Here is a 222,097-nt window from a genome sequence, read left to right on the forward strand (position 1 = left end):
TAGGCCTGGAATTTTTGGGCTCGCGAGCGTTATCCCCCGGTGTTGAAGTACTGACCTGATGCCAGCCTGCTCCTCAGGTTCGCCCATCTCAACAGCTACGATGCAACTGAAGCTCCTCTCTCCCTGTGGAATACTCTCGAGGATCCACTCCACCACTTTTTGTGGAGCACAGCCGGGCATCGAATCATAGTCAGAGTAGTCAGTCGCATCGCACCCCCTCCGAAACGCCTGCGACCCGATCAAGGTGAGAATGAGATCAGTATCCTCCTTCTTCTTCTCTACACCGGCATCAGCAAGGTCCGACAGACGATTCCGGGCAGTTTCCGAAAATCGCCGAGTGAACCCTTCCAAGAGCAGTAAGCGGCTCAAATCACCGACCTCGGCGGTGCTCTTGGACGTGGAGATCTCACAAACAACATTGCACTCCTGAGCCGTCAGCAGGCTCTTCTCCACACCTCCATAGAGCCGACCAGAGATCTCCTGCTGAACGGCACACAGATGTTTTTTCCATCGGTCGTCTCGATTAGACAAGGACGCGACCTCAACGGCTTCCTCAATGAGGCAAGGAATCGTCAAGAGCTGGGGCTGGAAGGTATCTGGGGTGTATTGGTCGAAGAGTTCGTGCCACCGCATCGCCAGAAACGTGCTCCCCTTGTCGTGCAATCGAAGATCCTCTGCCGCGGCCATCCACATGAGCAACAAAATGGCGTGCCCCATAAGGACACGCCATTCTGAAATTTTGGGCCGCGGGTTGGATTTTCTCTGGCTCTCGCCTTTGATGACCAACCGGCTGGCCCGATAGGCCGTGGCTCGGGGATTACTCCTCCGTTGAATGCCGGAGAGATTCTCACCCAATGCTCCGACATTTTCAAGCCAAATTTCCTTCCATGCAGGAAGATCGAAGGATGGCTGAGGTAAAAAAGAGGGCCAAGAACCGCCATAATACTATGAAGCTGCGGGGCCTAGATCTCAGCGGCTCAATCTGAATCCCAAATCACGGGAAAATGGCCCGACCAAGCCACCACTCCCCCATGATTCGGCGTAATCTCGTGGGCCTGCTCTACCATGAGGCCAAGGCTAGGCATCCCCATGACCAAGCTCGTGGACGACCTCCTCCGTCCGGCTCTCGAGGCCGTCGAGACCACCCGACTCCGGGAAGCACCCTGTCGAAGGGGTCCCGAAATCCAAAGGTTCGTTCCCGCGGTGGCGGGCCAACGGTCCTGATTTGAGGACACAGCCTGAATGCCCCGCGATGGCGTAGGGTGACGGCGGGATGGTGGATGGGTAGAGTGAGGGATGCCTTTGGGAGTTGCTCTGGGGAGCTTGCTGGTGCTGACGGCACTGGTAGCGGTGTTGGTCGGAACCAAGCGGATGCTGTCGGCCGAGCGGGCCAAGAGTCGGTCGCCGTTCACCGAGAAGATGTTGAGGCCGCCGGGCGAGAGCTTGAGACTGAGGCTGGATGATCTTCGACTCGACCTGATCGAGGCGATGATGGCTGCGGGTATCTTTGGATTGGCTCCGGGCGTGGTAGCCATGCCAATGGATCTGTCGAGAATCGGAGTTCTGGTCGGGTGGGTGGTGCCGACGGCGGCATCGTATGCCGCGGCTGCGTTCTACTGGCGCAAAGTCCGTCGCTTGCGGGAATCCGTCAGAAATTGCCGGCTGGGCTTCGAGGGCGAACGCTACATGGGAGCCGAACTGAACAGGCTGATGAGCCAGGGCTACCGAGTGTTCCACGATTTCCTTATCGACTGGGATCCGGGCGAAGCCTCGAACCGGAACATCGATCATGTGGTGGTCGGCCCGGCCGGGGTTTTCGCGATCGAAACGAAGGCACGGAGAAAGTCGCTGACCCTGGACGACGGCAAGAATGCCTATCGAGTGGAGTTCACCGGCGAAGCGCTGCAGTTTCCCGAGGGCGACGATTGCAAGATGCTTCGGCAGGCGGCCCGGAATGCTGCCGATCTCTCAAAGTGGCTCACCGGATCGGCGAGTCGGAAGGTGGTGGTCACGCCGGTGTTGGTGCTGCCGGGGTGGTTTGTGGAGCGGCGGGGTCAGGGTGAAGTGTTCGTCTGGAGCGGAAAGGAAGTGGTGCCGAACCTTCCGGGAGTCCGGGGCCGTGAAGGGCTGAACGCGGAGCAGATCCAGCAGATCGGTGATCGGATCGAGGCACATTGCCGGAATGTGGATCTTTGAGGAGCCGGGTCGGAGTAATCCGCCGCCCCGCAAAGCAGGTTGTATGGCGTTGTCGTCGTTTCCAATGACAGGGTGAACGCCGAATGGGAGGGAGAGCCTCAGGCGGCGATGAACCTCTTCCGATGCTTCGCCAGAAATCCCGCATCCGGCGGGATCGCATCGTCGGGCAGGTCGAGGGCTAGGCCTTCGTATTCGGCGAAGGAGGCCTTCAGCGCCTTGTGGGGCAGGGCGTCGCGGAGGCGTTTGGAAAGGAGGAGGCGCAGATTGTCATCGAAGGCGATCAGGGCCTGATCGAAGGCGGCGTCGTGGAGGCGGTTGAGGGCGATGCCATTGCGGACGTTGAGGCGCTCGGTTTCGTGGCCGGCCCACGGAAGGATGTGGGAGGCGATGAGGAGTTCGCGGACGGGCAGGCCGGTGAGGGCGCAGCGGTTGTCGTAGTTGTTGAGCACGGCATCGCGGAAGTAGCCTTGGCCGCGCCGTTGTTTGGTCGGGCGGATGGCTTCGGTGTCGCCCGTGGGTGGCTTGGCTGCGGGGCGGATGCCGGTGCCGGGGATGACTTCGGTGGTTTCCGTCTCGGGATCGACGAACAGGGCGTCGAAGTTTTGCTGGCTGAGCGGCACCAGCTCCGCTGGGTCCGCGTGGAATTCCTCCCAGACCTCGCGGTCGAGGTTGCTCGCTCCTTCCAGCCCCCGGATCCCGCGCAGCCTAAGGGCAGGATCGAGCGAGGCGAGGTTGCTGAGTTTCATGGCCACCGCGCTCGGAGTGCGGCCAAGTCTTCCGGCGAGGGCGATAATGACCGGCTGGCGTTGGTCGAACTGCCCGAAGCGGAGCTTGTGGTAGAGATTGAGGACGATGAGGAGTTCATCGCGGGTCCAGCGGGTGCGGGTGGCCATGCGAAGATGAAAGCGGAAATGCGCGGCCGGGGAATGCTGGAATCCGAAAATCGGGTTGTCATCCACCGTGCACCTGGCCAGGTGTTTCTGCCGTGAAGAGTTCCGAAACGGCATTCACGTCTCGCAAGGGCTACGCGATCTTCATCGACACCGTCTGCGATGGCTCAACGCCCGTCCTCCGCAGCGGCGACGGGGAGATCGTGATTTTCGAGACCGAGATCGAGGCGCAGCGGGAGGTGGCGGATCACCAGATGACCCGGCTGCAGGAATTCCTCGATGGCGAGCGGGAGTTCGACGACGCGATGAGCGTGGATGAGTACGTGCTTCCGGTGATGGTCCGTCCGGGCGGGGTCTGATGGCTCCGGATTCCGGGTTGCCGGTGGGAGTGGAGGGATCGCGGATGAGAGGCCGTCCGAGGGCCGCAGGCGAGGATTTGCGGTGGTGCTAAGGATTATATGCCAGGCCGAGAAGAGGCGACTGGCGCGTTGATTCGCACCGCCCCGGAAGTCCGGCACGGCTGCGATCCCTGCCGGGATCGATACCCTTTTTTCACCTCCATCCCGGGGTGCATCCGCCGGGCGGATGACCCCGGGCCAATGGCTTCGATCCCTCCGGGATCCAAGGCAGGCGAGGTGGACGAGGTGGACGTCGTATTTCACCCAGCCATCCGGGATGTCGCCGGACTCGATGAAGTCGATGACCGTCAGCAGCATCAGCGGCTTGTGCGGCGCGATGCCGCGGGCCGCGGTGCGGGCGGCGTTGAGGTTGGCCGGCCTGTTGAGCCAGTCGGTGCGGGTCATCGCGGGTCTGGGGGCCGGATTCGGGCATTACGTTGATCGAACCGCTACACCTCGGTGGCCTTCGGGTCACGCGGACGAAAGTAAGCGATGATGCTCCTCTTGGGATCTCGAACGCACCATTGGACGTGACACTTGTCCATCAGCTTCGAGCCCGGAAACAGAGAGTCGCCTTCGATGAACGGAGCCCGAACCGTGTCGAAGGGAGGCTGTTTTTTCGTCTCTCTGAATTCGTGGAGGAAGTTCACCACCGCGCAATCCAGATGGCGTTTGACGAGATCGGCGTCGCCTTTGAAGCCTGCCTCATTCTCAGGAAGTGAGATGTCAAGGCTCCCATAGAAATCATCCAACACGTCATAGGCAGCCCTCAGCAGCTCCAGGCTCGATTCCTCGGCCAGGTCAAGGCAGTTGCCCGGATTCAGAACCGCCCCGACGACCGCAGGGCTCTTGATCTGTTTCGGGCCTGATCGATGGTTTTCCGCGAGCATCTTTGCCCACGAAAGGGCTCGGGAGGGATTGTTCTCCCAGAAGTAGGCCCCGGAACCCAGCCAATCGAAAGAGTTCCTGCTCTCCCTGACCTCGGTCTTGCCTCCGAGAATCTTTTCCGCCACTTCCCGGTCGCAGCCGTGGTAGCCGAGTACCAACCCGGGGATCCTCATCCTCCGTATCGCTTGGGCAATCGCCCGGTCGGCGTCAGAAATCCATGTTCTACCAGGAACTCCCTGGCCTTCCCTTCCTCGATCAGGCGGGCCGCAAAGAGGCGGATCGCCTCGGCCTCGGCCTTGCGATCATTCTCAGGACGCTTCCGTTCCTTGTTCTCGGCCACCGACGAAATACAGCACGGCTGCGCTTCCGTCGCGAGTAAAAACCCAAGCGATGAGGCACCGGCTCCCCGAGGGTCCATCGCCCGCGGAGGCCGCGCCTGCCATCTGCGATCTCCCATCCCCAAGGCACTCGGCGTGAATTTCCGGGAGGCGGCGGCTTGCCGCCGGGGAACGAACGTTCATGATGACATCATCCGGCAGGTGGAGGGCTTGAGGCGGCCCAGGCAGCCCGCCGCGCGCCGGGTCCGGCCTTTTGACGGGCGGAAAGGCGGCGACTGGATCGTTGATTCGCATCGCCCCGGAAGTTCGGTACGGCTGCGATCCCTGCCGGGATCGATGCCCATTTTTCCCCTCCATCCCGGGGTGCATCCGCCGGGCGGATGACCCCGGGCCAATGGCTCCGATCCCTCCGGGATCCAAGGTGGACGAGGCGGACGAGGCGGACGTCGGATTTCGTGGTGTGCATCCCATGGATCCAATCCATCTTGGTCCGACGCTTCCCCGGCTTGATCACCCTGGCCGGATCAGCGGATCCGGTTGCCGGAGGCGGGATCGATGACGATGGGCCAGCCGGGGTAGGGTTGGTTGTCGGGCGCCGCTTTTTCCGGGGCCGCCCAGTAGGGCCAGTTCTCCAAGGTCACCTGACCGGAGGAAGGCTCGAAGGTGATCACCGCGTAGCCCACGGCCCGGTCGAAGAGGCGGCCGGGTTCGCGGTCGATGTCGTGGGGGTTGGCGACCGCGTGGAGGGTGAAGGCGTTGCCGAAGCCGTCCTTGAAGTCTCCGAGCCACTTCGGGTCGCCACTGCGGCGGTTCTTGCCCTCTTCCCGGGGCATCCAGCGGCGGGGCCAGACGTTGGCGATGGCGGGGGTGGAGATCCACCACGGGCCGTCTTTCCAGGTCTTGGTGCCGTATTGGCCGGTGGTTCCGAGATGCTGGTCGCCGGTGATGTGGAGAGCTCCGGCCTCGGCGAGCAGCTCGAGGGCCAGGTTGCGCTTCGCGCGCGGCCAGCCATTGGTGTCGAAGTCGGCCTTGGGTTCGTCGTCCGGAGCGTATTCGCCGGGCTTGTACACCGGCAGCGAGGGGACGTGCTTGTCGTGATGGATGTCCTTGGGAAGCGTCTGCGGCGCGCACCACGGCGACTGCGAGACCGCGACCCGGAAGCGGGCGCCCTTGGCCGGGTTGCGGGCCCAGCGGCGGAGGAAGGCTTCCTGCCGCGGGCCGAGAAGTTCGGCTTCGGGATGGTCGGAGGACTCGACCGGATCCCAGCGAAGATTGGCGGGCCATCCGTTTTCGATCTCGGCTTCCGGCAGCAGGTCGCGCGGGGCGGACTTGAACTGGCGGTCGGCCAGCACCGCGATGTCGAGGGGCCCGAACTCGTAGGTGGTGAAGTAAACACTCATGCCGCTGCGGCAGGGCGCCGGGTCGGCGGGCTCGGGCAGGTTTCCGGTCTGGCTCCGGTGGACGACGTTGACGAACTCGGTGGACATCTTGTAGCCGCCGGAGTCCTGCGAGGGATTGCCGAAGCCTTGGGTGGTGTCGGAAGGCTCGCCGCCTTCGCCCCAGAGGTTTCCGTGGAACACGTCGTGGTCGTCCGGAATCGTGATCGACGGACGGTCGCGCAGCAGTTCGCGCCAGGTCCAACCGTGCATGGCGTATTTCCGGAGGTAGGAAATCAGAGAGCGGTCATTCGGTTTCTGGTCGTAGATCAGCCCGTAGCCACCGATGCCCTCGTAGATCTGGTCGCCGTGGAACGTGAGCAGATCGGGTTCATGCGCGGCGACGTTGGCGACGAGTTCGGGGTGGGGGAAGCCGGTCGCGTCGTTGCAGGAGAGCGCCGCCACCTTGATCGGCCCGGACTTCGGGAGGGCCCGGATGGTGCCTTCCCAGGTGTCGCCGGCCAGCAACACCTTGAAGGGGGTATCGGCATTTGTCGGCACGCTGCGGACGCGGAAAAGAGCCGTGCGGGAATTGCCATCGAGGTCGGCCAGGATGGGCTCGCGTCCGGGAAGTTCGAGGGTCGCCTGCATGTCGGCCCTGCGGTCGAAGGGAGCGGCCTGAACCAGCAGTCGCAGCACGCCGGCATTGTCGAGCGTGTAGGTGCTCCAGAGAATGGGTCCGAAGGCGCGCTCGGGATGGGCATCGACCCGGCCGCCACTGATGTCGACGGAGGAAAAGGCGAAACGTCCTTCATCGCCGCGCTTCTGCGCGATCGGCTTCTGGCGAGGGGGGCGCGGCTTGGCGGCGTCCATGTTTGCGGGAAGCTGGGTGGTCGCCATCAGGGCGACCAGCCCGCGCAGGCGGGTTTCGTGAACGCTGCGCGAGAATTTCGCGAGCAGTCGGCCGGTGCCATCCGAGGCGCGCAGGGTGCATTGAAACAAACCGCCCTCGATCGGCTCGGCCTTGAACTCGAGCCGGATGTTGCGCAGGGGCATCTCGACGGTCTCGTCGCTATCGGCGTCCGAGCCGATGATGAGCCGACCATCGAAGCGGATCCCGACGGGCAGGCCCGCGCCGTTGACGGCCGCGTCGCGGTAGTCATCGACGAGGCCCTGCCGGCCCAGTTCGAATCCCACGTAGCCTTCGCCCCGGGTTTCAAAGGAGATCTGGTCGATGGTGGTCCGGACGTTGAAGGCCTCCCGGGCATCTCCCAGCTCGGCGGTCAGGATGACGACATTCCGCCCGCCGCCCGAAAAGCGGTTTTCAAGGCGTCCGTTGTTGAGTTCCCAGTCCTCGGCGGGATTGGCCCAGAAGTCGGCGCCCGGCCAGGGCCGCTCGATCTGGGGCGGGATCGCCGGCACCACTGAATCGGCAAGGATGGCGGCACTCGTGAACAGCAGGAGAAGAAGGGGTCTCACAACGGGAGCTTGAAAGCGACAACCGGGCTTGGCAACCCCACGGATCCATCACCCGGGCATTGTTGGTAATCTGTGAATGCAAATATTTAAGACATCAAAAGTATCTAAATATCAGCGATTTACGACTTGCCATGATATGTGGATAAGTTCTTAATCAACGCCGTTCACCTAACACCCGCATGGCAACCGTGCCCGTACCCCCCAGGGAGCGCGCCGGACGGGAGTCGAGGTTCTCACCCAACCCCAACTTCCCAGAACCATGAGCCGAGAGGCTGTCAAGAAAGTTGCCTTCCTCGGGAAGGCCCCCAGCAACCGCACCGACCTGCACCGGATTCTCCAGCTGGCCGGTCGCCTGATCGATCACCGGCCCGGCGAATCCCGGCTGATGCCTTCGAACGTGATTCCCTTTCCAGGGACTCATCGACCCGGAAAGAAATATTCTTGGGAATAGCATGCGGCCGGAGCATCTCCGACCGTGTGCAGATGAGTGAGTTCCAGGATCTGGTCGACGCGCACTACGAGGCGCTCTACCGCTTTGCGCTCTCGTTGTCGAAGAATCGCGAGACCGCCGCGGATCTGGTGCAGCAGACCTTCTGCATCTGGGCCCGCAAGGGTGGCCAGCTCCGCGACCGATCCAAGGCCAAGACCTGGCTCTTCACCACGCTGCACCGGGAATTTCTGGCCCACGCCCGCAAGGCCCGGCGGTTCTCGGACGAGGAACTGACCGAGGCGGTCGCGGGACGGGTCGAGGCGACCGAGGACGAGTCGGATCGCCATCTCGACGGCCAGCGGGCGCTCGAACTGCTCGGGGAACTCGACGAGACCTTCCGCGCCCCCATCGTCCTTTTTTACCTCCAGCAGCACAGCTACAAGGAGATCGCCGAGATCCTCGACGTGCCGATCGGCACCGTGATGTCGAGGATATCCCGTGCCAAAGCGATGCTGCGGCGCCGGATGACCAGCGAGCCGTCGAGCGCGCCGAAAAACATCCTGCGCCTGCAGCGCGAAGCCTGACCCTCCACCATGGACAGAGACCAAGCCAAGTTCATCCTGAGCAGTTTCCGCCCCGACGGTGCGGATGCGGACGCGCCGGAATTCGCCGAAGCCCTGCATCTCGCGATTGCCGATCGTGAACTGGGCGACTGGCTGGCGAAGGAACGTGCCGATGATGCCCTTTTCGCGGGCGCCCTGGCGAAGCTGAATCTGCCGGAGGATCTCAGGGACGGCATTCTTGCCGCCATGGCGGCGGAGCGCGGCCTCGAACCGCCCCGCGACGACCAGGACCTCGCTTTCGCCGAGGCCTTGGCGGCGGTCCGGCCTCCCGCCGGGCTGCGCGAGGAGGTGTTGATCGCCATGAAGCAATCGGCGCCCCGCAAGTCCGGCTGGCGATGGGCCGTGCCGCTGGCGGCTGCGGCGGGGATCATGCTGGCGCTGAAACTAACCTCGGACGAATCCTCGTTGCCGGATGCTCCGGTGGTGTCGGGCGCGGTTCCGGTTTCGCACGTCGAGGCGGCGGCGATCGAAGCCCTGACGTCGCCCGGATTCTCGCTGGAGCAGAAGTCCGCCGATCACGAAGAGCTCTTTCGCTTCATCCGGGCCAGCAACCGGGCGTGTCCGGCCGGCTGCATTCCAAAGGGGCTGCAAAAGGTGCCCGGCCTCGGATGCCGGACCATCGAGGTCGATGGCAAACCCGGCGCGATCGTCTGCTTCCTTCGGGGCGAGAATGACGTCGTGCATCTCGTGGTCTTCCGCATCGAGGACGTCGAGGTTTCCAGCGGCGATGGCGCCGGGCCGGAACTGGAACAGCATGGCGAATGGGCGGTCGCCAAGTGGGCCGAGAAGGGACGGGCCTTCCTGTTGCTGGGGCATTCGGATGTCGAGGAACTCGGCGAGCTTTTCTGACCCGCGCCGCCCGCCCGTGCCAGACCCGCGTTGACCGTGCCACACGAGCTCGGGATTGACCCTGCGGGGGAAATCTGGCGTTATTGCTTAAGCAGGCTTAAGCATATGGCGATTCCCGAAAGAATTCTCATGGGTCCGGGTCCGAGTACGGTGCCGGACCGGGTGCGGCGGGCGATGGCGGCACCGACGATCGGTCACCTCGATCCGCGTTTCATTGAGATCCTCGAGGAGACCAGCGGCATGCTGCGCGAACTCTTCGGCACGGAGAATCCCCTGACCTTTCCGGTCTCGGCGACCGGCATGGGCGGGATGGAGTGCGTCGTGGCCAATCTGCTGGAGCCCGGCGACCAGGCCATCGTCTGCGTCAACGGCCTCTTCGGCGAGCGCATGGTCGACCTGATGGAACGCTACGGCGTCAGGGTGCACCGGCTCGACAAGGAATGGGGCGGGGTTTTCAGCGTCGAGGAAATCGAGGCGGAAGTGCACCGGCACCCGAAGGCGAAGGCCCTGGGGATCGTTCACGCCGAAACGTCGACCGGGGCGCATCAGCCGCTCGAAGGCGTCGCCAGGATGCTCCACGAGGAGGGCATGCTTCTCATCGCCGACGTCGTGACCTCGCTCGGAGGTCATGAGGTGAAGATCGACGAGTGGCATGTGGACGCCGCCTACTCGGCAACCCAGAAATGCCTTTCCTGCCCTCCGGGCTTGTCTCCGGTGACCTTTTCCCCGGCCGCGGTGGAGGTGATGGAACGCCGCAAGACCCGCCCGGTTAGCTGGTATTTCGATGTCGCGATGCTTCGCGAATACTACGAAGGCAGTAGCCGGAGGGCGTATCACCACACTCCCCCGGTGAATCTCATCTACGCCCTGCGCGAGGCGCTCGCGATCATCCTCGAGGAGGGGCTCGACGCGCGGATCGCGCGCCACGCCGCCGCCCACCGCCGGCTGCGGGCGGGCCTGGAGGAGATCGGGCTCGACTACCTCCCGGAGCATTCGCTGCACACGCTCAATTGCGTCCGGATTCCGGAAGGGGCCGACGATGCCGGCGTGCGGGCGGCGATGCTCGACAGCTATGGCATCGAAATCGGTGGCGGGCTCGGCCCGCTGTCCGGCAAGGTCTGGCGCATCGGCTTGATGGGCCACTCGGCGACCCAGGCCAACGTCGATCTGGTCCTGGCGGCGCTGGTGGATTGCCTCGAGTAAGCCACTCAACCCCGGCCCGGGATCGCCGCAGGCTCCTCCAGCAGGCCCTTGGCCCGGTTCCAGGCTCCGAGCGCTTCGACGACGATCCAGGCTTCCAGCCCGAGGGTCGCGATGCCGAAGGCTCCGAGCAGGAAATTCGGGTTCTCTCCGGTGAGCCACGCGCCGTTGCCGACGAAGAGCTGCATCACCATCGCGATCGCGGGCAGGGCCAGCATGAAGAACGCGGGCAGGGCGACGAACCACAGCGGCAGGTTCCGCCGGTGGAGCCAGAAGAGGATGACGAGGAAGGCCAGCCCGCCGAGCAGTTGGTTGGTGGCTCCGAAAAGCGGCCACAGGATCATGCCGCCCTTGCCGAGGTTCTGCAGTTCCCAGGCGGCGCCGGGGGCGGGCAGGGCGGCGAGCGCGCCGGCGATCACGACTGCGAAGAGGGTGGCGGCGTGCTTTCCGCGCAGCGGGCGAACGCCGGTGGCCGCGGCAAGCTCCTGCGTCACGTAGCGCTGCAGGCGGCAGGCGGAGTCGAGCGTGGTGGCGGCGAAGGAGGCGACGAAAACCCCCATCAGGGCGACGGCGAACTCCGGTTTCAGGTTCAGGGCCTTGAGGAAGTTCGCACTGCCGTCGACAAAGGCCCCGACCTTCGCGGCAAGGCCTCCGGCCGACTGCCAGGTCGCGTAGCGGGCGTGATAGGCGGCTTCGCCGGTGAGGATGGCCCCGGTCTTTTCGCCATCGATGATCTCCGGGATGCCGAGACCCAGCCCGGCGACGCAGGCGAGGATGACGAGCACCGCGAGAAAGCCCTCGGTGAGCATCGAGCCGTAGCCGACGAACTGGGCGTCGGTCTCCGACTTGAGTTGCTTGGAGGAGGTGCCGGAGGAAACCAGGCAGTGGAAGCCGGAGATCGCGCCGCAGGCGATGGTGATGAAGAGGAAGGGAAACATCAGCGGGGCGCCCGGTGGCGCGTCCGTGCCGGTGCGGATCGGCTCGGCCACGATCTCGAGGGCCAGGTGGTCCGGTCCGAAGCCGAACAGCGCGGCGACCACCAAGCCCACCATCACCAGGCCGAGGGCCGAGAGGAGTTGCAGCGAGTTGATGTAGTCGCGCGGCTGGAGCAGCACCCAGACCGGCAGCACCGATGCCACGTAGGAGTAGGCCAGCAGGATGCCGACCCAGGCGATGACCGGCAGCTCCGACAGCGCTTCGTTGAAAGCGTGCAGGGGACCCCAGTCGCCAAACCAGACCGTGAGGTACATCACCCCCAGGGCGAGCAGCGAGGGGACGAAGAGGGAGAAGCCCTTGCGGTGGAGCCAGAGGCCGATGGCGACCGCGATCGGGATCTGGATGAGGCAGGGGAAGATCGACGACGGGAACATCCGGAACACCGCCGCGATCACCAGGCCGAAGATCGCCAGCACGATGGTCAGCGCGAGGAAGAGGATCGAGAGGAACAGGATCCGGGCCCTCGGTGCGAGCATCCGGCCGGAGATGTCGCCGACGGTCTGCCCGCGGTTGCGCATCGAGACGACCAGCGAGCCGAAATCGTGGACGGCCCCGATCAGGATCGAGCCGAAGAGCACCCACAGCAGCGCCGGGACCCAGCCCCAGATGACCGCCAGGGCCGGACCGACGATGGGGCCGGTGCCGGCGATGGAAGTGAAATGGTGGCCGAAGACCACGCCCTTGGAGGTCGGCACGTAGTCGGTGCCGTCCTCGTGCTCGATCGAGGGCGGCACGCGGTCGGGATCGAGCTTGAAGATCCGGCGGGCGAGCCAGCGGCCGTAGGTGTGGTAGGCGATCAGGTAGAGCACCAGCGCACCGATCGCAATGACGAGCGTCTGCATGAGTGGATCGAGAAGTGCCCCACCACGGCGGCCGTGTCACGCCCGGAGTCGGCGGTCGGGGTCAGGAGTTCCTCACGGCGTCGCGCGGGCCTCGACGCCGACATCCTCGGAACGTTCGGCGCTCTGGATGATGTTCAGGGCATGGTTGCCGATGGCTTCGAGATGGTTGTTGAACTCGGTGTAGAGCATCTCGGTCTGGACGACGGAGCCCGACTGCATCCGGCGGACCGCTCCCTTGTTGTGGACCTTGCGCAGCTTGTCGATGCGGTTTTCGATCCGGGTGGCATTCTCGAGCAGCTCGCCGCTGACCCCCGAGATCGAGTTGGCGCAGAGATCGAGGCTGGCCCGGACCTGGGAGCAGATCGCGGTCAGTTCACGGTGTTGCTCCTCGGTGAAGGTCCGCCCCTTCTCATACTTCCGCTGGACCAGCTTCACCAGCCGGTAGATCCGGTCGGAGGCCTCCTCGTACTCGGACACGATCCGCAGAATCGAGGAGATCCGGGTGGCGTTTTCCGAGCCGATCTCGTGGGACGAGCAGTGGATGAGGTAGGTGGTGATGTCGTGCAGCATCTCGTCGCACTGGTCCTCCATCTTCTTCAGTTCGGCGACTTCCGCGGAGAGATCCTTGGAGGGGTTGTTGAGCACCCGGACGAAGCCGTCGTACATGTTGGAGGTCAGGTCGTTCATGCGGCGCGTGGCGGTCTCGGCCTCGGCGAGGTTGAGTTCGCCCATGTCGACGAGTCCCTGGGAGATGTAGCGGAGCCGGTTGCTGTTCGGATCGGGCCGGGTCTCGCGGACCCACCATTTCACCAGGCGGTTGATCTGCGGGACGAACCAGACGAGAAGGAGGATGTTCGCCAGGTTGAAGGCGGAGTGGAAGATGGCCGTCGCGAAGGCGATCTCGGAGGTCTGGAAGTCCGACTTCGCCGAGCGCATGCTGTCCGGCAGGGCTTGCGTCAGGTTCCACGCCAGGTGGGTGAAGGGAACGAAGACGACGAGCATCCAGACCACCCCGATGACGTTGAAGGTGAAGTGCGCCCGGGCCGCCCGCTTGGCGTTCACGTTGGCTCCGAGGGAGGCGAGCCACGCGGTGACGGTGGTGCCGATGTTCTCGCCGAGCACGATGGCGGCGGAGTTCCGGAACACCAGCATCGGGTCGGAGACATCACCCAGCCAGCCATTCAGGGCGCAGGTGATGGTGATGGCCATCGCGGCCGACGACGACTGCACCATCAGGGTGAGGATGATCCCGCCGATCAGGTAGAGGAGCGTCGAGGCGAAGCCGCGGCCCCCCATCCAGGTGACGATCTCGCGGATGGTGTCGGCGGTTCCCGGATCGGTCTTGATCAGCTCCCGCAGGTCGGGGACGGAATCCTTGAGCAGTCCGAGCCCGAAGAAGACGAGGCCGAACCCGAGCAGCGTCTCACCCCAGCTCTTGCCCTTGTCCTTGCCGATGAAGACGAAAGGCAGGCCGATCCCGATCAGGGGCAGGGCGACGGTCGAGACGCTGAATTTTCCGATGAGGGCGACGATCCAGGCGGTGATGGTGGTTCCGAGGTTGGCCCCCATGATCACACCGATCGACTGAACGAGGGTGAGCAGGCCGGCATTGACGAAGGAAACGACCAGCACCGTGGTGGCGGAGGACGACTGGACCAGCGTCGTGGTGAAGAAACCGGTGAGGATGCCGCTGACCCGGTTGCTCGTGACGCCGGCGAGGGCCTGGCGCATCCGCTTGCCCGCCACCCGCTGCACGGCCTCGGACATGATTTTCATGCCGAAAAGGAAAACCCCAAGGGCTCCGAGGACCTCAAGCAGACCGAAAATGACCGAGGACGGGGAGATCGTGGACAGGAGCGCCATGGATTGTGACGAATCCGTCACAATCGCCCGCAAACTGCGAGGAAAAACGTAGGTTCTTCGGGTTTCGCGGGCTTTTCGACCCGTAACCCGGCGATCCTTGCAGAATGGGGCGGATCGCGGTCGGGCTCGAGGCCATCCGTGACCGGTTGGCCGCTTGTCATCCGGAACCGCAACTCACTCCCCGAGCTTCTCCTCCAGCGCGTCGAAAACCGGCGGCGGGACGTAGCGGTGGACGGTGTCCCGCCAGCCTTCGGGGCCGATGAGGTTCTTGACCATGCTCGAGGAGACCTCGGCGATGTCGCGGGGCGGCATCAGGAACACCGTGGTGATGTCCGGTGCCATGTCGTAGTTCACATGCCGCATCATGCGCTCGTATTCGTAGTCCGCCTGGCTGCGGATGCCGCGGAGGATGAAGCGGGCGTCGTGCTCGACCGCGTAGTCGACCAGATAGCGGTTGTCGAAGTGGGTGACGGTCAGCCGCTCGCAGGCAGGAAAGGAGCGCTTCAAGAGGTCGAGACGCTCGGGAATCGAGAAGGTGTAGCTCTTGTTCGGGTTGTCGCCGATGGCGACCACCAGGCGGTCGAACATTTCGAGGCCGCGTTCGACCATCCACAGATGGCCATTGGTCGGGGGGTCGAAGGAACCGGCATAGACCGCGGTGCGCATGGCGCAGCCTACGGCTGCGAAGTTCCAAGTGAGAAGTTCCAAGTTCCGGAAGCTCCACTCGGAGGAACGGGCTCGCTGCCTATCGGGTAATCGGAGGATGATGTGATCGGCACTGGTGATGCCGCCCGCATAAGGGCTCTCGTGATCGTCGGCGCGTTGGAGGTTTCATCCCCAAGGTTCGAAGCCTGCCTCCCGGCTTGGCGAGGATCTCGAGGTTCCGCAGGAGGGCGGCTTTCGCTCAGCAGTTCCATCGCAAGATCCGCTGGAACGATGGGATGATCTGCAAGGGTTTCCGTCGTGACAGGAGTCCCAGGAAATTCTACGTAGGGAGGGAGATGCATGCGTCTCACGATGATCGCTCGAAGACGTCCGGCAGCGTTCGCCGTCGGCCGAGGCTGCCAGTGCCAACTCCAACCGCAGGAAGGAGAAATGGCCTTCGGAGGGTGATTCGGTTCAAGGCAGCTTTGCTGCTGCTCCTCGGAGCAGGGCTTTCAGCAGGATGCGGAGATGACCCTGCACTTATGCGAAAGAAGGAGGAGCAGAAGGCGGAGATCCGGAACCTTGAAGGAGAGCTTGTGTTGCTCAGGGAACGAACCGACCGAGCCCCGAAGGATCGGAGCTCCGAGCTCAAGGAGGTTCGGGCGGAGATTGTGCGAGAAGAAGCTGAGATCGGGAGGCTGGAGGTTGAGCTAAGCAATTCTGCCATAGAGCATCGGAAGATCGAGGAGGAATTCGACCGATACAAACGGGACTATCCGATTCGCTGAAAAGTCATGTCTGGAACCGATCTTTTCACCAGTGTTCGAGGCCCCGGCCTCATCGGAACGCTCTTGGCCCTTATTGTCGTTGGAGGGTTCAGCTTGCTTGCTGTGCTTGTATTCGACGAGAGCTTGCAGGGGGGCGGGCAGGAGATTGAATCGGTTATCGAAGCCGATGCGAAGCACATTGAGGAGTTGGAAGGCCGAGTTGCTGTGATGCGCGAAGAGGTCGAACGCACGACAAAGTTCAGAGAGATCGAGGCTAGTATCGCGTCGGAAGGGATCCGCAGAGATTTACTGGTCAGGCGCCGGGAACAGCTCGAGGAAGAAGTTGCAGCAGCAAGGGGCAGACTTTGTGACCTTGAGGATTCGTTCTCAGACTACAGGCAATCTTATCGTGAGTCAGCGCGGGCATCGATGGTTGGTCGAAAAATGGACCAGCTGACGACGTCAGACGGAAAGACCTACACGCACGTCGAAATCACTAAAGTTGACCCAGTGAGGATGCAGATTCGCCACGAGGATGGCATTACCGGGGTGCCACTAGAGTTGCTTTCGGACGATTTCAGGGATTACCTCCAGCTTGATGGGGCGGAAAAAGAAGAAAGGCTTGCCCGGGAGGCCGATGCCCGTGCTGCTCGATCACAGCGAGCAGACCAGAGGGACGCTCTGAAGCGAATCAAGGATCTCAAGGATGGCCTAGCTCAGCTCAAGCGGGATCGGGATGAGGCTCGACGGGTGGCAGCGAGGGCCGAGGATGCCATCCCACAGCTCCAGTTGGCGATTCGAGAGAAGAAGCAAGAACTGGCTGCGGAGGAAGCTAAGAAAAAGACAGGAGGCATTAGCAACGCGCCCCAAGTCCGCTCGCAGCTTCAGCAACTCGAGGAAAAGCTCCGCCTTGCCGGGCTACGGGGCCCTGAATATCACCAAAAGATCGCTGAGCTGGAGAAGCAAATCGGAGCCCTTGAATTGCAACTTCAATCCGAAGAGGATGCAGCACGCGAGAAGGAGTTCGAAGGATGAGTGAAAGAGAAGCGAGCAACGAAAATCCGATGGATTCACAAGAAAAACGAAAAATTCTCCGGGGTTTTAGAGCGCTTCTTTTGGCCGTGTGGAGCATCACTTTGTGCAATGGTGACGAGATATCGCGCCTAAGTGATGTCTTTGATGAGAAATTAGCGGAGTGCCAATCGGAGGAAGAAGTTGTCACCTTGGCAAACCAATTTGGGCGGCATTTGGTCAAGCTTGATGAGTCTGCCGAGCGAGACGCTCTCCTGGAAAAGGCAAAGGGAGCCGTCAAGAGTCCTGCTGACTACCTGCCAAAGCCGGAGCCAAAGGAGCTTCAACTCCGGTTCGGGTGGGACAAATACGATGGTTCCCAAGAGGCTCTTGACGAGTTCTCGGCCCAGCTTGGATATGGTTCTTCGGAGGTGGATAAGAGTCGTCATGACAATATTAGGTTTCCTACTGGTGGGCACTACCTGATGTCCCGAATGGAGATGGTTCCACTTATTGGTGGCTTGGCGTCGGCACAGAATACGCGGTCTGCCACCAAGGATGTTCGCCATCCGGGATGGCCCTGCCGCGCGTTCACGTCGACCACCTATGTGGGCAAGTTCAGGTATGGAGGATACCAGTTTAACTCTCTTCAACTCGTGATGGATCAGGCAACTCAGGTTGTTGCGGTTCAGGTCAAGAACGACGGTGGAGTGAAGGCAGTAAGCCTCGGTGGCAGGGTTGTCCCTGGTTACTACAATTTTGTGTCGTCTCGGAGGAAAGGGAATCCTGATTGCAGGGTGCTGGCCCGATGTGAGTCAGATGGCAAACTTCGTAAAATTTACACAACGCTGTATTCCGATGGAGGGGAGGTGCTTGAGACATGCATCCTGTTCATTCCCGAGCCCGTTGCCGCCATCTGCCGAAAGATCTGCAACCAATCGTGAGTCGATGACCGATTCTTTCTCCGGAGCCCCGTGCTATGGTGAGGTCTTCATAAAGTAAGGAATGAAGGCCTCGCTTTGTGTCATTTGGGCTTTTCTGATTGTAGCGGGTTTTGTGAGCCCTGTTTGTCATGGCCAAGGCGTCTGTCTTTAGTCAAAGTCGCCGGGTGCCCGCGCTCGGTGCCCAGTTCGGCCGGGTAGCTGGTTGAGTGACATACCTTCCGCATCCAGGTGTCATTTGAAGCTTGAGAGGCTTCTGCCGAGTTCATGATGTTTGTCGAACGCACCGGCGAGCTCTCGAAAGTCGGCGACGGACTCTTCGTAGAGAGGGCGCAAATCCGCGAGTTTTTTTCGGTGGAAGGAGGAGACCAGCGTCTTGTCCGCTTCAGAAAACTGGTCTTCGGCAAGATCTGCGCAAAATCTGAAGAAGCGTAGGAACGAACGGACTCCTTCCAGCTCTGACTCGCCGGAGGAGAGAGCTGTCAGCACGGAGCCATTGGTTTCAAATAGCCCCTTCACCATCGGATGATCTTCCGCCTCGGCAAAGACTTGGTCGAGCAGCATTCGCCCATCGATGGTGACATCGTCAGACCAACTGAGGCCGTCGTCGTCCGGGGTGACGTGGCTAATGGCAATGAGGACCAAGTGACTTTCCCAGAGGCCTTCGATGGTAGCGGGTTCGCGGGCAAGCTTATCGAGCTCGACGGGAACCCATTCCAAGTTGTCGGCGGGAATCCACGCGAAGCGGCGGACCTCATGTTGAGTGTTCTTGGCCCAGATTGAAGAGTTGGAGGTTGCGTAAGAGACTACGCCCACGACTTTCGCCTCTTTGGTGACAATCGGGCCGCCGCTGTTTCCCGGGATGAACTCGCAATCGACTTCGATCTTGTGCGGGCCAACGCCTTGAATGCGTCCAGGCAGCGTAGACAGGATGTCTTCTGCGCCACTGTCGCCCAAGGCGAAGACTTCCGGCTTCTCTTCAATCTTCTCCCGCGATGCGAACTCGAGAAAGGTTTGAGCCGAATCCCTGAAGGGAAACCGGATTAAATCATGTCCCGCCTCCCCGGTAACCACTTCCGGATTTGAGTGAACCGGCAGCTCGTCGCCCCGAAAAGAGAGAAGCGAAAAATCGGTGGATGTGATCGAATGAGCCGCGGTGTAGATGTAGGTCCGGCCTGCCGAGCGGCCTAGAAATGCTGTTGAGCGGCTGTCACCGGAGTTGAGCATCAGGACTGCACGCTCCGCTTCTGCTGTCGTGGTCGCGATTCGGACGTCTCCGTCAGGCGGTCTTACCGGGATGGGCTCCGGAGATGGTGGAGCGGGTGTGCTGGGTGTGCTGGGTGCGAATGGATCGGTAACAGGCGCCTCCGTAGAGGCGGTCTCCGTGGCGTCGTCCGGCTTGAGAAGCGCCACGGCCACTAGCAGGCCGACGACCAGCACCGGCACCCCGATCAAGGCCGGCAGCTTGGATGGTGGCTTGCTTTCTTTGCTGGGCCCGGTTGGAGGCACTCCCTGAATCGGGGAGTTGGCCGGAGCCGGATTTATCTGGAGTATGGGCGGGGCTTCAGGATTGGCCGCAAGGACTTCCGAGAGGGGTCTGTAACCGGGGAACCGTGGGGAACTAACCGGCGTGTCAGGAGAGAGTGAACCGGTGCGATGGGCGGCTCTCAGCGCGAAAATCGAGTAAGGGCCTTCCTCGCGACCCTCCCTGAAGACGAAAAAATCTGCGCCCTTCGACACGGTCTAGAGTCCTAACAATCGAGAGGTTGCGATGCAAGACGAATAGTCGGATTGACAAGTTGCTGGCGTCTTCTGAGTATTGAAAGCGATGGCTGAGAGTCTCTGGATCGTTGACTGCGTCGGAGGTGCTTCACAGGAGGTGAATGGGGGTCCGTTTCTCATCGGATCCTCGCCCGCGTGCGACCTCAGAGTCGCCGGCGGCTCGACAGGGCTTGGCACTGCGAGGATCCAAAAACGAGGGGATCGTTACGTGATTGAAGATGCCCAGTCAGCCGGCACCGTGATTCTCGATGGCCAGAAAGTCGCTGCCGAGGCTCTGGATGGAGCTGGCGAACACAGCCTCGTTGTCGATGGACACCCATTCGCTCTTCTGGTGGCAGGGGTGAATGGGAGGCAGTGGCTCGGTGGCGTGAATCCCAAGGAGTGGTGGATTTATCGTCAGGAGGAACAGGCTTGGGATGGGCCGGTGCAGCCGTGGGAGGTCAGCATGATCATCGGCGGCACTACGGGAATCATCACCATGTGCAGCGGCATGTCCGCCATGGGGTTCTACGCCGAGCATATCGTTGGGAAGTTGGGTGACGTCGGTGCCGGCGATGGACCTCCGCCGCTGAAGCCCGACGATGTGGTGACCGAGCCTGAAGTCAGTGAAATCGACACCGAATACGGTGAGTTCACCTGTCCGGTTTGCTGGCTCAAGTTTGATCGGGGCGATTTGATGAACATCGCAGTCCATGCCTCTCTTCGAGGAGATCCAGTGCTTGGCGAGGAGCACATGCAGCGATTCCTCGCGAGTCGTTTCAACGACCGAGGACAGGCAATCGATGCAATGGGCGTGGCGGCTCCCGAAAACGCTTGTCCGCACTGTCGCAGGAAGCTGCCCCAAGGTTTCATCGATGAGCCACATTACATTTTTTCCATTGTTGGCGCACCCACTTCGGGGAAGTCCTACTACCTCAGCGTCTTGATCAAGATGATGCAGAACCGTCTGTTTCAGGATTTTAACGTACGCTTCCGGGATTCTTCGCCGTCGGAAAACGCGGTTTTGAACGACATGAAGCGCCACCTTTTCGGCTCGTCGAGTCCCCAAGACGCTTATCTGGCGAAGACCGATCTCGAAGGTGCTCTCTACGAACGGCTTCCACGGCAGGGAAGGCAGGTCATGCTGCCAAAGCCATTCGTCTTCCGGGTGTCCGACGACGACCGCCCCGAGAACGGCTTCTCCCTCGTCTTCTACGACAATGCCGGGGAGCATTTCGAACCGGGCAGGAACAGCGCTGACTCCCCGGGGGCCCAGCATATCGCGGTTGCCTCGGGCGTGATCTTCCTCTTTGACCCGCTTTTCAATAGCGAATTCCGGGACCGACTGGCCGGAGTCGAGGACCCCCAGCTCAAGAAGCAGCAGGCGGATCAGCAGGATGTCATCCTGTCGGAGGCGGAGGTGCGGATCAAGGAACTGCTCGGCATGGCCTCGCATGAGAAAATCTCCACGCCCATTTCGGTCATCGTCGGCAAGAGTGATGCCTGGAAGCACTTGCTGGGAGATGAACCGCTCGAGGAAGTGGTGGTGGATGGAGGCGATACGAAGGCGCTCGATTCCGATGCCCTCAACCGCAATTCGCTACGGATCCGGAAGCTGCTGGTCGAGGTTTGCCCAGCAATCGTTTCCAATGTGGAGGCGATCTCAAACGAAGTGCGCTTCTTTGCCGTGTCTTCCCTCGGACATGCGCCGGTGCAGTTTGTCGATCCGGATGGGGCGGAACGCATCGGTCCCGATCCGACCCGACTGAAGCCCGAACGGGTTGAGGATCCGATCCTGTGGATGCTGTCGAAATTGACGCCGGAGACCATTCCCTCGAAGACCTGATCCCCCATGGCCCAGCAACTTGTTTACACTAGCGCGCCCAAACTCCTTGACGCCGGGCGTTCAGGATTTGGTGTCATCGCCCGGTCGCGGAGCCTGCCGCCCCTCGCAGCCAATGCGATTGAGCGCTTTTCGAAGTTTGAGAACCTTCGTGGCACCAATCGAGCACGCGTGATCATGGCGCACCGCAAGGTCATGATCGGCAGCGCCAGATTGCATGTGCTCAGCCGGATCAAGGATTCGGGTTCGGACCACACCGGAAGGACGAACCACATCGCGCACCACCTGATCTTCGCGCAAATGGAGGTGAGGGAACTGGAGCGCAATGGTGTGACTCCGGCAGACGTGTTTGCCCAGTATCAGTGGCTGGACGCGTGGCAGGGAGCACCCCGGACATTTGAGTCGAGCGACGACGTGCCTCCTCGGACCTTTCAGCCGAATTTTGGGCAGCATGGAGGGAGGACCTGGGAAGCGGTTACCGGCGATGGACGGCGGAGCCGCCTGATTGCATGGGAGGAGACCCCGCGCACGGGTGCCTGGATCGTTCCTGACCAAGCCAATTTGCTCGGTCTGATCGGCGAAGCACTCGCCGAATGCGAGCACGCCTGGGGGCCCACCTTCACGACTTTCCTCGAAGGCACCGATGAGCTGTCCGAGCTCGATTGGATTGTTTTGCGTGCTTCCGAGTCCGCCGTGTTGGGTCGCGTCTCGTCTCGGAAGGTGTTTGATCTGACCAAACCGGAGACCCTCCCGGTGCCGTCTCCGAAGCGTGTGGCCCAGCCCGCACAAACGGTTGAGGTGGAACCTGCCTATCAGCACCCTGTTCAAGCCGTTGAGGCGCAAGCCCCGGCACATAGCACTGTAGCTCAACCAAGCCATGATCGGACGGTTGAGCGGGCACAGGATGCGGCCAAACATCGTGCACCCAGTCGGGCGAGCAGGCCGAAGCCATCGCGTGCAGGGCGTCTGTGGCTGTATGTCGCAGTGCCGTTGGGCGCGATGTTGGTTGTCCTCGGGATCGGTGCATTATTTGTAGGTGGTCGCGGTGGTGGTGGAGGAGGAGAAGGCGGAAGCGCTGCCCAGCCGCAGAAAGATTCGGGAGAAGAAACAGATAACAAACAAGATTTGGTTGATAGCCTCATCAGGGCTGGTGAGGGTCGTGGGGAGGCACAAGAGATTGCCGGCCTCGACTTCGATGGAGACGGACTGAACGATCTCTCGACTCAAATCGGCACTACGATCAGTGAATTTCAAAAGCTATCTGATCTTTGGAAAGGAGAAGTAAAAGTAGGTGACTTGCGAAATGCTTGCAAAAATCTTGCAAAGAATAATGGCCTTGTTCCTCATTTGGAGAAGATTCTTCCAGAAAGCAGTCTTAGTATGAAACTCGCATCCGCTGTTTCTGCTTTCAAGGTGGTGCAGAAGCGTCACGGTTCTGAGGTCAAAAGAGGTGAGGATCCACTCGAATTAATCGAGGAATTCAGGTCGGCGATTGAAGAAGTTTCTCCAGAAAGAATCAGTGAAGCCCAAGTCGAGGATCTCTTAAAGATTTTCTGGTCCATTGAACTTGAACGTCTGACCAGAGGTTTGGGTGCAAAATCAATACCGGAAGATATCGGCGATGTAAGCCGTTTCATAGAGTCGCGGGAAAAATTTGGACTTTCTGATGATGATGTCAGGGAAATTTACCCGATGATGGGAGACACGAACACCGCCCGTCGATTGAAGCGTTTTGTCGAAGAGCGTGGGCAGCCTGTATTGGTTCAAAAATGGCTTCTTGAAAATCCAAAAGATGATGTCGTCATAGCTAGAGAGGATGGGTCGGAAGCCAATGATCAGAGTGAAAGCCCCGGTCCGAAGCTGCCAATTACTAAAGAAAAACCGCTGCGTAGCGAAGAGTGGTGTGTCATGGATCCATTCCAAGCAGGCAAGTTGAGTCTTGGGATTCCGTATTCGGAATCTGATCTCTTTAAGGCGATGAAGGAGAGATCTTCCAAGCAAGAGATTGAGTGGTCTTTGGACGGAGAGTATTGGAAGACATTAAACAGCTCTTTTGGTATCGGGACGCTGCTTTTGGATGAGAATGGATTGTCCTCAGAAGATAAGGCAACGCAACTTCTGGACCGTCAATTTATCAAGCTTCGCTTACAGGGTTCTCAGGAGTCGGTGCTCACTATTTTCTTTTCTAAATGGCCGAAGATTCCGCCCCTGCCTAAGCAAGTTGAAGGGAGGTTGGAAACCGATTCATCACAGTTAGGGACATACCGTATGCTTATTGAAGGAGAGTTTATCCATGCCTTAGAAAGGCTGGCAGAACATACGGTCGGTGGCGTTTCGACAAAATGGATTGTCGTTGGTGATGGTTGGGTTAGTGAGGGCAAAGTGTTAGAGAATGGGAATGTAGATTTTCGGGACATTCCCAGTGGAGAAGGTTTTGTTAGCCCGCCTGGTGATAAGGTTGTGAATTTTCTTCGTTCTGTTGCGGATTCGATCCGAGAGCAGTCGGAGTTGAAGCTGAAGGAAGAGCAGAAGAAGGAGTTGGAGAAATTGATTCGAAGTTTCGAGCGGAAGCATGAGAAGAAGCCGGGGAAAGACGAGCTAGGGGGTCTGAAGAACAAGGCTGAAAAAAAGATGCCTGAGATTTCGAGCCTTGGTCGAGCAGAGCTCAAGAAAATTTGGCATGATTTCGGATACCTTGCAATCAAGTCCAATGCGGAAGCAGTAGATTGGCTTAAAGAGCGCCTTGTTGTTTTAGATAAAGGATGGAGTTTGAATGATCCGATCGCACTTTTGTCCGGAGAAGACGAAGGATTAGAGTCCGAATTGTGGGAGATTCTTAAAGATCCTAAAGGTGTTGATTCGAAGCCGGAAGATCTGAGGTTGATTTTCAGGATTATGAATGGAGATCATCCAGTCCACGAAGGGCTGGCTGATATCAAAGTGGCCTCAAAGTAGATTCTGCGATGGGCGTCTCAGATACGATTGATCAGATTGTGAACCTGCTCTCCGGCCGTTCTGCCGGGGTTCCTGCGGAGGTTGTTGCCGAGCGCTATGCTAGTGCGTGTGAGGCGGCCAACAATCGACTTTCCCGTGTGGAGGCCATGCTTGAGAATGGTAGCGAGATCGAAGCCTTGCAAGTGGCAGAGGAGCCACCTCGGTTGATGCCACAGATCGAGTTGCTATCCTTCGGGGATGAGGTCGAGTGGCAGCGGTTCTGCGAGGAACGGGGGAACGTGGTCGCTCCCCTGGTCGACTTCCGTCGGGTCGAGACCTTGGCGGCCCTCTACGAGAAGGGCCTGTCGCCCAATCATCCCATGTATCGGGAGTATCGGTCAGCCGTGCTTTCGCGGGATGACGACAAAGCTTTCGAATTGATCCAGATCATTGCCCGCCTGAATCCCTCCGACGTCAACGCCGGCAAGGAGAAGCATCGCCTGGGTCGTAAGGCCGCCATGAAGGGCCTGGAGAGGGTGAGCGAATTGCTTGAGCGGGGGGAGGACGATGAGCTGGTGAGATGCATGGATGCCATCGAAGCCAGCGCGCCGGATGAGGACTTCAAGGCAAGGCCGGTGTGGGGTGAGGCGTGTGTGCGGCGAGATGCCTTCCTTCGTCGGCAGGCTCGGGATCGGGCCGGCGAGTTGCTGGAAGCGGCGGAAGAGAGCCTCGCCAGCGGTAATTGGCGGGAAGCTGCGGCAGCGGATGCCGAGATCGAGAGCATCCAACTCCGATACGGATCTTCTGAAGTCGAGAGGTTTGAAGAGCGTCTGTCACGAGTGCGGGAGGAAAACGCCCGGCACCGGGCCGAGGCGGAAAGGCAGGGGTCCATTGCGGAACTGAGGCGCAATCTGGCCGGAGTTGCCGAAGATGTGGAGGCACTGGGGCTGACCCCGGAGGGCATCGGACCGATCCAGGCGTCGTCGAAGCTGGAAATGATGCGCCGTTTTGAGCGCGAGCTGCAACGCCTTGATCCCGCTGCGGTCGAGTCGCTGGATCCACGCATCGTATCGGCCCGCAAGCGGCTGCAACAAGTCATTGACCGGTCGCGTTCAGGGAAGCGGCTTCGTCACACCCTGATTGGGGCCGTAGGCGCGGTGCTGCTCGTGGTCGGCGGTGGCTTCGGGTATTTTTTCCTCAGTGCGGCCTCGTTCACGGGGGATCTGAACGACGCGATGAGGGATGGCTCCTTCACTCGCACCCAGTCGATTGTCAGCGGTGCCGACCGATCATCGTGGATTTTCAGGTTTCCTTCAGCGTCCTCCAGCATGGCTGGTGCCGAGCAGTGGCTTTCGAATCGTCGAGATGAAGAGAAGGTCGCTGAGCGGATGCTGAGAACGCTGGAAGAAAAGCGGGCCGAAGGCTTCGCGGGGATGGCTGCCTCCGAACTCCAGAATGAATTGGAACGGTGCCAGGTCGTCATCGAGGAGGTTGCTCAAGATCTCCGGGTGCCGCTGGAGGGAAGATTGACCGAGATCAGGAACGCCGCGGAACAGCGACTGTTTGCCCTACAGGGGGAAGCCGGCGTGAAGGCCGTCGAACTCGCACAGGAATGTGAGCGAATGGTGGACTCGGTGGACTACAGTGGATTCGCCGAGGACGCGGCCACCCTCATCGAGCCTTTGAGGAAGCGTCTGGTTGCGCTGAAGCCGATGCTAGAGGAGGAGGATCCTGCGCTGGGTCTGCCTGCCGAGGCGGCGGCACAACTCGTGGCGGCGACGAAGTCGCTTGAGGGGTTGGAGGCGAAGATCGAGGAGGTTCGAGCCGCAGGAAGGGCGCTGGCGGATACCGAAGATCTCATCGATTTCAAGAGGAGCTTGGAGCAGCTCGCGCAGACTCGGTTTGCTGAAGCCGGGATGGCTCGTGCCGTGATTGAAACCATTCCGGGCGAGGAGAAGCTGAAAGCCATGCTTTTAACCGACGGCAATATCCTCAATCTACGCCTCGCCGCGGAGCGAATCGGGGAAGATCTTTGGGCACCGGAGCAGGCCAGCGAGGAGGCTCGCTCTTGGGTGAGCGAACTCCGTGATCATCCCTGTTTTGCAGATGTTTACTTGGTGATTCTCGGGTCTGAGAAGGGATTCAGCTTTGGAGAGCCGGACGGGAAGGAGTTGGAGTTCGCGGAGCGCCCGAAAGAACGGGAGGAGCCGCCGGAATTCCGAAAGGCCGAAGTCGAATCAAGAAAGGTCCAAGCCAAAGAATCGCCGGCTTCCAAGCTACTGGGTTCACTAGGGCTATTCAGCTTCCTTGACGACACCGGGACGGAATACGAGCGCTCTGCATTGGAATTGGTCGATAAGATCATGGATGCGGACAACTGTCCGGCCCTTGCGCGTGCCTATCTTCTTGGGGAGGTCTTCGAGCTGATTCGTGGGCATGAGGTCGATTGGGGCGCTTCTTTCTCGCCTTCGTTGCTTAAGAATATCGAGGACTTCAGGCAGGTAGAGGGAGCGGTCGGAATTTACGCCTCGGACTGGATGCTCGCCGACGGAGCTGAGAACGCAGAAAAGGCATGGGAAGACTATTTTGCAAAGCGTTCGCCCAAATCTTCCGTCAACGAGTTCAAGAAGAACGTCAGGCTATTCAGGCCCGTAGTCCGGGCTGAGCTTTCGGTTTGCGGGAGAGTCGATGCCTCGGGAGAACCCGTGTTCAGACCGGGAGTCCGTGGTGGTGTCGTTCTTGGAGTCTCCGCCAATCGTGACGGAGGGACGTCAATGTGCGTGTTGGGTGAAATCGGTCCCGGAAAGGAATTGGACCCCGGTATTCCACTCGCCAGGAACAGCCCGTTGATTCTGTTGCCAGTAGGAGGTGAAGCCGCCGAATTCATCCTGGCAAAGAACCCACCCGGTGAGCCCTTGGGTGACGAATCCTGAAGCACCCCGATGGACGAGCGATACTACCTGAGTTGGCAAGGCAAGATGCAGGGGCCTCATACGGTCGAGGAGATCCGTGATCTCCTGCGCGACCGCAAGATTCACTCGCTCTTTAAGGTTCAAAGGGAGGGACGGGAACTCCTGGTTCGGGATTTTCTGTCGGAGGTCAGTTCAGCGGCGAAGGAAGCAGAGAAGTCGGCAAAGCTGCCATCTCCTGGTCCAGTTGCGGCGGCGCAGGTCATCCCGAGAGCCATTCCAGTGCCGGAGGAGGAGCTGGCGTCTTCACCGCCTGCGCTCCCTGTCACCGACGAGGGATATGGCGGCACCGCACAACTTCAAGGAGGTGATCGATTCGGCTTCGCGGTGACCTCATTTGTCCTTTCGATGCTCTTCGCCGTCCCCTTCGTGAACCTGATGGCCTGGGTGCTGTCTTTGATCTTCGGGCATCTGTTTCTCGCTTCAACGCGGGATCAGCAAGATGTGAGGGGGCGAATGCTCGCGTGGTGTGGCGTGTGGTTCAGCTACATCTTCGGCGGATTTTCCCTAGTAGCCGTGATCATGGCCGCCATCTGGGGGGATCGGGTCCCTTCCTATCTGGCCGATGATCTTTTCTGGGAGCTGGTATTGATCATGCACGGATCAATGATCGTTGGGGCGATCAATGGGATCATCATCGCGGGCCTGCTCGTCGCGGGTGTGAAGATGTTCACCCAGCGAACACCCAAATTTCCGGTGGCATTGGTGGCCGGAACTCTCGCCGCCATGAGCGACATGGTGCTGAGGATGACCGTATTCACCGCCTTCCCCTCTGCCATGGAGGGTGGCAATTCTACTCTTGTCGTCGGATTGTGCATTACCATTGCCGTATTTGCGATCCAGGCGCTGGTGTGGGCCGACCTCGTCCATTTGCGAAGCGGCGAAAGACTGGGTTTTGCGGGTGCGGCACTTGTGGGTCTCTTCTGTAGTGTTTGCCTTCTCTTCATCAGCTTCGCCCTGCTCGGGCTCGTCAACGCTTACACCTAATCGCCGAAGCCTCATCATGACCGAAGAAGTCAACAAGTCCGCTACCGAGGGTTCCGAAGACCGGATCATCCTCGATTGGCACCGCAACGACCCGGAGCAACGCCTGGGCTTCAATGGTGGTCGTTACACGAACCCGCACAAGGGTCTTTGCTTTGGTATCGCGTTGCTCCTCACGCTGCTTTTTTTCGCCGTATTGATTTTCACAGCGCCGAGGCTTTCCTGGCTGGAAGGATTCGCTGATATTTTCGTCAATCGAGGTCCTACCCAGTATTTTGCGGTGCTGTTTTTCTTTTGGGTCCTGGCGATGCTGGCGATGAAGAAGCGCAAGCTTGGGTTCCAGATGAAGGCCTTCGAGCTACCGGTTTTCCCCGCCGATGCTCACTTTGTCCTGACACCGGATACCGCGCAGGATGTGACTCGGAGGATGCACGACATGGTGGATTCGCCGGCGCACTTTGCTGTTCTGAGTCGGGTCGAACGTGCGCTTTCGAATCTTGAGAATATCGGACACACCGCCGACGTGACCGCAATTTTGAAAGATCAGTCCGAGAACGATGAATCCCAGGTAGCTGCGAGCTATGTTCTGGTGAACGGGCTCATGTGGGCGGTGCCGGTCCTCGGTTTTATCGGGACGGTTCTCGGCTTGAGCACCGCCATCGGCGAATTTGGCAACACCCTGAAGCAGGAGGGGGATTTCTCGGGGATTAAGGAGTCACTAACCGGTGTTACCGGGGGGCTTGCGACGGCCTTCGACACAACACTCGTTGCACTCGTCTTGGCATTGGTCCTGCAACTGGTGATCTCGTTCGTCCAGAGTCGGGAATCCGCGTGGCTTGATGCTTGCAACGAATATTGCAGTCGGCAGTTGGCCAGTCGGTTGCGTTTGCGTCAAATTGATTGAGCATGCGTTCCATTCGGGCAGCTCTGGGGAGTCGACCGGCATCCGCTTTCCTCTCGTTCCAAGACATCATCATGTCGGTGACGGGGGTTGTCATCGTGATCGCTCTTCTACTCGCCATTGAGATCGACCGCCTTCCGGAACGTGCCTCGCCACCAGGGGAAATTTCTACTGACTCGGACGTGGTCGAGGTCACCCAAGAAATGCTCACCAAGGTGCTCGACGAATTGGTGAAGGCGGAAACCCGACTCCAAGCGCTTCTCCTCGCTCGCAGTGAGTCGGAAAGTGCCGATGAGATTCAGGCAGAAATCGAACGGTTGGAGCGGGAGATCGAAAGGCTCGCCGGAGAAGAAGTAGTCGGAGCGCCCGATGAAGACGTGGACAAGTTGGCTCTTCGCTCAAAAGGTGTCGAGATCCTCAGGTTGCGAAATGAAATGGAGGATTGCCGTCGTCGGCTTCGCGAGGCACAGGAGCAAATCACCGCACAAGGGCCGGATCTCAGGACCCTTGAGGAACAGGTGAAGGCGGCGGAAGCTGCCGTGGCGGCGGCAAGGTTGAAGGGAAGCAGAATTCGTCTGATGCCTGCCAAGTCGGACACGACCAAGGAGCCTGTGATTGTCGTTTTGTCCCGCACAGAGGTGGTGCTGATGCGATTCGATCATCCTGAGCCCATTCGCGTTCAAAGCCTTACTGGCCTCAATCGGATCCTGGCAGACATGCGTTCGACCGAACAGTACTTCGTCCTTTTTGTGAAACCGTCTGGTACTGGTCGGTTCGAGCAGGTGCGACAAGCGGTGATCGGACTTGGTTTCGAGGTGGGATACGATGCCGTTGACGAGGATGTTGAGATTGTTCTGGAAAGGGGGGAGGAGTGAAGCGCCGCCTCCATCTGAAGGGCAACGAATCTCTCGATCTGATGCTCGACACACTGTCGAACGTATTCGGGGGGATTATCCTGATTGCGTGCCTGCTGGCCCTCATTCCGCGGCACGACAGCCTGACGCCCATTTTGGAGATTCAGCAAACCAAGGGGGAGATGCTGGAGCGACGCCTTGCCGCGGCGAAGGGTCAGCTCGAGAAAGTGCTGAAGATGATCGCCGATCAGGAGGACGCAGAGGGACTGGAAAATCCGGAGCTCGCCATGCGGCGGCAGCAACTGAGGGAACTCGCCGAGCAGCTTCGGGAAGAGAAGAAGATCCGTGAAGACGCCGAGTATTCGGATGCCGAATTCGAGTTGTTGGCGAGATCTGGTGATCCGGAAGAGATGGAGCGCGAGGTTCAGCGGCTCAAGCGACTGGTCGCCGAGGCGGAGGGCAAAGCCAAGTCCATCGAGGAGAAATCAGAATTCCTCACCGCGAGACTGGAGGCTCTGAAGTCTGAGGTCGAAGACCTAAAGGACGGCATTCGGGAGGAGTTGCGCTTCCCGCGAGAGCGTCGAACGGCCAAAGGCCCGTTCCCGGTGATTGTCTGGAGTAATTCGATTTACCCGCTGCACACTGGGGCCGACTTTGCCGCCAATCCTGCAGTAAGGCGACTGGAGCTTCCGGAGTCAGAGGGGTTTCTGGCACGGCCCATTATGGGTTCGGGCATCGAAGAACCGTCAGATTCGGGGCCATTTATGGCAGCACTGCGGAAGGCGAAGGAAGAAAACCTCTACGTGACGATCTACCTTTACCCCGATTCCCACAAAATCTTCAGGAAGCTGAAATCGGCGCTGTTTGAAGCGGGGATTGCCTACGGGATCGAGTTCGTCGAGCGAGACCAAAACTTGGCGTTTGGTCCGGATGGCACGAAACCTCCGGAGCTATAGCGGGGAAGCTTCGATTCAGGTCGGAGGCTCAGGCGCGACTGGTCCGCCTGAACCACCCTGCGGCCTGCAAGCGTTCCTGCCTGAAATTTCGCTTGGCCGGTGGGCCAGGGTGGGGAGATTGCCGGCGTGGATTTGATCACACAGGCCGCCCTCGGGGCGACGGTGGGAGCCGCGGTGCTGGGGCCGAAGCTCGGACGCCCGGCGATCGGCTGGGGGGCGATGCTGGGGCTCGTGCCGGATCTCGACGGCTTGCTGATGCCCTTCATCGATACCGCATGGGACCTCTGGATCCACCGGGGCTTCAGCCATTCGATGCTGCTCGTCATCGTCGCCAGCGTCGGCCTGGCCAAGCCCCTGTCAAAGCGCTGGAAGCGCCAGAAGGTCACGCCCCAGCGGGCGGGCTGGTTCGTTTTCCTCGTCCTTGCAACGCACGTGCTGATCGATTGCTTCACGGTCTACGGAACCCAGGTGTTGTGGCCCTTTTCCAGCCGGCCGGTCGCGTTCAACAACCTCTTCATCATCGACCCGCTGTTCACCCTGCCGCTGCTGGTCGCGATCGTCGGGGGCCTGCGCATCGATGGCAAACGCTGGAAGAAGGGCGTCGGCCTGCGGATGACGGCGGTGTGTCTGGCGGTCAGCAGCGCCTATGTCGGGCTCAGCTACTGGGCGAAGCATGCCGCCTCGACCGCGGTGGCGGAAGATCTGGAACGCCGGGGGATCGACTGGCAGAGGCGGATGGAGTCGCCGGCGCCGTTCTCGATTCTGTTGTGGCGGGCGGTGATCGAGCGCGACGAGGAGTTCTGGGTCGGGTACCGCTCGATTTTCGACGGCGACTCGCCGGTGGTGTGGACGATCTATCCGAAGCAGGCGGGGGTGCCGGCGGACTTGGCGGATGATTTCGAAGTGCGGGCGGTGAGGCGTTTCTCGGACGAGTGGTGGCTGGCGCGGAAAACCAAGCGTGGGGTGTGGCTGGTGGACATGCGGTTCGGCACCTACCGCGAGTGGGACAAGCGGGGTCTGGCGCTGCGCCCGATCTTCGCCTGGGAGTATCAGGTCGATGGCCGGGGCGACCCCTTGAAGAGGACGCTCAAGGAGGACCGGGAGATGGGCCCGATGCTGAGCCGCTTGTGGGAACGCATGCTCGGCTTCGAGGAGGGCTTCGACACCGCGCCCCGGCTGATCGGCAATCCGGCCACCACCAGCGAGGCGCTGCCGACGGTGAGGTGACCGGCCTTCCGGGTTGGCGATTGCGCGGCGACCCGGCAGGAGTCAAGTCGAGCCGCTCGCAAAGCGGAGCTTTGCGCCACAAGGTGTCAAATCATCCCGAGCTTCATCTTGCCCTCCTCGGAGATCATGTCCTGATTCCAGGCCGGGTCCCAGACGAGTTCCACCTTGGCGTCGTCGACCCCCTCGATGGTCATGATCTTCGACTGGGCGTCGGCGGCGATGACCGGGCCCATGCCGCAGCCAGGGGCGGTGAGGGTCATTTTCACCCCGACCACCGTCTGGCCATCCTCCTCCTCGACCGAGCAGTCGTAGACCAGGCCGAGGTTGACGATGTCGACAGGGATTTCCGGGTCGAAGACCTGCTTGAGCTGGCCCCACACCTGTTCCTCGATCGGAGCATCCTTGAGGGCGTCGGCCTCGGCGGATTTTTCCTTTTCGGCATCGAGGTCGATGTTCAGGGCATCGGCGTCGCTGGAGGAGATCCGGGCGAGGCCGGCGGACGTGGCGACGGTGAAGGTGCCGCCTAGTCGCTGGGTGATGAAGACCGACGTTCCGGCGGGCAGGTTGATGGCATCGCCACTGGGGATCTGGACGGCATCGACGTCGCGGCTGAGTTGGATTTCCTCTTGCATGGGCGGGAGTGTAGGCGGGGCGGGGGCGGGTGCAAGCGGCTTGCGGCTGGGGGGAATCGGCGGCATGCTGACCGGGATGAGTCGCAGAGCGAGACGTCGCCGGGGCAAGCGTGTGGGCCGCGGCTCCTGGTGGATCCGGGGGCTGGTGGGCCTGATGGTGCTCGTGGCCGTCTTGATGGGTGGTGGCTACCTGTGGCTGAAATCGTGGCTCCACAGCGAGGACTTCCGCCGGATGCTCTCCGCCGAGGTGGGCGAAGCACTGGGAGCGAAGGCCGAGTTCGGCACCTTTCGGTGGGACGGGACGGTGGTCGACTGCCAATCGGTGACGGCCTCGGGTGGCCGCGTGGTGGGGTCCATCGACGCGCGGGGGCTGTCGATGGACATCGGGCTCGGCCAGTTGAGCGAGCAGGTCGTGCTGCTGCGCGACGCGAGGATCAACCAGATCGAGGCCCGTTTCGATCTCACGGGAGGAGGAAAAACGGACGTCGAACCCACGCCTCCGGCACCCGACCCCGACCCGGTGGCGAAACGGGCGTGGTATGAGCGGTGGATCCCGAACGACTTTCGCCTCGTCCAACTTGAGGTGCCCCACTCGTCGGTGAGCCTCGGTCTCAAGGACGGGGACATCGCGTTCGACGACACCCGCTGGACGGTGACGCCTGGCCAGGCGCGGGGCAGCTACGAAGCGGTCGGCCGGGGCGGGCAGATCAATTTCCCGTGGCCGATTGTTCCGGAACTGCGGCTGGGTGAGGCGAAGATGCGCTACCAGGATGGCGCGATGTTCCTGATCCATTCGGACTTCCGTCTCTACGAACGCGGTTACGCCAACCTGACCGGCGAGGCTTCCTCCTCAGGCTATTCCTTCGACGGCCGCATCATCGACGTCCGTGCCAACGAAATCCTTCCCGAAGACTGGCGGCAGCGGGTCGAGGGCGGGGTCGAAACGGACTTCTCGGTGATCGAAGGCCGCGACGGGCCGTCGGTGAGCGGCACGCTGCAGCTCAAGGACGGGGTGCTGACCGGACTCCCGGTGCTCGATGCGCTCGGAGCCTACGGGGGGAATCCGCGATTCCGCCGGCTTGCCTTGAGCGAGGCCTCGACGGACTTCCGCTGGGAGGCGGGGGCGACGACCCTGTCGAACCTCCGCATCGGCAGCGAGGGATTGATGAGGGTCGAGGGACGGTTGCGGGTGGAGGCGGACGACCGCATCGACGGACGGTTTCGCATCGGACTGACGCCCGGGACGCTGGCCCGCATTCCGGGGGCCGAGACGAAGGTCTTCCTGCCCGGGGAGCGGGGGCTCTTGTGGACGTCGCTGCACGTCACGGGAACCCTCGACGACCCGAAGGAGGACCTGACCGAGAGGCTGATCATGGCGGCCGGCATGAGGATGTTCGAAGTGCTGCCGGAGACCGGGGAGCGGGTCCTGAAATTCACTCAGCGTGCGGTCGATCCCGATGTGATCGAGCAGCTGACCGGCGAGAACGGTCTCATCGACCAGGGTCGCGGACTGATCGACTCCGGCCGGGCGCTGATCGATGGCGAGGGCAGTGTGATCGACAATGCCACCGAGACCCTGCGCAGGGGCGAGGAGGTGGTGCGGGGCGTCGAGGGAATCTTCGGCTTTTTCGACGACGACGACAAGGACGCCCCGGAGCCGGTGCCCGCACCCGAGCCGCGCCAGCCGCAGTAAGCGGGTTACTGGATGGTGATCTTGCGTCCCTTGCCGCTTTCCCACGCCTTGCGCAGGCTGTTGTAGAGGGCATCGAGGTCGCGGATGTCGAGGATGCGGTACTCGATGGTGCCGGCGTGGGTGGTCTCGGGGTATTTCTTTTGGGCCATGTTGTGGACGTCGGATCCGACCCGCTGGCCGGCCCGTTCCAGAAGCTGGCGTCCCTTGTCCACGACGCGGGTGACTTCGTTGCCGCCCATCGTGTCGGTGACCGGCTGGATGTAGTAGAACCGGGCGAGGGCGCGGCCGGTGGTGTCGATCGTGACCTCGTTGACCACGAGGGAGCCATCGAGCACATATTCGTGCATGCTGATGTTGGAGATCCGGTCGAGGGCGACCATGTAGTGTCCGCCGGCCAGGCTGGCTTCCCAGAAGCGCCGGTTGTCGTTGGTGGCGTCGCGGACGTTCTCGTTTTCGTCCTGGTTGTTGCCGTTGTTGTTGCCCTGCTGGGCGAGACCGGCCGGTGCGAGAAGCAGGGTGAGGCAAATGATCCCGGGAAGCATTTTCATGACGTCCCAATGGACACCCGATGCCCTCAAAATGCCAGTCCGGGTTTTTGCTTAGGAAAACTTAAGGATTGTCGGAATCGGTGTCCCGGGTGATCATTCGCCGCGTGGTTCGTTTCCGACCCAATGTGGCGGCGTTGATGACGCGCCGCGACGGCTCGCTGTTGATCTGCGAGCGTTGGCAGGTGCCCGGCGCGTGGCAGTTTCCGCAGGGCGGGGTGGACCCCGGCGAGAGCGAGACCGAGGCCCTTTACCGGGAGGTGCGCGAGGAGATCGGACTGCGTCCCAGGGACTACGAGGTGATCGAGTCGAAGTCGGGCTACCGCTACCTCTATCCCGAGGAGGTGCGGCGGAAGAAGGTCCGCAAGCACGGATGCCAGGGGCAGGAACAGGTTTATTTCCTCTGCAAGCTGCGCAAGAAGGCGGCGGAGATTGATACCAACCAGCGTCCCCGGGAATTTGCGGCGCATCGCTGGATCCAGCCCGGGGAGTTCGACTTGAAATGGCTGCCGTCCTTCAAGCGCGAGGTGTACCGGCAGGTGATGCGCGACTTCTTCCGGGTGAAGCTTTGAGACTTCCGGGGCGGCGGACTTGTGCCGGACGTGCCGGGCCGTTAGGACAGTGCGGCATGGATGCCATCTGGAAGCTCCGCCGCGAGGCACTGGCGGTGGTCGGCATCGTCTGGCTGGCGGGCTTTCATTTCTTCTACGACGGTTTCTATCACATGGCGGCATTCTGGCTGGTGTTGGCGCCGCTGGCGCTTGCCAACATCGACCTGCTCGGGGGGCGGGAAGGACTGCGCTGGAAACAGTTGCTGGCACTGCTTTTGGCGTGGCAGCTCGGCTGCGGAGTGATCCGGGCGGGTGCCGGGGTTCCCGTGGCGGGAGGGTTTCGGGACTTGCTGGCGGTCGTGCTGCTGGTGGTGGCGGTGCTGGCGGTGGCTCGCGTTTCCTGGGGATGGAAGGCCTGTCGGGCGGCGATCTTCGTCTCGGCGGTCGCCACTTCCGCCTGGGCGCTCGTGGAGTTCTACCTGCTCTCGGATCTCGGCCTCGACGAAGGCCGGCTGCGGAACGTGCTGATCTACCCGATCGGCCTGAACGCGGTGTTGACCGGGTTGCTGGCCGGCTTCTCGATGGTGGCGGGCTTCGATCTCGTGCGGGATGGCTCCCGCTGGCGGTGGTGGATCCGTGGGGGGCTGGCTCTGCTCGCCTTTGCCCTGATGGCGACCCAGTCGAGGGGCGCGATGCTGGCCACCCTCGCCGGACTGGGGGTGATGATCGTCGTGCGGCGGCGGCAGGTGCTGCCCGAGGTGGTTGCGGCGCTGGCCGGAGTCGCCGCATTTCTCGTGACCTTCGTCCTCGGAAGCGGGGGTGGCACGGGTCCCGATCTGGTGGAGCGGGGAGCGACGGGGCGTTTCGAGATCTGGCGGGTGTATCTCGACGGGCTCGAGGCAGCGGATTGGTGGATCGGCACGGGCAGGGTTCCGGCGCTGGAGGAATCGGTGCTCGGCTGGTTCGTCCATCACCCGCATGCCGGATGGGTCAGCCAGATCGTCTGGTGCGGCATTCCCGGGTTGCTGCTGCTGGGGGCGTTTCTCGGCCTCGCCGGGGCATCGGGATGGAAGCGAGCGAACCTCGATGCCACCCCACTCGCCTTGCTGGCGTTCGGAGTGGTCGGGCTGACTTTCGACGGGGGCCAGATCGTGTCCCTGGCCTCGTCGCCCCGCATCGAACCGCTGCTGGTGCTGGTGCCGGCCGTGGTGGCCCTCGTCTTGGGTGGGCGGCGGGAGACCGCTTCAGATGAGGTGGGCGCCTTGTGAGGGCCGCGAGGCAAAAATCTCCGGGACGATGCCCGTCGCCTTCTCGTACTCGCCGGCAAGGGTGGAGGCGATCGCCTCGGCCTGGCTGCTTTCACACAGCGTGACGGTCGATCCGCCGAATCCACCGCCGGTCATCCGTGCTCCGATGACGCCGCCCGACCGTCCGATCGCCCGGGCGATCCCGACCATGATGTCGAGTTCCTTGCAGGAGACCTCGAAATCGTCGCGAAGGGAGTCGTGGCTCGCCGACATGAGCGGTCCGAGGGCCTCGAAGTCGTTGCCCTCAAGGGCCTTTGCGGCTGCCACGGTGCGGGCGATTTCCCCGACCACGTGGCGGGAACGGCGGTTCACCGGGTCGCCGAGGCGGTCCCACGCCTGCTCGACATCCGCCAGAGTGACGTCGCGCCACGAGTCCTTGCCGAGCATCGCCAGCCCGTCTTCGGTCGCCTTGCGCCGCGCCGCGTAGCCGCCGTCGGACAACTCGTGGTGGACCTTGGTGTTGGCGATCAGCACGGTGAGATCCGGGTTTTCAAAAGGAACGAGGTCCGGCTCGCCCGACTGGCAGTCGATGAGGACCAGCTTGTTGGTTTGGCCGAAGGCGGAGGCGAACTGGTCCATGATCCCGCACGGGACACCGGCGAAGTCGTGCTCCGCCTTCTGGCACAGGAGCGCCTTTTCCCGGGTGTCGAGGACGGTGTCGAGCAGTCCCTCGAGCAGGGTGGCGATGGCGCACTCCAGCGCGGCCGACGAGGAAAGCCCGGCACCGAGGGGTACCGAGGAAACCACCGTGGCGTCGAAGCCCGGGATGGTGTGACCCCGGTCCTGGAAGCCGCGGATCACACCGCGGAAATAGTTCGCCCACTTCGGCTCCCCCGGTGTCGCCGGTTCGCGGAGCGGGATGCTCACGGGCGGCTCGTCGCCGGAGCTGACCCGCGCCACGGAGAGGTCGTTGGTGGTCGCGGCGATCACGATGTAGCGATCGATCGCGAAGGGCATCACGAAGCCGTCGCAGTAGTCGATGTGCTCGCCGATCAGGTTGACCCGTCCCGGCGCGGCGGCCGTGACGGTCGCGTCCTGGTCGAAGGTCGACTTCAGCGCCGCCACGGCGTCGTCGGCGAGATCGGCGAGCGGAGGATTGATCTGAAGGGGCATGTCGAGGCGTCGGGCGTCGGGGTTCGGGTCACCAGAATGCGATGTAGAGTCCGATGGTGGCAATCACGATGGCCACGCCCACGATCTTGGCGCCGGGGGAGGTGGTCAGTTCCATCTGCTCGTTGACCGGCAGTTCGACCGGCTTGTGCATCGGCTTGGCGAGGGTAATGACGAGGCCGGTGAGCAGGACGATGAAGAAGCAGATCGCCATGCGGTCGAGGAAGGCCATCTCGGGCGAATACCAGAGACCGCTGCTGGTGAGCCACGGGCCGACGAGCCACTTGAGTCCGGCGTAGCAGATGATGTTGGTGACGATGCCGACGACGCCGAACCAGCGCGGGGTGCGCGGCGAGAAGAAGCCGAAGATGAAGACCGCGAGGATGCCGGGCGAGATGAAGCCCTGGAATTCCTGGATGTATTTGAAGATGCTCTCGAAGTTGTCGAGCTTGGGCGCGACCAGCGCGGCGAGCAGGACGAAGAGCACGACGAAGAAGCGCCCGACCTTGACCAGCAGGGCCTGGTCGGTGGTGTGGGTGAACTTGGCGAAGAGGTCCATGGTGGCAATGGTCGAGGCCGAGTTGAGCATCGAGGCCAGCGAGCTGATGACCGCACCGCAGAGCGCGGCGAGCACGAACCAGGAGATCCAGGGCAGGGGCTTGATCAGGTTGCGCACCAGCACCGGGAAGGCGGCGTCGTAGTCATGGCCGACGAGACTGCCGGCCGACTTGCCACCGGCATCGATGACCTTGGCCGCGAGTTCGTTGATGCGGGCGGTAAGCGCCCCCGGGCCTTCCGGACTGCCGGCCTCGGTCCCGGCCGCGCCGGCGTTGTGGGCCAGCACCTTGAGGGCGAGGTCGGGGTTGTTTTCGGCGAAGGTTTCGTTGACCTGGAGGACCTGTCCGGCCTCGGCCTTCTCGAAGATCACGAGGTTCTTGTCACTCGCGCTGGACTGGAGGTCGTCGGAGAACAGGTTGAAGGCGAGGATGCCGGGGATGACGACGACGAAGGGGACGATGAGCTTGAGGAAGGCGGCGAAGACGATGCCCTTCTGGCCCTCGGCGAGGGATTTCGATCCGAGCGTGCGCTGGACGATGTACTGGTTGAGGCCCCAGTAGAAGAAGTTGGGGATCCACAGGCCGATGAGCAGCGCGGTCCACGGGATGTCGGAGTCCTCCTTGGGGCGGACCATGTGCATCTTGCCGCCCGAGCCGTTGGGGCCGTTGACGGCGACGGCCTCGCCGTCGACGCCGTCATTGAGAAGCTTGAGGCGCTCCCAAGCGCCGGCCTTCTCGAGGTCGGCCACGGTGGCGTCGGAGTTGGCGACCTTGGTCTGGATCAGCTCCTCGGCGGGTGTTTCGGCGAGGGTGCTCATGGCGAAGAAAAGGACCACGGCGCCGCCGAGGATGAGCGCGGAACCCCAGACCAGGTCGGTCCACGCGCAGGCCTTGAGACCGCCGACGAAGACGTAGATGGCGGCGACGGCGGCGATGAGCCAGCACATCGCGGTGAGGTTGTTGATGACCGGGACGTCGTTGTAGTATTCCGAGACGAACTTGGCGCCGGAGAAGATGACCGAGGAGGTGGTGACGAAGACCAGCGTGACGATCGCCGGGATGGCCATCGCGAGGCGGGCGACGCCGTCGAAGCGGTACTGGAGGAACTCGGGAATCGTGTAGAGGCCGGCCTTGAGGAAGCGCGGCAGGAACCAGAAGGCAACGAAGACGAGGGTGACGGCGGCCATCCATTCGTAGGAGGCGATGGCCATGCCGAGCCAGTTGGCCGACGACCCGGACATCCCGACGAACTGCTCGGTCGAAATGTTGGCGGCGATGAGAGAGAAGCCGACCAGCCACCAGGTCAGGCCACGGCCGGCGAGGAAGTATCCGGTGGCGCCGGCTTCCTCGGCGTGGACCTCGTCGCGGCTTTTCCAGATGCCGAGACCGACGACGCCGACGACGGCGACAATGAAGAGGATGACTTCGATGCTGTTCATGGGTTGGGAATGAGTTCCGGGCGGGAGGATCTAATGAAGCCGCCCGAGTTCCGGCAAGGTCCGAGTGTGCCCCATCGGCTGACCGGGCCGGGGGCGGATTTCTGCTTTGCCAGCGCGCCCGGGCGAATCGAGACTGCGGCCATGAGCGCAGAGATCGGTTCGGAGGAATGGTTGGGAAGCGTGATGGCGGAGTTCGGTTGCCAGACCGGCACGATTCACCGGTCGGCGGATGGCGAGTGGCTGGAGCTTCAGGCTTCGATCGGGGTGCCCGAGGCCCTGATGCCGGTGATTTCCCGGATCCCCTTCGGCAAAGGGATTGCCGGCGCCGCGGCGGCCAGTCGGGAGCCGGTGGAGCTTTGCAACCTGCAGCAGGATCTCGGCGGGGTGGCCAAGGAGGGCGCCCGCCAGACCAAGGTCTCGGGATCGCTTGCCGTGCCGGTGTTTTCGGCCGACGGCGGCCGGGTGCTGGGGACCCTCGGGATCGGGAAAGTGGAGCCCTACGAATTCAGCGGCGCGGAAAAGGGCGTTTTGGCGAGCCATGCGGTCGAACTGGGGTCTCATTGGGAGTCCGGCCATTGACCCGGGCGGAGCGACTGTTAGCGTGTGGCCATGAAAGCGGAGGAAGCGGCGAAGAAGATCCTCGACACCATGCTCGGGCATCTCGATTTCCCGGTGAAGATCGAGATCCAGGAAACCGACGACGGTCCGTGCCTGCAGATCCTCACCAGCGAGAGCCGGCACCTGATCGGCAAGGACGGGGAGCGGCTCGACGATCTGCAATACCTGGTGAACCGGATCCTGAAGAAGCATTTCCCGAAGGCCAGGCGGGTGAGGATCGACTGCGAACACTACCGGGCGATCCAGGAGGACCACCTGATCGAGGAGGTCCGGGGGCTGGCGGAAAGGGTCAAGGCCTCGGGCAAGCCCTTCCGTGTCCGGCCGCTCAATGCCTACTACCGGCGCATCGTCCACAATGCGCTGGTCGACGTTGAGGAGGTTCACAGCGTCTCGCCGGCGGGTGATGACCGGCTCAAGCGGATCACGATCAAACCCGGCAAGAAGACATGAAGAAATTCCTTTTCGACTGTGGAACGCGCGACTCGGTGGCGTCGGCGGGCCTGTTGTTCCTGAGGCTGGGCTTCGGCCTGATGATGGCGATCGGGCACGGCTGGCCGAAGGTCGTGGCCTTCGAAAAGCTCAAGGACGACTGGGCCGTGCCGGCCGTGTGGCCGCTTTCCTACATGTCGAGTCCGGTGAGCCTGATCGCGACGATCGGCGCCGAGTTGGGCTGCGCCGCCCTGTTGGTGCTGGGTTTGGCGACCCGTCCGGCGGCCTTCATCCTCGGCTTTGCGATGGTGGTGGCGGCGTTCCAGGTGCTGGGTGACAATCCGCTCTTCCTGCCGGCGCAGGGGGCGAAGGAACCGGCCTTGCTGTATCTTTTCGCCTGCGTGGCACTGATTGTGGCCGGTGCCGGAAAGGCCTCGCTCGATGCGAGGGTCTACAAGGAGAAGAGGCGCAAGTTTTTCTGAAATGGAGACGCAACGCCTGGTCCTGCCCGAGGATCTGAACCACCTCGGATTCCTTTTCGGCGGACGGCTGCTGGCCTGGGTCGACGAGGCCAGCTGGATCGCGGCCTCGCTGGATTATCCGCACTGCCAGTTCGTCACCGTGGGCATGGACAAGGTCGAGTTCCACCACTCGGTGCGGCAGGGGACGATCCTTTCGATCCGCTGCGAGCGGGAGCGGGAGGGAACCACATCCGTCAGCTACCGGGTCGAGGTGTTCGATCGTCGCAACCCCGGTGCCTCGCCGATCTTCGGCACGCTGGTCAGCTACGTCAGCGTGGACGACACGGGCCGGAAGCGGGCGCTGCGCTGAGGCGGGCCGCCCGGGGTCAGCGCGGCCCCGCGGTTTCGACGGTGAAATCCCGGATCGCCTCGACCACTTCCGGTCCGGCTTCCTGGAACAGGGTGTTGTGACCGGCTCCGAAGATCTCGATGAAGTTCTTGGTTTCGGCAGCGCTGGCATCGACCAGAGCCCGGCCGTGGGAGGTGGGAATCACGCCGTCGAACTTGCCGTGGATGACCAGCAGCGGCGTCTGCGAATCCTTGAGGCGTTTCTTGTTGGGGAAGCGGTCTCCGGGAAAGATCAAATGGGCCGGAGCCATCACGGCAAAGGCGGACTTGAAGGGCGAGAGAAGCACCAAGGCCCTGGGCTCGGTGCGGGCGTCGAGCCAGACGGAGGGACCGCTGCCGACCGAGCGGCCGACGATCACGACGTCTCTTGGCTGGACGCCGAGGTCCGAGGTGAGGTGATTCCAGGCCGCTTCGATCGCCCGCTCGCAGGCGGCCTCGCCGGGACGTCCTTCCGAGTGGCCGTAGCCGGGGTAGTCGTAGGCGAACACCCCCAGGCCCGCCTGCTCGAAGGCCCGGTAGATGGGCAGCGAATGGCCGATGTCCTCGGCGTTGCCGTGCGAGTAGAGCAGGGTGGGGCGCCCGTGCGGGGCGGGGAAATGGAGGGCGGCAATCGATTCCCCGGCGCTGGTTTCGAACCGGATCAGGGCGTCGGCATCGGCGGCGTAGCTGGGCGGCGGTGGCTGGAAGATCACGTGATCCGCCACCGTGCAGGCAAAGAGGCTCATGGCTCCGTAGAGGATGACCGGCACCTTGATCCAGCGCCAGAGCTTGCGGATGCCCGATGATGAAGGGTGGCTGGCCATGGTTCGGGGCGGGAGATCATTCGACCACGATGGAGGCGTCGGCCGGTCGCTGGTCGAGGAAGGATTTGCGGCAGAGCTCGGCGTATTTCCCCTCCCGGGCGAGGAGATCGTCGTGGGTGCCTTGTTCGATCACGCGGCCGTGTTCCAGCACGTAGATGCGGTCGGCGTTCTGGATGGTCGAGAGGCGGTGGGCGATGACGAAGGCGGTGCGGTTGGCCATCAGGGCATCGAGGGCGTCTTGGATCTGGCGTTCGGTCTCGGAATCAACCGAGGCAGTGGCCTCGTCGAGCAGCAGGATGGGCGCGTTCTTGAGCAAGGCGCGGGCGATGGAGAGCCGCTGTTTTTCTCCTCCGGAGAGCTTCACCCCGCGCTCGCCGACATTGGTGTCGAGCTGCTTGGGAAGATTCCGCACGAACTCGGCCGCATGGGCCGCCTCGAGTGCCCGCCACATGTCGTCCTCGCTCGCCCCACGCCGGGCCAGGTGCAGGTTTTCGCGCACCGTGCCGTTGAAGAGGAAGGGCTCCTGGGTGACGTAGCCCAGCTTCTCCCTCAGCGAGCCCTTGGAGAGCGTGGCGATGTCGGTGCCGTCGATGGTGATCCTTCCGCCGTCGACCTCGTAGAAGCGGTTGAGCAGGGAGAGCACCGTGGACTTGCCGGCACCGGTCGAGCCGACCAGGGCGATGGTCTTGCCCGGCGACGCGTCGATGTCCACCTCGTGGAGGGTCGGCTGGTCGCCGTAGGAAAAGCTCACTTTTTCGAAGCGGACGTGCGCCTCGATTTGGTCGGGAAGGCGTTCGCCGGAGGACGCGTTGGGTTCGTCCGGCGAGTCCATGATCTCGAAGACGCGGTCGCCGGCGGCGCGCGACGAGAAGATCATCTGGTTGAGCTGGCGGAGCTTGGTGACGGGTTCGTAGAAGAGCCCGAGGAGGAGGAAGAAGGTCACCAGTTCGCCGGCCTCCATCCGGCCGTCGATGACCGCCTTGCCGCCGAATCCGAGGACCAGCGCATAGCCGAGCATGCTCGCGAATGACATGCTCGGGTTGTAGATCGCCCACCACTTCATGAGGTGGAGGGTGGCCTTGCGGACCTTGTCGGAGAGGCGGTTGAAGTTCGCGTGCTCCTCGCCCTCCGCGGCGTAGGACTTGATCTGCCGGATGCCGGCGATGTTGTCGTGGAGCAGCGAGTTGAGAGCCGAAGTTGCGTTGCGCTCGGCCTTGTGGCGGTGGCGCGCGTCCTTCGAGTAAACCCAGGCCCCGGTGATCAGGATGGGGATGGGCAGCGTCGCCCAGAGCGCGACCTCCCAATCCGTCAGATACATCACCAGTCCCACGGCAAGCAGCTGGATGCCCGCGACGAGACCCAGCTCGATGCCGTCGATGAGCACCCGCTCCATCGCGGTCACGTCCTCGACGACCCGGGTCATGATGTCGCCGGTGCGGCGGGAGTCGAACCACGGCAGCGGCAGGCGCTGGATCTTGCGGTAGAGGTCCGAGCGGATGTCGTAGATGACGTTCTGCTCGAAGTGGTTGTTGATGAAGATCCGGGCGCAGTTCAGCCCGTCCTTGAGGAAGAAGCTGCCGAGGCCGACCAGCACCCAGAACATCAGCTCCGCGTGGCGGGCCGGATCGGGGATGATCTTGTCGATGACGAAGCCCGTGACCGACGGGAAAACGATGACCGACACCGCCATCAGGGTGGCGCAGAAAAACTGGGCCGTCGCCAGCCCGGGGTAGCGGCGAAGGTAGGAGAAAACGCGGAGGACGGAGTTCATCGGCCGGCGCACCGATGGGGCGGTGTCCATTCTTTGTAAAGTCAGGGTTTGTGATGATTCATTTAAGGGTTGCCCGGGCGGGGCTGAAATTCCTAGTTTTCCTCAACCGAAGGAGCAAATCCCTCAGAAAAACCTCATGGCCAATATTTTCGCTGCCATCACCGCCGTCCTGCTGCTGGCTTCCGCCTACGTCGCCTTCAAGAACCAGCAGGCTTACGAGAAAGAAATCGAGGACAGCCAGACTGCCCAGAAAGATCTCGACGTGAGCCGCGACCGCCTCGCGCAACTCCGCAAGGATCGCGACAACACCAAACAAGAGCGCATCGGCGTCGAGGAGGACACCGTGGCCAAGCAGGAGGTCGAGTCCGAGCGCAAGTCGGGCAATGAGAAGCTCCAGGGCGACATCACAGCCAAGCGTCAGGATGCTGCCGACAAAGCAGAGAGGATTGCGGAAATTGAAGATCAAACCAAGGAACTCGGCCCGATCAGGGAGCTTGAACCCAAGATTCGCCGGATGCGGACGGAGATCACGGGGCTCGAAGATGACAAGGCCGGCAAGGAGGCGAAGCTCGCCAACCTGATTTCCAACAAGAACTCGACGGAGTCGACCATCGAGAGCTACCGCAAGCAGAACGACGCCTTCGCCAACCAGCGCTCCTTTTTCGACAGCGCACGAATCAGCGCGATCTACGGTCCCTGGGGTTTCGTAACCCTGAGTGCGGGCAACAACTCCGGCGTGGTGACCAACTCGACGCTCGATGTGGTCCGTGGCGGGGAGGTGATCGCCAAGCTTCGGGTCCGCTCGGTCGAGTCGAGCCGCTCCTCGGCGGACATCATTCCGGATTCGATGGCGGACGACGTCACGCTGATGGCAGGCGACCGGGTCGTGCCGGCCGCTGTTGAGGAGGAAAAGGCACCGGATCCCGCGGCCGCGGAGCCGCCGGACCAGCCCCTTCTCGATCCCGATCCCGCGCCGGCGGCCCCTGATGCCGGGGAACCGGACTCCCCCCTCGAGGAAGACCTCGATTTCGATTTCTGAAGCGTCTGCCGATCTATTTTTTAGTCTAAGCTAATGAAAATCCTTTTTTACATTCTGTCGCTGATCGTGATCGTGACTGCTGCTGTTTTCTCAGTCCAAAATCGCGGAAAACTTGAGGACCAGGTGGCCTTCAAGAAGGACCGGATTGAGAAAAACCGTTCCGTCAACGCTCAGATCAGCAAGACGGAGAAGGAACTGAGTGACGAGGAGGACCGGTTGACCGAGGCTCAAAAGGCCCGGGCCGAAGTCGAGCAGAGCATCGCCAGCCTCGAATCCAAGGAGCGCGAGCTTCGACGCGAACTGAGCGAAATCGAGGCGGATCTTGAGGTGAAGGACGAGAAGATCAAGCAGACCGAAGCGGCGCTGGCGGAGTTGAAAAAGGTGTTTGTGGAGCTGGGCTTCGACGGGGATGTCGATATGGATTCGATTGAGCGGAACATGAAGACTCTCGAAGACCGGAAGAAGGTGCTGACCGCCGAGATTGCGGAGCTTGAGACCAATATCGAGGGCGCCGAGAGCACCATCGCCAAGAACCGTGCGGAGATCGCCCGCCTCGGCGAGCGCAAGGCGGAGCGTGACGCGCGGATCCGCAGCAATGCCCGCGAGTCGGTGATCACCGCCGTCGATTCCGACTGGGGCTTCGTCGTGATCGGTGCCGGTCGCAGCACCGGTTTCGAGCCCCAGACCAACCTGATCGTCAAGCGTGCCGGCCGGGTGATTGCCGAGGTCAAGCCTTCCAGCATCGAGCAAAGCCAGACGATCGCCGAAATCGATTTCGACACGGTGGCACCCGGAGTCGTGCTCCAGCCCGGCGACCGCGTGATGCTGGTCAAGCCGCTGGCGAACTGAGGATCGCGACGAGCGAATATTTTTGGCCTCCGTGCGCTTGATTGCCGCGGAGGTCTTTCTATGTTTCCTCCATGCGTTTACTCGTCGCCCTCGCCATCGCCTCGCTCGGCATGCCCTTCGTTTCGTGCACGACGGATCCGGATCTCGATCCCCAGCCGACGAAGCCGCCGTCCGCTTCCAGCCAGTTGCCCCACAATCGTCCGGTTGCCGGACAGGGTGCCGGACAGTTCGGTGCCTTGCCGAACCAGCAGCTGCGGCGCTAGGAGGCGGGACGCCCTCGTCCCGCATTGGAGCGGGTCGGATGGGCACAAGGTATCGTTTCCGATCCGGCGACGCTCGGGGAGTTGTGGCGCGCCAGCTCCAATGTCATCGATGATACGGTTCGCCGCGTCTGAAGCTAGCGACCCGGTAGAGTTGCTCAAGCAGCACGACCAGGGCGAGCTCGTGCTGCAGGGTCAGCCGGGAGAGCTGCCAGACGGCGTCCGCCTCTTGGCGGAGGCCTTCCGTGTGACCGTCGGCCGCGCCGATGAGGAATGAGACCCGCTTGATCTCGCCCCGCATCTCAAGCGCTTCAAGGCGCTCACTCCATTGTCGGGTGGTCAGGGCTTCGCCGCGTTCGTCGAGCGCGATCCGGAGATCCCCTTCGGACCGGGCGAGAAGGGCCTTGGAAACGCTCTCGGAATCGCCGGCCTTCAGCTCGACCAACTCGCAGCCGCCATAGCGCTTGAGACGCTTGAGATACTCGGCGATGCCGGCGGCGGCATAGGAAAGCGCGGGCTTTCCAGCCGCAAGGATTCGGAGGCGCATGCCCGGAATCCAAGCCGAACCCTGCCGGGCGACCAAGGTCCGATTGAGGGCAGGGCGATCAAGCTAGGAATGGAGTCGAAAATTGAGGGGAGAAATCAGGACCATGATGAATGGGATGGATATGATTTTGGGCCTCTGAACCAAGAAAGCCACTTTGAGAGTGCATCCATTCGAATGGGAAAGGACTTTTCATGAAGTTATCCTATTGATCCGATCCATCCTGGTCCCCAAACAGCGTCATGGTCCTGATCTTCTCCCTAGCTTGATCGCCCTCCGATTGAGGGCGTGTTTCGGAGCTTGTCCGCAGACGCTCCGGCGGCAATACTTCAGCAAGATGAAGTATCTGCTGACCCTGCTTCCGCTGATGGCAGCCTGCGCCGGACCCGATCCCAATTCGGAGGTGGCGCAGAATCGCAAAGTGATGGCGCTTCAGGAGAAGTTCGACCGCTTCGACTACAATGCCGACGGCAAGCTCACCAAGGAGGAGATCAGCCAGGGCATTCGGGAATCCGGGATCGGCGGAATCGACGAGGCGGAAATCGATGCCGCGATCAAGGCGTATGATGTCAATGGAGACGGGGCCATTTCCCGCTGGGAGTCCCAGCGAGCCATCGACACGCCACTCCCGGAGCATTTCCGCGGCTCCGACGAAGGTTGAGCGGTGAAGCTCAGCGAATCCGTTCGAGTAGCCACGCCAGCAGTCCATCGATGGGCAGGCGTTCCTGCTCCATCGAGTCGCGGTGGCGAACGGTCACGGTGCCCTCGAGATCCGGGCCATTCTCACCGATCGTGTCGAAGTCGACCGTGATGCAGAACGGCGTCCCGACCTCGTCCTGGCGGCGGTAGCGGCGACCGACGGCTCCGCCGTCGTCGTAGTAGACCGTCATCCACGGCTGGAGGGTCTTCTGGATCTCTCGGCAGAGGCGGACCTGGTCGTCGTTCTTCTTGAGCAGGGGGAAGATGCCGACCTTGATCGGTGCCATCCGGGGAGCGAAACGCATCACCGTGCGGGTCTCGGTCTTGCCCTTCTCATTGGTGATCTCCTCCTCGTCGAAGGCCTCGCAGATCATCGCCAGCACGGTCCGGTCGCAGCCGGCGGACGGCTCGACCACGTGGGGCAGGAATTTCTCCTTCGATTCCTCGTCGAAGTATTCGAGTGGGCGGCCGGAACCCTTCTGGTGGACGCCGAGATCGTAGTCGGTGCGGTAGGCGACGCCTTCCAGCTCCTGGATGCCGAAGGGGAACTCGTATTCGATGTCGTAGGTCTTCTCCGAGTAGAACGCACGCTCGCCATCCGGAACGTCGAGGATGTGGAGCTTCTCGCGGGGGATCCCGATCTCCTCGTAGAAGGTGAGGCGGGCTTCGAGCCACTCGTCGGTGAGACGCAGGCCGTCCTCGGGGCGGCAGAAATACTCGATCTCCATCTGCTCGAACTCGCGGCTGCGGAAGGTGTAGTTGCGCGGGTTGATCTCGTTGCGGAAGGACTTGCCGACCTGGGCGATGCCGAAGGGCAGCTTCACGCGGTTGGAGTCGAGGATGTTCTTGTACTGGACGAAGATCGACTGCGCGGTTTCCGGGCGGAGGTAGGCGGTCGCGTTGGGGTCGTTCTCGTCGGCCGAGGCCCCCATGGTCGTCTTGAACATCAGGTTGAAGTCGCGGGGCTCGGTGAGAAGCGAGCCGTTCTCCGGGTTGAAGGAGGTGCTGCCGGTCACTTCCTCGCGGCGGTCCTCGGTGATCTCGAGTTCCTTGGGCGATACCTTCTTGTCGGGCATGAATTGCGCGTAGAACTGGCGGGCCACCTTTTTCGCGGAGGCGGGATCCTTGTCGGGAGCGACCAGAACGGCGAAGGGACGGTCGATGGTGAGATCGGCCGATTCGAGACGGGCACCGGAGAACCAGACCACGGTGCCGTCCTGGGCGGGAATCTGGTCGGCGCGCAGGCGCGACTTGGAGAGCAGGCAGTCGCACATCGGGTCGTTGAAGCCGTCGAGGTGGCCGGACGATTTCAGGACCTGCTGCATGGTCAGGATAGAGCCGTCCATGCCGACGACGTCATCGCGCTCCTGAACCGTTTTCCGCCACCAGTAGTCCTTGAGGTTGCGCTTGAGTTCGGTGCCCAGCGGGCCGTAGTCCCAGCAGCCGTTGAGGCCGCCGTAGAGTTCGCCGGATTGGAAGATGAAGCTGCGGCGTTTGCACAGGGAGACGATCTTCTCCATGCGCTCGGGGTCGGTGTGGTCCTTGTTGGCCATGATTTTCTCGGGCAAAGCCGGGCCGGAGAAAACCAGCGCGCACCCTGCGGGGCAAGGCGCGAATGCAGCCACTTCGAGGTGACCGCGACGGACCCCTCCCGTCAGGGCTCCGGGAATTCCTGGATGAAGAACATCCGGGGGTTCGCGACCGGATCGAGCAGCAGTTCCAGGGTGACCACGACCCGGCCCCCGGCGGTTTGGCTGGAGATGATGTCGTAGTCGATCCCGGGCTGCATGGTGGTCCATCCGCCGAGCGTGGAGGACTTCTTGTAGACCGGATCCACGTCTTCCGCGTCGGCCCGGTGGCCGAAGGTCAGGGTGCCGGGAACGATCGAGGGCATGACATCTGGATCATGCGGGGCGGTTGGATTGGCTCCGAGAGCGTAGTCGAGGAAGTTGGACAGTCCGTTGTGGTTGTCGTCGTCGGCCGGGTCGAGATTCGGGAAGAGGCTGACGAAGGTGGTTCCGGTCGGTTCTTCGAAGGTTTCGTAGGCTCCGATGTCCACCGCGCTGCCCGAGAGTCGCGGCTGCCCGGCGAGGTCTTCGGCGACCGTGGCGATGGTGTCGCTGCCACCGCCGGCACCGTCCAGATCGGCGGTGTCGAGACCCGCGTTGATCGCGGGGCTGGCGGCGCCCAAAGTGAAATCGCCCGCCGTGGACGGCGCGGTGAGCGGGTCGAGTGGAGTGGTGAAGCCGGGGTCGAGATCAAGGTTCCCGCCGCCGTTGCTCCCGGTATTGGGGTTCCAGATGAGGCTGCCTCCGGAGTGCTGGACGATGCAGTGCGAAAACGAGGGACTGCCCCCGCCTTTGGCAATCGAGGCGACCAGCGGCGTGGGGGAGCCGGCTGAGTTGTTCCAAATGATGCAGTTGGTGAACGACGGCGCCGCAGCACTGAGGCCCATGCAGACCCCGCCGCCCAGGTCCGAGGCGTGGTTGCCCGAGATGGTGACGTTGGTCAGGACCGGACTGGAGGTCAGGATGTAGAGTGCTCCGCCGACGACGGCGCGGTTTCCGGAGAACTCGCAATTGTGGATGATGTGGATCTCCGAACCCCGGATGTGCAGGGCTCCGCCGTTGCCGCTGGCAAAAAAGTCGACCGGAATCACCCGGTTGCCCCGGAACGAGCAATGCGAGAACACGTTCGTCGAGTCCGCGCTGTTCACAGCCCCGCCGAGTGAACCGGAGAGGTTGCCCTCGAAAATGCAGCCGACGAAGCGGGAATCGGAGGTGTCCGCATCGACAGCTCCTCCGTCGGAGCCGGCCTCGTTGTCGATGAACTGGCAATCGACGAATGCCGCCGCGCTGCCCGGGAGCAGGGCCACGGCTCCTCCCCGGTTTCCGGCCCGGTTGTCGTGGAAACGGCAACCTGTGACGGTGGGGGAGCCATTGCCCCCGAAGCCTCCCCCCGAGGCAGGGGCTTCGCCTCCCCGAATCGTGAAGCCATCGAGAATGGCGGTGGTGTCGACCGCCGTGCCATCGACGACACGGGCGCTGTTGTCGCTCCGGTTGGCGAAGTTTGCTCCGTCATCGCCTTGGAGGTCGCCGCTGAGCACGGTTCCGTTGGTGGCCGGGTCGGGATTGCGATCGCCGAGGGTCGACTCTGTTCCGGCAAATCCTCCGTAGATCGCGACGCCGCTGGCGAGTTGGAACTTCTTGCCTTGGTCGGTCCCGCCGGGGTCCGGGGTGTAGGTTCCGGCGGCAACCCAGATTTCATCGTCACCGGCGGAGGACGCCAAAAAAGCGTGACCGTTCATGACGGTCACGCTTGGGAAACAGAGGGTCGGCTTGGATCAGCCGATGAAGGGTGCGATCACCAGGGCGACCACGGACATCAGCTTGAGCAGGATGTTCAGTGAGGGGCCGGAGGTGTCCTTGAAGGGGTCGCCGACGGTGTCGCCGACCACGGCGGCCTTGTGCGGATCCGATCCCTTGCCGTAGTCCTTGCCGTCGATGGTGACGCCTTCCTCGATCATCTTCTTGGCATTGTCCCAGGCGCCGCCGGCATTGGATTGGAACAGGGCCATGAGCACGCCGCAGACGGTGACACCTGCGAGCAGGCCGCCGAGCATGGCGGCACCGCCGACGAAGCCGACGGCGACCGGCGCAAGCACCGCGAGCAGGCCGGGCCGGACCATCTGCTTGATCGCGGAGGTGGTCGAGATCTCGACGCACTTGGCATACTCGGCCTTGCCGTCGGCGGCTTCGAAGACCTTCTGGTCCTCGGAGCTCCATTCCTTCACTTCCTTGCCGTCGTTGCGCTTCATCGCTTCAAGCGCGGCCCCGAGTTCGGGGATGGTGCGGAACTGGCGGCGGACCTCCTGGATCATCGCCATGGCGGCGCGGCCCACGGCACCCATCGAGAGGGCGGAGAAGAGGAAGGGCAGCATGCCGCCGACCAGCAGCGCGGCCATGACCTTGGGGTCGGTGATCTCGATCAGCAGCTTGGCGTTCTCGCCGGTGACGGCGTCCTTGTTGGCGACCTCCCAGGTGGTCTTGAAGGCGGCGAAGAGCGCGAGCGCGGTGAGCGCGGCGGAGCCGATCGCGAAGCCCTTGCCGATCGCGGCGGTGGTGTTGCCGACGGCGTCGAGTTTGTCGGTGCGCTCTCGGACCTCCTTGGGCAACTCGCCCATTTCGGCGATGCCGCCGGCGTTGTCGGAGATCGGCCCGTAGGCGTCGACTGCGAGCTGGATGCCGGTGTTGGAAAGCATGCCGACGGCGGCGATGGCGATCCCGTAGAGTCCGGCGAAGTGATAGGCGCCGAGGATGCCGGCGGCCAGCACGAGGATGGGCAGGGCGGTCGAGACCATGCCGACCCCGAGTCCGGCAATGATGTTGGTGGCCGAGCCGGTGACCGACTGGTCGACGATTGAGCGGACCGGCTTGGTGCCGGTGCCGGTGTAGTGCTCGGTGATCTTGCCGATCGCCAGACCGGCAACCAGACCGAAGATGATCGCGAAGAAGGTGCCGTTGGCGGTGTAGGTCATTTCGCCGACCGTCCAGCTGTCAGGCAGCATCGCCTGGATCACGAACCAGGTGATGATGACCATGGCAATGGACGAACCGAACTCGCCGATGTTGAGGGCGGTTTGCGGACTGCCACCTTCCCGCACCTTGACGAAGAAGGTGCCGGCGATCGAGGTGATGATGCCCAGTCCGGCGAGGACCAGGGGCAGCAGGACCGGGGCGAGGCCGCCGAAGCTGTCGGCCATTTCCGGCACACCGATGAAGACCGCGCCGAGCACCATGGTGCCGATGATCGACCCGACGTAGGACTCGAAAAGGTCGGCTCCCATGCCGGCGACGTCGCCAACGTTGTCACCAACGTTGTCGGCGATGGTGGCGGGATTGAGCGGGTGGTCCTCGGGAATGCCGGCCTCGACCTTGCCGACCAGGTCGGCGCCGACGTCGGCGGCCTTGGTGTAGATGCCGCCGCCGACACGGGCGAAGAGGGCGATGGAGGAGGCGCCGAAGGAGAAGCCGGTGACGATGGTCATCACCTGGGTGACGTTGTCAGCGGTGTCGGTGCCGAAGACCGACGAGAAGATGGCGAACAGCCCGCCGAGGCCGAGCACGCCAAGACCGACGACGCCGAGGCCCATGACCGCGCCTCCCGAGAAGGCGATCTCCAGTGCCGGGCCGAGCCCGGTGCGGGCGGCGTGGGTGGTGCGGACGTTGGCTTTGGTGGCCACCTTCATGCCGATGAAGCCGGCGAGTGCCGAACAGAAGGCCCCGACCACGAAGGAGAGAGCGACCAGCGGATGCGACTGCTCGCTGCGGAAGCCGCCGATCATCAGCAGGATGGCGACACAGATCACGAAGATCGCCAGCACCTTGTATTCGGCCCGGAGGAAGGCCATGGCACCCTCCTGCACTGCGGCGGCGATTTTTTTCATCCGGTCGGTGCCGGCGTCTTGTTTTCCAACCCAGGAGGACTTCCAGAACGTGAAGGCGAGGGCGAGGACGCCGAACACGGGAACCGAATAGATCAATGCTTCTTTGGTCATGGGGTAGGTGCTTGAATCAACCCTTACAGAGGCAGGATCGGCGTATTTTGCAAAGCGGGAAATCCGTTAGGATGCGCATTCCTTGATAGGCGGAAAATTCCCCGCGAACGATGCTCGTGAATCGCGGAGATTTTGGCTCGTGAAATTCTTTGGATTTGTTAAGGAATGCCAAGCGATGGCTTCCCGACCACATCCAGCCTCCTCCAAGATTTCCCGTCTGCGTGCGCAGACAAAGGCGATTCATGGGCTCAACGGGCTGGTCTTGTGCCTGTTCGGCCTGTCGGTGGGCGCGCTGGCGGTGGCCTCGGCCCTGCCGCAGAAGCGGCAGCTCGATGAAAAGCGCCTGGAACTCGCCCGCATCGAGGAGAGGGAACGCGCTGTCATTGCCGTGAAGGAGGATGCGCAGGCAAGCTACGAGGCGCTCCGGGATGATCCCGAGTATCTTGAACTCCACGCCCGCGACCGCTTGAACCTCCACGATCCGCGCGAGAAGATCTATCGCATCGAAAGGGAACGTTGATGGAGGCGGATGTCGAGCGGGTGCTGATCGCCGAGGACGTGATTGAGAAGCGCCTGGATGCGATGGCGAAGGAAGTGCGCCAGGATTTCCCGGGCGAGGTCATCGTGGTGATCGTGCTGCTCAAGGGGGCGCTGGTGTTCGCGGCCGACCTGCTCCGGAGGCTGCCCCGGATGCTGGAGATCGAGTGCCTGAACGTGGCGAGCTATCACGGTGGCACCGAGAGTGCCGGCAAGGTGGATTTTCTCGATCGCAAGCTGCCCGAGGTGAAGGGACGCCGGGTGCTCGTGCTCGACGACATCCTCGACACCGGCCGCACGCTGCGCGCGGTGGCCGACAAGTTGACCGAAGCGGGCGCGGCGGAAGTGAAGACCGGCGTGCTGCTTGCCAAGGACCGCGAGAGGGCGGTGGATGTGGAGGCGGACTACGTCGGCTTCGAGATCGGCGACGAGTTCGTGATCGGCTACGGGCTCGACTACCAGGGCCGCTACCGGAACCTGCCCTACGTCGGCACGCTCAAGCGCGAGGCGATGTAGGATTTCATCAGGCGCGGCGTAGCGGGAAGACCGAAACGTCGACCGGTTCGGCAACCAGGGCGGAGTCGGGTGGGGCCTCCGGAGACTTGAGGCCGTCCCAGCGGGCGGGGGCCGCGGACCACTCCGGGCAGTCGGCGGTGGTCAGCCGGTAGGGAGTGTGGTGGACCCGGCCGTGGTGGATGCCACCCTCGCGATCCGCTGAGTAGAGGAGGTAGCGCTCCGCCAGGAAGAAGTCGAGGATGGGCATGGGAGTGGCTCCTTGCAGGAGCCATGGCGGGGCGGGGCGGCTTTCAGCCGCAGGGTGAAGCAGGGCTCCCCGAGAAACCTGCGGCAGGCCTTCGATCCTGCAAGCGTCCATCCGCGGGAGGACCGCCTGCAGATGCGATCGGGAGATCGCCGCGCCCCGTAATGGCGCTTGTCAAGCGCCACTCCACAGCGCCTCGAAGCGCTTGCCGTATTCGACGTAGGAGTCGTAGCACTGCTGCCAGTCGACGGCGGCGGGGTCGGGGGCGTGGAAGACGGTGGCGACGTGCGGTTCGATGGCGATCCAGCCGTCGTAGCCGCGCGACTTGGCGTCGGCGAGGATTTCGCGGAGCTTGGCCTGTCCGTCACCGGGCATGGTGTACTCCGGTTCGACGTCGTCGGAGACCGGGTTGTGGCAGTCCTTGATGTGAATGTGGACGACGTGGTCGCGGACCTTTTCCCAGAACTCGAAGGTATCCTGCCACGGGAAGGGTTCGGGCTTCGAGCGGTCGCGCTGGAAGACCGGGTTGCCGGTGTCGAAGACGAGCTTGAGGCCGGGGACCTCCTCGACCAGGCGCAGCGTGTGCTCGGCGGAGAAGCCGCCCCAGTTCATGCAGTTCTCGTGGATCGCCGTCAGGCCGGCGTCGGAGAAGCGGGCGACGATCTCGCGCAGGCGGCGGAAGCGCTCCTGCTCCTGCTGGTCCTCGCCCCAGGGGTTCTGGGCGTAGGACATGATGCGCACCAACTGAGTGCCGAGACGCTTCATCCGCGGGATGGCACGCTCGACCTCGGCGAGGGTGATGTCGAAGTCCGAATCGATCTTCTTGGCCCAGTTTCCGATCAGCGAGCCGAACTCGGGGATCTGGATGCCCGCGGCGTCGAGTTGGTCGGCGGCGGCCTCGAAGTCCGCCTCGGGCATCTCGTGGATGTTGTGGTCCCCGATCATGCGGGCGGAAATCGCACTCCAGCCGATCTCCTGGGTGGCGGCGATTTGTTTCGAAAGATCGCGGGAGGCTTCGTCGGCGAATCCGGTGAGTTTGGGAGCTTGGAGCATGGAGCGAAGAGCTTGGAGTTCGATAGGGAAGGGGCGGCTGGAAGCCGCAGCGACCTTAGAGTTCGACTTTTTCGCCGCCGTTCTGGGCGGACTTGTAGATAGCCTGGATGAGTTCGACGGGCTTGCGGGCCTCGGCGGCGGAGGTGCTGGGTTCGCGGCCCTCGGCGATGGCATTGACCACCTCCTCGAAGTTGCGCTGGTGCTGGTAGAAGTTGATCGCCTTCGGGTCGTTGGCGCCGAGGCCGGCTTCCTGGCCCTTCATCAGGGTGCTGCGGATCTCGGCGTCCTCGGGCTTCTCGTTCATGAAGTCCCAGATCTCGAAGGATTCGTCGGCGAGGAAAACCGAGCCTTCGGTGCCGCTGAGCTGGACCCGGGCCGGGTGGCCGTCCTTCGACCAGGTGCAGGTCGAGCATTCGATCACGCCCCGTGCGCCGTTGTGGAACTCGACGATGGCGACGACGATGTCCTCGACCTCGATGCGTTCGTGGGCGAGGCAGGCGGTGTTGGCCTGGACCGATTTCACGGGCCCGGCGAGGTAGAGCAGGGCATCGACCGTGTGGATCGACTGGTTCATCAGCGCCCCGCCGCCGTCGAGCGCCCAGGTGCCGCGCCAGCCGGCCGAGTCGTAGTAGGCCTGGTCGCGATACCATTTCACGTAGCACGAGGCATTGGTGAGGATGCCGAAGCGGCCCTCGTCGGCGGCCTTCTTGAACGCATCCATGCCGGGGTGGAAGCGGCGGTTGAGCACCGCGGCGAGCGTCTTGCCGTTTTTCGCGGCCGCGTCCATCAACTGGTCGATGCGCTCGGTGGTAACCTCGAGAGGCTTCTCGCAGATCACGTGCTTGCCGGCATTAAGGGCGGCCAGCGAGGGCTCGAGGTGGGCGCCGCTGGGGGTGCCGACCGTGACGATCTCCAGCTCGGGATCGGCGTAGAAGGCCTCCATGTCCGAGTAGGCCCTGATGCCATACTCGGCGGCCAGTTTCTCGGCCGCCTCGGCGCGCAGGTCGAAGACCGAGTGGAGTTCGCCGCCGGTCATGGCGGTGATGGCCTTGGCGTGGAACTGGCCGATCATGCCGGCTCCGATGATTCCGAATTTCATGGGGAGTGGTATGGATGGACGGGTTTGACGGTGGCGGTCGGAGGGGTCAGTTGATCACCGGGGCCGGGGCCGGCGTGACCTTCTTGCGGGTGGTGATCACCACCACGATGAAGAGGGCGAACAAGACCAGTCCGATCCAGCCCAGCTTCGACCACAGCGACCAGAGACTGCCGATGGCGGCAAAGGTGCAGGCGCCGGCCATGAGCACGTTCCAGACGATGCGCTTGCGACCGCCGGGCATGTCTTTGCCGAGAATGGTCTTGTTGTTCATCATCAGCGCGAAGACGACGTAGGCGATGGGCAGCAGGACCATGGCGAAGACCGAGGTCGGCACGGCCAGCCACATCTGGGCATCCCCCTTCCAGAAGAAGGGCCCGAGCACGCCGACGCAGACCATCAACGAGCCGAATCGCTGGGTCCAGCCCTTGGGCGCACGGTTGCGCAGTTCGCAGAAGCAGAGACCGTTGATGAGCATCAGCATGGTGGCGGCGTTGAGTGCCATGCCGAGCACACCGAAGCCGAAGACGTAGTTGGCAACCTTCTTGCCGACCAGCGGCTCAAGGGTCTGAGCGAGGTTGAAGGCGTCGCGCTTGACCAGCATCGCGGCCATGGTGCGCTCTTCGAGGGGCAGGGCTTCAGTGCCCGTTTCCCCCATTTCCTTGAGTTTGGCCTTCTGGTCGTCCTTCGACAGCTCCTCGAAGGCCGCGCGATCCGCGGAATCCATATTGGCCAGCATCCGCTTGGCGAGGAGCCCCTTGTAGGGGCCGACCAGATTGGCGGCGGGTTCGACCTTTTCGCCCTGTGCGTTGAATTCGCTGACGAGGCCGGGGGCGGGCTGGGCATGGAACTGGGAGGCGGCGGAAATGACCACGCAACCGGTGGCCAGCATGAAGGGGATGAACAGGCCGGTGGAGAGGTCGAAGATCGCCATGCCGCGGAAGTCGCGGTTCCAGCCCTTCCGGAGCATGGAATAGGGCAGCAGGAAGGTCATGTTGATGCCGACCGCGGTCGCCGCCGCGCCGATCATCACGTCGCGCTGCTGGCCGACGATCAGGTCCGACCAGAACTGGCGCCCGCCCTCGCTGAGCTGATCGAGGTAGGGGGCGAAGGTCGGGGCCGGAGTGAACAGGCTCTCGAAGCTGGGAATGAGCCCGGCGCCGATGGCGCCCCAGTCGATCTGGCCGGCGACCGAGAGCTGGATGACGACGCCGAAGAAGCAGATCACGATCGTTCCGACCATGACCTTCATGATGATCTCGAAGACCTTGGTGCCCTTGCCGCCGGAGATGTAGATCATCACGTTGGTGATCACCAGGGCGAGGACGATCACCGCGGCGATCAGCATCCCCGAGAACTCGGAGAGTCCCGATTCGGCTCCGAGCACCCCGGGCAGCAGGTTCTGGCGCAGCGCCGCCACGGCGAGCGCGAACTGCGGAAGCGACCAGACGATGTTGGCCATCATCGAGGCGGCGAGCCAGCCCCAGCCCAGGATGGGGCTGATGTGCTGATTGATCGAGCGCAGCGGGCGCTTGCCGGTGGAAAGCGTGATGTAGGCGATGGCGCTCATCATCACGATGCCGAACATCATCGCCATGGGCTGCAGCCACATGAAGGCGACGCCGCCGAGGACGCCGAGGTAGAGCGCGTTGGCGAGCGAGCCGCCGCCGAGAGTGATCGCACTTTGCAACCAGCCGGGACCCGAGAGACGGGCGTAGGCCAGGAATTTGCTGGCTCCCCCCTTGGCTTCGCCATCCAGAATGATCTGGCGGTGTTCCTCGATCTGCGAGTTCACCGACATGTCGGCGGGTTCTTTGGAAGTGGGGTCGCTCATGCAGCTGTGGGTTGGGAGATGGGATTGGTGGCGGACTGAAAGATCGGTAGCGTGGACCCCTCACCGGCTGGAAACCGTGGGGAGGGTGATGGGAAGGGGTGGATTTGTCGGACAGGTTTCTGACCGGAGGCCATACGGCATGCAAGCTTCAAGCTTTCAGCGCCGGGTCGGATAGCGGGCCGGTCCGGGGGCGGAGCGAGTCACGCACCAAAGAAGCGGCGGAGGTTCTCCCGGCTGGTGCGCGCGATGTGTTCCGGCGACGGATCGTATTTGAAGACCTCGACCGAGACCCAGCCGTCGTAGCGGGTTTCCTCGAGCGCCTCGACGATGGGAGGGTAGTCGACCTCGCCCATGCCGGGGCCGTAGAGGTTCGGGTCGTTGGCATGAAAGTGGACGGTCCAGTCCCTCGAGGCGCGGATCACGTCGGCAATCGCCTCGTCCTCGTAGCTCATCGCCTTGACGTCGAGGTGAAGCTTGCAGGCCGGGTGATCGACGAGCTGGCAGAGCCGGATGGTCTCCGCCGCCGTGGTGAGAAAGTTCGTTTCCACCGCGCCGAGGGGCTCCATGGCGAGGGTCACCCCGAGCTGGCCGCAATGCTCGGCCGCGGAGCGCAGCAGGTCGGCCGCACGCTGGAAGGCATCGTCGTAAGGCCAATCCGCCTCGAGGCTCCGTTGTTGGGGGCTGCCCCAGACCATGATCGAGCCGCCGAGTCCGTGGCACAGGTCGGCCAGACGGCGCGCGTGGTCGAGCGTGGCCCGCGCGACGCCAGCATCGGGGTGGGTCAGGTGGAAGCCCTCGGTCCTGGCCAGCAGCCAGTGGAGGCCGACGACCTCAAGGCCGGCGTCGCGGACCTGATCGCCGAGCGAGGTGGTCGTCCCGGCTGAAAGCGAGGCAATGTCGGAGGCCAGCGTGAAGGGGGCGATCTCCAGCCCGGTGTAGCCATGTTCCGCCGCGAGGCGGGCCGATTCGGCAAGCGGGACTTCGCCGTAGGTCTCGTTGCAGATTGCGAAGCGCATGGACGTCATCCAAGGGGGCGGCTTCGGGTCCGGCAAGCGGGAACGGGAATGTTGCAGTCGGTCAGGCCGGTTCCGGAGCGAAGCGGATATCGCGATCCTGGGGAAGTGGGGGCAGGATGAATGAGATCGGGAAGGATGGATGGGATGACGGGGGAAGATGGGCGAGCCATTCCGGGTATTCGATCATTCCACTCATCCCACTCTCATGCTGGACATCCTGCTCGTCGTCCTCCGACGATGCTTTGCCTACAGCCGAGGGATCGTGAGGCCGCCGTCGACCATGATCACCTGGCCGGTGGAGTAGGGGAATCGTCCGCCGGCGAGCACGGCCACCGCCTGGCCGATGTCGTCGGGCGTGCCCCAGCGTTTGGTGACGCAGAGGCCTTCGTCGATCAGGCGGTCGTATTTCTCGGTAACTCCCGCCGTCATGTCGGTGCGGGTGACTCCGGGGCGGACCTCGTAAACCGGGATCCCGAATTCGCCGAGCCGCGCGGCGAAGAGCTGGGTCACCATGGCGAGGCCGGCCTTTGAGACGCAGTACTCGCCGCGGTTGGTCGAGACGACGGTCGCCGAGATCGAGTTGATGTTGATGATCGAGGCTTCGAATGCCGGATCCACTTCCTTCGACGTGACCATCTGGTTGGCGATGGCCTGCGAGAGGAAGAACGGTCCCTCGAGGTTGATGCGCATCAGGCGCTCGTAGGACTCGGGCGTGGTGTCGAGCAGGTCGAGTCGTTCGAGGGGCGCGACACCGGCGTTGTTCACGAGAACGTTGAGGCGGGGGAAACGACCACGAAGGCCGGCAAGGATGCCCTCCCGTCCTTCCGCGCTGCCGACGTCTCCCTGGCAGTAGAGCACTTCCGGGGCGCCGGCTTCGGTGATTTCGTCGAGGGCTTCGGTGACTTGTTCCATCGGGCGAACGCCGTTGATGGCGATGGCGAAGCCCTCCTTGGCGAGGTGTTTGGCGCAGCCGAGGCCGATGCCCCGGGAGCCTCCGGTGATGAGCGCGGTTTTCATGGTTGGATGGAATGATCAACACCCAGCAAGGAATCTCCAATGTCCAAGGCGCAGATCCAGGTGCTGCCGCTGGTTATTGGGTGTTTCTTGTTGGCTATTGGGAGTTGCTGTTGTCGGTCCAGAAGGTCAGGTAGGGTTTGTCCTCGATCAGGCGCTGGAGATAGACGGCGAGTTCCATGGCATGGTAGTCGCCCCACATGCTGGATTCACCGTAGGCCGCCTTGCCGGGGTCGGGCTGGTGGTCCCAGCCGTTCGGCTGGTGGTAGATCGAGTGGAGGATGAGCCCGTGGTGCCCCGGGTCGGTCGAGAGGTAGGGCTCGGAGTAGATCGAGCGGGCGGTCACGAGGCCGGCCTTCTCGTAGCGCTGGGCCGCGTCGCTGTCGCCCTTGGCGCGCAGGTATCGGCCGAGCCGCAGCAGGCCCTGGGCGGTGATCGCCGAGGCGGAGCTGTCGACCGGCTCGTGGGCGTTGAAGGGGTCGGCCGGGCGGTCGAGGTAGTCGCCGAGCAGGTGCAGCTTCGGACCACCCTGGTCCCAGTAGGAAATGCCGTCGGTCGGCGTGTTCTCGATGAAGTTGTCGGCCACGGCGGTGGCACCCCTGAGCATGATCGCCTCCCATTTCGCCTTGCCGCCGAAGTCCGCGAAGTCGGCCTCGTCCATGGCCTCGAGCAGCTCGAGTTCCTCGGCGAAACCGAGACAGGCCCAGGCCTGACCGCGGGTCCAGGTCGTGAAGCCGGTGTAGCCCTGCTGCGAGTTCGGGCAGCGGTAGGCGCCATCGGTGGTGTTGAAGACGCATTCGTGGGCGGTGCGTCCGCGGACGTCGTAGCGGTCGCGACCCTCGCCGTAGAAGACCGAGTAGCGCGCGGTCGATTCGATGTGCCGCAGGGCGCGTTCCAGCAGGGAGATGGGCTTGTCGCCCTCGGCCATCAGCACGTGACCGAGGCGGTGGGCCTCCATCAGGATCCGGCACGAGCGGATCGTATCGACGAAGAGCGAGTGGGGTCCGTTGAAGGAGTGGATGAAGCCGCCTTGCTGGTGGGTGGTCCAGCGCGACGCCTGGACGGCGCCGGAAACCTTGATGGCGAGTTCGTAGAAATGCCGCTGCCACTCGTCGGCCGGCAGGCGTCCTTCCAGCATCAGCCGGCGCAGGTTGCCGTAGGTCGAGAGGTTGTTGAATCCGTGGTCGTGAACACCGATGTGCGAGACGTGCGAGGCCATTTTGCCGACGGTCCGCGAGCGGCCGCTCTCGAGCGAGGCCTCGTCGCCCGTCGCATCGAAGTGAAGGATGGCGATGCCGTAGCGGAAGCCCTCGGTCCACTCGGTCCAGCCGCGGGTGGTGTACTTCCCCTCGACGGTGAAGACCGGACTGCCCTTCGACTCGTCATATTCGGAGTCGAGGTTGGCGATCTTGTCCTTGGTCAGCTCGAAGAACCGATCGAGGGCGGGTTTGAGGTCGGCGGTGGACGGGGCGTTCCGGGTGTCGATCATGGCTGGTATTGTCGGGGTCTGGAAACGGTGGGTTGGGAGATGGCCTCTTCAACGTCGTGAGGATCTCGGAGGAGCGCTATTTGACTTGCAAGAAAAACCGCTCGTGATGGTGTGGCGGTGCCGTCCGGAGGGCGGCGCAAACCCGATTGCGACACGACGATGCTTGAAAAACGACTGCTGCCGATAGTGGTTCTCGACGATGAGGAACATGCGGAACCTCTTGCGGAAGCCCTGCTGGCCGCCGGTCTCGATGTGATCGAACTGACCCTGCGCACCCCGGCCGCGATGGGCGGCATCCGCCGGATCCGTGAGAAGTTTCCGCAGATGCATGTGGGTGCCGGCACGGTGCTCGATCCGGAGGTGGTTCCGCAGCTCGCCGATCTCGGCGTCGAGTTCGCCGTGGCACCCGGGCTGAATGCCGCCGTGATCCAGGCGGCCCAGCGGGTCGGCATGCAGATTTTCCCCGGGGTGACGAGTCCGACCGAGATCGAGATGGCGCGGGCCCTCGGCGTCGAGACGCTCAAGTTTTTTCCGGCCGAGCCGCTCGGGGGCGTGACGATGCTCAAGGCCCTGATCGGCCCGTATGGCCACACCGGGATCCGCTTCGTGCCGACCGGTGGCATCGATGCCGAAAAGGCCTCGGAGTATGCCAAGCTCGATGCGGTGGCGGCAATCGGGGGATCGTGGTTCGTCAAGGGTTCGCTGATGAAGGAGGGGCGTTTCGACACGATCACGGAGATGACCCGCGAGGCCATCGCGCGCATTGCCACCGCCTGACGGCATGAAGTATCCCGAACTGGCGCTGCACACCTTCACCAACCGGCCATGGTCGATGGGTGAGTGCATCGAGCACTACGCGCGCCGGGGCATCGGCGGCATCTCGGTGTGGCGGGAAACGATCGAGGGTCTGGATCTCGCCAAGGTGAAGCGCCAGATGGACGACGCCGGTCTGAAGCCGGTCGCCCACGTGCGCGGCGGGTTCTTCACGGGCAGGACCACGGAGGACCGGGCCAGGGCGATGGAGACCAACCGTGAGTGCGTGAGGGAGGCCGAGGCGCTCGGGCTGCCGATGATCGTACTGGTTTGCGGGGCGACGCCCGGGCAGACGCCGCGGGAAAACTACGAGCAGATCCGCGACGGCATTGCCGAGATGGCGGGTTGGGCTGCGGAGGCTGGCAGCACGCTCGCGATCGAGCCGCTGCACCCGGTGTATGCCGGCGATCGCTCGGCGATCAACACGATGAAGACGGCCAACGACCTCTGCGACGAGATCGGAGCGGCCAATGTGGGCGTGGCGCTCGACGTTTACCACACCTGGTGGGACCAGGACCTCGAAACCGAGACGCGTCGCTGCGCGGATGCCGGCCGCCTGCTTGGCTATCACATCTGCGACTACAAGCCGGACCAGGTCGACATGCTCTTCGACCGCGGCGTCATGGGCGAGGGCTGCGCGCCGCTGCGAGAAATCGACGCACTGGTGAAGGACACGGGCTTCAGCGGCTTCACCGAGATCGAAATTTTCTCCCGCAAGTGGTGGTCGGAGAACCAACACGACTACCTCGACTTCATTCTCAAGCAGTACGACGCGATCTACCGCGACCAACCCTCAGACTTATGAGCGACAAGACCATCGGCATCATCATGAACGGCGTCACCGGACGCATGGGAACCAACCAGCACCTGGTGCGCTCGATCCTCGCGATCCGCGAGCAGGGCGGCGTGGTGCTCTCGGATGGCAGCCGGCTCATCCCCGAACCGGTCCTGACCGGTCGCAACGCGGACAAGGTCCGTCGCCTGGCGGAGGCTCACGGGGTCGCGAAGCACACCACCGACCTCGATGCGGTGCTGGCGGACCCGGCTTACCCGATCTTCTTCGACGCCTCCGGCACGCCCTATCGCAAGGCCTTCCTCGAGCGGGCCATCGCGGCCGGCAAGCATGTTTACTGCGAGAAGCCGACCGCCACCGTGGTCGCCGACGCCCTTTCGATCGCCGAAACCGCCGAGGCCGCGGGCGTCAAGAACGGCACCGTGCAGGACAAGCTGTGGCTGCCGGGGATCCGCAAGTTTCAGTTGCTCAAGGAGCAGGGCTTTTTCGGTCGGATCCTCAGCGTGCGGGGCGAGTTCGGCTACTGGGTCTTCACCGGCGAATACGACGGCCAGCCGATCCAGCGTCCGAGCTGGAACTACCGCAAGGAGGACGGCGGCGGGCTGGTGGTCGACATGCACTGCCACTGGCGCTACGTGATCGACAACTGCTTCGGCAACGTGACCCGCGTCTTCTGCAAGGCCGCCAGGCACATCCCCGAGCGGCGCGACGAAGCGGGCAACATGTATCCCTGCACGACGGATGACTCGGCCTACGCGGTCTTCGAGACCGACAGCGGGGTGGTCTGCCAGTTCAACTCGTCATGGAACGTTCGCGTGCGGCGCGATGATCTCTTCACCATGCAGGTCGACGGCACCAAGGGCTCGGCCATCGTCGGTCTGCGCAAGTGCTGGGTGCAGCACGAGTCGATGACTCCCCGGCCGGTGTGGAACCCCGACATCGACAGTCCGATCGACTACTACGCCGACTGGAACGAGGTGCCGGACCAGCTTCCCTTCGACAATGCCTTCAAGGTCCAGTGGGAGATGTTCCTCAAGCACGTCGCCGAGGACGCCCCGTTCCCGTGGACCCTCAGAGAAGGTGCCAAGGGAGTGCAACTCGCCGAGCTCAGCCTGCAGTCCGACGCCGAGGGGCGCTGGATCGACGTGCCGGCGCTGGGGTGAGTCGATGGGGAGCGCGGCTTTTCAAGCCGCTTCACCGGTCGAGGAAGATGCGAGCGGCTTGCAAAGCCGCGCTCCCGATCAGCGGGGGGATTCGAGGGCCCAGCGGAGGAGTTTTTCGGAGTCGTCCCAGATGTAACGTGGGGTGCTGTTCAGGACCACGGCAATGACCGAGCGCCCGTTGTGGGTGCCGGTGGCCACGAGGCAGCGCCCGGCGCGGTCGGTGGTGCCTGTCTTCATGCCGTCGCAGTAGGGCACCGAGTCGAGGAGCTGGTTGGTGTTCTCCAGCACCTTGGTGCGGCCGCTGGCATACTGGAAGGGGTAGCTCCGGGTGCTGCTCCAGGAGCGGATGGTGTCGCTGCGGTAGGCGTGGCGGGCGGCGATGGCGATGTCGCGGGCGGTCGAATACTGGCCGGGTGCCGGGAGGCCGTTGGAATTGACGAAGCGGGAGTTGCGCATGCCGAGCGAGGCGGCCTTGCGGTTCATCAGGGCGGAGAATCTTTCCCGGGAGCCGCCGATGTCGCGGGCGAGCGCGCGGGCGGCGTCGTTGCCGCTCCGGACGATCAGGGCCTTGGCCAGGGTTCCCCGCGTGTAGACCTCGCCCGGCATCAGATCGAGCCGGGTGGGCTCGCAGTCCGTGTCGCTTTCCTCGATCGTCACCTGCTTCTCCAGCAGATCGGAGTCGAGAGCGACGAGGGCGGTGACGATCTTCTGGGTCGAGGCGACCGGGCGGGTCGAGTCGGCATTTTTGGCGTAGAGGACCTCGCCGCTTCCGGCATCGATCACGATGGCGTTTTCCGCGTAGATTTGCGGCGGGGCGTTGAGGATGGCAAGCGACGCGGCGAGCAGCAGAGAGAACGCCGCGGCGCTCCACGCGATCACACGACCCCGGTTGCTTCGGTTCCTGGTCATGGAGTGGTGCGCCCTTCAGGGGCCCGGATGAAGCCCATGCCAGGCCGTGCTCCTCATCGCCTTCAGGAATCCAGTTCCTTGATCCGCAGGTTGCGCCAGCGGACGTTGCAAGATTTGCCGCCGTGGACCTGCAGGCCGAAGAATCCTTCCGGGGTGAACTCCTTGCCTTCGTCGGTGAAGTCGACCCGTTGCTCGCCGTTGAGCCAGATTTGGATCCGCTTGCCTTCGCAGAGGATGCGGATGTCGTTCCAGTCGTCCCACTTGATCAGCTTCTTGCCCTGCTCGGTGAAGGCCGCGCATTGTTCCTTGTTGCCCTTGTTCGGGAACAGCCAGCCGCGGCGGGCCTCGTCGAAGATGCCGGCGGTCCAGGCGCGCTCGGGGCGGTTGCCGTGTTCGCACTGGTAGCCGAAGACGCGGCCGTTCTCGCCGGGCTTCTGCTCGGCGCGGAACATCATGCCCGAGTTGCCGGAGAGGTCGTCCATCTTCATCTCGAAGCGGAAGTCGAAGTCGCCGTAGGTCTTCTCGGTGATGAGGAAGGTGTTGCCCTTGATGTTCTTGCCGAAGCCGACAATGCAGCCGTCCTCGACCTTGTATTCGCCGGTGCCGTTGACCTTCTTCCAACCCGACAGGTCCTTGCCGTTGAAGATCGGGGTGAAGCCTTCCTCGAGCGCGAAGGCGGGAACGATGAGGGCGAGGGAGAGAAGGATGGTTTTCATGGAATGGAGTGACGGAGTGATTCCAGCGCTACCCGGGGCGGTGCTGCAAGCTTTCAGCGAAAGCGGGAGAGTAGTCGGGCGAGTCCCTCCACGGCGTGGGTCGGGTGGGCGGCGGAAACGGAAATCCGAAGTCTCGCGCTTCCACGCGGGACGGTGGGATAGCGGATGGCGGGCACCATGAAGCCATGGTCCGCCAGGAGCTCGGAATCGGACAAGGCCGCTTCATTGTCGCCTGCGATCCGGGCGATGATGGGGGTCGGCGGCCCATCGGGGCGGAGGATTGCGACCTTCTCGGCGAGCTTCGTCCGCAATGCCCCACCTTCATCCGACCGAATCAGGGTCACCGCGGCCGAGGCGGCGTGGGCGAGCGCCGGCGGCGGGGCGGTCGAGTAGATGAAGGAGCGGGCACGGTTGACGAGGAGGTCGCGCCAGATGGTGGAGGTCGCCAGGTAGGCGCCGGAGAGTCCGGCGGCCTTGCTCAGGGTGCCCATGTGGAAATCGATGCGATCCTGGACCCCGAGTTGCTCGGCCAGGCCCATGCCGGTCGGTCCGAGGACGCCGAAGCCGTGGGCCTCGTCGAGGAGCAGGAGCGCGTCGTGGCGTTCCTTGAGGTCGAGGATTCCCTCGAGCGGGGAAAGATCGCCGTCCATCGAGAAGACCGACTCGGTGAGGATCAGGACCCGTGCTTCGGCGTTCTTGCTCCGGATGCCCTGGAGAAGACTCTCGAGCTTCCCGAGGTCGTTGTGGGGGAACACCCGGAGCGTCGCGCCGGACAGCCGGGCGCCATCGATCAGGCAGGCGTGGCAGAGCTTGTCGAGGATGACGAAGTCGCCTTTTCCCACGAGGGCGGGAACGACTCCGACGGCGGTGGCGAAGCCGGAGGAGAAGAGGAGTGCGGCCTCCGTTCCCTTGGCCTCGGCGAGTTGCTCTTCGAAACGGATGTGCGGCGGCTGGCTGCCGGTGATCAGCCGGGAGGCGGCGGCACCGTGGCCGAAGCGGTCGAGGCCCTCGTGGAAGGCGTCGCGGATCAGCGGGTGGGCGGCGAGGCCGAGGTAGTCGTTGCTGGCGAAGTTCCAGAAACCGTATCCGTCCCGGCCGACGTAAGTCCCTCCAAGAGGCGTTGTTTCGCGCAGCTGGCGCAGCAGACCCGCCTCGGCGAGGTCGGCCAGCTCTCGCTCGGGATGGGCGGGGCGCATGGTGATGGGAAACGGTCCGGAGGTCGCCCGGCAGGATGCCCGACGGTGCCGGCAGGACGCCGGCGCTCCCCCTCAGCGGCGGGGCGACTCGAGAGCCCAGCGGAGGAGCTTTTCGGAATCGTCCCAGACGTGACGGGAGTTGCTCTTGAGAACGACGGTGATCGCGGAGCGTCCGTTGTAGGTGCCGGTGGCGACCAGACAGCGTCCGGCGCGGTTGGTGGTGCCGGTCTTCATGCCGTCGCAGTAGGGCACGGACTTGAGGAGCTTGTTGGTGTTTTCCAGCACCTTGGTGCGGCCGCTGGCATATTGGAACGTGTATTTCTGGGTGTTGGTCCAGGAGCGGATGGTGCCGCTCCGGTAGGCGTGGCGGGCGGCGATGGCGATGTCGCGGGCGGTGGAGTACTGGCCGGGTGCCGGGAGGCCGTTGGGATTGATGAAGTTCGAATTGCGCATGCCGAGAGACGCCGCCTTGCGGTTCATCAGCGCCGAAAAGCCCTCCTGGGAACCCCCGATGTCACGGGCGAGCGCACGGGCGACGTCGTTGCCGCTCTTGACCATCAGCGCCTTGGTCAGCGCACCGCGGGTGTAAACCTCGCCGGGCCTCAAGTAGAGCTTGGTGGGCTCGCAGGCGGTGTCGCTGTTCTCGATGGTGATCCTCTTGTCCAGCGATCCGGCGTCGAGAACCACCAGAGCGGTGATGATTTTCTGGGTCGAGGCGACCGGGCGGATCGAGTCGGCGTTCTTGGCGTAGAACACCTTGCCGCTGCGGGCGTCGATCACGATCGCGCTTTCGCCGTAGATCTGGGGTGGCGCGATCGCCGGAACGCCGTCGCTGGCCGGCGGGGCGGGCTGGGTGGGGTAGTTCTGGACGTGGTGGCGGGTCTGCGGCTCTCCGCCGCATGAGCCGAGGGCTGCGAGCGCGAGAAGGGCGAGCGGGCGGAAGCGCCGGAACATGGCGGGGGATGAAAGCGGCATCCGAGCGGGTTCTCAAGGGGGAATACGTCCGGAGAAAAGTTGCGGGGAGTGGGAAAAATTGCTGGATTTGGCTTGCAATGGCGGGGTGATGGGCTATCTCCCGCGCCCCGAATTATGGCTAAGAAGAGCTGGACAGCCCGCAACGAACGCAAGAAGCGCACCGTCGCCAAGTATGCCGACCTCCGTCACAAGCTGAAGGCCGAGAAGGACTACATTGGTCTCTCGATGCTGCCGCGTGACGCCAGCCCGACCCGTGTGGTCAACCGCTGCGAGCACTCCGGTCGCCGCCGCGCCTTCATTCGCCGCTTCCGGCTTTCCCGGATCAGCTTCCGGGAACTTGCGTCGCACGGGATGATTCCCGGCGTGACGAAGTCGAGCTGGTAGGGCAGTCTCTCCTGCCTTCGACGGGAGGCGGAAACTGCTCGTCCTCCCGTCCAGCAATGCCGATTTACGAATACGTTTCCGAGCACCCCGACGATCCCGAGCGATCTTGTCGGATCTGCCGCGAGGGCTTCGACCTGCGTCGCCCCGTCGATCGCGCCCCCTTGGAGAAATGCCTCGCCTGCCGGAACCCGGTGAGGAAGGTCATCTCGAAGGTCAACACGCCCCGGATCACCAAGCCGCTCTCGGTGAGCGACGCCAAGAAGGCGGGCTTCACCATTCTCGAGAAGCGCGACCAGGGGACCTACGAAAAATTGTGAGACGGTGATCGAGGCCTTGTCAGACATGCCGTCGCTGCTCGCGGCCGCCGGGGGAGAGATTTCCAAGGACTTCCCGAGCTTTCCACGGACCCTGCTGTATCTGGCGGGGATCGCGTTTTTCCTGCTCCTCAACGCCTTCTTCGTCGCTTCGGAGTTTGCGATCGTCAAGGTGCGGCCGAGCCAGCTCGAAACGGTCGAGAAGGAGAAGCCGGGCAGCACCGAGACGGCGATGCGGGTGGTCGGCAAGCTCGACGGCTACCTTTCCGCAAACCAGTTGGGAATCACGATCGCCTCGCTGGCGCTCGGTTTCCTCGGTGAGCCGTTTGTCGAGGCGTTCGTGTCGCCGGCGTTGTGGAAGCTCGGCATGCCCGAGGAAGTCGCGCTCTTCAGTCTTTCGATTCCGATCATCCACTGGCTGTCCTTCGGGCTCGCGATCATTTCCTTCACCTTCCTGCACGTCGTCATCGGCGAGTTGCTGCCGAAGTCGATCGCCATCCGCAAGGCGCTGGCGACGACGCTCCGGCTGGCGAAGCCGCTGCATGTCTTCTACAAGTCCTTCCACTGGGCGATCCGGGTGCTCAACGGCACGGCGAACCTGTTGCTGAAGAATGTCTTCCGCATCGACCCGATCTCGGAGGGCGAACACATCCACTCCGCCGAGGAGCTGGCGCTGCTGGTCACCCAGAGTGGCGCGGCGATGGAGGTCACCGACACCGAAAGGGAGATCGCGGTGAACGCGCTGGAACTCAATGAACTCTGGGTGCGCGACGTGATGACGCCGCGGCAGGATGTGGTGGTGCTGGATGCCGACCAGCCTTTCGAAGAAGCGCTGGAGGTGGCGCGCCGGACCAAGCACACGCGCTTTCCCTTGGTGAAGGGCGGTCACCTCGACAACCACATCGGGCTGATCCACATCAAGGACGTGCTCAAGCTGGTGGGCGGACCCGATCCGGACCTCATGCGCATCCGGCGGGACCTGAAGGTCGTGCCGGACACGATGCCGCTGGACATCCTGCTGAAGTTCTTTCTCAAGGAGCGGGCGCACCTGGCGCTGGTGGTCGATGAGTTCGGCACACCCGTGGGGATCGTCTTCCTCGACAACGTGATCGAGGAGATCGTCGGCGACATCCAGGACGAGTTCGACAACGAGCGTCCGGAATTCGTGAGGGTCAATGATGACGAGTTCGTCGTCGATGGCACCCTGACCCTCAACGACCTCTCCGACATCGAGGAGGGACTGGAACTCGAGAGCGGCGAGGTGACCACCGTCGGTGGCTACATCACCCAGAGACTCGGTCGTTTCCCGGAAGTGGGGGAAAGCATGGAGATCCTCGGTTGGGAGGCCCGGGTCACCAGCACCGATGGCCGACGTGTCGGCCAGGTGCATCTGCGCCGGCTCGAACCGGCGGTCGAGGAAGCGGTGGCCGAAGCGGGTGCCGACGAGTCGGAGTAGCCCGGATTTCAGATTTCAGATCTCGGACTTCAGATTTTGAATCTTCCGGATCAAGGGTGGACGCGGGGTCGTGCGACGACCGTGATGATCTGGGCGTCCTCGGTGACGGGGATCGTTTCGTCGAAGTCGGCAAGGGCCCGGTCGATCCCGAAACCGGCGTCATCCAGCATCCGCGCGAGTTGCTTTGGCTCGAACCAGCGGATGGTTTGTTCGCTATGGTGTTCACGGACCTCGCCATCCTGCTCGACGCGATAGTGATGTCGGCGGTGGAGGATCCGGCCTTGGCGGTCGATTTGATGGAGGGTTCTCAGCGAGGCATTTCCACCCCCGGGCAGTTCCGTCTGGTGATCGTCATACCACTCATTCTCGGGCAGTTCGCCGTCGAGTTCGGCGAAGGGGCGGAAGACGGTGAGGTAAAGGATGCCGTCGGCGGTGAGTCGATCCCGCAGGCGCTTGAGGTCGTCGGCGGGCTGCGGGGAGAGCTGGAGGGTGAAGGCCGGAATGAGGATCGAGCGATAGAGTTTGTCGCTACTGAAAGTCGTCATGTCACCGGAGTGGAGCACGGGGTTGAGTTCCGCCGATCGTTCGCGGCAGAGCTTGAGCATCGCTGCCGAGGGTTCGAGCCCTTCGATTGGATGGCCCTTTCGGAGCAGGGGCAGGAGCAGGCGTCCCGAACCGCATCCCACCTCCAGCGAGGGGCCGGGGAATTCCCGAAGCAGGGCGTCGAGCCACTCGAGTTCCGGCGTGTCCTCGCCTTCCCAGAACAGGTCGTGGAGCTCGGCTTCGAGGGAGGTGTAGGAAGATGTCATCGCCGGAGACGAAGCTGGCCTGTCCGCCGTAGCCTTGGCGTAGGAGGGAGCATCGTCCGCCTCGCGCAAAGCATTGCTTTGCGCCAACTCAGCTCTGGGTCACGCTGCTCTTGAAGAAGTTCTCCATGCGGCGGTGGAGGTCCTCGTAGAAGCTGGCCTTCATCTTTTCGAGCATGGCGAGCTTCTCCGGCCCCGAGTGCTCGTGGGCTTCCTGCTCGAGCCGCATCTGCTCGGCGAAGGAGCGTTCCATCGCGATCATCGAGTCGAGAAATTCGCGCGCCGCCCGGGAATGCTCGACGCCATCGACCAGCGCGTGCTCGAGCCGTTTGTTGCGGGTGACGGCAATCAGGTTGCCGTCGGCGAGCTTCTCCATGTAGCGGCCGTGGCTGGTCTTGAAGGCCTCGTGCTCGGAGTCGAAGGAGATTTCGTCACGGTCGAGGAGGGTGTCGTAGGGGCCCGGCTTGGTGAAGAACTTCACGACCAGCGGAATCGTGTCCACCAGCATGAACAGGGCGGTGAGGATGAAATACGTGTAGAGCGCGAACTTGCCGCCCTCGGAACCCTGCTGGAAGAGGTTATGCAGGGCCAGCGTCTGGGTGAGGATGTCGCGGCGGGGCTCGGCCTGGATCGCGGCGATGCGGTTTCTCTCCTCGGTGCCGACCGCGGCCAGCTCTTGTTTGGCGAGTTCCTGCTCGGCAAGCAGCGAGTCGATCTGCTGCTTGATGGTGTCGCGGAGGGAGTTCTGCTGGGTGACGAAGGCCTGTGCCTGGTCTTCCTCGACCTGGCGCTTGAGCGCGGCGACACGCTGCTCCTCGGCGCGGTTGGCGGCCTCGATTTCGGCGAGGCGCCCCTCGAAGGCGGCGATGGCACCCGCTTCGGCGGTGCGGATCTGCGTCTGCAGCATCGCCTTTTCGGCGCTGAGGTGTTCCAGCAGTCCGGCGATGCGCTGGGATTCGGCGCGGCGGGGTTCGAGCTGGTCGGCCTTGATGGATTTGGCCCGCGGACCTTCGCCCACCAGGCCGGAGCGCTGGCCGTTCAACTCGCGTTCATACTCGGTCTGCCAATAGGAAAGCTCGGTCTGCAGCTTGGTGTAGAGGGGCGTCAGTTCGTCGTGCTGGGCCTGGACCGTTTCGAGGCGTTCGCTGAAGGGGGCCACGGCCTCGGCGACGGCGGCGTCGAGTTCCTTCTGCTGGTTCTGCGTGAGCCCCGGAATGGCGTCCTCGGCGGAATCCCGGTCCTGGATGATGAAGCGGGCCTGGAAGCTCTCGGTCCACTTCTCGCGCTGCTGGCCGACCGCGTCGTCGAGGCGGGCGATCTCGGCCCGCACGCCGGCCTTCGTTTCCGCGAACTCGCCGCGGACCTCTTCGATTTCGGCGGCGCGTTCCTCCTCGACGACCGAGGTGATGGTGTCGCGGAAAAGCAGCAGGACCAGCGGGTGGGCGATGGTGATGCCCATGAGGATGGCGACGCCGAGGCGCAGCGAGAACTGCGAGAGCTTGCGCCGCCAGGAGAGGAACGGCCGGTATCCGGCCAGCAGGGCGCGGTCGATCGTGAGAATGATGAAGGCCCAGACTGCGGCGACGGGGTAGATGACCGCCGCCCTGTCGGTGATGGTCGAAAGCGCGTAGGAGCAGGCGATGAAGGCGAAGGCGCAGGGCACCAGCACGGTGGCGCCGAAGGCGACGTACTTCCGCTGCTCCCAGTTCGGGCACTGCTCGAGGGTTTCGGAGCCGGCGCCGGAGAGCCAGAAGAAGATGTGTTTGAAGGTGTGCATCATGATGACGACAGTCTGGGTTTCAGCACTTACTGGCCCTCCGAAGTCGGTTTATCACCGGGTGTCTCCTGTTTTGGCAGCAGCACGTAAAGCGTCGTCCCGCGGGAGACTCGTTCAAGTTCGACCGGGGCCGGCCGAAGTCCCTTGGATTCGTCCGAAAGGAACAGGATGTGGTAGGGCTGCCCCTCGTAGGTGAGGGCGAAATCCTCGAAGGTGAAGATGTCCGTGATCTGCGATTTCTTCACGACTCCGCCCTTGTCGACGAATTCCTGAAGGTCGGCATGTTCGGGGGCGCGGGTGAAGCAGACCTGCGAGCGGACGTCCGAGGCGGCGGAGGTGCGATTGCGGGTCTCGTGGTCGTGCGGCGCGATCTGCCAGACGCCGGCACGGCCGAATTGGTGGATGAACCTCTGGGTGGCCATCGAGTTGACCTCGTCGTTCGGCGTTCCGGCGATCAGCGAGCCGAGACCGTTGAAGTCGAGTTCCTCCTCGGCGAACTCGGAGAGGATGTTGGCGCGGTGGGCCTCCAAGCCGAGCATCCTGGCGGCGGACACGTTGCTGAAGTTGGTGTCGAGCAGCATCACCTGGTGGCCGTCGTCGGCCAGGGCCTTTGCGGCCACCCGCGCCCACTCGTCGGCACCGGCGAAGAGAATGCCGGTCGGATTCCTGGAAGACAGGCCGAGCATCCGTGCCAGCGGGGAGGCCCCCAGGCCGTAGACGGCGACGGTGCCGATGATGATGAGGAAGATCAGGGCTGAGATTTCGGCGGACTGGGTGGCGATGAGGGAGGCCCGGTCGTCGAACATCCCGTTGTTTGCCGCGATCTCGAACTCGAGCGCGAAGATCGAGGCAACGGCGGCGGCGACGATCCCGCGCGGCGCGAGGAAGGCGAGGAAGATCCGCTCGTTGCGGGTGGTCTTGGGAGATCCCATCAGGGACCCGAAGACCGAGAGAGGGCGTCCGATCAGGATGAGGAAGAGAAGCAGCGCCACGCCCTTCCACAAGGTCCCCGTGAGGTCGTCGACGGCGATCCGGCCCGACAGCACGATGAAGAGCGACGAGATGATCAGCGTGCGGAGGTTCTCCTTGAACTCGAGGATGTGCTTCACCGAGACGGACCGCTGGTTGGCCAGCACGATGCCGAGCACAGTGACGGTCAGGAGTCCGGCCTCCTTCTCGAACTGGTTGGAAGCCGTGAAGGCCACCGCGACCACCGCCAGCAGGAAGACCGGTTGGAGATAGTCGGGAATGAGGTGCTTGCGCAGCAGGACCTCGACGAGCTTGCCGAGGGCGTAGCCGCCGATGACGCCGATGCCGAGCAGCTTGCCCATCGAAACCAATACCGCCAGCCATGCGGAATCCGCATCCGAGGCCAGGGCCGCCTTGAACACGAGGACCGCGAGGATGGCGCCGATCGGATCGACCACGATGCCTTCCCACTTGAAGATCGAGCCCATCTTGCGCGTCGGATTCACGTGGCGCAGCAGCGGGGCGATCACGGTGGGGCCGGTCACCGTGAGGATGGCACCGGTCAGCAGTGCCAGCCACAGGTCGTAGCCGAGACCCTGCCACATGAAGAGGGCGGTCGCCGCCATCGAGATCACCACGGCGATGGTGCACAGCCGCAGCACGGGCAATCCGGACTCGCGCAGTTCGCTGAATTTCAGCGTCAGCCCTCCCTCGAAGAGGATGATCGCCACAAACAGCCCAACGGCTGATAGCAGCGGGTTGAACTGGGCGTCGGCCGTCGCCAGGTAGTCGTCGATCTTGACCCCGGTCCATTGCCCGAGCGCGAAGCCGAAGGCCAGGAGCAGCAGGATCGAGGGCAGCTTGAAACGCCACGCCAGCCACTGCGCGAGCACGCCGATCGCCAGAACCAACGTCAGGTAAACGAGAGGAGACATGCCGTCTCCGGAAGCGAGCGCAAGTAGGCCGGGCATCTGCGGTTGATGTCAGCGGATTGCGGACCAAACGACGAATGAAAAAGCGGCAGGGCTCGGTCGGAATGCAAGACCGGCACGGCTCCGGGGCAGCCGATGGAGCGAGAGCAAAGCGTCGAATTTCAAGCAGGATCCCATGGGCGCGGGACAAGTTCTCCGCATTTTATGCGCTTACGCGATTACGGAGTTCAGAATCCCACATATTCAGGATACCTAAAACGTCATGCCTTCCCAACAACCATTCCTGACCCAGTCGGATCGCATCAAAGCACTGTGCGATGAAGCCATCAAGAAGCCGGACATCACGGCGACCGAGAAGACCTTGGAGACGACCTCCAGGCGTCCTGCCAGCGAGACCTCCCGCTTGAAGGTCTCGGCCATGCAGGCCGCCGTCGAAGCCGCCGAGCAGGCGGTGGATGCCCCGTCCGGGCAAGCAGCTGCTGCTGAACAGCCGAAACCCGTCGGGGCGGCACCCAAGGAGGAAGCCAGGGTCGAGCAGCACCACACCGAGCAGGATCAGGAACTCGCGGCGATGCTCGAGGAGCGCGACGCGCGCCTGACGAAGAAGAAGGGACGCGTGAAGTTGATCGCGAACGTGGCGCTGCTGGCGCTTTTCGTGACTCCCGTGACCGCGGTCGCCGTCAACCCGAACCTGCGTGCCAAGTTCGAAAAGACGATCCATCACCTGGGTGAGGGCGTGAACGACGTGAAGACCATGGCCAATACCAAGGAGAGCTTTGACGAAGCCCTCGGGGAGGTGGCGGTTCGCGGCGATCACATCAATGCCGCGACCGAGATGCTCGGCGTCGATCCCGACAGCGTGTCGGAGGACGATGACCTCAACATGACCGCCGAGCTGCGCCAGATGATGGGCGACGAGGCCGATGGCTTCGCGGTCCGCAAGGGCAAGCTGGCGGCCATGGGTACCGTGGCCAAGGGCCTGAGCGGCATGGAAGAGACCACCCTTCAGGATATCCAGGCTGCCAAGGCCGCGGTGGGACAGCAGTGATTTCCCTCCGGACGGTTTTCCTTTGCCCGCCGGGACGCCGGCGGGCTAAGGACGGCCCATGCGGAATCGATTCTATGGAGCCTTCGATCTCGAGCGGCGCTCGGGGCGCGACGACGGAGGCGACTTTCGAACGGCCTTCCAGATCGATCGCGACCGGGTGCTGCACACGCCGGCCTTCCGGCGCTTGCAGAACAAGACGCAGGTATTCTGGAGCGGCGAGTATGACTTCTACCGCACGCGGCTGACCCACTCCCTGGAGGTGGCGCAGATCGGGCGCTCGATCTGCCACTGGTTGAAATCCCGGGGAGCGCCGCTGGAGGAGGATTTCTTCATCGACCCCGATCTGGTAGAGGCGGCGTGCCTGTCGCACGATCTCGGGCATCCGCCCTTCGGCCACGCGGGTGAGCGGACGCTCAACCACCTGATGGCGGGCTGGGGCGGGTTCGAGGGCAACGCCCAGACGCTGCGGCTTTTGTGCGAGCGGATCTTTTCGGCCAAGCGCACCGGGATGGATCCGAGCCGCGCCTTCGTCGATGCGGTCCTGAAATACAAGTCGCTGTGGAGCGAGCGGAAGTATCTGGAAAAAGAGGTGCCGGAGAACCATTTCCTCTACGATTTCCAGCAAGACGAGGTCGACCGCGTGCTCGGCGGCAATGACTTCCCTGCGGAGCTGCCGCCGGGTGCGGTGCGCGACGGCTTCAAGTCCATCGAGTGCCAGGTCATGGACTGGGCCGACGACACCGCCTACTCGCTGAACGACCTTTCCGACAGCGTCCGCGCGGGCTTTCTCAATCTCGAGCGGATCGAGCGCTGGGCCGAACGGGTGGGCGAGCCCAGAGGGGAAGGGACGCCGCTCGGTGAGCTGATGACCGCGATCCGGCGCGGCCGGGTGGATCCCTTCGTCGGCAAGCGGATCGGCCGCTACATCCGGGCGACCTCGCTGGAAGAGGATGTCAATTTCATGAGCGGCACGACCAACCGCTACCGCTTCCGCCTGGTGATCGACCCCGGCGTGAAGGCGGAATCGGAGGTCTTCAAGAAGCTCGCCTTCGAGGTGGTGTTCCTTTCCCCACAGCTCAAGCAACTCGAGCACAAGGGCAGCCACATGCTGCGCCAGTTGTGGGAGTTGCTCGAGACGCGCTACGTGAAGGACCAGCCGATCGACGGCCAGAAGTTCCAGCTTCTGCCGGAGGACGCCGCCGGGGAGATCGCCGCCGCCGGCAGCGAGTGGGAACGGGCGCGGCTGGTGTGCGACTTCCTGGCAGGGATGACCGATGGCTACGCCGCGCGGATGTACCAGCGGCTGTTCACCCCGGACTTCGGCTCGATCGGGGATCTGGTGGGGTGATCAGTCGCCGATCTGGTCGTAAAGCTCGGCCAACGGGAGTTCGGCCTCGATTTCCGGCAGCGGGACGACGGCGTCGAGGCCGGAGTGGACCTCCGAACCGAAACCTCCCTCCGCCCGGCGGCGATGGATGACCACGCGGGGCGAGTCGGGCTCGACGAAGATCAGCGCCTTGAGCGAGGGCATCGTCAGGTAGGCCTCGCGCTTTTCCTCCAGATCGGTGCGGCGCGTCGAGTCGCTGAGGACCTCGACGACGACCACCGGACTTTCCTGGAAATGGTCGCCCGCGGGATTCGAGCGGCAGACAACCATCGCGTCCGGATAGTAGAAGCGGGTGTGATCGGGAAAATCGATGCGCACCTTGGTGTCGCTGTTGAACGGCCGGCAGGACTTGCCGCGAAGCTGCGCCCCGAGCGAGACCATCGCATTGACGGCGATCGCGTTGTGGCGGTTGGTCGCGCCCGCCATGGCGTGGACAGAGCCGCCGACGTACTCGTGCTTCACCTCGGCGAGTTCCTCGCCGGCGAGGTATTCGGCGATCGAGATGGCTTCCGGCTTTTCCAAGGCGGTCATGGGAGAGACTTAGCAGAAGTTTCCGGGGCTGGCAACGTGGAGGGAATTGTTGGAAGGCGGTGCAAAATGGGAAGGATTCGGAATGGCCATTGATCCCGGATCGGGCAATGTCGGGTTGACCGCACGGCGGTGAAAGTATTCACTTGAACAGCTTTCGAATGTCCGGGATTTCCCAGAAAACACTGATCCAGCAACCACTTGAGGCGCTCAAGCGGCACTTCGGGCATGAGGGGTTTCTGGATGGCCAGGACCGCGTGATTTCCGAGATCGTGGCGGGCAAGGATGGGCTGGTGGTGATGCCAACCGGGGGCGGCAAGTCGCTCTGCTACCAGCTTCCGGCGCTGTGTTTCGAGGGCGTGACGCTGGTGGTGTCGCCGCTGATCGCGCTGATGAAGGATCAGGTGGACGCGCTGGTGGCCAAGGGCATCCCCGCGACCCTGATCAATTCGACCGTGCCGTGGGACGAGCAGCGGCGGCGGCTCGACGGGATGCGCACGGGCGGGTTCAAGCTCGTCTATGTGGCTCCCGAACGCTTCCGCGCCGAGTCCTTCGTGCGGGCGCTCGACGGGGTGGAGGTCTCGCTTTTCGCCGTCGACGAGGCGCACTGCCTGAGCCAGTGGGGGCACGATTTCCGCCCCGACTACATGAAGCTCGGCCGGGCGCTGAAAAGGATCGGCCAGCCGCAGTGCGTGGCGCTCACCGCGACGGCGACGCCGATGGTGCGCGAGGACATCCTGAAGGTGCTCGGGCTGCGCGAGCCCTTCGAGGTGGTCAGCGGCTTCTCGCGGCCGAACCTTTCACTGGGCATCACCGCGGTGGACAAGAAGGCCCAGAAGCTCGCGCGGCTGCGCGAGGTGGTGACGGCGAACAAGACCGGCATCGTCTACTGCGCGACGCGGAAAAAGGTCGATGAGGTGAGTGAGACCCTGGCCTCATGGGGGATGAAGGTCATCGCCTACCATGGCGGGATGAACGACAAGGAGCGCGAGCAGGCGCAGGAGGTGTTTCTGAAGCGGCAGGCCGACGTGGCGGTGGCGACCAACGCCTTCGGGATGGGCATCGACCGGGCCGACGTGCGCTTCGTGATCCACTACGAGGTGCCGGGCAGCATCGAGGCCTACTACCAGGAGGCGGGCCGGGCGGGTCGTGATGGCGAGGCGGCGGTGTGCGAGCTGCTCTTCAACTACGCCGACACCCGTACCCAGGAATTCTTCATCGAGGGCGCGAATCCGGGCGCGCAGGCGATCCGCGACATCTACCGCTACCTGCTCGACGCGTCGGACGGCGATCACGAGGTGCATCGGAGCATCGAGGACATCACCGACGGGGCCGGCCTGAAGAACGGGATGGCGGTGAGCAGTGCGCTGGCCGCTTTGGCCCGCGCGGGCTACATCGAGCGCTTCGATATTCCCGGCAAGCGGATGCGGGGGACGAGGCTCAAGCGCCCGGATGTCTTTCCCGAGGCCCTCGAACTCGACGAGCGGGCCCTCGAGGAAAAGGAGCGGCGGGATCGCGACAAGCTCAAGGCGATGGTCGAGATGTGCTACGCCCGGGCCTGCCGCCAGCAGTGGATCCTCGAGTACTTCGGCGAGGAGGATGCGGAGACCTGCGGGACCTGCGACATTTGCCGCGACGACGGCGGGGATGAGCGCGAGCCGACCGATGAGGAGCACGTGATCGTCCGCAAGGCGCTCAGCGGCGTGGCGCGGATGTCGCGCAAGGGGCCGGCGGGCTGGGAGGGGCGCTACGGGCGCGGCAAGATCGTGCTCATGCTCACCGGCAGCCGCTCGCAGGAGGTGGTGGCGGCGGGCCTCGACCGCTTGTCGACCTACGGCATTCTCAAGGAGCAGGGGAGCGGGTATCTGAACGCGCTGTTCCGGGCGATGACGGATGCCGGACTGGTCCGGGTCGAAGCCGGCGAGTATCCGCTGCTGACCTTGAGCGAGCGGGGCGAGCGGGTGATGAAGGGCAGTGGGAATTTCCGCCTGGCGTGGCCACCGCAGGGACGGGGCGGCGAGAGCGCCGTCGAGCTGGAGGACAGGGGCTTTGATCCTGGCCTCTACAGCGCGCTGCGGGACCTGCGGATGAGACTGTCGAAGGCACAGGGTGTGCCGCCTTACGTGATTTTCGGCAATCGCACGCTGGAGGCGCTGGCCCGCTATCAGCCGGGCAATCTGGAAGAAGGGCTGGCGGTGCCGGGGGTCGGCGAGGTGAAGGCCCAGCGCTACCTGCGCGGATTCCTCGACGTGATCCGCGACTGGAAGGCAGTGCGGTAGTGGCGCAAAGCTCCGCTTTGCGAGCGGTCGACGAAGCTCCTGCTTCGGTGTGGTCGGGCACGGTGATCGGTCGGGAACGGCACCGGGCCGCAGGGCGGTACGCCCCACGCCGGAGGCGGTGTGGATCGTCTCGCAAAGCGGGAGCTTCGCGCCACTTGACCGCCATGCCCTCCGTACTCAGGGTGGCCGCCATGGCAGAAAAGAAGTCAGTCCTTTTCGTCTGCACGGGCAACACATGCCGCAGTCCGATGGCGGAGGGATTGTTCCGGGCGGCAGTGGCCGGGCGGGACGATTTCGAGGTGGCCTCCGCCGGGGTCTCGGCGGGTCCCGGCGGGCGGATCAGCCCCGACACCGATGCCATCCTTCGCGCCCGCGGTGCCGGCATCGATGGCTTCGCCAGCCAGGCCGTGAGCGAGGAGCTGATCAAGAAAGCGTCCCACGTCTTCGCCATGACCGGCCAGCACCTCGCGGTGCTCCACCGGATGTTCCCCGAGCACGAGGACAAGTTCTACCTGACCTGCGAGTTCGTCGACCTGCCGGGCCGCGGCGTCGGCTGCGACGTGCCGGACCCGATCGGCAGCGGACCCGCCGCCTACCGGGAGGTCGCCGAGACGCTCGATCAGGCCATCCCGACGCTGATCGCCTTCATCGATCAGACTTCCGGCTGAGTCCGGGGTTGCATTTCGGCAGGCCGCGGGTCATTTCCCTGCGGCGGCCAAGCCCGACCCCATTCATGAGCGAGAAGACCCTGCGAATTGCGATCGGCGCCGATCACGGCGGAGTGGAATTGAAGGATGCCATTGCGGCGCACCTGAAGGCCGCCGGCCATGAGGTGACGGACTTCGGGACCCATGGAACGGAGTCGGTGGACTATTCCGACTATGCGAATCTGGTGGCGATCAACGTCGGCGACAGCACCCACGACTTCGGCATCCTCTGCTGCACCTCGGGCGTGGGGGTGTGCCTCGCGGCGAACCGCCACCGCCACGTGCGGGCGGCGAACATCCGCACGGTGGAAGAGGCGGTGCTCACGCGTGACCACAACGACGCGAACGTCCTTTGCCTCGGAGGCAGGAATGTCGACACCGAGACCGGCCTAGCGATGGTTGATGCCTTCCTTGCGACCGAGTTCCAGGGCGGTCGCCACGAGCGGCGACTGGGCAAGGCCTCGGGTTCGCGCATCCAAGTCACCGACCCCGATGTGTATGCCGCCATCGTCGAGGAAGAGCACCGTCAGCGTTTCAACATCGAGCTGATCGCCTCGGAAAACTTCGCCTCGCCAGCGGTCATGGAGGCCCAGGGCTCGGTGCTGACGAACAAGTACGCGGAAGGCTACCCCGGACGCCGCTGGTATGGCGGCTGTGAGAATGTGGATGTCGTCGAGACGCTGGCGATCGAGCGGGCGAAGGAGCTTTTCGGGGCCGAGCACGCGAACGTCCAGCCCCACTCCGGCTCGCAGGCGAACACGGCGGTGTATTTCTCCGTGCTCAAGCCGGGTGACAAGATCCTGACCATGGACCTCGCCCACGGCGGTCACCTGACGCACGGCCACAAGGCGAATTTCTCCGGCAAGTTCTACGAGGTCACCCACTACGGCGTGAGCGAGGAGGATGAGCGGATCGACTACGATCATCTTGCCGAGCTCGCCCGCGAGACGAAGCCCGCCCTGATCACCTGCGGCGCCAGCGCCTACTCGCGGGTGATCGATTTCGAACGCATGGCCGGGATCGCCCGTGAGGTGGGGGCCTATCTTTTCGTCGACATGGCGCATATCGCCGGCCTCGTCGCCGCCGGGGTTCATCCGAGCCCGGTGCCGCATGCCGACTTCGTGACCTCGACCACCCACAAGTCGCTGCGCGGTCCGCGGGGCGGGATCATCCTGTGCAAGGAGGAGTTCGCGAAGAAGATCGACTCGCAGGTCTTTCCCGGCATCCAGGGGGGACCGCTGATGCACGTGATCGCCGCCAAGGCGATCTGCTTCGGCGAGGCCCTGAAGCCTGATTTCAAGTCCTATCAGGAGCAGGTGGTCCGCAATGCCCAAACCATGGCCTCGCGCCTCACCGGGCACGGCTACCGGGTCGTTTCCGGGGGCACTGACAACCACGTGCTGATGGTCGACCTCCGCGGCAAGAAACTGAACGGAGCCGAGGCGTCCACCGCCCTCGACGAGGCGGCGATCACGGTGAACAAGAACTCGATTCCCTTCGACACCGGCACCCCGATGAAGCCCAGCGGCATCCGCATCGGCACCCCGGCCGTGACGACCCGCGGGATGAAGGAGAAGGACATCGAGCAGGTCGCCGACTTCATCGCCGAAGCCCTGTCGAACATCGGCGACGAGACGGCCCTCCACGCCATCCGCGACCGCGTGCATGAGTTCATGCGGGCGTTCCCGATGCCTTGGTGATTGCGGCTCGCACCGCCCGGGATTGCGGGGGGTACTGAAAGTGGTGGGCAGAGCGGTTGGGGTGACCGCGATGCCGCGGTCCGCGGCCGGACTTTTCAGGCTCGGATGACGAGCCGCCGGGAAATCTAGACTGCGGCGATTCATCGCCGCTTTGATGGAGGCGATTCATCGCCGATGGCCCGGCTCGCATTGCAATGCTTCGCCAAAGCGGCGATGAATCGCCGCAGTCTAGAGGGGGATCCCTGCCTGCCGAAGTCGGCCCGGGAGAAAACCACGCCGTAAGAGCGGATTGACGTCCTCATATGGCTTCGCTGGCGAATCCGATATCCTGGCGCCGGGAAGGGTGTCTGGCCGACAAGTCCCGGCCATGGCCACCACTTTCAGTGACACCCGGATTGGGGATTGTGACGAGGCGTGGACTCTGGCAGGATCCGCGCCCCATGAGATTCATCCGTCCGTTTGCCGTGGTCCTCGGGGCTGCCGGCCTGCTCGCGTCCTGCGGGACGGGGGGCGATGCGGAGGCGGGTGCCGATCCGGCCCCTCAGGAGGGCTTCGAGATGAAGAGCGGCGAGCTTTTCAACGATGACTCGCAGAAGATCATCGACCGCTTCGGGGCGACCAACCCGAACTTCGACAAGTCCGGCCAGCGCAAGGGGGCGGCGGAGAATTCGATGGTGAGCCGGCACTTCGACAAGGGCTACGCCGCCAACGCCTATCAGGGCAATCTCGACCGTTACGAGAAGCGATCCTTCTGGGGGCGCAAGGATTACACCGGCAAGGTTTACGACGGTGCCACCGACGGTGACCGCTTCCTGCAGAGCGCGCGCGAAGGTTCGAAGGGGGCGAGTGAGGGGACCCGGGTGAGTCGCGAGAACTCGAAGGTTCTCAATCCCGGTTCGGTGGATCGATCCGCCGCCCGCGAGAGCGGCCGGGCCTCGCTGGCGAGACCCTCGGATGCGGAGACGGATTTTCGCAGGAGGGTCTATCAGGAACCCGAGGTGAAGGACTGGCGCGCCCAGCGGGCGCTCAATGTCGAGGACACCCGGGCCATGCTCGGCCGCTGAGATTTCAGCGGAGGTCGGCGAGCGAATCGATCACCGCCTTCTTGACCGAGGTCCACGGCAGGGGCTTGCCTTCGAGGAAGCTCGATTGAATCGCGACGAGCTTGAGTGAGAACACTCCGGGGTGGCGTTCGCGGAGCCAAGCGGCCAGGCCCCGGGTCGGCGAGGCGTCGACCCGGATCGAGATTTCGGGAAGCCTCGACTTGAGGGCGGCCTCGACCTTCCGGGCGAAGTCGGCTTCCTCGGAAAGCCGGGGATCGCACTCGATGACGATCGAGGCCCCGCCGAGGTCGCGGCGGGTGTCGAAGGAGACGTGGACCGGTTGGTTCTGCTGGCGGATCGCCCCGGTGATGCGGTTCTCGATCGCGTCGAGGAAGTTCTTCTGGTCGCGTTCGTCGAGCTTGCGGCGCTGATCGTCGGTGAGTGACATCGAGCGGTCGCTCCAGCGTGCGGGATCGTCCGGCGCGCAGGCCAGGTCGATGAGCAGGCGGCTCACCGCATTGTGGATGAGTTGTTCGTGGACCTTGCTGGCGACTCCCTGGGCGAGGTTGAGCGCGCCCGGCGACCAGCCCTCGGCGGAAGTCACGCGGTCCTCGCAGTCCTTGAAGGCGGCGCGATGCCATTCGGGAAGGGTGGAGACGGCGGTTTCACAAGTGGGGATGATGCGGTTCATGGGGCGGGGTCAGAATGCGGTGCCGATGGCGAAATGCCAAGTTCCGCTCGGGTCGCGGCCATCCTGGGTCAGGTTGTGGCCATACTCGAGCCGGACCGGGCCGATCGGAAGATCCAGCCGCAGACCGAGACCGGCGGCGACCTCGGGATCGTTCATGCCGAGATCCTCCCAGTCTCTCGACAGCCCGCCGGCGTCGACAAAGGCGACCGCCTTCAGCGGGCCCGCGATCGAGCGGATGTATTCGACGTTGGCGACCCAGTAGGCCTGACCGCCGACGGGGTTGCCGGTGCGCGACCACGGGCCGAGTTCCCTCTCCCGGAAGCTCCGGACGCTGCGCGGTCCGCCATTGAAGTAACGGAGGTCGATCGGCAGCCGCGTGCTGTCGCCGGGAATCAGAACCCCCCCGCGGGCGCCGAAAGAAAGCTGCGACTGTTTGTTCAGGGAGTAATGGTAGGAGCCCCCGATGCCACCCTTGAAGTAGGGGGTGCTGCCACCTCCGATCGCCGCGCCGATTTCCAATGGCATCTCAAGATGCCAGCCCGAGGTGGGCAGGACCGGGTTGTCGCGGTAGTCGAGTCGTTGGGTCACCCGGATGAACGGGTTCTGGTAGTCCTGCGTGCCGAGCGCGGCAAGCGGCAGCCCGTCGGGATTGGTGACAACGTAACTCAGGCTCAGCAGCGCATCGATGCTGTAGTGCTCGGTGACCGGCCAGACGGCGCTGGCTTCGAGTCCGCTACGCCAGACATCGTAGCCCTCGTAGTCCCTCGTCACCGAGAAGAGCCGGAGTTTCCCGGAGATGTCGGAGCCAGCGATCCACGGGTCGGTGAGTGCGACCTCGCCGAGGAGTGATCGCTGGGTCAGCTCGAAGCCGGCGGTCAGATTGCGGACCTGCCCGAGGAAGTTCCGGTCGTAGTAGCCGCCCCCAATGATCCCGCCTTCGAAGGAGTCGAAGCCGAGCGTTCCCGAAAGGCCGCGCGCGTCGGCCTCGGTGACCCTGAGCGTGACGTCCACCTCCTCGCCCCGGACCGGAGTGATGTCGGTCTGGATGTTCGAAAACGCGCCGGTGGCCACCATCTGCCGGATGCGCCTGGAGGACTCTTCGCCGTCGAGGTAGGTGCCCTTCAGTCCATTCAGGCGCGTCCGGATCCGCTCGGGATCGGTCTTCTCCAGACCGGTGATGTCGATGTTGCGCAGCTTGAACCGCTGGCCGCGCTCGATGGTGAAAACGGGCGTCATGCCGAGGCCTTCGCGCTGGATGGTCATCCGGATCCTGGCGCGCAGGAAGCCGGCCTCCTCGTAGGCCCCGACCACCCGCGACCGCATCGCGTTGAGGTTCTCGGTGTTGGCGATGCGGCCGACGAAGGGGGTCATCTGATCCCGGATGCCGGGCAGGGTCTCGCCCTCGAAGACCGGCATCGCGATTTTCGAGACCTTGCCCCGGTCGAGTTTCAGGACGAAATCCACCTTGCCGGTTTCGGGGTTGTCGCGGCGTTTCTCGAGGGTGACGACCGCATCGTGCCAACCGGCCGACTTCATCTGGTCCTCCATCAGCCGCATGCCGTCCTCCACCGCGCTGTCCTCGAATGGCAGCCCCTGGATTCCACGCGCAGCCTTGGAAGGCCCGAGCTTGAAGAGCTCGACCAGTCCCTTTTCGAGCTTCGGATTTGAAACTCCCTCGACCACGACCTCGCCGAGCAGGTCGCGCTTGCCCTCGTCGACCCGCAGCTGGATGGCGCGGGGGTTCACGATCTTCCAGTAAACGGTGACCTGGTTGAATCCGGCATCCTCGAAGATGCTCTCGACCATGAAGGCCGCGTCGGCCGCGCGGGCGCGACTCGCCGGACGCATTCGGATGTGATCCAGCCGGCCGCCGATCGCGGTCAGCAGTTCCTGCTCGGAGATCGAGCTGGAGCCGATGATGCGGATCTCGGTCTGTGCCCCGGCGACGGCCGGCAGCAGGGCGAGAACGAAGGCGATGAGGAGGGGAAGGCGCATCACCGGAATCGGAAAAGGTAGGTGACCTTGGTGCGGGTGTTTCCCTGCTCACTGATTCCCGCGGTGAGCACCCAGTTGTCATCGATGTCGAAGCTGACCGAGTTGAACTTCTTGCTGGAGTAGGGGTCCGCCTCGCCAACCTGGAATTCGACCTTGTCGAGCACGCGGAAGACGGGTCGCAGCACCTTCACCGCCCCGATGCGGCCGCGCCGCGCCTCCTCGATGAGCAACTGGGTGGCGCGCGCGGTGGCGGCGCCCGGGTCTTCCAGGCCCTCGGTCGTGGTTCCCGTCGCGATCAGGGTCATGATCTCGGTTTCCGGCAGGGGTGGGCTCGAGGTCGGCTGGATTCTGGGATCCGAGATCGGCCCGGAAATGTAGACGGTGATGTCGTAGGGCCGGATGCGCGAAGTGCCACGGATGTCGAGGACGGGATTGAACGGCTTGTCGGGCCGGAGGATCACCTTGCCCTCCTTGATCTCCAGCTTGCTGAAGGGCAGCTGAGCGACGATTTCCCGCAGCTTCGCCTCGCCGGTCGGGCGGGGTTTGCCGACCGTGCCACGGACGCGGGCGTCGAGGTAGACTTCCCCGTTGGCCAGATTTCCCCGGATCAGGAAGGGGGATCTGGTCTTGAGGGTGACATCGAGCGGCCAGTTGACGAAGGGCTCCGGCACCCGGGCGCTCAGTTTTTCCGGAGGTGGGGCGTCGATGGCCGGCAGCTTCGGCTCGGCCACGTTGGTCATCGGCTTGCCGATGGGCAGCAGCTCGATGTCCTTGAAGAACAGGCTGTCAACCACCTCGACCGTGCCGGAGAGACCGGCGGTTTCCCAGGGTCCCTTGAGCGCCAGATCGGCATCGAGGCGGACAATCATCGACTCGTTGCGGATCGCGGGGGCCGAGTCGGCTTTGAGCGTGAGATCGAGAACGCCCGGCTTCCATTGCTCCAGTCCCACCGTGCCGCTCAGGGAGACGGTGCCGGCGGAAACTTCGGCGGAAATCGTGTCGATGGTGACCTCCTCGGGGGTCGCGGAAACCTTCACCGTGCCCTTCCCGATCCGTGGGACTTCGGGGTCCTGCATTCGCAGGGTGCCGCCCTCGAGGGTCACGGTTGCCCGGGGTTCGGGCGTTCCGACGGTGCCGCCCACCTGCAACTCGGCGTCGAGGCTGCCATCGAGCTGCCTCGCTTTCGGGAGAAGCACCGCAAGCGAGGACAGATTGAGGTCGGCGATGGCCAGGTCGCCGTCGAGTTTCGCGGCTTTCACCGTTTCCGGATCCTCGGCCCACAGCGCGGGATCCCAGTTGGTCACCAGGCTGATCTTGGCGGGCGGGTAGTCGGCGGTGATGACAGCCCCATCCACCTTCAGGTCATGGCCCTTTCCGACAGCATCGAGTTCGAGGGATGCCGGAGGAACCTTGGGCTGGGAAACGAGTCCCAGGGACTTGGCCTGCACCTTGGCGACGAGTTCCGGGGCGGCGGGGGTGCCCGTCAGGTCGATCTCGACCTTGGCGCGGCTGGCTTCCGGAAAACGGACGTCCTTCGGCAGGAAGGGATGGAGCTTGGAGAGCGGGAGTTCGGGAGTCTGGAAGTCGACGGTGATCGGCCGCGTTTCGCGCAGCAGGGCCTTCCAGTCTACAAGGTCTTCCGGCACGGGGATGCTGGCGGTTCCGCTGGCGAGGGTGTCGCCGCCGTCGTTCCACTCGAGTTCCTCAAGGGCGAGCACGCGGTCCGCCAGTTTGAGGCGGGATCGGATCGTCTGCGTGTCCTGACGCACCGTCAGCGAGTCGAGCGCGACCGATCGGGGCCAGTCGTAGCTTCCTTCCGCCATCGCCACCAACGGGCTGGTTTCTTCCTCCCGCTCCCAGGTGACTTCTGCGATCTTGAAATCACCCTCGTGGCTCGCCTCCTTGATGCCGCCTCCGCCCTTCCAGGTCAGGGTGGCGGCAATGCCATCCGGGATCGCGATGCCCCAAGGAGCGAGCCAGGGCCTGAGAGAAGCCGGGGAGAATGCCTCGAGCGTGGTGTCTCCGTGGTAGGTGAGCGCCTGCGGGGAGAAGTCGCCTGAAAGCCGGAGTCCCCGGGTGGTCAATTCATCGACAATGATCAGCGCTTCCTTCCAGCGGGCCTTGAGTTGGAGGGGAGGGGTGCCCTCTCCACCCGGGAGGTCGAGGGTGGCGCGGGCGATGGCCGGCACTCCATCCGTGAAGGTGGACTCGGCGGTGAGTTCGAGTGACGACGCCGGCGGGGGCGGCGCGTTCTCGTCCGCGGCGAAACGATCGCGAAGGTAGGTGTGCGCCGGCTGGAAATCCGGGCTGGTCAGTGTCGCGTCCGCACGGGTGGGAAGCAGGGATGCGGAACGGTCGAGGGCGGCATTCAACTCGAGCTTCACAAGCGAACCGAGGACCTTGCCATCAAGGGTGGCGGTGGCATCGGAATCCGCCGCGAGGCCCGCGCTCAGGGTGAGCGATTCGGAAGACCATCCGTCGAAGTCGACGCCCTCCAGCCCCAGGGAGAGATCGGCAATCAGGGTATCGAGTCCGCCGTCGATCTTGTCCGCCCGAAGGTCCAGCGAGCGGAGACTGGCTTCGAGCGGCAGGTCCAACTTGCCGACCCGGGCGACATCGGCGGCGGAGAGACTGCCTTCCACGAGCTGGAGCCGGGCTTCGACCAGATCCGTGTCGATCTTGAAGCGGGCATCCGCGACTTCGATAAAGGTCCCGAACCGGAACGGATCGCCCAATTCGGCCTCGAGCGACGCGATGGCGACCTCCTCCAGCGGCTCGAGCCGGTCGAGGACGAGCCGCTCGCTCTCCCAGTCGAGCCGGGTGCGCTGCGCGGCTACGCTGCGCTCACCGGGGAGGCTCATGGCACCCAGGTCGAGTTCAAACACCCCGCTACCGGGTTCGTGCAGGATCGACGTCGGTTCGATCGAGAAAACCAGCTCGTCGCCGCTCCGGATCGTCGTGCTCACGTCGCGGAGCTGCAGATTCATCGGCACCAGTCGCTGGCGCAGGTCCGTCAGCAACCGGACCGGGTCGAGCGGCTCTTTCTCTTTGGCCTCTTCCGGTTCATCCGGCTTCGGTGGGACGGCGGCGAGATCGACCTCGACGTGGAGCCCGTCGAGCTCGAGGGACTTGACCTCGCCTCGGACGACGCGGGAAAGGGCATACCGCAACTGCAAGCGGTCGAGTCCCGCCACCTGCACAACGGCGTCGCTGCCGAGGCGGACATTGGTCAGCCGGATGCTTCCCGAACTCAGTCGGCCTTCGAGTTCGAACTCCACCTCGTATCCGAGATCGGGGAGGTAGTGGTCGGCCGCGGTCCGGGCGATCCACCTCCATCCGGGGCCGTCGAGCCAGACCAGGCCGGCGGTGAGCACGGCGAGCAACCACCAGCGCTTCTTCCTCCAGAAGCGACGGCGTGGCTTCTTGGAGCTGTCGGATCCGGAGTCGCTCATCGGGGATAGAGTGAACCCCCTTCGGGGTATCGGCAACCATCGCCTTGGGACGCGGGGGCTTGCCGGGGAGGGAGGGGCTTGTCAGCGTGGGCGCATGACGGAGGAGTTGGGCGTCAGGGAACGTTGGCGGAGGATCATCTTCGAGGCGGAGACCCCCTGGGGGCGACGCTTCGACGTGGCCTTGCTGGTGATCATCGTGCTCAGCGTCGTGGCGGTGATGGTGGAGAGCATTCCCGGGATCGGGAAGACCCTGCGCATGGAGCTCTACGTCGCCGAGTGGATCTTCACCGGAATCTTCACGATCGAGTACGGCCTCCGGCTGTGGACGTCGCAGGCGGCGCTGCGGTATGCCCGCAGCTTCTTCGGGGTGGTCGACCTGCTTTCCATCCTGCCGAGTTTCATCGGCCTGCTGATTCCTGGCGGGCAGGCACTGATGGTGATCCGTGTCCTGCGGCTGCTCCGGGTCTTCCGGGTGCTGAAAATGGTCCGCCATGTCCGGGGTGCCGTTCAGTTGAAGCGGGCGCTGCAGGCGAGCGGGGCGAAGGTGACCGTCTTTTTCCTCACCCTGGCGACGATCGCCCTGATCGCCGGTTCACTGATGTATCTCATCGAGGGCGAGGCGGGCGGCTACACGAGCATCCCGGTGGGGGTTTACTGGGCGGTGGTCACCATCACCACGCTGGGATTCGGCGACATCACGCCGACGACGCCGATGGGTCAGCTCCTGACTTCATTGCTGGCATTGACCGGCTACGCGATCATCGCGGTCCCCACGGGGATCGTCTCCGCCGAAATTTACCGCCAGGAGGAGAACCACACCACCGAGGCGTGCCCGTCGTGCGGGGTGCACGGACACCTTCCGGATGCCCGGTTTTGCCGCCGCTGCGGCGCCCGGATGATCGAAAAGGCGGAGCGCCCGGGCGCGGAAGCCGGGGGCGTGGAGGCAGGGCGCTGACTCATTGACCCGCCGACTTGTTTGACAAGGGGCAAGCGGGTCGGCCAAGCTCCCCCAAGGTTGATTGAGCGGGAAGAAAATCCCGGGAGATCGAATCGAGCCGGACCAACTAGAGAATCGTGTTTTCCAACGAAGATTACCTCGCCGACCTTCTGGTTGAGGCGGGCGCCGTGACTGCGGAACAGGTCGAGCAGGCCCGTGGGGCCGGCGACTCGGTGGTGGCCGCACTCCTCGATCAGACCGCGCTGACCGAAACCACCATCTCCCAGGTGCTGGCGTCCAATGCGGGAATCGACCCCATCGACCTCAAGGAGACTTCCGTCGGTCCCGAGGTCGCCGACGCGATTCCGGACGACATCGCGCGGCGCTATCGCGTGGTCCCGGTTTCCGACGACGGCGTCTATCTCACCGTCGCGGTGGCCGATCCCTTCAACTTCGAGGCGATGGACAGCCTGCCCACGGTCCTGGGCAGGGAGCTGATCTTCGTCTGCGCGACCCATTCCGCGATCAGCGAGTTCCTGCAGCAGTTCTTCGGCGCCGACGATTCGCTGGAAGGGGGCATCGGTGTCACGGGAGGTGCCGAGGGCGCCGAGACCGAAGAAAGCGACGCCCCGATCATCAAGCTCGTCCAGCACATGCTCGCCGAGGCGATGAAGCAGGGTGTTTCGGACATCCACATCGAGCCCCTCGAGACTTCGGTGAGGATCCGCTACCGCATCGACGGGCGTCTGATGGAGGTGGACAACCATCCGAAGAAGCTGCTGCCCGCGATCATCGCCCGCCTCAAGGTGATGAGCGGCTCCATGTCGATCGCCGAGAAGCGGTTGCCGCAGGACGGCCGCATCCAGCTCAAGGCCGGCGACAAGGAGGTCGACCTGCGGGTTTCATCGGTGCCCTCCAACCACGGCGAATCGATCGTGATGCGGATTCTGGACAAGTCCGCGCTGGTGCTCGGCCTGCCGGAACTCGGTTTCTTTTCGGACGACCAGACCACCTTCGAGGAACTCATCGGCCTGCCCGACGGCATCATCCTGGTCACCGGGCCGACCGGTTCGGGAAAGACGACCACCCTTTACGCCTGCCTCAACGTCATCAACCGGCCCGACCGCAAGATCATCACGGTCGAGGACCCGGTGGAATACGAGCTGCCGGGGATCAACCAGGTGATGGTGAAGTCCGACGTCGGGATGACCTTCGCCGCGGCCCTGCGCTCGATGCTCCGCCAGGCGCCCAACATCATCATGATCGGTGAGATTCGTGACGCGGAGACCGCCAACATCGCGATCAACGCCGCGCTCACCGGCCACCTCGTGCTTTCCACGCTCCACACCAACGACGCCCCGTCCGCGGTGGCGCGCCTTGCGGATATCGGGATCAAGCGCTTCCTCATCGCCTCGGCGGTGCGCGCCATCCTGGCCCAGCGGCTGGTCCGCAAGCTGTGCCCGATCTGCAAGGAGCCGGCGACGCTCACCGAAAAACAGATCCGTTCGCTCAACATCGACGAGGCGACCCTCGCCGACGACAACATCATGGGTCCGGTCGGCTGCGAGAAGTGCCGTGAAACCGGCTTCAAGGGCCGGATGGGGATCTTCGAGCTTTTCCGCATCGATGACGAGGTGCGGCACATGGTGAACGAGAATTTGACCACTTCGCAGCTCCGCCGGCGCGCCCGGGAGCTCGGGATGCGATCGATGCGGGAGGACGGGATCCGCAAGGTGCAGGCGGGTCTGACCTCGGCCGAAGAGGTGCTTCACGTCACCATGTCCGACCTCGATTGACCTCCGAAACGCCCACGATTTCCATGGACAGCAATCAACTGCTCGAACTTTTCATCAGCCGCGGCCTCATCGACCGCTCGCTGGCGCAGGAAGTGCTCAACGAGGTCGAGAACAGCGGCAAGGAGGCCAGCGAGGTGCTGACCGACTTCCAGGTCATCCACAGCAAGGAGGATGTCTGGCCCATCGTCGCTTCCGAGATGGGGGCGGAGCAATTCGATCTCCGCGACTGGACCCCGCCCGATGAGTTGCTGGCGCTGATCCCGAGTGGCACGGCCCGGCTCCATGGAGCCTTGCCGGTGAACCTCACCGACGAGGGCCTGCACGTGGTGCTGGTGGACCCGATGAATCCACAGACGCTCGAGGACCTGCGCTTCGCCCTCGGTCGCGAGTTGGTCCTCGCGATCGCGCCCGATCATCAGGTCGAGGAAAAGATCAGCGAGTGCTACGGCGGCGAGGGCGAGGGGATGGAGGCGATCCTCGAGCAGCTCGAGTTCGGCGGTCCGGACGGCGACCTCAACCCGGCCGACCTCGAGAACGAGGCGAACTCGGCCCCGATCATCCGCTACGTCGACCTGGTGCTCTATCAGGCGATCAAGGAGCGCGCGTCGGACATCCACTTCGAGCCTTTCGAAAAGGACTTCAAGATCCGCTACCGGGTCGATGGTGCACTCTATGAAATGGCGCCGCCGCCGGTGCACCTCGCGTTGCCGATCATTTCGCGGGTGAAGGTGATGGCGAACATGAACATCGCCGAGCGCCGGATTCCGCAGGACGGCCGGATCGTCAAGCAGGTCGGTGACCGCCAGGTGGACATGCGGGTTTCCTCCCTGCCGACCTACCATGGCGAGTCGGTGGTGCTGAGGGTGCTCGACCGTTCGTCGGTGAATCTTTCCCTCGAAGCCCTCGGGCTGCCCGATCCCATCTTCGAATACATCGGCGAGACCATCGAGAAACCCAACGGCATCTTCATCGTCACCGGTCCGACCGGTGCGGGCAAGACGACCACCCTCTACGCCGCACTGCGCCGGATCAATACGATCGACAGCAAGCTGCTGACCGCCGAGGACCCGGTCGAGTACGACATCGACGGCATCATCCAGATTCCGATCAACGATGGCATCGGCCTGACCTTCCCGCGGGTGTTGCGGGCCTTCCTGCGACAGGACCCGGACCGGATCATGGTCGGGGAGATGCGCGACCTCGATACCGCGCAGATCGCCATTCAGGCGTCCCTCACCGGGCACCTGGTCCTTTCCACGCTCCACACCAACGATGCGCCCGGCGCCGTCACCCGTCTGATCGACATGGGGGCCGAGCCCTTCCTCGTGGCGGCCTCGCTCGAGGGCATTCTCGCCCAGCGACTGGTGCGGACGATCTGTGCCGAGTGCAAGACGACCTACGAGCCGAGCGAGGCGATCCTCAACCAGCTCGGCGTTTCGCCGACGGAACTGGGCGACAAGGACTTCTACACCGGCAAGGGCTGCGACGTCTGCGGCCAGACCGGCTACCGGGGTCGTGCCGGCCTCTACGAGTTGCTCGACATCTCGGATCCGATCCGCGACCTGATCACCGAGAGGGCACCGACCGTGGTCATCAAGCAGAAGGCCATGGAACAGGGGATGAACACCCTCCGTGAGGACGGCCTCCGCAACATCTACCTCGGCAAGACCACGATCGAGGAAGTGCTTAAGTACACCTAACCAACCTTCTTCATTTTCGGATCGTCATCCGCCCCTCGGGATTGTCCAATACCTCTCAACGAATCAGCAACGAAAACTCATGCCGAATTTCCAGTTCACCGCCGCCGATGCAAAGGGCGAGCAGCTCTCGGGTTCCGTGGAAGCCAATTCCGAGTCCGAGGCTCTCGAGCAAATCAAGGCCCAAGGCTACTATCCTCTCCAGATCGTCGAGGATGGCAAGGGAACGCTGAAGACGGCATCCAAGAAGAAGGCGGCCCGCAAGAAGGGCAAGGCCGCCGGTCCGAAGGGCGCGGCCCGCACGGGAGGAAGGATCAAGCCGAAGCAGTTGATGATCTTCACCCGCCAGCTGGCGACGCTGATCGACTCGGGCCTGCCGCTGTTGCGGGGCCTCACGGTGCTGGCCAAGCAGGAGCCGAATCCGGTGCTGCGCGGCACACTCAACGCACTCGCCGATTCCGTGCAGTCGGGATCGACCTTCTCCGAGGGCCTCGCCCAGCACCCGAAGATCTTCAACAAGCTCTACGTCAACATGGTCAAGGCGGGTGAGCTCGGCGGTGTGCTCGAAGTCGTGCTGCTGCGCCTGGCCGAGTACCAGGAAAAGGCCCAGAAGCTGAAGAACAAGATCGTTTCGGCGATGGTCTATCCGATCATCGTCATGTTCATCGCGGTCGCCATCCTGATCTTCCTGATGCTCGTCATCGTGCCGAAGTTCGAGGCGATGTTCGCCGAGATGGACAACACCGATCTGCCGATGATCTCGCAGATCGTTTTCGGGACCTCGGCCTTCTTCCTCAGCACGAGTGTCTGGATCATTCCGAACATCGTGTGGTTCATCCTGGTGGTGGTGCTCATCGGCATCGGGATCCAGGCGTGGGGCCGGACCAAGGGAGGGCGGCAGGTGATTGACCGGGCCAAGCTCAAGGCCCCGATCCTCGGCGACATCCAGCGGAAGAGCGCCGTGGCCCGTTTCTCACGAACCCTCGGCACGCTGGTCACCTCGGGTGTTCCCATTCTGCAGGCGCTCAACATCACCCGCGATACCGCCGGGAACGTGGTGATCTCGAATGCGATCGAGAAGGTGCACGGGGCGGTCAAGGAGGGTGAGTCCATCGTCACCCCGCTGCAGGCCTCCGGAGTCTTCCCCGGAATGGTGATCTCGATGGTCGACGTGGGTGAGGAGACCGGCCAGCTGCCGGAGATGCTGCTCAAGGTCGCGGACGTTTATGACGACGAGGTCGACAATGCCGTCACGGCGCTGACGTCCATTCTCGAGCCGATCATGATCGTCATTCTCGCGCTGGTCGTGGGCGCGGTCGTGTTTGCATTGTTCCTGCCGCTGATTAAAGTGATTCAGGAGGTGGGAGAGTAATCCGCCCCGGAAACCCAAGCCAGGCACCATGAAAAGACCCGTTCGCACGCTCCGCTCCGGCTTCACCCTGATGGAGATGCTGGTCGTCATCAGCATCATCGTGATCCTTGCCGGCCTCAGTTTCGGCGGCTTCAACTACGTCAAGGCCAAGCAGGCCCGGGAGCAGGCCAAGCTCCAGGTGAAGCTGCTTTCGCTGGCGCTCGAGGATTACAAGGCGGACAATGGGGTGTTTCCCGAACACGGGGTCACCGACGGAAGCGGAGGCACCGAGAAGATCTACGAGGAGCTGTATCCTCAAAATTCCAATGCCAAGGTTTACCTGCCGGAGCTGAATCCGGAGAACGACCCCCAGGGCTGGCTGGCAGGCGCGACGGGAGCGGGTCCGCACAAGATCTATGATCCCTGGGGCAACGAGTATCGATACCGGACGAATCGCAGCGGAAACCCCCGAATCTTTGCGTCGAACCCGGACTTTGACCTGTGGTCCGTCGGTCCGGACGGCGAGACGCAGGCCAGCGCCAATGGGGGTTACGATCCGACCGATCCCAAGAACCAGGACGACATCGGCTGGTAAGCCGGTCGGGCCCGTCGGCCTGCACGTCATGCCACCCGTTTTCGGAGCATGAGCAAGGTGCCTGAGGTCCCGGAGGAAGTGGGTCCGCCCCGTTCTCGATGGGCGGACGTTAAGGTGCTTCTGATCTGCCTCGCGATTCTGTTTCTGCTCCTGGCTCTCACTTTTGGCGGATTCAATTACGTCAAGGCCAAGCAGGCTCGTGAACAGGCAGCGCTGCAGGTATCGCTGCTGAAGAACGCCCTGGTGGTCTACAAGGCGGCCACTGGAGGAGTGCCCGTGCATGCCGTGACGGATGGCCGGGCGGGCACGGAGAAGATCCATGCCGCCCTTCACCCGGCGCCGGGTGGAGGGAGGGTGTTTCTGCCCGATCTTGATCCGGCGAGGGATCCGCAGGGCTGGCTTGCGGGGGCGACGGGACCGGGGCCGCACAAGATCTACGACCCCTGGGGAAGGGAGTTCCACTACCGGAGCAATCGACCCGGAAGGTCGGCGGTGTTTGCGAAAAACCCCGACTTCGATCTCTGGTCGGCCGGGCCCGACGGGCTGACGACGGCCTCTTCCGGGGGAGTGTATGATCCGACGGCGCCCGAGAATCGGGATGACATCGGCTTCTAGGATTTGCCCCGATGAAAACCCGCGCCAGCGCGGGGAATCCGCTCGACGCCGGGCGGTGGAAGCCTCTTGCTTTCGCCGATGAGTGACGAGAGCACTGAAAAGGATTTCAAGGAAGCGGAACCCGCGAAAAAAGGCGCCCGCAAGCGTCCGAGCGGCAAGAAAACCGCGAAAGAGACGAAGAAGGTGAAGCCGGAGGCGGAGCGCAAGCAGCCGGCTCCGGCGGATGCCGGCCCGCCCGAGAGTGAGCCGCAGGAGCCTGCCGGGCCGCCCGACAACACCTCTGCCAAGCCGGAGGCGAAGGAGCCGTCACCGAGACGGGAAGAGGAGTCGCCGCCGGTGATCCGCGAGCCCCCGGGCGGAGAGGAGCCTTCGTCCGGGAAGCGCCGCCGTCGGCGGCGCCGGAAGTCGGGTGGCGACGAGGGAGAGGGCGGCGAATCCCCCGGAAGACAGGTGTCGCTCGACGCGAAGGCGGTGGCTTCCAAGGCATGGAAAATCTACAAGGCCGAGGTCGCGGAAGAAGGACTCGCACTGATCGACGACAAGGACGCCCGCGAGCTGAGTCGTCGCAGTTTCCGTCTCGCGGAAATCTTCCTCGAGGAAGCGTCGCGGCGTCAGTGACCGGCCAGCCGGTCGCGAAGCTCGTTGGCTTTTGCCGTCTCGCCGCTGGCTTCGGCGAGGCGCAGCCTGAGCTGCAGGACGTCCGGTTCCGCCAGCTGCTCGGGGCCCAACTCGGCGAGCAGGCGGCCCGCGTGGTCGAGATCGCCGATCGCCAGGGCGCCCTCGATCGCGACGCAGATGTCGGGATCCTCCGGGTCCAGGGGCTTGTCCGGGTAGACCGCCCAGCGGGCGGATCGGGGCAGGCTCTCGGCCTCGGGGCCGGTGACCTGCTCCAGATAGACAAACTCGTCTCCTTCGCGGCGTTGACGCCAGGAATTCAGCCCGAGCACGATCATGAAGCCGAGCACCACGAAGCTCGCCTCCATCAGAAAAGGGGTGCTGACGATGCCGGCGACGATGCCGAACCACTCGCCGAAAATCCCGGGCATCGCGCGCCCGAGCCACAGAAAGACGGCGAGCAGACCGACACCACCGATGAGCAGCGCGCCGCCGATCAATTGGCGGCGACGGGAGTCGGGCGGGGAGTGGCGCTCAGCCATGCCTCAAGTCAATCACGGCCCGGAGTTCCCGCCAACGAACTTCAAAACTTTTTAAATAAACTTGATTATTTGTAAAAACTTAGCCTTAGTGGGTCCGTGTCCTGGTTTCAACGACTTGGCCTTGCGGGAGTTTTTGCACTCGCGGTGGCTCTGACTTTTCTGGCCTTCCGGCGCGGGTCCACCGCGGTCGGTTCCGGTCGGGAGGCGGTGGCGGCTCCCATTGCCTTGAGCGTGCCCGTTGAGATCATTCGCGACGGAGAAGCTCCCGCCCTGCGCGAGGTCGAGGTGCGCCCTTGAGGGCATGCGGTGGTTGATTCCCGGCGGCGGGGCCGTTAGTAGAAGGCCAATGCGGCTGCACGACACCCTTGAGCGCGGACTTCGCGACCTCCGCCCGATCGACGGCTCCACGCTGCGTTTCTACTGCTGCGGCCCCACGGTTTACGGCCCGGCGCACATCGGCAACTTCCGGACCTTCGTGATGCAGGATGTCTTCCGGCGGACGCTGGAGACGGGCGGGATGCGGACCTTTCACGTGCGCAACGTGACCGATGTCGACGACAAGACGATCCGCGACTCGCAGGCGGCCGGGGTGCCGCTGGGCGAGTTCACGGCCGGTTGGCTGGAGCGCTTTCACCGCGATTGCCAGGCGCTCAACTGCCTTCCGCCCCATGTCGAGCCGGGGGCGGTGGAGCACCTCCCGCAGCAGATCGCGATGATCGAGGCATTGGTCGAGAAGGGCCATGCCTATGCCGCCGAGGACGGGTCGGTGTACTTCAGGATCGAGTCGTTTCCCGAATACGGAAGCCTGAGTCATCTCGACACCCGGGAGTTGTCGCTGGGGAAAACCCAGCAATCCCGGGCCAACGCCGACGAGTATGAGAAGGACAGCCTTGCCGATTTCGTGCTGTGGAAGGCGCGGCGTCCGGAGGACGGTCCGAATTTCTGGAAGTCGCCATGGGGCGAGGGCCGGCCCGGGTGGCACCTCGAGTGTTCGGCGATGATCCAGGAATACCTGGGCAGCGACTTCGACCTGCACTCGGGCGGGGTGGATCTCGTCTTTCCTCACCACGAGAACGAGATCGCGCAGAGCCGTTGCGCCTGCGGCGGGAATTTCGCGCGGCACTGGTTCCACATCACCCACCTGCTCGTCGATGGCGGCAAGATGTCGAAGTCGGTCGGCAACCTCTACACGCTCGATGATCTGGCAGAGAAGGGTTTCACCGCGCTGGAGGTGCGCTACGTGCTGATCGGCGCGCACTACCGCAAGCCCCTGAACTTCACCCTCGAGTCGCTTTCCGGTGCTCGCGAAGCCTTGGCGAAGCTTGCCAAGGGGGCGAGATCTCTGGCCGAGCGGGCCGGCGAGGGGACGATGCTCGACTCGGTGGAGTTCGGTCCGTTCGAGTCCGCCTGGGAGGCGCTCAATGACGACCTGAACACGCCCGGAGCCCTCGGTGGAATCTTTACCGGCCTGCGCGAGGCGTCGAAGCTGGAAGGTGTCGATGCCGCCAGGGCGCTCGCCGGACTGAACCGCATCCTGCGCGCGCTGGGGATCGAGCTGCCGGAAGAGGAAGCGGCTGCCGACGTTCCGGCGGAGATCCGGGCGCTCGCGGACGAGCGCTGGCAGGCCCGTCTCGGGAAAGACTGGGCCAGGTCGGATGAGATGCGCGACCAACTCGCGGAAATGGGTTGGGCGGTGAAGGATTCCAAGGAAGGATACGAACTCAACCCGATCTGATTCCATGCACCTCCGTCCCCGCCGCAACCGCCGCACGCCTGCGATCCGCGCGCTGGTGCGCGAAACCACGCTCACGCCCGCCGATTTCATCCAGCCGCTCTTTCTCCATGAGGGGGCGGAAGACGTGGCGATCGAGTCGATGCCCGGCTGCACCCGCTGGTCGCTGGAAGGGCTGGTGAAGGAAGCGGGGGAAGTTCATGCGCTGGGCGTTCCGGCGGTGGTCTTGTTTCCGGCAATCGCCGACTCACTCAAGACCTCCGGCGCCGAGGAGGCGTGGAATCCGGAGGGCTTGGTTCCGCGGGCCATCCGCGCCTTGAAGGAGGCGCATCCGGGCCTGTGCGTGATCACCGACATCGCGCTCGATCCCTACAATGCCGACGGCCACGACGGCCTGGTCGAGCGGGAACCGGATGGTTCGCTGGTGATCCTCAATGACGAGACCGTCGAATGCCTGTGCCGGCAGGCGCTGTGCCATGCGGAGGCCGGGGCCGACATCGTGGCTCCGAGCGACATGATGGACGGCCGCGTGGCACTGATCCGTCACTCGCTCGATTCCGAAAGCTTCGAGGATGTCGGAATCCTGAGTTACTCGGCGAAGTATGCTTCAGCCTTCTACGGACCGTTCCGCGGGGCGCTCGATTCGGCACCGAAGGAAGGTGACAAGAAGACTTACCAGATGGACCCCGGCAACGCGCGCGAGGCGATCCGCGAGGCCTCGCTCGACGAGGCCGAGGGGGCCGACATGATCATGGTCAAGCCGGCGGGTCCGTATCTTGACATCATCGCCCGCATCCGCGAAAGTACGGTGCTTCCCGTAGCTGCCTACCAGGTGAGCGGCGAGTACCTGATGATCGAGTCGGCAGCGGCCTCCGGCTGGATCGACGGCAGGGCCGTGGCGCTGGAGTCGCTCATCGGCATCAAGCGTGCCGGAGCCGACATGATCCTGACCTACTACGCGAAGCGGGCGGCGGAGTGGCTGCGCGCCTGACGGCGCGAAGTGCCAAGTTCGAAGTGCAAGAGCCAATGGGAGGCTCCGGGCAGGGACCGGGTTGGTGGGCGGACGGACCGCGAGCTTCAGCTCGCCTCCATTCGAAAGGAGAATGCGAACCGAAGTTCGCGGTCCATCCGGGGTCGGCGCGCCCCGTGTCGGCGGGCATTTCGAACTTGCCTGCCCTCCATAGCCTTGGCGACGGAGGGGCCCTTCGAACTTGCCTGCCCGCCATAGCCCGGAGGGCGACGGCGGGGAACTTACGTCACTCCACGTTCTGCACCTGCTTCCCGTAAATCACCGGTCATCAATGCGCACGATGCCCCGCTGCATGGCGATGGTGGCGGCATGGGTGCGGTCCTTGGCGTCGAGCTTCGCGAAGACCCGCTCGAGGTGGTGCTTGACGGTCGAGGGCGCCATGTTCAGTGCGTCGGCGATCTCCTTGTTGCTGCTGCCGGAGATGAGCTGCCTGAGGACGTCGAGTTCACGTGGGGAGAGCCCGTCGCGGGCCCGCCGATCGGCAAGTTTCCCCTCAAGCCCGTCGGAGAAAAACGGCTCTCCTCGGGCCACGGCGCGAATCCCGTCGATCATCTCGTCGATCTCCGCCGCCTTTGATACGCAGCCAAGCGCGCCGGCTTCCGTGGCGCGGTAGAGACTCTCCTCGGTTTCAAAAATCGATAGCAGCAGGATGCGGGCATCGGGGAATTCGCCGATGATTTTCGCGATCACCTCGTCGCCTTCATGGTCAGGCAGCTTGTAGTCCATGGTGGCGACATCCGGACGGAGTTCGCGGTAAAGCTCGACGGCCCTGGCGCCGTTCTCGGCCTCGCCGACAAGTTCCATGTCGTCTTGTTGCTCGATCGCCCCGGCAAGCGCGAGGCGCACCATGGCGTGGTCGTCGACAATGAGAACGCGGGTAGAGGATGCGGGGTTCATGAGCGTCTGCGGGGGTGGACGACCGGAGAGGTCCAGGGAAGATGAACACGGATGCGGGTGCTCTTTCCGGGAGAGCTCTCGATCGCGAAGTCAGCGTGAATTTTGTCGGCGCGCTCGCGCATCCCAGTCAGCCCGAAATGGCCGGCGGGTGCTGGTCGCGTGGCATCGAAGCCTTTTCCGTCGTCCTTGACCTCGAGCGTCACGCCTTCCGAATCGTACGACAATCGCACCCCGATGTGGCGAGGTTGCGAGTGCCGCGCGGCATTGTTCACCGCCTCGCGGGCGATGCGGAGCAGGTGGTTCTGGGTCGTGGCGCGCAGCGGACGAGGTTTCCCGTCCACTTCAAAGCGGAGGGCCGCTTCTCCGGCAACGACAGGCAGCGATTCGCGCATCGCTTCGGGCAGGCTCCGTTTCAGCAGGTGGGGATTGCGCAGGTCGCCCACCGAAGCGCGTGCCTCGGCCCGACAGTGCTGGAGCATCCGGCGCGCGAGCGACAGCCGCTGGTGTGCGAGTTCCGGGTCGCCGTCGAGCGCGGGAGCGAGGTTGCCGAGCTGCATCGAGAGCCCCGTCAGGTCCTGCTCGAGCGTGTCGTGCAACTCCCGTGCGATCCGGTCGCGCTCGTCTTTGATCGTAGCCTTCTCGATCTGCTCGGTGATGATAACGGCCTGCGCGGCGATCCTCCGGCGCAGAAGCCAGACCCAGACGAGTGCGACGATCAGGACCGCCAGGGCCAGACCGAAGGCCAGCAACACCCGTTCCGGCGTCCACCACGGCGCAGGCCGGAGGACTTCCACCGCGCCCGGCCCGGCGAGATGGATCCGCATGCCGTCCGCCCACTCGATGCGTGGCATCGGCCGCGTGGTCGTGACCTCGAAGATCCCGGTGAGACGGACCTGGTCGCCGGTCTTGAGCGTGCGGCCATGGCGGTTCGGACCCGGCAGCCAAGCCTCGAAGTACCGATCCCCGTCACGACATTGCAGGGCGGTTTCCTTCAGGCCCTCGCGTCGGGCGAGGAAGATGCAGTCGACCACCACGCGTTCGTCGTGCAGGCTCACGTTGATCCCGTTGGCCGGCTGGAATCGGATCGGATCCGGCAATCCGACCTCGCCCAGTGACTCGATTCGGACGGCGCGCAGGACGGGGCGAAAGGGGGCCACCGTCGCGAATCCCTCGACCTCCACCTCGCTGCCAGGTGGATGCTGCTGTCCCTCGGCGGCCTGCACGAAGGTGCTGCCGGTCTCGTCTCGGAGAAACAGGCCGCCGCCTTCCAACTGGGTGACGACCCCTTTGACCCGCACCATTTCATCCGGCCCGTGATCACTGCGCAGCAGCGTGCCGATGGTTCGCAGCGTAGCGATCCTCTGCCGGGAGATTGAATCGATGGGGACAATCTGGTCGAAGGACGGAACGAAAAAGTGCCGGTCCGTCATTTGCAGGGCGTTGTTGGAAATGGTCCCGACAACGCCTCGCAGCCTGACGCGGCGCTGCATGAGTGACGCCACCCGCTGCTCGGCATCCGCCACTTCCGGGATCTCCGCCTTGAAGGTTCGGCCATCGATCTCGACCACCACCGTGAAGGCGAGGCCTCCCGGTTCCAGCCCGACCAACACCGCTTCAACTTCCACCCACTCGGCGTCGATCCAGCGGGTGAACATGTCGCCACCGGTGATCCGTCGAGGCTCGGGAAGATCACCCTGTCCGAGGACTTCCATCTCGGCCCCCATGATGTTGGGGAAATAGGATCGCGGATTGGTGACGCCCTTGACCCGGATTCTCGTTCCCGGTCGGATCTTCTCCCGGTTGGCGAACTGGAGGGGAGACGAGGCATAGCAACCGGCGGTTCCGTCGTGGAGGATCAGGCCTTCGGGATCGCCGATGTTCTCCACCTTGCGGTCGAAGTAGGTCACGATCCCTTCAACTTCCACCGGCAGCTTCTCGGCAGCCTTCTCGCTCGAGAGTGCCCGAACTTCCGCCAAGGTCTTGAGCGGCGTTTCCTGGGCTATCGCGAGCGGCGCATGAATCAGCAGGAGTGCAGCGATGCGGGTCAGCACGCATCGGAGATACCACATCAGGCCATCCCCGAAAAAGGGCCATTTGGCCGGGGTGACAGGCATTGGATGCTGTTGCATCTTCCGATTGCTGAATGCTTCGGAAACCCACCTGCCCACCGGTCCTTCAGCCTCCCATCCGACCAATCAAGCCCATGAAATCCATGATTTTTCGCAAGAAACCCGTCATTGCCGCCCTCCTGGGAATCCTGCCATTCTCCACGATCCGAGCCGATGTTCTCGGCGAATGGACCTTCAACTCGGGCGGCACGAGCTCAGAAGCCCGACGGGCTTCCAGCAACGTGGCACTTGGGGCCTTTGTCTCAGGATTGTTCTTCAACGACTCCTTCGACGATGTCGGAGGAGAAGCCGTGCCCAACTCCGTCCACGACGGCATCGGCTTCGGTGGTAACTCCGGCGACCAGGTTCTCTTCCTCCACCGGGCGAACTACTTCGACGGCTCGGCGGTTCCCGATCCACGGCCAACGGTCAATGACTACACCGCCTGGGGAAACGGAAACAGTCAAGGAACCGGAGCCGACCTCACCATGGACGGCAATGCGCCCATCGCCTTCACGGTTTCGGCGGATGCGATTTCGACCGTCACGGTGGACAGCATCACCATCGACCGCACCGGAGGTACTGACATCATCTTCCAGTTTCAGGAAGCGGGAGCCGCCGCCGGGTCGACGGTGACCATGAATGAGCCCAACCCGAATGTGACGGCCCTGTTGGCAGCCCCGGTGGTCGTCTCCTCGGGTGAAACGAGGACCTTCACCATCAACCTCAACAGCGGGGCCCTGAACTCAGAGCACCTCCTCGACAGCATCACGCTCAACGGCTCCGTGGTGCGCGATACTACGGTTCCCTCGGTCGCTGACTGGACCTTTGACAACCAGTCCAGCGTGGCCACTGCGCTTGAGTCATCCGGCGTGGCCACCGGCCTCACCATCTCGTCGCTCGTCGTGAACGCTTCGCACACTTCCTTCGGGGTGGGCGCGGTGCCGAGTGGCGACGACGATGGATACGGCTTTGGCGGCAATGACGGCGAACTCGTCATGTTCATCCATCGTGCCAACTACTTCAACGGTCAGGGACTGGGGACGACCACGTGGGGGAATCCGAACGCTTCGAGCGGGATCGACACCACGGTGGCCAACTCGTCGCTCTCGTTTTCCGTGACGACCGATGGTAGCACGGCGCTCACCCTGGCCGGTCTTACGGTCGACCGCACACCAAGTGCCCCGACCCTTTACTACTTTCAAGAGGCGGGCACTCCGGCCGGAGTGTCTCCCGCGGCCAACCTGGATCCTTCCTTCCCGGCCCTCAATTCCCCGGTCGTCTTCGGCCCGGGCGAAACCAGGACCTTCACGATCAATCTCAACAGCGGCAACCTCGATACCGCGCACATCCTCAACCAGATTTCACTCAATGGAACCGTCGAGACCATCAGCGCCGATCCCTACCAGGACTGGGCGACGGGCAACGGTCTGACGGCAGGGGTGAACGACGGCTTCGACCAGAATCCCGATCTTGATCCCTTCGAAAACGGCCTTGAGTGGATTCTCGGGGGGACGACACCGCTGGGCTTTGACCAGGTCGGCATCGGAACCACCGGTGAACTGCTCAACATGGAGGTCGATGGCAGCAGGAACCTCATCTTCACCTTCCAACGAATTGATGATTCGGAAGGCGAAGCGACGCTCAAGGTGCAGTTCAGCAACGACCTGTTCGTCGCCGACAACCACGAGGTGATGATCGGGGCGAGCGGTCCGGAAGGTGTGCCACCCTCCGGCGTGACGGTGGATGTCGTCGAGAACGCCGACGCCCCGGATGATGTCACGGTGACCATCCCCGCCTCCTACGGCGATCCGGACGGCAGGCTCTTCGGCCGTCTGGAGGCGACCCAGCCGTAGAGCCCTCCATTTTGAACTGATCGAGCAATTTGAAAGCAGACATGCTGTCAGCAAGCCAAGCCCGGAGTTCAGCGAAAAACGGCTTCACCCTCGTGGAGTTGTTGGTCGTGATCACCATTGTGGTGGTGCTTGCAGCTCTGATCTTCGCGGTGGGGGTGCGTGCCCGTGACACGGCCCAGAACGCGCAATGCGTGTCGAGTCTTCGCCGGTTGGCCATCGCCGGACAGAGCTACGCCGCCACGCACGGATCCTACCCGAATCAGGGACGCCAGCCCGACGGTGGCAGTGCGTTCTGGTTCAAGGCGATGGAAGAGGAACTCGGATTCGAGCCAGGCACAAACGCTGCCGTCATTGAGCGGGCCGAGACGATGCCGACCTGCAAGAAGTGCCTGAATACGCATGGTCCGGGAACGAATCCCAACAATCGCTTCATCCGGACCTACTCGATGAATCACGGCCTGCTCAATCCGACCCAGAACAGCGAAGGTCAGTTCACCTTCCCGGGCCTGCGCGCGATCCGTGTGAAGTATCCGTCCAGAACCGCCTTTTTCATGGACGGCACTCTGGCGCAGGATGGCCCCTACTGGCACTATCTCGCGAGGAGGGGTGAATGGCTCAACCCCAAGAACTTCATCCACGGCGACAAGGCCAATGTCGTCTTCATCGATGGTCACGTGGAGGCCTTCCGGCTGGGAGAAGTCCCGACTGACGGGGATAATCCGTTCTGGAATCCGCTGGCGGACTGAGACGACACCCCGGCCAAATGGCCGGGTTGACGGATGGTGGTCCTCATCGTGACAATTGACGTCGAAAACCTCCTGAATCCGAACACTCTCTCCGAAAGAACACCCATGAAATTTGCGCTTTCTCTATCACTGGCAGGCTTGGGCCTGTCGGCTGGTTTTCCGATCCAAGCCGCTGTGATTGCGGAGTGGACGTTCACGGATCGTTCCAGCGAGGCAACGGCCATGGCCTCCGAGAACAACGCCACGGGCGTCACCGTTTCCCGGCTGTTCATCAACGATTCATTCCGCTTTGCAGGCCTCAACAATCTGCCGCCGACGCCCCACGATGGCTACGGCTTCGGGAACTCCACCAACGACATCTTCATTGATCGGGCAAGCTACTTCGATGGCTCCACGGTTCCCAGCCCAAGGCCAATCGCAAGCGACTACACCTCTTTCGGCACCCCACCCAATCAGGGAACGGGCGATGATATGTCTTCCGATGACAATGCTCCCTTTTCTTTCACGGTCGCTGCGGGTGCGCTGTACAACGTCACGATTGAAAGCCTGACCGTGGATCGAAATGGCGGTATTGGCTCGAACGTTCTCTTCTTCCAAGAGGCGGGCGCATCCAACCCGGACACGGTCGGCACGGGTGTCAACACCAACGGGGAGGTCACCGTGCCCCTGTTTGATGGCCCGCTCCTGATCAACGCAGGCGAAACCAAATCGTTCACCATCAATATCAACAGCTCGGCGCTCGATACGCGTTTGACCCTGGACGACATCATCCTCAACGGTTCGGTTGTCGCGGTCCCCGAGCCGGATGCGATCGCGCTGTTCGGTCTTGCCGCTTTGACGGTTGCCCTGCGTCGTCGCAGGTAGCGGCATTTTCGTGATCTCGCGGGCCCGAGCCAGCGATCGCCCATAAAATTCAGGCCTGCCCTTGCCGCCTCGCCGCAAGGGCTACCTGACGATGGTGATCAAGAATCGCCGTCACCAGTCTGTCCCATGGCTTCGCGCCACAGCTCCCATCTTCCCGGCCTGCTGGCACCGTTCGCGGCGTGATCCGCTCTTGGAAGTGCATAGCGTTTTAATCCCTGTTCCCGAAACCCACCATGAACCTAAGGATTGCTTCTCTGATCTGCTGGCTTGCCGCATTGGCGGTGGTGCCTCTCCAGGCCGACGTCATCGCCGAATGGACGTTTAATGCGGGCACCACTTCCGCTGCGCGTCTCGCTTCCAGCAACGTTTCATCGGGTGCCTCGGTCACGGGACTTGCGTTCAACGGCTCATTCACCGATTTCGGACCAGGGGCGGTGCCGAATGATGTCCATGACGGCTTCGGCTTTGGCGGGGCCACCGAAGGTGGAGCAAGCGAGCAGGTGATTTTCCTTCATCGAGCGAACTATTTCGACGGATCATCCGTGCCCAGTCCTCGTCCGACGTCTGCCGATTACACTTCGTGGGGGCCCGCATCGAGTGCGGGCACGGGAGCGGATCCCAGCTCAAACGGCAATGCTCCGATCTCGTTCACAGTGACGGCAGACGCCCTGTCGAGCATCACGGTGGACAGCCTCACGGTGGATTTCTTCGACCAGGCTGCGATGATCTTCTTCTTTCAGGAGGCAGGTGCCACGGCGGGATCTCCGGTCACTGTCAATACGGCCCTGACCTCGATCGATGTGCCGCTGGACGATCCCGTGGTGATAGGGCCGGGGCAAACCCGGAGCTTCACCATCAACCTCAACAGCGGCGCGCTCGATTCGAGGCACAACCTCGACGGCCTCGCCCTCAACGGCAAGGTGCAGACCGTCATTGTCGACGACAGCTTCGCCAAGGGGAACGGTAGCTTTGAATTTGATGCGGCAGGCGCAGAGCTGGCTGCCGACAACGCAACCCCGGGCAAGTGGACCACTGGAACAGGTGTCGGGACTTTTCCCATCGACCAACTCCTGAGCCGTAACAATACCCCAGTCTCCGATGGCTCCCACGCGCTGGCCATTGGGGCGAACGGCGGCAATACCACCATCCAGGGAGGGCTGCTCAACACGGGCTACATCGTGCAGGCCGACGACAGATTTACTCTGAGCTTCGACTGGGGCACCTTCGCTGGCTGGGTCGCGGGAGACACCCTGGAGGTTCACCTTTTCACGACCAGTGATGACACGCTGTCCGGGTCGAAGACGGTCATTTATTCCGGTGCTGTGACCGGCGATCCCGGAGCCAACTATATAAGCGAGTCGTTTGTATCAATCGGCACAGTTGCCCCCGCCAGCGAAGGCCGGCAGCTGTGGCTGGAATTCAACACGGATGATGTCGGCCAATTCGCCCGGGTGGATCAGGTCATGCTGCAGACAGCAGTCGCGCCGCCTTTCTTCACCGACTGGAGTGACGGCACCCCGATCGTCATGCCGGACAGTGGTGAGTTCGAGGTTCTCGGCGACTGGTCGGCGTGGGACGGGTTGCCCGAGCGGCGCTGGCTCGGCCCCGATCACTGGGCGAACCGGATGCAGGACTGGTCGGTCCGTGACGGTGCTCTGGTTTGCGACAATTCGAAGTTCGTCCAGACCAAGACGGTGCATCAGCTTGGCAACCAGCTTGGGATCGGCACCGAGGACTTTTCACTCAAGACCCGCCTGTCCTTCACCAATGCCGGCACGGCCGGATTTGGCGGATTCCTGATCGGCGGCGGCCAGGGCCACCTGAACTACAAAGGTGCTTCCCTGATCTGCGGCACACCCGGCAAGGGTGCGGGCATCATCGCGGCCGTCGATTACAACGGTGGCAACACCCTGTCTTTCCGTGACATGAATGACTTCGCGCCGATCGTTCATCCCGTCGCCCTATCTGGAGCGGAAACCCGATTCACCATGACGCCGCTCGCTACTGCTGCGGATCTCGTCTTGCTGCTGGAAGGCATCCATGTGGCACCCAGCTCCGACTACACACTGCGCCTGAGTGCCTGGTCTGCGGATGAGTCGACCCTGCTTGGAGCGGTCGAGCTGACCGGTGTCGATCCCCACCTGCTCATCGGCAATATCGCGCTCGCTTCCCAGGGTGGGGCATCCAGCGGGGATGTAACGTTCCAGCGGTGGTACAAGCGTGGCAGCAAATGGTCGGTCGCAAGCGGCCGTGGTTTCGGCCCGGTCGCAGGCACGCTCTACAGCACGGCAGCCGGCAAGCTCAAGGTGGGCGTGCAGGCCATCCCGCTGAGCGTCTATGGCAGCGGCGTCCCCGCCAACGTCACCCTGCGCATCGAGAAGCAGCAACCTGATACCACTTGGCTGGCGCTGACGGCGGACGAAGCCATCACCAGCGAAAGCTACCACCACCTGTTCGAGTTTCCGGGGTGGGATACCACCCAGGGTCATGAAATGCGTGCCGTGCTCTCGGATGCCGACGGCCAGACCTACCTCTACCCCTTCACCGTGAAAGCCGAACCGGCTCCAGGCGACACCGTCGACGCCGCGACCTTTTCCTGCACCGGAACAATGGGCCGGAATGCCAACACCCCCAATGCCGTCCCCCAAGCTGGCGAGGTGCCGATCCCAAAATGGCTACCCGCCAACTGCTGGTTCCCCTTTGACTTCCAGGTCAGCCAGGCCGGGTCGAAGGACATCGACATCCTCTTCTTCACCGGCGACCAAATCTACGAAACCCGTCCGACCCAGACCGATTTCTCCGCGACCCCGGCCGAGGACTACCTCTACAAATTCCTCCTCTGGCACTGGGCCTTCCAGCCGCTCACCTCGCAATACCCGAGCATCCTGCAAACCGACGACCACGACGTCTACCAGCCGGATCTCTTCGGCCAGGACCGGCTCGGCAACACCGAGGGACCGGCCAACGGAGGCTTTCAGCGGTCCTTCGATTTCCTCGAGAACTTCGTCCAGAGAACGATGACCGCGCACAACCCGGACACCCTTGAGCCAACCCCCAGCGCACGCACCGGACTGAGCAACTACTACACCGCCTTCGACTACGGGGATGTCAGCTTCTTCATCCTCGAAGACCGGAAGTTCAAGCGCGGCACCAACACCACCGAGACCGACTACCCGGAAACCTTCCTCGGCGAAATCCAGCTCGAGCACCTGCGCGACTGGGCCTGCACTCCCATGCCCGGCAAACGCAAGTGCGTGGTCGCGCAGACGATCTACTCCTCCATGTCCCTCACCGGAGCCGGCACCTTCAACTACGACATCGACCCCAACGCGATCTACACCGACGAACGCAACGACATCATTCGCATGCTCGGCGCCAACGGCGCGGTGATCCTCTCCGGCGACCAGCACCTTTGCACCTTCTCGCGGCTCGGCTGGACCTACGACTCGAACACGGGCCAGGCGATCCCCGACGGGCACTACCACAACGGCCCCTACCAGTTCTGCGCACCGCCCGGTGGCAACGTCTTCTGGCGCTGGTTCATCCCCGGCAACGGCGTTCGCCAGCTCGCTCCGGCTGATGGCAGCGCGCCGGGCCACGTCGGCGGCTTTCGCGACTTCTTCGGGAACCCCTTCACCATGCTCGCGGTCGCCAATCCCGGAGACGAAGCCTTCTCCACGATCCCCACGCGGATCCGATACGTGCTCACCGATGCCGAGGTCGCCGCCGGAGCGGAGCTGGAGCAGATCGGACAGGGCGACGGTTTCGGCATCCTCCGCTTCAACGGAACAGCCCAGCAACTCACGGCCGAGGCTTGGAAAGTCAGCGAGGACGCGCAGTACGATGGTTTCCCGCAGGTTGTGTCCTACGCGACGCTGGACGACACCACCGCTGCACCGGTTCCGCTGGTCGCGCAGAATCCCGATGCGGATGGAGACGGCATCGCCGATAGCGTCGAGGGCAGCGGCGACCTTGATGGAGACGGCATCCCGAACTTCCTCGACCCGGACTCGGACGGCGACGGCGTGAGCGACGCCGATGAGTCGATCTTCGGGTTCGATCCTTACTCGTCTGCCGACGCGTCGTCCGATCAGGATGGCGACGGCGTCACGGACATCCTCGAAGCCGTCGCGGGCACATCGGCGACCGACCGCTTGGATCTCCCTTTCCTCTCGTTGATCGAGATTGCCGGTCCCTCCGGGAACCGCCTGCAATTCGAGGCCAAGCGGGGCCGGAAATACACCGTCCAACGTTCGGACAACTTGCTCACCTGGCCGGATCCGGTCGTCATCGACCATAAGGCTGCGGACCAGTCGCTCGACTACGATGACGACACTCCGGGCTTCGACGGGCCCCGCGTGTTCTATCGACTTGGCTACGAGTATGCAGGCTACTGATCCACCCGGCCTCTGCGCTCCGTAGTTCATGAAGCTGGCGCTTCTGCCGGTGGCAGGTGCTGTATTCCGTCACTTCCACTTCCCGACCTGTTTACTCATGATTCGACTTCTGTGGTTAGCCATCGCGTCTGGCATCTTCCTGACACCAGCCACCGCCACCTCGTTCCGGAAGGCGATGCCCCATTGGCCAGATACCGGCGGCGACGATTTGAACCGAAGGATCGGCTTCCGGGTGGTGTTGGATGAGGTTCCCGCAGATGCTGTCCTGCGCGTCGCCACCTCAGGACTCTACCGGGCCACCGTCGATGGCAAGTTTCTCGGCCACGGACCGGCCCGCGCCGGGCACGGGCATTTCCGAATCGACGAGTGGCCGATCAAGCCGCTGTCGGAAGGCGGACCGACCGTCATCGGCATCGAGGTGGGGGCCAGCGTTGCTCGCAGCTACTACATGGTCAAACAGCCGCCCTTCCTGCAGGCGGAGGTGGTGAGCGGTGGCAAGGTGCTGGCGACCACCAGGGCGTTCCAAGCCATCGACCTTCACCCTGCGGTGGTGCGCAAGGTGCCGCGCTACAGCTATCAGCGGACCTTCATCGAAGTGTTCCGGCCGGCCCCAGGCTGGCAGGCATGGCGCACGAAGAGGAAGTGGGACAGCGGGGTTCTGGCGCTCAAGGAAACGCCGGTCGTTCCGCTTACCGCACGCGGCGTCCCGTATCCCGAGTTCAAGGTGATCGATTCGAAGGTGGTTGCCGGCGGCCGCTTCGAGCTGCTCGGCAAGGCGCCCAAACGCCGATACTACGGATTCCATCCGTCGGGTTTCGGCGACTTTCCGGACGCCGAGTTGGAGGCCCGGCCCGACCATCTGATGAGTTCGCTGAAGACCACGGAACTGAAGGAGGAAACACCGGACACGGCGATCGAGGCGGGCGGGTTCCATCTGCACGATTTCGGGGTGAACCTGAGCGGGTTCATCGGGCTCCGGCTGCGGGTGGAGAAGCCGACGCGTCTCTTGGCCACCTTCGACGAATTGCGGAGTGGGCCCCTGAAGGACGTCGACCCGCACCGAATGCAGTGTGTGAATGCCGTGCAGATCGACCTTTCCGTCGGTACCCATGAAATCGAGACCTTCGAGCCGTACACGCTTCGATACCTCCAACTGCACGCGCTGGACGCCGCCGTCACCGTCGAGCGCAGCTATCTGCGGGAACTGAGCCATCCGCACGCCGACCGCGCGACCTTCGCCTCTTCCGACCCGCGCTTCGATGCCATCTTCGAGGCCGCCCGCGAGACCTTCCGGCAGAACGCCACCGACATCTACATGGACTGCCCGAGTCGCGAGCGAGCCGGCTGGTTGTGCGACTCGTTTTTCACCGGGCGTGTCGAGGCCGACCTGACCGGGGCATCCGCCGTGGAACGGAACTTCCTCGAGAACTACGCCCAACCGGAGACCTTTCCCGGACTGGTCCCCGGCATGCTGCCGATGTGCTATCCGTCCGACCCCTACCAGGGAAACTACATCCCGAACTGGTCGCTGTGGTTTCTTCTCGAGCTGGAGGAATACCTCGCCCGGACCGGTGATCGTGAGCTGATCGACCTTTTGCGCCCGAAGGTCGATGCGCTGCTGAAGTTCTTCGCCGGCTACGAAAACTCCGATGGCCTGTTGGAGAAACTCGACGAGTGGGTCTTCGTCGAGTGGTCGAAGGCCAACGAACTGGTTCAGGACGTGAACTACCCGACGAACATGCTCTACGCCGCCGCGCTGAATGCGGCATCGCGGGTCTACCGGAACGAGACATGGGCCACCAAGGCGGCTTCGCTCCGCGAAAAGATCAACGAGCAGTCCTTCGACGGCACCTTCTACCGGGACCACGCCAAACGGCTCCCGGACGGCAGCCTCGAAGTTCGGCCGGAACGGACCGAGGTCTGCCAGTACTACGCGTTCTTCTTCGATACCACCACGCCAGAGGCGCGCCCGGAGCTCTGGAAGACCCTGGTCGATGAGTTCGGCCCGTCGCGTCGCGAGTCCAAGGCGCATCCCGAGATCTTTCCCTGCAACCAGCTTCCCGGGAACGTGCTGCGGATCGAGATCCTGTCCCGTTACGGCGAAGCCGCCCGCATCCATGACGAGGCCATCGGCTACTGGCTCATGATGGCGGAGACCACCGGCACCCTGTGGGAGCACGACAAGCCCCAGGCCTCGTGCAACCACGGCTTCGCGTCCCACGCGGCGGTCGTCCTCCGGCGGGACATCCTCGGTCTGCGCCAGATCGACCACCGGGCGAAGACGGTTGCATTCATGATACCGGAGCATCCTCTCGAGAGGTGCCGCGGCTCGTTCCCGACGGCGGATGGCGACATCGTGGTGGAGTGGACGCGGGGGGGCGGGTCGAAACTTTCGCTTCCGAAAGGCTGGAAGGCCGTGGATGTTCCGGTCGCGGCGGCGGACGAACGCTGATTAGCCCGGAGCCTCCCGAGCCTGCCCGGAAACCAACGTGGCAGGCCACTTCATGCCCATGCGCGCATCATCTCTATTCTCCCTGCAAACGATCACGACCTGCCGAGTGTTCCGGTGGGCGGTCGTGCTGGTCGCTTTCCACATCATTTCGGCGAATGCCGCCGAGTTCAAGGTCGCGGACTTCGGCGCGGTTGGCGACGGCAAGACGGATGACGCGCCTGCGGCACGCCGGGCGCTGGCGGCTGCGATCGAGGCCGGGCCAGGATCGAGGGTGGTGTTCGAGAAGAAGAGCTATCGCTTCGCCCGGCAGTCCGGCGACGCGATCCTGGCCCTCGCCGGGGTCTCCGGCATCGCGCTCGAGGGCAACGGCGCGGAGATCATCGGCAACCCGTGGAACGGCTTTCTCCGGATCAGCGATTGCGCCGGCATCACCATGCGCGGCTTCATTCTCGACTGTGATCCGTTGAGTTTCACCCAGGGCGACATCATTGAGGTCGCGCCTGAAGAGGGAACCTTCGTGCTGCGCATTCACGACGGCTACGCCAACCCGGTCGAGCTAAGTGAGCAGCTTGAAAAAAGGGCATGGCAGAAGGTCGGATTCACGCTCGAGGCGGACGCGCGGCGAATCAAGCCGGGACCGATCGATCACATCGAGAACATCGGCGAGATGGATCGCTCCAAGCGGCTGCTTCGGGTCGACCTCCGGGCGGAGAGTTTCACGCATATCGCCCCAGGCGACCACTTCGTCTTCGGTCTGCACCATGGCGGACACGGGGCGCTAATCAAGGTGGAGCGGAGCACCGACATCCGGCTCGTGGATTACACGATCCACGGCGGCAAGTTCGGGATGAACCATTCTTTTTCCGACAACCACGGTCGGGTTCATGTGAAGGGAGCGAAGATCGGCCTCCGCCCCGGCACGACCCATCTGGTGACCAGCATCAAGGACGGCTTCCACGTGAAGCACAACCGGGTCGGCCCGATCATTGAGGACTGCACGCTGGAGGGCATGATGGACGATTCGATCAACATCTCCGTCTGCCCCTACTGGGTGAAGGAGGATCTCGGGGACAACCGCTATCTGATCGCCGAAGTCGCCTTTTCGCCGAGAGTCGGCGACCGCTTGATGGCCTACACGCCGGTTCCCGGCACGGTCGTCCGGGGGCTGAAGGTGCTGTCGGTGGAACCCAGCGGGAAACATGCGAACCGCACGGAGAAGTGGAACATCATCACGCTGGACCGCCCGATCCCCGGTCTCTCCCTGCACCAGGGCGGGAATCTCTTTCCTGGCGGTCCCGACAAGCTGCGTTTCACCGGCCTCTACAATCTCGATGCCTGCGGCCAGGGCTACATCGTCCGCAACAACCGCTTCCTCGCCCAGCGGCGGCACGCCCTGCTGGCGCGGAGCCCTGGCGGCCTGTTCGAGGGAAACACGATCGACGGCGTCGGCGGCTCCGGCGTCTGGCTCGGCAACGAGATCGGCTCCTTCTACGAGGGTCCGTTTCCCGCCAACACCGTGATCCGCAACAACACTTTCCGCGACACCGGCCAGAACCCGATCCGCGTCCGCATCAACGGCCGGAATGCGTGGGCCAGGAACATCCGGATCGAAGGCAACACCTTCAGCGGATGGCCCGCCGCCGCGATGGATCTCTCCGGGATTCAAGGAGGCGTGATCCGCGGCAACTCGATCGAGGCGGGCCGGGAGGACGGGACGGAAGCCGTGCCGGTGGTGATCCGATCCAGCGAGGAACTCCGAATTTCGGGGAACGAGATCCGCGACGAGCGTTCCGGCCTGACCGCCGTCTTCGACCTGTCTGATGAGGTCGATGCCGCCTCTTTGGTGATGTCCGACAATCGGATGACGCTTGCCCCCGATTTCCCGAAGCTGATGCGGATCCTTCCACCGCTCGCGATCCAGATGCGGGGACAGGACATTCGACCGCTGTGGGCGGAGGAGGACACCGGGGCCTTCCTGAGGGCGGGTTCCGGGCAGCCTGAAGAAGGGGAGAAGTCTCGCGTCTGGACCCTCCACCCGGTGTGGAAGAACGGTCTCAGGGGTTCCCTGCTGTTCGAACTGCCGGCGGATCTCACGGGCGCCGACGGCATCAGCTTCTCCACCCGCAGCGCGACCGGGCTCGGCGACGGGGTTGCTCTGACGGTCGAATGGAAGCCGGTTGGTGCGCCCGACGGCGACTACCGTGGCTGCCATGAGGCCACCATCCGCAGCAAGAAGTGGACGGGCCACCAGGTCAGGATCCCGTCCGGCGACGGACCGGTGCTGCTGCGCTTCCGCTTCGACTGCGGACCCGCCGACAATGCCGGCTACGACACCGTTCAGATCGCAGGAATCGATGTCTTCATGGAAGACAAGCCTTGAAGGGAAACTGCGTTTCGGAATCCATCATCGGCAAGCAATGAGGAGGTCCTTCATGATTGGTTTCTTTCTGGCAGCGCTGGCGCACCTGGCTGCCGGTGAGGAGAAGATCGAGTCCCTGGGAGAGTTGAATGAAGCGGCGAGCAAGAGCGGGCAGTCCATCAAGTTGTCCCCGGGGAAATACGACATCGGTGATTTGCCCGCAAAAGCGCGTCGGATTGTGATCGCCGGATCGAACAACAGGATCGATCTCACGGATGTGCACATCAATGCCACCGTCGGCGAGGTCAATGAGAGCTACATCGTCGTGACGGGAGATGGGAACCGGATCATCGGCGGTGAAGTGGAAGACACCTACAGAAATGGCCTTCAGGAAGTCACCGATTTCAGCGCCTACAACCAGGACAGGGAAAACCTGGCGAACGGATTGAGGGCTCCGGTGATGCGTATTGAGGGGGACCACAACAGCTTGGAGGGGCTCAAGATGACGACACGGGGTTCATTTCCCTACGGATATGGCAGCTACTATGGCATTGGTCGGGATGCGATTTTCGGATTGGACAAGCGCTCAGGGATCCTGATTACCGGGAATCACAACATTCTCGACAAGATCGAGTTACAGATGCGCTCGTTTGGTCATGGCATCGTGCTTCAGCAAACGGCTGACCACAACGTGATCAAGAACACTCGAATCGAGGGCCGGGTCCGGAGAACGACCGAGCTCTACGAGGAGAAGGCAGACCACGACCTGCCCAAGCGCACCGACTACAAGATCCCCCGCTGGGGCAACATCCCACTCCCAAGGAATGGCGTTCACTCGCTCTCCGAAGATGGGATTCGCATGTATGCGCCTGCCAAGAGTGTCACCGTGGAAAACTGCATGGTGACCAAGATGCGTGGAGGCATCAGGCTCTATCTGGGGAAGGATGCGATCGTAAGGAATTGCAGGGTCCAGTATTGTGAGTGGGTCGGCTACAATCTTCCAGACGGCGGGCAACTTTCCAACTGCGCGGGGGACTTTTCCTTCGGTCCTCTTACCGACTATCGCCTCAATCGATCGGGCACGAAGGCCGAGTGGACGATCTTGCCATCACCACATGCTACCGGGGATCACAACATTATGGAGATTGGTGGTCGCGATCATCACATCACCCTGAATCGCCACCCGGGCCCGCTTGATACGGGGGAGGAACGCACGATTCTCGTCACGGCAAAGAACTCCACAATCATCAATCATACCGAGTACTCGATCACCTTGGCCAAGGGAACAACGGGTAATGTTGTCTCCAGTTTTGGGGAGGTGCGGGGAGACACCACCAACAATACGGTCACGGGGCTTTCGGGTCAGAGGTAGGTGCTCTCCGATGCCTGTGCCGTGACGGTATTCCGCTGACGGCACGAAGTGCCAAGTGGGAACTTCCAAGTTTCATCCCCGGGGCACCGTGGGGAAGGAATCAGGTCTGCGACCTGATCTGAAAAGTGCGGCTGGCGCCGGTGGTCTGGAGGCCCGGAGCTTCACCCCGGGCTGGTATCTGTCGCCCCGTTGGGGCTGTGATTGGGCGGTGGGTGACGGATCGCAACAAAGCATTGGAACTTGGCTCTTCGAACTTGCCTGCCCGCCATAGCCCGGAGGGCGACGGCGGGGAACTTTGGGCTACTCCACGTTCTGCACCTGCTCGCGGATCTTCTCGAGCTCCGTCTTGGCGGCGACGACATGCTGCGCGATCGCGGAGTCGGAGGCCTTCGAGCCGATGGTGTTGAACTCGCGGTGGATCTCCTGGCAGAGGAAATCGAGGGGGCGGCCGGCAGGCTCCTCGGAGGCGGCATACTCCCGGAAACGCTTGAAGTGGGCGTCGAGCCGGGTGGTTTCCTCGCTGATGTCGCAGCGGTCGGCGAAGAGCGCGATCTCGCGCAGGACGCGGTCGTCGTCGAGGTTGATCTCGAGGCCGCTGTCGGCGAGTCGCTTGAGCAGAACCTCGCGATAGCGTTCGGGGCGCCGGGGGGCGAGAACCGCGATCTCGTCGCGCAGGCTTTCGAGTCGTGACAGCCGGTCGAGGAGGTCGGCGGCGAGGTCGGCCCCCTCGGCTCGGCGCATCTCGAGAAGCTGGGCGATGGCCTCGTCGAGCGCGGGACCGATCAGTTCCCAGGCCACGGCGGCCTCGGGGGCGCTTTCCTCGAAGCGGACCAGGCCGGGGATCTTGATCAGGTCCGCCGGAGTGACCTCCAGCGGGCGGCCCAGCCTGGCGGAGAGTTCCGTGAAGGCCTGCTCCACCTGTTCGGCGAGCGCGGAGTTGATGTCGATGGCTCCTGCGGCGCCCTCGGGGCGTTCGAGCGTCACGACGACCTGAAGCCGCCCGCGTGAGACTTTGGAAAGGACCGTCTTGCGGACCCGGTTCTCCAGTTCGTCGCGGACGCCTTGGACGACGACCTCCGCCTGCTTCCGGTTCACGCCGGAAATCTCGATCGTGGCGCCGAGTTGGTCGTTGCTGGCCGAGCCGCGGCCGAATCCGGTCATCGAGTTCATCAGGGTGCCGAGTGGGAGTGGAGGATGCTAGCGGGAATCCCGGTCCGGCGGATCGTCATCGTAGGGATCGTGATCGTCGATTTCGTCCGGATCATACGGGTCGTAGGGATCGCGGTCGAGGAGGTCGTCCTCGGCACGGTCGTGGTCGTGGTCGCCGTAGAGTGATTCGTCGGAGAGATCGTCACCGGTGTCCTCTTCCTCGCCCGCCTCGGTTTCCTCCATGTCCGGTTCCTTGAGAAGCCGCTCAAGGCGTTCCTTTTCCTCCTCCGCTTCGGCGCGCTTCTCCTTGCGGCGGTCGAGCCAGGCGAGGAGGATGCAGATTTCGTAAAGGATGTACATCGGCACCGCCATCAGCGAGAGCGTGATGAGGTCGCCGGTGGGCGTGATCACGGCGGCGAGCACGACCACGGTCAGCACCGCGTAGGACCGGGTGCGGCTCATCATCTCGTAGCTAAGCAGTCCGATCTTCACCAGGGCCATGATCACCACCGGGAGTTCGAAGGAGAGGCCGAAGAGCAGGGTGAACTGGGTCGCGAACCCGATGTACCAGCCGATCCGCCAGTCGGAGGCCACGTTCAGCCCCTGGTCCCATTCAAAGAAGAAGGCCAGTGCCCGGGGAAGGACGACGTAGTACGCGAACAGCACTCCCAACAGGAACAGCCCGAAGCCGATGAGCATGGAGGGCCACAGGATCTTGCGTTCGTGGGTGTGCAGGCCCGGGAGCACGAACTGCAGGATGAAAAACAGAAGAAAGGGGAAGGAAACGACGATGCCGGCGAAGAACGCGAGTTTCATCGACAGCATGAAGGTCTCGGTCGGCTTGAGGGCCGACATCATGGAAAGGCGTTGTTCACCGACCGGATCGGTGCCGAGTTCGATGAGCTCGTCGATGGTCTTGCGGAGATCCGGGTCCCTGGCAGCGAGGTGATCGAGGTAGCCGCCGCGTCTTTCCTCGGGCAGCTTGCTGGCCGCCCTCAGGTGGGCCATGGCGGGGACGAGCTTGCGGACCGGCTCGTCGAAGTTGGCGAGGTAGGCCTCGCGCTCACCTTCGGGGAGCCCGAGCGCGCCATTGAGCGCATCCTTCGCCGTCTCCCAGTCTTCGACCTGGATGGTTTCCGGCAGGGTTGTCTGGACGTGGGTCGCCCAGACGTCCTCGACCGGCTTGCGCAGGATGTCCATGACCCGCTCCTGGAGCACGAAGCAGCCGATGGTGGCGATGAGCAGCGTCAGGACGACGCGGGTGATCATGGCCCGCAGATCCTCGAGGTGTTCGAGGAATGGCTTTTCCATGTCGGGATTCGACTTGTCCCGGAGTTGGAAGACCTTCTTCAGCAAATACATGGAGCGCGGGCGAATCCTTGAGGCCCGGAAGGGCCGGCGCAAGCGTCAAACCGCGGGAGCCGTGGGCGGTGTTTCAGTCCTCGCCGGTCACAATTTCAAAGAATTACGCCAAGAATTTTCATGCTGATGTGTCGTTTCCTTAGAAGAGAGATGATTTCATTCCGTAATGAATCCTGCACCGGCAGCCGCTGAACCCAGCGCGGTGCTTTCCTTCGGCCCCATGAAGACGGAGAAAACCAGCCTCCGCGAAGTCTTCGAGGCCGAAGAGAGTCCGCTGCTGCGTTTTGCCCACGGCATCCTCGGGCGCCGCGAGGTGGCCGAGGACATCGTGCAGGAGGCATTTTTGCGGCTGCACTCCCACTGGGAAGAGGTGGCGAATCCGCGGGCTTGGCTTTTCCGGACGGTGCGCAATCTCGCGCTCAACCACCTGCGTGACCACAAGCGCGAGGTTTCCAGCGAAGAATCGCCCGAGTGGGCGATCGAGGCCGGACCGACCGACCAGCTGGCGCGGATGGAGGCGGCGGGAGCGGTGCGGATGCTGATCGCCGAGTTGTCGACCGACGACCGCACGCTGCTGCTTCTGAAATACGGCGAGGACCTGAAATACGAGCAGATCAGCAAGCAGACCGGCCTCTCGGTCGGCAACGTCGGCTACAAGCTCCATCACCTGCTCAAGGGGTTGGGGGCGTCGCTGCGGCGCATGGGAGTGGAAGGCCCCGAGGGATGAAGGACGAATTTCGATTGAGAGAATGACGAGCGAAGATTCCAACAAGCCACTGCGGGCGGTGGGCGACGAGGCGCTGGAGGCTCGGATCGTCGCGTGGGTGCTGGGCGAGGCCTCGGCCTTCGAGGCGTCGGAACTCGAGCAGCTTTGCGCCAAGGATCCCGAGGTGGCCCTCTTTGCGAGGCGGATGAGGATGCTGGATGGCTTGATCCGCGAGAAGCCCGACGAGCCGTGGCAGTTGCCGGATGAGAAGCGGGCGAAGGTGCTGGAGGTGCTGGGTGATGAGGAAGAGGAGTGCGTGAGGCTGGACGCGCCCGAGGGTCGGCGGAAGAAGCGCGACCGGGGTCGCGCGGTCCGCCGCAGGCTCCTCGCCATCGCCGCGGTGCTGGTGCTGCTGGTGGTGCTCGGCGGCCTGAGCGCCCCGATGGTGCTGCGGCAGCAGAAGTCGATGGCGCGGATGGAATCGGCGGTCGTGTCCTATTCCGCCCCGAGCGGCGAAATGATCGACCTGATGGAGGTGGCGGAAGCCGAAGCCGAGTCACGCGGCCGGGAGGTGCTGCCAAAGGAGTTGATCGAGGGAACCCCGAAGCCGATCCGGTTGCCGCAGGCTGCTTCCACTCCGCCTCCGGTGAATGAACCGTCGAATCTCCTGACCGGAGGTCTGCGGTCCGGCGATCAGGCGGTCACCCGGGATTCGATCGATGCCATCCTGAACCGTCCCGAACCGACACTCGAGCCCGCCAAGCCGGCCGCGCCTTCATCGAGCGTGTCGAAAGCCATCGCGGCGAATACCGTTTCACCGGGTGCGATTCCGGTGCCGGACGAGGCGAAGGATGCGGTGACGTTTTTTTCTGAAGCAGACGAGGATTTCGGCGCCGGCTGGGGCGGCGGTGGCGGCGGTGGATCGCCGCAAGCGGGAGATGTTCCGATGTTGGGCCGGCTGTTCGACCAGCGGGAAGCCGGGGCGCCGGTTTCCGGCGAGGGTTCCGGCCCTGTGACGGACATGGAGGGTTTCGTGAACCACGGCTCGCCGATTCTCGGGGATGTGAAGGGGGATGCGCTGCCGGTCGATCCTTTCGCCCCGGCGGAGGACTCGCTCCTCGGTCTGAAGAAGCGCGAGGCGGGATGGGTGGATGAGGCGGCGAAAGGGTTGGCGGCGAAAAGCGGGGCGGCAGCAGGCGGGTTCGAGGGAGAGATCCACGCGGGTGACGACAACATGTATGAGTTCCGCTTCAAGGATTTCGATTCCGATGGTGGAGATCGCGGGGAAGCGGGCGCTGCCGATCAGCCGGTCCGGGCGAATCCGGCGCTGGCCGGCGGGCAAGCGGAGAGGGTCGATGAGGTCCGGCGGAAGCTCTACGAAGGCGGGGGGAATTACGAACTCGGGAAATTCGACGAGGCGAAGCAGGCCTACGAGGATGTGCTCAGGGTCGATCCCTACAACAAGGCCGCACGCCGGGGCATGGAGAAGGTCGACGCGGCGAAGAGCGACTACTACAAGGCGGCCTACGACAGCACCCGTGCCGAGCTTCTGGCGCAGGTCGATGCGGCGTGGGAGGAGGCGGCGCCGGCGGATTCGGAGCGAAGTTCCGGAGTTTCCCGAGGTGCCGGAGGATACACGGAGGAACGTCAGGCTCTGGCTGCGGCTGAGAAGTATGCGGAGCTGGAGTCCGAGAAGATCAAGCTCGAGAGCCAGATCGATACGCTGTTGCGCTACGATGGGGATGAGCTCACGACCTATGCGGCGGGTCTCAATTTGCCCGAGAACGTCATCAAGGAGACCCATCCGAAGCTCCTGGAAGCCAAGAGAAAGCTTGAAGCAGCCAGGTTGGAGGGCTTGGCGGCAGGTCATCCCGAGATGCAGGAGCGGAAGGTCGAGGTCGAGCGTCTGGAAGCACAGACACAAGAGGGTGTCGTCGCCCTCCGTGAGAAGCTGCGAAGCCAACTTGAGCTGGTGAAAGAGCAGTCCGAACGGTTGAGGATCAAGAAGGACAAGGAAATGGACGAGGCCGTGACCCATGGGATCGCTCGTTACTCGTTTGAGGATGCAAAGTCGGATTTCGAGTCCGCCCAAAGTCTTCTGGAAAAACTGAAAGTGAAGCTCATCGCCGAAGAGATGCAGCGTCGGGTTTCGGAGAATCCGGTGGTCGTCCACGAGGAGGCCAAGGTCGAAGGCCCCGGCTTCCTGTCGCTTGATCGGCGCCACCGCGGCAGGAGCGTGGTGCAGGTGCGCCCCAAGGCGCCCGGGGTTGAAGTCCTGCCCGGCTATGTCACGAAAGACGCGGCAGCCGGATCTCCCACCTTTTTCCCTACGGAGTTCGAGGTGATGAAGTCGCAGAAGACGCTGCGGAAGGCCATCGAACTCGGCGGCCTGCGCGAACTGACCGGAAAAAGCGAGGCGGACCTGATCCGTGAGTTGGAGAAGAATCTGGACGTGGAGAACGTAAAGGGCACGGATTTGATCGAGATCGAATATCGCGATCACGATGAGCGACTGGCAAGGAAGGTGGTGGATGCGGTGGGTGATGCGTATCGTCAGCGGCGGGCCGAACTGGAAAGTCAAAGGCAGGAGCGGGCGATGCAGGAACTGCGCGAAGCGGTTCGCAGCCAGGAAGATTTGGTCGAGGAGAAGCGGAAGGTCCTGACGCAACTTATTCGCAACGAGGGCGTCGTTTATTCCCGCGGCAACGAAGCAATCGAGGAGGCTCCTGAAGCTCTTCCGAAACCCGACCTTTCGAAAACCCTCGACCTGATGGCCGAGGTGGCGGCTTCCGAGGATCCGTTTTCGACCTTTTCGCTGCATGTGAGCGATGCCTCCTTCAAGCTCGCGGAGGCGGCGCTGGAGCGGGGCGAGCGGCCCGATCCTGAAGGGGTCCGTCCGGAGGAATTCTACAATGCCTTCGACTACGGGGACCCGGCACCCTCGGATGGTGAGCCGGTGGCCTGCGCGATGGAGCAGGCGGCGCATCCGGCCTTTCCGCAGCGCAACCTGCTGCGCATCGCGGTGCGGGCCGGTGCCTCGGGGCGGGCGCAGTCGGTGCCGCTGAACCTCACGCTGCTGCTCGACAACTCGGGCTCGATGGAACGCGAAGACCGCGCCGAGGGCGTGGCCCGGGCGGTGGATCAACTGTCCTCGCTGCTGAAGCCCGGCGACAAGGTGACGGTCGCCGGATTTTCGCGGACGCCGCGGCTGCTGGCGGACCGCTTGGACGGGGCGCAGGCCGCGCAGTTGAACGAGATCGTGCGTCAGGTTCCGGCCGAAGGTGGCACCAACCTCGAGCAGGCCCTGGTTCTCGGTGAGGAACTGGCGACGCGTCAGTTCGTGCCCGGGGCGCAGAACCGGATGGTGCTCTTCACCGACGGTGCGGCGAATCTCGGCGACGCCGATCCCGAGTCGTTGAACACGCGGGTCGAGACCATGCGGCAGAACGGCATCGCCTTCGACGCCGCCGGCTTCGGTGCGGATGGACTGAATGACCGGCTGCTGGAGCGGCTGACCCGCAATGGCAACGGCCGCTACTACGTGGTCGATCACCCGTCGGAGGCCGACGAGGGTTTCGCGAACAAGCTGGCGGGGGCCTTCCGTCCGGCAGCCGAGAACGTGAAGGTCCAGGTGGTCTTCAACCCGGATCGGGTGGGGAACTACAAGTTGATCGGCTTCGAGGAGCATCGCCTGAAGAAGGAGGACTTCCGCGACGACACGGTGGATGCCGCCGAGATGGCCGCCGAGGAGGCCGGGGTGGCGCTCTATCAGATGGAAGTCCTGCCGCAGGGCCGCGGCGAGATCGGCGAGGTGCGGGTGCGCTTCCGCGATGCGGCGGGCGGCGGAATGGTCGAGCGGAGTTGGACGATCCCCTACGAGTCCGATGCGCCGGCCTTCGATCAGGCTCCGGAAAGCCTGCAGCTCGCCACTCTGGCCGCCCTGGCGGCGGAGAAGCTGCGCGATGCGCCAATGGCGAGAGCGGTGGATTTCGGCGAACTCGCGCCGGTCATCGGCCGGGTGGCCACCAGGTATGACGGCAGCGAGCGGGTGGCCGAGCTCCGTCGGATGATCGAGACGCTGAGATGATTTACGCGAGTTTTACCAAGAAGATGCCGCTTTGCGGCCGACCACATGTTAGGAAGACCCATGGAACCATGAAAAAGATCGTGATGAATCTCATTCTGCTGGTGGCGACCCAGCTTGCCCCGGCACCCGCCCAGACCATCGGCGAGGGAATGGCGGTGGTGCCGGTCGACAAGGTCCGTCAGGAGGCCCCGCTCTTCTACTCGGTGGAGACCGAGACGACGGTTTCCGCCGGGGACCATCAGGTCCTGTCGCAGATGCAGGTCAAGGTGAAGGTCCACCAGGGACGTCCGGAGAAGCTGACCCTGGAGTTGACGGGTGAGGGCGAGGTCGAGGCCGTGGAGGGTGGGCCCTTGAAGTCCTGGTCGGTGCGTTCGGAGTCCGACGGTCGGCGCTTTCTCGACATCTTTCCGGCGCTGCCCGCTCCGCAACCGCAGCCATGGCAGCCGCGCTTCGATCTCAATCCCTGGGGAGTGCCCGGCGAGCACCGTCCCTTCGTGGCGCCGCCGCTGGTCGATGGACCGAAAGAGTTCGTTTTCGAGGTTCGGGGAAGCCATGAGTTTGAAGGCCGGGCACCATTTGGTGCGATGATTCCGGGGCCGGGGGAGGCGGTCGGGTTCTCTTCATCGGTCAAGCTGCAGGAGCAGGCGGGATTCCGGGTCAAGGTGGTGGAGGTGCGCTCGCTGGCCCTCGATGACGACACGCCCGAGGGGGTGAAGTCGCGCTACCTCGGTCGCGGTTTGGAAACGCCCGCCTTGCGACTTCAGGTCGTGCCGTCGGGCAGCGTCGGCGATCCGCTCGAACTGCTGGACCCGCAACTCGTGGGCAAGCTGTCGAAGGATGGCGGTAGCATTGCTTTCACCCTCACGGCATCGGTGCGGGTCCGTGAGGAGGGGGCGTCGATCGGATTGCTGGACGGCGGCGCGCTGACCTCCGGGATCTCCGGAGCGGGCTGGCATGTGAAGCTCGCACAGCGGGGCGACCGCTGGGTTTACGAGCTGGTTGGAAACGGCGTGACCGAAGCGCCGGTGCCGTTGCGCTTGCGCTTCGATGTCGCCGTGAACGAGTCGAATGACTGGCGCTCGACCGGATTCCGTCTGCCGGCCGGCGTGGTGGTGCCGGTGCGCCTGGAGGGCGTCGGTGAAAAGGTGATCTTCGATGCCGCCCAGCCGGTGCGTCCGGAGTGGAGCGATGGCGCGTGGCTCGGGTTTCTGAATGCCGCGGGTGAGGGTGCGATGCGGTGGAAGGCCGGGGCGCGCGAGGATGAAGGCGCGCTGTTCTTTTCCTCCAACGAGACGGCCGAGGTGCGGGTCGGTGCCGGCTTGCTGCGCCAGCACTCGCGGATCGATTTCCGGGTGCTTCAGGGCAAGCTCGAATCGCTGCGGTTCGCGATCGAGGGGGACGGCGAGGTGCTCGCGGTGAATGGCGACCCGGTTCTCGGGTGGAGCGTGAGCGAGGAGGGCGGCGGGCGTTTTCTCGACGTGCGGCTGAGCCGACCGATCGAGGGCGAGGAGGGATTGGTCCTGCGGACGCAGTCGGCGCTCGGGGCCTTCCCGGTGAAGGCCTCGCCGATGCGCCTCCGCCCGGTCGATTCGCTGCGTCACAGTGGTCACGTGCGCATCGCCAACGAGGGGGCGGTGCGGCTCGAGGTGGTCGAGACCAAGGGGATGATGCAGCTTGCGCCGGCGCAGTTTCCCGGCGGTGCGGCCCCCGAGGGGCTGCGCCAGATCTTCGTCTATCGCTTTCCCGCCGGCGACTACCGCTACGTGGTGGCGGCGGACCAGGTGCTGCCGGAGGTCGGTGTGGCGGAGGTGACCATTCATGAAATGGGCGAGACCGACCGGCGCATCCTTTCCGACCTCGAACTCGACATCCGCGAAGCCCCGATCCGCGAGTGGACCGTGGGAATCCCCGAGGGATTCGCCGTGGCGGAAGTTTCCGGTGCGAGTGTCGCCGACTACAGCCTGGCGAGCGAGGCGAAGGACGGCATCCGCGAACTCAAGATCCTCTTCAGCGATGCGGTCTCCGGCCGGCAACTGGTCAGCCTGCGGCTTGAACGCAACGAAGGTGCAGCCACGGGCGACTGGGTCCTCCAGCGCCTGCGCCACGATGAGGCGAAGTCGACCCGGGGCTACCTCGGGGTGGCCGCGGCCCCGGGTTACCGGGTCGTGGCGGGTGAGATGTCCGGCCTGGTCGAGACGCCGGTGGACTACTTCCCGAAAAAGATGGCCCGGCTGCAGCAGGCCTTCCGCATCCGCGAAGGCGAGTGGGCGGCGACCATGGGCGTGGAGGCGCTCGGCCAGAGCGTGCAGGCCGATGTCTTCCATCTCTACACCCTGCGGGAGGGCGTCGCCTACGGCAGCGTCGTGCTGAACTACTTCGTGGTCGGGGCGCCGGCCTCCGAGTGGCGGATCAAGGTGCCCGAGGGCATCGGCAACATCGTGGTGACCGGCCAGGGCGTGGGCCGCGACTGGCGGCAGGAAGGCGGGGAGCTGATCGTGCCCCTGGCGCGTCCCGCGCTGGGCGGCTCGACCCTGCTGGTGACCTTCGAGCAGCCGATGAGCGCCCGGGGCGGCGTGCTGCGTCCGGGCGAACTGCGCCCGCTCGGGGTGCAGGGGGAAAGGGGCTACGTGCAGGTGACCAGTCCGCTGCAGGTGGACTACGAGATTTCCAGTAGCAAGGGGTCGGTCCTGAGGATCGATGCCAGCGAGCTGCCGACCGAATACCGGCTGCTGACCGGCGCACCGACGCTTGAGGCCTGGCAGTACACGGCCGGCGATCTGGACCTCGAGATGAATGTGAAGTGGTATGAGAACGGCGAGGCGGTCGGCGAGGTGATCGACTTCGCCTCGCTGGAGAGCCACGTGTCGCGGGACAACCAGGTGGTGACGACCGCGAAGCTTTTCGCCCGGTCGAAGGGCGCGGCCACGCTCGAGATCGAGTTGCCGCCGGACGCCAAGTTGTGGGAAACGAGGGTGGCCGGCGAGCGGGTCAATGCGCGCAAGGCGGGAGACCGGATCCTCGTGCCGCTGCCGCGCCGGCTGGACCCGGAATCGGCCGTGGAGGTGGAACTGCGCTACGGCCGGAATCCGGGCGAGGGCGGGATCCGCCTGGTCGCGCCGAAAGTGGGAACGGCGACCGCGGTGGCCAAGTGGACGATCCGCGGGGACGAGGGACGCCAGCTCGTTCCCGACGAGGACGCGAAAAGCGGTGCGCAGCTGGTGCGTCCGGTCCTGACCGAGACCGGCGCGGAATGGATTTCGACCCGCGGCCGGATGGGTGCGGCCGGCGTGCTGGTGCTGGCCGCCTTGGGGCTGGTCATCCGCCGGATTCCCAAGTTGCGCTGGCTCGGCGTGGCGATCCTCGTCGGGGCCGCCGTCGCGAGTTTCGGGATGGCGGGCATCGCCAACGGCGAGCGACGGGTGATGCTGGGCGTTCTCGAGTATTCCGCGCCCGCGGTTCTCGCCGGAGAGGAACTCTTCGTCGAGTTGTCGAATGTCGCCGGCTGGGAAGCGATCTTCAGCGGATGGGGGGCGTTTGTGGCCGTCGTCGGAGTCGCCCTGCTGATCTGGGCGCTGCTGCGGGCGGTCGGCCGGGAATCGCATGTCACCACGCTGGTCGTTATCGGTTTCGCCGCCATCGCCTGGGGCGTGCTGGCGCAGCACGGGGGCGCCATCGCCTTCTTTGCCCTGTTCGGCCTGGCGCTGCTGGTGCTGGCCGTCGTCCCGTTCCTGCGGCGATCCGGAGGGCCGGGGGCGGCCCCGCCGAAAGCTGCCGCCGCCGCGGCATCGATGATCGCGCTGTTTGCGATGATGCCGGCACCGGCCGACGCGGCCGAGGCGCTCGAGCGGATCGAGCAGAAGTGGAGCCTGTCCGATGGCGTGCTCGATGCCGGCTTCGAGGTGCGGGTGCGCGCAACCGAGCCGGGCGAGCGTTTCCTGTTGCTCGCCGCACCGGCGACCTTGACCGGCTTCGACGGTGCCGGGCTGTCGGTGGTCAAGGAAGGCCGGCAGTACTTTCTCGTGTCCGACGGCGCCGGCGTGGGCACCGGTCGGGGAAGCTACGAGATGCGGATCGCGGACGCGGCCGAGGGCTGGAAAATGCCGACCGGCCCGGCGGCGGTTCAGACCGTCTTCGCGCGCCACGACCGCGAAGGCTGGGAATTTCAGGCCACCGGTGCGGCCCGGCTGCAGCCGGGGCGTGAGGTGGAGGGCGAGGAGGGCCACTGGACGGAAATCCGGCTGACCCCGGGCACGGGCCACACCTTCCGGGTGCGTCCCGAACAGCGCGATGCGAGCCAGGAGGAGACGCGGTTCTTCACCGAGGTTTCGGACCTGTTCCTGCCCGGACCGGGGGTGGTCAACGGCATCCATGGTGTCGAGGTCAGGCCCGCCCAGGGATTGGTGCGCGAGCTGTCGCTCATGGTCCCGGAAGGCTTCACCGTCGGCGATGTGGTCGATGGCCCGGTCGGCCGCTGGAGATTCAATCCGGACACGCGGCGCCTGCGGGTTTCGATCGAGCCGGCCCAGCAGGCGCCCTTCGCCTTCCGGGTGGCCACCCAGCGGGCGACGGGAGTGCTGCCGGTGGACCTGTCGCTGGCCCCCCTGCGGGTCGAGGGGGGTGCCGGTTCGGTCGGCATGATCGGACTCGCCTTTGGCGACGACGCCCAGCCCGAGGCCGTGCAGCCGGCCGGACTGGGTGCGGTGAACCTCGACGACTTTCCGGGAGTGCTTCTGCCCAAGGATGGCGAGGGACGTCCGCTGGCGCTCCTGCAGCGTGCCTTCCGCTACGGGGCGGACGAGGCGAGCGTGTCGCTCAAGGTGGCGCCGGTGGCCCCTGAACTGCGGGTCGAGACCAAGCAGACGCTTTCGATCGGCGACGACCGGATGGTGCTGGCGGTTGATCTGACCGCGCGGATCACCCGGGCAGGGATCTTCCGCCTCACGGCCGATTTCCCGGAAGGCCTGGAGGTGGAATCCGCGACCGGAGCGGCCCTCAGCCACTGGACGGTCAATGATGTGGAAGGGGGACGGGTGCTGACCTTGAACCTCAATGGCAGGACCCTCGGCGAGCAGACCTTCGCGATCAGCCTGGCGGGAGCCTCGCCGGGCACCCGGGAGTCGTGGTCGGTGCCTCGGCTCACGGTGCGCGAGGCCGCCCGCCAGCGCGGCACGCTGACGGTGGTGCCGGATCGCGGCCTGCAGGTGCGCTCGGTTTCCCGCGAGCAGGTTTCGCAGCTCGATCCGGGCGAGATGGGCGTGCCAAGACCCGGCGCGCTCGCGTTCCGCCTGTTGCAGGCCGACTGGGCGCTGGCGCTGGCGGTGCGCGAACTCGATCCGTGGGTCACGGCGAAAGTCATGCACGAGGTGACCCTGCGCGAGGGTCAGGCCCTGACCCGGGCCAGGCTGGTTTACCGGATCGAGAACGCCGCGCGCAAGGCGCTGCGGGTCAGGCTCCCCGGACTGGACGAGAGGGCGGCCGCGACGGTGCGCGCCAGCGGTCCGGCCGTCGGCGACTTCGTGCCCATCGAGGGCGAGGAGGATTTGTGGGAGATCCGTTTCCAGCGCGGCGTCGCGGGTGAGACGACGGTCGATGTCGAGTTCCAGCGCCAGTCGGGCGATGAGGCGGCGGTGGTCGAGGCGATCGAGCTTCTCGAAGTACGGCAGGTTTCGTATTTCGCGGGAATCAAGGCCGGGGGTCGCCTCGATGCGGCGCTCGAGGGCGCGGTGACCGGCTGGCAGAAGATCGACTGGACCGGGGTCCCGCCGGAACTCCGGGAGGGCTCGGGAAGCGAGATCCCGGACTTCGTCTTCCGCGTTGCCGAACCGGAGGGTGCCCTCCGGCTCCGTGTCGACCGCCACGATCTCGCCGGCTCCCAGCCGCTGCGGGTGCGCAGCGGGAAGTTCGTGACGCTCGTGTCGCCGACGGGATCGGCGATGACCGGGGTGACGCTGAAGATCGATGTGAGCGAGAAATCGACCCTCCGTCTGAAGCTCCCGCAGGATGTTTCCCCCTTCAACCTGCTCGTGAACGGCGAGGGTGTGCCGTTGGTCAGGGATGGCGACGTGTGGCTGTTCTACATCACCCCCTCGCCACTGGGTGAAGGTCCCGCCGAGCTAGCCTTCACCTACGCGACCGAGGACGAGCGTCCCGGGACCCTGTTGGCACCCAAGTTCGACATTCCTCTGGAGAACCTGGTGTGGGAGGTGTTCGTGCCGGAAGGCTGGGAGATCGGTGGCAGCGATGGATCGTTTGAACTGGTGCAGTCCGAGCAGCTGGGAGACCTGGGTCTCGAAAGCTACCTGAAGGCCTCAAGCCTGCGCAGCCGGGAGGGTCGCGAGCAGGCGCAGCAGGAGTCCCGCGAGGGCTTTGCCCAGCTTGCCTCCGGCAACCAGGAGAAGGCGGTGCAGTTGCTCGGCAAGGCGGCCCGCAACGACTTCCTCGACGAGGCCTCCAAGGAGGACGCGCGGGTGCAGTACCGCAATCTCAAGATGCAGCAGGCCGTGCTCGGCTTGAACACCCGGCGCCAGCGGAACTACCTCGACAACGGAGGCGCTGCCGACATCGCGCCGAACCGCCAGCTCGAGCAGGCCGCCGAAGAGAATCCGATCCTCCAGGGCCAGTTCAACTTCGACCCGCAGCAGTTCGACCGCCTGATGGTCGGCAATACGGTCGAGGAAACCACGGCCCTCAAGGAGATCGCGAGTGCCATCGTCGGCCAGCAGCTCGAGGTGATGCCGGCGCCGCAGTCGCTGGAGGTCGAGCTGATCGGCCAGGGGCGCATGTTCCGCTTCGAGCGGAGCCTGCAGCTGGTGGACGACGAGGCGATGACCCTGGAACTGGAGCTGCGTCGGCAGCGGGCGGAAGGATGGGGTTTTGCCGGAATCGTCGGACTTTTGGCCGGGGCCGTGCTTGTCGTCGGTCTGAAGCGCCGGGAGGAATAGTCGAATTTGCCTCTCTTCATGGGTTGAATCATCCCGCCCGGCGTGGATACTCCGACCGTAGTCCACACAACCGATCCATGAACTTCCTTCCTCGCATCCTCGCCCTTTCGGCCCTTGCTGCCGCCGCCATTGGTCTCAGCTCCTGCGGAAACATGAGCACCGGCACCTCTGGTACCTCGTTTTCCTACAAGCCAAAGGTCACCCAACCCACCAACCGTTCGGCGGTGAAGGTCAAGATCAGCACCAGCGCCGGACGGCTTTATGTGGTTGAGGGCGACAAGGTCCTGTTGGCGACCCCCTGCGGCGTCGGCAAGGCCGGCTCACCCACGCCCGCCGGGAATCACCGCATCACCAGCAAGACCAAGGAACGCCGGCGCCAGAGCCAGCCGGGCCGCGGCTATCCGATGACCTACTGGATGTCCTTCTACAGCCCGGCCTACGGGATGCACTGGGGGTTCGTGAAGCCCTACCCTTCGACGATGGGCTGCGTGAGACTGCCGCTGAATTCGGCGCGCGAGATCTTCAACATGGTGCGGGTCGGCACGCCGGTGAACGTGTCGTCGACCCAGCCGTGGGACTCGACCATCGGCGCGAGCCTGCCGGTGCTCGACGACTCGCCGCTGCCGAATCCCCCGATGTCCTACATGCTCAGCCCGCAGGTCTTCAAGGACGCCGAACAGGGCAAGATGTGGCAGTTCTGAGCTGGGGAGCGCGGGTTTGAAACCCGCTTCCCACTGCGGCTTGAAAAGCCGCTCTCCCCACGCGCTCCCTATTTCCTTCGTTCGATCTCGGCGCGGACGTTGTCGATCGAGGGGGCGCCGGGGTTGGTGCGGGCGGCAAGGGCCGTCTCGACCGAGAACACGCCGGAAGCCTCGGCCGTGAAGGCGGGGTCGATCGTCGTCAGGTCGAGTTGATCCAGCGGGGTGCCGGTCTTCACCGACTCGGCGACGGCCTTGCCGACGAGTTCGTGGGCCTGCCGGAAGGGGACGCCCTGCCGGACCAGCCAGTCGGCGAGGTCGGTGGCGAGCAGCATCGGGTCGGAGGCGGCGGCGAGGCACTTGTCTTCGCGGATCTCCATCGCGGCGATCATCTCGGCATTCACGGCGAGCGTGAGCTTGAGGGTGTCGACCGAGTCAAAGAGCGGCTCCTTGTCCTCCTGCAAGTCGCGGTTGTAGGTGAGTGGCAGGCCCTTCACCGCGGTCAGCAGGCTGACCAGGTTTCCAAGCAGGCGCCCGGTCTTGCCGCGGGTGATTTCGCAGACGTCGGGGTTCTTCTTCTGCGGCATCAGGGAAGAGCCGGTGGTGTGGGCGTCGGAAAGCGTGACGAAGCCGAACTCGGCCGAGCACCACAGGATGAGGTCCTCGGAAAGCCGGGACAGGTGGACGCCGCACAGCGCCATCGCGAAGAGGAACTCCGCGATGTAGTCACGGTCGGCGACGGCATCCATCGAGTTGCGCGTCACGCCGTCGAAGCCGAGCTCGGCGGCGATGGCCTCGCGGTCGAGATTGATGGTCGAGCCGGCCAGCGCGCCGGAGCCGAGCGGCGAGATGTTGAGGCGCTTGCGGCAGTCGGCGAGCCGGCCGAGATCGCGGTCGAGCATCTCGACGTAGGCGAGCAGGTGGTGGCCGACGGTGACCGGCTGGCCCCGCTGCAGGTGGGTGTAGGCGGGCAGGACGGTGTCGGCGTATTTCTCCGCGCGGTCGAGGAGGGCCTGCTGGAGGTCGGAGATGCCGGCCGAGAGCACGTCGATCTCCGCCCGGCAGTAGAGCCGGGTGTCGGTGGCGACCTGGTCGTTGCGCGAGCGGGCGGTGTGGAGCTTGGCGCCGGCGGGGCCGATCCGCTCGGTGAGCGCGGCCTCGACGTTCATGTGGATGTCCTCAAGCGAGGTCTTGAACTCGAACTTGCCGGCATCGATGTCGGCCTCGACCGAGCGCAGGCCGGACTCGATCTGCCCGAACTCGTCGGCGGTCAGCAGCCCGGCCTTCATCTGCGCCCGGGCGTGCGCGATCGAGCCGGCAATGTCGTGCTTGTAGAGTCGCCAGTCGTAGCTGATCGACTCCCCGAATTGCTGGACGAGTTCCGCGGTTTCCCGGGCGAAGCGGCCTTTCCACATGGCCGGAGCCTACGGCTTCGAAGTTCCAAGTGAGAAGTTCCAAGTTCCAAAGGTGCGCGGGACGGGACCGGGGGCGGGGGAGTGGCTGCTGCGGCCCGCAGCAGGCCGTGGTTGCGGCGGCCCCCCGCTCCTTCAGTTCCGTCAGGGAGCGCCGCCGACCGCGATTCCCCAGTGCCCCCGAGGATGTCCCACCCGGCCTGCTGCATTGACCTTGCCCCGCCCTTGCAAGCATCCTGCACGCGGTTCCGAGCCTTCACGCCGAGATGCACCCAGTCGCCGAATACTTTAACGCTCTCCATGCCTCGCTGGGCGCCGGCACGCCGGAAACCTCAGGCTATCCGGCACTCGCCAACCTCCTCAACGCCGTCGGCGAGACCCTCAAACCGAAGATCTCCGCCGTCATCCACCCGGCAAATACCGGCTCCGGCATCCCGGATGGCGGCCTTTTCTCGACCAAGGATCTCAAGAAGCATGGTGCCGACGCGCCCTCGCTGTTCGATAAACTCAAGCCCGAGCGCGGTGTCATCGAAGTCAAGCCGCTTGACAAGGACCTCTCTGCCTTCGAGTCCGGCGAGCAGGTCCGCAACTACCTGGAAGCCTACGGACAAATCCTCCTCACGAACTACCGCTCTTTTGCATTGTGGTCGCTGAAGGGTGGAAAGCCCGAGCGGGGCGAATACTACCACTTCGCCCCGAGCGAAAACGAGTTCTGGACCAAGGCACACGCCCTGCGTGCCGATCCCAAGCACCCGGAATACGAGCGCTTCTGGCAGTTCCTCCGCCGCGCCCTGCTTAGCAACGCCCGCATCGCCAACCCGCAGGACCTCGCCGCGTTCCTCGCCAGCTACGCCCGCGAGGCCCGGGCTCGCGTCGAGATCGCTCCGATGGGCACGCTCGAACCGGTCAAGAAGGCCCTTACCGAGGCTCTCGGCGTCCGCTTCGAGGGTGAGAAGGGCAGCCACTTCTTCCAATCGACCCTCATCCAGACGCTTTTCTACGGCATCTTCTCGGCCTGGGTGCTGTGGCACGAATCCCATCCCAAGCCCGCCGACCGCTTCCAGTGGCGACTCTCCGCCCAGCACCTCGGGCTGCCGATCCTGCGGACGCTCTTTGTCCAACTCGCCGGGGACCCGAAAAAGGTCCGCGCGCTCAACATCGAGGAGGTGCTCGACTGGACCGAGGAATGCCTCGCCCGAGTTGATCGCGCCTCCTTCTTCGCCCGCTACGACATGGGCGAGGCCGTCCAGTACTTCTACGAGCCTTTCCTTGCCGAGTTCGACCCTGAGCTGCGCAAGGACTTCGGCGTCTGGTACACGCCGCCGGAGATTGTCCGTTACATGGTTGGCAGCGTCGATGCCGTCCTGCGGGAAAACTTCGATCTCTCCGACGGTCTCGCCGATCCCTCGGTGATCGTCCTCGATCCCTGCTGCGGCACGGGCGCCTACCTGGTGGAAACCCTACGCCTCATCTACGACCGCCTCGTCGAGGGCTACGGCAAGGCGCAAGCCGCGCTGAAGATTCGCGAGGTTGCCAAGCAGCGGCTATACGGCTTCGAACTGCTGCCCGCGCCGTATGTCGTCGCCCATCTCCAGATCGACCTCCTGCTCACCCGCTGGGGCGCGGAGCTGAACCACGACCAGGACGAGCGTGCCGGGGTCTTCCTCACCAACGCGCTGACCGGCTGGGTGCCGGTGAAGCACCCCAAGGACGAAATTCTCTTCTCCGAGTTCGCCGACGAGCGCGATCAGGCCGACCAGGTGAAGCAGAAGGAGCAGATCCTCGTGATCCTCGGCAATCCGCCCTACGACGGTTACGCCGGCGTCGCGATCGAGGAGGAACGCGCCCTTTCGCAGGCCTACCGCACCACCAAGGAGGCACCGGCCCCGCAGGGCCAGGGACTTAACGACCTCTACATCCGTTTCTTCCGCATGGCCGAGCGCCGCATCGCCGAGGGCGTGCCGGAGCACGACGACCCCAAGCCTGGGCCGCCGCGCGACGACGCCCGCGGCATCGTCTGCTTCATCTCCAACTACTCGTGGCTCGACGGCCTCTCGCATCCCGGCATGCGCGAGCGCTTCATGGAGGTCTTCGATTCGATCAAGATCGACTGCCTCAACGGCGACAAATACAAGACCGGCAAGAAGACCCCCGACGGCAAGCCGGACCCAAGCATCTTCTCCACCGAGAAAACCGCCGTTGGCATCCAAGTTGGCACCGCCATCGCCTTGCTGGAGCGACGCCCGGAAGGGAGCCCAACGCCGTCACCGTTCGACGAGTCAGTTTATCAGCCCCGGGCCGAACTCCAGTTCCGGCACTGGTGGGGAAAGAACAAGCGCGCGGAGATTGTCGAGGCACTTGAGAAGCAGGTGGAGTGGCGTTCGCTCAAACCGTCACTCAAGTTTGGACTGGCAATGCTTCCGGTGGGCGTTCGGGAAGACTACACCGATTGGCCACAGCTGGTTCAGCTGCTCCCGCGATCGTTCCCCGGCGTGAAGACCAGTCGGGATGATGCTGTGGTGAGCATCAGCCGCGAAGCCCTCGAAAGTAGATTTGCGGCCTATCAAGATTCTTCGATTTCCGATCAGGAAGTTGGCAGACGGTTCGCACCTCTCTTCCAATCGACCAAAACCTTCAATCCTTCCGACGCTAGAAAGAAGCTACTCGAAATGGTTCCCGATGGGGCGATAGAAATTCTTCCATATGCATATCGGCCATTCGACGTGCGATCAGTTGCGTGGGAGGGAGGCGCGATCCTTCTGGACCGTCCGCGGCCGGACTACAGGAAGCAGCTCAGTCCCAGCAATCTTTGGCTCAGTGCCACCCAGCGCAACCGCAAGGAGGATTTCTACTGTCCCCAGGTCACCCGGTGTCTTGCGGACCACCACATTGTGGAATCCAACGTAGGGATGTTTCCTCTTTACCTTTGTCCTGATGAGGAAGGGGCAGAGACTTCAGCCCACCTCGACCTATTCGAGCCCACCGGCCCCCAACCCAACCTCACCGACTTCGCCAAGGACTACCTCGTCGGCTTGAAGTGCGAGCCGGAGGATCTGTTCTTCCACATCGTCGGCATCCTCCACGCGCCGGCTTACCGCGAGGAGAACGGCGGGGCGCTGCGCCAGGATTGGCCGCGCATCCCGCTGCCCGCCGACGCCGCCACGCTCAAGTCCGGCGCCGCCCTCGGCCGCCAGCTCGCCGCTCTGCTCGATCCCGAGATCCCGGTGCCGGGCGTCACCGACCTCAAGATCCGCGACGACCTCAAGGGCCTCGGCGAACTCACCGTCAGCGGTTCCGCCAAGTCGCCCGACCTCGCCATCAACGCCCGCTGGGGATACGCCGGCCAGAACGGTGTCACCATGCCCGGCCCCGGCAAGGTTGCCTCAGGCACTCGCGGCGAGGGTTTCCTCGACATTCACCTCAACGCCACCACCCGCTGGAAGGATGTTCCCGAGGGAGTCTGGACTTACACCCTCGGCGGCTATCAGGTGCTCAAGAAGTGGCTCAGCTACCGCGAGCTAGCCCTCCTCGGCCGCCCGCTCACCACCGACGAGGCCCAGCAATTCACCCACCACGTCCGCCGCATCGCCAGCATCCTCGCCCTCCATCCCTCACTCGACGCCCACTACCGGGGGACGACCGGGAATTCGAACTCTTCCTCCGCGTCATCACCGTCAGCCTCGAAGCCATGAAGATTGTCAACGGCTTGCCGAAGCTGGAGATTGATTGAATCCCCGCTCGCGTGCTGCGCCGGTAGCGACCAGATTTGTCCCATGACGCCCGACGAACTCAAGACCCTGATCCAATCCGGTGAAGCGGATCGCGTTGAAGTGACCCGTGCGACGACGGACACGAACAAGTTTCGCGAGGCGATCTGCTCGTTTTCGAACGACATGGGCGGCCGTGGTTTGCCAGGGTATCTGATCATTGGAATCGACGAGAATAATGCCGACTTTCGTCTCCCTATTACCGATGATCTGATGCAGCAATTCGCTTCGTATCGCTCGGATGGCCAGGTGATGCCGCTGCCTGTGCTGCACGTGGAGAAAGTGGAGCACCCGGATGGAAGGGGTGAGGTGTTGGTGGTCGAGGTGAAGCCCCACGACATGCCGCCGGTGCGGTTCAAAGGGCGAGTCCACGTTCGCGTGGGTCCGCGGAAGGATACCGCGAGCGAAACGGAGGAACGGGTGTTGATGGAACGGCGGGCAGCTAATTTTCCGACCTTTGACGCGACACCCTGTCCTGAGGGTGAACTCGAACGGCTCGACCTCGAAACGTTTCGGCAGACCTACCGTCCGGCTGCGGTAGCGGACGAGGTGATTGCGGAGAACCACCGCGATTTGAAGGAGCAGCTTGCAGCTCTGCGGTTCTACAATCTCAGGCGGGACTGCCCGACGAACGCCGGGATGCTGGTATTGGCCTATGATCCGCTGGACCTTTTCCCGGGAGCCAAGGTGCAGTTCGTTCAGTTCGACGGACCTGGGTTGGACGACACGCCGCTCGCTGAGAAGACCTTTGCAGGCAATTTGATCACGCTTCTGGCGGAGTTGGAGACCTTCCTGAAAGGGCGCTTCACGCAGCGGTATGTTCCGGTTTCCGAGCTGCGGGAGGTTGCCGCGTATGACTATCCGCCGGATGCGGTCAGAGAATTGTTGATGAACGCGATTCTCCACCGCGACTACCAGTCCACAAGTCCGGTCCGCTTGTATCAGTTCAGCGACAGGTTGGAGATCCAGAATCCGGGAGGCCTCTACGGAGAAGCTTCGCAGGAGAATTTTCCCAGAGTAAACAGCTACCGTAATCCGATCATCGGGGAAGCGATGCACGTCCTCGGGTACGTAAACCGTTTCGGCCGGGGCGTGGCCCGGGCGAGACGCGCCATTGAGGAGAATGGAAGTCCGGAGCTGCGGTTTGAGTTTGAAACGCACCACTTTCTGGCGGTCATTCCGAAACATCCTGCCTTATGAAGACACTGGCCTTTTTCAACAACAAGGGTGGCGTGGGAAAGACCACGCTCGTCTATCACCTGGCGTGGATGCTGTGGGACATGGGGAAGCGGGTGCTGGTGGCGGACCTTGACCCGCAGGCCAACGTCACGTCGATGTTTCTCTCGGAGTCTGATTTGGAAACGCTTTGGGATCCTGATGTCGACAGCAAGCAGAGCATCATGGCCCCGATCGAGCCCTTGATCCGTGGCCTCGGCGATATCGGCCCGGCTCCGTGCCATCGCATCCGCGAAGGGCTCCGTCTTCTGCCCGGCGACCTGAGTCTTTCGAGCTTCGAGTCGAAGCTGTCGGATTCGTGGGGCAAGTGTCTGGATCGAGACGAGGCTGCGTTCCGGGTGACGAGTGCTTTCCACCGTTTGACCAAGGAGGCTGGCAAGGAGTTCGAGGCGGATGTTGTGCTGATCGATGTCGGGCCGAATTTCGGAGCGTTGAACCGGGCGGCGCTCATTTCGGCGGATGCCGTGGTGGTGCCGCTCGCGCCAGATCTGTTTTCGATCCAGGGATTGCGCAACCTCGGGCCGACGCTCAAACGTTGGCGTGAGGAGTGGAACGAGCGGCTTACGAAGAACCCGGAGCCTACGCTGGACTTGCCGTCTGGCACGATGTCGCCGCTTGGGTATGTGGTGCTGCAGTTCGGTATCCGCGACAGCCGCCCGGTTAAGGCCTATGACAAGTGGTCAAAGAAGATTCCCTCGACCTTCCACGACTTCGTGATCGGCTCACCCGAGCAGTCTGAGCTTGGTTACGAAGAGGACGGCCATTGTCTGGCGCTGCTGAAGCACTACAGAAGCCTTATGCCGATGGCGATGGAGGCCCGCAAGCCGATCTTCCACCTCAAGGCAGCGGATGGGGCGATCGGCGCGCACACTTACAGCGTGAAGGATTGCGAGCAGGACTTCCGGCAGCTTGCGATGCGCATTCTCGACCGACTTGATGGCGTCGTGGTTGGTGGCGCTTTCCCGCATGCTGCGGGAAGCATGGGTGAATGAAAACCGGATTTGGGGGTCTTCGGAATTGGCTGCCATGACCAAGAATGAAGTTGTCTATCAGTGTTTGATCGACCCCTTAGACAAGAGGGTCGTTTTTCAAGGAGAAGAGCTGATGGAAGGGCGTTATCTGCTAGACTGTGGCAACGAGCTGATCGAGAGCTGGGGGAGCGGGCAACTTCCACTGATGGAGGAAGGTGAGACGAGGACGCTGGACTACTACTATGCGACCAGCCGAATACGACCACACCGTTCCGTAGCGACCTTCACCAAAGGTCCGTTTAGTACTGAGCGGAGGGTGACTGGTAGTTCTGAAGCCGGATTTGCGAAGGACATCCCATACGTGTATGGGTTCGACGGGTGCCGACCTGCAAGCTACAACGAGTTTCCACTTCCTGAGAAAGTTCCTGGCTACCTCTCGAAACAGTATTTCTACGATGAGAAGGCAATCAAGCTGGCGCGAGCCGCGTGCGTCGAAGAACTGAGGTCCGCCGTTGCCCTGGGCTTCGGCCCGGAATCAATCTTGAGTCTGTTGACCCGGTTGGAGGACTTGGTCGGCTCGACTGGGGGGCGAGGGCTGCATCCACACCCCGTGCCGTTCTTCGGCGATAGTGAAGAGGAGGGCGCTGTTTTGCTTCTGGATCTGGCGCTATTTGCGATTTTGAACAAATCGAATCATGCTGGGCTTCCGGCCGATGTCATTCGAGCGCACAAGGAGCGGAGAGAAAGATCCGATATTCATGATCATGAGCTTCGCCAGTTACTGGCCTCGATCTAGGCGGTATCAGCAGCATCGAGACATTTGCATGCTTGGAATTGCCCCCGTGTGCGGCCGGAACTTCCCGGGCGTGTGTTGATGGCCGATAACCCATCGTGAGACTCAATGAACGGGTTGCCTTTCCCTTCAGTCGTGGCGGCAAGCTGGTGGCAGGTGATCGCGGTTCCGGCGGCGGAGGTGCTGGTCGGGGCGGTGGTTCTGGGGCTGCTGGTGTATTTCGGCAGCCATTCGAGAAGGTGGTGGCGGAAGCGGTATCGCGAACCGTTTCACGAGGGGATCCTGCGACCACCGGGTTGGGGCTGCCTCGAAAGGCGGGAGGATGCGTTGATGGAGACCACGGGCCTGGCGGTCGGCATGATGATTCTCGCGATGCTGTTGCCGTTTGTTGTTTTCACCGGAAAGCCGTTCGCTTGGGTGGGTGTCGTGTTGGCGGGCGTGCCGACGGGATGGTTCGGCTTCCGGCGGATCCGGAAGCTGATCGGTCGCGCGCGGACCGAGCGGCTCGGCTTCCTCGGCGAGTGTGTGGTGGCGGAGGCGCTGGCCCCGCTGGCGGCGAAGGGCTGGCGGGTGTTCCACGATTTGCCGATGGAGGTGGATGGGAAGCCCTTCAACATCGACCACGTGGCGGTTGGGCCGGGCGGGGTGTGGGCGATCGAAACGAAGAGCTTTTCGAAGTCGAAGCTGGTGGAGAAGGGTGGCGACTCGCTGCGGGTGGAGGGCGAGGTCGTGGTCCTGCCGGACGGGCGGAGGAGTCAGGCGCTCAAGCAGGCGCGGGGTGCTGCAAGGGCCTTGCAGGTGCGTTGCAACGGGGCGGAAGCGCCGGTGAAGTTCGTCGAGCCGCTGGTGGTGTTGCCGGGGTGGACGGTGAACTACCCGAAGGGTGCGGCTCCGCAGATCCGGGATCCGCGGAATGTGGTGGCCTTTCTGGAGGGGCGGGAGCGGGTGATGGACGACGCGGCGGTGGAGAAGGTCGCCGCGAAGCTGGAGGAGTGGTGCCGGGTGCTGCGGTTTGAGGCCAAAGATGCGGGCTGAAGCCCGCGGTCCGTTTGGCGGCGTTCGGCAGGATGCCGGCGCTCCCCTCACCGCTTCCGCACCGGGAGGCGCTTGCGGGAGAGGCGGGCTTCGATGAGGGAGGGGCAGCTGCCCTTGGTGCGGAGCTGCTCGCAGCAGGCCTCGATCTTGATCGACTGGCGCTTGGGCCGGAAGCCGAGGCGGCGGGTGAGGCAGTCGTTGAGCAGTTCGAGGTGCGAGTCCTCGAACTCGATCACCTTGCCGCAATCGACACAGACGAGGTGGTTGTGGGTCGGCTTGTCGAGGAAGTTGGGGTCGTAGGTCTTGAGGTCGCCACCGAGGTCGATCTCCTGCAGCAGGCCGGCCTCCACCAGCAGGGCGATGGTGCGGTAAACGGTCGCCCGGGAGGCGTTGATGTTCTTCCGCCGGACGCGGTCGAAGAGTTCTTCGGAGGTGAAGTGCTCGTCCTCGGCGAAGGCGAGCTGGACGATGGCCTCGCGCTGCGGCGTGCGACGCATGCCCTTGCGGCGAATGAAATCGTCGAGCTTGGCGGTCGCCGCGTCGTCCATGGCGGCAGGATAAGACCGCGGGGGCGGGGAGGTGAAGCTTTTCCCCGGGCCGGATTTCTCACGTCCGGTGACAAATCCGGGTTGGCAAGCGGTGTCGATGCGCTTGAATGCGGGAGTGATTCAGATTGCCAGATGGCTGCCGATGCTGGTGGCGGGGGTGTTGTGCGGCTGTGGTTCGTCGGTGCTGGATGTGCGTCCGGTCCACATGAGGAATCTCGACATCGCGGATCCGGACCAGCCGCTGATCCGGGGCGAGCAGCGTCGGTTGCTCCATGGGGCGATCGGGGTGCGCGAGCAGGAGCAGCGGCTCGGCCACTACTACGTGGTGTTGTGGGAGGACGACTCCGCCGGCGACCCGGCGCGGGTGACCTTCGAATACCAGCAGGCGGGCACGGCGAGCCGCATCCTGCGCCAAGAGCAGAGCTTCGCCCCGGGCGCGACCTCCGGCCGGGCCGAGTTCCGCATCATCGGCGACGATTACCTCGAGGGCGGGCGGGTGCTGGCCTGGCGTTGCCGCTTGTTCCGGGGCGAACGCGAGGTCGCCAGCCGCCACTCATACCTGTGGGAATAGGCGCAATTTGCGGCAAGGGCGGTTGACCGCCAGCGGGCGCTGCGCCTAAGTTACGACGCAACCTCATTCGAGCGGAGACCTTCATCACACCGTGGACAAGGACATCGGCATCACGTTCGGGATTTTCGACGGCTTCACCTGGATCCGTTGCGAGGGCAAGGGCTCATTTCTCCAGAGTCCGGCTCTCAAGGAGTGCGCCGGCCAACGCCGGGACGACGGGGAGAGGCACTTCGTGATCGATCTCGAGGCCTGCACGGGCATGGACTCGACCTTCATGGGCTTCCTGGCCGGCCTCGCGGCGCGGGTGGGCCGGGAGAATGGCTGGGTGCAGGTGGCCCGGCCCGGCGACCGCAACCGCCAGTCCCTCGAGGATCTCGGTCTCGACTGCCTGCTGGAGATTTCCCCGCCCGAGGCCCCGTGGCGGGGAAGGATAGCCGAGATCCGCGGGGAGCTGAAGCCCTACGCGCCGAAGCGGCTGCCGAACATGAGCGAACGGGCACGCCACGTGCTTGAGGCCCACCGGGAGCTTGCCTCGACCAGCGAGGAGAACACCAAACGGTTCGCCAATGTGGTGCAGGTGCTGGAGAAGCAGGTTTCCGACTCGTCGGATGCCGACCGCTGATGAAGGAGCACGCCATTTTCCTCGGACTGGTCACGGTCCTGCTTCTCCTGTTTCTCATCCAGTTGCGGTTGCGCCGCAAGGTGAAGATCAAGAAGTTGCAGCTGGCGGCCTTGGAGGGGGAGGAGGAGAGGATGTTCGAGTTCCTCCACAACCTGGGGGTGGCCATCGACCGTCAGTCGGACCAGTCCAGCCTCTACCGGACGATTGTCGACGGACTCGACGCGGTGGTCGAGGCGCGGGGCGGCGCCCTCTACCTGCTCGACGAGAGCGGCGGGATGCTGCAGCCGAAATACCTTTCCGAGAATTGCCCGGCGCTGGTCGGGGTGCCTCTCGAGATCCGGCGCAAGGCGGAGCGGGATCCGAGGGCGATGGACAGCCATCTGCGCCTTTCGCAGGTCCCGGCGGACCAGGGAGTGCTGGGGGATGCCCTGAGTGCCGGGAAGGCGATCTGGGTCGAGGATCTGCGCGGTCATGACTCCTTCCACGATGCCTTCCACGGCTTTGGCGGCGGCGAGGTGGCGGCGCTGATCGCGCCGCTGCGGCATGCCGGGAAAGATCTCGGGGTGCTCGCGGTGGCCCGGCTCCGCGAGGACGGCGAGTTTACTTCCAACGATTTTTCGGTGTTCCGATCGGCGGCGGAGCAGTCGGGCTTCGCGCTGGGAAACGCGATGATCTACAAGGAGGCGGGCGAGAAGCGGCGCTTCGAGACCGAGATCCGCAACGCCGGCGAGGTCCAGCGGGTGCTCCTCCCGCAGGGCGATCCCGAGGTGCCGGGATTCCGGATTGCCGGGGCCAACGTGCCGGCGCGGCTGATCAGCGGCGACTACTACGATCACTTGAATCTCGGCGGTGGCCGGCACGGCGTGGTGATCGCCGACGTCTCGGGCAAGGGCGTGGCGGCCGGATTGATGATGGCGATGTGCCGGAGCGTGTTGCGCTGCCACGCGCAGCTTCATGAAGATCCGCTGGAAATGATCGCCGCCGTCAACCGCCAGCTGTTTCCCGACATCCGGGAGGACATGTTCATCAGCCTCTTCTACGCCGAGTTGTTGGAGAACCAGGGGAAGGTGCGCCTGGTGCGTGCGGGCCACGACCCGGCGCTGCTTTTCCGTCCGTCATCCCGCAAGGCCGAGGAGCTCAAGCCACCGGGGCTGGCGCTGGGAATCGACGACGGCGTCGTGTTCGAGCGGGTGACGGTGATTTCGGAGATCGAGATGCAGGCGGGTGACTGCCTGCTTTTTCATACCGACGGGATCAAGGAGGCGGTCAACGACCGGGGCGAGGAGTTCGGAATGGAGCGCCTGCACGAATCCTTCATGGAGAATGCACCGCTGGGAGCTGAAGCGGTGATCGCCGGAGTCCAGCGTGACCTCGCCCGATTCGGTGCCGGAGCCCCGCAGATCGACGACGTGACCTTGATGGCCATCGAGCGGCGATAGCGGGCAAGGGGTTGACGAGCGGGGCGGTGGGTGGCAGGTAGCGGCCCATGAATTCGAAAGAAAGCGAAGCGGAAGTCCGGCCCGACGAGGCGCCGGAGGAATCCGTGGAACAGGTGGAGCAGAAGAGTCCGGCCGAGACGGAGGCTGCCGAGGCCGGGGAACCGGGTGAAGCGCCCGAAAACGATGACGAGCCCGTCGATCCTCTGGAGGCCCTCGAGAAGGATCTGCTGAAGTGGAAGGAAGTGGCGATGCGAACCGCCGCCGACCTGGAGAACTTCCGCAAGCGCGCGGCGCGGGACCGCGAGGAGTCGCTGCGCTACGCCAACCAGTCGCTGCTCGAGGAGTTGCTGCCCATTCTCGACAACTTCGACATGGGCATGCAGGCGGCCGGCCAGGAGCAGGGCTCGATGATCTACGTCGGCATGGAGATGGTCCGCAAGCAGCTCGACGAGTTCATGCGCAATCAGGGGGTCACCGAAGTCGCCGCCGAGGGCCTCGATTTCGATCCGAACCTGCATGATGCCGTTTCCCAGGAGGAGGGCGAGGAGGAGGGAAAGGTCCTGCGGGTGACCCGGCGGGGCTATCTGCTGCGCGACCGGCTGCTGAGGCCGGCGAGCGTGGTGGTCTCGAAGAAGAGCGAACCTGAGGACGCCTGAGCTGATGTCGGATCGCGATTACTACGAAGTGCTCGGGGTGTCGAAGAACGCCAGTGCCGCGGAGATCAAGAAGGCCTACCGCAAGCTCGCGGTGAAGTTCCACCCGGACAAGAACCCGGGTGACGATGCGGCCGAGGAGAAGTTCAAGGAGCTGGGCCACGCCTACGAGGTTCTCAGCGATCCCGACAAGCGTGCCGCCTACGACCGCTACGGGCATCAGGCCTTCTCCGGTGCGGGCGCCGGGGGCGGGGGTGGCTTCGGCGGCTTCGGTGGCTTCCACGATCCGATGGACCTGTTTTCCCAGGTGTTCGGAGGCGCCTTCGGCGGGGGCTTCGAGGAGTTCTTCGGCGGTGGCCGGCGTTCGGCCTCGGGCAAGCAACGGGGCAGCGACCTGCGCTACGACCTGGAGATCTCACTCGAGGATGCCGCGAGGGGGGTCGAGAAGGAGCTCGAGATCGAGCACCAGACGGCCTGCTCGAAGTGCTCGGCCACCGGCTCGAAGGGCGGCGGCGGATCTCGCCCGTGCAGCACCTGCGGCGGCCGCGGCGTGGTGGCGCGCCAGGCCGGAATCTTCATTCAACAAACGACCTGCCCCGACTGTCGCGGCGCGGGCGAGACGGTGGCGGATCCCTGCTCGGAGTGCCATGGCGAGGGCCGGGTCGAGAAGCCCAGCCGGATCAAGATCCGCATCCCGGCGGGGGTCGAGGACGGCACCCGCCTGCGGTCTTCGGGCAATGGCGATGCGGGCGTGCGCGGCGGCACTTCCGGGGACCTCTACGTGTTCCTGCACGTGCGCAGCCATGATGTCTTCGAGCGCGATGGCAGCGATCTTTTCTGCCGGGTTCCCTTGCCTTTCAGCACGGCGGCGCTCGGGGGCGAACTGGAGGTCCCGACGCTCGACGGCAAGGCCTCGATCAAGATCCCGGCGGGAACGCAGGGCGGAACGCTCTTCCGTTTGCGCGAGCGGGGCATGCCGACCCTGCAGGGAAGCCGCAAGGGCGACCTGCATGTCGAGGTCCAAGTCGAGGTGCCGACCCGGCTGAACTCCGACCAGCAGGACAAGTTGCGGGAGTTCTCCGAGTCCATCGGCGACCACAACTCGCCGATGCAGGAGTCCTTCTTCGAAAAGGCCAAGCGGTTCTTCGGTTCCTGAGCCATGCCACGCTTCCTGCTTGAGCCGGAGCGTTGGGGCCGGGAGGCGTCGTTGACCGGTGCCGAGGCCCACCATTGCGCGCGGGTCATGCGGGCGGCGCCCGGGGACCGGGTCGAGGTCTTCGATGGAGCCGGTCGAGGGGCGGAGGCGACGATCGTCTCGGTATCAAAGCAGGAGGTCCGCCTCACCATTTCCGGGGAGCGCTGGGAAGCGGAGCCCGCGGTCCGCGTAGTGCTCGCCATCGCCGCCCTCAAGGGCAAGGCGATGGACTGGACCATCCAGAAGGCGGTCGAGCTGGGGGTTGACGAAATCGTTCCGGTGCTGAGCGAGCGCAGCATCGCCCGCGGGGAGGGTGGGAAATGGTCGAGGACGGCGCTCGAGGCCTGCAAGCAGTGCGGACGCTGGCGGCTGCCCCCGGTGGGTCCGACCGAGCGCCTGGAGGAGTTCCTCGGTCGCCAGTCCTCCGGGGAAAATCGCCGGATTCTCGCGTCTCTGGGAGCGGACTCGGTCCCTTTGCGGGCGGCCCTTGAGGAGGCCCCCAGACCCGCGGAAGCCGTCTTTCTCGTCGGTCCCGAAGGGGATTTCAGCGATTCGGAGACCCGAGCAGCGATTGAGGCGGGTTTCGTGGCCGCAAGCCTGGGGACAACGGTCCTGCGGAGCGAAACCGCCGCCATCCATTGCCTCAGCGCGGCTCGCTACGCCTTCGCGTAAGGGGAAAATTGGAACAGATTTCTTGTTTTTTAAAATAACTTAAGTAAAAGACCCCGGTGGTTCGTTTTTCGCAAATCATCGGCTGGTCGGCTTTGCTGCTGCTTCTGGCGTCGTCTGGCTACTCGGCCTCAGGGCCGCTGCCGTCCACGGGGCTGACGGTTGATCCGTCCCAGCGGGCTTCGGTGGTGGCGTTTTGGAATCGCTATTACTCGGCGTCGGAGGGGGCTTCGGAGATCATGGACTGGAACGGTACCTACGGCACCTGCAGCCCGGGCACCAATTCGCTGGAGTTCGTCGAGGCGGTGGAACGCCGGGTGAATTTCTACCGGGCGATGGCGGGTCTCGACGCCAACGTCGTGATGAATTCCGGCGCTTCGGTGGTCATCCTGCCCAGTGATCCCGCCAACCGTCGCCCATCTCCGGCGACGACCAAGGCGACGGCAGCCCAGGCTGCCGCGATGATGTTCTCGTGGGCCGATCTCTACACCCTGACGCCGCTCAGTCACGATCCTCCAAGCAGCCAGCCTCCCTACTATTGCTGGAGCACGACGGCGTGGAATGGAGCGAAGAACGGCAACCTCGCGCTCGGGTTCTGCGGCCCCGAGGCGATCGATGCCTACATGCGGGAGAACGATCCGGCGACGCTTTCGATCTGGAGTTCGGGCGTCGGTCACCGGCGCTGGATTCTGAAGCAGGGCGTGTCCGATTTCGCCACCGGCGACGTGCCGGGGGATGGAACGCGCCGTGCCTCCAACGTGCTCTACGTCTATCCTGCTTCCAGCGAGCTGGTGGCGGTGACGCCGAAGTTCGTGTCCTGGCCTTCGGCCGGATTTTTCCCGGACGCGCTGATGGCAAAGCAATGGTCGTTGAGTCATCCAGGTGCCGACTTCACCTCGGCCACGGTGAGCATGACCGACTCGGCGGGGGCGCCGGTGGCGACGGCGCTGGTCGATCGGGAGACGCTCAGCCTCGGGGATCCGGCCATCGTCTGGTCGGTTCCGGATTCGGTGGCGCTGACCTCCGTGGATGCCGACACGACCTATCAGGTGACGGTCTCGGGCATCGAACTCGACGGCGCAACGGTCAGCCACAGCTACAGCGTCACGGTCATCGACCCGGATGTCATTCCGGATGGCCTCGATCTAACGGGTACTCCGACGCCTCCATTGTCGGGGGCGAACTACTTCTTCGAGCCAGTCGTTGGAGCGGACTCCCATGCCGTGGTCGTCTCGGTCGGTGAAGCCGCCACCTGGACGGCTGGTGCCGAGGATGGGGATGGTGTCGAGATCACTGACGAGACTTCGGCGGCCTACGCATTGCGCAATGGCAGTGGCTTCAAGAGAAGTGGCAGCAAAGCGTTTCGACTGGTATTCGAGTCCCCGACCGATGTTTCCCCCCAGTCGTTTGTGATCGAGAGGGAGCTGCTTCCCGGCTCTGGCGGGCAGCTTCTCTACCACCTGCGGCGGGGCTACATGACCAACTTCATGAATCTCGAAGTCCAAGTTTCCGAGGCCTTGGGTCCGTGGACCACCGTGGACTCCATTTCGGGGAATCCGGTGACCTGGCGCGGTCTTCTGATCAATGATCCGGAATTTGTGCAGCGGGTGGTTCCGTTGGAGGAGGGCAAACTCGTGCGGGTTCGGTTTCGTTTGCGCTACACAGGCAACTTCGGCCCCACCGACTATGCGACCTACGTCAGCACCTCGTCGCAGGCGGGTGTATTCATCGATGACATCGCCTTCAGCGACTGCCAGTGGACCGTCGCCGAGTCCGAGATCGTGCCCGGTGAGGGCGAGGATTTCGTTCGGGTCGGTCCCGCGGGTCTCGATCCCTCACCCGGTGCCGGCGATACGATCGGCCTTCGCTTGAAGGCAACGATTGGCGGGCGAGGCTACACCACGCCGACTCCAATGGCCGTGACCTTCGTGGCGGGCATGGGTGACTTTGGCGAGTGGATTGCGGCCGAGTTCCCCCTGGTCACCGATGGATTCGATGGCGACCACGATGGCGACGGCTTGAGCAACGGTCTCGAGTATGCCTTCGGCCTCAGCCCGACGGACCGTTCGCGGCTTCCTCAAGTCCTCGCCCTCAATGGCCAGACCCTCCAACTCAGCACCCCGCTGCCGCAGATGCGGAGCGACGTCGTCTACGAGATGCAGGTGTCGGACGACTTGGTCGGGTGGGATGCCGCGGGCGTCTCCGTGCATCACAGCGGCGGTCAGTTGATCGGGTCCGCGACCGCTCCGGCCGGCAAGGGGTTTGCGCGCTGGAAGGTGACGCAGCCCTGACCGGTGAGTTCAGGAGGCGGGACGCCCTCGTCCCGCGATCGTGGTGGCCCGAATCGTCCTCTGGATTGCCGGGCGGGGGCGCCCCGCCTTCAAGGCCGTCCGTCAAAGAATGCCACCCGGCTGGTAGGCCGCGGCTTGCGGATGGGTTTCGGCCAGGGCCTCGACGCGGGCGGCGAAGGCCCCGATCTGTGAGCGGGCGGCTCCGGCGTTGGTCTCACCGGCGCGGACGATTTCCCCGAGCTGCTCGCGGGAGAGCGGGATGCGCTCGTCGCCGGCGAGGCGGTCGATCAGGTTGTTGGTTTCCACACCACCGGTGCGGAGATCGTTCACCGTGGCCACGGCATGTTCCTTGATCGCCTTGTGGGCGGTTTCGCGTCCGACGCCGGCCTTCACCGCCTCCATCATGATCGTGGTGGTCATCAGGAAGGGCAGGTAACGGGCGTTCTCCTTGGCGATGACCGCCGGGTAGGCGTCCATCTGGCCGAGGATGGTGAGAAAGGTTTCGAACAGACCGTCGATGGCGAAGAAGGCGTCGGGCAGCATCACGCGCCGGACCACCGAGCAGGAGACATCGCCCTCGTTCCATTGATCGCCGGCCAGGCCCGAGGCCATCGCGAGGTGTCCTTTCAGGATCACGTGGAGGCCGTTGACCCGCTCGCAGGAGCGGGAGTTCATCTTGTGCGGCATCGCGCTCGATCCCGTCTGACCGGGGGCGAATCCTTCGCTGGCGGTTTCGTGTCCGGCCATCAGCCGCAGCGTTTTCGCCATCGAGGAGGGGCCGCTCGCCAGTTCGGTGAGCAGCGCCACCACGCGGAAATCGAGTGAGCGGGGATAGACTTGCCCGACGTTGGTCCACAGGGCGGGCATGCCGAGGTGGGCGACCACCCGCTGTTCCAGTTCGGCCACCTTTCCGGCGTCACCCTCGAAAAGCGAGAGCTGGTCCATCTGGGTGCCGACCGCGCCCTTGAGACCGCGGACGGGATAGCGATCGATCAGCTCCTGAAGATCGACATGGGCGGCGAGCATTTCCTCGCCGAACATCGCGAGTCGCTTGCCGAAGGTGGTCGGCTGGGCCGCGACATTGTGGGTGCGGGCGGTGATCACCAGATCGGCCCATTGCTTCGAGTGCTCCGCCAGGCGGGCGAGGGTGGCAATGGAGCGGTCGCGGATGATTTGCAGCGAGCGGAAGACCTGGAGTTGTTCGACATTCTCGGTGAGGTCGCGGGAGGTCATGCCCTTGTGGACCTGCTCGTGTCCGGCGAGGTCGTTGAACTCCTCGATGCGTGCCTTGACGTCGTGGCGGGTGACCCGCTCACGGTCCATGATGGAGCCGGTGTCGACCTGGTCCTTCACGGACTCGTAGGCGTCGATGGCGTCCTGCGGAATGTCGAGTCCGAGGTCGCGCTGGGCCTTCATCACGGCGATCCAGAATTCCCGCTCGAGGACGATGCGGCCCTCGGCGGACCAGATGGCTTGAAGGGCGGGGGAGGTGTAGCGCTCGGCGAGGACGTTGGGGATCACGAGGCGGAGGTAATGGAGCGGCGCGTTCGAGGCAAGGGTTTGGAAAAATCCCGGAATTCCCCGAACGAAATCCGGAAGAGCAAATTATGCGAAGTCTCGGGCATCAGGCGCGCTGACACTTGAAGAAGTGCTGAAGTATTGAAATGCGCAACGGTTGAAATGACGACGGAAGAGCTCCAGCAGTTGAAGGAAGAATTCCACAGCCACCGGCAGGTCTGTGAGGAGGTGGTGGGCTTGTTCCATCTGCTGTCGAACAAGATCCGCTTCCGGATTGTTTGCACCCTGCTGCACGGCGAGGCCTGCGTTCAGGATCTCGTCGAGGTTCTCGGGCTCGAGCAGATGTCGAATGTTTCCCAGCAGCTCAGGATGCTCCGGCTTTCCGGTGTGGTGACGAAGCGTCGCGACAAGCGGCAGATCGTCTACCGCATCGCGGACGAGCGGATCCGGGGGCTGATCGGCTTCATGCGCGAACACTACCTCCAACCCCACGACGACTCATGAAACAACTCCTCATCCTTGGTGCCGGCACGGCCGGCACGATCATGGCCAACCATCTGCGCCGGCGACTGGATCGCGACGAATGGAAGATCAGCATCATCGACAAGGAGGGGGATCACTACTATCAGCCGGGATTCCTGTTCATGCCCTTCGGCATCTATTCCGAAAAGGATGTGGTGAAGCCGAAGCGCAAGTTCGTCGGGAACGGCGTGGAATACCTGGAGGCGACTGTGGAAAGGGTCCTCCCGGAGGAAAACCGGGTGGCGCTCGAAGACGGGCGGACTCTTGACTTCGACCTGTTGATCATCGCGACCGGCACCGAGCCCTGCCCCGACGAGGTCGAGGGCATGACGGGTCCGGACTGGGGTGACCGGGTGCATCAGTTCTACACCTTCGAGGGTGCGCGTTCGTTGCGCTCGTCCATGCGCCGCTGGGAGGGCGGGCGCCTCGTGGTCCACGTCTGCGAGATGCCGATCAAGTGTCCGGTCGCACCGCTGGAGTTCGCCTTTCTCGCCGACAGCTGGCTCAAGGATCGGGGGCTGCGGGAGAAGACCGAGATCGTCTACGTCACGCCCCTGTCGGGCGCGTTCACCAAGCCCGTTGCCTCCGGAATCCTGGGGCACCTGCTCGAGGACAAGGGGATCAAGGTGGTCACCGACTTCAACATCGGAAGCGTCGACAACGAAAACCACAAGATCGTCTCCTGGGACGAGCGCGAGGTGCCCTACGACCTCCTGGTGACCGTGCCGCCCAACATGGGCGACCCGATGATCGAGCGCTCGGGTCTCGGCGACGAGATGAACTTCGTGCCGGTCGACAAGCACACGCTGCAATCGAAGGCCCGCGACAACATCTTCGTGATCGGTGATGCCACCGACGTGCCGACCTCCAAGGCCGGATCGGTGGCGCATTTCGAGGCCGAGGTGCTGACCGAGAACATCCTCAGCTTCATCCGGAACGAGCCGCTCGAAGAGAAGTTCGACGGTCATGCCAACTGCTTCATCGAGTCCGGCGGCGGCAAGGGCTTCCTTCTCGACTTCAACTACGAACTCGAGCCGGTGCCCGGGAAGTTCCCGCTCCCGCTGGTCGGGCCGATGTCCCTCCTCGGCGAGTCCCGGATGAACCACTTCGGCAAGATGGCCTTCAAGCACGTCTACTGGAACATGCTTCTCCAGGGACGCCCGATTCCGCTCGTCGGACACCGGATGTCCATGTCCGGCAAGAAATTGCCCGAGGGCGTCGAGGCGCCCGCACCGGTCGGCTGACCCCGGCTTTCAATCAAACCACAACCACCAACAACGATGCCTGAGAAAACAATCAATGGAACGACGATCACCGTCGATGACGACGGTTTCATGACCGACCACTCGCAATGGAACCGCGAGGTTGCGGCCGCCCTGGCCGAAGAGGAGGAGGTCACCCTGTCGGATGCCCACTGGAAGGTGCTGGACTTCATCGCCAGCGACTTCGCGGAGAAGGGCAAGGTCCCCGGCATGCGGCGGATGAACAAGGTCGGCGGCATTCCGACCAAGGAACTCTACACGCTGTTCCCGGGAGGTCCCATCAAGAAGGCCGCGAAGATCGCCGGCTATCCAAAACCCGCCAGCTGCGTCTGACGGGCCGGCGCCCGGCGGTGCCGGGCACCATTCCAACCATCCAACAACATGTCTGACGAACCCATCAAGAAAGTCTCGATCATCGTTTCCCGCGGTTCCCTCGAGGGAATCTACCCCGGCCTGATCATGGCCAACGGCGCCCGCATGGAGGGGATCGAAGCCAACCTCTTCTTCACCTTCTTCGGTCTCTACGGCATCCTGAAGAAATACATGAACTCGATCAAGATCGCCACGGTCGGAAACCCGGCGATGCGGGTTCCCTCGGCCAAGGGCTTTCCCCTTCCGACCTGGATGGGGGCCATCCCGGGCATGTCCGCCTTCGCCACCTCGATGATGAACAAGGAAATGGAGGCCCTCGACATCCCGCCGGTCGGCGAGTTCATCGAGATGATCTCCGACGCCGGTGGCAAGATCTACGCCTGCCGGGCGACCGTCGACATGTTCCATCTCAGCGACGACGACTTCTGTCCGCAGATGGACAAGGTCCTCACCGTTGGCGAGTTCTACGAACTCTCCGCGGGTTCCCAAATCATCTTCACCTGAATCTCTGCCCCGGAGCCTCTGGTGAGGCCGAGGGGCGCTACCCCATGAATCCATGAAACGCCAAGCCCTACCCCTCGCCGCGGCCGCGATCGGTCTCGTTGCACCCGCACTCGCCACCAATGGCGACAACCTCATCGGCATCGGTCCGATCTCCCGCTCCCTCGGGGGTACCGGGATCGCCGCGCCCCAGGATGCCATCAGCGCGGTGTTTTCCAACCCCGCGGCCATGTGCATCAGCCCGAGCTGTGCCTCGCCACAGGTCGACGCTGCGATCACCTTCTTCATGCCCGAGGTGAATGCCGCGGTCCTTGCGGGTCCGTTTGGTAATTACTTCGGCGCGAGCGACGACACCGTTTACCCGATCCCCGCACTCGGGGTGTCCTTCCCCATCGGTGACGAAGCAGGTCGCTGGCGTGCCGGATTCGCGGCCTACGGAGTGACCGGACTGGGTGTCGACTACCGGGGGACCCCGATTGGAAACCCCAATCCAGGGTGGGGCGCACCGCTGGTCGCCGGATCCTACACCGACCTCGCGATCATGAAGATCGCGCCGTCGATCGCCTATGCGGTGTCGCCGGAGTTCTCCGTCGGCTTCTCCGCCCACATCGACTACGCCACCCTGGACCTCGGACTCGGCCCGAAGAACGACTTCGGGTTCGGCGCCCAGATCGGGTTGGTCTGGAAGCCGGTGCAGAATGTGTCCGTGGGCCTGACCTACATCAGTCCCCAGTCGACGACTTTCGACAACGTGACCGACTTCGATGGCAACGGCCTCATCGATTCGCTGGAACTCGAGGCGCCACAGCAGATCGGCATCGGCGTGGCGTGGACCGGTCTCGACGACCGCCTGATGATCGAACTCGACGGACGCTGGATCAACTGGAGCGATGCCGCCGGTTACGATGACTTCGACTGGAGCGACGAATGGGTCGTCGGGCTCGGGGTCCAGTATGAACTGCTTCCGAGGAAACTGTGGATTCGCGGTGGCTACAACTTCGGCACCAACCCGGTGAAGAAGCACAACGGATTCAACGGTGCGTTCTTGCCGGGAGGCATTCCCGCCCAAGTGGTGAACGTGCAGGGCAAGAACATCCCGCGCTACTACTACGAGACCTTCCGCACGATCGGCTTCCCGGCGATCGTCAGGCACCATCTCACCATCGGCGTGGGCTGGCAGATCCGTCCGGACCTGGTGCTGAATGTGGCCTACATGCACGCCTTCGAGGAATCCTTCAGCCAGACCGGAGCCGGCCCGGCTGGGGTTCCGATCACGCTGCGATCCGACCTCTCGGAGGACAGCGTCGACATGGGCCTGACCTGGCGTTATTGATTCGTTGGTTGCAGGGGAGGCGCGGGGACTTGGCCGCGCCTCTCCGCCAATCCCTTGCATTCGATCTTTTCCCGACCACCTTGGTGACATGAATCGTCGAATGATTCCGCTGATCGTGGCAGGCCTGATGGCGGTCCAGCCGGGGTGTTCCGGCCCCGCCTCCGGTGGTGCCCCCATGCCCCCTGCGGGGCCCGTGGCCGACTACCGGAATTCAAAGGCGGAGATCGTGGTGCTCAACTTCTTCGACATGTATTGCCACACCTGCCAGACGATGGCGCCCCACTCGAAGAAACTCCACCAGATGGTGCAGCAGAAGGGGCTCGGTTCCCGTGTCGATTTCTATGCCATCGGCTGGGGCAATACGCCGCTGGAGAGCGAGCAATACCGCCAGCGCTTCGGGGTCGACTATCCCGTGGTTCCGGACCGCGACCTCACGATTTCCAAGCGTTTCGGGAGCTTTCGGCCACCGCTGATGATCGTGCTCGAGCGCCGCGGAGGTTCGTGGGTCGAGAAGACCCGGATCGAGGACCTGCGCGGTGACAAGGAGCCATTGCTGGCGGAAATCATTGAATGAATCCACGTCTCACCATGAACGCCGCGTTCTCATCCGGCATGGTCGTCGCGACCATGGCCCTCGCTTCGTGCGACCTGTCCAGCAATGGGGTCCCGCCTGATCTGAAGGCGTCGGTCTACCGGCCGGGCAACCAGAAACCGGTGGACAGCGTGCTCAAGGTCAGGGTGGGGGACAAGGCGCCGGACTTCACCCTGCCTTCCGTCTCGGGGAAGAAGGTCACGCTTTCCAGCTACCGGGGCCGGCGCAACGTCGTGCTGACCTTCGTGCCGGCCGCCTACACGCCGGTCTGCTCGGCCCAGTGGCCGGGCTACAACATCTCGCTGGGCCTGTTCGAGTCGCACGATGCGACCCTGCTCGGCATCACCACCGACAATCTTCCCTCACTGCATGCCTGGACCGTGGCCATGGGGGGGCTCGACTTCGAGGCACTTTCGGATTTCTGGCCGCACGGCAAGGTGGCCTCCCGCTATGGTTTGCTGCGCTCCGATGGCACCACCGAGCGGGCTCTCGTCGTGATCGATAAGCAGGGCGTGATCCGCTACATCGACGTTCACGACATCAACCAGCGTCCGCCCCTTGAAGACCTGATCGGCGAGCTTTCGAAGCTCGACTGAGCCGGCGGCTGTCAGAAGCGCAGCCTCTTGACCTTCGCTTCGCGGTTGAGTTTGTCACAGGCGATCCGGCACAGCTCAAGGGCGGCCGGTTCGGCGATCGAGTAAATCACCGTCGTCCCCTGCTTCTTCCTGGCGACCACGCCGGCCTCGTAGAGGATCTTGAGTTGCTTGGAAATGTTGGCCTGGGTCGTGGGAAGACGCCCGACGAGTTCGCTCACGGTGCAGGCCCGGGCCTTGAGCTCCTGGAGAAGAGCCAGCCGGGTCGGCTCCGAGAAGGCGCGGAAAAACGAGGCCACCCGCTCGAGTTCGAACGCTTCAAGTTTCATGGCTCCGATTATCCCGCTCAAAAGCGCTTGCGCAAGCATAACCATATGGCTATGTAGCCGCCAAGTCCGGGCTGCGAATGGCCCGATGAAAGAATCGACATGAAAATCACTGCGAAAGAACTGAAGGAGGAACTGGACCACGGGCGGGTGAAGCTCGTGGACGTGCGCACGCCGGCGGAGTACGGGGCGCTTCACATCGAGGGCTCGGAACTGATGCCGCTGGGCAGCCTGCGGCCCGATGACTTGAAGGATCACGACTGCGTGATCATCTGTCGTTCCGGCAAGCGGGCGGAGATGGCGCGATCGCAACTCGCGTCGGCTGGATGCGAGCGGCTGCGGGTGCTGGAAGGGGGCGTGCTGGCGTGGGATGCGGCGGGTTTGCCGGCCAATCGTGGAGCCGCGGTGCTCTCATTGGAGCGGCAGGTGCGAATCGCGGTCGGGATGATGGTGGTTGTTGGGATCGTCCTGGGTGAGTGGGTGCATCCCGGTTTCTTCGGGTTGGCCGCCTTCTGTGGGGTCGGCCTCGTGGTGGCCGGATTCACCGACTGGTGCGGCATGGCGATGCTCCTCGCCAAGGCGCCGTGGAACCAGCGGGCGGGCGAAGTCGGCAACGGAAAATCCTGCTCGGTGTGAAGGCACGTTGGATCATCGCCGGGCCGGGGCTGGTTGCCGGGCTTTGCCTGGTGGCTTGCTCGGCAGGCGACGAGCAGGTCGACGGGAGGAACGCGTCGAAGGTGATCGCCTTGGCGAAGGGGGCGGCGCAGGCGGCCTTCGAGAGCCTTTCCGGCGAACTCGGCAAGGCGATTGCCGAGGGGGGGACGACCCGCGCGATCCCGGTTTGCTCGTCGAAGGCGGGTTCGCTCACCGCCCGGATCGCCGAAGAGCAGGGAGTGGAGATGAAGCGGTTGAGTGATCGACCGCGGAATCCCGGTCAACGGGCCACGGGTGAGGATCTCGCCGCACTCGAGTCGATGCGGGCGGATCCGAAGCCCCAGGTTGCCTGGAGTGACGACGGCAGTGCCGTGGTGCGCCTGCCCATCGTGATCAACAACGCGCTTTGCCTGAAGTGTCACGGTGGTGCCAACGACGTCGACGCGGAGACCCGGGAGGCACTTGCCACGCTTTACCCGGAAGACGAGGCCACCGGTTACTCAATGGACGACTTGCGCGGCATTTGGCGGATCGAGGTGCCGCCGACTCTTCAGTCCGCCGAGGTGGAGTAGGTGGGGTTTGGGCGCTTCGGAGGGGCAGCCCTCGAAAGGCTCCGGCTCCCCGCGAGTGAAAATTCGCGGGGAGTGGACTGGCTGGGTTTCAGCGGTTGGGGCCTCCGCCACCCTGACGACCCCGGCCATTTCCCTGGCCTTGACCCTTGCAACTGCGTGGTCCGCCCGGGCCCTTGCCGGCACCGGGTCCGCGACCCCATTTTCCGCGGTCCGCTCGATTATTGTCGGGCCCGCACTTGCCGCAGTCACCACCGCAGGCGCCCCGCTGCATTTCCCCGTCGACGATGGCCTTGAAGTCCGCGGCCGGAAGGGCCTCGGCTTCGTACTTGCCCCCGCGGCCGGTCAGGTTGCGGTGAAAGGCGCGCAGGTGGTTGTTGGAGGCGGCCTCAAGGTTCGCGAGCGCCTCCTTGTGCTGTGGAAAGTCCTTCTGGGCCGCCCTCAGGTCGGCGATGTCGTGGTCCTCGAGGCGGACTCCCACCCGGCAGGCGTCGACTTCGGAACGGCGGCCTTCCTTGAGCCACTGGCGATAGGTCCGGTCGAGTCCCCTGGTGGTGAAGCGGCGGCCTTCGGGAGGCTTCGGGATGTTGATCCCTTCGGCCTTGAGAATGTCGGCCATCACCTCCCGGTGCCGGGCTTCGGAATGCGGGATGTTCTGCAGCGGACGGATGTCCGGGTGCTTCTTCCCGAGCGCCACGTAGAGATCGTGGGCGAGGACTTCCTCCTCGTAGAGGCGCACCAGGTGGGAGTTGTCGGCGGCGGCAGCCACCGAGCCGAGTGCCAGGCAGGCAATGAGTAATGTCGTGGTTTTCATGGTGTCGGTCATTCAGATCCGGGTGGTAATTAACCCGGCGAAGATGACGGCAGCATGACGACCCGGATGCAAACCGGCTCAATCGCCGTCCCGCGGGGCCTGGTGCCAGGCGCCTCCGAGAATGCTGCGCGCATCGTAGCCGTGGTTGGCGAGGATGCGGGCGGCGAAGTAGCTGGTCTTGCCCATCTGGCACACCGTGTAGACCGGTCGTGACTTGTCGATCTCCCCGAGGCGGTCGCGGACCGTGGGCAGGGGGATGTTGGTGGCACCGGGAACGGGAAGCTTCTCCACGGCGGCGGGCGGACGGACATCGACGATCTGCTGGCCCTCGGCCTCCCCGAGCGTCTGCACGGGAATCAGCATGCCGTCGCGCATGTTGGTGGCGGCGAAGCCGGCCGTGTTGATCACATCCTTGGCGCTGCCGAAGGGCGGCGCGTAGGCAAACTCGAGATGGACGAGGTCGTCGATGGTCATCCGGCCGCGGATCGCCGTGGCGAGCACGTCGAGCCGCTTGTCCACGCCGTCGACACCGACCGCCTCGGCGCCGAGCACGCGGCCGTCTTCGGGCGACCACAGCAGCTTGAGGGTGATGGTCTCGGCTCCGGGGAAATAGGATGCGTGCGAGGGACCGTTGACCGTGACCGTTTCGTACGGGGTTTTGGTCATCTTGAGTCGGTTCTCGCTGGCGCCGGTGACCCCGGCCGCCAGATCGAAGACGCGGACGATGGCGGTGCCGATCGAGCCGGGATAGGGCAGGGCCTTGTCGCCGAGGAAGATGTGATCCGCGACAGTGCGCCCCTGGCGGTTGGCGGGACCACCGAGAGCGATGGCCACGTGGCCGCCGAGAATCGGATCGGCAGACTCGCAGGCGTCACCGACGGCATAGATGTCCGGGATGCTGGTGCGCTGGAATGCATCCACCGTGATGTGGCCCCGCGGCCCGAGGGCGATGCCGGCGTCCTTGGCGAGTTGGCTGTCGGGGCGGACGCCGATGGAGAGGATCACCAGTTCGGCTTCGATGCGGCGGCCGCTGTTGAGCTTCGCGGTGACGACGTCGCCCTCGCCCTCGAAGCCGTCGATGCCGTCGCCGAGGACCAGTTCGACCCCCTTTTCGCGGAGCTTCCGCTCGAGCGGGCGGGTCATTTCGGGATCGAGCTGTGGCAGCACCTGGGGCTGCAGCTCGACCAGCGAGACCTGCTTGCCGATCTCGAGGAGTTGCTCGGCCATCTCCAGCCCGATGAAACCCGCGCCGACCACGGCGACGCGGTCGGAGGTCGCGGCCAACTCGATGATGCGGTCCATGTCCTGCAGGTTGCGCAGGGTCAGGATGCGCGGATGGTCGATGCCCGGAAGCGGCGGGCGCAGCGGGCTGGCGCCCGGGGAAAGGATCAGCTGATCGTAGGGAATCGAGGATTCCGCGCCGTCCGCGACCGAGCGCAGGGCCACGGTCTTCGCGGACGGGTCGATCGCGGTGGCCTCGGTCAGGGTGAGCACCTCGAGGTTGAGGAGCTTGCGCAGCGACTCGGGTGTCTGCAGGGCGAGTTCCTCGCGGTCCTTGATCTCGCCGCCGATGTGGTAGGGCAGGCCGCAGTTGGCGAAGGAGACGTCGGGGCCGCGTTCGATCACGGTGATGCGGGCGGATTCGCTGTGGCGCCGGGCGCGGGCGGCGGCGGAGGCGCCGCCGGCCACGCCGCCGATGATGACGATGTGTTTCGGATTCATGAGTCGTTGGAAAAGGTCAGGAGTGGAGCGTCTTCGACATACTCTGGCAGAAGCGATCCAGGGCTTTCGATTCGAGGGTGTAGAAGATGTTGCTGCCCTTGGTTCGCCCCTTGATGAGGCCGACCTCGACGAGTTCCCTGAGGTGCCGGGAGCAGGCGGGCTGGGAGAGCGGGAGTTCGTTGACGATGGCCATGGCCGCGCTTTCCCCCTGTTGCCCGAGAAAGCGCAGGATCGCCACCCGTGCCGGATGGGACAGCGCCCGGGCAAAGGCGGAAAGCCGAACCAGCTGCGGATCAAAGTCCTCGAGTTTCGGCCGCGGCATATTTGATATTTGAGATATGAACTATCGGAATACAAGTGCGTTTTTGGTGGCGAGGATTTGCGGGGAGGGTGGTTGATTCGGTGTGGGGCCCGGCTGCCTCGGCTTCAGTCATCGCCGGCGTTGAGGGTTCCCCGATTCCGTCACCACGATGCGCGGGGAGTCCGGGTTCTTCCCAAGAGACCCCAGATCGGGTTGGAGAGGGCCCGAAAATCTTTCAAAAGACGAGAGCTTCCGGGTACACCGTGCGTAGGCTCCCCGTCGCGGATCTCTCCGCGGTTCAGAAGACCGGATTCAAGCAAATGAAGATTCTCCAAGTTGCAATTCGAGCGGTGCTGGCATCGCAGGTAATGGCTCTCGCCCTGGTCGATGCGTGGGGTGAGACGCCGAAGGCCGATGTCGTCGTCTATGGTGATGCCTCGGGTGGCGTGGTCGCCGCCGTGCAGGCCGCCCGCATGGGCAAGTCGGCGATCCTGGTTTCCCAGTATGGTCATCTCGGCGGGCTGACCAGCAGCGGGCTCGGCTGGAGCGACATCGGTAACGACAAGATCCTGGGCGGCCTCTCCCGCGAGTTCTACCACCAACTCTACCTCCACTACCAGAAGCCGGAGGCCTGGGTGCAGCAGAAGCGGGAGGAGTTCGGAAACAAGGGCCAGGGCGTGCCCGGCCTCAACGAAAAGACCGAGCTCGCCTCGGTCTTCGAGCCGAAGGTGGCCGAGGCGGTCTTCGACGCCATGGTCAAGGAGGCGGGCGTCCGGGTCGTCAAGGGTCGCCTCGATCTCGAAAAGGGAGTGATGAAGGACGGCACGACGATCACCGGCATCCGGCTCGAGGACGGGACGGTGATCGAGGGCAAGGTCTTCATCGACGCCTCCTACGAAGGCGACCTGATGCCGCTGGCCGGGGTGTCCTTCGTCACCGGCCGCGAGTCGAACTCCGAGTTCGACGAGCAGGGCAACGGAAATACCGGTGTTGCGAAGAAGAATCAACTGCCCAACGGCATCGATCCGTATGTCGTCGCCGGTGACGCGTCCAGCGGTCTGCTGCCCGGCGTGAACCCCGACCTCGGGGGTGAGAAGGGCGAGGGCGACCACCGGCTGCAGGCCTACTGCTACCGGATGGTGCTGACCGATGTGCCGGAGAACCGCATCATGATCGAGAAGCCGGACGGCTACGACGAGGCCGACTACGAGATTCTTTTCCGGGCGATGGAGGCGGGCCAGAAGGGCGGGTTCTTCAAGCTCTCGCCGATGCCGAACCGCAAGACCGACAGCAACAACAACGGCGGCATTTCGACCGACTACATCGGGATGAACTACGGGCCCGACTGGGATTGGTCGACGCTCGACCATGAGGAGCGGGAGAAGCTCGCGGCGAAGCATCGCGACTGGCAGCTCGGGCTGGTCTGGTCCGTCCAGAACCACCCCCGGGTGCCCGAGCCGATCCGCAAGGCCTACGCGCCGTGGGGGCTGCCGAAGGATGAGTTCACCGACAACGGCCACTGGCCCTACAATCTCTACGTCCGCGAGGCGCGGCGCATGCGCTCGGACTTCGTGATGACCGAGAACCACTGCAAGCGGACGCTGCCGGTGGAGGATCCCGTCGGGATGGGTGCCTACACGCTCGACTCGCACAACACCCAGCGGGTGGTGCACAACGGCATGGTCAAGAACGAGGGGGACATCCAGTCCTACCTCGGCGGAAAAGCCTACGGCATCTCCTACCGGTCCCTCGTGCCGAAGGCGGAGGAATGCACCAACCTGCTGGTGCCGTGGGCGCTCTCCGCGACCCACATCGCCTTCGGCTCGATCCGGATGGAGCCGGTGTTCATGATTCTCTCTCAGAGCGCCGCCACCGCGGCCTGCATGGCCATCGATGCGGAGATCCCCGTGCAGGACGTCCCCTACGACAAGCTCCGCGCCCGGCTCGTCGCAGACGGTCAGGCGCTGGGTGTGCTGCCGATGGAGTGAGGCCGAGCGGGGGGTGCCCCCGCGCGCTTTTCTCCGGCATGGCATCGGATGGACCGCGGTCCATCAGTTCGAACTGCAGGGATGTTCCGGCGCCCCCGGCGAGAGACAGCTCCTCCCCCTCATCTGGCCAGGTCAGCCAACTGCTTCGCCAACCCTTCGAGGCTCTCCGGCCAGGTTTCGAAAGTGACGGACTTCGGGTCAAGAAAACGGCCCGCTCCCGGAAGGGAAGCGACCCGTGAAAAGGGGAGCAAAATCGGGAACGGTCTCAGCGACGGCGGCGCAGCAGGAAGAGCAGGCCGATGCCGCCGAGAAGCGCGGAGGTGGGCTCGGGAATCACAACGGGACTTCCGTTCACATCAATTTCTTTCAGGGTGCTCCAGCCATTCTCCACCGTAGTAAAGGTAATCCGGATGGCCGCGACATTCGTCGCAAAGGAGGACAATGTGTCATCCGCCACACGAGCCCTGCCATAGAAAGGGCTTGCGCCGATCACAGAACTGCCACCGGACAAAGCCGTGATGAACGTGGTGGGTGCTGATACGGTGGCATACTGCACATTGAAGCTGGTGATCTCGTCACGTCCACCATTCGAATGACCGAAGAAGATATCGATGCTATTGAGGGTGTATCCGAGAGTGTTGGTTGAGAGATCCAGAGTGTAGGTTGCGCTGCTGCCACTATTGATCCTGGGCGCACTAGGGTCTGTTGATAGGCCGAGACCATCGCGAACTCTTGATTCCGGCTGAGCGCCACTTACGGTGTCAAGTGTTCCCGTGTAGGTTCCGAAGGCAGTTTGCAACAGGTCGGTGCTGGAAGCCACTGCGTAGCCAGTTCCTCCCTGAACGGTCGTTGTGACAACAACGGCGGCATGGACAGACCCTGCGAGCAGGGTGGATGCGAGGATCGCGGATACTGTTTTTCTCAAGGAGGGATAGGAGTTGCTCTTCATCTTGGTCTAGGAAGAATTTGTGATCTCGTTCAGACTGCGAGAGGCTTACAATACGCTGGCGCAGGGACGGAAGAAAAAGGTGTATCACCAACCGATCCGCTTTTCCCGAGGTTGGTTTCGTGTCGATTCCGGCCCGATGTTTCCTTTGATTTGCCAACATTCATCCGGGTCGCCCCGCGATCGGTAACCAGAGCCTCTGGCCTTCGCTGGTCCCAGCATATCGCAGCCCACGACTGGACCGGTTCCGCAGTGAGATTCTCCCCTTGCCTTGCTCATTCGGCTCGTTGCGGATGGGCATGCGTCGGGGATCGAAGTGGTATGAAGGCCGTCAAAGCCTCGCGCGTGAGTCCCTGACTTCGGCCGCTACTCCGCCACCGGTTCGGAAGCGGAACGGATTCGGACCGATTTCATGCTCTTCAACCTCTGGAAAATAGGAGCGGTTGGTAGATGGAAAATCGATTGCGTCCGACCTTCCCTTCGAAGAGAAGCATGGTCCGAAATGAAAAAGGGACGGCTCTCCAAGACCATTTTTCTCGCGTTCACAGGCCTAGCCGCCATGTCGGCCAGCGCCACTGTCCTCGAAGGTTGGACATCGGTGGACACTCTTGACTACGACCGCGTCATCGGTGCGTGGAATTTCGTGGACAGCGATAATCCGCCAGGCTCGGACCTTGTCGTCGAAGGAGTGACCTTCACCACCGTTGATGCCGGGGACGGAACCTACGGCGATCTCACGGTTGGCGGTCTCTTGGGTGCCAGCAGCGGCTTCACCACCGGCCAGACCATTTCTTCCGGTGGCACCACGACCCAGGACGAGACGAATCTCACCACGATCGTGACCACCAATCTGAACGGCAAACAGGGAGTATCGCCGTCTGGTGACCTCACACTCGACCTCGACGGTCTCGCATCCGGCACGTATTTCGTGCAGTACTTCTTCTCAATCAATGGAGGCACGGACCGCTACTTCAATCTAACCGCTGAAGGCACGACCACAATCGGAGAGGTCGCAAGGACATCAGGCACCACTTTCAACTATCTGATCTCCGGAAATGTGGAAGTGACCGATGGCACCCTGAATCTCAGGGTGGAATCAGGCCCAGCCAGCGACAATCGCCGGCTGATCAGCGGCCTGCTCGTTTCGACCACGGGCAGTCTTCCCCCGGTGCTCGTCTCTGAGGACCCCGCCGATGATTCCACCATCGTGCTGTTTCCATCGACCCAGAATCTGACCGCAACCTTCAACGAGAACATCGTTGCCGGCACCGGAAACATCGAGCTGCGCAACCTCGATACGTCCGCCATCACGACGATCGCGGTGACCGACGCCACCCAGGTGAGCATCTCGGGCAAGGTATTGACGATTGATCCGACCGCCGACCTTGACTACGGCACCGACTATGCTGTGCGCATTGATTCCGGCGCGCTTGTCAGCACCGGAGCCATCGACTATCCGGGAATCAGCGACGACGTGACGTGGAATTTCACCACGCTCCCCTTCGACGAAACCGATCCGACGGTCGTTTCGCTGAGCCCGACCGACAATTCCACGGTGTCCCGGGCCGATGAGGGTCTCATGATCACCTTCGATGAGATCGTGCAGGCCGGCACCGGCAACATCGAGGTCATCAACACGACGACCCTGGCGAGCGAATTGATCGACATCACTGATACCTCCCGCGTCACCTTCAGCGGCAATACCGTGACGGTCGTGACCGACCAACTCGTGGCCGGGGATGACTACGCGGTGCAGATCGATGCGACTGCCATCACAGACCGGTCGTTCAATCCCTACGCTGGCATCGCCGACAATACCACCTGGAACTTCTCGGTGGATGCAACCGCTCCCCAACTCCTTGCTTTGACGAGCGTCGATGTCCTCGACCTGACCAACGTGGTGGGGGCCTACGACTTCACCGGAGCTGACAGCATCACTGCGAATGGAACGAGCTTCAGCATCGGAGGAGTCAACTTCACGAGACACAACTGGATGACGTCGAGCACCACTGACCTGGTCCTGACGAACTCACGTTCCGATGCGAATGCCCCGAGCAACGCCCCGAACATTTCCGAGGGAGGAACCGCTTCCGATCAGGCGAATTTGACCGTACTCCTCGATTACTGGGCCCAGGGCAATCAGGGAGGCTCCGGGGCAGACATGATCGCGACCGTCTCGGGTCTCACCAACGGAACCTACAAGATCCAGTATCTGATCGGAACCAACAACACGACGCGCTCGAACGCGATCTTCTACCGTCCAGAAGTCGGGGATGACGTGCTCTTGGAAGACTACAGCATCCGGAACGAGAACATCGTGATCACGGCCGGTGGAATCGAGGTCACTGACGGTTCCCTGCGGCTGGTCATGGCGCAAGGACCGACCAGCGACAACCGCAGGATCATCGCCGGCCTGATCATCTCGTCCGAAGGTGGCGGAGGCGGTGACCCGGACTACTCGACTTGGGCCACGAACAACGGCATCCCCGGGGAACTCTTCGAAGACGACTTCAACAGCGATGGCATCAGCAACGGGGTCGCCTACGCCCTCGGCCTGAGTCCCACCGCCTCGAGCTATCCGGTGGGGGCTCTTTCCGGCAACACCATCACCTTCGCCAAGGGGGCGGATGCCATCAGCAATGGCGACGTGACCTGGATCATCCAGACCTCGGAGACGCTTGCCCCGGGCTCGTGGGTGGACGCGGTGACCCAGGCCGCGGGTGATCCCACCGCCACGATCTCCTACACCTTCACGCCCGGCAGCCCGGACAGCGAATTTGCACGTCTCAAGGCGGAGCAATCCCCCTGATCAGCCGCTGCGAAGCGAATCGAGGGCGGCACGGTCGGACCGCGCCACGGTGAGGTACTCCTCTTTCCTTCGGCGCCTGGCTGGATGCGGATGGGCAGGCGCTCGGGGAGTGAAGTGACAAAAGCGCCGTCGGCGCCTCGCGGGTGGGTCCCCGAATTCTGCAGGCACTTCGCCATCCCCGGTAGGGTGCCTTTCCGGCATCCAGCCGAGGTTGTGCCGACCAGCCGTTCATGAGCGAGGAAGTTCCCGTAGCACGAACATGCCTGAGCGGGGGCGACTGCGTTTCCATTTGCCAACCGCTCCGGATTTCCAGAGGTTAAAGAGCATGAAACCGTTGCGGATCCGTTCAGCCTGCGAGCAGGTGGCGGAGTATCTGAAGGAGATGATCCGGCGGCAGACGTGGACCGGAGCGATGCCGGGCGAGAACCGGTTGGTCCGCGAACTCAAGGTCGGGCGGGATACCGCCCGGGCAGCCCTGGACCAGTTGGAAAGGGAGGGCTGGCTGGAGTCCCAGGGGCCCGGGCGGCGGCGCCGGATCGTCCTGCCGGACGACGCCAAGCCGGCGACCTTCCGGGTCAGGCTCCTGCTCTACAGTCCCGAGGACCGTGGCAACCCGGAGATGTCCACGCTTCTGCTGAAGCTGAGCGAAGCCGGATACGAGGTCAGGTTGGCGCGAAGGTCCCTGACCGAACTCGGCATGAAGGTGGAGCGGGTGGCACGGATGGTGGAGCAGACGGAGGCCGACGCCTGGGTGATCGTCGCGGCCTCCCGCGAGGTGCTGGAATGGTTCGCGGCGCGGTCGAAGCCGGCCTTCGGCCTGTTTGGAAGAGCACCCCTTGAGCCTCTGGCCTTCACCGGTCCCCAAAAAGCCCCGGCGTATCTGGCCGCCGTGAGGTGGCTGGCGGCACTGGGTCACCGTCGCATCGTCTTCCTGCTCCCCGAGTTTGCAAGAAAGCCCGCCCCGGACAAGGTGGTGCAGGCGGTTTTCGATGAGATGAATGGCCTGGGAATCCAGACCGGTGACTACAACCTGCCGGACTGGAAGCCGTCACCTGAAGGCCTTCGTAGCTGTCTCGACTCGCTCTTCAGCGTCACCCCGCCCACCGCCCTCTTTCTCGACCAGCCCTGCGAGTTCATCGCGGCCCAGCAGCACCTTGCCGAGCGCGGCATTCTGGCACCCCGGGACGTTTCGATGATCTGTGCCGATGATGACCCCACCTTCGCCTGGCACGAACGCCCGGTCAGTTGCATCCGTTCTCCCATGGGGCCGCGCGTGAACCGCGTTCTCCGGTGGATCCGGAACGTCGCGACCGGCAAGGATGACCGTCGCAGGGCCTTCACCGAGGCGGAGTTCATCGAAGGCGGCACGATCGGACCGGTTCCGAGGGGTCAATGAATGATCGGTTCCACCGGGCACCCCCAGAGTGCTGCCCGGATCTCCAGTCAGCCACCCTTCAAGGATCGATCAGCAGGGGGTCGATGGTCGCGATGGGCTCCTCCTCCGGTTGGTGAAGCTTGAGCATGGCCTTGGTTTCTCACGGGACGATAGTGCGCCCCCCGGCCCCTTCCGTGGAGTTCGGCGAATCCGTTTTCGGTCAACTCGGTGAACTTGTCCTTCAGCGTGTTGCGGTTGGCCGAGAGGGCTTCCGCCGCATCCCCGACCGAGAGCGTTTGACGCGTTTCAAGGAGCATGAGTAGGCGTCCCGCAAGCGGGGAAAGCGCGGCGGGTGGCGGAGGCGCATTTCCCTTTGCCGGGGAATCCGGCAGGCGTTTCCGCAAGCGCTCGATCTGGAACTTCAGTGCCCGCAGGAAAAAGAGAACCCATGGCTCCCAGTCGGCTTGATGCCGGAACGAGGTCTGGGTTCTGCGCAATGCGAGGTAGTAGGCATCCTTATGATGCTCGATCACACTTTCCAGGGAAGTGTAGGAAGCGTAGGCATAGCCCGAACGCAGCAGCATCAGGTTGGTCACGACCCGGGAAAGGCGACCGTTGCCATCCTGAAACGGATGGATGGCGAGGAAGACCACGTTGAAGACAGCGATCCGCAGGAGAGGATGGAGAACGGGGTCGCCCTCTTCCCTGGCAAGCCAGGCCAGGAGTTGTTCCATGAGCACCGGTGTCTCGAAGGGTGACGCGGTTTCGAAAATGATGGCGACCTGTTTCCCATCCGCATCGAAGGCGGCAACATGGTTGTCGAGTGTCTTCCATTGGCCCCGATGGCGTTCATCCTTTTCGCTGTATCGCAGGAGATCGCGATGCAGTTGCAGGAGAATGCTTTCCGAGATCCGCAGATCCGGCCAAGCGGTCTGGATCGATTCCATCACGTAGGCGTAGCCCGCAACCTCCTGCTCGTCGCGTGACCGGAAGGATTCCTTCCCGAGCTTGCCGACGAGTTGCTCGACTTCGCCGTCGCTCAGCTTCGCGCCCTCGATCCGGGTTGAGGAACCGGCGCTCTCGATGGTTGCAATGCGGCGCAGCGTGAGCAGCGTCCCGGGACCGAGCTTTCCGAGCGCGCGCCACTCGCCCTTGAACTCGTCAATGGACGCGATCAGCGTCAGCATTTCGTTGGTCGGTTGGAAGACCGGTGGAAGAGGGATCTTCATGCCCTGATCCTACCTCCAATTCCACCCGAAGTCATCCAATTGCCTCCAATTCCATCCATTTCCTGGGAGATGGAGAATCGAAGCCATGCTTTCCGGTTCAGGATCCAGGGCTCGGGCAACCCACCGCCCAAAGACGTGACCGGAGCGGAAGCGCGGTATGAAGAGCTGGGCCACCATTGCATCGTCTTCCTGCTGCCCGGACATGCGAGAATACCCGAACCGGATCGTGTCATTCGGGAGACACTTCATGGAATGAATGCGCTGGGGATCAGGACCGGTGAGTACAACCTGCCGGATTGGGAACCGTCACCGGCGGGCCTTCGGCGATGCCTCGATTCCCTCTTTGGGCTGACTCCTCCGACCGTCCTTTTTCTCGACCAGCCCTGCGAATTCATCGCGGCCCAGCAGCACCTTGCCGAGCGCGGGATCTTTGCGCCCCGGGACGTTTCGATGATCTGTGCCGATGATGACCCGAGCTTCGCGTGGCATGAGCGCTCCGTGCTCGCCCGTGGGCCCGCGCGTCAACAGGGTTCTTCGCTGGGTCGAGAACGTCGCACGCTGCAAGGACGACCGGCGCAAGGGCTTTACCAAGGCGGAGTTCGTGGAGGGTGGCACGATCGGACCGGTTCCGAAGGGGCCAATGAATGATTGCTTCCACTGGGCACCCCCAGAGTGCTGCCCGCATCTCCAGTCAGCCACCCTTCAAGGATCGATCAGCAGGGGATCGATGGTCGGGATGGGGGCCTCCTCCGGTTGGTGCAGCTTGAGCATCGCCTTGCCGGCCCTGGCCTGGAGGGCCTTCCATTCGTAATACTTGTCTTCCTTCCGCATGTGGGCGGCGGGGCCGCCGCGGAGGTGGGCCACTTCCATGTACTCCATGACGTCCTGCAGGGCCTTCACGGCGATCTTGTTGTCGGCGGAGGAAAGGCTCCCCTTGTCGAGGCCTTCGGCATTGGTGACCAGTGCGTCGGCGGCGTTGGAGACGCCATTTTCCAGGCAATACATCAAGGCCCGGAGGGCCCGGGCATCGTAAACGCGGCCGAGTAGCTTGATGAGACTGCCGTCCATGTTCAGCTTCAGCATCGGTTCGGCGAAGTCCATGCGCTCGGCGTCGGTGAGATCCCAAAAGCCCTTGGGTCCCAGAACCAGTCGGCGGGCGGACTGGGCACCGACGATCTTGGCGCTTTCCTTGTCGGTCTTCGCGATCCGGAGCATGACCTGGTCGGCCTTGCGGCTCAGCGAATAGGAGAGCGCATGAACGATCTCCCGCAGCTCCGAGAGGCTGTCGGTTTCCGCGGCCTTCTCGAGTGAGTCGATGCTGATTTCGTCCCCCAGCCGGCCGAGGATGAAGTAGAGGTTCGGCCGGATGGCGGGGTCGGCTTTGGGCAGGACCTTGAGGACGTCGTCCCGGATCCGGGTCGCGCTGGTCGGATCGTCCCTGAAGGAAAGCAGGGCATCCTCACAGCCGATGATTTCCTCCTGCTCACGCGCTTCGGCGAGTTGGGCGAAGAGCGTCGGTATGGCCTCGGTACCGGCAAGCCTGGCAAAGGTGTGTGCGGCCGCTGCCCTCACCGGGATCGAGTCGTGCTTGAGCGCCGATCTTGCAATCTCGAGGCCCTCGTCGGAGCCGCTCAAGGCAAAGACCGCCAGGATACCGGCGGCAGCTCGCGGCTCCGCGGAGGCAAAAAGCTCGCCGAGCGCGCCGCCGGCGCCGGCGGTTACAAGCTCCGCGGCCGCCTTCTGGGCGTGCTCCCGCAGTCGCCAGTAGTCGTGATTGAGGTAGGGCAGGAGGTCGGGCAGCGCGTCGGCGCCCAGCATCTCCGTGAGGAAATCGATTGCCGCCATCTTGCGGAAGTAGGAGCGCTTGGCGGGGTCGGCGAGTTCGTCGCGGCAAAGCTTGATCTTGGCACCGGTGCCATCGGCGGCATTCAGCTTCTCTTCAAACATGACGCGGACGTCAGTGAAGATCGAGGGCAGGCGGGGAGGATCGCTGGCGGCCGAGACGAGCTTGTAGAGTTCATCCAGCGGGGTGATGACCGTCTTCTTGTCCACCTTCTTGACGAGTTCGGTGTTCGGGTTGTCGGTCAGGACGATGGCCATCTCGTCGAGGTAGTCCTTGAAGACGGCCGGCTCGGCCTTGACCGGGTCGGGCTCCATGAGCGGACGCTTGAAGCCGACGAAGGGGCGGATATCGCGGCGGATGGCCGCCTGTCGACGCAGGCGGTCGGCGGAGGATTCCATCCCTTCCCGGTAGTTGAACTTCGTGAGCAGGGCCCGGGCGGGGGCCGAGCGGTTGGCGAACATCTGGTCGGCCAGCTGCTCCACCTCCGCCGCGTTGGTGAGCGGCCCGGCGACCTTGACGACGGTTTCCTTGGTCCAGGGCTCGAGCCGGGACGGCATGAAGGATCCGTGAACCGGGTCGAGCATGATGAGATGTTCCAGTGCCGAGCGCACCTCCTCCTCCTCGAACCCGGCTTCGAAGGGTTTGTTGGCGAGGACGGTGCTGTTCTTGAAGAGCGCGGCCTGGGTCGAGTTGCGGACGCTGTTCGGGGCGATGGCCTTCGGTTCGTCGAGCGTTGCCTGGATCATCGCGAGTTGGGTTTCCTTGGCGTCGGTGGCCCTGGAGATCACCTTCACGGCCGAGACCCGGACGAAGTCCGCCGGGTCCTTGAGCAAGGCGGTGAGCTTCGAGAGGTGCTCGAGGACCACATCGGTCCCGCAAGCGCCGACGGTCCGTACCGCACCATCGCGGAATCGGGCCTCGTCGTGTTCGAGCAGCCCGACCACCCGCGGCAGGATCTCCTTTTCGCCGGCCTGATAGCGCTTTGCGAGTTCCTGGGCGACCTGGCCCCGCGCCTTCGGCTTGAAGATGTCGAGGAGGTCGAGGACTTCTTCCGTGCTCCGCTCGCGCCAAGGTGTGCCGTCCATTTCGATGAGCAGCGGATCGTTGAACTGGGCTCTCGCGCTGGAGAGGAGTTGCTTCATCTCCCGCTCGTTCGGGTAAAGCTTCTCATTGGGGTCCTTGCCGGTGATCAGCGTCTGCTTGTAAACAGCCGCCTGGTGAAGGACCTGGGTGGCGGTGGGGTCGCGAAGCGCTCCATAGCCGCCGTGATAGACGAAGCTGCCGTCGAACATGCGGCTGAGGGTCCGGCGCCAGCGCAGGTTGCGCTCGTTCAAGGTGCGCACTTCCGGGCCGCAGAGGCTGGCCGCCCATGACGACCAGTTGCCGTGGTAGTCGTGGCCGTGCCCGCCGCGGCGGGTGAAGGCACAGTGGCTCGACATCATCGCGAAGTACTTCGCGCCGTAGTCATCACCGAGGAGTTTCATCGAGAAGGCGACACCGGTGTTCTTGCCGTTGCTGTCATCGGTGGCAGCCGCTCCATGGTCGCCGTAGGGGATGGCACCCTGGTCGACGTAGGAGCCGAAGAAGCGGTGGGCCCGCTTGACCGCGAGGTCGATTTCGGGGTGCTCGATGCCGAGTTTCTGGGCCAGGGTGATGAGGAAGAAGCAGCGGTTGCCGGCGGCGTTGAGGGCGCCGTAGCCGGGGTTCATGCCGTGGAGTTCGCCGCCGTTGAAGGACGGGTAGGCGAAGGTGTGGCCCCATGAGCCGTGACCGCTCTGGCCCATCGCGGTGTCGATGGCATACTTCCGTAGCGCCGGGAGGACAAAGTCATCGCCCGTCGCGTCGTAGTAGATGGCGCAGTACAGGCCACCGTAGCCGTGGTGCCAGCTCTGGTAGCCCTTGTAGCCCCGGTAGCCGGGTTCGAACATGGTTCCCGCGGGCTCGGTCGGCGGCTTCCACGGGCTGTGGGGTCCCCGCACCCAGTCGTGCACGATCTTGCGGTGCTCGGGCCTGCCGGACGAGATCAGGGCGATCGCCTCGATGATACCACCGCGGCCGCTTCGCTTGACCTGGGGGTCGACGATGAACTTCTGTTCCAGGACCTTGTAGGCATCGTCGAGAATCTTTGCGGTTTTGGGGCAGTCGTAGGGAGCGGTGTCACTGTAAGCGGGAAAGGTGCGGAGCTTCAGTTCGACCTCGAGGGTTTCGGCTTCGACCGGGAACTTGTCGAAACCCATCTGACGGACCTCCTGCGTCCGTTCCTCCTCCGGTTTCCAGTCGTAGAGCGTGTTGTCATCGCGGGCTTCGCTGATGAGTTCATCGATATCGACGGCGGCAAGGTCCTGCTTGCCGGTCCGGGCGGCGTAGTTCTTGTCGCGCCACACCTGGAAGACCATCCGGCCCTCGTTCTCTTCGAGTTCGGCTTCGATGATGGCATTGCCGATGAGGATGCCGATGTGTCCTCCCGCCTCGAACTTCTTGCCGTTCAAGCCCAGGATCACGTCTCCGGGTAGGAGCTTTCCCTCGGCGGGTGAACCCGGAAGGGTGCCCTTGACGAAGACCTGGTCCCCCTGGAAGCGGAAGTCGATCATCTGGCTGACGATGCCCGTCGGGCCGAGGGTCCAAACCGGGGGTTCCTTGCCCTTGCCGTCCGTGGGGAGCGGCTCGTACTGGGTCAGGTCGGGCAGGTGGGTCGGTCGCTCCGGGGTGTCATCAGGAAGTTCGCCCTCGTTGGCCAGTTGTTCCATCTGCTCGGGGGTGAGCGTGCGTTCCTCGGAGAACGCTGGTGAAACCATCAGGAGGAATAGGAACAGAAGTCGTTTCATGATCAATGGGATTGGTTTGCCACAAGGAAGATCGAGAATCCGGTGCGGGCGGCGAGTTGAGTGAGCTCTTCACCGGGAGTTTTGCCCGGGAGATCCCAGACGAGGTGAGCGACCTGACGGACCCTGGCGCGGGTCTTGCGCCGCTGCTGCATCAGCTCGGTGAACCGCCGTATCAGTGCTTCGATCCGGTCCGGGGATTCGACCACGAAGGAACAGCGACCGAACCACAGGGATTCGAACACGAAGTCATCATCGATGGTGTCGTCCCCGAGCGGCAGAAGATCGAAGCGCCGGTGTTTGGCGGCGAGCGGTTGAAGTTGTTCGAGAGCTTTCGCCGCCTTCAACGGTTCGTCGGCGAGGTAGAGGAACGAGTCCCCGCGCCGGGCCAGCCAGGCCAGCTCCGCGACCACCGGACGGCGGGGTGGATCGGAACGTTCGACCACCGCCGGCATGGGGGTGATGGAACCTGGAAGAGCCGAGGGCAGGGGAAGCGGGAAGCTGGCCTCGGCGTAGCGGTTGGCCCGGCGCAGATAGTCGTAGCCGAGCAGCAGGAGGCCGAGGATCGGCAGGGCGAGGGACACGCGACCGTTCCAGCGATCGATCCTGCGCGCGGCGACGACCTCTTCCTCGCCCATCAGTATCGGTTCGGGGCCCTTCTCGGCTTCAAGTGCCTCGACGTCCGCGCCGCCCTCGGCTTCTTCGGTGTCGATCAGCGCATCGAGGCTGGTGTCTTCCTCGCCCTCGCTCGAGCGGGTTCTTTTGTTCTTCTTCCACGCCGGCTCCTCGAGGCTGTCGTAGTATTCAAGGTCGCTTTCCTCGAGGCCCGCCTTGTCCATGAATTCCTCGCCATCGTCCTCGGCGAAGCGGATCTGGGCGACTTCGTCGCCCCGCAGGTCGAGTGCCGCCTGACGCCGCTCTTCCTGCTTCGCCTTCATCATGGCGAGTTGGATCGAGGGGTCGATCTCGATCCGGTCGACGTGGGTGGCCGAGTGGATCTTGGCACAGGCGAGGGCGGCGAGTGCCAGGACGAATCCAAGCCGGACGAGGAAGCGCTTCTTCATCCCCCAGTAAACGAGCCACGTCGCGACCGCCGCCAACGCGAGTGCGAAGCCGAGGTAGCCGATGGTGCCGATGGTGCCGATGGAGTCGGGGTTCACGATGGAAGGGAGAAAAACCGGGGGTTACTTGCGGGCTTTCGAAATGGCGTCGTCCCACTGGTTGAAGGAATAGTAGACGAGGTTCACTCCGAGATTCATCGCGGCGTCGCGCATCTCCGGCGTGACGTCGGTGTAGCCGGGCGATTTCCAGGCGTCGTTCATGTCGCCGGGGTGGTAAAAGACGACCCAGCGTCCCTCGTGCTTGATGCCGAGCGGCCGGCGCCCGCCGTGGTGCCAGAAGGCCGGGGCACCATCCGGGAAGGCATAGGGGAGTTGATAGATCATGTCGTCGTCGGCGATGTCGATCAGCGGCTTGTCCGGAAACACCTGACGCATGAAGTGGGTGAAGGACTGGTGGAACCTCGCGCTGCCGGCATCGGCGATCAGCATGCCTCCCTTGAGGCAGTAATCCCGTAGGATCTTCGCGTCCTTGGTGCTCACGCGCCCCATGCTGTCGTTCCCGGTCAGATAGACGAACGGCGGGAAGCCATCGTCCGGATACTTCCGCAGCAGGGCGATCGAGTGGCTCTCTCCCTTGCTGGCGATCTTTCTGAAACCCGTGGCCTGGGCGAAGGCCTTGAGGAAGTTGATGTCGGCGGCGGTCTCGTTCATGCCGTCGTCCCAGCCCGCTCCGTCGTGCTCGAGCCGGATGAAGCGGATCTTGTAGTCATCCATGCCCTCCGGCCATCCGCCTTCGTCGCCGCCGCCCTTGCCGATGTTGCCCGCCATGGCGTTCGGGTTGGCCTCGTAGGTCACCTCGGTCTTTTCCTCCATGATCTGGTCGACCTCGGTCTCGTCGAGGTCGGGTTGATCAAAGAGGATGGCGGAATTCGGCCGCAGGGTGAGCGTCTTCTTCTTTTTCTTCTTCGGTTTCACCACCTTGACCATGGCGACCACCGGGTTGCCGCTGCCTTTGGGCACCTTGTAGGCCTCGACGCAGCCCCCGAGGCTGAGAATCCAGGGGATGATCACAAGGATCATCAGGTGGGTGAGGATACTCCCGTAGAGGCTCTTCCGGTGGCGGGGGTCGCGACCGTGGGTGCGCAGGCTCTCGAGCATCCGGTCGCCCCGCAGCGGCCGGCCGGTGACCGAGGTGAAGGCGGCGTAAACCGAGCGGCTGCGCAACATGAGCTGCAGCCACCAGGCGTAGGCCGCGACCGCGAAGGCCGGCCAGCAGATGCCCCACCACATCTTGAAGGCGGTGACGCTGTCCTGCTTGGAGCCGTTGATCTCCAGCCCCTCGCGGCCCATGGCGAAGGCTCCCTGCCAGACGAGCCAGACCAGGGCCGCCATGACCACCACCACTGCCAGCACGGTGAAGCGCAGGATCAGGTAGGTCGGTTTCGAGCGGATGAAACCGAGCAGGCCGGCGATGGCGCAAAGTCCGCCGACGACGCCGATGGCGTGAAAGCAGGTCTTGAGGGAGGAGGTGACGTGCAGCTTCTGCCACAGGATCGCCAACTCACCCTTGTTGGAGAGCCAGGCGTCAAGGACCGGTGGCCCCCACAGGCCCACCGCCCCTCCGAAGAGCGAAAGGGCCAGCACCGCAAGCGCCACCACCACCGCCTTTGAAGGAGACGGGGCGGTCGGGATCTGATCGATCCTCTCGGCGGGAAGCTGGACGTTCGGCGGCATCGGGGCGGCTCAGTTCAGCGGAACAGATCGACTTCCTCTTCTTCCGGGATGGGGGGCACTTCGGGGCCCTCCTCGACCTTCTTGAGTTCCTCCTCGATGGCGGACTTGGGCTCGTCGGGATCATCCGCGGGCTCGGCGGCGGGTTCCGTGGCGGGGCTCTCGTTCGGTTCGGCGGGCGGTGCCTTGGGAATCCCCCCGGCAATGGAACTGCTGAGTTCCTGAGGCTCGATGCCGTGTTCGTCGGCGATCTTGCGAAGGGTGATGTTGGCTTCCCTGACCGCGGCCTTGACCCGCTCTTCCTCACTCAAGTCGCTGGTGCCCATCCCGAAGGCCTTTCCGAAAAGAAAGGGCACGCTGGAGCCGAGCAGGATGACGGCATGGACCACGATCGTGAAGAGCAGGATCTTCTTCAGGCTGCGGCCCTCGAAGGTGTCCAGCAACTCGTCGGGGCTGGTTTCGTTGTTCGGATTCATGGTGGTGACTATTCGTTGTTTTCGCCGACGGCTTCGATGATGCCGCCGCCCGCGGCGATGGCCTTGATCACGGGTTCAAATTGCTCCTTGGTCAGCTGGGCATCGCACTTGAACTGAACGTGGCGCTGGTCGTCGGAGACGGTCTTGGTCAGCAGCGCACGGACGCCCATCTCGACCTCCTTGACGCTGTCGACCTGGTAGCCGTCGAAGAAGATCTCGCCGTTCTCATCCACGGCGATGCGTGCGGCCACGGGGATCTCGATCTTCTCGACGAACTCGGAGAAGGGCAGGGTGAGCCGGGCCTTGCTGTTGTCCTTGCTGACCTCGCTGCAGACCATGAAGAAGATGATCAGCAGGAACGCGATGTCGCCCATGCTCGCGATGGGCACGGGCACGCTGCGGCGTTTGCGACGTTGGAGGTGCTTCTTCATCCTATTCGTCCTCCTCGACGATGGCGACGACCCCATGATGCTCGCTGATCGAGGCCAGGGCCTGGAAATAGTTTTCGTAGGGGGTGCCGCTCGCGGATTCGAGCATGATGACCCGCTTGGATGGATCCTTCTCGGCGAGTTCGAGCGCCGCGAGGCGTTCGTTGAGTTGCTCGATGGTCACCTTGCGGTCATTGAGGAAAACCTCGGCTCCGCGGAGGTTGACGATGGGGGTCTTGTCCGACTGCGGCTGGCTGGTCTTCTCGCCGGTGGGAAGGTCGGCGGTGATGGTCTTGACCTTCACCAGGGTGGTGGCGACCAGGAAATAGATGATCAGCAGGAACGCGATATCCGAGAACGAGCCGGTCGGGATTTCGCCCGAGCGGTGTTTCTTCTCACGTGTGCTGCGCCGTCTCATCGCAAGCTCAGGAAATGACGAAATACCCAAATACCCAAACACCCGAGGAAGCCCGAATGACAAAATCCGAAGTGCGAAGGAACGGCTCGCTGGAGGAGCCCCGCTTCGTCATTCGCCCGTTCATCATTCCTTGGGTATTCGGGTGTTTCGTCATTCGAAATTTTCAGTGGTGCGTGAGGATGAACTCGACGAGTTCGCTGTTGGCTTCTTCGATCTCGAGTTCGATCTCGTCGCTCCAGCGGTTGAAGACGCTCTGCGGGATGACGGCGAGCAGGGCGATGATCAGGCCGGCGGCGGTGGTGACCATCGCCTCGGAGATGCCGTTGGCGACTTCGCCGCCACCACCCGCCATGCTGCCCGCCTCGGCGAGCCCGGAGAACGAAGCGATCATGCCCGTCACGGTGCCGGTCATCCCCAGCAGCGGGGCGGCGGTGCCGATGGTGGTCAGGACGTCGAGCCGCTTGTTGACCACGCTCATCGCCTGCGCGCTGTAGTCGTCCATGACCTGTCCGACCACCAGCCGCATGGTCTCGGAAGACTCGTTCTTGCCCTTCAGCTGGTCGTAGGACCGGAGGCCGGCGAGAATGACGGAGGCGAGCGGTCCCCGGGCGGCCTTGCATTCCTCCATGGCGGCGGAGAGGTCGTTCTTGCGCAGGTGGGCCAGCACCTTCGACCGGAGCGAGCGGGTGTCGATCTTGCGGTTCGCGCGGAAGGCCAGCCAGCGGTCATAGACCACGGCAAGGCTGATCAGACTGCAGATCATCAGGGGAACCATGATGATCTTTCCTTCAATGATGTGTTCTAGCATCGCTGTTTGGTTTCGTGAGTTGAGTGGATGAAGTCGAGGGCTTTCAGGGCATCGGCGACCGGCATTTCGAGACAGGGGAAACGGAGTCCGTCCCCCGGAGCAATCACCAAACCACCGCGCGCGGCGTTGTAGTGGCTTTCCCGGCAGTCCTCGAGTGGCCGACGCTGGAGGTAGCGGCGGCGTCCGACGGACAGCAGGACGATCTCGTCATCCATGATGCAGAGCCACAGCGGGCTGCGCCGCGTCCAGCGCCCGGTGTCGACCCGGGTCCGCGTGCGCAGGATGAAGCGCGGCGACGAGTTGCCGACGGTGTCACGCAGGAGTTGTTGTTCGAGTCGGTTCAAAATGGTCGGCGGGGCCGGGATCAGCGGCTCTCCTTGAGTTGTTCAATCATGCGTTCGCGGGCCTTGTTTTCCTCCTCGATGATCCGGGCGAAGACCGGGTCGGCGAGGCGGCCGCGGGCATACTTGGCCCACTTGCTGTCGGGGAAGTCGAAGGTGACGCGACGGTAGAGCTGGTAGGCCTCCCGGATGCCGTTGCCACGGGCCTTGTAGTTGTTTTCGGACATCAGTCCGACCCAGCGTTCGTGACTGATGCCGCTCCAGTAGATGGCCTGGGCGCGGATGTCGGGGCCATCGTATTGCTCGCTGTCGATGACCTGCTGGAACTGCACGAGGGCTTCCTCATACTGGTGGGCCCGCATGAAGTTCTGGGCCGCCCGCAGTCCGGCGAGTCCGGCGAGCGGATCATCCGGGAAGCGTTCCTGAAGCTTGGAGAAGACCATCGCGGCATTGAGGAACTCCGGGTAGCTCAGGTCGTCGAGACGCAGCACCTCGGCTTTCGACTCATCGTCCTCGTTCTCGCGGAGCAGGTCGGCCTGCTCCTTGAACTCCTGGCCCTTCTTCTGGAAGTAGCCACCGAGACGGGCCATCACCGTCGGGATAAGCTCGTCATTGGGATACTTGTAGGCGAGCTTCACGTACTCTTCGACCGAGTTCTCGATCTCGCCCATCTTCTCGTAAACCAGGGCGGTCTTGAACTGGGCCTTCGGGGCGAACTCGGTGTCCGGATAGTCGGTGGGGATCTTGGAGAAGCGGGCGAGCGCGTCCTGGTACATCGGCAGCTTGCTCTCGTCGTTCTTCGCGAGGTCGGCGAACTCCTGCGAAAGGTTGCCGAGCAGGTATTCGGCGTGCGCCTTGAGTTCGTCGTCGCGGTGGGTGGCGAGAGCTTCGGCCAGAAGCTTGCGGGCCTGGCCGATCTGCCGGCGGGCAAGGCTTTCCTCGTCCATTTCGCGGTGCTTCTTGGCGAGCTCGAAGTAGCACTCGGCGAGGGTGAAGCCCGTCCGCACCGCCATCTCGTCGCCGGTGAAGCGCTTGCTGAAGGGTTCGATGACGCCGTCGGCGCCCTTGTTGACGTTCACGGCGAAGCTCTGGTCCTCGTAGCTGACGGTGATGTCGTCACCATAGCGGACCGGGAAGCCGTTGAGCGCCACGGGCGGAAGCTCGGCGGGAATCTGTTCGTCGGCGTAGGCAACGGTGAAGACACCCTTGAAAACCCCCGAGTGACTTTCGGTCTCGCGCACTTCGTAGCGGGTGCTGGCACCGCTGGTGCCTTTCAGCGTGACGATGGCATTGTCGCGCTCCGGGCCGCGGTCGAGACCGGGAGCAAGCAGCCGGAGATAGATCTTTTCGCCGACGTAGGCACTGGTGAGCGCTTCGCGATAGCCGTTCTCCATGACGTCGAGGAAGGCATCGCTGCCGACTGTGAAGCGGGTGGTTTTCCAGTGCACCTTGCCGTCCTGGTCCTGCCACGGGAAGCCGACATGGACGATGTCGCCTGCCTTGACGGCCAGGCCGTCGGGAATGGCCGAGGAGGGGAGTTCTTCGGCAGACTTGGTGGCGAAGCTGCGGGTCGGCGGGTCGCCGAGGATCAGGGGAATGCTGAAGGAGAACCGACCTTGTTCGAGCGGGGGTTCGTTGGTCGGTGGAGTGGGCGGCGTGGCGATGTGGTAGCCGCGGGGCACATCCAGTTCGCCGGAGCCGAGTCTGCCGGTGAGCTTGAGCGTTCCGGGAACCGTGACGTCGAATTCCTTGCCCGGGGCCTTGGCCGCTTTGCGGGCCTCGTCGGTTTGGACGTAGGCGCGGATCTCGCTGCTGCCCGCCAGTGCGAGGTGAGGGGCGACCACATCGAAGCGGAGGTTGGCGCCGATGACCGCGGTGAGGGGCTTGTCGACCGTGTCGGCGGAGTCGACATGGTGGTAGGACAGCTCACTGCGGGGATGGAAGACCTCGGTGCCGCCGGGCCGGCGGGCCTTTTCATCGTCCTCGCTCGGGGTCGGGGTGTAGGGGAGAACCTCGCTGGAAAGGGCGTAGGCACTCAGCAGCGGCAATTCATATTGCGCGTGGGTGATCGTGACCTCGCGATCCGCGGGAATGCCGGGGTCGAGGTTCTCCACGTCGCGGTAAACGGCCGTCAGGACTCCGCCGGGAGTCAATTGAATCTCGGAGTCGCGGGAAGGCTCGCCTTCCACCGGAAAGACCCGGCCCATGAACACGCCGCTGTGTTTCTCGGTCTCGACGGCTTTCAGCGTGACCGAAGCTCCACTGCTGGAATTCACCACGAACTCGATGGTGTCGCGCTCGGGACTGCCATCGAGGTCGGCATCTTCGATCACGATCGCGACGGCATCGTCCATGCGGAAGCGGCGGATCGGTTCGAGGACCAGTTCCCGTTCGCCTTCCTTGTTGGTTTCGTAGTTCAGGAAGGACGCGGTGATGGTGCCGGTGTTGTAGGCGACGCCGAGGCTGCGCTGATGGCGGTCGCGGTTCGGCGTGGCGGTCACCGGGTCTTCGTAGCGGGCCACGATCTGGTCACCGGGGAGAACCTCGAGCTGCATGTTCTCGCGCAGCGCCTTGTAGTCCTGCGCCACCGGCAGGAGTTGGTTGTCGTCGCGGTCGGTCAGGGTGACCTTGGTGATTGCCGGAGTCACGCCCTCGAAGCCCTCGATGACGAGGCGAACCATGCGGGCCTGGGTCTTGTCGCCGAAATCGATGGTGAAGCCCTCGTCGCCGGAGGTGATGGTTGCGGGCTGTGTGATGGCCGCCCGCACGCCTTCGGGGAAGGTCGCGGGGTCGAACATGGAGGGCGGGCAGGGCACCAGTTCCGCCTTGCCGGGCTCATCACAGAGCAAGGCCGGCTTGCGCTTGAGAAACTTGTCCCGGCCGTCGTGGCACCAGAATTCGATCTCGTGCAGCCCGGGAGCGAGCTCACGTTCGATGAGCAGCGGATCCTCCGATTCCTCGTCGGCGGGTTCCCCGTTGAGCAGGAAGATCGTGCGGATCACTCCCTTGTCATCGGTGCGCGGCAGGCCCGTGAGCTGGAACCTGCGGATGGCCGCCGCCGGTTGGTAGAAGAGGGCGCGGTAGCGGATCAGGCCCGAGTAGCCGGGGTGACCGGTATTCACGACCGGGAGTTCACCGTCGGCGGCGAGGTCCGGGACATAGGCGGCAAGGTAGTTGCAGTTCGGCCGGACGGAACCGAGTTCCATCTTCTCGAGCCAATCCTCAGGCAAGTCACTGCCTTCGGGTTCGGATACCGGGATGCCCTCGCGGAAGGTCGGGAAGGAGGTCATCTGTGGTTTTCCGTTCCAGGGCGCCTCGTCGTCGGGGAAGCGGGCGCGGGTCGTCCACTGGTCGCCGTTCATCGAAGTCTGGAAGACGAAGTGGGTGGGCTGCTGACCGGTGCCGCCGGAGGCGACGGTCATCCTTGCCACGCCGACGTTGTCGTTGAGGTCGACACCGAAGATGCGGGTGGCCTCGCGGTCGCCGACCTGACCCTGCCAGCCCGGGTAGTCGAGGGCGCTGATGGCCATGTTCGGATCGCGGCCGGGGGCGCTCTCCGAAGCGAATGCCAACGCCTGGGCACCCGTCGTCGGCACGATGGCCTGGAACTCGCCGCTGAAGGGCGCGGTCTCCTTCAGCACGAGCTGGCGGATCTCGTCGCCGCTGGATGCCTGCATGGAAACGGTGATCTCATCGATCCCGGGCGAGGCGCTGCGGTCGGGGTCGGTGACCCGGAGATAGACCGGGTTGCCGGGGCGCACCGCCCGGGTGCCGAGGGCGGCCTGGGCGGTGGAAAGGCCGAGTTCCTCGATGTCGAGGCGGCGCTCGCCCTGGCGCGGCGGGAAGGCGCCCGCGCTGAAGTCGACCATGGCGTCCGACGCGACCGTGATGACGAGGTCAGGATCGTCCGGCAGGTCGTCCATCTTCTTCCGGAAGCGCTCCGAGTATCCGAAGCGGATCTCGTCGACGCCGAGCACCTGCAGCACCTTGTCATTCGGATTCGGCGCGCCGAGTTCGGTGGGCACCTCGGCGCGGAACTTGTCCTTGCTGTCACCGAGTTGATAAAGAAGCACCCGTACCTTGTCGCCGGACTTTGCCCAGATCTCGACCTCGATGTCGGCGCCGACGCCGGAGACCCGCAGGGTGGGGTCGCGCAGGTTGATCTTCACCGCCTCACCCGGGACGATGACGGTGTCGTCCTGGGAGGGGCCGAGTTCGATCTCGCTGGCTTCGACCAGCTTGCGCATCTGGTAGTGGATCTGGCCACGCAGGATCAGCGCGTCGGGGTGCTTTGGATCGACCCGCAGCACCGCCTCGAGTTCATCGAGTGCCTCGGCGAAGTTTTCCTGGTCCATGAGGACCTCGGCACGGGCGTAACGGACCCGCTTTCGGAATTCCGGATTCGGGAGGCGCATCAGGTTGTCGAGTTCGGTCAGGGCGGCTCCGAAATTGCGGGAAACCCGGTCGACTTTCACCGATCCCAGGGCGGCTTCCAGATGCATCGAGGTGCCCTCGTATTCCGCGGCGTCGGCGACCTTGCGGAACCACGCGCGGGCGGTCGGAAGGGCGCCCTTGCGGAAAGCGAGTTCGGCATAGGCGATCTTGAGCGCGGCGTCCTGTTCGGGGCTGAAGGTGCCGGCGGCCTGCCGCGACCAGATGGTGAGTTCCTTCACCAGTTCCTCGGCACGTTCTTCGTGTTCTTCCTCGATGTTCCGCTCGAGGAGCCAAAGTCCGTAGCCCACCGAGAGCGAGCGCAGCACTTCCTTGAGTTGATCGGCGTGGGCATCGTACAGGACCCACGCCGTGTCACGGTTGTCCTGCACGAACTCGGCGTTCGATTTGTAGATGGGGTAGCTCGGGTCGTTCTCGGCGACCGGGATTTCCACCGCGCCGACTTCCATGGCGGCCTTGCCGGCCACCTGACGCAGGAGTCCGGCGATTTCGGACGGGCGTCCGTCGCCGGCATTGGCGAGCGCCCGGCCGGCTACACTTCGGCGACCACTGCGGGCGACGGTCATGGCGACCGAGGGCGAACCGGCTTGATTGGCAGCCTCGGCGAGGCGCGCGAGCGCGTCGGCACCGCGGTAGTGCCGGCCATCATCCGTCGCGGCGGCGGCATGCCAGAGTCCGGCGGCGTAGGGTTCGAGCGGGCTCCATCCGGAGGACTCCCGCGCCTCGTCGGCGATGCGCTGGACGAGCGGCTCGTAGCCCTGCCTCGAGGGAGGGGGGGCGACCGGGGAGTTCACGGAGAACAGGGAGAGGACCAGTGAACGGGTTTCGGGGGACCACTCCGGAAGCTTGGCGACGGGTTCGAGGCCGATGACGGTGACCGTGTCGGGTGCGTTCGCCGCACCCTCGACCGCCGACTTCAGTGCCGACTCGACCTGGGCCGGTGTGGCGTCTTGCGGCAGCGCGAGGAGGTCGCGGGAAACGAAGCGCGGATCGGCGCTCCCGCACTGCGTGGTCAGGAAGCCCGGCCCGAAGATCTGCTCGCGGGCCGCGAGGGAGTGATAGGCGGGGTCGACCGCGGCGTAGGCCGATGATTCGAACAGGGCCTTCATCGCTTCCCGGGACTCGGGCTTCTCGGGGTCCACGCTGTGGAGCCAGAGGCCGAGGATTCGCTCGGACAGCTTTCCGGCCTGAGCCTGGCGGGTGAGGATCTGCTGGAGATGTTTTGCAAACTCCGGCAGGGCTTCCCGCGCCTGTTTCTTGCCCCACCGGTCCCAGCTTTCATCGAACCCGGGACCGAACCGCAGCCTCGCGTAGGTGCTTCCGCCAAAACTCGACTGTTCGATGGCCCGCCGGAACAGGCTGGAGCGGGTGTCGTCCTCGTCGGCGACCAACCGGATCAACATCACTTCCCGGTCGGCATCCGGTGCCTGGGCGAACAAGGCATCCCACAGCGGGAGGGCCCCCGGCGTGGAGGGGTTGGCGGAAAGAAGGTCGGCTTGCAGGGTCTTGAAGGCGGCGAGGCGCTCGTTGTTCTTGGCCTCCTTCGAGACCTGCTGCTTGAGCTTCTGGTAGCGGCTGTCGAGGTTGTTGTATTTGACGTTCGGCGCGTTGTGATCCTCGCCTTCACGCTCGAACATACCGCTGTGCCACAGTCCGTGGGTGAGGGTCTTGATATCGTCGAAGCGCCACATCTCCGACTTCATCATCTGGTCGGCGGCGGCGCTGTAGCGTCGTTCCGGGCGGGCCCATGCGCGCACCATGGCCGCCTGGGCGTGAGGATTGCGGGCGAGATGGGGGGCGATTTCCTTCGCGACTTCGGGCGTGAGCGTGGCATCGAAGAGGGGGACGTCGGGAGCGGCAAGCGAGTTGAAGACCTGCGGCAGATCCTTCACGAGGGCCCGGAGTTCATCCTTGGAGAACATGTAGTCGGCAACCTTCCGGCCCCTGGCCTGGTCGACGGTCATTTGGAGCAAGGCCTGTGCCTGCTGTGGTGGAAGTTGCCGGAGTGTCTTGAGGATTGGCGCGGCCTTGGCTTCGCGGCCCGGGGTGACGAACGAGTTGAAGACCCCGGAGTCCCCGGCGTTGAAATTCATCCAGCCGATCATCGCGGCCCGGGATCCCTCGAAGGGAGCCGCCGCAATCATGGCTTCGGCGACCGGCAGCGCGGAGTTGAAATGGTCTTCAGGGATCGGCTTCTTGGCCCCGGCGAGTTCGGCGGCGGGCTTGCACAGTGGAATGATGGTCTTTGCCCATGCGATCCGCTCCTTGATCCCGGCCGGTGTCCTCCGGGCGGAGGCGAGGGCATCGAGCTCCTCGTAAAGGCGCTCGCTCTCGTGACTGAAGGTCTCGAACTCGCTCATGAGGAACTCGAGACTGTCCTCGAAGCGATCGAGCGGATCGTTGCTGTTCAGGATCGCGGCATGCCAGCGGGCGAGGGCGACGAGATCCTTGCGTTCGCGGGCCCTGTCGAGGAACCAGCGGTCAAACTGACGGGCGCGTCCGAAGGTCCGCAACCGGGCCCCGTCCTCGCGCATGAAAAGATAGGCCGCTTCGGGATCACCGAGGTGGTTGATGAGCAGGCGGTAGGTCGCCGGCACGGCTTCGCCGGCGATGCGGCCGTCCACCTTGGGATCCGTGAGCAGCTTGCGGTAGAAGCTCGCGGCCGATGACCATTCACCGGCCCGTTCCGCCGAGCGTGCGGCCTGGAAAAGGGTGTCATTGGAGAGCCCCGGATTGGCCGCGAGCCACGGCTTCACTGCGGCGAAGGCGAGGGCGCTGCGGTTCTCGGCAAGTCCGGACTTGAGGATCTCCGCGACCGATCCTTCGGTCTGGGTTGCCGCGTCCTCGAAAGCCGCGATGCGGTCGTCCAGCGGTGCTGAGATGAGCGCGGCAGACAGGAACCACGAATGGACACCAATGAACACGAATGTTTTCATAGTACGACTCGTTTCCATTCCAGTTTGGCTCGTTTGAAATTGAGAATGAGGCCTACCTTTAGACCGGTGATTTTCAGATAGTTCATCATCTGGCCCAATTCATGATTTGTGATGCGATCGATGACTTTCGTGTCCACGACGACTTGATCATGGGTGATCAGATCAGGAATGTATTCGCCCACCTGCACCTCTTTGTAGGTCACGGCGAACCGGGGCTGTTGCTTGAATGGGATGCTTTGCAGGCCGAGTTCGACTGCCAGTGCGTTTTCATAGGGTTTTTCCATCAACCCATGCCCAAGTCCCTTGAGGACTTCTAATGCACAACCGACCACGCCGTATACTTCCTCCTTGAGGAACAATTCGTGTCCATTCGTGTCCATTCGTGGTTCCATATTCACTGTCCGGACTCCAGTCGTTCGAGTTCCAGTTCGGTCTCCAGTTTCAGGAGTCGGTCGGTTGAAAGCTGTGCCCGGGCGTAGGCCGCCCATTCACTTTCGGGGAAGTCGTAGGTGAGGCGCTTGAAGATCGAGTAGGCCGCCATCTCCTGGCGCAGGTCCTGGTAGCACATGCCGACCCAGTACATCGCCTGGGCGCGGACCTTGGGTCCGTCGTAACCCTCCTCGGTGATGACCCGCTGGAAGGCGTCGACAGCTTCGGCGTTCTTGCCGGCGCGCATGTAGGCCTGACCGGCGCGCAGTCCGGCGGGGCCTGCCAGTTCGTTGCTCGGGAAGCGCTGCTGCAGGCGGCCGAAGATGCTGGCGGTCTTGAGATACTCGCGCTGGGCCAGCGTCATCAGGGCGGTGCCCTCGTACTGGGCGTCCTTGTCGTCCTCGCCCTTGGCAAGCAGTTCCTTGGCCTGGGCTTCGAGGCCTGCGGCCTTCTTCAGGAAATGGCTGCCGAGCCTCAGCATCGAGGTCGCGAGGAACTCGGAGTCGGGATACTTGTAGGCCAGCTTCACATACTCCTGCGCCGCGATGTCGGGTTCCTTGAGGGCTTCGTAGACGGTGGCGATGCGGTACTGGGCGCGCGAGGCGTGGATGGTCTGCGGGTAACTCCCGGTGACGGTCATGAAGCGCGACAGGGCGGCGCGGAAGCGGGTCTCCCTGGTCTCCTCATCCTCGGCGGCGATGGCCTCCTCCATCGTCAGTGTGCCGAGAAGATACTCGGCGTGTGCCCGGGTGTCCGGGTCGCGGAACTCGTCCATCGCCTTGGAAAGAAGCAGCTTGGCACTGGAATACTCCAACCTGGCCTTCTCGGTCTCGCCGAGCTTGCGGTGGCGCTTGGCCATTTCGAGATAGGCCTCCGCCAGCGAGAACTGGGTCCGCATGCCGATCTCCTCGTCTTCGTAGGTCTTCGAGAAGGGCTGGATGGTGCCATCGGCTCCCTTGCTGATGGTGACCATCAGGGTCTCGCTGTCGTTGCCGTTGGCATCGGTGTAGCGTGCGGCGATGGTATCGCCGTAGATCACCGGGAATCCTTCGCGGCGAACATCGTGTTCCTCGGGCAGGGCTCCGGCCTCCTTGGCATAACCGATGAGATACTCGCCCTTGAAGATACCGGTGTGCGGCCCGCTTTCACGGAGCTCGACCGAGGCCTTGGCGCCGGACTTGGCCTGCACGATTGCGGTCACGGTGTCCATGGCATCGCTGACGTCGGCGCCGAGGTCGACCACGCGCAGGTTCAGGCTTTCCCCGACGTAGGCGCTGGTCATCGGCTCGCGGTAATCCTCCGCCATCAGGTCGAAGGTGCCGTGCGTGATCACCCGGGTCGAAGTCGTCAGCCATTTCTTGTCGCCGCCCGGTGTTTGATACTGGAATCCAAGGTGGATGCGGTCGCCCGGCTGGACGACCAGGCCGCTGCTGCGGGCGAGCAACTCCTCCGCCGCGGCCCGCGAGTCCTTGGCCCGTTCCTGAAGATCCTCGCGTTCCTCTTCCGTGAGCACCCCCGAGGGAGGAAGAAGTCCGGCGACGACCGGGATTGTCAGGCGGAAGCGGTCCCGCTGCTCCGGTTCGAAGGTGTTCCAGACCGATCCGCCCGTGTAGATGGGAATCTCCGGAACGCCGTGCCATGCCCCGTGCCCCCTGGGAACCCCCAGTCCTCCCGTGACCTCGATGGTGCCCGGGATACTGACGTCGAAGCCCGCAACCGCGGCTTGTCCGCCGGCCTTGCGACCGGCGTCCGTCTGCGCATAGACCCTGACTTCGGAGCCGGTGCGCAGTGCCAGGTGGGGGGCAAGCACCTCGAAGAAAAGGCGTCTCCCGTGGGCCGCCTGGAATCCGCCTTCGGGGGCCTTGGATGCGGGAATGAGGGTGTTCTTGATCTCGTAGCGGACCTTCACGGCCTCGCTGGCAAGGCGCTCTTCGGCCTCCAGGCGTTGGCGGTGGATGGGCTCAAACCCGTGATGCAGCGTGTGCATGCCCGGGTTGCCGTCCTCGGGTTCCCAAGGGGTGACCTCGGCGTGGGCAACGATGAACTCGGGCGGGGCGAAGGAGGCGTGATCGATGCGGGCAACCCGTTCGTAGGGAATGCCGGGCCGGTTGTTTTCCTCATCGAGGTAGCTGACGTGGATGGTGCCGCCTTCGGGCACGGAGACCTGGCCTTCACCGGTCGCAGCTCCTGCCACCGGGGTGACGAGCAACTTGAAGATGCCGGTTGAATCGCCGGTTTCCAGAGCTTCGTAGTCCCGGCCTTTCCCGTCTCCGACGGCAAGGGTGACCTTCACGCGGTCCGGGTCGCCGGAGACGTCCATGTCCGGGTCGGTGACGACCAGCGAAAGCGGTTCGTCGTGGCGGAAGCGGATGAGCTGCTCGTAGTAGGGCATGTCCTTCCGGCGCCCTTCGTCCCAGCGGGGCTCGATGTCGGCGAACTCGACGCGGGCATCGGTGAAGGCCACATCGAGGAAGCGTTCGTGGCGCTCCTTGTCCTTGGTGACGAAGCGGTCATCGACGTAGCGGACCGAGATCTTGTCACCGGTGAGGATTTCGAGGGTGTCGTTCTTGTTGAGCGTGGCGAAGTCTTCCTTCACTGGCAGCACCGTCGCGCCATCGGGCTCGGAAAGCGTCAGCTTGTTGAGGGCGGGGACGGATCCCTCCTGCTCGAGAAACACCAGATTCAACAGCCGGGCCCGCGAACCCGGAGCGAACTTCACCGTGAATTCGGTGCCCGCCTCGTTGGCCGTGATCGTCGCCGGGCCGTTGCGGTGGTCGAGGCTGCCCTCGGGGAAGGTGGACGGATCGAAGAAGTCGTCCGGGCAATCGACGAGCGTCTCCGGGTCCTCAAGGTTGGCCCGCAGCTTGATGCCGCGCCCGAAGCCGATCGCGCAGTCCCAGCCGGTGGCCCAGATTTCGAAGTAGTGGATTCCGGGACGGAGATTGATCTGACCTTCCAGTCGGCCCGGCTGCTCTTCACTGGTGATCCGACGTCCATCCACCGCGAGCAGGAATTGCGGGGGGTCCGACACGGACGGGTGCGTTCCCTCCGGAACCTTGTATCCGCCCAGATCGAGCTTGAAGCGGCGGGTCACGTCCCGGGCTTCATGGAAATAGCCGCGGAAGCGGTAGATCACGTGGGCGTTGTGGTGCCGGCCCTGCCGCTGCCACTTGACCTTGGCGGGAATCGACTCGTCCAGCGCCTGCGAAGGACCGCTGACGTTTTCCGCGACGCCTGCGGCGTAGGTCTGGGTCATCCATCCCCACTCGAGGTGCTGACGGATCTCATCGAGGTCGTAAACCGAACGCTCGTTGTTCGCGTGGAGGCGGTCGGTGTCATTCATGATGACCACCGATGGATGCCAGGGTTTCTCGATGGCGGCCTGATTCCGGGGAAAGACGGCGATGGTGCTCATGTCGCCGGGGTTCATTCCTGTCTGCAGCGCGAAGGTCTTGAGCTTGGCGCCCTCCTCGGCGGCGGTGATGGTCAGTTCTCCGAGCGGATGGTTGTCGTTCAGGTCGACCTTGAAGTCGGGGACGACCTCCTTGGTCGGGATCGGTCGCCACGCCGGGTAGGTGTCGGCGGACGGGCTGATCACCATGTTCGGATTGCGGCCCGGCTCGGAATTGCGGCCGAAGGCCAGCGCCTGCGCGCCGTTGGTCGGAATGCTCCCCTCGAACCAGCCGGTGTGGGTCCCGGTTTCCTTCAGGGTGACCCGTGAGATCGAGTCGCCGCTGGAGCTGCCGACGCTGACGGTCAGCTCGTCCACTTCGGGCGTGCGGCTGCGGTCGGGATCGATCACCCGGACGTGGATCGGGTTGCCGGGCTTGGCCACATTCACCAGATACCGGCCGAACTCGTCGGCGGAAATGTCGCCATTCTCCGCGCGGGCATCGGCGTCCATCGATTCGGCGGCGAGCCGGGCCTTGGCCGCGGCCTCGAGATTGTCCCGCGAACCCTTGGACTCAAGCTCCCGCATCATCGCTTCCATGTCCGCGGTGCGTTGTTCGGCTTCGGTGAGAAGCTTGCGGGCCGAGGCGATGAGCAGCGCGTCGGAGGCCACGGTGATCGGTCCGCCGCGCTTCTCGTCCACCAGGTTCATCTTCTCGAGAAAGCGCTCGGTGTAGGCGTAGAAGATCTCGTCGTCGCCGATCACCTGCAGCGTGCCGTCGTCGGCAGCGGGGGCACCGAGGGCGGTCTTGATCTCGCCGCGGAACTTGGTCTTCTCGTCGCCGAACTGGCGCAGGAAAAATTGCTCTTCGTCGCCGGAGGTGGCCCAGACCTTGACCTCGATTTCGGTGCCGGCACCCGAGACGGCGAGGGTGGGGTCGTTCAAGGTGACCTTGAGGTTCTCGCCGGGAACGATGCTGGCCTGCTCGGTGTTGGAGCCCAGCTCAACCTCGGTGGCTTCCATCAGCTTCTCACGCTTGAGCTGGACCTTGCCGAGGAGGATGCGGGCGTCCGGGTGGTTGGGCTCGCGGGCGAGAATGGAGTCGATGTCATCCTTGGCGTCCACGAATTCCTCCATGTCGTAGTGGACCTCGGCGCGGGCGTAGCGGATGTCCGTCCAGAGTTCGGGGATGCGCTCGAGTTCGAGTTCGTTGAGGGTGTTCAGGGCGCCATCGAAGTCCCTGGCAAGACGCTCCGCTCCCGCCCGGCGCAGGGTGGCCTGGTGCCGCAGGGGGACCTCGGCGAAGTCCTCGTTGTTCTCGGTGCGGGTGAAGATCTCATGCGCCTGCCGGAGCTGGCCGCGCTGGATGGCGATGTCGCCGTAGGCGAGTTCGATGCGGATCCGCTCGACCTTGGTGAGCGGGCTGCCGTCCTCGTTGGCCCATTCAAGCAGGGACTTGACCAGGGTCTCCTGGCGCTCGTCGGCACGGGTGTAGATCGTCTGCTGGAGGACCCACAGGAGGAACTCGATCGACAGCTCCCGATGGACCTCGACGAAGGATTCCCAGTTCTCGTCGAGGCGATCCCAGGCGCTTTGTTCGTTGCTGGTGGTCCAGTCGCCCTGGGACTGGTAAACCGGGTAGGCCGGGTGGTTGGGGGCGACCGGGATGACGATCAATCCCATCTCCATGGCCGCATTGCCGCGGATCGACTTGAAGAGCGGGATGTCGGTCTCGCGGTTGAAATACGAGTGGCCGCGGTGCCGGGCCATGGCGTCGAGCGCGGCTTCGGCCATGGCGCTGGCGGCCGAGGGGTGCTCGTCGATCAGCGACTGGGTCAGGTTCCTGAGTTGCTCGAAGTAACGGGGGTTGCGGTTGTTCGACTCCCAGATGAATGCCGCGGCACGATGCAGAACGTCCGGGTCGGGGTTTGCGGTCACTTCGGTGATGAATCGATACCCGAAGCCGGTGGAAGCCGTGGCCGCCTTGAGCTGGTCAATCATCTGCAGCAGCAATTCCTGGGAACGGGGCTCGGTGAAGATCGCCGGTGAGAGCGTTGCCAGCGCCTCCATGGCGGCATCCGGAACGACGATCCGGACCGGCGAGTTGCGCAGGCCTTCGATGGTCGACTCAAGCGCGGGCACGACGGCCGTCACGTCGGCCTTGGCCAGCTCGGCGGCCTTGGCAGCCGCTGCTTCCGGATCGGATTTCTCCAAGTCCTCGCGTTCCTTTTTCTCCTCCGCCGTTTCCGGATCCTTTTTGAGCGCCAGCAGTGCCTGGCAGACGAGGTCCGGGTCGGCCGCCTCGAGCGAGGCGATCTCTCCCGGTGTCATGATGTCCTTCTGGAACCACTGGAGGGCTCCATGGCGGACTTCCCAGGGCATCGTCTTCCACAGCGGGGACTTCACCAGTTCCTGGATCAGCTTGACCTGCTCGGCATTGTCCTCGGGATACTGCATGTTGATCCATGCAAGCACCTGCCAGGGTTCGAGGTCCTTGCGCTTCAGGCCGTCCTGGACGGCCTGGCGCAGGTTGGGTTCGAGGGGGAACGGCCGGCAAAGTTCGGGGCGGCGCTTCTTCAACTCGGAGATGCTTCCACCCGCGTGTCGCTGGGCGAGATACCGGGAGTGGGGCGCATAGCTCGAAACCTTGATGCCGGTGTGGGCCTCAAGGTCCTTCCAGTCGGACTCGGTGACCGCAAAGCCACCGGCAATCGTGTCGCGTGCCAGCAATTGTGCCTCCACGCTGCGGTCCCGGAGGAGTTCGGCAACACCGTCCGGCGTGTGCTTGAGCACCGACCTCAGGTGGTTGGCGACACCCGGGATCTTTGGCTGGCCCGACCGGTAGTCGGCCCACAGCTTCTTGAAGAGCGCGGTTTGCCGGGCGAGGGGAGCTTCGGTTGGCAGGGTGTTCTCCTTCGCCTTCTGTGCCAAGGCGTTGGCATCCTTGATCCGTTGATCGCGCTTTTCATTGCCGCCCGGGCGACCGGCGTAGTGCCAGAGCTGATCCACCCACGCGGACATCCGGTTCGGGTCCAGTCGCCAGGCTTCCGATGCAAGGAGTGTGTCGACCATCTTGTCGAAGTCCTTTTCGGCACCGCCTGCGGCGATGGCCCGGATGGCCGAGGCTTCCTCCTGGTCGATGGCGGAGATCCCGGGAGCGAGGGCCTTCGCTTCCTCCGGCGTGAACTGCTTCCACTCCTTGTCGAGCACCAGCACGCCGTTGCGGCTGTTCATCCGCTTGGGGTCCGACGTGATAAACTTGCGCACGGCCTCGACTTCCAGCGGCCGGCACGCCTTGTCGGCGTAGTAGCCGCTCCGCCACGACCTCATCAAGTCGGCGAGTTGCAGCGGTGTCAGCTTGTTCGCGGCCTCGACGATGGGTGCCATCTTGGCGTCGATTTCGTGCGGCCAGTATTTCGTGGTGTCGCCGCGATAGTGCTGCCCGTTGCCGCCACCGGCCCAGCCGTTCTGGACCCACAGCGCGTGTTGGGGATACTTGGCGAGCAGAGCCCTGGCCTCGTCGACGGGAGGTGCCACGTCTTCCCCGGCCAGTTTGGCGAGATTGTAGACGGCGACCGATGCGGCCCAGTCGATCTGCAGGGCAAGCTCTTCGTTGAAGTCCATGGTCTCCGCGAGACGGCGGCAGGCGTCCGCCCACTCCTTGTTCACCTGCGTCTTGCCGCGCTGGTCGATGTAGCCGCTGACCTGTTGGAGGAGCCAGCGGAAGTGAGGGTCGTAGAAATTCACCCGGACGTCCTCTGAAACGCCGGCCCCGGCGATTGCCCGCAGTCGGTCGGCGACGGCGACGACATCGTTGCGCTGGATCGCCTCGGAAATGAACCACTGGTCGAACTGGCGGGCGGTGGGGTTGGTCACCAGTCGGCCACCGGACGCGCGGTTGAAGGTGTAGGCGGCGGTGACGTCATTGAGCTGGTCACGCAGCAGGACATGGACGGCGATCACCGCGGGTCCAACGCCTTCGGCGCCGGGATCCGCCTCCTTCAAGTATTGCTGATAGAGGGCCGCGGCTCCCGCGGCGTCGCCGCTGAGTTCGGCGGCCCGGGCGGCCTGCAAGAGCAGTTCCACGTCCTTGGGAAGGTTCTGCCGCAGCCACCTGCGGGCCTCGGCGATGGCCTGGGTCGGCTTTCCCTCTTCGATGCCCGCTTCGAGCAGCGACAGGATGGCGGATTCCGGCTGCGTCTCGACCGAGGAGGCGACGGCCTTCCGTTGCTCGTCGAAGGTCGCGGCGGACGAGAGAGTTGCGCCGGAAAGAAGAACCACGAATGCACACGAATGCACACGAATCATCCATCGTGGCCCGACTTCGCCTCGGCGTCGGAGTTCCGATTCCTTGGAAGGGGTCATGGTCTGGCGGCTGATTGAGAGTCTCATGCGGTGGAACCCGGATTCGTGTTCATTGATGTCCATTCGTGGTTCCAATCACTCTTCTTCCGCGTCGCCGCTCTCGGCCGCGAGTCCGGCGAGCCGGCTGCGTGCTTCGGCGACGTGGCTGCTGGTCGGGTAGTCGAAGATCAGCTGCTGCAACTTGCCCTTGGCGGTCTCGTTGTCGCCCATGCGGAAGGCGACGTTGGCCCAGAGCAGCAGCATCTCGTCGAGGAAGGCGGCATCGGGGTAGTCGGCGAAGACACTCTCGAGAAGGTTGGCGGCCTGGGCGAAGCTCTCGGTCTCGACGTAGTGGCGGACGACCCGGCCAAGCGCTTCGGCGGCGAAGGCACTTTCCGGGTAGTTTTCGTAGGTGCGGCGGTAGGCGTTGATCGCCGCGCTCATGCGGTTCTGCAGCGCGGTCGCCTTGCTCAGGCCGGCCTTGCCCCACTTGCTGTTGTGCTCGTCGGCGGCCTCGGCTTCTTCCTCGGCTTTCCTGGCCAGGGCCTCGCCGATGCGAAACTGGGCCTCGGCGGCGGAGATCGGGTTCTCAAGCTCCAGCACGCGGCCGTACACGTCCACGGCCTTCTCATACTGGCCCTTGTCGGTGAGGCTGCGCCCGAGGGTCATGAGCGCCTGGTCGGCGAGAACCGACTCCGGATAGAGGCGGTTGAAGGCCAGGCAGGTGGCGGTGGCGGCATCGAAGTCGTCGCGAAGCAGCTCGCTCTCCCATTTGAGCCGGAAAGCGTTCTCCACAAGATCGCCGGGGAGCTGGTCGCGGGTCATGATGATGGGGTCGACCTTGTCGAGCGACTCGCGGGCGCGCAGCGCGGCGCGCTGGTCGAGGCCCATGTCCTTGTAGATCTCCCCGAGCCCCACCAGGGCCTCGGCCTCGACCGAGCCCTTGCGGGCCTTCAAGAGCTCCTCGAAGACGACATACTGATCCGCGCTCACGCCCGAATTCACCGAGCCGGAAACCTTGATCACGGACTCGGTCTCGCGGGGTTCGTCCCCGTAAAGGTGCACCTCGTCGGTGTAGGTGACGATCAGTTCATCGAGTTCGTCGCAGTGGAGGACGTTGTCGCTGGCGTCCGGGCTGATGCCGTCTTCGACCGCCGCGAGTTCGACGCGTCCGAGGAAGGTGCCGGTGCGGATCTGCGGACCTTCACCCGTTTCCTCAAGTCGCACGGTGATGCTGTCGCGCTCCTTCCAAGCATCCTCTTCCTCGTCCTCGAGGGCGAAGATGTCGAGCAGGTCGTCGCTCTCGGCGGCCTCCTTGGCTTCCACCTTGAAGCGCGAGGTGACGGTGAGCGTGACCGCTTCCGCATTCGGCGACTTGTCGAGGTCGGCGTCGCGCAGCATCAGCACCTGGGGCTGGCCGGGATAGGCGACGTAGGCCGGGGTTGAAAAGTCGCCGAGGAAAAAGCCGACGGTGCCGGTGCTGACCGCGCGGACCTTGCCGGTGCGGGGAACCCCCTTCTGGCCGTCGAGCGTGCTGTCGTCGATGTAAGTCACCGTGAGGGTGTCGCCGCCGACCATCTGGATCACGCCGTCGCCGGCCTTGGGTTCGCCCAGCGCGGTCGGGGCGGAGGCGAGCATCTCGTGCTTCTTTCCGGGGACCGGAACGCCCGTGATCGTTTCCTTGTCGCCGCTGCTGACCTCGACGGTCGCCGTCACCGGCACGCCGAGCTTGCGCATGATCGGCACGTCGGCGTCCTCGATTTTCGAGTAGAAGCGCTGGCCGATCTCGATGCGACCGAGGTCCTCGCTGTCGGAGGAACCGGCATCCTCGACCTCGGTGCCGACCAGCGAGAGCGAGTCGATCGCCTTGTTCCAGTTCTTCAACTGGTAATGGCTCATCCCGATGTAGTAGTAGGCCATGTTGGCCCACTTGGTGCGGCCGGCGACCTCGGTGAGGCGGCGGAAGAGGGGAAAGCAGGAGGCATACTGGCCGGCCTGGAAGTGGCTGAAGCCGGCCTGGAAGAGGGCTTCGTGGTAAAGGGCGATCTCGTCCTCGGACTGCTTCTCGCCGGGGACGGGGGCCAGCACGCGGGTGAGCAGCAGGAAGTGACCGAGCGCCTCCTTCGAGTTGTTCTGGTCGAGGAAGTGCTTGCCCATCGCCATGTGTGCCATGTGCGAGAGAAGGTTGCCCTGGTTGTCGCGCACGACCGTGTTGAGCATCGCGAGTCCGCGCTCGTACTGCTTGTATTCCATCAGCTCGATCGCCTTGTCGTAGAGGTGCTTGGCCTCGCGATCGACATCGGCGGTTGGCCGGGAGCGTTCGCCTTCCCCGGTTTCCTGCGCGGGGGACAGGATGGTGAGGAGGGGCACGATGAGGAGCGCTGTGGTGGTCGCACGGTTCATGATGGGGATCGATGGTCTGATTCGAAGGGGGTTCGGAAAATCTTTCTCAGGGGGGCGAAGAAGCGATTCCAATTGCGGATGTTCGCCGTATCTTTCGGTTCAGGTTCGGTACCTGCTGTTACTCCACGGCTTCCGCTTCGCCGCCCACGAGGGCGACACCGTAGCCTTCGAGGCGGCGGTGGGCCTCGCTGGATTCGCCGCTTTTCGGGAACTGCTTGAGGACCGCGCGGAGTTGGTCGACTTCGCGGGCCTTGTCACCCGAAACCCGGTGGATGTCGGCGATCTTGAGCGACGCGCGAGGGGCCTGGCCGCTGACGGTCATCAACTGCCGGGCTTCCTTGATTGCTTGCGGATACTGCTTCATCGCGACGAGGCAGTCGATCACCGCCCAGGTCGTGTCGGGTTCGCGGTTGGCCGCGCGGAACGCCTTGATGGCTTCGCCGTGTTCACCGATCTCGCGGAGCAATTCGCCCTTGGCCCACATCAGGCCGGACCCGGCGTAGTCCGGGGATTTCTGAAGGGCGGGGATTTCCGCCAGGGCCTTCTCGGCGTTGGGCCGGTTGCGGTGGCTGCGGCCCTTGTAGTAGTCGAAGCGTGCCTTCGCGGCCGCCAGCTTGTCCTTCATCCGCGCGAAGTAGCGCAGCACGCTTTCCTCGGGTTCGTAGTTGGCGACGAAAAACCCGTGGTTGCGGAGTTGCTCGTCGGTCATGCCGTTCAGGCTCACCGAGCGCATCACCATCTGCGCCTCGTCGTGCATGCCGAGCGGATGGCGCAGCCGGTTCATCACCTTGATCTTGTCCTCGGTCTTGAGCTGGCTGACGAGGGATTCGCCCTCCTTCTTGAAGAAGGCCGAGCGGAGATCGCCCGCGCGCAGGTAGTCGCAGAACTGCAGGACCCGGTCGATGGTCTTCGGCTTTGACTTGAACTGCTTCTCCAGCCGGGCAACCCAGCTTTCCCGGTCTTCCTCGGCGACCATCAGGGCGTCGGCCCAAAGCTTCCGCAAGCTGTCGTTGTCCGCGAACTTGTCACCGAGCTTTGCGGCCCAGTAGGAGCAGGCCCGCTGTCGGACTTCCTTGTCGGCGCGGCTGTCGAGGGCGGTGGAAAGAGCGGTGGTCCAGTAGCGGACGTCTTCTTCGGGGTTGCCCGTGTCGATTCCCCGGCCGTCGAATCCGCTCGCCGCCACGTAGAATTCCGTGAGCTTGTCGTGATCCGGGCTGCGGCGGGCGTAGTGCGCGATCACCGCCTCGCGGGCGGCCTTCGCGGCGTTGGGGTTGCTCTGGAGGAAGTTGACCGCCGTCCGCCACTGGTATTCGGCGGCTTCACCGAATTTTCCCAGTTCGGCCATTTGGTTGCCGAGAAAGGTCAGCGCGGTGCCGGAGTTCGGCTGGGCCACGTAGTCGTCGTCCTTGACCATCCGGGCCCACACGGCGGTCTGCTTGGCGGTGTCGCCATTCTGGCCGTGGCACTGGCCGATGTAGAACAGGGCTGCGGCGGCGTAGCGGACATCGTCCGGAAAGTAGTCGACCACGTCCTGGTAGGCCTTGATGGCGGCGTTGCGCTTTTCGAGTTGGTGCAGGCACCGGCCCATCCGGAGCAGGACGTAGGGCAGGGCCCGGCTCTTGGCGAACTCGAAGGAGTAGGCCTTGTAGGCGGCGAAGGCCCCCTTGTAGTCGCCCTTGTTGTAAAGCTTGTCGGCATCCTCGAGGTTCAGCCCCTCGAAGGTGTCGAGCTTGGCGAACGCGTCTCCGGGATAGGTGATTTCCTGGCCGGCAACGGTTTGGGCACCGGCGTCCGGCCCGACGACCGCAAGGATGATGACGCCAGCGCAGGAAAGGGAGGAGATCAGATGGTTCAGGGAGTTTTGGATCTTCACAACGCAGCAACGAAAGGCAGCCCGGGAGTCACCTCGCGTCCGGACCGTGGGGCACTACGTCTAGCGATTGGCGATATTTCGATCAAATTTCTCGAATTTCGGCTTTCGAGTGGGGAATCGGGGTCGGTGGTGTCCCGCTGATCCCGGGCTGGGCCGGGGTCGGAAGGGTCCATGGGGCATGCGGGCGCGGTGTCCCGGGAACGCTGACCGTCCGCCCGCGACGGGAAATGCGCGGCGATGACGCGATCAGGTGGGCTGAATTTGCTTCCCTCGCTGGCTTTTGTAACTACATTCCGCGCCTTGTTCCGCTTCCTGATCGTCTGGTTGCGGTGTGCGAAAAAAAAAGCCGAGTTACCCACGACTACATGAAAAACCCACCCCTCGCGGGCTTTGCCCGCGTGCTCCTCGTTGCGGGGTTCGCAACGGTTTCCGTCCAAGGGCAGGTCCTCCTTTCCGAAAGCTTCGAGAGTCCTGACGTCGGTGGTCTCGATCCGGTGGATCCCGCCGGATGGCACACCACCGGGCATTCCACGAACCAGAGCCTGATCGATGTCGACAGCGGGGACTTCACCACGCCCCACGGTTCCCAGGCCCTGCGGAGCTACACCTCGCTGGGTGCGGGCAATTGGTCGCATGCCACGACGACCAGCAGCATCCTGAGCGACGGGCTGGCTCCAGATCTGGAGTATTCGCTCACGTTCAATGTGGCCGCCGTTCAGGGACGGCCGCAGGCAGCCTACCGTGCCGAGTTGCTGGCCATCGACGGTGTGGGCGGGGAGACGGTCCTGGCCTCGGTGACGGCCAAGAATGACGGGAGTTCGGACATGAGCTACGTCGGAAGCCTTTCCTTCATCGCCGATGCCAGCCACGCGGCATTGCTCGGGCAGCGGGTCGCCGTCCGTCTGGGTATGGACTACGAGTACGACGTTCATGGGGCGAGTTTCCTGGATCTGCCCCTTTTCGACAACGTCCGGCTGGAAGCGGTCAATCCGCTTCGCCCCTCGCCGACCGACGGGGCAACGGTCCCTGGAGGACTGGTCACCCTGGGTTGGACCAATCTACCTCCCACGGTCGGAACCGATGTGTGGGTCGATGTCTCGTTCGGCACCGCACCCGACCCGTTGAACAACGGCAACCAGGTGGTGGTGGCCGAACTGAACGGGCAGAACGAAGTCTCGGTGGAAGTCAATGCACCGGTCGCCGACACGTATTACTGGCAGGTCAGCTCCTATCTCGACGGCGATCCCAATGGAACGCCGGTACACAGCCCGGTGTTCACCTTCGTGGTGGTCGATGGGGACAATGACGGCATGCCGGACTCGTACGAGCTGGCCCACACCGATCCCGCGTCGCCGACGGCCCTGAATCCGGGAGACGACCTCGAGGGTGACGGTCTGACAAACCTTGAGGAGTTCCAGGCAGGCACCGATCCCAACGACTCCGACTCCGACGGCGATAATCTGGATGACGGCGCGGAATTGGCCGGCGCGGGAGTGCGCCCGCCAACGGATCCTTCCGATGCGGATACCGATGGCGACGGGATCGCGGACGATGTCGAAAGCAACACCGGTGTATGGGTCAGTGTGTCCGACCGGGGGACCGACCCGACCCGCACGGACTCGGACGGCGACAACCTTGAAGACGGGGTGGAAACGAACACCGGGACCTATGTCGATGCCTCCGATACCGGCACGAATCCGGTGAACCCGAACAGCGACGGCGACAATGCCGGTGACTGGTATGAAATCGTCGCTTCGTTCACGGATCCGACCGATGGCGGCGAACAGCCGGTCACACCGTATCCCTTGCCCGATCCGAGCCCGGCCGATGTCGGACTCAGCGGCAGGCCGGTCAAAGTCTACATCCTGTCCGGCCAGTCGAACATGGTGGGCTACGGGCAGGTCGCCGGTGATGGCCCGGGGACCCTCGCGACGATGACCGGGGTTGAGAACAAGTTCCCCAACCTCGTCGATGCTTCCGGCGACTGGTCGGTTTACAATGATGTGTTCTATCGGGGCGTCATCTCCGATGGCGGGTCGGGACCGATGCAGCCGCTGGTGGCGGGTGACAAGTATGGCCCGGAGTATGGCTTCGGCGTCGTGATGGCCTATCACCACGACGAGCCGGTCCTCGTCATCAAGAGCAGCATCGGCAACCGCAGCCTCAGCTGGGACTGCCTGCCGCCCGGCAGCCCGTCGTTCGACTGGACCGACGGCTACACCTACGCCGGTTATGGCGACAGCCCGAACCGCTGGCTGACCGGAACCGGGCCCTCGCCCTTCGTCTGGTATGCCGGCAAGCAGTACGACGACTTCTTCCTCGACGAGGCGGACATGGCTCCGGCCATGACCTGGACGGATGCCACCCTTTATCCCGGCGGATGCCAGCTCAAGCACAACGGCATCGTCTACAACGCCAAGTCCGAACACACCTCCGCGGCTGATTCCGAACCGGGTGTCGGGGCGAACTGGACCACCTTCTGGAGCATCCACTCGGTGGAGAACGTGACCGACGTCCTCGACAACTTCGCGGCCGAGTATCCGCAGTGGGCGGCGCAGGGATTCGAGATCGCCGGATTCGCCTGGTGGCAGGGCCACAAGGACGGCGGCGAGCAGGGTGCGGGTGCCGCGGGGCTCGCCGCCACCACCTACGAGGACAACCTCGTCAACCTGATCGACGAACTCCGCGACTATTATGAAGGCCGTTATCCCGGCAAGATCGTTCCGGACGCTCCCTTCGTGGTGGCCTCCGTCGGCTTCAATGCCGGCAACTGGGAGGCAGGCAGCAGTGCCGACACGATCTGGAACGCCCAGATGACCGTGGGCGACCCGGTCCGGTACCCGCTTTACGACGGCAACGTCGCCTCGGTCGACACCACGGGCTACTGGAGGGATAGTAGCGTTTCACCCAGCAACCAGGGCTACCACTACAACTGGAATGCAGAGACCTACCTGCTGGTCGGCGACGCGATGGGCCGTGCCATGGTCGGGCTGCAGGGCACGACGCCTCCGGTCGCAACCACCGTCCCCGATGTCGTCGGACTGCCGCAGGCAACGGCCGAGGCGAATCTTCTGGCTGCGAATGTCTTCGCCGGGACCGTCACCAGCCAATCCAGTAAAACCGTGCCTGCGGGGGATGTGATCAGTCAGAGCCCGGTGAATGGAACCAGCGTGGACGAAGGATCCTACGTGAATCTGGTGGTTTCCAGCGGTCCCGCCGATGTTGTGGCGCCCTCCATCGTTTCGAAATCCCCTGCGGATGACGCCAGTGGCGTGATTCTTTCCAGCAGCCTGGTCCTGACCTTCGACGAGGACGTCGTGGTCGGAAGCGGGGTCGTCACGCTCAAGAACCTCACGGATTCGACCCAGGTCGACATCGACATCACCGATGGATCCCAGGTCTCCATCGGTGGCGACACGGTGACGATCCACCCGTCCTCCGGTCTGCTCGTGGCCAGGAACTACGCCGTCCGGATCTCGTCCGGAGCCATTGAGGACCTGGCCGGGAATTCCTTCCCCGGCATCGCTGACGACAGCAGCTGGAACTTCGCCACCATCCTCACTCCTCCCCCTGCCTTCACCACCCACACGGGATCCGGCGGCGCATTCAACAAGGATACCTGGAACGACCCGACCAAGTGGGATTTCGGGGTGCCGGTTGGTCCGATGGACGTGGTGATCGAGGCGGGCAACTACGCCAGCGTGAACTTCTCGGTTTCAGGTGTCGTGCCGCCTGCCTACTCCGGAGACCTGACCTTGGAGGCCGGTTCGAGGCTGGAGATCGGAAACGGTTCCACGGTGGGTGACCTCAATGCCCTGGGTGACGGCACATGGACATTGAATGCAGGCACGGATGTGACGCTCCGCTATCCCCAGAACACCGTTCATTCCAATGACATTGTCATGGCGGGTGACGCGACGATCGCCCTCGGCCGATCCACGTCGGCCCATCGTGCCCACCGGACGCTCACCGGACGCATCACCGGCACCGGGCTCCTCACCATCCATTCATCGAACCAGAATGTCCTCCACCTGCAGGGATTGAACACCTGGTCGGGAGGACTCCATGCGGGAGGTGCCGAATCCGAGAACAAGAGGGAAAGTATCGAGGCCGAGGCTCCGGGATCGCTGGGCACGGGCGACGTGACCATCGACGACGGCATCACCCTCATCATCGATGCGCCGGACGCGATGGGCGATGAGGCGGCCCTCTATCTCATCGGCAACCCGCGCAGTGACATGAGCGACAAGCTCGTAATGAATGCCGACGACACCATCGCGGAACTCCACATTGACGGGGTTCAGCAACCGGCCGGGAACTACGACAGCTCGGAAAGCTGGTTGTCCGGAAGCGGAACACTGACCGTCCTCAACTCGGCCGGGCAGGGGAGCCAGATGCTGCTGATCAACGTGGATCCCGCCGACGAGGCGGGCGATGTGTTTGCGCCCAGCCTTCTCACCGCGACCTTCAACAAGTTGGTGGCATTGGGGACCGGAAACATCACCCTCCGCAACCTGACCGACTCGACGGAAACGGTCATCCCGATCGGTGATCCGCGGATCTCCACATCCGGCTACACCCTGATCATCGACCCGGGCAGTGCGCTGACCTGGAACAAGTCCTACGCCGTGCAGATCGATGCCACGGCGGTCGACAGCACGACGGGCATCAGCTTCGGCGGGATTGCCGACGACCTGACCTGGAACTTCGACACGCTGCCCGGACATCCCGTGGGTCTGGCCCTGCAGGGGCTGGAAGACCATATCAACAGCGTCACCCCCTTGACCGGCGCGGAGATCGGAGCGCACCGGACAACGATTCTCGGCGACCCCGGCAGCCTCGACGACAGTGCCGCCATGATTCTCTCGGCCCTCGAGACGGTGGAGGCCTATGAGAACACCCATGGGCCGCTCTCGATCGATTTCGACCGCACCAATCCGGTGCCGGATCCTAACTCCGTCAGTGACCAACTCGACTGGACGATCTTCAAGCTGATGCAGTCCATCATGGATGTGATCTACACGTCCCAGAACCTCGCCCTGCACGAAGGCCTGCTGGATGGTTTCCTGTTCCAGTGCTCATCGCATTTCCCGGGCTCCGCGCCGGCTGCGGTTCCCGGCAACGTCCACACCGCCACCATCAGCGCGACCTTCGAGGACACCTTCGGTCGCAGCACGCAGCAGTGGGAACTGCCCGCGCGGAAGCCGACCGGCACCTACCTGCCTCCTGGCACCATTGCCACCGTCACCGTGCCGCCGGCCTTGGTGGCGCAGGGTTATCAGATCCGGATCGGGGCCCATTCGTGGGACCACGAGGAAAGGAACCGTCGCTGGGTGAGACGGATCGATCGTGCCACGATCACCTACGACATCAATGCCACGACCACGAAGGTCGCCAGTCCGTATGGGGGCGGCATCTACATCGAGGTCCCCTTGGGTGCTTCGGCCGGGGTGGTCGACGTGGACGTGACCGGTGCGATCCGCTCGCCGTATTTCTCGGCCAAGAGCTTCCACGCCACGACCCTTGACGAGTGGCTCAACACCGAGCGCAACCACCAGGCTCCGTGGGCCGACTTCCAGAGCGACAAGTTCATGATGCAGGTGCCACGCACCTGGATTTACGCGCTGGATGACCCGGTGACCCTGATGGCCGAGTGGGACGCCGCGATGGATGCCATGAACGACCTGATGGGCTTCCCGAGGATCCGCGGCAAGGAAACGATGTACTGTCAGGTGGATCTCATCCTGCGCTCCAGCGTTCATGCGCCGGGTTATCCGGCGGTCAACCAGACGGACGGGAACCCCGCCGACGACACCAAGGGCGGTTATGCCGGAAGCTATCTGGTCAGGGGACCGAGGAATGGGGCGGACACCGAAATTCACGAGCAGGGCCATGCCTACTTCTTCCCCAAGTTCGGGGGCGAGTCGGAATCGGCGGTCAACTTCCCCTATGTGGCGGTCCTGCATCGCAGCCTCGGTCTCAGTCTCGACGAGGCCCATGCGAAGTCGCGCGGATTCGGGCCGGCCCGCACGATCGACAACACGGCGATTGCGTGGATGACGGTCTTCAATTTCTCCCCGCGGGAAGTGGAGATGGCCACGGCCGAGAAGGCCTACCAGCTGAAGGGGCACGCGAAGTTCACCGACATCGTCCGTCTGTTCGGTTGGGAGGGGCTCGATGAGTTCTACTATTCCATCATGCTCGATCAGCAGAACGGGGATCCCTATCCCACGTCGGATGACGAGTTGCTCATCCGCCTCTGTGAAAGCGTCAATCAGGACGTCCGGCCCCTCCTGCACTTCTGGGGCATTTTCCCGTCCGATCCGGAGGCGGTGGAAGCGGCGGTCAACGCCGCGGGCCTCACGCCCTCGCCCGAGATCTACCAGCTGCTCAACCACTACAAGTCGCTGGTCCCGGCCAACAATCTGGAGTTCCGCAACTTCGCGACCAATTGGTGGGGACGCCAGCCAAGCATTGGTGGTGCATGGACGGAGCGCGAACACGCGCGGCAGTGGGATGAGGAAGCGCTCTTCGGCGCGGGTGACCAGCAGCGCGCCGAACTCACGACGAATGAGATGTACGTCGAAGCCAGTGCCGCCCAGATCGCGGACCGGGTGCAGGAGATCATCGATCTCTACTTCCCGCTCGGTGATCCCAACCCCGCCTTCACGCCGGTTCCGAGTCCGAGTCCGATGCAGTTCGCGATCGCGCCGCAGGGCAGGTTCGCCAACTCCGTGAGCATGACGGCGATGGCGGCCGCCGGAATCAACGGTCCGTTCGAATACTACTTCGAGAACACCTCCACGGGAGCGAACAGCGGATGGACCGCCTCCAACACCTGGAACAACCTCAGCCTCACCGCAGGACAGAGCTACGACTTCCGGGTGAAGGCGCGGAACTCGCTCCTCAATGAGACCGCCTGGTCCGCCGAGGTGAGTGCCGTGGCCGGCGATGCCGCCCTGCCGGCCATTCCTCCCACTCTGACATCCGCCGGATTTGTGGATGACCGGGGCGGGGCCGCCGTTACCCGGCTGGATCTGGTGACCTACACCGTTTCCTTCAGTCAGGACATGGATGCCTCGACGGTGGATGCGGCGGACTTTGCCAACGAGGGCAGCTCCTCGATCACCATCGGCGCGATCACCGAGACCTCACCCGGCGTCTTCTTGGTCGAGGTGACGCCGACCACGGCCGGCACCCTGCGGCTGGAGATTTCGGCCGGAGCGGTGCTCCAGGATGCGTTCGGCACGCCACTGGACACCACCGGCGACATCCGGGACGACACCAGTATTCCCGTCGAGGCCATCACCACCACGGTTCCCGATGTGGTGGGTCTCGCACAGGCAGCGGCGGAGTCGGATCTTGCCGCGGCCTTCCTCGTGCTCGGCACGGTGACCTCCATGACGAGCGAAACCGTCCCGGCGGGTGATGTCATCAGTCAGAACCCGGTCAGTGGTGGCAGTGCGCCGGAAGGCGCGGCGGTTGACCTGGTGGTTTCACTCGGTCCGCCGGACACCACGCCGCCTTCGCTTGTCTCGCTGACTCCGGCCAACAACTGGACGGAGGTGTCCGTGGCGACCTCGTTGGGCATGGTCTTTGATGAAGCCGTTCAGGCCGGAGTCGGAATCATTGTGATCAAGGACAGCGGAGGGAATGTGGTGAACACCATGGATGTCCAGGGCGGTGACGTCACCGTGGTGGGCGACACGGTCACCATCATCCCGTCGTCCCTTCTCGCCATCACGACGACCTACTACGTCGAGGTCGATGCGGGTGCGATCGAGGACCTCGAAGGCAACGACTACGCCGGGTTCACCGGTCCGGTTACCTGGTCCTTCACAACCTCCGCGGACAGTCCGCCCTACGTCTATGTCGGTGACAACAACACCAAGAACGACCGGTGGAGCGTGGATGGCAACTGGAACAGCGGCCTGACGCCAAACGGCGATGTGGACGTCAAGATCGCGGCGGCGAACCCGTGGGTGACCTCCTGGAGCGACGCGACGCCGAGCTACACGGGCAATCTGATGATGGATCCGAACACGACGATCCAGATCGGGTGGACGACCAACCGGCCGAACTCCTACAACGCCCTCGGCACGGCGGGCTCGACCGTGATCACCATGGGCGACGGCTGCCTGATCAAGGGACGGACGAGTGCCTCGCCATACATTCCAGCCATTGTTTTGGAGGGCGATGTGACCTTCAGTCTGGGCGAGTCCACCCAGACACCGGCGAGTCCGACCTTCGGGCAGCCGATCAGTGGGCCGCACCGTTTCACGATCCAGTCCAACGCCAGCGGCCCGACCGTCACGATGTCGACCACCCACACCTTCTCGGGTGGTCTGGTCATCCGTGGGATCGACGGTCGTGGGGGCAACCATGGCACCGTGAAAGCAACGGCGGTTGGATCGCTGGGGGCGGGGGATGTGACGGTTGAATCCGCCGCCAGCAACAACGGTAGTCTCAAGCTGGAGCTGGATGTCGCAGGTGCGATCGATGCGGGGGCCACGCTGAGTTTGAACGGCGGGGGTCCGTCCGGTGACGGCAGCGGCCTTCTGCGGATGGATGCCGACAATATCGTGAACCGGCTCAACGTGGGAGGGTTTCCGTATCCTGCGGGCACTTACGGCCGTGTGGGTTCGCCGGGAGCACCGGCCAACGAGGTGACCTGGATCGAGGGCGACTCGGTGCTGACGGTGATCAGCGAGCCGGTCGACACCGATCCACCGGTGCTGACGGTGACCGACGTGGTTTCGCCGATCACGACGAACCTGTATGTCGGCGACCCGGTGGTGTTCACACTGACCTTCGACGAGGTGGTGTCCACAAGCGTGACGACGGCGGATTTCGGCAACGCAGGTTCGGCCGGACTCACCATCGACAGCGTTTTGCAGACGGCTCCGAACGTGCTTGAACTGCAGGCGACGACGACGGGCACGGGTGACCTCACCCTGCAGGTTCTCGGCACGGCGGTGATCGATGATCTGTTTGGAAACAGCCTCGCGGTACCGGTCAATGACGACACCACCTTCACGGTGCTGGGCGGTTCGCCGCCGAACATCACGATGACGACAGCCGCCGCGGGGGGAGGCGACAGCTGGAACACGGGGACGAACTGGGATTCCGGATTCGCGCCTTTTGGTGGGTATCCGGCGAGCATTGCCGGCGGAGTGGCGGCAGAGGTTGGCAACTCCGCGACCTTCACGTATTCGGGCGGCCTGACGATGCAGCCGGGCTCGTCGCTGCGGATCAACAGCACCGGAGGGTCGCAGAACGCTCTGGGGGCGGGAACGATCGCGATGGACTCGGCGACGATTCAGGACGAAACCGGCTTCACGGTGACCTACCCGGCGATCGACCTGACGGGGATCAACGAGTTTCGCTCGCAAAGCAACACAACGCATGGCCAGACGCGCCTCTACTCGGGAGTGATCTCGGGAGCGGGCAACATGACGCACCTGCTGGACAACCGCGCGATCGTGCGTTTCACGCAGGCAAACACCTTCAGCGGTGGTTTGGTGCTGAATGCCGAGGATCGGTACCTGGTCGAGTTCGAGGCGCCGGGCTCGGGTGGAGCGGGCGACGTGACGGTCAATCCGCGCAGCAACGCGGACAACCGCGGAGCGATCCTGAAACTCGAGGCCAGCGATGTATTCGCGGACACTGCGACGCTGACCTTGGACAGCACGGGGGCCGACAACAGCAATTGGCCAAGCAGCAGCTACAACGGAATCCTGCTCGAGATGGTCGGAAGCATCACCGATACCATCGAGGAATTGGTGGTGGCGACCGTGCCGCAACCGGCGGGGACCTATGGCCGGACCGGGCTGGGCGGAGTCGATCACGAGGTGAGCTGGATCAAGGGCGACGGGATCCTGACGGTGACCGGCGGGGTTGCAGGACCCGGCCCGGTTGCGAGCTTTGAAATCTCGCCGATCGGTTCTCCGCAGACGGTGGGGATTCCGATCACAGGCATCACGATCACGGCGAAGGATGCCTCCGGTGCGGTTGCGAACGGGTTCACCGGAACTGTCACCTTTGGCGGCAGCGGCGGATTCAGCGGTGTCTCGGCAAACTTTGTTGCCGGCGAGTTGAGTGGGGTGAGCGTCACGCCGACCGTGGCGGGGAGCGACCTCACCCTTACCGTTGACGATGGAGCTGGAAGCTTGGGAACGGCGGCAATCTCCACGATCCAGAGCCTCTATCAGGCTTGGGCGGGAGCGGGCGGTGCTTTCGGCGGCGATGACAACGGCGACGGGGTCGGGAACGGCCTGGCCTGGATGCTGGGAGCCGCGGACCCGAATGTCAGTGCCCTCGGCCTGCTGCCCGCGGCGACCAATCTTGGCGGCAACCTGGTGCTGACCTTCAAGATGCGGAAGGCGGCAAGCCGTGGGTCGGCCTTGATGAGCGTGCAGCACAGCAGCGACCTGGGTGGCTTGGATGCCTGGGTTTCGGTTCCCGTGCCCGAAGCCTCGGGTGGGCCGACCGATGGCGTGACCTTCACGGTGTCGGAGAATGTCACCGATGCGGACTTCAACGACGTGGTGGTGACCATCTCCGCCAGTGAGTCGGTGGGCGGCAAGCTCTTCGGCCGGCTTGAAGCGACCGAGTGACCGGCTTTCCGTGCGGGTCCGTGGTGGGGGCCGCCCCCTGACCGGGGGCGGTGTCGGCCGGGCGGGTCAGTCGGTCCTGCCCAGTTCCGCGAAGTCCCGGGACCATTCGCGAAGCATTCCACCGAGTTCCTTCAAGACTTCGGGGTGCTCATCGGCAAGGTTTTGTTTCTCCCAGGGATCTTCGAGCAATTGGTAGAGTTCGGGATCCCCCTTCTTGTTCCATGGTTTGCCGTTCCCGGCTCCGGCATAGGCGGGTGGGGGAAAATTGGCGGGGTTGTGGAGGATTAGTTTCCAGCGCCCCGCGACGACAAAGACCGATTCCAGATTTCCGGTGCGATCCGAGACGTCCTTGATGTTGTGGGAGTAGTCGGAGCCAAAGATGGCCTTCCGTTTCTCCAAGGCCTTCTGGTCGCGAAGGTCGAGCCCGGTCATGGCTTCGGGTGCCTCAAGCCCGGTTGCTTCGAGGATCGTCACGGGAATGTCGATTGACGAGACCACCGTCACCTTGTCCATTCGGGGCTTCAGGGTTCCGGGCCAGCGCAGCATGATCGGGGTGCGGACACCGCCTTCATGGACATCCTGCTTGGAGAGGGGAGCATAACCTCCGCTTTTCGGATTCTGAATCCAGCCGTTGTCGGTCACGTAGATGACCAGCGTGTTTTCCGTGAGTCCGCGTTTGTCGAGTTCGTCGAAAAGCTCGCCGCAGGTCTGGTCGAACCACTCGACCATCGCATAGTAGCGGGCGACGTGAGGTGAATCCACCTTGGCCTTGTATTTCTCGAAGAGTGCCTTCGGCGGATTGTGAGGGGTGTGGGGCAGGAAGGGCGCGTGCCAGATGAAAAAGGGCTTTTTCGCCTTATCCGCCTCATCGAGGAAAGAGCGGATCGGTGCGATTCCGTTGCGGGAAACCTCCAACCCGACGTCGCCGTGCCGTCCGCCCCGGTTCGGATCCCCGTGGGTCATGGCATGGGTGAAGCCGTGTTGCTTCGGGTCGGACTCCCACCACTTGCCGGTCTGAAGGGTGAGATAGCCGGCATCCTTGAGCAATCCGGCCAGGCTCGGGCACTTGCTGAAGCCGTCGTAGAGTTGCTGGTGCAGCTTGGCTCCGGATTCGGTGTTGCGAGGCACCTTCTTGCCGCCGGCGGCCTCGGAGAGATCGTTGCCGGTGATGCCGTTGCGATGCGGATGAAGTCCGGTGAACAGCGATGCCAGCGAAGGGCGGCACAGCGGGACGGTGACGTAGCCCCGGGTGAAGGTGACGGATTCCTCGGCGAGACGATCGAGGCGGGGGGTTTCAATGATCTCATGCCCCATGAAACCGTAATCGTTCCATGACTGGTCGTCCGAGAGGATGAGGATGACGTTGGGCCGGTCGGCGGTCGCGGCGAGAATCGAGGCGAGGAAGAGGAAGACGATACGTTTCATGGGCCGGGAGCGGATACGAAGAGGGGATTGGCGGTTCTGTCAGCGAAGGCCGGGCGGGATCAGGCGAGCATTTCCTTCACCACATGGCCATGCACGTCGGTGAGACGGAAGTCCCGGCCCTGGAAGCGGAAGGTCAGGCGTTCGTGCTCGATGCCGAGCAGGTGGAGCATGGTCGCCTGGATGTCGTGGACGTGCACGGGCCGGTCGGTGACGTGGAAGCCGAGTTCGTCGGTGGCACCGATGGTGATGCCGGGCTTGGTGCCTCCTCCCGCGAACCACATCGTGAAGGCCTGCGGGTGGTGGTCGCGACCCGCGGAACGACCCAGGGCGGCGCTTGCCTCGACCATGGGTGTGCGGCCGAACTCCCCGCCCCAGACGACCAGCGTGTCCTCCAGCAGTCCGCGTTGCTTCAGATCCTGAACCAGGGCCGCGCAGGGCTGGTCGATGTCGCGCGCCTTGTCCTTGATGCCGTTGGCGACCTGCGAATGGTGATCCCATCCGCCGTCGTAGACCTGGACGAAGCGGACGCCGCGCTCGATCATGCGGCGGGCCAGCAGGCAGTTGCGCCCGAAGGATGCCTTGGAAGCGCCCTCCTCGAGGCCGTAGAGATCCATGGTCTGCTTCGACTCGGAGGAGAAATCCATCAGGTCCGGAGCGGCCGACTGCATCCGCCAGGCCATCTCGTAGGCATTCATCCGGGTCTCGATCTCCGGGTCGGCGAGGACGTCCTGTCGTTGCTGGTTCAGGTTGCCGATCAGGTCGAGCGAGTCGCGTTGGGCCCGTCGGTCGTAGCCCTTCGGGTTGGCGACGTGGAGGATGGGGTCGCCGGTGCCGCGGAAGGGAACGCCGGTGTGGCTGGTCGGGAGAAAGCCCGAGCTCCACATGGCCGCGCCCCCGCTCAGCGCACCGCCACTCTGGAGGACCACGAAGGAAGGCAGGTCGTCGGCGGTGCTGCCGATTCCATAGCTCAGCCAGGACCCCATGGAGGGTCGTCCCGGAATAGGGCTGCCGGTGTTGAAGAAGATCTGTGCCGGGGAGTGGTTGAACTGGTCGGTGTGGACCGACTTCACGATGGTGAGTTCGTCGGCAAGCTTGGCGAGGTGGGGAAGGCGGTCCGAGATCTCGGCACCGCACTGGCCGTGCTTCTTGAAAGGAAACTGGGGTGCGAGCACGGCGGCATCCGGCTGGATGAAGGCGTAGCGTTGACCGGCGATCACCGAGGGCGGGATCGGTTTGCCGTCGAGCTCGGCGAGTTTCGGCTTGTGGTCGAACAGCTCGATCTGGCTCGGAGCGCCTGCCATGAACAGATAGATCACGCGCTTGGCCTTGGGCGCGACGTGGCCCGGCTTCGGTGCGAACGGCGTTTGCGCGAATACCCGCGAACCGCCCTGCGCCATGAGGGAGGCCAGGGCGATCTTCCCGAGTCCGACGCCGCAGGTTTCGAAGAACTGTCGACGGGTCTGTTCGTGAAGTGGATGCATGATCGGGCAGGTGGGTTCAGTTCCTGGTGATGGCCTCGTCCAGATTGAGGAGGCTGCGCGAGACCATTGCCCAGGCGGCGGTCTCCGGTGAAGCCCCGGGCTTGCCCAGGATCTCGTCCGGATTCAACTCGCCGCCGACCAGGCGTTCCATCTGGTCATCATGGAAGCGGGTGATCTCGAGGATTTCTGCTTCCGCAGGTTCCCGGGTGAGGACCCTTCGAAAGATCCATCTGGCAGCCGCGTCCCCGGAGAGCCCCGTCCCGCCGAGTTCGATCGCCATCGCGCTCGCTGCTTCGAGGAACATCGGGTCGTTGAGCAGCGTGAGCGCCTGCAGGGGCGTGTTGCTGCGCTCTCGCTGGACGACGCAGGCTTCGCCGGTCGGACCGTCAAAGGTCAGGTAGGCGGCGAAGGGGGCCGTGCGCTTGGCGAAGGTGTAGAGGCTCCGGCGGTAGCGCTCCGGGCCCGTGGCGGCATTCCATTTGGGGGCGCCGTAGGCGGCGGCTGTCACGCTTTGGGGCTGGGGCGGCCGGACGCTGGGTCCGCCGATCCGACGATTGAGGAGTCCTCCGGCAAGCAGCGTGCCATCGCGGATCATCTCGGCTTCCAGTCGCAGGCGCGGAGCGCGGGCGAGCAGGACGTTGGCCGGGTCCGCCGCCCTCAGGCCGGGGGATGGGGTCGAGGTCTGGCGATAGGTGGCGCTGTCGACGATCAGACGGTGCAGTCGTTTCAGCGACCAGCCATCCTCGACGAATCGGCAGGCCAGCCAGTCGAGAAGCTCCGGGTGGCTGGGCAGGTCCGACTGGTAGCCGAAGTCGGCGGCACTGCGGACGAAGCCGAGTCCGAAGAAGGCGTACCAAGCACGGTTGACCGTGACCCGGCCGATCAGGGGGTTGCGGGTCTCGTCGACCAGCCAGCGGGCGAAGGTCAGGCGGTTTGCGGGCGCTCCCTCGGGAAGCGGGGGGAAGGCCGCCGGGGTTGCGGGCCGGACTTCCTCTTCCGGGGAAAGGTAGTCGCCGCGGTGGTGGCGGTGGGTCTTGCGGGGGTTGTTCTGCGGGCGCTCCCTCATGGCGAGGGTGGTCGGGAATTGTGGCAGGCTCTTCTCGAGATTCTCCAGGGGCTTCCGGGCTTCGGCGAGCGGGCCGGCGGTCCGGGCGAAGGCGAGCTTGAGCTCACGCTCCGGTGAGGTGAGGGGGTCGAGTGCGGGGTCGGGCCGGGCCTTGACGGGATGGGTGGCGGTGGTCGCGGAAAGCCGGAACTTGCCGAGTCCGGCGACGAAGTGCCGTTCGAAGAGAAGTTCAATTTCCAAGTCGCCCACGGCCTCGAGCGGTTCGGCGAGGTTGAGCACGATCTCGTGCGGCTTGCCTTCCGCGGTGGCGGTCGACCAACCGGTGGAGCCGTCGCCGTCGAGGACGTTGGAGGCCTTGGCATCGCCGCTGCCGATGGCGATCCTGCCGAAGTCGTGGGACGCGCCGGCAAAGCTCAGCGGTCCACCATTGGCCGTGGCGCGGAACTCACTGAGGAAAAAGTCGCCACTACGTCCTTCGTAGTAGGCGGCGCCGGGGCCGCCGGCGGGAAGGCGTTCGTCCGGGAGCGCCTCCAGTCTCAGCGCGGTGATCGGCGGGCCGGAACCGGGCAGCCCGATCTTCAGGTGGTAGACGTCGCGTTTCTGGAAGTCTCCGCTCGCAAAAATGACGCCGTGGTCTTCCAGGGTGAGCAGGGGGAGGGTGGAGGTGAGAGCGCTCGGTTCGAGGATTTTCCATTCCGCCCAAGTGCGCTTCTGGTCCTCCAGCCATGCCAGGAACTCCCCTTCATCGACCTGCTCGAGCAGGCGTGCCTCCTCCTGTCTGATGCGGGCCTCCAAGGCTTCGCGCCTGGCGACGAGGTCGGGACTCCTGACGGCGATCTCCGGCTCATCGGCATTGTTGAGCAGGGCCATCATCGAGAAGTAGTCCGTATGGGTGATCGGGTCGAACTTGTGGGTGTGGCACTGCGCGCACTCGATGGTGAGGCCCATCCAGACCTTTCCGGTGGTGCCCACGCGGTCGACCATCGCGTGGTAGCGATATTCGAGGGGGTCGATGCCTCCCTCCTCGTTGAGCATGGTGTTGCGGTGGAATCCGGTGGCGACAAGTTGATCGGTGGTCGGATCGGGCAGCATGTCCCCGGCAAGCTGTTCCACGGTGAACCGGTCGAAGGGCATGTCGGCATTCAACGCGTCGATGACCCAGTCGCGGTAGGGCCAGATGCTGCGTTCGCGGTCCTTCTCGTAGCCATTGGTGTCGGCGTAGCGCGCGAGGTCAAGCCACAGGCGGGCCCATCGCTCGCCGTAGTGGGGGCTGGCGAAAAGGCGGTCGAGCAGCTCGGTCCATGCCTGCTCCGGATCCTGACGCCACCGCGCCAGAAAGGCATCCGCTTCCTCCGGAGTGGGAGGCAGGCCGATGAGGTCGAAGGACACGCGGCGGAGAAGCGTCACGGGATCCGCCTGCGGAGCGGGCTTGAGCCCCTCGGCCTCCAGTCGTCCGGCAATGAACCGGTCGATGCCGTTCCTCGCCCAGCCCTCTCCGGCGGCAGGAATCTCCGGCTCCACCGGCGGGGTGAAGGCCCAGTGGGGTTCGTATTTCGCGCCTTCCTCGATCCATTTCCGGAATACCGCCAACTCCCCGTCATTGAGCCGGGGCTTGTTGGCATTCGCCGGAGGCATCACCTCGTCGGGGTCGTCGGAGGTGATCCGCTTGATCAGTTCGCTGGCATCCGGATCGCCGGGAACGATCGCGGCATATCCCCCCAGGTCGCGGGTGGCTTCGTCAAAGGTGTGGAGTCCGAGGTCGGCTTCGCGCGTCTGTTCATCGAAGCCGTGGCACTTGAAACACCGGTCGGACAGGATGGGCCGGATGTCGCGGGCGAAGTCGACCTCCGCCATGGCGCAGGGTGCCGCGGCGATGAGGGCCGCGGAAATGACGAGACGCCTCCTCATTTCTTGAGCAGTCCGATCATGGCCTCACCCATGTGGGTGCCGATCAGGTAGTAGGTTTCCCAATTCCGCATCCAGTGAAATCCCTGCTTCGACGGCGATTGCTCCTCGCTGCGCTGGAAGTCGCGGGTCTCGACGCCGGCCACGGTGCCCTTGAACTCCGGGTGCTTCTGCGGGTCCGCCAGAGCCAGTTGGGCCTCCATCAGTTTCTCGACCTTGGCCTTGTAGCGCTGCGGGTTGTCCCAGCCTCCGATGCCGGTATTGGCGATCACGAAGGGCAGGTCCTCGACGCCGAGATCCTTCCGCATGTCGCGGACGAAGTGGACGAGATTGGACTCGTAGGCGTCGACCGCCGATTGGTCGATGCGGTCGTTCCAGCCCTGGTGCCAGCCGAAGCCGACGAGTTCCCATTCCTTTCCGTCAAACTCGGGGAAGTATTTCTTCAGGTTTCCGGTCACCTCTTTGGTGATTCGGACGGTTTCCGCATACTGAAACCCCTTGTCGCCGTCCTTCTGCGGAGCCGGGTAGCCCTCGACGCTTGGAGGAAGGAAGTTGTGTTTCAGCGAGCGCCCGCCCCAGGCGCATTTGACGAGAAGCACGGGATCTTCGAAGTGGTCGCCGACCTCGAAGCCGAAGCCATACTCCGGGCCGATGTGGTCGTCGCTGGCGCCGTAGCCGACGGTGAGCCAGCCCTGCTTCTGCTTGTCGGCGTAGGAAAGGTCGACGATCCACACATCGTCCCGCACGACCGGTTCCCCTTGTTTGTCGACGAGATGGGCGTATTTCCCGGGATGGGCCTTCAGTTCGCCCTCCATCGTGCCGGGTCCTCCCTTGAGTTGGCCGAATCCGACCATGTTGGACTGTCCGGCGAGAACGAAGACCTTGAGTTTCCCGTTGGCGGGGACCGTGGCCGGATTGGCGGCGAGAGCGGCCGTAAGGGTGAGCGAAAGGATGAGGTGACGGATCATGGTGCTGGAAAGAGTTGACCACGCATCAAACGCCGGAGGAGTGGCCATCTTTCGGAATCATCGCCGGATTCGGGCGGGACTCAATCGAAAGAAGGGAGCGGCGGGCATGCTCAGGACGGGCGGACCTCGATGAACTCCCGCACGATTTCTCCGTCCTTCGCCGAACACACGAAGTAGCCCTTTTCGGTGGTCTTGTCGTGGTTTCCGCGGCTGATCGCGCAGCAGCGGTTGGTCGTGATCGTGGTGCCGCCGTAAAGGTTCTCGGTGAAACCGTGGAAGTGCCCGTTGAAGACCGCCACGAGATTGTGATCGGTGAACCGGGCCAGCAGATCGTCGGCATTCAGGGGACGCATCCGGACGCCTTCCGCCAGGGGGAAGTGGGTGAACAGCACGGTGGGCCGGGCCCGGTCCAGCTTGGGGAGGTGGTCGTCGAGCCAGTCGAAGGTGGCTGGCTGGATCTTCGTGTTGCTGTACTTGGTGCCTTCGGTCGAATCGAGTCCGACGAATTGCCAGTCGCGATGGTCGAGCCGGTAGTTCAGCTGTTTCGGGAAGAGCTGGTCGTAGATCGAGCGGTCGTTCTGCGGTGTGTAGTCGTGGTTGCCGGGAACGACGTGGAAGGGCATGCCGAGTTGGCGGAGGAAATCACGGATCGGCCCGAGTTCGTCCTTCCCGCCATCCTGCGCGAGATCTCCGACCAGTAGGCAGAACTCGGGCTTCGGATCCAGGGCGAGGATGCTCTTTGAGACACGCTCGAACCAGCCCGGGCAGGCATCGCTGCAGAAGTGGGTGTCGTTGAGGACGATGAAGCGGAAATTGCCGCCCTCGCCGTTCCCGGCAGCGCGCAGGTGACCCGGCCACAGTCCTGCGGCGAGCAAGCCTCCGGCCGATCGGTGGATCCATGACCGCCGTGACAAGGTCTCGGGGCGGTTCTTCATCGTGTTTCGGGAACTCGCTCGGAACCGTCACTTCACACCCTCACCGGTGGCCGGCAGGAAGCGGTAGTAAACCTCCAGCATCATGGTGGCGAGGCAGGTGGTCATGTGGACGTTGATGGCGCCGTGCTTGACCTTCTTCTTGGCCCAAGAACCGTCGTCGGCCTGATGCTTGAGCAGGACGTCCCGGACGCGCTCGTTGTAGTTCTTCCACTCGACCCCGCCGTGGTTCAGCATCGCCTGCGCGTTGTAGTAGTGGTAGTAGAGGTTGGCGGATTCGCCATCCCAGTCGAACTCCGAGTTCTTGCTGATGTTCTTGATGCCGAGCCGGGCCGGCTTGGACTTTCCTTCACCCCACATCTGGAAGGCGAGGACACCTCCGCTGGTGAGGCCGTGACTCGCCCCACCGGGGCCCCGGTAGCCGATGGCACCTTGCGGGCTCTGGCTCTTCTCATACCATTCCAACGCCTTTCTGGCGGGCTTGCGGAAGGCTCCCGTGTCCCACAGGCCGGTGTGCTTGCAGGCCTTCATGGCCTGAACCTGCCAGGAGCCGACCGAGTTGTCTCCCCCGTTGGTCGGCTTGTAGCCATAGACCCAGCCACCGGACTCGCCCTGGCCGTTGATGATCATGTCTCCGGCCTTGCGGGTCACCTTGTCGAGGTTGGGAATGTTCAGTCCGAGTTGGTGGCAGAAGGTGTAGGCTTCGGCGAGCGCGTAGGTGGCGATGCCGTGCTCGTAGACCCACTGGTGCCCGCCCACGGGAGAAGTGGCCAGGCGGCCATCCTGTTTCATGCCCAGGTCCACCAGATAGATGATGCCGCGGGTGACCGAGTCGCCGAACTCCTCGGAAAGGGGGGTCTCGCAGTGCCCGAGGTAGGCGAGCAGCGCGTAACCTGTCATCGCCGCCTTGTAGCTGCCGGTCCAACTGCCGTCCTCGTTCTGCGTCTTCTTGAGCCAGCGCAGGGCCTTGACCACCGCTTCCTCGCATTCGGCCGTCCCGCCGTTGGAGAGCAGGCGCTCCATGCGGTCGGCCTTCGAGCAGCGCTTGCTCATGGTCGCCGGGATGCTGCCGAAACCACCGCCGCCGGAACCGTCGCCGTCGGAACCCCAGCCATCGCCGAAGTCATCACCGCTGCCGAACTCGAGCGAAGGCTCGGTGACCATCACGTCCGGCACGGGCACGGCGGTCGGGGAGGCGGTGTTGGAGGCGATCACCTTGGCCGCCGAACTCGAGGGCGCGCTGGGTTTGCGCTCCACCTGGTTGGTGGGCTTCTTCGGCTGGATCTCGGTGTTGTCCTCGACTCCGGCGGAGTAGGAGACGATCACCGGGGTCTCCTTGCTCCAGGGAGTCAGGAGGATGAAGGCGAGGATGAGGCCGACGAGGAGGATCACCAGCAGGCTGATGACGATGCTGAGCACCGTCGCCGACCGCTTGCGGGCCTCGAGCTGCTGCATTGCCTCGGGGGACATTTGGGCGTGAAGACTCATGACTTGAATTTGGGAACTTTTTGGGAGGATTTCACCTCGGAACGGCGGGGGCCAGCCTCAACTTAGGGGTTTCTCGGGCTTTTTTTCGGCGATTCAGCGTTTTTTCCCACCCAGGCCCTTCAGCAAACCCTCCAGATCGCCCAGATCTCCGGGATTGGGCATGCCTCCACCTCCCATGCCGGGAAAGCCACCGCCCATGCCGCCGAGACCGCCCATCATCTTCTTCATTCGCTTCGGCGAGCGCATCATCTTGCGCATTTCGCCGAACTGCTTGAGCAGGCGGTTCACCTCGACCAGCGTCACCCCGGAGCCGGCGGCGATGCGCTGACGCCGCGAGCCCTTGATGATTTCCGGCCGACGCCGCTCGAAGGGGGTCATGGATAGCACGATGGCCTCGGTGCGCTTGAGCCGCTTGGGGTCGAAGGCCGCATCGGGGAGCTGCTTCTTCATCTTGTTGAAGCCGGGCATCAGGGACATCAGGCCCTTCATGTCGCCGAGCTTGCCGATCATCTTCATCTGGTCGAGGAAGTCGTAGAAATCGAACTTGCCGGAAGCCATCCGCTCCATCGACTTCATCGCGCTCTTCTCGTCGATCTTCTGGGCGACCTGCTCGACCATGCCGACGACGTCGCCCATGCCCAGGATCCGATCGGCCATGCGGCTGGGGTGGAACTCGAAGAGCTGGTCGAGCTTTTCGCCTTCACCGGCGTATTTGATCGGCTTGCCGGTCACGGCGCGCATGGACAGCGCGGCCCCGCCTCGGGCGTCACCGTCGAGCTTGGTGAGGATGATCCCGTCGATGCCCACGGCTTCATCGAAGTGCTTCGCGACCGAGACCGCTCCCTGACCAGTCGCGGCATCGGCCACGAGCAGGGTTTCCTGCGGTTGGACGAAGGCGTGGAGGCTCTTGAGTTCCTCGACCAGCCGCTCGTCGATTTCCTGCCGGCCGGCGGTGTCGAAGATGACCACGTCATGCGGCTGCGTGTCGGCCCAGGCGAGGGCTTCCTTCGCCACCTTGACCACGTCGCTTTCCGAGGCATCGGGGGTGTAAACCGGCACCCCCACCTGTCCGGCGACCGTCGCGAGCTGGTCGATGGCCGCGGGACGGTAGAGGTCGCAGGCGATGAGGACCGGTTTGCGGCCTTCGTTCTTGAGCCGCAGCGCGAGCTTGCCGGCGGTGGTCGTCTTGCCGGCGCCGTTCAGGCCGCACAGGAGAAGACGCCCCGGAGACTCGAGATTGAGCGGCACCTGGTCGCCGCCGAGCAGGTCGGCCAGCTCGTCGTGGAAGATCTTGACGATCTGCTCGCCGGGCTTGATCGACTTGAGCACCTCCGCGCCCATCGCCTGCTCCTTCACATGGGCGATGAAGGTCTTGGCGACGGTGAACTCGACATCCGCCTCGAGCAGGGCGAGGCGGATCTCTCGCAGGGCGTCGGTGATGTTCTTTTCGGAAATTTTCCCGACGCCGCGGAGGTTGCGGAAGGTCTTGTCGAGGGAGTCGGAGAGGGTGGAGAACACTTCGATTTCAGATTTCGGATTTCAGATCGCAGATCGCGGGGGAATGAACCGCGAAGAAGGCGGAAAGGCCAAGGAAAATGGGAGGACTACGGACAAGGCCGGGAATTCAGCCGGAGGAGACGCACGCTGAGATGGAAAAAGCCCACTGCCACCAGAATCGGCAGGAGAAAACCGATGAGGAACTCGGAGATTACCGAAATCCCGAAGTCGTCGTTGCGCATCTCGACCTTGTTCAGCACCGAGCTGAGGTCGATCCAGAGAAGGAAAGACAGGAGGATCATCATTCCCCTGCTGATCCACTCGCGGGTCGTGGGTCGGGGGGGCTCAATAAGCCACTCCGCCAAAAGACGTACCGAACCGAGGTAGGTGGCGATGGCGGCGAGCGCGATGACGAACAGGCTGGGCGTCCACCACGGGCCCACGAAGCGGGCCATGACGCTGAAGGCTGCGAGAAAGGACAGAATCCCCAGGTTCGACTTGAGAAGGCCGAAGGTGGGTGCGCGCAAGAGTTGGAGTCCGGTAACGGCGATCCAGAAACCAAGGGCGAGAGGAAGGAGCAGAAAAGACAGGCCGATCCAGTCAGGAAAGGCGTCGGGAAACGGGTCTCGAAACAGGCCGATCACTGCAAACACGACGAACGAAAGGCCGAGGAGAAGTGCGGGAATGCCGAGGAATCGGCTGCGGGTTCGGACGTCGAACTGCGGGCCCGGCTTCGGTTTGTCCGGTGTCTCCCACTCTGGTGATCCCGCGGTCATCTTCGATGAGCTGCGCCATGCTCCACTGGAACTTGGCCATTGTCACTTGGAACTTCAGCCCCGCGGGACGTAGGCGGTTGCGACAAGGATACACCGCACGCGGACGAACCACCCAAAACGTCGAGGAGTTTCTCGAAAGCATCCAAATCATCGCCAGATTACGCGGCGCGCGACCCGGCAAATACCGCTTCAAGATCAAGCCCGGACGACCGCACCCCGACGAATTGAAAATCGTCCTCACCGGAAACCACGCCCCGGACATGATGCGACGCGCCGCAGAGTGGAGCGCGGAAGGACACGGACTCAGGAAACCGTAGGAAAGAAGCGGGCCGTTCCACCTAAAACTACCATGAACCTCGTAGATAAAGACCCTAAATGTATGTTTTTTTG

The 222,097-nt window shown here is 63.8% G+C and carries 160 protein-coding genes and 1 pseudogene (1 of these 161 running past the window's edge); 88 read left to right on the plus strand and 73 right to left on the minus strand.

Annotated features, from left to right (window positions below; genetic code table 11):
* Positions 1-687, minus strand: partial view of a hypothetical protein gene (locus tag ACG2LG_RS00220; RefSeq protein ID WP_396255291.1) — the 5' end (the start) only. Its footprint begins 1,041 nt before the window's first position; the window shows 687 of its 1,728 coding nt (coding positions 1-687); it begins with the start codon at positions 685-687; the stop codon falls past the left edge of the window.
* Between the two features lie 642 nt (positions 688-1,329).
* Between ACG2LG_RS00220 and ACG2LG_RS00225 the strand changes: the two genes are divergently transcribed.
* Positions 1,330-2,196, plus strand: a complete 867-nt coding sequence (locus ACG2LG_RS00225) for a nuclease-related domain-containing protein (protein ID WP_396255293.1) — start codon at positions 1,330-1,332, stop codon at positions 2,194-2,196.
* Between the two features lie 98 nt (positions 2,197-2,294).
* Here the strand turns inward: ACG2LG_RS00225 and ACG2LG_RS00230 are convergent, their stop codons facing one another.
* A complete protein-coding gene (locus tag ACG2LG_RS00230) occupies positions 2,295-3,089 on the minus strand; it encodes an HNH endonuclease (RefSeq protein WP_396255295.1) in 795 nt (264 codons plus the stop codon).
* Positions 3,090-3,181: 92 nt separating this feature from the next.
* Here ACG2LG_RS00230 and ACG2LG_RS00235 point away from each other — a divergent pair, with 92 nt between their 5' ends.
* Positions 3,182-3,445, plus strand: coding sequence for a hypothetical protein (locus ACG2LG_RS00235; RefSeq protein ID WP_396255296.1), 264 nt, complete (start codon positions 3,182-3,184; stop codon positions 3,443-3,445).
* A gap of 488 nt (positions 3,446-3,933) precedes the next feature.
* Here ACG2LG_RS00235 and ACG2LG_RS00240 read toward each other — a convergent pair whose 3' ends face one another.
* The 3 genes from ACG2LG_RS00240 to ACG2LG_RS00250 all read right to left on the minus strand — a co-directional run bounded on the left by ACG2LG_RS00240 (position 3,934) and on the right by ACG2LG_RS00250 (position 7,565).
* Entirely contained in the window at positions 3,934-4,374 is a 441-nt protein-coding gene (locus ACG2LG_RS00240; protein ID WP_396255298.1) for a hypothetical protein, read from the minus strand.
* A 167-nt stretch (positions 4,375-4,541) separates the two neighbouring features.
* On the minus strand, positions 4,542-4,712 hold the full coding sequence (locus ACG2LG_RS00245; RefSeq protein ID WP_396255300.1) for a hypothetical protein: 171 nt from the start codon (positions 4,710-4,712) through the stop codon (positions 4,542-4,544).
* Between the two features lie 522 nt (positions 4,713-5,234).
* Positions 5,235-7,565, minus strand: a complete 2,331-nt coding sequence (locus ACG2LG_RS00250) for an alkaline phosphatase D family protein (protein WP_396255301.1) — start codon at positions 7,563-7,565, stop codon at positions 5,235-5,237.
* Between the two features lie 483 nt (positions 7,566-8,048).
* Between ACG2LG_RS00250 and ACG2LG_RS00255 the strand changes: the two genes are divergently transcribed.
* The 3 genes from ACG2LG_RS00255 (at position 8,049) to ACG2LG_RS00265 (ending at position 10,670) form a co-directional block, all read left to right on the plus strand.
* Positions 8,049-8,579, plus strand: a complete 531-nt coding sequence (locus ACG2LG_RS00255; protein ID WP_396255303.1) for an RNA polymerase sigma factor — start codon at positions 8,049-8,051, stop codon at positions 8,577-8,579.
* A 9-nt stretch (positions 8,580-8,588) separates the two neighbouring features.
* A complete protein-coding gene (locus ACG2LG_RS00260) occupies positions 8,589-9,467 on the plus strand; it encodes a hypothetical protein (RefSeq protein WP_396255305.1) in 879 nt (292 codons plus the stop codon).
* A 105-nt stretch (positions 9,468-9,572) separates the two neighbouring features.
* Positions 9,573-10,670, plus strand: a complete 1,098-nt coding sequence (locus ACG2LG_RS00265) for a pyridoxal-phosphate-dependent aminotransferase family protein (RefSeq protein WP_396255307.1) — start codon at positions 9,573-9,575, stop codon at positions 10,668-10,670.
* Between the two features lie 5 nt (positions 10,671-10,675).
* Here the strand turns inward: ACG2LG_RS00265 and ACG2LG_RS00270 are convergent, their stop codons facing one another.
* From ACG2LG_RS00270 to coaD, 3 genes are all read right to left on the minus strand, one after another.
* Positions 10,676-12,505 (minus strand): carbon starvation protein A, encoded by a 1,830-nt coding sequence (locus ACG2LG_RS00270; RefSeq protein WP_396255309.1) that lies wholly within the window; start codon positions 12,503-12,505, stop codon positions 10,676-10,678.
* 72 nt (positions 12,506-12,577) lie between these two features.
* The gene (locus tag ACG2LG_RS00275) at positions 12,578-14,368 is read right to left on the minus strand and encodes a Na/Pi cotransporter family protein (protein ID WP_396255311.1); all 1,791 of its coding nucleotides are present in this window, start codon (positions 14,366-14,368) and stop codon (positions 12,578-12,580) included.
* 174 nt (positions 14,369-14,542) lie between these two features.
* A complete protein-coding gene (gene coaD, locus ACG2LG_RS00280; RefSeq protein ID WP_396255556.1) occupies positions 14,543-15,034 on the minus strand; it encodes a pantetheine-phosphate adenylyltransferase in 492 nt (163 codons plus the stop codon).
* Between the two features lie 464 nt (positions 15,035-15,498).
* Between coaD and ACG2LG_RS00285 the strand changes: the two genes are divergently transcribed.
* The 3 genes from ACG2LG_RS00285 to ACG2LG_RS00295 are packed head-to-tail and all read left to right on the plus strand — an operon-like array spanning position 15,499 to position 17,735.
* Positions 15,499-15,801, plus strand: coding sequence for a hypothetical protein (locus tag ACG2LG_RS00285; protein WP_396255313.1), 303 nt, complete (start codon positions 15,499-15,501; stop codon positions 15,799-15,801).
* Between the two features lie 6 nt (positions 15,802-15,807).
* On the plus strand, positions 15,808-16,815 hold the full coding sequence (locus ACG2LG_RS00290; protein ID WP_396255315.1) for a hypothetical protein: 1,008 nt from the start codon (positions 15,808-15,810) through the stop codon (positions 16,813-16,815).
* Entirely contained in the window at positions 16,812-17,735 is a 924-nt protein-coding gene (locus ACG2LG_RS00295) for a hypothetical protein (protein ID WP_396255316.1), read from the plus strand. The genes ACG2LG_RS00290 and ACG2LG_RS00295 overlap by 4 nt, the downstream gene beginning before the upstream one ends.
* A gap of 231 nt (positions 17,736-17,966) precedes the next feature.
* Here the strand turns inward: ACG2LG_RS00295 and ACG2LG_RS00300 are convergent, their stop codons facing one another.
* Both ACG2LG_RS00300 and ACG2LG_RS00305 read right to left on the minus strand, forming a co-directional pair.
* Complete coding sequence (locus ACG2LG_RS00300) at positions 17,967-19,178, minus strand: serine protease (protein WP_396255558.1); 1,212 nt, start codon at positions 19,176-19,178, stop codon at positions 17,967-17,969.
* Between the two features lie 147 nt (positions 19,179-19,325).
* A pseudogene (locus tag ACG2LG_RS00305) lies at positions 19,326-19,472 on the minus strand (GYF domain-containing protein); the annotation flags it as partial.
* 79 nt (positions 19,473-19,551) lie between these two features.
* On the opposite strand from ACG2LG_RS00305, the gene ACG2LG_RS00310 reads away from it, so the two are divergent.
* The 8 genes from ACG2LG_RS00310 (at position 19,552) to ACG2LG_RS00345 (ending at position 32,161) form a co-directional block, all read left to right on the plus strand.
* On the plus strand, positions 19,552-21,339 hold the full coding sequence (locus ACG2LG_RS00310; RefSeq protein ID WP_396255318.1) for a hypothetical protein: 1,788 nt from the start codon (positions 19,552-19,554) through the stop codon (positions 21,337-21,339).
* 6 nt (positions 21,340-21,345) lie between these two features.
* Positions 21,346-24,291, plus strand: coding sequence for a hypothetical protein (locus ACG2LG_RS00315; RefSeq protein WP_396255320.1), 2,946 nt, complete (start codon positions 21,346-21,348; stop codon positions 24,289-24,291).
* Between the two features lie 38 nt (positions 24,292-24,329).
* Positions 24,330-27,203: a hypothetical protein gene (locus ACG2LG_RS00320; protein WP_396255321.1), complete on the plus strand. Its 2,874-nt coding sequence runs from the start codon at positions 24,330-24,332 to the stop codon at positions 27,201-27,203.
* 9 nt (positions 27,204-27,212) lie between these two features.
* The gene (locus ACG2LG_RS00325) at positions 27,213-28,226 is read left to right on the plus strand and encodes a hypothetical protein (RefSeq protein ID WP_396255323.1); all 1,014 of its coding nucleotides are present in this window, start codon (positions 27,213-27,215) and stop codon (positions 28,224-28,226) included.
* Positions 28,227-28,242: 16 nt separating this feature from the next.
* A complete protein-coding gene (locus ACG2LG_RS00330; RefSeq protein WP_396255324.1) occupies positions 28,243-29,127 on the plus strand; it encodes a MotA/TolQ/ExbB proton channel family protein in 885 nt (294 codons plus the stop codon).
* Positions 29,128-29,129: 2 nt separating this feature from the next.
* Positions 29,130-29,999, plus strand: a complete 870-nt coding sequence (locus tag ACG2LG_RS00335) for a hypothetical protein (RefSeq protein WP_396255326.1) — start codon at positions 29,130-29,132, stop codon at positions 29,997-29,999.
* Entirely contained in the window at positions 29,996-30,934 is a 939-nt protein-coding gene (locus ACG2LG_RS00340; RefSeq protein WP_396255327.1) for a hypothetical protein, read from the plus strand. The genes ACG2LG_RS00335 and ACG2LG_RS00340 overlap by 4 nt, the downstream gene beginning before the upstream one ends.
* Positions 30,935-31,060: 126 nt before the next feature.
* Positions 31,061-32,161: a metal-dependent hydrolase gene (locus ACG2LG_RS00345; RefSeq protein WP_396255329.1), complete on the plus strand. Its 1,101-nt coding sequence runs from the start codon at positions 31,061-31,063 to the stop codon at positions 32,159-32,161.
* Between the two features lie 86 nt (positions 32,162-32,247).
* Here the strand turns inward: ACG2LG_RS00345 and sufT are convergent, their stop codons facing one another.
* Positions 32,248-32,793 (minus strand): putative Fe-S cluster assembly protein SufT, encoded by a 546-nt coding sequence (gene sufT, locus ACG2LG_RS00350; RefSeq protein ID WP_396255330.1) that lies wholly within the window; start codon positions 32,791-32,793, stop codon positions 32,248-32,250.
* Between the two features lie 76 nt (positions 32,794-32,869).
* Here sufT and ACG2LG_RS00355 point away from each other — a divergent pair, with 76 nt between their 5' ends.
* Positions 32,870-34,486 (plus strand): hypothetical protein, encoded by a 1,617-nt coding sequence (locus tag ACG2LG_RS00355; protein WP_396255332.1) that lies wholly within the window; start codon positions 32,870-32,872, stop codon positions 34,484-34,486.
* 5 nt (positions 34,487-34,491) lie between these two features.
* On the opposite strand, the gene ACG2LG_RS00360 is transcribed toward ACG2LG_RS00355, so the two are convergent.
* Positions 34,492-35,034 (minus strand): hypothetical protein, encoded by a 543-nt coding sequence (locus tag ACG2LG_RS00360; RefSeq protein ID WP_396255334.1) that lies wholly within the window; start codon positions 35,032-35,034, stop codon positions 34,492-34,494.
* A gap of 104 nt (positions 35,035-35,138) precedes the next feature.
* On the opposite strand from ACG2LG_RS00360, the gene ACG2LG_RS00365 reads away from it, so the two are divergent.
* Together ACG2LG_RS00365 and ACG2LG_RS00370 are read left to right on the plus strand one after the other, a co-directional pair.
* Positions 35,139-35,603, plus strand: a complete 465-nt coding sequence (locus ACG2LG_RS00365; protein WP_396255336.1) for an NUDIX domain-containing protein — start codon at positions 35,139-35,141, stop codon at positions 35,601-35,603.
* Positions 35,604-35,659: 56 nt separating this feature from the next.
* Positions 35,660-36,850, plus strand: coding sequence for an O-antigen ligase family protein (locus tag ACG2LG_RS00370; protein ID WP_396255338.1), 1,191 nt, complete (start codon positions 35,660-35,662; stop codon positions 36,848-36,850).
* On the opposite strand, the gene galK is transcribed toward ACG2LG_RS00370, so the two are convergent.
* Positions 36,827-38,002 (minus strand): galactokinase, encoded by a 1,176-nt coding sequence (galK, locus tag ACG2LG_RS00375; protein WP_396255340.1) that lies wholly within the window; start codon positions 38,000-38,002, stop codon positions 36,827-36,829. The genes ACG2LG_RS00370 and galK overlap by 24 nt on opposite strands.
* Before the next feature lie 28 nt (positions 38,003-38,030).
* The gene (locus ACG2LG_RS00380; protein WP_396255342.1) at positions 38,031-39,995 is read right to left on the minus strand and encodes a sodium/solute symporter; all 1,965 of its coding nucleotides are present in this window, start codon (positions 39,993-39,995) and stop codon (positions 38,031-38,033) included.
* A gap of 141 nt (positions 39,996-40,136) precedes the next feature.
* Between ACG2LG_RS00380 and ACG2LG_RS00385 the strand changes: the two genes are divergently transcribed.
* The 4 genes from ACG2LG_RS00385 to ACG2LG_RS00400 are packed head-to-tail and all read left to right on the plus strand — an operon-like array spanning position 40,137 to position 41,873.
* Entirely contained in the window at positions 40,137-40,574 is a 438-nt protein-coding gene (locus tag ACG2LG_RS00385) for a GAF domain-containing protein (RefSeq protein WP_396255344.1), read from the plus strand.
* 30 nt (positions 40,575-40,604) lie between these two features.
* Positions 40,605-41,063, plus strand: a complete 459-nt coding sequence (locus ACG2LG_RS00390; RefSeq protein WP_396255345.1) for a protein jag — start codon at positions 40,605-40,607, stop codon at positions 41,061-41,063.
* A complete protein-coding gene (locus ACG2LG_RS00395; protein WP_396255347.1) occupies positions 41,060-41,524 on the plus strand; it encodes a DoxX family protein in 465 nt (154 codons plus the stop codon). Before ACG2LG_RS00390 ends, ACG2LG_RS00395 begins: the two co-directional genes overlap by 4 nt.
* 1 nt (position 41,525) lies before the next feature.
* Complete coding sequence (locus ACG2LG_RS00400) at positions 41,526-41,873, plus strand: acyl-CoA thioesterase (protein ID WP_396255348.1); 348 nt, start codon at positions 41,526-41,528, stop codon at positions 41,871-41,873.
* A 16-nt stretch (positions 41,874-41,889) separates the two neighbouring features.
* On the opposite strand, the gene ACG2LG_RS00405 is transcribed toward ACG2LG_RS00400, so the two are convergent.
* Together ACG2LG_RS00405 and ACG2LG_RS00410 are read right to left on the minus strand one after the other, a co-directional pair.
* Positions 41,890-42,714, minus strand: a complete 825-nt coding sequence (locus ACG2LG_RS00405) for an alpha/beta hydrolase (protein ID WP_396255350.1) — start codon at positions 42,712-42,714, stop codon at positions 41,890-41,892.
* Positions 42,715-42,730: 16 nt separating this feature from the next.
* Complete coding sequence (locus ACG2LG_RS00410) at positions 42,731-44,485, minus strand: ABC transporter ATP-binding protein (RefSeq protein WP_396255352.1); 1,755 nt, start codon at positions 44,483-44,485, stop codon at positions 42,731-42,733.
* A gap of 136 nt (positions 44,486-44,621) precedes the next feature.
* Between ACG2LG_RS00410 and ACG2LG_RS00415 the strand changes: the two genes are divergently transcribed.
* From ACG2LG_RS00415 to ACG2LG_RS00425, 3 genes are all read left to right on the plus strand, one after another.
* Entirely contained in the window at positions 44,622-45,524 is a 903-nt protein-coding gene (locus ACG2LG_RS00415) for a hypothetical protein (protein ID WP_396255354.1), read from the plus strand.
* A 33-nt stretch (positions 45,525-45,557) separates the two neighbouring features.
* Positions 45,558-46,373, plus strand: a complete 816-nt coding sequence (locus ACG2LG_RS00420) for a hypothetical protein (protein WP_396255355.1) — start codon at positions 45,558-45,560, stop codon at positions 46,371-46,373.
* Positions 46,374-46,444: 71 nt separating this feature from the next.
* Positions 46,445-46,636, plus strand: coding sequence for a hypothetical protein (locus tag ACG2LG_RS00425; protein ID WP_396255357.1), 192 nt, complete (start codon positions 46,445-46,447; stop codon positions 46,634-46,636).
* A 103-nt stretch (positions 46,637-46,739) separates the two neighbouring features.
* Here the strand turns inward: ACG2LG_RS00425 and ACG2LG_RS00430 are convergent, their stop codons facing one another.
* On the minus strand, positions 46,740-47,180 hold the full coding sequence (locus tag ACG2LG_RS00430; protein WP_396255358.1) for a 23S rRNA (pseudouridine(1915)-N(3))-methyltransferase RlmH: 441 nt from the start codon (positions 47,178-47,180) through the stop codon (positions 46,740-46,742).
* 334 nt (positions 47,181-47,514) lie between these two features.
* On the opposite strand from ACG2LG_RS00430, the gene ACG2LG_RS00435 reads away from it, so the two are divergent.
* Positions 47,515-47,838, plus strand: coding sequence for an EF-hand domain-containing protein (locus tag ACG2LG_RS00435; RefSeq protein ID WP_396255359.1), 324 nt, complete (start codon positions 47,515-47,517; stop codon positions 47,836-47,838).
* A 10-nt stretch (positions 47,839-47,848) separates the two neighbouring features.
* Here ACG2LG_RS00435 and ACG2LG_RS00440 read toward each other — a convergent pair whose 3' ends face one another.
* The 3 genes from ACG2LG_RS00440 to ACG2LG_RS00450 all read right to left on the minus strand — a co-directional run bounded on the left by ACG2LG_RS00440 (position 47,849) and on the right by ACG2LG_RS00450 (position 53,433).
* Positions 47,849-49,429 (minus strand): glycine--tRNA ligase, encoded by a 1,581-nt coding sequence (locus tag ACG2LG_RS00440; RefSeq protein WP_396255361.1) that lies wholly within the window; start codon positions 49,427-49,429, stop codon positions 47,849-47,851.
* Between the two features lie 101 nt (positions 49,430-49,530).
* Entirely contained in the window at positions 49,531-51,183 is a 1,653-nt protein-coding gene (locus tag ACG2LG_RS00445) for a right-handed parallel beta-helix repeat-containing protein (protein ID WP_396255362.1), read from the minus strand.
* 36 nt (positions 51,184-51,219) lie between these two features.
* Positions 51,220-53,433, minus strand: coding sequence for a sodium-translocating pyrophosphatase (locus ACG2LG_RS00450; RefSeq protein ID WP_396255364.1), 2,214 nt, complete (start codon positions 53,431-53,433; stop codon positions 51,220-51,222).
* Positions 53,434-53,572: 139 nt separating this feature from the next.
* Here ACG2LG_RS00450 and ACG2LG_RS00455 point away from each other — a divergent pair, with 139 nt between their 5' ends.
* Both ACG2LG_RS00455 and hpt read left to right on the plus strand, forming a co-directional pair.
* On the plus strand, positions 53,573-53,953 hold the full coding sequence (locus tag ACG2LG_RS00455; RefSeq protein WP_396255366.1) for a septum formation initiator family protein: 381 nt from the start codon (positions 53,573-53,575) through the stop codon (positions 53,951-53,953).
* A complete protein-coding gene (hpt, locus tag ACG2LG_RS00460; RefSeq protein WP_396255367.1) occupies positions 53,953-54,486 on the plus strand; it encodes a hypoxanthine phosphoribosyltransferase in 534 nt (177 codons plus the stop codon). The genes ACG2LG_RS00455 and hpt overlap by 1 nt, the downstream gene beginning before the upstream one ends.
* Before the next feature lie 7 nt (positions 54,487-54,493).
* Here hpt and ACG2LG_RS00465 read toward each other — a convergent pair whose 3' ends face one another.
* From ACG2LG_RS00465 to ACG2LG_RS00495, 7 genes are all read right to left on the minus strand, one after another.
* Entirely contained in the window at positions 54,494-54,733 is a 240-nt protein-coding gene (locus tag ACG2LG_RS00465; protein ID WP_396255369.1) for a DUF2071 domain-containing protein, read from the minus strand.
* A 171-nt stretch (positions 54,734-54,904) separates the two neighbouring features.
* The gene (locus ACG2LG_RS00470) at positions 54,905-55,783 is read right to left on the minus strand and encodes a sugar phosphate isomerase/epimerase family protein (RefSeq protein ID WP_396255370.1); all 879 of its coding nucleotides are present in this window, start codon (positions 55,781-55,783) and stop codon (positions 54,905-54,907) included.
* 55 nt (positions 55,784-55,838) lie between these two features.
* Entirely contained in the window at positions 55,839-56,882 is a 1,044-nt protein-coding gene (locus tag ACG2LG_RS00475; protein WP_396255372.1) for a Gfo/Idh/MocA family protein, read from the minus strand.
* Between the two features lie 46 nt (positions 56,883-56,928).
* The gene (locus ACG2LG_RS00480; protein WP_396255374.1) at positions 56,929-58,713 is read right to left on the minus strand and encodes a divalent metal cation transporter; all 1,785 of its coding nucleotides are present in this window, start codon (positions 58,711-58,713) and stop codon (positions 56,929-56,931) included.
* 200 nt (positions 58,714-58,913) lie between these two features.
* A complete protein-coding gene (locus tag ACG2LG_RS00485; protein WP_396255376.1) occupies positions 58,914-59,729 on the minus strand; it encodes a sugar phosphate isomerase/epimerase family protein in 816 nt (271 codons plus the stop codon).
* Positions 59,730-59,975: 246 nt separating this feature from the next.
* A complete protein-coding gene (locus tag ACG2LG_RS00490; protein ID WP_396255378.1) occupies positions 59,976-60,746 on the minus strand; it encodes a 3-ketoacyl-ACP reductase in 771 nt (256 codons plus the stop codon).
* Positions 60,747-60,840: 94 nt separating this feature from the next.
* The gene (locus ACG2LG_RS00495; RefSeq protein WP_396255379.1) at positions 60,841-62,232 is read right to left on the minus strand and encodes a glycosyl hydrolase; all 1,392 of its coding nucleotides are present in this window, start codon (positions 62,230-62,232) and stop codon (positions 60,841-60,843) included.
* Positions 62,233-62,391: 159 nt separating this feature from the next.
* Here ACG2LG_RS00495 and eda point away from each other — a divergent pair, with 159 nt between their 5' ends.
* Genes eda through ACG2LG_RS00510 form a run of 3 tightly spaced genes read left to right on the plus strand, consistent with a single transcriptional unit; the run spans position 62,392 to position 65,001 of the window.
* A complete protein-coding gene (gene eda / locus ACG2LG_RS00500) occupies positions 62,392-63,009 on the plus strand; it encodes a bifunctional 4-hydroxy-2-oxoglutarate aldolase/2-dehydro-3-deoxy-phosphogluconate aldolase (RefSeq protein WP_396255381.1) in 618 nt (205 codons plus the stop codon).
* Between the two features lie 4 nt (positions 63,010-63,013).
* The gene (locus ACG2LG_RS00505; protein WP_396255382.1) at positions 63,014-63,850 is read left to right on the plus strand and encodes a sugar phosphate isomerase/epimerase family protein; all 837 of its coding nucleotides are present in this window, start codon (positions 63,014-63,016) and stop codon (positions 63,848-63,850) included.
* Positions 63,847-65,001 carry a Gfo/Idh/MocA family protein gene (locus tag ACG2LG_RS00510; RefSeq protein ID WP_396255383.1) on the plus strand — a complete coding sequence of 385 codons (1,155 nt, stop codon included), beginning with the start codon at positions 63,847-63,849 and terminating at the stop codon, positions 64,999-65,001. Before ACG2LG_RS00505 ends, ACG2LG_RS00510 begins: the two co-directional genes overlap by 4 nt.
* A 78-nt stretch (positions 65,002-65,079) precedes the next feature.
* On the opposite strand, the gene ACG2LG_RS00515 is transcribed toward ACG2LG_RS00510, so the two are convergent.
* From ACG2LG_RS00515 to ACG2LG_RS00530, 4 genes are all read right to left on the minus strand, one after another.
* A complete protein-coding gene (locus ACG2LG_RS00515) occupies positions 65,080-65,910 on the minus strand; it encodes a D-alanyl-D-alanine carboxypeptidase family protein (protein WP_396255385.1) in 831 nt (276 codons plus the stop codon).
* Between the two features lie 62 nt (positions 65,911-65,972).
* Complete coding sequence (locus tag ACG2LG_RS00520; RefSeq protein WP_396255386.1) at positions 65,973-66,626, minus strand: DUF1080 domain-containing protein; 654 nt, start codon at positions 66,624-66,626, stop codon at positions 65,973-65,975.
* Between the two features lie 53 nt (positions 66,627-66,679).
* The gene (locus tag ACG2LG_RS00525; protein WP_396255388.1) at positions 66,680-67,822 is read right to left on the minus strand and encodes an aminotransferase class I/II-fold pyridoxal phosphate-dependent enzyme; all 1,143 of its coding nucleotides are present in this window, start codon (positions 67,820-67,822) and stop codon (positions 66,680-66,682) included.
* 72 nt (positions 67,823-67,894) lie between these two features.
* Positions 67,895-68,776, minus strand: a complete 882-nt coding sequence (locus ACG2LG_RS00530; protein WP_396255389.1) for a D-alanyl-D-alanine carboxypeptidase family protein — start codon at positions 68,774-68,776, stop codon at positions 67,895-67,897.
* 135 nt (positions 68,777-68,911) lie between these two features.
* Here ACG2LG_RS00530 and rpsN point away from each other — a divergent pair, with 135 nt between their 5' ends.
* Genes rpsN through ACG2LG_RS00545 form a run of 3 tightly spaced genes read left to right on the plus strand, consistent with a single transcriptional unit; the run spans position 68,912 to position 70,951 of the window.
* A complete protein-coding gene (rpsN, locus tag ACG2LG_RS00535; RefSeq protein ID WP_396255391.1) occupies positions 68,912-69,181 on the plus strand; it encodes a 30S ribosomal protein S14 in 270 nt (89 codons plus the stop codon).
* Positions 69,182-69,237: 56 nt separating this feature from the next.
* A complete protein-coding gene (locus ACG2LG_RS00540) occupies positions 69,238-69,498 on the plus strand; it encodes a zinc ribbon domain-containing protein (RefSeq protein ID WP_396255392.1) in 261 nt (86 codons plus the stop codon).
* Positions 69,499-69,502: 4 nt separating this feature from the next.
* Positions 69,503-70,951 (plus strand): hemolysin family protein, encoded by a 1,449-nt coding sequence (locus ACG2LG_RS00545; protein WP_396255394.1) that lies wholly within the window; start codon positions 69,503-69,505, stop codon positions 70,949-70,951.
* Positions 70,952-71,001: 50 nt separating this feature from the next.
* Here ACG2LG_RS00545 and ACG2LG_RS00550 read toward each other — a convergent pair whose 3' ends face one another.
* The 3 genes from ACG2LG_RS00550 to ACG2LG_RS00560 form a co-directional block, all read right to left on the minus strand.
* Positions 71,002-71,760: a class I SAM-dependent methyltransferase gene (locus ACG2LG_RS00550; protein WP_396255396.1), complete on the minus strand. Its 759-nt coding sequence runs from the start codon at positions 71,758-71,760 to the stop codon at positions 71,002-71,004.
* An 88-nt stretch (positions 71,761-71,848) separates the two neighbouring features.
* Complete coding sequence (locus ACG2LG_RS00555) at positions 71,849-73,537, minus strand: DUF4407 domain-containing protein (RefSeq protein ID WP_396255397.1); 1,689 nt, start codon at positions 73,535-73,537, stop codon at positions 71,849-71,851.
* A 26-nt stretch (positions 73,538-73,563) separates the two neighbouring features.
* Complete coding sequence (locus tag ACG2LG_RS00560) at positions 73,564-75,474, minus strand: cation:proton antiporter (protein ID WP_396255399.1); 1,911 nt, start codon at positions 75,472-75,474, stop codon at positions 73,564-73,566.
* Between the two features lie 223 nt (positions 75,475-75,697).
* Here ACG2LG_RS00560 and ACG2LG_RS00565 point away from each other — a divergent pair, with 223 nt between their 5' ends.
* Together ACG2LG_RS00565 and dgt are read left to right on the plus strand one after the other, a co-directional pair.
* A complete protein-coding gene (locus ACG2LG_RS00565; RefSeq protein WP_396255401.1) occupies positions 75,698-76,483 on the plus strand; it encodes a hypothetical protein in 786 nt (261 codons plus the stop codon).
* A gap of 58 nt (positions 76,484-76,541) precedes the next feature.
* The gene (dgt, locus tag ACG2LG_RS00570) at positions 76,542-77,831 is read left to right on the plus strand and encodes a dGTP triphosphohydrolase (RefSeq protein ID WP_396255403.1); all 1,290 of its coding nucleotides are present in this window, start codon (positions 76,542-76,544) and stop codon (positions 77,829-77,831) included.
* On the opposite strand, the gene ACG2LG_RS00575 is transcribed toward dgt, so the two are convergent.
* Positions 77,832-78,401, minus strand: coding sequence for a Uma2 family endonuclease (locus ACG2LG_RS00575; RefSeq protein WP_396255405.1), 570 nt, complete (start codon positions 78,399-78,401; stop codon positions 77,832-77,834).
* Positions 78,402-78,559: 158 nt separating this feature from the next.
* Between ACG2LG_RS00575 and ACG2LG_RS00580 the strand changes: the two genes are divergently transcribed.
* The 4 genes from ACG2LG_RS00580 to ACG2LG_RS00595 all read left to right on the plus strand — a co-directional run bounded on the left by ACG2LG_RS00580 (position 78,560) and on the right by ACG2LG_RS00595 (position 84,148).
* The gene (locus ACG2LG_RS00580; protein ID WP_396255407.1) at positions 78,560-80,677 is read left to right on the plus strand and encodes a RecQ family ATP-dependent DNA helicase; all 2,118 of its coding nucleotides are present in this window, start codon (positions 78,560-78,562) and stop codon (positions 80,675-80,677) included.
* A gap of 164 nt (positions 80,678-80,841) precedes the next feature.
* Positions 80,842-81,345 (plus strand): low molecular weight protein arginine phosphatase, encoded by a 504-nt coding sequence (locus ACG2LG_RS00585; protein ID WP_396255409.1) that lies wholly within the window; start codon positions 80,842-80,844, stop codon positions 81,343-81,345.
* Positions 81,346-81,410: 65 nt separating this feature from the next.
* Positions 81,411-83,084 carry a ribose 5-phosphate isomerase B gene (gene rpiB, locus ACG2LG_RS00590; protein ID WP_396255411.1) on the plus strand — a complete coding sequence of 558 codons (1,674 nt, stop codon included), beginning with the start codon at positions 81,411-81,413 and terminating at the stop codon, positions 83,082-83,084.
* 440 nt (positions 83,085-83,524) lie between these two features.
* Positions 83,525-84,148, plus strand: a complete 624-nt coding sequence (locus ACG2LG_RS00595; protein ID WP_396255413.1) for a hypothetical protein — start codon at positions 83,525-83,527, stop codon at positions 84,146-84,148.
* A gap of 4 nt (positions 84,149-84,152) precedes the next feature.
* On the opposite strand, the gene ACG2LG_RS00600 is transcribed toward ACG2LG_RS00595, so the two are convergent.
* From ACG2LG_RS00600 to ACG2LG_RS00610, 3 genes are read right to left on the minus strand one after another with little or no spacing between them, the layout of a single operon-like run.
* Positions 84,153-84,818 carry a hypothetical protein gene (locus ACG2LG_RS00600; RefSeq protein ID WP_396255415.1) on the minus strand — a complete coding sequence of 222 codons (666 nt, stop codon included), beginning with the start codon at positions 84,816-84,818 and terminating at the stop codon, positions 84,153-84,155.
* A gap of 9 nt (positions 84,819-84,827) precedes the next feature.
* Positions 84,828-86,813 (minus strand): outer membrane protein assembly factor, encoded by a 1,986-nt coding sequence (locus ACG2LG_RS00605; RefSeq protein WP_396255417.1) that lies wholly within the window; start codon positions 86,811-86,813, stop codon positions 84,828-84,830.
* Positions 86,813-90,265 (minus strand): translocation/assembly module TamB domain-containing protein, encoded by a 3,453-nt coding sequence (locus ACG2LG_RS00610; RefSeq protein WP_396255419.1) that lies wholly within the window; start codon positions 90,263-90,265, stop codon positions 86,813-86,815. Before ACG2LG_RS00610 ends, ACG2LG_RS00605 begins: the two co-directional genes overlap by 1 nt.
* Positions 90,266-90,359: 94 nt before the next feature.
* On the opposite strand from ACG2LG_RS00610, the gene ACG2LG_RS00615 reads away from it, so the two are divergent.
* The 7 genes from ACG2LG_RS00615 to ACG2LG_RS00645 all read left to right on the plus strand — a co-directional run bounded on the left by ACG2LG_RS00615 (position 90,360) and on the right by ACG2LG_RS00645 (position 97,874).
* Complete coding sequence (locus ACG2LG_RS00615) at positions 90,360-91,220, plus strand: ion transporter (protein WP_396255421.1); 861 nt, start codon at positions 90,360-90,362, stop codon at positions 91,218-91,220.
* 119 nt (positions 91,221-91,339) lie between these two features.
* A complete protein-coding gene (locus ACG2LG_RS00620) occupies positions 91,340-92,998 on the plus strand; it encodes a GspE/PulE family protein (protein WP_396255422.1) in 1,659 nt (552 codons plus the stop codon).
* 23 nt (positions 92,999-93,021) lie between these two features.
* Positions 93,022-94,698: a GspE/PulE family protein gene (locus ACG2LG_RS00625; protein WP_396255424.1), complete on the plus strand. Its 1,677-nt coding sequence runs from the start codon at positions 93,022-93,024 to the stop codon at positions 94,696-94,698.
* 79 nt (positions 94,699-94,777) lie between these two features.
* Positions 94,778-96,067 (plus strand): type II secretion system F family protein, encoded by a 1,290-nt coding sequence (locus tag ACG2LG_RS00630; RefSeq protein WP_396255426.1) that lies wholly within the window; start codon positions 94,778-94,780, stop codon positions 96,065-96,067.
* A 28-nt stretch (positions 96,068-96,095) separates the two neighbouring features.
* Positions 96,096-96,641: a type II secretion system protein GspG gene (locus ACG2LG_RS00635; RefSeq protein ID WP_396255428.1), complete on the plus strand. Its 546-nt coding sequence runs from the start codon at positions 96,096-96,098 to the stop codon at positions 96,639-96,641.
* Between the two features lie 48 nt (positions 96,642-96,689).
* Complete coding sequence (locus ACG2LG_RS00640) at positions 96,690-97,256, plus strand: hypothetical protein (protein ID WP_396255429.1); 567 nt, start codon at positions 96,690-96,692, stop codon at positions 97,254-97,256.
* A 78-nt stretch (positions 97,257-97,334) separates the two neighbouring features.
* Positions 97,335-97,874: a hypothetical protein gene (locus tag ACG2LG_RS00645; RefSeq protein WP_396255431.1), complete on the plus strand. Its 540-nt coding sequence runs from the start codon at positions 97,335-97,337 to the stop codon at positions 97,872-97,874.
* Here the strand turns inward: ACG2LG_RS00645 and ACG2LG_RS00650 are convergent.
* Entirely contained in the window at positions 97,868-98,413 is a 546-nt protein-coding gene (locus ACG2LG_RS00650; protein WP_396255433.1) for a hypothetical protein, read from the minus strand. The two genes, ACG2LG_RS00645 and ACG2LG_RS00650, sit on opposite strands and share 7 nt — an antisense overlap.
* A gap of 144 nt (positions 98,414-98,557) precedes the next feature.
* On the opposite strand from ACG2LG_RS00650, the gene ACG2LG_RS00655 reads away from it, so the two are divergent.
* From ACG2LG_RS00655 to hemB, 3 genes are read left to right on the plus strand one after another with little or no spacing between them, the layout of a single operon-like run.
* The gene (locus ACG2LG_RS00655) at positions 98,558-98,710 is read left to right on the plus strand and encodes a hypothetical protein (RefSeq protein ID WP_396255435.1); all 153 of its coding nucleotides are present in this window, start codon (positions 98,558-98,560) and stop codon (positions 98,708-98,710) included.
* Positions 98,711-98,759: 49 nt separating this feature from the next.
* Positions 98,760-100,148 (plus strand): cysteine--tRNA ligase, encoded by a 1,389-nt coding sequence (gene cysS / locus ACG2LG_RS00660; protein ID WP_396255436.1) that lies wholly within the window; start codon positions 98,760-98,762, stop codon positions 100,146-100,148.
* Between the two features lie 4 nt (positions 100,149-100,152).
* The gene (gene hemB / locus ACG2LG_RS00665; protein ID WP_396255437.1) at positions 100,153-101,136 is read left to right on the plus strand and encodes a porphobilinogen synthase; all 984 of its coding nucleotides are present in this window, start codon (positions 100,153-100,155) and stop codon (positions 101,134-101,136) included.
* Positions 101,137-101,433: 297 nt separating this feature from the next.
* On the opposite strand, the gene ACG2LG_RS00670 is transcribed toward hemB, so the two are convergent.
* Together ACG2LG_RS00670 and ACG2LG_RS00675 are read right to left on the minus strand one after the other, a co-directional pair.
* Positions 101,434-102,072, minus strand: a complete 639-nt coding sequence (locus ACG2LG_RS00670) for a response regulator (RefSeq protein ID WP_396255439.1) — start codon at positions 102,070-102,072, stop codon at positions 101,434-101,436.
* Complete coding sequence (locus ACG2LG_RS00675; protein ID WP_396255441.1) at positions 102,069-104,201, minus strand: sensor histidine kinase; 2,133 nt, start codon at positions 104,199-104,201, stop codon at positions 102,069-102,071. Before ACG2LG_RS00675 ends, ACG2LG_RS00670 begins: the two co-directional genes overlap by 4 nt.
* 74 nt (positions 104,202-104,275) lie before the next feature.
* On the opposite strand from ACG2LG_RS00675, the gene ACG2LG_RS00680 reads away from it, so the two are divergent.
* From ACG2LG_RS00680 to ACG2LG_RS00710, 7 genes are all read left to right on the plus strand, one after another.
* Entirely contained in the window at positions 104,276-106,036 is a 1,761-nt protein-coding gene (locus ACG2LG_RS00680; protein WP_396255443.1) for a hypothetical protein, read from the plus strand.
* A gap of 41 nt (positions 106,037-106,077) precedes the next feature.
* Positions 106,078-106,782: a prepilin-type N-terminal cleavage/methylation domain-containing protein gene (locus ACG2LG_RS00685; RefSeq protein WP_396255445.1), complete on the plus strand. Its 705-nt coding sequence runs from the start codon at positions 106,078-106,080 to the stop codon at positions 106,780-106,782.
* Positions 106,783-106,815: 33 nt separating this feature from the next.
* Complete coding sequence (locus ACG2LG_RS00690; RefSeq protein WP_396255447.1) at positions 106,816-107,646, plus strand: PEP-CTERM sorting domain-containing protein; 831 nt, start codon at positions 106,816-106,818, stop codon at positions 107,644-107,646.
* Positions 107,647-107,879: 233 nt separating this feature from the next.
* The gene (locus ACG2LG_RS00695) at positions 107,880-112,043 is read left to right on the plus strand and encodes an alkaline phosphatase D family protein (RefSeq protein ID WP_396255449.1); all 4,164 of its coding nucleotides are present in this window, start codon (positions 107,880-107,882) and stop codon (positions 112,041-112,043) included.
* A 175-nt stretch (positions 112,044-112,218) separates the two neighbouring features.
* Positions 112,219-114,495 carry a hypothetical protein gene (locus tag ACG2LG_RS00700; RefSeq protein WP_396255450.1) on the plus strand — a complete coding sequence of 759 codons (2,277 nt, stop codon included), beginning with the start codon at positions 112,219-112,221 and terminating at the stop codon, positions 114,493-114,495.
* Positions 114,496-114,553: 58 nt separating this feature from the next.
* A complete protein-coding gene (locus ACG2LG_RS00705) occupies positions 114,554-116,875 on the plus strand; it encodes a right-handed parallel beta-helix repeat-containing protein (protein ID WP_396255451.1) in 2,322 nt (773 codons plus the stop codon).
* Between the two features lie 52 nt (positions 116,876-116,927).
* Positions 116,928-118,226: a protein-transmembrane prediction gene (locus tag ACG2LG_RS00710; protein WP_396255453.1), complete on the plus strand. Its 1,299-nt coding sequence runs from the start codon at positions 116,928-116,930 to the stop codon at positions 118,224-118,226.
* A 300-nt stretch (positions 118,227-118,526) separates the two neighbouring features.
* Here the strand turns inward: ACG2LG_RS00710 and ACG2LG_RS00715 are convergent, their stop codons facing one another.
* Together ACG2LG_RS00715 and tatC are read right to left on the minus strand one after the other, a co-directional pair.
* Complete coding sequence (locus ACG2LG_RS00715; RefSeq protein ID WP_396255455.1) at positions 118,527-119,396, minus strand: YicC/YloC family endoribonuclease; 870 nt, start codon at positions 119,394-119,396, stop codon at positions 118,527-118,529.
* 27 nt (positions 119,397-119,423) lie between these two features.
* Positions 119,424-120,737, minus strand: a complete 1,314-nt coding sequence (tatC, locus tag ACG2LG_RS00720; protein ID WP_396255457.1) for a twin-arginine translocase subunit TatC — start codon at positions 120,735-120,737, stop codon at positions 119,424-119,426.
* 220 nt (positions 120,738-120,957) lie between these two features.
* Here tatC and ACG2LG_RS00725 point away from each other — a divergent pair, with 220 nt between their 5' ends.
* From ACG2LG_RS00725 to ACG2LG_RS00740, 4 genes are all read left to right on the plus strand, one after another.
* Positions 120,958-121,464, plus strand: coding sequence for an RNA polymerase sigma factor (locus ACG2LG_RS00725; RefSeq protein WP_396255459.1), 507 nt, complete (start codon positions 120,958-120,960; stop codon positions 121,462-121,464).
* Positions 121,465-121,486: 22 nt separating this feature from the next.
* Entirely contained in the window at positions 121,487-125,530 is a 4,044-nt protein-coding gene (locus tag ACG2LG_RS00730; RefSeq protein WP_396255460.1) for a von Willebrand factor type A domain-containing protein, read from the plus strand.
* 68 nt (positions 125,531-125,598) lie between these two features.
* Complete coding sequence (locus ACG2LG_RS00735; RefSeq protein ID WP_396255462.1) at positions 125,599-132,471, plus strand: hypothetical protein; 6,873 nt, start codon at positions 125,599-125,601, stop codon at positions 132,469-132,471.
* A 77-nt stretch (positions 132,472-132,548) separates the two neighbouring features.
* The gene (locus ACG2LG_RS00740; RefSeq protein WP_396255463.1) at positions 132,549-133,172 is read left to right on the plus strand and encodes a L,D-transpeptidase; all 624 of its coding nucleotides are present in this window, start codon (positions 132,549-132,551) and stop codon (positions 133,170-133,172) included.
* A 68-nt stretch (positions 133,173-133,240) separates the two neighbouring features.
* Here the strand turns inward: ACG2LG_RS00740 and argH are convergent, their stop codons facing one another.
* Entirely contained in the window at positions 133,241-134,584 is a 1,344-nt protein-coding gene (argH, locus tag ACG2LG_RS00745) for an argininosuccinate lyase (protein WP_396255465.1), read from the minus strand.
* A gap of 263 nt (positions 134,585-134,847) precedes the next feature.
* On the opposite strand from argH, the gene ACG2LG_RS00750 reads away from it, so the two are divergent.
* The 5 genes from ACG2LG_RS00750 to ACG2LG_RS00770 all read left to right on the plus strand — a co-directional run bounded on the left by ACG2LG_RS00750 (position 134,848) and on the right by ACG2LG_RS00770 (position 142,383).
* Positions 134,848-138,273, plus strand: coding sequence for a type ISP restriction/modification enzyme (locus tag ACG2LG_RS00750; RefSeq protein ID WP_396255466.1), 3,426 nt, complete (start codon positions 134,848-134,850; stop codon positions 138,271-138,273).
* 81 nt (positions 138,274-138,354) lie between these two features.
* The gene (locus ACG2LG_RS00755) at positions 138,355-139,548 is read left to right on the plus strand and encodes an ATP-binding protein (protein WP_396255468.1); all 1,194 of its coding nucleotides are present in this window, start codon (positions 138,355-138,357) and stop codon (positions 139,546-139,548) included.
* Entirely contained in the window at positions 139,545-140,576 is a 1,032-nt protein-coding gene (locus tag ACG2LG_RS00760; protein WP_396255470.1) for a ParA family protein, read from the plus strand. The genes ACG2LG_RS00755 and ACG2LG_RS00760 overlap by 4 nt, the downstream gene beginning before the upstream one ends.
* Before the next feature lie 34 nt (positions 140,577-140,610).
* A complete protein-coding gene (locus tag ACG2LG_RS00765) occupies positions 140,611-141,351 on the plus strand; it encodes a hypothetical protein (protein ID WP_396255472.1) in 741 nt (246 codons plus the stop codon).
* A 114-nt stretch (positions 141,352-141,465) separates the two neighbouring features.
* On the plus strand, positions 141,466-142,383 hold the full coding sequence (locus ACG2LG_RS00770) for a nuclease-related domain-containing protein (protein WP_396255473.1): 918 nt from the start codon (positions 141,466-141,468) through the stop codon (positions 142,381-142,383).
* Between the two features lie 47 nt (positions 142,384-142,430).
* On the opposite strand, the gene ACG2LG_RS00775 is transcribed toward ACG2LG_RS00770, so the two are convergent.
* Positions 142,431-142,931, minus strand: a complete 501-nt coding sequence (locus ACG2LG_RS00775; protein ID WP_396255475.1) for a Fur family transcriptional regulator — start codon at positions 142,929-142,931, stop codon at positions 142,431-142,433.
* Positions 142,932-143,046: 115 nt separating this feature from the next.
* Between ACG2LG_RS00775 and ACG2LG_RS00780 the strand changes: the two genes are divergently transcribed.
* From ACG2LG_RS00780 to ACG2LG_RS00810, 7 genes are all read left to right on the plus strand, one after another.
* Positions 143,047-143,502 (plus strand): hypothetical protein, encoded by a 456-nt coding sequence (locus ACG2LG_RS00780; protein WP_396255477.1) that lies wholly within the window; start codon positions 143,047-143,049, stop codon positions 143,500-143,502.
* Positions 143,503-143,593: 91 nt separating this feature from the next.
* A complete protein-coding gene (locus tag ACG2LG_RS00785; protein ID WP_396255479.1) occupies positions 143,594-144,124 on the plus strand; it encodes an STAS domain-containing protein in 531 nt (176 codons plus the stop codon).
* Positions 144,124-145,563 (plus strand): PP2C family protein-serine/threonine phosphatase, encoded by a 1,440-nt coding sequence (locus ACG2LG_RS00790; RefSeq protein ID WP_396255481.1) that lies wholly within the window; start codon positions 144,124-144,126, stop codon positions 145,561-145,563. Before ACG2LG_RS00785 ends, ACG2LG_RS00790 begins: the two co-directional genes overlap by 1 nt.
* A 47-nt stretch (positions 145,564-145,610) precedes the next feature.
* Positions 145,611-146,219: a nucleotide exchange factor GrpE gene (gene grpE / locus ACG2LG_RS00795; protein WP_396255483.1), complete on the plus strand. Its 609-nt coding sequence runs from the start codon at positions 145,611-145,613 to the stop codon at positions 146,217-146,219.
* A gap of 4 nt (positions 146,220-146,223) precedes the next feature.
* Positions 146,224-147,372 (plus strand): molecular chaperone DnaJ, encoded by a 1,149-nt coding sequence (dnaJ, locus tag ACG2LG_RS00800; RefSeq protein WP_396255484.1) that lies wholly within the window; start codon positions 146,224-146,226, stop codon positions 147,370-147,372.
* 3 nt (positions 147,373-147,375) lie between these two features.
* Positions 147,376-148,083 carry an RsmE family RNA methyltransferase gene (locus ACG2LG_RS00805; RefSeq protein ID WP_396255486.1) on the plus strand — a complete coding sequence of 236 codons (708 nt, stop codon included), beginning with the start codon at positions 147,376-147,378 and terminating at the stop codon, positions 148,081-148,083.
* 236 nt (positions 148,084-148,319) lie between these two features.
* Complete coding sequence (locus ACG2LG_RS00810) at positions 148,320-150,371, plus strand: hypothetical protein (protein WP_396255488.1); 2,052 nt, start codon at positions 148,320-148,322, stop codon at positions 150,369-150,371.
* Between the two features lie 102 nt (positions 150,372-150,473).
* On the opposite strand, the gene purB is transcribed toward ACG2LG_RS00810, so the two are convergent.
* Positions 150,474-151,892: an adenylosuccinate lyase gene (gene purB / locus ACG2LG_RS00815; RefSeq protein WP_396255490.1), complete on the minus strand. Its 1,419-nt coding sequence runs from the start codon at positions 151,890-151,892 to the stop codon at positions 150,474-150,476.
* A gap of 159 nt (positions 151,893-152,051) precedes the next feature.
* Between purB and ACG2LG_RS00820 the strand changes: the two genes are divergently transcribed.
* The 7 genes from ACG2LG_RS00820 to ACG2LG_RS00850 all read left to right on the plus strand — a co-directional run bounded on the left by ACG2LG_RS00820 (position 152,052) and on the right by ACG2LG_RS00850 (position 157,067).
* The gene (locus ACG2LG_RS00820) at positions 152,052-152,393 is read left to right on the plus strand and encodes an ArsR/SmtB family transcription factor (protein ID WP_396255492.1); all 342 of its coding nucleotides are present in this window, start codon (positions 152,052-152,054) and stop codon (positions 152,391-152,393) included.
* Positions 152,390-153,655: an NAD(P)/FAD-dependent oxidoreductase gene (locus ACG2LG_RS00825; protein ID WP_396255493.1), complete on the plus strand. Its 1,266-nt coding sequence runs from the start codon at positions 152,390-152,392 to the stop codon at positions 153,653-153,655. Before ACG2LG_RS00820 ends, ACG2LG_RS00825 begins: the two co-directional genes overlap by 4 nt.
* Positions 153,656-153,691: 36 nt before the next feature.
* Entirely contained in the window at positions 153,692-154,006 is a 315-nt protein-coding gene (locus tag ACG2LG_RS00830; RefSeq protein WP_396255495.1) for a TusE/DsrC/DsvC family sulfur relay protein, read from the plus strand.
* 48 nt (positions 154,007-154,054) lie between these two features.
* Positions 154,055-154,549 carry a DsrE/DsrF/DrsH-like family protein gene (locus ACG2LG_RS00835; RefSeq protein WP_396255496.1) on the plus strand — a complete coding sequence of 165 codons (495 nt, stop codon included), beginning with the start codon at positions 154,055-154,057 and terminating at the stop codon, positions 154,547-154,549.
* A gap of 52 nt (positions 154,550-154,601) precedes the next feature.
* Positions 154,602-155,879: an OmpP1/FadL family transporter gene (locus tag ACG2LG_RS00840; protein ID WP_396255498.1), complete on the plus strand. Its 1,278-nt coding sequence runs from the start codon at positions 154,602-154,604 to the stop codon at positions 155,877-155,879.
* A gap of 100 nt (positions 155,880-155,979) precedes the next feature.
* Positions 155,980-156,453, plus strand: a complete 474-nt coding sequence (locus tag ACG2LG_RS00845; RefSeq protein WP_396255499.1) for a TlpA family protein disulfide reductase — start codon at positions 155,980-155,982, stop codon at positions 156,451-156,453.
* Between the two features lie 53 nt (positions 156,454-156,506).
* Complete coding sequence (locus tag ACG2LG_RS00850; RefSeq protein ID WP_396255560.1) at positions 156,507-157,067, plus strand: redoxin domain-containing protein; 561 nt, start codon at positions 156,507-156,509, stop codon at positions 157,065-157,067.
* An 11-nt stretch (positions 157,068-157,078) separates the two neighbouring features.
* On the opposite strand, the gene ACG2LG_RS00855 is transcribed toward ACG2LG_RS00850, so the two are convergent.
* A complete protein-coding gene (locus ACG2LG_RS00855) occupies positions 157,079-157,393 on the minus strand; it encodes an ArsR/SmtB family transcription factor (protein WP_396255501.1) in 315 nt (104 codons plus the stop codon).
* A gap of 99 nt (positions 157,394-157,492) precedes the next feature.
* Here ACG2LG_RS00855 and ACG2LG_RS00860 point away from each other — a divergent pair, with 99 nt between their 5' ends.
* Positions 157,493-158,026 carry a rhodanese-like domain-containing protein gene (locus tag ACG2LG_RS00860; protein WP_396255503.1) on the plus strand — a complete coding sequence of 178 codons (534 nt, stop codon included), beginning with the start codon at positions 157,493-157,495 and terminating at the stop codon, positions 158,024-158,026.
* Positions 158,023-158,616, plus strand: coding sequence for a DUF3365 domain-containing protein (locus ACG2LG_RS00865; RefSeq protein WP_396255505.1), 594 nt, complete (start codon positions 158,023-158,025; stop codon positions 158,614-158,616). Before ACG2LG_RS00860 ends, ACG2LG_RS00865 begins: the two co-directional genes overlap by 4 nt.
* An 88-nt stretch (positions 158,617-158,704) precedes the next feature.
* On the opposite strand, the gene ACG2LG_RS00870 is transcribed toward ACG2LG_RS00865, so the two are convergent.
* The 3 genes from ACG2LG_RS00870 to ACG2LG_RS00880 all read right to left on the minus strand — a co-directional run bounded on the left by ACG2LG_RS00870 (position 158,705) and on the right by ACG2LG_RS00880 (position 161,471).
* Positions 158,705-159,427 (minus strand): DUF2202 domain-containing protein, encoded by a 723-nt coding sequence (locus ACG2LG_RS00870; RefSeq protein WP_396255507.1) that lies wholly within the window; start codon positions 159,425-159,427, stop codon positions 158,705-158,707.
* Positions 159,428-159,505: 78 nt separating this feature from the next.
* Positions 159,506-161,149, minus strand: a complete 1,644-nt coding sequence (locus ACG2LG_RS00875; RefSeq protein WP_396255509.1) for an FAD-dependent oxidoreductase — start codon at positions 161,147-161,149, stop codon at positions 159,506-159,508.
* Between the two features lie 16 nt (positions 161,150-161,165).
* Positions 161,166-161,471: an ArsR/SmtB family transcription factor gene (locus tag ACG2LG_RS00880; protein WP_396255511.1), complete on the minus strand. Its 306-nt coding sequence runs from the start codon at positions 161,469-161,471 to the stop codon at positions 161,166-161,168.
* A gap of 299 nt (positions 161,472-161,770) precedes the next feature.
* Here ACG2LG_RS00880 and ACG2LG_RS00885 point away from each other — a divergent pair, with 299 nt between their 5' ends.
* Complete coding sequence (locus ACG2LG_RS00885) at positions 161,771-163,438, plus strand: FAD-dependent oxidoreductase (protein ID WP_396255513.1); 1,668 nt, start codon at positions 161,771-161,773, stop codon at positions 163,436-163,438.
* Between the two features lie 265 nt (positions 163,439-163,703).
* Here the strand turns inward: ACG2LG_RS00885 and ACG2LG_RS00890 are convergent, their stop codons facing one another.
* The gene (locus ACG2LG_RS00890; RefSeq protein WP_396255514.1) at positions 163,704-164,387 is read right to left on the minus strand and encodes a hypothetical protein; all 684 of its coding nucleotides are present in this window, start codon (positions 164,385-164,387) and stop codon (positions 163,704-163,706) included.
* Positions 164,388-164,886: 499 nt separating this feature from the next.
* Between ACG2LG_RS00890 and ACG2LG_RS00895 the strand changes: the two genes are divergently transcribed.
* Together ACG2LG_RS00895 and ACG2LG_RS00900 are read left to right on the plus strand one after the other, a co-directional pair.
* Positions 164,887-167,193, plus strand: a complete 2,307-nt coding sequence (locus ACG2LG_RS00895) for an Ig-like domain-containing protein (RefSeq protein WP_396255515.1) — start codon at positions 164,887-164,889, stop codon at positions 167,191-167,193.
* Between the two features lie 325 nt (positions 167,194-167,518).
* Entirely contained in the window at positions 167,519-168,589 is a 1,071-nt protein-coding gene (locus ACG2LG_RS00900; protein WP_396255516.1) for a substrate-binding domain-containing protein, read from the plus strand.
* A 47-nt stretch (positions 168,590-168,636) separates the two neighbouring features.
* Here ACG2LG_RS00900 and ACG2LG_RS00905 read toward each other — a convergent pair whose 3' ends face one another.
* Positions 168,637-169,797, minus strand: coding sequence for a Fic family protein (locus tag ACG2LG_RS00905; protein WP_396255517.1), 1,161 nt, complete (start codon positions 169,795-169,797; stop codon positions 168,637-168,639).
* A 69-nt stretch (positions 169,798-169,866) separates the two neighbouring features.
* Here ACG2LG_RS00905 and ACG2LG_RS00910 point away from each other — a divergent pair, with 69 nt between their 5' ends.
* Positions 169,867-170,445: a hypothetical protein gene (locus ACG2LG_RS00910; protein ID WP_396255519.1), complete on the plus strand. Its 579-nt coding sequence runs from the start codon at positions 169,867-169,869 to the stop codon at positions 170,443-170,445.
* 54 nt (positions 170,446-170,499) lie between these two features.
* Here the strand turns inward: ACG2LG_RS00910 and ACG2LG_RS00915 are convergent, their stop codons facing one another.
* The 13 genes from ACG2LG_RS00915 to ACG2LG_RS00975 form a co-directional block, all read right to left on the minus strand.
* Positions 170,500-174,465 (minus strand): DUF6288 domain-containing protein, encoded by a 3,966-nt coding sequence (locus tag ACG2LG_RS00915; protein WP_396255521.1) that lies wholly within the window; start codon positions 174,463-174,465, stop codon positions 170,500-170,502.
* A gap of 2 nt (positions 174,466-174,467) precedes the next feature.
* Entirely contained in the window at positions 174,468-175,622 is a 1,155-nt protein-coding gene (locus ACG2LG_RS00920; protein ID WP_396255523.1) for a hypothetical protein, read from the minus strand.
* A 24-nt stretch (positions 175,623-175,646) separates the two neighbouring features.
* Positions 175,647-177,257 carry a DUF4159 domain-containing protein gene (locus ACG2LG_RS00925; RefSeq protein WP_396255524.1) on the minus strand — a complete coding sequence of 537 codons (1,611 nt, stop codon included), beginning with the start codon at positions 177,255-177,257 and terminating at the stop codon, positions 175,647-175,649.
* Positions 177,258-177,271: 14 nt separating this feature from the next.
* On the minus strand, positions 177,272-177,730 hold the full coding sequence (locus tag ACG2LG_RS00930) for a hypothetical protein (RefSeq protein ID WP_396255526.1): 459 nt from the start codon (positions 177,728-177,730) through the stop codon (positions 177,272-177,274).
* An 8-nt stretch (positions 177,731-177,738) separates the two neighbouring features.
* On the minus strand, positions 177,739-178,161 hold the full coding sequence (locus ACG2LG_RS00935; RefSeq protein WP_396255527.1) for an ExbD/TolR family protein: 423 nt from the start codon (positions 178,159-178,161) through the stop codon (positions 177,739-177,741).
* 1 nt (position 178,162) lies between these two features.
* The gene (locus ACG2LG_RS00940) at positions 178,163-178,576 is read right to left on the minus strand and encodes an ExbD/TolR family protein (RefSeq protein WP_396255529.1); all 414 of its coding nucleotides are present in this window, start codon (positions 178,574-178,576) and stop codon (positions 178,163-178,165) included.
* Positions 178,577-178,739: 163 nt separating this feature from the next.
* The gene (locus ACG2LG_RS00945) at positions 178,740-179,339 is read right to left on the minus strand and encodes a MotA/TolQ/ExbB proton channel family protein (RefSeq protein WP_396255531.1); all 600 of its coding nucleotides are present in this window, start codon (positions 179,337-179,339) and stop codon (positions 178,740-178,742) included.
* A gap of 38 nt (positions 179,340-179,377) precedes the next feature.
* Positions 179,378-179,728: a hypothetical protein gene (locus ACG2LG_RS00950; protein WP_396255532.1), complete on the minus strand. Its 351-nt coding sequence runs from the start codon at positions 179,726-179,728 to the stop codon at positions 179,378-179,380.
* Between the two features lie 20 nt (positions 179,729-179,748).
* The gene (locus tag ACG2LG_RS00955) at positions 179,749-187,113 is read right to left on the minus strand and encodes a tetratricopeptide repeat protein (protein ID WP_396255534.1); all 7,365 of its coding nucleotides are present in this window, start codon (positions 187,111-187,113) and stop codon (positions 179,749-179,751) included.
* Positions 187,110-187,493 (minus strand): GxxExxY protein, encoded by a 384-nt coding sequence (locus ACG2LG_RS00960; RefSeq protein WP_396255535.1) that lies wholly within the window; start codon positions 187,491-187,493, stop codon positions 187,110-187,112. Before ACG2LG_RS00960 ends, ACG2LG_RS00955 begins: the two co-directional genes overlap by 4 nt.
* 14 nt (positions 187,494-187,507) lie before the next feature.
* The gene (locus ACG2LG_RS00965; RefSeq protein WP_396255537.1) at positions 187,508-195,214 is read right to left on the minus strand and encodes a tetratricopeptide repeat protein; all 7,707 of its coding nucleotides are present in this window, start codon (positions 195,212-195,214) and stop codon (positions 187,508-187,510) included.
* A 159-nt stretch (positions 195,215-195,373) separates the two neighbouring features.
* Positions 195,374-197,680: a tol-pal system YbgF family protein gene (locus ACG2LG_RS00970; protein ID WP_396255539.1), complete on the minus strand. Its 2,307-nt coding sequence runs from the start codon at positions 197,678-197,680 to the stop codon at positions 195,374-195,376.
* A 118-nt stretch (positions 197,681-197,798) separates the two neighbouring features.
* Complete coding sequence (locus tag ACG2LG_RS00975; RefSeq protein ID WP_396255541.1) at positions 197,799-199,553, minus strand: tetratricopeptide repeat protein; 1,755 nt, start codon at positions 199,551-199,553, stop codon at positions 197,799-197,801.
* Positions 199,554-199,918: 365 nt separating this feature from the next.
* On the opposite strand from ACG2LG_RS00975, the gene ACG2LG_RS00980 reads away from it, so the two are divergent.
* Positions 199,919-210,169 (plus strand): Ig-like domain-containing protein, encoded by a 10,251-nt coding sequence (locus tag ACG2LG_RS00980; protein WP_396255542.1) that lies wholly within the window; start codon positions 199,919-199,921, stop codon positions 210,167-210,169.
* 66 nt (positions 210,170-210,235) lie between these two features.
* On the opposite strand, the gene ACG2LG_RS00985 is transcribed toward ACG2LG_RS00980, so the two are convergent.
* From ACG2LG_RS00985 to ACG2LG_RS01020, 8 genes are all read right to left on the minus strand, one after another.
* Positions 210,236-211,594 (minus strand): sulfatase, encoded by a 1,359-nt coding sequence (locus ACG2LG_RS00985; protein WP_396255543.1) that lies wholly within the window; start codon positions 211,592-211,594, stop codon positions 210,236-210,238.
* A gap of 59 nt (positions 211,595-211,653) precedes the next feature.
* Positions 211,654-213,075, minus strand: coding sequence for a DUF1501 domain-containing protein (locus tag ACG2LG_RS00990; RefSeq protein WP_396255545.1), 1,422 nt, complete (start codon positions 213,073-213,075; stop codon positions 211,654-211,656).
* 16 nt (positions 213,076-213,091) lie between these two features.
* Positions 213,092-216,049 carry a PSD1 and planctomycete cytochrome C domain-containing protein gene (locus ACG2LG_RS00995; protein WP_396255547.1) on the minus strand — a complete coding sequence of 986 codons (2,958 nt, stop codon included), beginning with the start codon at positions 216,047-216,049 and terminating at the stop codon, positions 213,092-213,094.
* The gene (locus ACG2LG_RS01000) at positions 216,046-217,014 is read right to left on the minus strand and encodes a sialate O-acetylesterase (protein ID WP_396255548.1); all 969 of its coding nucleotides are present in this window, start codon (positions 217,012-217,014) and stop codon (positions 216,046-216,048) included. The genes ACG2LG_RS00995 and ACG2LG_RS01000 overlap by 4 nt, the downstream gene beginning before the upstream one ends.
* A gap of 110 nt (positions 217,015-217,124) precedes the next feature.
* Positions 217,125-217,949 carry a metallophosphoesterase family protein gene (locus ACG2LG_RS01005; protein WP_396255549.1) on the minus strand — a complete coding sequence of 275 codons (825 nt, stop codon included), beginning with the start codon at positions 217,947-217,949 and terminating at the stop codon, positions 217,125-217,127.
* A 27-nt stretch (positions 217,950-217,976) separates the two neighbouring features.
* Positions 217,977-219,434, minus strand: coding sequence for a prenyltransferase/squalene oxidase repeat-containing protein (locus ACG2LG_RS01010; protein WP_396255550.1), 1,458 nt, complete (start codon positions 219,432-219,434; stop codon positions 217,977-217,979).
* A 93-nt stretch (positions 219,435-219,527) separates the two neighbouring features.
* The gene (ffh, locus tag ACG2LG_RS01015; protein ID WP_396255552.1) at positions 219,528-220,952 is read right to left on the minus strand and encodes a signal recognition particle protein; all 1,425 of its coding nucleotides are present in this window, start codon (positions 220,950-220,952) and stop codon (positions 219,528-219,530) included.
* A gap of 86 nt (positions 220,953-221,038) precedes the next feature.
* Positions 221,039-221,707, minus strand: a complete 669-nt coding sequence (locus ACG2LG_RS01020) for a hypothetical protein (protein WP_396255554.1) — start codon at positions 221,705-221,707, stop codon at positions 221,039-221,041.
* Positions 221,708-222,097 lie beyond the last annotated feature (390 nt).

Origin of the sequence: Haloferula sp. A504 (genome assembly GCF_044385805.1) — a bacterium.
Classification (GTDB): Bacteria; Verrucomicrobiota; Verrucomicrobiia; order Verrucomicrobiales; family Akkermansiaceae; genus Haloferula.

Coding starts and splice junctions, on each gene's coding strand:
- ACG2LG_RS00230 (WP_396255295.1), bottom strand. CDS start 3,089: ATGGCCACCCGCACCCGCTGGACCCGCGATGAACTCCTCATCGTCCTC.
- ACG2LG_RS00240 (WP_396255298.1), bottom strand. CDS start 4,374: ATGCTCGCGGAAAACCATCGATCAGGCCCGAAACAGATCAAGAGCCCT.
- ACG2LG_RS00255 (WP_396255303.1), top strand. CDS start 8,049: ATGAGTGAGTTCCAGGATCTGGTCGACGCGCACTACGAGGCGCTCTAC.
- ACG2LG_RS00260 (WP_396255305.1), top strand. CDS start 8,589: ATGGACAGAGACCAAGCCAAGTTCATCCTGAGCAGTTTCCGCCCCGAC.
- ACG2LG_RS00265 (WP_396255307.1), top strand. CDS start 9,573: ATGGCGATTCCCGAAAGAATTCTCATGGGTCCGGGTCCGAGTACGGTG.
- ACG2LG_RS00270 (WP_396255309.1), bottom strand. CDS start 12,505: ATGCAGACGCTCGTCATTGCGATCGGTGCGCTGGTGCTCTACCTGATC.
- ACG2LG_RS00275 (WP_396255311.1), bottom strand. CDS start 14,368: ATGGCGCTCCTGTCCACGATCTCCCCGTCCTCGGTCATTTTCGGTCTG.
- coaD (WP_396255556.1), bottom strand. CDS start 15,034: ATGCGCACCGCGGTCTATGCCGGTTCCTTCGACCCCCCGACCAATGGC.
- ACG2LG_RS00290 (WP_396255315.1), top strand. CDS start 15,808: ATGTCTGGAACCGATCTTTTCACCAGTGTTCGAGGCCCCGGCCTCATC.
- ACG2LG_RS00295 (WP_396255316.1), top strand. CDS start 16,812: ATGAGTGAAAGAGAAGCGAGCAACGAAAATCCGATGGATTCACAAGAA.
- ACG2LG_RS00315 (WP_396255320.1), top strand. CDS start 21,346: ATGGCCCAGCAACTTGTTTACACTAGCGCGCCCAAACTCCTTGACGCC.
- ACG2LG_RS00325 (WP_396255323.1), top strand. CDS start 27,213: ATGGACGAGCGATACTACCTGAGTTGGCAAGGCAAGATGCAGGGGCCT.
- ACG2LG_RS00330 (WP_396255324.1), top strand. CDS start 28,243: ATGACCGAAGAAGTCAACAAGTCCGCTACCGAGGGTTCCGAAGACCGG.
- ACG2LG_RS00335 (WP_396255326.1), top strand. CDS start 29,130: ATGCGTTCCATTCGGGCAGCTCTGGGGAGTCGACCGGCATCCGCTTTC.
- sufT (WP_396255330.1), bottom strand. CDS start 32,793: ATGCAAGAGGAAATCCAACTCAGCCGCGACGTCGATGCCGTCCAGATC.
- ACG2LG_RS00355 (WP_396255332.1), top strand. CDS start 32,870: ATGAGTCGCAGAGCGAGACGTCGCCGGGGCAAGCGTGTGGGCCGCGGC.
- ACG2LG_RS00360 (WP_396255334.1), bottom strand. CDS start 35,034: ATGAAAATGCTTCCCGGGATCATTTGCCTCACCCTGCTTCTCGCACCG.
- ACG2LG_RS00370 (WP_396255338.1), top strand. CDS start 35,660: ATGGATGCCATCTGGAAGCTCCGCCGCGAGGCACTGGCGGTGGTCGGC.
- galK (WP_396255340.1), bottom strand. CDS start 38,002: ATGCCCCTTCAGATCAATCCTCCGCTCGCCGATCTCGCCGACGACGCC.
- ACG2LG_RS00380 (WP_396255342.1), bottom strand. CDS start 39,995: ATGAACAGCATCGAAGTCATCCTCTTCATTGTCGCCGTCGTCGGCGTC.
- ACG2LG_RS00385 (WP_396255344.1), top strand. CDS start 40,137: ATGAGCGCAGAGATCGGTTCGGAGGAATGGTTGGGAAGCGTGATGGCG.
- ACG2LG_RS00390 (WP_396255345.1), top strand. CDS start 40,605: ATGAAAGCGGAGGAAGCGGCGAAGAAGATCCTCGACACCATGCTCGGG.
- ACG2LG_RS00395 (WP_396255347.1), top strand. CDS start 41,060: ATGAAGAAATTCCTTTTCGACTGTGGAACGCGCGACTCGGTGGCGTCG.
- ACG2LG_RS00400 (WP_396255348.1), top strand. CDS start 41,526: ATGGAGACGCAACGCCTGGTCCTGCCCGAGGATCTGAACCACCTCGGA.
- ACG2LG_RS00405 (WP_396255350.1), bottom strand. CDS start 42,714: ATGGCCAGCCACCCTTCATCATCGGGCATCCGCAAGCTCTGGCGCTGG.
- ACG2LG_RS00410 (WP_396255352.1), bottom strand. CDS start 44,485: ATGAACTCCGTCCTCCGCGTTTTCTCCTACCTTCGCCGCTACCCCGGG.
- ACG2LG_RS00415 (WP_396255354.1), top strand. CDS start 44,622: ATGGCCAATATTTTCGCTGCCATCACCGCCGTCCTGCTGCTGGCTTCC.
- ACG2LG_RS00420 (WP_396255355.1), top strand. CDS start 45,558: ATGAAAATCCTTTTTTACATTCTGTCGCTGATCGTGATCGTGACTGCT.
- ACG2LG_RS00425 (WP_396255357.1), top strand. CDS start 46,445: ATGCGTTTACTCGTCGCCCTCGCCATCGCCTCGCTCGGCATGCCCTTC.
- ACG2LG_RS00430 (WP_396255358.1), bottom strand. CDS start 47,180: ATGCGCCTCCGAATCCTTGCGGCTGGAAAGCCCGCGCTTTCCTATGCC.
- ACG2LG_RS00435 (WP_396255359.1), top strand. CDS start 47,515: ATGAAGTATCTGCTGACCCTGCTTCCGCTGATGGCAGCCTGCGCCGGA.
- ACG2LG_RS00440 (WP_396255361.1), bottom strand. CDS start 49,429: ATGGCCAACAAGGACCACACCGACCCCGAGCGCATGGAGAAGATCGTC.
- ACG2LG_RS00445 (WP_396255362.1), bottom strand. CDS start 51,183: ATGAACGGTCACGCTTTTTTGGCGTCCTCCGCCGGTGACGATGAAATC.
- ACG2LG_RS00450 (WP_396255364.1), bottom strand. CDS start 53,433: ATGACCAAAGAAGCATTGATCTATTCGGTTCCCGTGTTCGGCGTCCTC.
- hpt (WP_396255367.1), top strand. CDS start 53,953: ATGGAGGCGGATGTCGAGCGGGTGCTGATCGCCGAGGACGTGATTGAG.
- ACG2LG_RS00465 (WP_396255369.1), bottom strand. CDS start 54,733: ATGCCCATCCTCGACTTCTTCCTGGCGGAGCGCTACCTCCTCTACTCA.
- ACG2LG_RS00470 (WP_396255370.1), bottom strand. CDS start 55,783: ATGCTCCAAGCTCCCAAACTCACCGGATTCGCCGACGAAGCCTCCCGC.
- ACG2LG_RS00475 (WP_396255372.1), bottom strand. CDS start 56,882: ATGAAATTCGGAATCATCGGAGCCGGCATGATCGGCCAGTTCCACGCC.
- ACG2LG_RS00480 (WP_396255374.1), bottom strand. CDS start 58,713: ATGAGCGACCCCACTTCCAAAGAACCCGCCGACATGTCGGTGAACTCG.
- ACG2LG_RS00485 (WP_396255376.1), bottom strand. CDS start 59,729: ATGCGCTTCGCAATCTGCAACGAGACCTACGGCGAAGTCCCGCTTGCC.
- ACG2LG_RS00490 (WP_396255378.1), bottom strand. CDS start 60,746: ATGAAAACCGCGCTCATCACCGGAGGCTCCCGGGGCATCGGCCTCGGC.
- ACG2LG_RS00495 (WP_396255379.1), bottom strand. CDS start 62,232: ATGATCGACACCCGGAACGCCCCGTCCACCGCCGACCTCAAACCCGCC.
- eda (WP_396255381.1), top strand. CDS start 62,392: ATGCTTGAAAAACGACTGCTGCCGATAGTGGTTCTCGACGATGAGGAA.
- ACG2LG_RS00505 (WP_396255382.1), top strand. CDS start 63,014: ATGAAGTATCCCGAACTGGCGCTGCACACCTTCACCAACCGGCCATGG.
- ACG2LG_RS00510 (WP_396255383.1), top strand. CDS start 63,847: ATGAGCGACAAGACCATCGGCATCATCATGAACGGCGTCACCGGACGC.
- ACG2LG_RS00515 (WP_396255385.1), bottom strand. CDS start 65,910: ATGACCAGGAACCGAAGCAACCGGGGTCGTGTGATCGCGTGGAGCGCC.
- ACG2LG_RS00520 (WP_396255386.1), bottom strand. CDS start 66,626: ATGAAAACCATCCTTCTCTCCCTCGCCCTCATCGTTCCCGCCTTCGCG.
- ACG2LG_RS00525 (WP_396255388.1), bottom strand. CDS start 67,822: ATGCGCCCCGCCCATCCCGAGCGAGAGCTGGCCGACCTCGCCGAGGCG.
- ACG2LG_RS00530 (WP_396255389.1), bottom strand. CDS start 68,776: ATGTTCCGGCGCTTCCGCCCGCTCGCCCTTCTCGCGCTCGCAGCCCTC.
- rpsN (WP_396255391.1), top strand. CDS start 68,912: ATGGCTAAGAAGAGCTGGACAGCCCGCAACGAACGCAAGAAGCGCACC.
- ACG2LG_RS00540 (WP_396255392.1), top strand. CDS start 69,238: ATGCCGATTTACGAATACGTTTCCGAGCACCCCGACGATCCCGAGCGA.
- ACG2LG_RS00550 (WP_396255396.1), bottom strand. CDS start 71,760: ATGACATCTTCCTACACCTCCCTCGAAGCCGAGCTCCACGACCTGTTC.
- ACG2LG_RS00555 (WP_396255397.1), bottom strand. CDS start 73,537: ATGATGCACACCTTCAAACACATCTTCTTCTGGCTCTCCGGCGCCGGC.
- ACG2LG_RS00560 (WP_396255399.1), bottom strand. CDS start 75,474: ATGCCCGGCCTACTTGCGCTCGCTTCCGGAGACGGCATGTCTCCTCTC.
- ACG2LG_RS00565 (WP_396255401.1), top strand. CDS start 75,698: ATGCCTTCCCAACAACCATTCCTGACCCAGTCGGATCGCATCAAAGCA.
- dgt (WP_396255403.1), top strand. CDS start 76,542: ATGCGGAATCGATTCTATGGAGCCTTCGATCTCGAGCGGCGCTCGGGG.
- ACG2LG_RS00575 (WP_396255405.1), bottom strand. CDS start 78,401: ATGACCGCCTTGGAAAAGCCGGAAGCCATCTCGATCGCCGAATACCTC.
- ACG2LG_RS00580 (WP_396255407.1), top strand. CDS start 78,560: ATGTCCGGGATTTCCCAGAAAACACTGATCCAGCAACCACTTGAGGCG.
- ACG2LG_RS00585 (WP_396255409.1), top strand. CDS start 80,842: ATGCCCTCCGTACTCAGGGTGGCCGCCATGGCAGAAAAGAAGTCAGTC.
- rpiB (WP_396255411.1), top strand. CDS start 81,411: ATGAGCGAGAAGACCCTGCGAATTGCGATCGGCGCCGATCACGGCGGA.
- ACG2LG_RS00595 (WP_396255413.1), top strand. CDS start 83,525: ATGAGATTCATCCGTCCGTTTGCCGTGGTCCTCGGGGCTGCCGGCCTG.
- ACG2LG_RS00600 (WP_396255415.1), bottom strand. CDS start 84,818: ATGAACCGCATCATCCCCACTTGTGAAACCGCCGTCTCCACCCTTCCC.
- ACG2LG_RS00605 (WP_396255417.1), bottom strand. CDS start 86,813: ATGCGCCTTCCCCTCCTCATCGCCTTCGTTCTCGCCCTGCTGCCGGCC.
- ACG2LG_RS00610 (WP_396255419.1), bottom strand. CDS start 90,265: ATGAGCGACTCCGGATCCGACAGCTCCAAGAAGCCACGCCGTCGCTTC.
- ACG2LG_RS00615 (WP_396255421.1), top strand. CDS start 90,360: ATGACGGAGGAGTTGGGCGTCAGGGAACGTTGGCGGAGGATCATCTTC.
- ACG2LG_RS00625 (WP_396255424.1), top strand. CDS start 93,022: ATGGACAGCAATCAACTGCTCGAACTTTTCATCAGCCGCGGCCTCATC.
- ACG2LG_RS00630 (WP_396255426.1), top strand. CDS start 94,778: ATGCCGAATTTCCAGTTCACCGCCGCCGATGCAAAGGGCGAGCAGCTC.
- ACG2LG_RS00635 (WP_396255428.1), top strand. CDS start 96,096: ATGAAAAGACCCGTTCGCACGCTCCGCTCCGGCTTCACCCTGATGGAG.
- ACG2LG_RS00640 (WP_396255429.1), top strand. CDS start 96,690: ATGAGCAAGGTGCCTGAGGTCCCGGAGGAAGTGGGTCCGCCCCGTTCT.
- ACG2LG_RS00645 (WP_396255431.1), top strand. CDS start 97,335: ATGAGTGACGAGAGCACTGAAAAGGATTTCAAGGAAGCGGAACCCGCG.
- ACG2LG_RS00650 (WP_396255433.1), bottom strand. CDS start 98,413: ATGGCTGAGCGCCACTCCCCGCCCGACTCCCGTCGCCGCCAATTGATC.
- cysS (WP_396255436.1), top strand. CDS start 98,760: ATGCGGCTGCACGACACCCTTGAGCGCGGACTTCGCGACCTCCGCCCG.
- hemB (WP_396255437.1), top strand. CDS start 100,153: ATGCACCTCCGTCCCCGCCGCAACCGCCGCACGCCTGCGATCCGCGCG.
- ACG2LG_RS00670 (WP_396255439.1), bottom strand. CDS start 102,072: ATGAACCCCGCATCCTCTACCCGCGTTCTCATTGTCGACGACCACGCC.
- ACG2LG_RS00675 (WP_396255441.1), bottom strand. CDS start 104,201: ATGCAACAGCATCCAATGCCTGTCACCCCGGCCAAATGGCCCTTTTTC.
- ACG2LG_RS00680 (WP_396255443.1), top strand. CDS start 104,276: ATGAAATCCATGATTTTTCGCAAGAAACCCGTCATTGCCGCCCTCCTG.
- ACG2LG_RS00685 (WP_396255445.1), top strand. CDS start 106,078: ATGCTGTCAGCAAGCCAAGCCCGGAGTTCAGCGAAAAACGGCTTCACC.
- ACG2LG_RS00690 (WP_396255447.1), top strand. CDS start 106,816: ATGGTGGTCCTCATCGTGACAATTGACGTCGAAAACCTCCTGAATCCG.
- ACG2LG_RS00695 (WP_396255449.1), top strand. CDS start 107,880: ATGAACCTAAGGATTGCTTCTCTGATCTGCTGGCTTGCCGCATTGGCG.
- ACG2LG_RS00700 (WP_396255450.1), top strand. CDS start 112,219: ATGCCCCATTGGCCAGATACCGGCGGCGACGATTTGAACCGAAGGATC.
- ACG2LG_RS00705 (WP_396255451.1), top strand. CDS start 114,554: ATGCGCGCATCATCTCTATTCTCCCTGCAAACGATCACGACCTGCCGA.
- ACG2LG_RS00710 (WP_396255453.1), top strand. CDS start 116,928: ATGATTGGTTTCTTTCTGGCAGCGCTGGCGCACCTGGCTGCCGGTGAG.
- ACG2LG_RS00715 (WP_396255455.1), bottom strand. CDS start 119,396: ATGAACTCGATGACCGGATTCGGCCGCGGCTCGGCCAGCAACGACCAA.
- tatC (WP_396255457.1), bottom strand. CDS start 120,737: ATGTATTTGCTGAAGAAGGTCTTCCAACTCCGGGACAAGTCGAATCCC.
- ACG2LG_RS00725 (WP_396255459.1), top strand. CDS start 120,958: ATGAAGACGGAGAAAACCAGCCTCCGCGAAGTCTTCGAGGCCGAAGAG.
- ACG2LG_RS00730 (WP_396255460.1), top strand. CDS start 121,487: ATGACGAGCGAAGATTCCAACAAGCCACTGCGGGCGGTGGGCGACGAG.
- ACG2LG_RS00735 (WP_396255462.1), top strand. CDS start 125,599: ATGAAAAAGATCGTGATGAATCTCATTCTGCTGGTGGCGACCCAGCTT.
- ACG2LG_RS00740 (WP_396255463.1), top strand. CDS start 132,549: ATGAACTTCCTTCCTCGCATCCTCGCCCTTTCGGCCCTTGCTGCCGCC.
- argH (WP_396255465.1), bottom strand. CDS start 134,584: ATGTGGAAAGGCCGCTTCGCCCGGGAAACCGCGGAACTCGTCCAGCAA.
- ACG2LG_RS00750 (WP_396255466.1), top strand. CDS start 134,848: ATGCACCCAGTCGCCGAATACTTTAACGCTCTCCATGCCTCGCTGGGC.
- ACG2LG_RS00755 (WP_396255468.1), top strand. CDS start 138,355: ATGACGCCCGACGAACTCAAGACCCTGATCCAATCCGGTGAAGCGGAT.
- ACG2LG_RS00760 (WP_396255470.1), top strand. CDS start 139,545: ATGAAGACACTGGCCTTTTTCAACAACAAGGGTGGCGTGGGAAAGACC.
- ACG2LG_RS00765 (WP_396255472.1), top strand. CDS start 140,611: ATGACCAAGAATGAAGTTGTCTATCAGTGTTTGATCGACCCCTTAGAC.
- ACG2LG_RS00775 (WP_396255475.1), bottom strand. CDS start 142,931: ATGGACGACGCGGCGACCGCCAAGCTCGACGATTTCATTCGCCGCAAG.
- ACG2LG_RS00790 (WP_396255481.1), top strand. CDS start 144,124: ATGAAGGAGCACGCCATTTTCCTCGGACTGGTCACGGTCCTGCTTCTC.
- grpE (WP_396255483.1), top strand. CDS start 145,611: ATGAATTCGAAAGAAAGCGAAGCGGAAGTCCGGCCCGACGAGGCGCCG.
- dnaJ (WP_396255484.1), top strand. CDS start 146,224: ATGTCGGATCGCGATTACTACGAAGTGCTCGGGGTGTCGAAGAACGCC.
- ACG2LG_RS00805 (WP_396255486.1), top strand. CDS start 147,376: ATGCCACGCTTCCTGCTTGAGCCGGAGCGTTGGGGCCGGGAGGCGTCG.
- ACG2LG_RS00810 (WP_396255488.1), top strand. CDS start 148,320: ATGGACTGGAACGGTACCTACGGCACCTGCAGCCCGGGCACCAATTCG.
- ACG2LG_RS00820 (WP_396255492.1), top strand. CDS start 152,052: ATGACGACGGAAGAGCTCCAGCAGTTGAAGGAAGAATTCCACAGCCAC.
- ACG2LG_RS00825 (WP_396255493.1), top strand. CDS start 152,390: ATGAAACAACTCCTCATCCTTGGTGCCGGCACGGCCGGCACGATCATG.
- ACG2LG_RS00830 (WP_396255495.1), top strand. CDS start 153,692: ATGCCTGAGAAAACAATCAATGGAACGACGATCACCGTCGATGACGAC.
- ACG2LG_RS00835 (WP_396255496.1), top strand. CDS start 154,055: ATGTCTGACGAACCCATCAAGAAAGTCTCGATCATCGTTTCCCGCGGT.
- ACG2LG_RS00840 (WP_396255498.1), top strand. CDS start 154,602: ATGAAACGCCAAGCCCTACCCCTCGCCGCGGCCGCGATCGGTCTCGTT.
- ACG2LG_RS00845 (WP_396255499.1), top strand. CDS start 155,980: ATGATTCCGCTGATCGTGGCAGGCCTGATGGCGGTCCAGCCGGGGTGT.
- ACG2LG_RS00850 (WP_396255560.1), top strand. CDS start 156,507: ATGGCCCTCGCTTCGTGCGACCTGTCCAGCAATGGGGTCCCGCCTGAT.
- ACG2LG_RS00855 (WP_396255501.1), bottom strand. CDS start 157,393: ATGAAACTTGAAGCGTTCGAACTCGAGCGGGTGGCCTCGTTTTTCCGC.
- ACG2LG_RS00860 (WP_396255503.1), top strand. CDS start 157,493: ATGAAAATCACTGCGAAAGAACTGAAGGAGGAACTGGACCACGGGCGG.
- ACG2LG_RS00870 (WP_396255507.1), bottom strand. CDS start 159,427: ATGAAAACCACGACATTACTCATTGCCTGCCTGGCACTCGGCTCGGTG.
- ACG2LG_RS00875 (WP_396255509.1), bottom strand. CDS start 161,149: ATGAATCCGAAACACATCGTCATCATCGGCGGCGTGGCCGGCGGCGCC.
- ACG2LG_RS00880 (WP_396255511.1), bottom strand. CDS start 161,471: ATGCCGCGGCCGAAACTCGAGGACTTTGATCCGCAGCTGGTTCGGCTT.
- ACG2LG_RS00885 (WP_396255513.1), top strand. CDS start 161,771: ATGAAGATTCTCCAAGTTGCAATTCGAGCGGTGCTGGCATCGCAGGTA.
- ACG2LG_RS00890 (WP_396255514.1), bottom strand. CDS start 164,387: ATGAAGAGCAACTCCTATCCCTCCTTGAGAAAAACAGTATCCGCGATC.
- ACG2LG_RS00895 (WP_396255515.1), top strand. CDS start 164,887: ATGAAAAAGGGACGGCTCTCCAAGACCATTTTTCTCGCGTTCACAGGC.
- ACG2LG_RS00900 (WP_396255516.1), top strand. CDS start 167,519: ATGAAACCGTTGCGGATCCGTTCAGCCTGCGAGCAGGTGGCGGAGTAT.
- ACG2LG_RS00905 (WP_396255517.1), bottom strand. CDS start 169,797: ATGAAGATCCCTCTTCCACCGGTCTTCCAACCGACCAACGAAATGCTG.
- ACG2LG_RS00910 (WP_396255519.1), top strand. CDS start 169,867: ATGGAGAATCGAAGCCATGCTTTCCGGTTCAGGATCCAGGGCTCGGGC.
- ACG2LG_RS00915 (WP_396255521.1), bottom strand. CDS start 174,465: ATGAAACGACTTCTGTTCCTATTCCTCCTGATGGTTTCACCAGCGTTC.
- ACG2LG_RS00925 (WP_396255524.1), bottom strand. CDS start 177,257: ATGCCGCCGAACGTCCAGCTTCCCGCCGAGAGGATCGATCAGATCCCG.
- ACG2LG_RS00930 (WP_396255526.1), bottom strand. CDS start 177,730: ATGAATCCGAACAACGAAACCAGCCCCGACGAGTTGCTGGACACCTTC.
- ACG2LG_RS00935 (WP_396255527.1), bottom strand. CDS start 178,161: ATGAAGAAGCACCTCCAACGTCGCAAACGCCGCAGCGTGCCCGTGCCC.
- ACG2LG_RS00940 (WP_396255529.1), bottom strand. CDS start 178,576: ATGAGACGGCGCAGCACACGTGAGAAGAAACACCGCTCGGGCGAAATC.
- ACG2LG_RS00945 (WP_396255531.1), bottom strand. CDS start 179,339: ATGATCTGCAGTCTGATCAGCCTTGCCGTGGTCTATGACCGCTGGCTG.
- ACG2LG_RS00955 (WP_396255534.1), bottom strand. CDS start 187,113: ATGAAAACATTCGTGTTCATTGGTGTCCATTCGTGGTTCCTGTCTGCC.
- ACG2LG_RS00960 (WP_396255535.1), bottom strand. CDS start 187,493: ATGGACACGAATGGACACGAATTGTTCCTCAAGGAGGAAGTATACGGC.
- ACG2LG_RS00970 (WP_396255539.1), bottom strand. CDS start 197,680: ATGAACCGTGCGACCACCACAGCGCTCCTCATCGTGCCCCTCCTCACC.
- ACG2LG_RS00980 (WP_396255542.1), top strand. CDS start 199,919: ATGAAAAACCCACCCCTCGCGGGCTTTGCCCGCGTGCTCCTCGTTGCG.
- ACG2LG_RS00985 (WP_396255543.1), bottom strand. CDS start 211,594: ATGAAACGTATCGTCTTCCTCTTCCTCGCCTCGATTCTCGCCGCGACC.
- ACG2LG_RS00990 (WP_396255545.1), bottom strand. CDS start 213,075: ATGCATCCACTTCACGAACAGACCCGTCGACAGTTCTTCGAAACCTGC.
- ACG2LG_RS00995 (WP_396255547.1), bottom strand. CDS start 216,049: ATGAGGAGGCGTCTCGTCATTTCCGCGGCCCTCATCGCCGCGGCACCC.
- ACG2LG_RS01000 (WP_396255548.1), bottom strand. CDS start 217,014: ATGATCCGTCACCTCATCCTTTCGCTCACCCTTACGGCCGCTCTCGCC.
- ACG2LG_RS01005 (WP_396255549.1), bottom strand. CDS start 217,949: ATGAAGAACCGCCCCGAGACCTTGTCACGGCGGTCATGGATCCACCGA.
- ACG2LG_RS01010 (WP_396255550.1), bottom strand. CDS start 219,434: ATGAGTCTTCACGCCCAAATGTCCCCCGAGGCAATGCAGCAGCTCGAG.
- ACG2LG_RS01020 (WP_396255554.1), bottom strand. CDS start 221,707: ATGACCGCGGGATCACCAGAGTGGGAGACACCGGACAAACCGAAGCCG.